General features: G+C 69.0%; 209 protein-coding genes, 5 tRNA genes, 3 rRNA genes and 1 riboswitch (1 of these 218 running past the window's edge). Of the genes, 145 read left to right on the top strand and 72 right to left on the bottom strand.

The window, feature by feature from the left end; all coding sequences use genetic code 11:
* From ACZK5N_RS05830 to ACZK5N_RS05810, 5 genes are all read right to left on the bottom strand, one after another.
* Nucleotides 1-210 carry the beginning of an alpha-N-arabinofuranosidase gene (locus ACZK5N_RS05830; RefSeq protein ID WP_459019240.1) on the bottom strand. Its footprint begins 1,314 nt before the window's first position, so 210 of the gene's 1,524 nt are visible here — the first part of the coding sequence; the start codon lies at nt 208-210; its stop codon lies beyond the left edge, outside the window.
* A gap of 19 nt (nt 211-229) precedes the next feature.
* On the bottom strand, nt 230-1,726 hold the full coding sequence (gene arfA, locus ACZK5N_RS05825; RefSeq protein WP_459019241.1) for an arabinosylfuranosidase ArfA: 1,497 nt from the start codon (nt 1,724-1,726) through the stop codon (nt 230-232).
* 158 nt (nt 1,727-1,884) lie between these two features.
* Nucleotides 1,885-2,913 carry a LacI family DNA-binding transcriptional regulator gene (locus tag ACZK5N_RS05820; RefSeq protein ID WP_459019242.1) on the bottom strand — a complete coding sequence of 343 codons (1,029 nt, stop codon included), beginning with the start codon at nt 2,911-2,913 and terminating at the stop codon, nt 1,885-1,887.
* A gap of 73 nt (nt 2,914-2,986) precedes the next feature.
* Nucleotides 2,987-3,817, bottom strand: a complete 831-nt coding sequence (locus tag ACZK5N_RS05815; protein WP_459019243.1) for a DNA-formamidopyrimidine glycosylase family protein — start codon at nt 3,815-3,817, stop codon at nt 2,987-2,989.
* Nucleotides 3,810-8,381 carry a DEAD/DEAH box helicase gene (locus ACZK5N_RS05810; protein WP_459019244.1) on the bottom strand — a complete coding sequence of 1,524 codons (4,572 nt, stop codon included), beginning with the start codon at nt 8,379-8,381 and terminating at the stop codon, nt 3,810-3,812. Before ACZK5N_RS05810 ends, ACZK5N_RS05815 begins: the two co-directional genes overlap by 8 nt.
* 167 nt (nt 8,382-8,548) lie before the next feature.
* On the opposite strand from ACZK5N_RS05810, the gene ACZK5N_RS05805 reads away from it, so the two are divergent.
* Nucleotides 8,549-9,493: a type IV toxin-antitoxin system AbiEi family antitoxin gene (locus tag ACZK5N_RS05805; protein ID WP_459019245.1), complete on the top strand. Its 945-nt coding sequence runs from the start codon at nt 8,549-8,551 to the stop codon at nt 9,491-9,493.
* Nucleotides 9,494-9,648: 155 nt separating this feature from the next.
* The gene (locus ACZK5N_RS05800; protein WP_459019246.1) at nt 9,649-10,092 is read left to right on the top strand and encodes a VOC family protein; all 444 of its coding nucleotides are present in this window, start codon (nt 9,649-9,651) and stop codon (nt 10,090-10,092) included.
* A 3-nt stretch (nt 10,093-10,095) separates the two neighbouring features.
* On the opposite strand, the gene ACZK5N_RS05795 is transcribed toward ACZK5N_RS05800, so the two are convergent.
* From ACZK5N_RS05795 to pyrR, 4 genes are read right to left on the bottom strand one after another with little or no spacing between them, the layout of a single operon-like run.
* The gene (locus tag ACZK5N_RS05795; protein ID WP_459019247.1) at nt 10,096-11,214 is read right to left on the bottom strand and encodes a glycoside hydrolase family 32 protein; all 1,119 of its coding nucleotides are present in this window, start codon (nt 11,212-11,214) and stop codon (nt 10,096-10,098) included.
* A 47-nt stretch (nt 11,215-11,261) separates the two neighbouring features.
* A complete protein-coding gene (locus tag ACZK5N_RS05790; RefSeq protein WP_459019248.1) occupies nt 11,262-12,530 on the bottom strand; it encodes a dihydroorotase in 1,269 nt (422 codons plus the stop codon).
* Nucleotides 12,527-13,459, bottom strand: a complete 933-nt coding sequence (locus ACZK5N_RS05785; RefSeq protein ID WP_459019249.1) for an aspartate carbamoyltransferase catalytic subunit — start codon at nt 13,457-13,459, stop codon at nt 12,527-12,529. Before ACZK5N_RS05785 ends, ACZK5N_RS05790 begins: the two co-directional genes overlap by 4 nt.
* A complete protein-coding gene (pyrR, locus tag ACZK5N_RS05780; protein ID WP_459019250.1) occupies nt 13,456-13,995 on the bottom strand; it encodes a bifunctional pyr operon transcriptional regulator/uracil phosphoribosyltransferase PyrR in 540 nt (179 codons plus the stop codon). Before pyrR ends, ACZK5N_RS05785 begins: the two co-directional genes overlap by 4 nt.
* Before the next feature lie 93 nt (nt 13,996-14,088).
* Between pyrR and ACZK5N_RS05775 the strand changes: the two genes are divergently transcribed.
* On the top strand, nt 14,089-14,289 hold the full coding sequence (locus ACZK5N_RS05775; protein ID WP_459019251.1) for a hypothetical protein: 201 nt from the start codon (nt 14,089-14,091) through the stop codon (nt 14,287-14,289).
* A 14-nt stretch (nt 14,290-14,303) separates the two neighbouring features.
* Here ACZK5N_RS05775 and pepN read toward each other — a convergent pair whose 3' ends face one another.
* The gene (pepN, locus tag ACZK5N_RS05770; RefSeq protein ID WP_459019252.1) at nt 14,304-16,895 is read right to left on the bottom strand and encodes an aminopeptidase N; all 2,592 of its coding nucleotides are present in this window, start codon (nt 16,893-16,895) and stop codon (nt 14,304-14,306) included.
* 132 nt (nt 16,896-17,027) lie between these two features.
* Here pepN and ligA point away from each other — a divergent pair, with 132 nt between their 5' ends.
* From ligA to ACZK5N_RS05740, 6 genes are all read left to right on the top strand, one after another.
* The gene (ligA, locus tag ACZK5N_RS05765) at nt 17,028-19,100 is read left to right on the top strand and encodes an NAD-dependent DNA ligase LigA (RefSeq protein ID WP_459019253.1); all 2,073 of its coding nucleotides are present in this window, start codon (nt 17,028-17,030) and stop codon (nt 19,098-19,100) included.
* Between the two features lie 7 nt (nt 19,101-19,107).
* Nucleotides 19,108-19,554 (top strand): ribose-5-phosphate isomerase, encoded by a 447-nt coding sequence (locus ACZK5N_RS05760; protein ID WP_459019254.1) that lies wholly within the window; start codon nt 19,108-19,110, stop codon nt 19,552-19,554.
* Nucleotides 19,555-19,708: 154 nt separating this feature from the next.
* Nucleotides 19,709-20,527: an Fpg/Nei family DNA glycosylase gene (locus tag ACZK5N_RS05755; RefSeq protein WP_459019255.1), complete on the top strand. Its 819-nt coding sequence runs from the start codon at nt 19,709-19,711 to the stop codon at nt 20,525-20,527.
* 9 nt (nt 20,528-20,536) lie between these two features.
* The gene (locus tag ACZK5N_RS05750) at nt 20,537-21,253 is read left to right on the top strand and encodes an HAD family hydrolase (RefSeq protein WP_459019256.1); all 717 of its coding nucleotides are present in this window, start codon (nt 20,537-20,539) and stop codon (nt 21,251-21,253) included.
* The gene (locus ACZK5N_RS05745; protein ID WP_459020361.1) at nt 21,253-23,754 is read left to right on the top strand and encodes a glycoside hydrolase family 65 protein; all 2,502 of its coding nucleotides are present in this window, start codon (nt 21,253-21,255) and stop codon (nt 23,752-23,754) included. Before ACZK5N_RS05750 ends, ACZK5N_RS05745 begins: the two co-directional genes overlap by 1 nt.
* A complete protein-coding gene (locus ACZK5N_RS05740; RefSeq protein ID WP_459019257.1) occupies nt 23,754-25,046 on the top strand; it encodes a hypothetical protein in 1,293 nt (430 codons plus the stop codon). Before ACZK5N_RS05745 ends, ACZK5N_RS05740 begins: the two co-directional genes overlap by 1 nt.
* 3 nt (nt 25,047-25,049) lie before the next feature.
* Here ACZK5N_RS05740 and ACZK5N_RS05735 read toward each other — a convergent pair whose 3' ends face one another.
* The 6 genes from ACZK5N_RS05735 to ACZK5N_RS05710 form a co-directional block, all read right to left on the bottom strand.
* The gene (locus ACZK5N_RS05735) at nt 25,050-25,400 is read right to left on the bottom strand and encodes an L-rhamnose mutarotase (RefSeq protein ID WP_459019258.1); all 351 of its coding nucleotides are present in this window, start codon (nt 25,398-25,400) and stop codon (nt 25,050-25,052) included.
* Nucleotides 25,393-26,817, bottom strand: coding sequence for an arabinose isomerase (locus ACZK5N_RS05730; RefSeq protein WP_459019259.1), 1,425 nt, complete (start codon nt 26,815-26,817; stop codon nt 25,393-25,395). The genes ACZK5N_RS05735 and ACZK5N_RS05730 overlap by 8 nt, the downstream gene beginning before the upstream one ends.
* Before the next feature lie 81 nt (nt 26,818-26,898).
* A complete protein-coding gene (gene rhaS / locus ACZK5N_RS05725) occupies nt 26,899-27,981 on the bottom strand; it encodes a rhamnose ABC transporter substrate-binding protein (RefSeq protein WP_459019260.1) in 1,083 nt (360 codons plus the stop codon).
* A 12-nt stretch (nt 27,982-27,993) separates the two neighbouring features.
* Nucleotides 27,994-29,055 carry an ABC transporter permease gene (locus ACZK5N_RS05720; RefSeq protein ID WP_459019261.1) on the bottom strand — a complete coding sequence of 354 codons (1,062 nt, stop codon included), beginning with the start codon at nt 29,053-29,055 and terminating at the stop codon, nt 27,994-27,996.
* Nucleotides 29,052-30,080, bottom strand: a complete 1,029-nt coding sequence (locus ACZK5N_RS05715) for an ABC transporter permease (RefSeq protein WP_459019262.1) — start codon at nt 30,078-30,080, stop codon at nt 29,052-29,054. The genes ACZK5N_RS05720 and ACZK5N_RS05715 overlap by 4 nt, the downstream gene beginning before the upstream one ends.
* Complete coding sequence (locus tag ACZK5N_RS05710) at nt 30,077-31,591, bottom strand: sugar ABC transporter ATP-binding protein (protein WP_459019263.1); 1,515 nt, start codon at nt 31,589-31,591, stop codon at nt 30,077-30,079. Before ACZK5N_RS05710 ends, ACZK5N_RS05715 begins: the two co-directional genes overlap by 4 nt.
* 414 nt (nt 31,592-32,005) lie before the next feature.
* Here ACZK5N_RS05710 and ACZK5N_RS05705 point away from each other — a divergent pair, with 414 nt between their 5' ends.
* Together ACZK5N_RS05705 and ACZK5N_RS05700 are read left to right on the top strand one after the other, a co-directional pair.
* A complete protein-coding gene (locus ACZK5N_RS05705) occupies nt 32,006-33,304 on the top strand; it encodes a cation:proton antiporter (protein ID WP_459019264.1) in 1,299 nt (432 codons plus the stop codon).
* Nucleotides 33,305-33,439: 135 nt separating this feature from the next.
* On the top strand, nt 33,440-34,372 hold the full coding sequence (locus ACZK5N_RS05700; protein WP_459019265.1) for a proteasome assembly chaperone family protein: 933 nt from the start codon (nt 33,440-33,442) through the stop codon (nt 34,370-34,372).
* Nucleotides 34,373-34,391: 19 nt separating this feature from the next.
* On the opposite strand, the gene ACZK5N_RS05695 is transcribed toward ACZK5N_RS05700, so the two are convergent.
* The 3 genes from ACZK5N_RS05695 to ACZK5N_RS05685 form a co-directional block, all read right to left on the bottom strand.
* Nucleotides 34,392-34,467 (bottom strand) — tRNA-Pro (locus ACZK5N_RS05695).
* 54 nt (nt 34,468-34,521) lie between these two features.
* Nucleotides 34,522-34,592 (bottom strand) — tRNA-Gly (locus ACZK5N_RS05690).
* Between the two features lie 67 nt (nt 34,593-34,659).
* Nucleotides 34,660-35,541 (bottom strand): patatin-like phospholipase family protein, encoded by an 882-nt coding sequence (locus tag ACZK5N_RS05685; protein WP_459019279.1) that lies wholly within the window; start codon nt 35,539-35,541, stop codon nt 34,660-34,662.
* An 89-nt stretch (nt 35,542-35,630) separates the two neighbouring features.
* On the opposite strand from ACZK5N_RS05685, the gene tig reads away from it, so the two are divergent.
* From tig to ACZK5N_RS05650, 7 genes are all read left to right on the top strand, one after another.
* Nucleotides 35,631-37,028 carry a trigger factor gene (tig, locus tag ACZK5N_RS05680; protein ID WP_459019280.1) on the top strand — a complete coding sequence of 466 codons (1,398 nt, stop codon included), beginning with the start codon at nt 35,631-35,633 and terminating at the stop codon, nt 37,026-37,028.
* A gap of 170 nt (nt 37,029-37,198) precedes the next feature.
* On the top strand, nt 37,199-37,795 hold the full coding sequence (locus ACZK5N_RS05675; RefSeq protein ID WP_459020362.1) for an ATP-dependent Clp protease proteolytic subunit: 597 nt from the start codon (nt 37,199-37,201) through the stop codon (nt 37,793-37,795).
* Between the two features lie 41 nt (nt 37,796-37,836).
* Nucleotides 37,837-38,436 carry an ATP-dependent Clp protease proteolytic subunit gene (locus ACZK5N_RS05670; protein WP_459020363.1) on the top strand — a complete coding sequence of 200 codons (600 nt, stop codon included), beginning with the start codon at nt 37,837-37,839 and terminating at the stop codon, nt 38,434-38,436.
* A gap of 153 nt (nt 38,437-38,589) precedes the next feature.
* On the top strand, nt 38,590-39,870 hold the full coding sequence (clpX, locus tag ACZK5N_RS05665; RefSeq protein ID WP_459019281.1) for an ATP-dependent Clp protease ATP-binding subunit ClpX: 1,281 nt from the start codon (nt 38,590-38,592) through the stop codon (nt 39,868-39,870).
* A 34-nt stretch (nt 39,871-39,904) separates the two neighbouring features.
* Nucleotides 39,905-41,440, top strand: coding sequence for an ATP-dependent DNA ligase (locus tag ACZK5N_RS05660; protein ID WP_459019282.1), 1,536 nt, complete (start codon nt 39,905-39,907; stop codon nt 41,438-41,440).
* Nucleotides 41,437-44,670: a S41 family peptidase gene (locus ACZK5N_RS05655; protein WP_459020364.1), complete on the top strand. Its 3,234-nt coding sequence runs from the start codon at nt 41,437-41,439 to the stop codon at nt 44,668-44,670. Before ACZK5N_RS05660 ends, ACZK5N_RS05655 begins: the two co-directional genes overlap by 4 nt.
* Nucleotides 44,667-45,917, top strand: a complete 1,251-nt coding sequence (locus tag ACZK5N_RS05650; protein WP_463624696.1) for a D-arabinono-1,4-lactone oxidase — start codon at nt 44,667-44,669, stop codon at nt 45,915-45,917. The genes ACZK5N_RS05655 and ACZK5N_RS05650 overlap by 4 nt, the downstream gene beginning before the upstream one ends.
* Here ACZK5N_RS05650 and valS read toward each other — a convergent pair.
* Both valS and ACZK5N_RS05640 read right to left on the bottom strand, forming a co-directional pair.
* Nucleotides 45,914-48,484: a valine--tRNA ligase gene (gene valS, locus ACZK5N_RS05645; protein ID WP_459019284.1), complete on the bottom strand. Its 2,571-nt coding sequence runs from the start codon at nt 48,482-48,484 to the stop codon at nt 45,914-45,916. The genes ACZK5N_RS05650 and valS overlap by 4 nt on opposite strands.
* A gap of 42 nt (nt 48,485-48,526) precedes the next feature.
* The gene (locus tag ACZK5N_RS05640; protein ID WP_459019285.1) at nt 48,527-49,342 is read right to left on the bottom strand and encodes a DsbA family protein; all 816 of its coding nucleotides are present in this window, start codon (nt 49,340-49,342) and stop codon (nt 48,527-48,529) included.
* A gap of 141 nt (nt 49,343-49,483) precedes the next feature.
* Between ACZK5N_RS05640 and ACZK5N_RS05635 the strand changes: the two genes are divergently transcribed.
* The 20 genes from ACZK5N_RS05635 (at nt 49,484) to ACZK5N_RS05540 (ending at nt 71,716) form a co-directional block, all read left to right on the top strand.
* Nucleotides 49,484-50,818: a bifunctional folylpolyglutamate synthase/dihydrofolate synthase gene (locus ACZK5N_RS05635; RefSeq protein ID WP_459019286.1), complete on the top strand. Its 1,335-nt coding sequence runs from the start codon at nt 49,484-49,486 to the stop codon at nt 50,816-50,818.
* Nucleotides 50,815-51,168: a DUF4233 domain-containing protein gene (locus ACZK5N_RS05630; protein ID WP_459019287.1), complete on the top strand. Its 354-nt coding sequence runs from the start codon at nt 50,815-50,817 to the stop codon at nt 51,166-51,168. Before ACZK5N_RS05635 ends, ACZK5N_RS05630 begins: the two co-directional genes overlap by 4 nt.
* Nucleotides 51,165-51,572, top strand: coding sequence for a nucleoside-diphosphate kinase (gene ndk / locus ACZK5N_RS05625; protein WP_459019288.1), 408 nt, complete (start codon nt 51,165-51,167; stop codon nt 51,570-51,572). The genes ACZK5N_RS05630 and ndk overlap by 4 nt, the downstream gene beginning before the upstream one ends.
* A 36-nt stretch (nt 51,573-51,608) precedes the next feature.
* A complete protein-coding gene (locus ACZK5N_RS05620; protein ID WP_459019289.1) occupies nt 51,609-53,564 on the top strand; it encodes a TIGR03960 family B12-binding radical SAM protein in 1,956 nt (651 codons plus the stop codon).
* Nucleotides 53,565-53,595: 31 nt separating this feature from the next.
* On the top strand, nt 53,596-55,095 hold the full coding sequence (locus ACZK5N_RS05615) for a DUF1846 domain-containing protein (protein ID WP_459019290.1): 1,500 nt from the start codon (nt 53,596-53,598) through the stop codon (nt 55,093-55,095).
* A 38-nt stretch (nt 55,096-55,133) separates the two neighbouring features.
* Nucleotides 55,134-55,832, top strand: a complete 699-nt coding sequence (locus ACZK5N_RS05610; protein WP_459019291.1) for a TIGR03936 family radical SAM-associated protein — start codon at nt 55,134-55,136, stop codon at nt 55,830-55,832.
* An 897-nt stretch (nt 55,833-56,729) separates the two neighbouring features.
* Nucleotides 56,730-58,928 carry an Rne/Rng family ribonuclease gene (locus ACZK5N_RS05605; protein ID WP_459020365.1) on the top strand — a complete coding sequence of 733 codons (2,199 nt, stop codon included), beginning with the start codon at nt 56,730-56,732 and terminating at the stop codon, nt 58,926-58,928.
* A gap of 118 nt (nt 58,929-59,046) precedes the next feature.
* Nucleotides 59,047-59,232, top strand: a complete 186-nt coding sequence (gene rpmB, locus ACZK5N_RS05600) for a 50S ribosomal protein L28 (RefSeq protein WP_459019292.1) — start codon at nt 59,047-59,049, stop codon at nt 59,230-59,232.
* 111 nt (nt 59,233-59,343) lie between these two features.
* Nucleotides 59,344-61,530 carry an ATP-dependent DNA helicase RecG gene (locus ACZK5N_RS05595; protein ID WP_459019293.1) on the top strand — a complete coding sequence of 729 codons (2,187 nt, stop codon included), beginning with the start codon at nt 59,344-59,346 and terminating at the stop codon, nt 61,528-61,530.
* Complete coding sequence (rsmD, locus tag ACZK5N_RS05590) at nt 61,527-62,102, top strand: 16S rRNA (guanine(966)-N(2))-methyltransferase RsmD (RefSeq protein WP_459019294.1); 576 nt, start codon at nt 61,527-61,529, stop codon at nt 62,100-62,102. Before ACZK5N_RS05595 ends, rsmD begins: the two co-directional genes overlap by 4 nt.
* 7 nt (nt 62,103-62,109) lie before the next feature.
* Entirely contained in the window at nt 62,110-62,592 is a 483-nt protein-coding gene (gene coaD, locus ACZK5N_RS05585) for a pantetheine-phosphate adenylyltransferase (RefSeq protein WP_459019295.1), read from the top strand.
* 94 nt (nt 62,593-62,686) lie between these two features.
* A complete protein-coding gene (locus ACZK5N_RS05580) occupies nt 62,687-63,235 on the top strand; it encodes a YceD family protein (RefSeq protein ID WP_459019296.1) in 549 nt (182 codons plus the stop codon).
* A 37-nt stretch (nt 63,236-63,272) separates the two neighbouring features.
* Nucleotides 63,273-63,464, top strand: coding sequence for a 50S ribosomal protein L32 (gene rpmF, locus ACZK5N_RS05575; protein ID WP_459019297.1), 192 nt, complete (start codon nt 63,273-63,275; stop codon nt 63,462-63,464).
* 89 nt (nt 63,465-63,553) lie between these two features.
* Nucleotides 63,554-64,234, top strand: a complete 681-nt coding sequence (gene rnc / locus ACZK5N_RS05570; protein WP_459019298.1) for a ribonuclease III — start codon at nt 63,554-63,556, stop codon at nt 64,232-64,234.
* Entirely contained in the window at nt 64,227-65,066 is an 840-nt protein-coding gene (gene mutM / locus ACZK5N_RS05565) for a bifunctional DNA-formamidopyrimidine glycosylase/DNA-(apurinic or apyrimidinic site) lyase (protein WP_459019299.1), read from the top strand. Before rnc ends, mutM begins: the two co-directional genes overlap by 8 nt.
* On the top strand, nt 65,063-65,623 hold the full coding sequence (locus ACZK5N_RS05560; RefSeq protein ID WP_459019300.1) for a GtrA family protein: 561 nt from the start codon (nt 65,063-65,065) through the stop codon (nt 65,621-65,623). Before mutM ends, ACZK5N_RS05560 begins: the two co-directional genes overlap by 4 nt.
* A gap of 7 nt (nt 65,624-65,630) precedes the next feature.
* Nucleotides 65,631-69,170 carry a chromosome segregation protein SMC gene (gene smc / locus ACZK5N_RS05555; protein WP_459019301.1) on the top strand — a complete coding sequence of 1,180 codons (3,540 nt, stop codon included), beginning with the start codon at nt 65,631-65,633 and terminating at the stop codon, nt 69,168-69,170.
* 112 nt (nt 69,171-69,282) lie between these two features.
* Entirely contained in the window at nt 69,283-69,480 is a 198-nt protein-coding gene (locus ACZK5N_RS05550) for a hypothetical protein (protein ID WP_459019302.1), read from the top strand.
* 66 nt (nt 69,481-69,546) lie between these two features.
* Nucleotides 69,547-70,695 carry a signal recognition particle-docking protein FtsY gene (gene ftsY / locus ACZK5N_RS05545; RefSeq protein ID WP_459020366.1) on the top strand — a complete coding sequence of 383 codons (1,149 nt, stop codon included), beginning with the start codon at nt 69,547-69,549 and terminating at the stop codon, nt 70,693-70,695.
* 94 nt (nt 70,696-70,789) lie between these two features.
* Nucleotides 70,790-71,716, top strand: coding sequence for an ATP-binding cassette domain-containing protein (locus tag ACZK5N_RS05540; RefSeq protein WP_459019303.1), 927 nt, complete (start codon nt 70,790-70,792; stop codon nt 71,714-71,716).
* Between the two features lie 31 nt (nt 71,717-71,747).
* On the opposite strand, the gene ACZK5N_RS05535 is transcribed toward ACZK5N_RS05540, so the two are convergent.
* Entirely contained in the window at nt 71,748-72,431 is a 684-nt protein-coding gene (locus ACZK5N_RS05535; protein WP_459019304.1) for a response regulator, read from the bottom strand.
* Between the two features lie 138 nt (nt 72,432-72,569).
* On the opposite strand from ACZK5N_RS05535, the gene ACZK5N_RS05530 reads away from it, so the two are divergent.
* Entirely contained in the window at nt 72,570-72,746 is a 177-nt protein-coding gene (locus ACZK5N_RS05530) for a hypothetical protein (RefSeq protein WP_459019305.1), read from the top strand.
* Nucleotides 72,747-72,850: 104 nt separating this feature from the next.
* A complete protein-coding gene (locus tag ACZK5N_RS05525; protein ID WP_459019306.1) occupies nt 72,851-75,127 on the top strand; it encodes a sensor histidine kinase in 2,277 nt (758 codons plus the stop codon).
* Here ACZK5N_RS05525 and ACZK5N_RS05520 read toward each other — a convergent pair.
* Nucleotides 75,124-76,542: an NAD(P)(+) transhydrogenase (Re/Si-specific) subunit beta gene (locus ACZK5N_RS05520; protein ID WP_459019307.1), complete on the bottom strand. Its 1,419-nt coding sequence runs from the start codon at nt 76,540-76,542 to the stop codon at nt 75,124-75,126. The genes ACZK5N_RS05525 and ACZK5N_RS05520 overlap by 4 nt on opposite strands.
* A 6-nt stretch (nt 76,543-76,548) precedes the next feature.
* Complete coding sequence (locus tag ACZK5N_RS05515) at nt 76,549-78,081, bottom strand: Re/Si-specific NAD(P)(+) transhydrogenase subunit alpha (protein WP_459019308.1); 1,533 nt, start codon at nt 78,079-78,081, stop codon at nt 76,549-76,551.
* A gap of 158 nt (nt 78,082-78,239) precedes the next feature.
* Here ACZK5N_RS05515 and ffh point away from each other — a divergent pair, with 158 nt between their 5' ends.
* The 3 genes from ffh to ACZK5N_RS05500 are packed head-to-tail and all read left to right on the top strand — an operon-like array spanning nt 78,240 to nt 82,101.
* Entirely contained in the window at nt 78,240-79,772 is a 1,533-nt protein-coding gene (gene ffh / locus ACZK5N_RS05510; RefSeq protein WP_459019309.1) for a signal recognition particle protein, read from the top strand.
* A 23-nt stretch (nt 79,773-79,795) separates the two neighbouring features.
* Nucleotides 79,796-80,869, top strand: coding sequence for an amidohydrolase family protein (locus ACZK5N_RS05505; protein ID WP_459019310.1), 1,074 nt, complete (start codon nt 79,796-79,798; stop codon nt 80,867-80,869).
* Between the two features lie 35 nt (nt 80,870-80,904).
* Nucleotides 80,905-82,101: a S49 family peptidase gene (locus ACZK5N_RS05500; RefSeq protein ID WP_459019311.1), complete on the top strand. Its 1,197-nt coding sequence runs from the start codon at nt 80,905-80,907 to the stop codon at nt 82,099-82,101.
* A 3-nt stretch (nt 82,102-82,104) separates the two neighbouring features.
* Here ACZK5N_RS05500 and ACZK5N_RS05495 read toward each other — a convergent pair whose 3' ends face one another.
* On the bottom strand, nt 82,105-82,449 hold the full coding sequence (locus ACZK5N_RS05495) for a metallopeptidase family protein (RefSeq protein WP_459019312.1): 345 nt from the start codon (nt 82,447-82,449) through the stop codon (nt 82,105-82,107).
* A 202-nt stretch (nt 82,450-82,651) separates the two neighbouring features.
* Between ACZK5N_RS05495 and rpsP the strand changes: the two genes are divergently transcribed.
* The 14 genes from rpsP to dprA all read left to right on the top strand — a co-directional run bounded on the left by rpsP (nt 82,652) and on the right by dprA (nt 93,813).
* A complete protein-coding gene (rpsP, locus tag ACZK5N_RS05490; RefSeq protein WP_459019313.1) occupies nt 82,652-83,131 on the top strand; it encodes a 30S ribosomal protein S16 in 480 nt (159 codons plus the stop codon).
* Nucleotides 83,132-83,133: 2 nt separating this feature from the next.
* Nucleotides 83,134-83,382 (top strand): RNA-binding protein, encoded by a 249-nt coding sequence (locus tag ACZK5N_RS05485; RefSeq protein ID WP_459019314.1) that lies wholly within the window; start codon nt 83,134-83,136, stop codon nt 83,380-83,382.
* 88 nt (nt 83,383-83,470) lie between these two features.
* Nucleotides 83,471-83,995: a ribosome maturation factor RimM gene (gene rimM / locus ACZK5N_RS05480; protein ID WP_459019315.1), complete on the top strand. Its 525-nt coding sequence runs from the start codon at nt 83,471-83,473 to the stop codon at nt 83,993-83,995.
* Nucleotides 83,992-84,699, top strand: coding sequence for a tRNA (guanosine(37)-N1)-methyltransferase TrmD (trmD, locus tag ACZK5N_RS05475; protein WP_459019316.1), 708 nt, complete (start codon nt 83,992-83,994; stop codon nt 84,697-84,699). Before rimM ends, trmD begins: the two co-directional genes overlap by 4 nt.
* A gap of 91 nt (nt 84,700-84,790) precedes the next feature.
* A complete protein-coding gene (locus ACZK5N_RS05470; protein ID WP_459019317.1) occupies nt 84,791-85,501 on the top strand; it encodes a succinate dehydrogenase cytochrome b subunit in 711 nt (236 codons plus the stop codon).
* Nucleotides 85,501-87,516 (top strand): fumarate reductase/succinate dehydrogenase flavoprotein subunit, encoded by a 2,016-nt coding sequence (locus ACZK5N_RS05465; RefSeq protein ID WP_459019318.1) that lies wholly within the window; start codon nt 85,501-85,503, stop codon nt 87,514-87,516. Before ACZK5N_RS05470 ends, ACZK5N_RS05465 begins: the two co-directional genes overlap by 1 nt.
* On the top strand, nt 87,513-88,271 hold the full coding sequence (locus ACZK5N_RS05460; protein WP_459019319.1) for a succinate dehydrogenase/fumarate reductase iron-sulfur subunit: 759 nt from the start codon (nt 87,513-87,515) through the stop codon (nt 88,269-88,271). The genes ACZK5N_RS05465 and ACZK5N_RS05460 overlap by 4 nt, the downstream gene beginning before the upstream one ends.
* Before the next feature lie 271 nt (nt 88,272-88,542).
* Nucleotides 88,543-88,893: a 50S ribosomal protein L19 gene (gene rplS, locus ACZK5N_RS05455; RefSeq protein ID WP_459019320.1), complete on the top strand. Its 351-nt coding sequence runs from the start codon at nt 88,543-88,545 to the stop codon at nt 88,891-88,893.
* Nucleotides 88,894-89,018: 125 nt separating this feature from the next.
* Nucleotides 89,019-89,792, top strand: coding sequence for a signal peptidase I (lepB, locus tag ACZK5N_RS05450; protein ID WP_459019321.1), 774 nt, complete (start codon nt 89,019-89,021; stop codon nt 89,790-89,792).
* The gene (locus ACZK5N_RS05445) at nt 89,792-90,424 is read left to right on the top strand and encodes a ribonuclease HII (RefSeq protein WP_459019322.1); all 633 of its coding nucleotides are present in this window, start codon (nt 89,792-89,794) and stop codon (nt 90,422-90,424) included. The genes lepB and ACZK5N_RS05445 overlap by 1 nt, the downstream gene beginning before the upstream one ends.
* A complete protein-coding gene (locus tag ACZK5N_RS05440; RefSeq protein ID WP_458993560.1) occupies nt 90,421-90,732 on the top strand; it encodes a DUF2469 domain-containing protein in 312 nt (103 codons plus the stop codon). The genes ACZK5N_RS05445 and ACZK5N_RS05440 overlap by 4 nt, the downstream gene beginning before the upstream one ends.
* A gap of 68 nt (nt 90,733-90,800) precedes the next feature.
* Nucleotides 90,801-91,172, top strand: a complete 372-nt coding sequence (locus ACZK5N_RS05435) for a YraN family protein (protein WP_459019323.1) — start codon at nt 90,801-90,803, stop codon at nt 91,170-91,172.
* The gene (locus ACZK5N_RS05430; RefSeq protein ID WP_463624695.1) at nt 91,166-92,704 is read left to right on the top strand and encodes a YifB family Mg chelatase-like AAA ATPase; all 1,539 of its coding nucleotides are present in this window, start codon (nt 91,166-91,168) and stop codon (nt 92,702-92,704) included. The genes ACZK5N_RS05435 and ACZK5N_RS05430 overlap by 7 nt, the downstream gene beginning before the upstream one ends.
* Nucleotides 92,701-93,813 carry a DNA-processing protein DprA gene (dprA, locus tag ACZK5N_RS05425; protein ID WP_459019342.1) on the top strand — a complete coding sequence of 371 codons (1,113 nt, stop codon included), beginning with the start codon at nt 92,701-92,703 and terminating at the stop codon, nt 93,811-93,813. Before ACZK5N_RS05430 ends, dprA begins: the two co-directional genes overlap by 4 nt.
* Here the strand turns inward: dprA and ACZK5N_RS05420 are convergent.
* Genes ACZK5N_RS05420 through ACZK5N_RS05405 form a run of 4 tightly spaced genes read right to left on the bottom strand, consistent with a single transcriptional unit; the run spans nt 93,810 to nt 98,056 of the window.
* A complete protein-coding gene (locus tag ACZK5N_RS05420) occupies nt 93,810-94,721 on the bottom strand; it encodes an ECF transporter S component (RefSeq protein WP_459019343.1) in 912 nt (303 codons plus the stop codon). The genes dprA and ACZK5N_RS05420 overlap by 4 nt on opposite strands.
* Nucleotides 94,711-96,270: an ABC transporter ATP-binding protein gene (locus ACZK5N_RS05415; RefSeq protein WP_459019344.1), complete on the bottom strand. Its 1,560-nt coding sequence runs from the start codon at nt 96,268-96,270 to the stop codon at nt 94,711-94,713. Before ACZK5N_RS05415 ends, ACZK5N_RS05420 begins: the two co-directional genes overlap by 11 nt.
* Nucleotides 96,267-97,394, bottom strand: a complete 1,128-nt coding sequence (locus ACZK5N_RS05410) for an energy-coupling factor transporter transmembrane component T (protein WP_459020367.1) — start codon at nt 97,392-97,394, stop codon at nt 96,267-96,269. Before ACZK5N_RS05410 ends, ACZK5N_RS05415 begins: the two co-directional genes overlap by 4 nt.
* The gene (locus ACZK5N_RS05405) at nt 97,394-98,056 is read right to left on the bottom strand and encodes a hypothetical protein (protein ID WP_459019345.1); all 663 of its coding nucleotides are present in this window, start codon (nt 98,054-98,056) and stop codon (nt 97,394-97,396) included. Before ACZK5N_RS05405 ends, ACZK5N_RS05410 begins: the two co-directional genes overlap by 1 nt.
* 209 nt (nt 98,057-98,265) lie before the next feature.
* Here ACZK5N_RS05405 and ACZK5N_RS05400 point away from each other — a divergent pair, with 209 nt between their 5' ends.
* Nucleotides 98,266-98,931: an HAD family hydrolase gene (locus ACZK5N_RS05400; protein WP_459019346.1), complete on the top strand. Its 666-nt coding sequence runs from the start codon at nt 98,266-98,268 to the stop codon at nt 98,929-98,931.
* On the opposite strand, the gene ACZK5N_RS05395 is transcribed toward ACZK5N_RS05400, so the two are convergent.
* From ACZK5N_RS05395 to ACZK5N_RS05385, 3 genes are all read right to left on the bottom strand, one after another.
* Nucleotides 98,912-102,292: a PPi-type phosphoenolpyruvate carboxykinase family protein gene (locus tag ACZK5N_RS05395; RefSeq protein ID WP_459019347.1), complete on the bottom strand. Its 3,381-nt coding sequence runs from the start codon at nt 102,290-102,292 to the stop codon at nt 98,912-98,914. The genes ACZK5N_RS05400 and ACZK5N_RS05395 overlap by 20 nt on opposite strands.
* Before the next feature lie 68 nt (nt 102,293-102,360).
* Complete coding sequence (locus ACZK5N_RS05390) at nt 102,361-102,753, bottom strand: hypothetical protein (protein WP_459019348.1); 393 nt, start codon at nt 102,751-102,753, stop codon at nt 102,361-102,363.
* Between the two features lie 62 nt (nt 102,754-102,815).
* Complete coding sequence (locus tag ACZK5N_RS05385; RefSeq protein WP_459019349.1) at nt 102,816-103,019, bottom strand: hypothetical protein; 204 nt, start codon at nt 103,017-103,019, stop codon at nt 102,816-102,818.
* Between the two features lie 161 nt (nt 103,020-103,180).
* Between ACZK5N_RS05385 and ACZK5N_RS05380 the strand changes: the two genes are divergently transcribed.
* From ACZK5N_RS05380 to panB, 5 genes are all read left to right on the top strand, one after another.
* Nucleotides 103,181-104,059: a fructose bisphosphate aldolase gene (locus ACZK5N_RS05380; RefSeq protein WP_459019350.1), complete on the top strand. Its 879-nt coding sequence runs from the start codon at nt 103,181-103,183 to the stop codon at nt 104,057-104,059.
* Nucleotides 104,060-104,202: 143 nt separating this feature from the next.
* Nucleotides 104,203-104,940 carry a DUF2520 domain-containing protein gene (locus ACZK5N_RS05375; protein ID WP_459019351.1) on the top strand — a complete coding sequence of 246 codons (738 nt, stop codon included), beginning with the start codon at nt 104,203-104,205 and terminating at the stop codon, nt 104,938-104,940.
* The gene (panC, locus tag ACZK5N_RS05370; protein WP_459019352.1) at nt 104,937-105,794 is read left to right on the top strand and encodes a pantoate--beta-alanine ligase; all 858 of its coding nucleotides are present in this window, start codon (nt 104,937-104,939) and stop codon (nt 105,792-105,794) included. Before ACZK5N_RS05375 ends, panC begins: the two co-directional genes overlap by 4 nt.
* Nucleotides 105,794-106,186 carry an aspartate 1-decarboxylase gene (gene panD / locus ACZK5N_RS05365; RefSeq protein WP_459019353.1) on the top strand — a complete coding sequence of 131 codons (393 nt, stop codon included), beginning with the start codon at nt 105,794-105,796 and terminating at the stop codon, nt 106,184-106,186. Before panC ends, panD begins: the two co-directional genes overlap by 1 nt.
* Before the next feature lie 8 nt (nt 106,187-106,194).
* A complete protein-coding gene (panB, locus tag ACZK5N_RS05360) occupies nt 106,195-107,076 on the top strand; it encodes a 3-methyl-2-oxobutanoate hydroxymethyltransferase (protein ID WP_459019354.1) in 882 nt (293 codons plus the stop codon).
* Between the two features lie 31 nt (nt 107,077-107,107).
* Here the strand turns inward: panB and ACZK5N_RS05355 are convergent, their stop codons facing one another.
* The gene (locus ACZK5N_RS05355) at nt 107,108-108,277 is read right to left on the bottom strand and encodes a phosphoglycerate dehydrogenase (RefSeq protein ID WP_459019355.1); all 1,170 of its coding nucleotides are present in this window, start codon (nt 108,275-108,277) and stop codon (nt 107,108-107,110) included.
* Nucleotides 108,278-108,279: 2 nt separating this feature from the next.
* On the bottom strand, nt 108,280-109,362 hold the full coding sequence (gene serC / locus ACZK5N_RS05350; protein ID WP_459019356.1) for a 3-phosphoserine/phosphohydroxythreonine transaminase: 1,083 nt from the start codon (nt 109,360-109,362) through the stop codon (nt 108,280-108,282).
* Between the two features lie 100 nt (nt 109,363-109,462).
* Between serC and trpB the strand changes: the two genes are divergently transcribed.
* A complete protein-coding gene (gene trpB, locus ACZK5N_RS05345) occupies nt 109,463-110,662 on the top strand; it encodes a tryptophan synthase subunit beta (protein ID WP_459019357.1) in 1,200 nt (399 codons plus the stop codon).
* A gap of 14 nt (nt 110,663-110,676) precedes the next feature.
* On the opposite strand, the gene ACZK5N_RS05340 is transcribed toward trpB, so the two are convergent.
* Nucleotides 110,677-111,588, bottom strand: coding sequence for an AEC family transporter (locus ACZK5N_RS05340; protein WP_459019358.1), 912 nt, complete (start codon nt 111,586-111,588; stop codon nt 110,677-110,679).
* Nucleotides 111,589-111,741: 153 nt separating this feature from the next.
* On the opposite strand from ACZK5N_RS05340, the gene ACZK5N_RS05335 reads away from it, so the two are divergent.
* Nucleotides 111,742-112,257 carry a tRNA (cytidine(34)-2'-O)-methyltransferase gene (locus ACZK5N_RS05335; protein ID WP_459019359.1) on the top strand — a complete coding sequence of 172 codons (516 nt, stop codon included), beginning with the start codon at nt 111,742-111,744 and terminating at the stop codon, nt 112,255-112,257.
* Here the strand turns inward: ACZK5N_RS05335 and ACZK5N_RS05330 are convergent.
* Entirely contained in the window at nt 112,239-113,846 is a 1,608-nt protein-coding gene (locus tag ACZK5N_RS05330) for a gamma-glutamyltransferase family protein (protein ID WP_459019360.1), read from the bottom strand. The two genes, ACZK5N_RS05335 and ACZK5N_RS05330, sit on opposite strands and share 19 nt — an antisense overlap.
* 118 nt (nt 113,847-113,964) lie before the next feature.
* On the opposite strand from ACZK5N_RS05330, the gene ACZK5N_RS05325 reads away from it, so the two are divergent.
* Both ACZK5N_RS05325 and ACZK5N_RS05320 read left to right on the top strand, forming a co-directional pair.
* Nucleotides 113,965-114,339, top strand: a complete 375-nt coding sequence (locus tag ACZK5N_RS05325; RefSeq protein WP_459019361.1) for a PadR family transcriptional regulator — start codon at nt 113,965-113,967, stop codon at nt 114,337-114,339.
* 3 nt (nt 114,340-114,342) lie between these two features.
* Complete coding sequence (locus ACZK5N_RS05320) at nt 114,343-115,713, top strand: permease prefix domain 1-containing protein (protein ID WP_459019362.1); 1,371 nt, start codon at nt 114,343-114,345, stop codon at nt 115,711-115,713.
* A 40-nt stretch (nt 115,714-115,753) separates the two neighbouring features.
* Here the strand turns inward: ACZK5N_RS05320 and ribH are convergent, their stop codons facing one another.
* From ribH to ACZK5N_RS05270, 10 genes are all read right to left on the bottom strand, one after another.
* On the bottom strand, nt 115,754-116,275 hold the full coding sequence (gene ribH / locus ACZK5N_RS05315; RefSeq protein ID WP_459019363.1) for a 6,7-dimethyl-8-ribityllumazine synthase: 522 nt from the start codon (nt 116,273-116,275) through the stop codon (nt 115,754-115,756).
* A gap of 14 nt (nt 116,276-116,289) precedes the next feature.
* On the bottom strand, nt 116,290-117,510 hold the full coding sequence (locus ACZK5N_RS05310; RefSeq protein ID WP_459019364.1) for a bifunctional 3,4-dihydroxy-2-butanone-4-phosphate synthase/GTP cyclohydrolase II: 1,221 nt from the start codon (nt 117,508-117,510) through the stop codon (nt 116,290-116,292).
* Nucleotides 117,507-118,100: a riboflavin synthase gene (locus tag ACZK5N_RS05305; protein WP_459019365.1), complete on the bottom strand. Its 594-nt coding sequence runs from the start codon at nt 118,098-118,100 to the stop codon at nt 117,507-117,509. Before ACZK5N_RS05305 ends, ACZK5N_RS05310 begins: the two co-directional genes overlap by 4 nt.
* Nucleotides 118,100-119,164: a bifunctional diaminohydroxyphosphoribosylaminopyrimidine deaminase/5-amino-6-(5-phosphoribosylamino)uracil reductase RibD gene (ribD, locus tag ACZK5N_RS05300; protein WP_463624694.1), complete on the bottom strand. Its 1,065-nt coding sequence runs from the start codon at nt 119,162-119,164 to the stop codon at nt 118,100-118,102. Before ribD ends, ACZK5N_RS05305 begins: the two co-directional genes overlap by 1 nt.
* 71 nt (nt 119,165-119,235) lie before the next feature.
* Nucleotides 119,236-119,365: riboswitch (FMN riboswitch) on the bottom strand.
* 137 nt (nt 119,366-119,502) lie between these two features.
* Nucleotides 119,503-119,757 carry a hypothetical protein gene (locus ACZK5N_RS05295; protein ID WP_463624692.1) on the bottom strand — a complete coding sequence of 85 codons (255 nt, stop codon included), beginning with the start codon at nt 119,755-119,757 and terminating at the stop codon, nt 119,503-119,505.
* 91 nt (nt 119,758-119,848) lie between these two features.
* On the bottom strand, nt 119,849-120,130 hold the full coding sequence (locus ACZK5N_RS05290) for a metal-sensitive transcriptional regulator (RefSeq protein ID WP_463624690.1): 282 nt from the start codon (nt 120,128-120,130) through the stop codon (nt 119,849-119,851).
* A 29-nt stretch (nt 120,131-120,159) separates the two neighbouring features.
* Complete coding sequence (locus tag ACZK5N_RS05285) at nt 120,160-122,949, bottom strand: heavy metal translocating P-type ATPase (protein ID WP_463624689.1); 2,790 nt, start codon at nt 122,947-122,949, stop codon at nt 120,160-120,162.
* Nucleotides 122,950-123,045: 96 nt separating this feature from the next.
* Entirely contained in the window at nt 123,046-123,360 is a 315-nt protein-coding gene (locus ACZK5N_RS05280) for a heavy-metal-associated domain-containing protein (protein ID WP_463624687.1), read from the bottom strand.
* An 85-nt stretch (nt 123,361-123,445) separates the two neighbouring features.
* Nucleotides 123,446-124,990, bottom strand: a complete 1,545-nt coding sequence (locus tag ACZK5N_RS05275) for an ABC transporter permease (protein WP_463624685.1) — start codon at nt 124,988-124,990, stop codon at nt 123,446-123,448.
* Nucleotides 124,987-125,658 (bottom strand): ATP-binding cassette domain-containing protein, encoded by a 672-nt coding sequence (locus tag ACZK5N_RS05270; protein WP_463624683.1) that lies wholly within the window; start codon nt 125,656-125,658, stop codon nt 124,987-124,989. Before ACZK5N_RS05270 ends, ACZK5N_RS05275 begins: the two co-directional genes overlap by 4 nt.
* Nucleotides 125,659-126,037: 379 nt before the next feature.
* Here ACZK5N_RS05270 and ACZK5N_RS05265 point away from each other — a divergent pair, with 379 nt between their 5' ends.
* Both ACZK5N_RS05265 and ACZK5N_RS05260 read left to right on the top strand, forming a co-directional pair.
* The gene (locus ACZK5N_RS05265) at nt 126,038-126,835 is read left to right on the top strand and encodes a prolipoprotein diacylglyceryl transferase (protein WP_463624682.1); all 798 of its coding nucleotides are present in this window, start codon (nt 126,038-126,040) and stop codon (nt 126,833-126,835) included.
* 5 nt (nt 126,836-126,840) lie between these two features.
* On the top strand, nt 126,841-127,284 hold the full coding sequence (locus tag ACZK5N_RS05260) for a hypothetical protein (protein ID WP_463624680.1): 444 nt from the start codon (nt 126,841-126,843) through the stop codon (nt 127,282-127,284).
* Between the two features lie 58 nt (nt 127,285-127,342).
* On the opposite strand, the gene ACZK5N_RS05255 is transcribed toward ACZK5N_RS05260, so the two are convergent.
* The 3 genes from ACZK5N_RS05255 to ACZK5N_RS05245 all read right to left on the bottom strand — a co-directional run bounded on the left by ACZK5N_RS05255 (nt 127,343) and on the right by ACZK5N_RS05245 (nt 129,912).
* Nucleotides 127,343-127,972: a DUF305 domain-containing protein gene (locus ACZK5N_RS05255; RefSeq protein ID WP_463624678.1), complete on the bottom strand. Its 630-nt coding sequence runs from the start codon at nt 127,970-127,972 to the stop codon at nt 127,343-127,345.
* Between the two features lie 90 nt (nt 127,973-128,062).
* Nucleotides 128,063-129,208: a sensor histidine kinase gene (locus ACZK5N_RS05250; protein ID WP_459019370.1), complete on the bottom strand. Its 1,146-nt coding sequence runs from the start codon at nt 129,206-129,208 to the stop codon at nt 128,063-128,065.
* Nucleotides 129,205-129,912: a response regulator transcription factor gene (locus tag ACZK5N_RS05245; RefSeq protein WP_463624677.1), complete on the bottom strand. Its 708-nt coding sequence runs from the start codon at nt 129,910-129,912 to the stop codon at nt 129,205-129,207. The genes ACZK5N_RS05250 and ACZK5N_RS05245 overlap by 4 nt, the downstream gene beginning before the upstream one ends.
* Nucleotides 129,913-130,035: 123 nt before the next feature.
* Here ACZK5N_RS05245 and ACZK5N_RS05240 point away from each other — a divergent pair, with 123 nt between their 5' ends.
* The 3 genes from ACZK5N_RS05240 to ACZK5N_RS05230 are packed head-to-tail and all read left to right on the top strand — an operon-like array spanning nt 130,036 to nt 131,923.
* Nucleotides 130,036-130,338 carry a glutaredoxin gene (locus tag ACZK5N_RS05240; RefSeq protein WP_459019372.1) on the top strand — a complete coding sequence of 101 codons (303 nt, stop codon included), beginning with the start codon at nt 130,036-130,038 and terminating at the stop codon, nt 130,336-130,338.
* Nucleotides 130,338-131,303: a cytochrome c biogenesis CcdA family protein gene (locus ACZK5N_RS05235; RefSeq protein ID WP_463624675.1), complete on the top strand. Its 966-nt coding sequence runs from the start codon at nt 130,338-130,340 to the stop codon at nt 131,301-131,303. Before ACZK5N_RS05240 ends, ACZK5N_RS05235 begins: the two co-directional genes overlap by 1 nt.
* The gene (locus ACZK5N_RS05230) at nt 131,300-131,923 is read left to right on the top strand and encodes a peroxiredoxin family protein (protein WP_463624674.1); all 624 of its coding nucleotides are present in this window, start codon (nt 131,300-131,302) and stop codon (nt 131,921-131,923) included. The genes ACZK5N_RS05235 and ACZK5N_RS05230 overlap by 4 nt, the downstream gene beginning before the upstream one ends.
* 68 nt (nt 131,924-131,991) lie before the next feature.
* Here ACZK5N_RS05230 and ACZK5N_RS05225 read toward each other — a convergent pair whose 3' ends face one another.
* The 5 genes from ACZK5N_RS05225 to ACZK5N_RS05205 all read right to left on the bottom strand — a co-directional run bounded on the left by ACZK5N_RS05225 (nt 131,992) and on the right by ACZK5N_RS05205 (nt 139,417).
* Nucleotides 131,992-132,204, bottom strand: coding sequence for a hypothetical protein (locus ACZK5N_RS05225; RefSeq protein ID WP_463624673.1), 213 nt, complete (start codon nt 132,202-132,204; stop codon nt 131,992-131,994).
* 184 nt (nt 132,205-132,388) lie between these two features.
* Nucleotides 132,389-135,925, bottom strand: coding sequence for a pyruvate:ferredoxin (flavodoxin) oxidoreductase (gene nifJ, locus ACZK5N_RS05220; protein WP_463624672.1), 3,537 nt, complete (start codon nt 135,923-135,925; stop codon nt 132,389-132,391).
* Between the two features lie 70 nt (nt 135,926-135,995).
* Nucleotides 135,996-137,453, bottom strand: coding sequence for a 4Fe-4S binding protein (locus ACZK5N_RS05215; protein ID WP_463624671.1), 1,458 nt, complete (start codon nt 137,451-137,453; stop codon nt 135,996-135,998).
* Complete coding sequence (locus tag ACZK5N_RS05210; protein ID WP_463624670.1) at nt 137,453-137,737, bottom strand: hypothetical protein; 285 nt, start codon at nt 137,735-137,737, stop codon at nt 137,453-137,455. The genes ACZK5N_RS05215 and ACZK5N_RS05210 overlap by 1 nt, the downstream gene beginning before the upstream one ends.
* Before the next feature lie 498 nt (nt 137,738-138,235).
* Nucleotides 138,236-139,417 (bottom strand): YVTN family beta-propeller repeat protein, encoded by a 1,182-nt coding sequence (locus ACZK5N_RS05205; RefSeq protein ID WP_463624669.1) that lies wholly within the window; start codon nt 139,415-139,417, stop codon nt 138,236-138,238.
* Nucleotides 139,418-139,604: 187 nt separating this feature from the next.
* On the opposite strand from ACZK5N_RS05205, the gene ACZK5N_RS05200 reads away from it, so the two are divergent.
* A complete protein-coding gene (locus tag ACZK5N_RS05200; protein ID WP_463624668.1) occupies nt 139,605-139,907 on the top strand; it encodes a thioredoxin domain-containing protein in 303 nt (100 codons plus the stop codon).
* A gap of 542 nt (nt 139,908-140,449) precedes the next feature.
* Here the strand turns inward: ACZK5N_RS05200 and ACZK5N_RS05195 are convergent.
* A tRNA-Leu gene (locus ACZK5N_RS05195) sits at nt 140,450-140,534 on the bottom strand.
* Nucleotides 140,535-140,630: 96 nt separating this feature from the next.
* Between ACZK5N_RS05195 and ACZK5N_RS05190 the strand changes: the two genes are divergently transcribed.
* Nucleotides 140,631-141,005, top strand: a complete 375-nt coding sequence (locus ACZK5N_RS05190) for a DUF3224 domain-containing protein (RefSeq protein WP_463624667.1) — start codon at nt 140,631-140,633, stop codon at nt 141,003-141,005.
* Between the two features lie 3 nt (nt 141,006-141,008).
* Here ACZK5N_RS05190 and ACZK5N_RS05185 read toward each other — a convergent pair whose 3' ends face one another.
* The gene (locus tag ACZK5N_RS05185; protein WP_459019382.1) at nt 141,009-141,971 is read right to left on the bottom strand and encodes an aldo/keto reductase; all 963 of its coding nucleotides are present in this window, start codon (nt 141,969-141,971) and stop codon (nt 141,009-141,011) included.
* 10 nt (nt 141,972-141,981) lie between these two features.
* Nucleotides 141,982-142,821 carry an undecaprenyl-diphosphate phosphatase gene (locus tag ACZK5N_RS05180; RefSeq protein ID WP_463624666.1) on the bottom strand — a complete coding sequence of 280 codons (840 nt, stop codon included), beginning with the start codon at nt 142,819-142,821 and terminating at the stop codon, nt 141,982-141,984.
* A gap of 58 nt (nt 142,822-142,879) precedes the next feature.
* Here ACZK5N_RS05180 and ACZK5N_RS05175 point away from each other — a divergent pair, with 58 nt between their 5' ends.
* Genes ACZK5N_RS05175 through ACZK5N_RS05145 form a run of 7 tightly spaced genes read left to right on the top strand, consistent with a single transcriptional unit; the run spans nt 142,880 to nt 147,739 of the window.
* On the top strand, nt 142,880-143,548 hold the full coding sequence (locus ACZK5N_RS05175; RefSeq protein ID WP_463624665.1) for an Rv2135c family putative phosphatase: 669 nt from the start codon (nt 142,880-142,882) through the stop codon (nt 143,546-143,548).
* A 9-nt stretch (nt 143,549-143,557) separates the two neighbouring features.
* Nucleotides 143,558-144,076, top strand: a complete 519-nt coding sequence (locus ACZK5N_RS05170; protein WP_459019385.1) for an Rv2134c family protein — start codon at nt 143,558-143,560, stop codon at nt 144,074-144,076.
* Nucleotides 144,073-144,810 (top strand): Rv2133c family protein, encoded by a 738-nt coding sequence (locus tag ACZK5N_RS05165; RefSeq protein ID WP_459019386.1) that lies wholly within the window; start codon nt 144,073-144,075, stop codon nt 144,808-144,810. The genes ACZK5N_RS05170 and ACZK5N_RS05165 overlap by 4 nt, the downstream gene beginning before the upstream one ends.
* 29 nt (nt 144,811-144,839) lie before the next feature.
* Nucleotides 144,840-146,087, top strand: coding sequence for a cysteine--1-D-myo-inosityl 2-amino-2-deoxy-alpha-D-glucopyranoside ligase (gene mshC / locus ACZK5N_RS05160; RefSeq protein WP_463624664.1), 1,248 nt, complete (start codon nt 144,840-144,842; stop codon nt 146,085-146,087).
* Between the two features lie 18 nt (nt 146,088-146,105).
* Entirely contained in the window at nt 146,106-146,369 is a 264-nt protein-coding gene (locus ACZK5N_RS05155; protein ID WP_463624663.1) for a phosphoribosyl-ATP diphosphatase, read from the top strand.
* Between the two features lie 21 nt (nt 146,370-146,390).
* Nucleotides 146,391-147,251, top strand: coding sequence for an ATP phosphoribosyltransferase (gene hisG / locus ACZK5N_RS05150; protein WP_463624662.1), 861 nt, complete (start codon nt 146,391-146,393; stop codon nt 147,249-147,251).
* Complete coding sequence (locus ACZK5N_RS05145) at nt 147,248-147,739, top strand: PH domain-containing protein (protein ID WP_463624661.1); 492 nt, start codon at nt 147,248-147,250, stop codon at nt 147,737-147,739. The genes hisG and ACZK5N_RS05145 overlap by 4 nt, the downstream gene beginning before the upstream one ends.
* 6 nt (nt 147,740-147,745) lie before the next feature.
* On the opposite strand, the gene ACZK5N_RS05140 is transcribed toward ACZK5N_RS05145, so the two are convergent.
* The gene (locus ACZK5N_RS05140) at nt 147,746-148,213 is read right to left on the bottom strand and encodes a hypothetical protein (RefSeq protein ID WP_463624660.1); all 468 of its coding nucleotides are present in this window, start codon (nt 148,211-148,213) and stop codon (nt 147,746-147,748) included.
* A gap of 55 nt (nt 148,214-148,268) precedes the next feature.
* Here ACZK5N_RS05140 and ACZK5N_RS05135 point away from each other — a divergent pair, with 55 nt between their 5' ends.
* From ACZK5N_RS05135 to ACZK5N_RS05090, 10 genes are all read left to right on the top strand, one after another.
* Entirely contained in the window at nt 148,269-148,760 is a 492-nt protein-coding gene (locus tag ACZK5N_RS05135) for an SseB family protein (RefSeq protein WP_459019392.1), read from the top strand.
* 155 nt (nt 148,761-148,915) lie between these two features.
* Complete coding sequence (gene infC / locus ACZK5N_RS05130; protein ID WP_463624702.1) at nt 148,916-149,677, top strand: translation initiation factor IF-3; 762 nt, start codon at nt 148,916-148,918, stop codon at nt 149,675-149,677.
* A 35-nt stretch (nt 149,678-149,712) separates the two neighbouring features.
* Nucleotides 149,713-149,919 carry a 50S ribosomal protein L35 gene (gene rpmI, locus ACZK5N_RS05125; RefSeq protein WP_459019393.1) on the top strand — a complete coding sequence of 69 codons (207 nt, stop codon included), beginning with the start codon at nt 149,713-149,715 and terminating at the stop codon, nt 149,917-149,919.
* 81 nt (nt 149,920-150,000) lie between these two features.
* On the top strand, nt 150,001-150,366 hold the full coding sequence (gene rplT / locus ACZK5N_RS05120) for a 50S ribosomal protein L20 (RefSeq protein ID WP_459019394.1): 366 nt from the start codon (nt 150,001-150,003) through the stop codon (nt 150,364-150,366).
* A 17-nt stretch (nt 150,367-150,383) separates the two neighbouring features.
* Nucleotides 150,384-151,208 carry a TrmH family RNA methyltransferase gene (locus ACZK5N_RS05115; protein WP_459020369.1) on the top strand — a complete coding sequence of 275 codons (825 nt, stop codon included), beginning with the start codon at nt 150,384-150,386 and terminating at the stop codon, nt 151,206-151,208.
* On the top strand, nt 151,192-152,301 hold the full coding sequence (gene pheS, locus ACZK5N_RS05110; protein WP_459019395.1) for a phenylalanine--tRNA ligase subunit alpha: 1,110 nt from the start codon (nt 151,192-151,194) through the stop codon (nt 152,299-152,301). Before ACZK5N_RS05115 ends, pheS begins: the two co-directional genes overlap by 17 nt.
* A complete protein-coding gene (pheT, locus tag ACZK5N_RS05105; RefSeq protein ID WP_463624659.1) occupies nt 152,298-154,787 on the top strand; it encodes a phenylalanine--tRNA ligase subunit beta in 2,490 nt (829 codons plus the stop codon). Before pheS ends, pheT begins: the two co-directional genes overlap by 4 nt.
* Before the next feature lie 62 nt (nt 154,788-154,849).
* Entirely contained in the window at nt 154,850-155,923 is a 1,074-nt protein-coding gene (locus ACZK5N_RS05100) for a GNAT family N-acetyltransferase (RefSeq protein ID WP_463624658.1), read from the top strand.
* A gap of 5 nt (nt 155,924-155,928) precedes the next feature.
* On the top strand, nt 155,929-156,486 hold the full coding sequence (locus ACZK5N_RS05095) for a TetR family transcriptional regulator (protein WP_463624657.1): 558 nt from the start codon (nt 155,929-155,931) through the stop codon (nt 156,484-156,486).
* On the top strand, nt 156,483-157,844 hold the full coding sequence (locus ACZK5N_RS05090) for an MFS transporter (RefSeq protein WP_459019399.1): 1,362 nt from the start codon (nt 156,483-156,485) through the stop codon (nt 157,842-157,844). The genes ACZK5N_RS05095 and ACZK5N_RS05090 overlap by 4 nt, the downstream gene beginning before the upstream one ends.
* Here ACZK5N_RS05090 and putP read toward each other — a convergent pair.
* On the bottom strand, nt 157,741-159,222 hold the full coding sequence (gene putP / locus ACZK5N_RS05085) for a sodium/proline symporter PutP (protein WP_463624655.1): 1,482 nt from the start codon (nt 159,220-159,222) through the stop codon (nt 157,741-157,743). The two genes, ACZK5N_RS05090 and putP, sit on opposite strands and share 104 nt — an antisense overlap.
* A gap of 60 nt (nt 159,223-159,282) precedes the next feature.
* Nucleotides 159,283-160,194: a hypothetical protein gene (locus ACZK5N_RS05080; RefSeq protein WP_463624654.1), complete on the bottom strand. Its 912-nt coding sequence runs from the start codon at nt 160,192-160,194 to the stop codon at nt 159,283-159,285.
* 81 nt (nt 160,195-160,275) lie between these two features.
* Between ACZK5N_RS05080 and argC the strand changes: the two genes are divergently transcribed.
* From argC to tyrS, 8 genes are read left to right on the top strand one after another with little or no spacing between them, the layout of a single operon-like run.
* Nucleotides 160,276-161,307: an N-acetyl-gamma-glutamyl-phosphate reductase gene (gene argC / locus ACZK5N_RS05075; protein WP_459019402.1), complete on the top strand. Its 1,032-nt coding sequence runs from the start codon at nt 160,276-160,278 to the stop codon at nt 161,305-161,307.
* Nucleotides 161,308-161,318: 11 nt separating this feature from the next.
* Complete coding sequence (argJ, locus tag ACZK5N_RS05070) at nt 161,319-162,509, top strand: bifunctional glutamate N-acetyltransferase/amino-acid acetyltransferase ArgJ (protein WP_463624653.1); 1,191 nt, start codon at nt 161,319-161,321, stop codon at nt 162,507-162,509.
* A 48-nt stretch (nt 162,510-162,557) separates the two neighbouring features.
* Nucleotides 162,558-163,463 carry an acetylglutamate kinase gene (argB, locus tag ACZK5N_RS05065; RefSeq protein WP_463624701.1) on the top strand — a complete coding sequence of 302 codons (906 nt, stop codon included), beginning with the start codon at nt 162,558-162,560 and terminating at the stop codon, nt 163,461-163,463.
* Nucleotides 163,460-164,632, top strand: a complete 1,173-nt coding sequence (locus ACZK5N_RS05060) for an acetylornithine transaminase (RefSeq protein ID WP_459019404.1) — start codon at nt 163,460-163,462, stop codon at nt 164,630-164,632. Before argB ends, ACZK5N_RS05060 begins: the two co-directional genes overlap by 4 nt.
* A complete protein-coding gene (locus ACZK5N_RS05055) occupies nt 164,625-165,125 on the top strand; it encodes an arginine repressor (RefSeq protein WP_463624652.1) in 501 nt (166 codons plus the stop codon). The genes ACZK5N_RS05060 and ACZK5N_RS05055 overlap by 8 nt, the downstream gene beginning before the upstream one ends.
* Nucleotides 165,115-166,527: an argininosuccinate lyase gene (argH, locus tag ACZK5N_RS05050; RefSeq protein ID WP_463624651.1), complete on the top strand. Its 1,413-nt coding sequence runs from the start codon at nt 165,115-165,117 to the stop codon at nt 166,525-166,527. Before ACZK5N_RS05055 ends, argH begins: the two co-directional genes overlap by 11 nt.
* A 13-nt stretch (nt 166,528-166,540) precedes the next feature.
* Nucleotides 166,541-168,022, top strand: a complete 1,482-nt coding sequence (locus tag ACZK5N_RS05045) for a carboxyl transferase domain-containing protein (protein WP_463624650.1) — start codon at nt 166,541-166,543, stop codon at nt 168,020-168,022.
* Nucleotides 168,023-168,027: 5 nt separating this feature from the next.
* A complete protein-coding gene (gene tyrS / locus ACZK5N_RS05040) occupies nt 168,028-169,281 on the top strand; it encodes a tyrosine--tRNA ligase (protein ID WP_463624649.1) in 1,254 nt (417 codons plus the stop codon).
* Nucleotide 169,282: 1 nt separating this feature from the next.
* On the opposite strand, the gene ACZK5N_RS05035 is transcribed toward tyrS, so the two are convergent.
* Nucleotides 169,283-170,497 (bottom strand): CapA family protein, encoded by a 1,215-nt coding sequence (locus tag ACZK5N_RS05035; RefSeq protein ID WP_459019409.1) that lies wholly within the window; start codon nt 170,495-170,497, stop codon nt 169,283-169,285.
* A gap of 800 nt (nt 170,498-171,297) precedes the next feature.
* Here ACZK5N_RS05035 and ACZK5N_RS05030 point away from each other — a divergent pair.
* The 18 genes from ACZK5N_RS05030 to ACZK5N_RS04945 all read left to right on the top strand — a co-directional run bounded on the left by ACZK5N_RS05030 (nt 171,298) and on the right by ACZK5N_RS04945 (nt 191,389).
* Nucleotides 171,298-172,816 (top strand): 16S ribosomal RNA (locus ACZK5N_RS05030).
* Nucleotides 172,817-173,143: 327 nt separating this feature from the next.
* A 23S ribosomal RNA gene (locus ACZK5N_RS05025) occupies nt 173,144-176,235 on the top strand.
* Nucleotides 176,236-176,339: 104 nt separating this feature from the next.
* Nucleotides 176,340-176,456: ribosomal RNA gene (gene rrf / locus ACZK5N_RS05020) — 5S ribosomal RNA — on the top strand.
* The 16S, 23S and 5S rRNA genes sit together here, the layout of an rRNA operon.
* Nucleotides 176,457-177,677: 1,221 nt before the next feature.
* Nucleotides 177,678-178,739 carry a hypothetical protein gene (locus tag ACZK5N_RS05015; protein ID WP_463624648.1) on the top strand — a complete coding sequence of 354 codons (1,062 nt, stop codon included), beginning with the start codon at nt 177,678-177,680 and terminating at the stop codon, nt 178,737-178,739.
* Entirely contained in the window at nt 178,736-179,728 is a 993-nt protein-coding gene (locus ACZK5N_RS05010) for an HAD-IIA family hydrolase (RefSeq protein ID WP_459020371.1), read from the top strand. The genes ACZK5N_RS05015 and ACZK5N_RS05010 overlap by 4 nt, the downstream gene beginning before the upstream one ends.
* Nucleotides 179,725-179,937 carry a hypothetical protein gene (locus tag ACZK5N_RS05005; RefSeq protein ID WP_459019411.1) on the top strand — a complete coding sequence of 71 codons (213 nt, stop codon included), beginning with the start codon at nt 179,725-179,727 and terminating at the stop codon, nt 179,935-179,937. The genes ACZK5N_RS05010 and ACZK5N_RS05005 overlap by 4 nt, the downstream gene beginning before the upstream one ends.
* Complete coding sequence (locus ACZK5N_RS05000; protein ID WP_459019412.1) at nt 179,934-180,650, top strand: TlyA family RNA methyltransferase; 717 nt, start codon at nt 179,934-179,936, stop codon at nt 180,648-180,650. Before ACZK5N_RS05005 ends, ACZK5N_RS05000 begins: the two co-directional genes overlap by 4 nt.
* A 12-nt stretch (nt 180,651-180,662) precedes the next feature.
* Entirely contained in the window at nt 180,663-181,556 is an 894-nt protein-coding gene (locus ACZK5N_RS04995; protein WP_459020372.1) for an NAD kinase, read from the top strand.
* Nucleotides 181,556-183,241, top strand: a complete 1,686-nt coding sequence (recN, locus tag ACZK5N_RS04990; protein WP_459019413.1) for a DNA repair protein RecN — start codon at nt 181,556-181,558, stop codon at nt 183,239-183,241. Before ACZK5N_RS04995 ends, recN begins: the two co-directional genes overlap by 1 nt.
* Nucleotides 183,242-183,313: 72 nt before the next feature.
* Complete coding sequence (gene pyrG, locus ACZK5N_RS04985) at nt 183,314-184,969, top strand: CTP synthase (protein ID WP_459019414.1); 1,656 nt, start codon at nt 183,314-183,316, stop codon at nt 184,967-184,969.
* On the top strand, nt 184,956-185,576 hold the full coding sequence (locus ACZK5N_RS04980) for an NUDIX domain-containing protein (RefSeq protein ID WP_459019415.1): 621 nt from the start codon (nt 184,956-184,958) through the stop codon (nt 185,574-185,576). Before pyrG ends, ACZK5N_RS04980 begins: the two co-directional genes overlap by 14 nt.
* Nucleotides 185,573-186,487 carry a site-specific tyrosine recombinase XerD gene (gene xerD / locus ACZK5N_RS04975; RefSeq protein ID WP_459020373.1) on the top strand — a complete coding sequence of 305 codons (915 nt, stop codon included), beginning with the start codon at nt 185,573-185,575 and terminating at the stop codon, nt 186,485-186,487. The genes ACZK5N_RS04980 and xerD overlap by 4 nt, the downstream gene beginning before the upstream one ends.
* Before the next feature lie 448 nt (nt 186,488-186,935).
* Nucleotides 186,936-187,859 carry a ParA family protein gene (locus ACZK5N_RS04970; protein WP_463624647.1) on the top strand — a complete coding sequence of 308 codons (924 nt, stop codon included), beginning with the start codon at nt 186,936-186,938 and terminating at the stop codon, nt 187,857-187,859.
* Nucleotides 187,844-188,197 (top strand): hypothetical protein, encoded by a 354-nt coding sequence (locus ACZK5N_RS04965; protein WP_459019417.1) that lies wholly within the window; start codon nt 187,844-187,846, stop codon nt 188,195-188,197. The genes ACZK5N_RS04970 and ACZK5N_RS04965 overlap by 16 nt, the downstream gene beginning before the upstream one ends.
* Nucleotides 188,194-189,021: a segregation and condensation protein A gene (locus tag ACZK5N_RS04960; protein WP_459019418.1), complete on the top strand. Its 828-nt coding sequence runs from the start codon at nt 188,194-188,196 to the stop codon at nt 189,019-189,021. The genes ACZK5N_RS04965 and ACZK5N_RS04960 overlap by 4 nt, the downstream gene beginning before the upstream one ends.
* Entirely contained in the window at nt 189,018-189,611 is a 594-nt protein-coding gene (gene scpB / locus ACZK5N_RS04955; protein ID WP_459019419.1) for an SMC-Scp complex subunit ScpB, read from the top strand. Before ACZK5N_RS04960 ends, scpB begins: the two co-directional genes overlap by 4 nt.
* Nucleotides 189,604-190,341, top strand: coding sequence for a pseudouridine synthase (locus ACZK5N_RS04950; RefSeq protein ID WP_459019420.1), 738 nt, complete (start codon nt 189,604-189,606; stop codon nt 190,339-190,341). The genes scpB and ACZK5N_RS04950 overlap by 8 nt, the downstream gene beginning before the upstream one ends.
* A gap of 31 nt (nt 190,342-190,372) precedes the next feature.
* Nucleotides 190,373-191,389 (top strand): FKBP-type peptidyl-prolyl cis-trans isomerase, encoded by a 1,017-nt coding sequence (locus ACZK5N_RS04945; RefSeq protein WP_463624646.1) that lies wholly within the window; start codon nt 190,373-190,375, stop codon nt 191,387-191,389.
* On the opposite strand, the gene gluQRS is transcribed toward ACZK5N_RS04945, so the two are convergent.
* Nucleotides 191,373-192,290, bottom strand: a complete 918-nt coding sequence (gene gluQRS, locus ACZK5N_RS04940) for a tRNA glutamyl-Q(34) synthetase GluQRS (RefSeq protein WP_459019422.1) — start codon at nt 192,288-192,290, stop codon at nt 191,373-191,375. The two genes, ACZK5N_RS04945 and gluQRS, sit on opposite strands and share 17 nt — an antisense overlap.
* Before the next feature lie 68 nt (nt 192,291-192,358).
* Here gluQRS and ACZK5N_RS04935 point away from each other — a divergent pair, with 68 nt between their 5' ends.
* The 15 genes from ACZK5N_RS04935 (at nt 192,359) to ACZK5N_RS04865 (ending at nt 207,839) form a co-directional block, all read left to right on the top strand.
* Complete coding sequence (locus ACZK5N_RS04935; protein ID WP_459019423.1) at nt 192,359-193,291, top strand: helix-turn-helix transcriptional regulator; 933 nt, start codon at nt 192,359-192,361, stop codon at nt 193,289-193,291.
* On the top strand, nt 193,288-194,220 hold the full coding sequence (locus ACZK5N_RS04930; protein ID WP_463624645.1) for a WYL domain-containing transcriptional regulator: 933 nt from the start codon (nt 193,288-193,290) through the stop codon (nt 194,218-194,220). Before ACZK5N_RS04935 ends, ACZK5N_RS04930 begins: the two co-directional genes overlap by 4 nt.
* 10 nt (nt 194,221-194,230) lie before the next feature.
* Nucleotides 194,231-194,416 (top strand): hypothetical protein, encoded by a 186-nt coding sequence (locus ACZK5N_RS04925; RefSeq protein WP_459019425.1) that lies wholly within the window; start codon nt 194,231-194,233, stop codon nt 194,414-194,416.
* A 52-nt stretch (nt 194,417-194,468) separates the two neighbouring features.
* The gene (locus ACZK5N_RS04920) at nt 194,469-194,702 is read left to right on the top strand and encodes a Sec-independent protein translocase subunit TatA/TatB (protein ID WP_459019426.1); all 234 of its coding nucleotides are present in this window, start codon (nt 194,469-194,471) and stop codon (nt 194,700-194,702) included.
* Nucleotides 194,703-194,731: 29 nt separating this feature from the next.
* Entirely contained in the window at nt 194,732-195,580 is an 849-nt protein-coding gene (tatC, locus tag ACZK5N_RS04915) for a twin-arginine translocase subunit TatC (protein ID WP_463624644.1), read from the top strand.
* A complete protein-coding gene (locus ACZK5N_RS04910; protein WP_463624643.1) occupies nt 195,577-196,491 on the top strand; it encodes a diacylglycerol/lipid kinase family protein in 915 nt (304 codons plus the stop codon). The genes tatC and ACZK5N_RS04910 overlap by 4 nt, the downstream gene beginning before the upstream one ends.
* Nucleotides 196,492-196,539: 48 nt before the next feature.
* A complete protein-coding gene (locus ACZK5N_RS04905; RefSeq protein ID WP_459398179.1) occupies nt 196,540-199,287 on the top strand; it encodes a DEAD/DEAH box helicase in 2,748 nt (915 codons plus the stop codon).
* A 9-nt stretch (nt 199,288-199,296) separates the two neighbouring features.
* A complete protein-coding gene (hisF, locus tag ACZK5N_RS04900; RefSeq protein ID WP_463624642.1) occupies nt 199,297-200,058 on the top strand; it encodes an imidazole glycerol phosphate synthase subunit HisF in 762 nt (253 codons plus the stop codon).
* Nucleotides 200,055-200,468, top strand: coding sequence for an HIT family protein (locus ACZK5N_RS04895; RefSeq protein WP_459019430.1), 414 nt, complete (start codon nt 200,055-200,057; stop codon nt 200,466-200,468). The genes hisF and ACZK5N_RS04895 overlap by 4 nt, the downstream gene beginning before the upstream one ends.
* Before the next feature lie 116 nt (nt 200,469-200,584).
* Nucleotides 200,585-201,070, top strand: coding sequence for an aromatic ring-opening dioxygenase LigA (locus tag ACZK5N_RS04890; RefSeq protein ID WP_463624641.1), 486 nt, complete (start codon nt 200,585-200,587; stop codon nt 201,068-201,070).
* 255 nt (nt 201,071-201,325) lie between these two features.
* The gene (locus tag ACZK5N_RS04885) at nt 201,326-203,068 is read left to right on the top strand and encodes an acetolactate synthase large subunit (protein ID WP_463624640.1); all 1,743 of its coding nucleotides are present in this window, start codon (nt 201,326-201,328) and stop codon (nt 203,066-203,068) included.
* Entirely contained in the window at nt 203,065-203,571 is a 507-nt protein-coding gene (gene ilvN, locus ACZK5N_RS04880; protein ID WP_463624639.1) for an acetolactate synthase small subunit, read from the top strand. Before ACZK5N_RS04885 ends, ilvN begins: the two co-directional genes overlap by 4 nt.
* Before the next feature lie 23 nt (nt 203,572-203,594).
* The gene (ilvC, locus tag ACZK5N_RS04875) at nt 203,595-204,623 is read left to right on the top strand and encodes a ketol-acid reductoisomerase (protein ID WP_459019433.1); all 1,029 of its coding nucleotides are present in this window, start codon (nt 203,595-203,597) and stop codon (nt 204,621-204,623) included.
* A gap of 197 nt (nt 204,624-204,820) precedes the next feature.
* Complete coding sequence (locus tag ACZK5N_RS04870) at nt 204,821-206,788, top strand: PTS mannitol transporter subunit IICBA (protein ID WP_463624638.1); 1,968 nt, start codon at nt 204,821-204,823, stop codon at nt 206,786-206,788.
* 4 nt (nt 206,789-206,792) lie between these two features.
* A complete protein-coding gene (locus ACZK5N_RS04865; RefSeq protein ID WP_463624637.1) occupies nt 206,793-207,839 on the top strand; it encodes a zinc-dependent dehydrogenase in 1,047 nt (348 codons plus the stop codon).
* Between the two features lie 71 nt (nt 207,840-207,910).
* Here ACZK5N_RS04865 and ptsP read toward each other — a convergent pair whose 3' ends face one another.
* Nucleotides 207,911-209,575: a phosphoenolpyruvate--protein phosphotransferase gene (gene ptsP / locus ACZK5N_RS04860; protein ID WP_463624636.1), complete on the bottom strand. Its 1,665-nt coding sequence runs from the start codon at nt 209,573-209,575 to the stop codon at nt 207,911-207,913.
* Between the two features lie 134 nt (nt 209,576-209,709).
* Here ptsP and ACZK5N_RS04855 point away from each other — a divergent pair, with 134 nt between their 5' ends.
* The 3 genes from ACZK5N_RS04855 to ACZK5N_RS04845 all read left to right on the top strand — a co-directional run bounded on the left by ACZK5N_RS04855 (nt 209,710) and on the right by ACZK5N_RS04845 (nt 211,859).
* Nucleotides 209,710-210,480 (top strand): DeoR/GlpR family DNA-binding transcription regulator, encoded by a 771-nt coding sequence (locus tag ACZK5N_RS04855; protein ID WP_463624635.1) that lies wholly within the window; start codon nt 209,710-209,712, stop codon nt 210,478-210,480.
* Nucleotides 210,481-210,565: 85 nt separating this feature from the next.
* Nucleotides 210,566-211,552, top strand: coding sequence for a 1-phosphofructokinase family hexose kinase (locus tag ACZK5N_RS04850; protein WP_459019438.1), 987 nt, complete (start codon nt 210,566-210,568; stop codon nt 211,550-211,552).
* A 40-nt stretch (nt 211,553-211,592) separates the two neighbouring features.
* A complete protein-coding gene (locus ACZK5N_RS04845) occupies nt 211,593-211,859 on the top strand; it encodes an HPr family phosphocarrier protein (protein WP_459019439.1) in 267 nt (88 codons plus the stop codon).
* A gap of 56 nt (nt 211,860-211,915) precedes the next feature.
* On the opposite strand, the gene ACZK5N_RS04840 is transcribed toward ACZK5N_RS04845, so the two are convergent.
* On the bottom strand, nt 211,916-212,971 hold the full coding sequence (locus ACZK5N_RS04840) for a 3-isopropylmalate dehydrogenase (RefSeq protein ID WP_463624634.1): 1,056 nt from the start codon (nt 212,969-212,971) through the stop codon (nt 211,916-211,918).
* Nucleotides 212,972-213,100: 129 nt separating this feature from the next.
* Here ACZK5N_RS04840 and cimA point away from each other — a divergent pair, with 129 nt between their 5' ends.
* Genes cimA through ACZK5N_RS04825 form a run of 3 tightly spaced genes read left to right on the top strand, consistent with a single transcriptional unit; the run spans nt 213,101 to nt 216,431 of the window.
* Complete coding sequence (cimA, locus tag ACZK5N_RS04835) at nt 213,101-214,684, top strand: citramalate synthase (RefSeq protein WP_463624633.1); 1,584 nt, start codon at nt 213,101-213,103, stop codon at nt 214,682-214,684.
* Between the two features lie 20 nt (nt 214,685-214,704).
* Nucleotides 214,705-215,508 (top strand): fumarylacetoacetate hydrolase family protein, encoded by an 804-nt coding sequence (locus ACZK5N_RS04830; RefSeq protein ID WP_459019442.1) that lies wholly within the window; start codon nt 214,705-214,707, stop codon nt 215,506-215,508.
* Entirely contained in the window at nt 215,505-216,431 is a 927-nt protein-coding gene (locus tag ACZK5N_RS04825) for a CPBP family intramembrane glutamic endopeptidase (protein ID WP_463624632.1), read from the top strand. Before ACZK5N_RS04830 ends, ACZK5N_RS04825 begins: the two co-directional genes overlap by 4 nt.
* On the opposite strand, the gene ACZK5N_RS04820 is transcribed toward ACZK5N_RS04825, so the two are convergent.
* Nucleotides 216,421-217,488 (bottom strand): endonuclease domain-containing protein, encoded by a 1,068-nt coding sequence (locus ACZK5N_RS04820; protein WP_463624631.1) that lies wholly within the window; start codon nt 217,486-217,488, stop codon nt 216,421-216,423. The two genes, ACZK5N_RS04825 and ACZK5N_RS04820, sit on opposite strands and share 11 nt — an antisense overlap.
* A 350-nt stretch (nt 217,489-217,838) precedes the next feature.
* Between ACZK5N_RS04820 and ACZK5N_RS04815 the strand changes: the two genes are divergently transcribed.
* Together ACZK5N_RS04815 and ACZK5N_RS04810 are read left to right on the top strand one after the other, a co-directional pair.
* A tRNA-Gln gene (locus ACZK5N_RS04815) sits at nt 217,839-217,910 on the top strand.
* A gap of 28 nt (nt 217,911-217,938) precedes the next feature.
* A tRNA-Glu gene (locus tag ACZK5N_RS04810) sits at nt 217,939-218,014 on the top strand.
* Between the two features lie 59 nt (nt 218,015-218,073).
* On the opposite strand, the gene ACZK5N_RS04805 is transcribed toward ACZK5N_RS04810, so the two are convergent.
* The gene (locus tag ACZK5N_RS04805) at nt 218,074-218,799 is read right to left on the bottom strand and encodes an IclR family transcriptional regulator (protein ID WP_459019445.1); all 726 of its coding nucleotides are present in this window, start codon (nt 218,797-218,799) and stop codon (nt 218,074-218,076) included.
* Between the two features lie 110 nt (nt 218,800-218,909).
* On the opposite strand from ACZK5N_RS04805, the gene leuC reads away from it, so the two are divergent.
* From leuC to ACZK5N_RS04790, 3 genes are all read left to right on the top strand, one after another.
* The gene (gene leuC, locus ACZK5N_RS04800; RefSeq protein WP_459019446.1) at nt 218,910-220,316 is read left to right on the top strand and encodes a 3-isopropylmalate dehydratase large subunit; all 1,407 of its coding nucleotides are present in this window, start codon (nt 218,910-218,912) and stop codon (nt 220,314-220,316) included.
* 2 nt (nt 220,317-220,318) lie between these two features.
* Entirely contained in the window at nt 220,319-220,933 is a 615-nt protein-coding gene (gene leuD, locus ACZK5N_RS04795; RefSeq protein WP_459019447.1) for a 3-isopropylmalate dehydratase small subunit, read from the top strand.
* Between the two features lie 198 nt (nt 220,934-221,131).
* The gene (locus ACZK5N_RS04790) at nt 221,132-221,524 is read left to right on the top strand and encodes a hypothetical protein (RefSeq protein WP_459019448.1); all 393 of its coding nucleotides are present in this window, start codon (nt 221,132-221,134) and stop codon (nt 221,522-221,524) included.
* A 537-nt stretch (nt 221,525-222,061) separates the two neighbouring features.
* On the opposite strand, the gene ACZK5N_RS04785 is transcribed toward ACZK5N_RS04790, so the two are convergent.
* Nucleotides 222,062-222,913 (bottom strand): DUF427 domain-containing protein, encoded by an 852-nt coding sequence (locus ACZK5N_RS04785; protein ID WP_463624630.1) that lies wholly within the window; start codon nt 222,911-222,913, stop codon nt 222,062-222,064.
* A 45-nt stretch (nt 222,914-222,958) separates the two neighbouring features.
* Nucleotides 222,959-223,351: a nuclear transport factor 2 family protein gene (locus tag ACZK5N_RS04780; protein WP_463624629.1), complete on the bottom strand. Its 393-nt coding sequence runs from the start codon at nt 223,349-223,351 to the stop codon at nt 222,959-222,961.
* Nucleotides 223,352-223,505: 154 nt separating this feature from the next.
* Here ACZK5N_RS04780 and ACZK5N_RS04775 point away from each other — a divergent pair, with 154 nt between their 5' ends.
* Nucleotides 223,506-224,777, top strand: coding sequence for an MFS transporter (locus ACZK5N_RS04775; protein ID WP_463624628.1), 1,272 nt, complete (start codon nt 223,506-223,508; stop codon nt 224,775-224,777).
* A 222-nt stretch (nt 224,778-224,999) separates the two neighbouring features.
* Here the strand turns inward: ACZK5N_RS04775 and ACZK5N_RS04770 are convergent, their stop codons facing one another.
* A complete protein-coding gene (locus ACZK5N_RS04770; protein ID WP_463624627.1) occupies nt 225,000-225,221 on the bottom strand; it encodes a hypothetical protein in 222 nt (73 codons plus the stop codon).
* Nucleotides 225,222-225,383: 162 nt separating this feature from the next.
* The gene (locus tag ACZK5N_RS04765) at nt 225,384-226,382 is read right to left on the bottom strand and encodes a YeiH family protein (protein WP_463624626.1); all 999 of its coding nucleotides are present in this window, start codon (nt 226,380-226,382) and stop codon (nt 225,384-225,386) included.
* A gap of 70 nt (nt 226,383-226,452) precedes the next feature.
* On the opposite strand from ACZK5N_RS04765, the gene ACZK5N_RS04760 reads away from it, so the two are divergent.
* Nucleotides 226,453-227,373, top strand: a complete 921-nt coding sequence (locus ACZK5N_RS04760; RefSeq protein ID WP_463624625.1) for a LysR family transcriptional regulator — start codon at nt 226,453-226,455, stop codon at nt 227,371-227,373.
* 152 nt (nt 227,374-227,525) lie between these two features.
* On the opposite strand, the gene ACZK5N_RS04755 is transcribed toward ACZK5N_RS04760, so the two are convergent.
* Both ACZK5N_RS04755 and ACZK5N_RS04750 read right to left on the bottom strand, forming a co-directional pair.
* Nucleotides 227,526-227,921 (bottom strand): (R)-mandelonitrile lyase, encoded by a 396-nt coding sequence (locus ACZK5N_RS04755; RefSeq protein ID WP_463624624.1) that lies wholly within the window; start codon nt 227,919-227,921, stop codon nt 227,526-227,528.
* A complete protein-coding gene (locus ACZK5N_RS04750) occupies nt 227,918-228,304 on the bottom strand; it encodes a bleomycin resistance protein (RefSeq protein ID WP_459019456.1) in 387 nt (128 codons plus the stop codon). Before ACZK5N_RS04750 ends, ACZK5N_RS04755 begins: the two co-directional genes overlap by 4 nt.
* Nucleotides 228,305-228,704 lie beyond the last annotated feature (400 nt).

The raw sequence follows: 228,704 nt of genomic DNA, 5'->3' as shown, positions 1-228,704 counted from the left end.
CCAACGGAGGTTGGGGATGTCGATGCCCTTCAGCGCCTCGACGACGTCGGTGCGGATGCCGCGGACGTTGGGGATGGGGGAGTCCTCTCCGACGAAGATGCCGCCGTAGATGCAGTGGCCGAGGTGCTCGGCGAAGTGGCCGTAGACGTGCCGGGAGATGGCCGGCCCGGTGACGTCGAGGTTGATGACAGCTGTCAGGTCAGTGCTCATGCTGGTCGTGTTCCTTGTCTCAGTGGGCCAGCCGGACCATCGCCCACGACGTGGGGGGCAGGTCCAGGGTCAGGGTGGTGCCGGTCACGGCGGCGGATTCGAGGGGGCGGGGGGCGACGGTGGTGTCGTCCTCCGGGCTGGCCTGCCACAGCGGGTCGGCGTGGTTGAGAACCACGGCGTCCGCGATGGTGGCGCCGGCGGGCACCTCGCAGGCGACACTCACGGTGTCGGTGGCGTGGCGGTTGACGAGGAACACTGCGCCCTCGGTCTCTGCCCAGGTGGCGACGGCGTCGACGGCCTGCACCCGGCCGAACTCCACGCTGTCGATGGTGGGGCCGTCGATGACGACCCGCAGCACCTCGCCCTGGGCGTACTTCGAGGTCAGCGCGAATGGGTGGAAGATGGTCTGCTTCCAGACCGGGCCACCGGGCTCGGCCATGATCGGCGCGATCACGTTCACCAGCTGGGCCTGGCTGGCGGACCATACCCGATCCGTGTGGCGCAGCAGCGAGATCAGCAGGTTGCCGACCACCACCGCGTCGGCCACGCTGTAGTGATCCTCCAACAGCCGCGGCGCCACGGGCCAATCGTCACCGGTGGGGGGCTTCGACGGGGTGCGGTCCTGGTACCAGACGTTCCACTCGTCGAACGAGATGCCGATGGTCTTCTCGCTCTTGCGGGCGGTGGCGACGGCGTCGGCGGTGGCCGCGACCGAGGCGATGAACCGGTCCATGTCCTCGGCGGAGACCAGGAACTCCTGCAAGCCGGCGTCCCTGACCCAGTAGTAGGCATGCGCCGACACCATGTCCACCTGATCCCACGCCTCGGTGAGCACGGTGCGCTCCCACTCTCCGAACGTCGGCATCGACCGGCCCGACGAGCCACAGGCCACCATCTCCAGGCCAGGGTCGATCATCCGCATCGCGCGGGCTGTCTCGGTGGCCAGCCTCGCGTACTCCTCGGCGGTCTTGTGACCGATCTGCCACGGGCCGTCCATCTCGTTGCCCAGGCACCACATCCTGACCCGGTACGGCTCCTCGGCGCCGTTGGCGCGGCGCTGGTCGGCGAAGTGGGAGCCTCCGGGCACGTTGCAGTACTCCAGCAGGTCCAGCGCCTCCTGGACACCACGGGTGCCGAGGTTGACCGCCATCATCGGCTCGATCCCGGCCTTCGCCGCCCAGGCCATGAACTCGTCGGTGCCGAACGTGTTCGGGTCCGTGGAGTGCCAGGCCAGGTCCAGGCGGGCGGGGCGCTCGTCGACCGGCCCGACGCCGTCCTCCCAGCGGTAGCCGGAGACGAAGTTGCCGCCCGGGTAGCGCACCGTCGAGACGCCGAGTTCGCGAACCAGGTCCAGGACATCGCCGCGGAAGCCCTGCTCGTCCGCGGTCGGGTGGCCGGGCTCGAAAATGCCGGTGTAGACACAGCGCCCGAGGTGCTCGACGAACGAGCCGAACGTGCGTCGGCGAACCGGTCCCACGGTGTAGGCGGGGTTGATGACGAGGCGTGCAACGCTCATGGGGACGGCTCCTTCGCCGGTCAGGTCATTTCATCGATGTAATACATGATGACACGACCCGATCGAGGCGGTCAAGACGCATTAACCAGTGATCCTCTCGTGCCCGCACGGCGTTGGGGGAGGCGGGCATCGACAGCACGGCCATCGATTACCCTGCGTCAGGGGAGTGCCGGCGCCGATTGGCGAAGGATGAGTTCGTATTCTGCGTAGATGCGCTGAATGGGGCGACGGGACTCGGGGGAGACGCTGGATTCCGCGATCCGCTGCTGCAGAAGTTCCACCGCTCGCGAGGCGATCTCGGCTCGGCCAGGCGCGATCGTGGTCAGGGTCGGGCGGGTGTATGCGGCATCCTCGATGTCGTCGAAACCGACGACTGCCACCTCTGCGGGCACGTCCACCCGATGGGAACTCAGGCTGTGGAGGACGCCCATCGCCAATGCGTCGTTGAGCGCGAAGACGGCGTCGAAGGGTTCGCCGCTGGCGAGGAGAGAATCCATGGCCTGCGCGCCAGTGTTGCGGTGCCACTCCTGTGCCACGCACAGCAGCTTCTCGTCGACGGGGACGCCCGCCTCCTGCATCGCCGCGCGGTAGCCCTGTTCGCGGAGGGCGGCGGAACCGACGACTTCTCCAGGGTGCGTCCCCACCACCGCTATGCGGCGATGCCCCGTGGCGAGGAGATGCCGTGTGGCAGCCTTGGCCGCCTCGACGTTGCTCATGGTGATGTGGTCGTTCGTGGAGCCGAATACCCGTTCGCCCAGAAGTACCAGCGGGAAGTCGACCCTGAACTGGTGGATGTCGTCCTGGCCCAACGCGAGGGGGGAGAAGATCAGCCCGTCGGTCATGAAGCGTCGCTGGCCGTGGAGGACATCGATCTCGCGGTCCCGGTCTGCGTTGGTCTGTTCGATCAGGACGCGCAGTCCCAGCTTCTCCGCCTCCACGATCACGGAGTCGGCGAGCTCGGCGAAGTACGGCAGCTTCAGCTCCGGGAGGGCCAGCCCGATCAGCCCGGTCTTGCCCTTGCGGAGGTTTCGGGCGGTGATGTTGAGTTCGTAGCCCAACTTGTCGATGGCCTGCTCGACCTTCTTGCGGGTCGAGGCGCTGACGTGTGGGTGTGCATTGACGACGTTGGAGACGGTCTTGGCAGACACGCCCGCGAGCCGAGCGACATCCTGCATTGTCGCTGCCATGAGCAACCCCTTCGCGAGCCGGCTGTTTACATCGATGATCATCCCACACTGCGGGCCGGCCCGCACAGATGGATCAGAGCACCGGTTGGCAGATGGGGCACCACCAGATGACGCGCTCCTGACCTGCCCGGGGATCGGCCACCGACGTCGCCCCACCCAATGTGCCGGCTTCGATGGCGGTGCCACACCGTCGGCAGGGGCGGCCCCTGCGCCCGAACACGTAGCTCGTGTGCCCCGGCCGGTGGTCGCCGGTGAACGTGCGCACGGGGCTGTCGAGGTTGCTCCTCATGACGAGCCCCGCCAGGTCGACGGCGGCCGCCGCGTCCGTGGACCGTACCGGTGTGGCCGGATGGATCCCGCGGAGGAAGCAGATCTCCGCGCGGTACTCGTTGCCGACGCCGGCGAGGACGCGCTGGTCAATAAGCGCCTCGCCGATCGTGCGCTCAGGGGCCCGGCAGACGCGACGGAGGGCCTCGTCGCGGCCTGAGGGCTGCCAGCGGCCGGCCGTCAGCCAGTCATCGGCCAGGGGATCAGGCCCCAGGTGGCCCATGCGCGCGTCGAACTCGTCGGCCGGCCACAGTTCGACGAGGCCCAGATCGTGGCCGACGAGCTCGATGTCGCCGGTGACCCGCACCACAAGACGCGCAGTGTGGGAAGGCAGGCTCCACCTCTGACCGACGGGGTGGAGACGCCAGGTGCCCTCCATCCGCAGGTGCGTGTGCAGGATCCGCTCGTCGCATCGCCAGAACAGGTGCTTGCCGTGGGCCCACACGCGCGTGATCGTCGCGCCGGTGAGGCTGGCTGTCGCGAGCCGCGGGACCCGGAACTGGCTGTAGTCGATCCTCCGTCCCACCAGCGGTTGGAGGCGTCGCGAGAGCCGCCAGACGGAGTCTCCCTCAGGCACCGCGCGCCTCGAGGACGATGCCCTTGGGGGAGATCTTGCCACCGGCCTCCCGGAGCGCGGCCTCCAGGCCGGAGGCGCCGACGCGGTGTCCGTCGATCTCCTCGATGCGCAGCCGCTCCATGCGGCCCTCGGCGATGGCGCCGAGTAGCGCGCGCGCCACCAGGCGGGCGCGGTCCGGGCGGGTCTCCGCGTCGGCGAAGAGCGTCAAGGTGCGTCCGCCCCGGGTCAGATGGGCCAGGCACACGCCGTCGGCCAACACCACGAGAGCCCCCGCCGCCCGAGCCGGGCGGGCCGTCGGATGATCGGGCCAGGGCAGGATGCTGCCGTAGGGGTTCGCCGGATCCAGGGCGGCCAGGACGATGGCGCCCGGATCCTCGACGCCCGAGGGCCAGTCGGTGCGGTCCGGAGAGTCCGCGAACGTCCTGACCTGTTCGATCACGTCGCGTGTGGTGAACTGGGCGCCGCCGAGGCCCTCGACGACGTAGCCGCGCACCACCTTCCCGGCCACCTCCAGTTCCGCCAGCAGCCGATAGGCCGCCGCGAACCCGCCGGGCGTGCCGTCGGCGGTGACGCCGCCGCGGGTGACGACGCCGTGGCGCTCGAGCCAGGACGAGGCCGTGGCCAGCGCAGCGTCACCGGGGGCGAGCTCGGGATCGCGGACGCGGTACCAGCGGCCCGTCCCGGTGGGCGGCGTGAGCGTGCCTCCACCATCGAGGAGCGCGCGGGTGGGCCTGGGCAGACGGGCCCTGCGCCGGGGCGAGGGGCGTCTCGCCTTGTGCGCCCCTCGCGTGGTGCCGCCGACCCGTGCCCTGACCGGGGACATCGAGGCGGGCGCCGCCACGCCCTGTTCCACGGCTCGCCACAGGGCGTCGGCCAGGTCCGCGGACGCGCCGTCGGGATGCGACGCGCGGAGGGCCGCGAACGTTCCGTCGCCGTCGGCGAGGCGTTGCGCCAGGATGACTGTGTCCTCATCGGGCGGCGCGTCGGGCCGTGCGATGAGGTCCAGGTCCGACGCCGGGACCAGCGCGATGAGGGGGTCGTTCGGGCCGGCCGAGCCGCGGCCGCGGACGACCACCTCGGACTCCGCCAGGAGCGCGTCGAGGTGGGCGGGGGAGTAGCCCCTGAGCCTGGCGGGCAGGATTTGCGTCTCCCAGGCGCTAGCCGGAAGGGCGACGCCAGCGAGTCTCTGCAGGGCCATCAGCACCTCGTCGGGGCCGGAGGGCGGCCGGTCGTCCACCTGGTGGATGGCGGCCAGGAACCTGGCGTAGCCGGTGCGGGAGACGGGCTGCAGCTCGGCCCGGGCCCTGGCCAGGCTGCGGGCGCGAAGCCGGCGGAGGACCTCCGGGTCCACATACTCGGCGTCGGTGATGCCAGGGGTGAACCGCCCCACCGTGAGCCTCCGCGCGCCGGACTCGCGATCCAGCACCAGGCCCACCGTGGCCGGGCCGAGGCCGAGCGCCCGGGCTACCTCCTCTGCGGTGAATGGGCCGTGTGTTCTGGCGAAGCGGGCCACGAGCTGGGTGAGGGGGTCGCGGCCCGGGGCGACCGCCGGCGCGGAGTAGCCCGCCGGGAGGGGGATGCCGAGAGCGTCGCGGAGTAGCGCGAGGTCTGAGGCGGCCACCAGGTGCGGCTCGCCTGCCAGCCGCACCACCGCGACCCTGGTGCCCAGCGAGGCCACGGCGTCGTCGATGTCCGCGAGGCTGGTCCGCTCGACGAGGGCCGACCACGGGATGGGCCCGAGCAGTCGGGGCAGCTCGGCCAGGTCGTCGGGCGTGGTGGCTCGGCGGGTCGGCGCGGTGTGTTGGAGCTCGGCCACCACGTCGGCGACGACGTCCGGGTCCAGCAGGTCGCGGAGATCCAGGGTGCCGAGCGCGGCGGCGAGCAGCTCGGGATCCATGGACAGCATGGCGGCGCGGCGCTCGGCCAGGGGGGTGTCGCCGTCGTAGAGGAACGCACCGGAATAGCGGAAGAGGAGTGTCGCGGCGAAGGGGCTGGGCTGCTCGGTGACCACCTCCACGAGCCTCACCCCGCCGGCGCGGATGGCGCGGGTCAGGGCGACGAGCCCGGGCAGGTCGTAGACGTCCTGCGTCACCTCGCGCACCGTCTCGATGATGATGGGGAAGCGGGGGTGGTGGCGGGCCACCTCAAGGAGTTGCGCGGCGCGCTGGCGCTGCTGCCACAGCGGCGCCCGGCGGCCCGGGGTGCGCCGGGGCAGCAGCAGGGCACGTGCGGCGCACTCTCTGAAGCGCCCGGCGAACAGGGCCGTGCCGCCCACCTGGCTGGTGACGATCTCGGCCACGTCGTCGGCCTCCGCGACGAGCAGCTCCGGGAGCCTGTCGACGGCGTCGCAGTCCGGGAGCCTCAGGACGATGCCGTCGTCGGAGGCCACCGGTTGCACGTCGACACCGGCCGCCCGCGACAGCGACTCCGCCATCACCAGGGACCACGCGCCCAGCAGCCGGCGCCCCAACGGGGAGTGCACGACGACCCGCCAGTCGCCCAGCTCGTCGCGGAACCGCTCGATCACCACCGTCGACTCGTCCGGCAGCGCCCCTGTCGCAGCCCGCTGCTCGGCGATGTAGGTGGCGAGGTTCGTGCGGGTGTGGGAGTCCACGTAGGGCCGGTCCAGCCGGTCCGTGGCGCGGGCCACCTCGCGGTGCAGCATGCCGATCTGGCGCCCGAGTTCCGCCGGGCGCCCCTCGTCGTCGCCACGCCAGAAGGGAAGCCGGCCCGTCCTGCCGGGCGCAGGGGTGACTCTCACCTGGTCACGGGTGATCTCCTCGATCCGCCACGCGGAGGCGCCGAGGGTGAACACGTCGCCGACGCGGGATTCGTGCACCATCTCCTCATCCAACTCGCCGACGCGGCGGGCGCCGGCCTCGTCGCCCACCAGGAACACGCCGAACATGCCGCGGTCCGGGATGGTGCCGCCGGAGGTGGCGGCCAGGCGGAGCGCGCCCGGGCGGGGGTAGAGGCGGCCGTCGTCGCCGTGGATCAGCCTCGCCCTCAGCTCGCCGAAGTCCGCCGACGGGTAGGCGCCGGTGAGCAGTTCGACGACGGAGTCCAGCAGCGAGCGGTCCAGGCGGGCGTAGGGATGCGCGCGGGTCACGGTGGCGAACCAGGCGTCGAGGTCGAGGCCGGTCTCACCTGCGGCGGCCGTGGCCGCAACGGTCTGCTGCGCCAGCACGTCGAGCGGGTGGCGCGGGACGGTCAGCTCCTCGATCTGCCCGGCCAGCATCCGCTCGGTGGTGACGACAGCCGGCGCGAGGTCTCCACGGTGCAGGGGGTAGACCTCGCCCGATGACACGGCCCCCACCATGTGCCCGGCACGCCCGATCCGCTGTAGCGCGCTCGCCACCGACGGTGGCGCGCCCACCTGGATCACGCGGTCCACCGCCCCCATGTCGATGCCCAGCTCCAGCGAACTGGTGGCCACCACGCAGCGCAACTCGCCCGACTTCAGCGCGGCCTCGATCTCGGCTCGCGCCTCCTTGCTCACCGAGCCGTGGTGGGCCCGCGCGATCACCAGGGGTGCCCCGCGGACGGTGTCCACGGGGGCCATCACCTGGGCCGGGGGCTTGTCCGGCTTGTCGGGCAGCGTCTCGGGGGCGTGCTCGGCGGCCCACAACTCGTTGAGCCGACCGGTCAGCCGCTCGGCCACCCTCCGTGAGTTGGTGAAGACCAGCGTCGAGCGGCCTGCGCTGACGGTCTCGTAGACCTCCTGTTCGATGTGTGGCCACACCGACGACGTGGGCGGGGCGTCCACCGCGAGGGTGTCGGTGCCGGGGCCGCCGAGCAGCGGATCCGTGGGCTGCGGCGCGTTCGGCGGTGGGCCCGGGTCAGTGATGTCCTCGACGGGCAGCCGCACCTGGACGTCCCACTCCTTGTGGGAAGGGGGTGCGACGACGGAGACCGTGCGGTCGCCGCCCAGGAACGCCGCCACCCGCTCAATGGGCCGCACGGTGGCGGACAGGGCCACGCGCTGCACGTCGTGCCCCACCAGAGCATCGAGGCGCTCCAGGCTGAGCGCCAGGTGGCTGCCGCGCTTGGTGCCCGCCACGGCGTGGATCTCGTCGACGATGATCGTCTCGACGCCGGTGAGGGTGGCTCGCGCCGAACTGGTGAGCATGAGATAGAGCGACTCGGGCGTCGTGATGAGGATGTCCGGCGGCCGCCGCACCAGGGCGGCGCGTTCGCGGGAGGAGGTGTCGCCGCTGCGGACGCCGACGCTGATGTCCGGAAACGGCATGCCCAGGCGTTCGGCGGTGAGCCGGATTCCGGTGAGCGGGGCGCGGAGGTTGCGCTCCACGTCGACCCCCAGCGCCTTGAGCGGCGACACGTAGACGACGGTGGTGCCGGGCGTCCGCGGCCGTGAAGCCAACCGGTCCAGCGCCCAGAGGAACGCCGCCAGCGTCTTGCCCGACCCGGTCGGCGCGACGACGAGCGCGTGCTCCCCGCGGGCGATCGTCGCCCAGGCCTCCGCCTGCACCGCCGTCGGCCCGGCGAACACGCCCTCGAACCACCCGCGCGTGGGCGCGGAGAACAGGTCGAGGGGCTCCGTCATGCCGGCAAGTCTGCCACCGCCCGCCGACACTCCAGCGTCGGTTCTAGCCGGGACTGCCCGGTCAGAACCGACGCTGGAGCGGGGGGGTGTTGTCCATCTGATCCAGGTGTTGTCCGTGTGGGCGTGCACCGGCCTGGTCCTCGTCCGGGCCGGACACACTCGCCTGCATGCGCCGCGCCCAGCAGCTGTCCCCAGGGCTCATTAGGGTGGCCGCGGACCAGGCCGGTGCTCTGACCGCGCAGCAGGTGCTCGGCGACGGGGTCACCCGCCATGGGTTGGCGCGCCTGAGCAGGGGCTGGACGAGGGTCGCCGACGGCCTGTACATCACCAGGGACGCGACCTGGGAGACGGCGGCCTGGTCAGGTCTACTGAGGGGCGGCGTGAGCGCCACCCTGAGCGGCGCCGCAAGCGCGTATCTGCACGGCGTCCTTCGCGACGCACCGTCGGAGTTGGAGGTGTGGGCGCCGGCGCACCGCGACGACATCACAGTGGGCGCCTACCAAGTGCGCTTCAGGCGGGGCCTGCGCACGCCACGAGGGCACTTCCGGCGCTCCTGCGTGGAAGAGGCGATCCTGGACCTGGCGAATCGGTCCGACGAGGACTCGACGGTGGCCGCCCTGACCGCCGCCTTGGCGCGGGGTAAGTCGGTCCCGTCGAAGATCGTCGCCGCCCTGGATGCCCGAAGTCGCACGCGGCACTCCGCGCTCATCCGCGAACTCTGTGGCTCGGCTGCTGACGGAATCGAGAGCGCTTTGGAGTGGCGGTTCCACCGGCGGGTGCTCGTGCCGCACGGATTGCCGATTCCAGAACGCCAGGTCAAGAAGGCGGCGGGTCGGACGGACACGCTCTACGTGGAGGAGTCGATGATCGTGGAACTCGACGGCATGCGGGATCACCGCGACTGGTCCAAGGACATGATGCGCGACAACGAGCACGCAATCAGCGAGGACCTGCTCACGCTCCGCTACGGCTGGGGCGCCGTGGTCCAGTCGGCGTGCACCGTCGCGCGCCAGGTCGGCGCGGCACTCGCTGCCCGTGGCTGGACCGGAACGGTGGGTGCATGCGCGAGGTGCCCCGCGGAGGAACCCAGTGTCGGTTCTAGCCGGGTCTGACCGGTCAGAACCGACGCTGGAACCTGTCAGTTGCGTAGGCGGCCTCCGCTTCGGCACCAGCGGCCGACGAAGGGACTTCCGTCCCCGTCGACACCCCGGACGAGCCCATCTGGCAAAATCGACTGCAACCCGGCACCAAGTCGATTGGATCCGTCATGCGCCTCACGACCACGCTCTGGTTTGCTACCGAGGCGGAGCGCGCGGCCACGCGCTACGTCGAGATCTTCGGCGGGATGCCGCCCCGTGTGCAGCTGGGGCCGGACGGTGCTGTGCTGATGGTGGATTTCACCGTCCTCGGGTGCCACTTCACCGCCATGAACGGCGCCCGGGTCGCGCCCAGCGAGGCCATCTCGTTCCAGGTCCCCTGTGACACGCAGGAACAGATCGACACCTTCTCCGACGCCCTGATCGGCGAGTCCGGCGAGCAACAGGCCTGCGGGTGGCTGCGCGACGAGTTCGGCGTGTCCTGGCAGATCCTCCCGGCCGAGCTCCCCACGCTCATGGCGGATCCCGAATGGGGCGGGCACGTGAGGCGCGAACTCCTCACCATGCGACGGATCGAACTCCGCAGGTTGCTGGCCGCCGGCCACGTCGAGTGACCGTCAGCGCGTAGGCCCTCCGAGGATTCCGCGGCCTCCGATCACTTCGATGACCTCGTCATCCAGCACCACCTCGACGGCGTCGCCGTCGTAGGGCATGGCGGCCGTGATCGCGGGCGTGCAGAGGCGAAGCTCCCCGTCGACTGCCTCCAGGCGCACGCCCTCGGCGGGTTCGAGCAGCCCCTCCGGCATCCACGTGAAGCGCTCTGCCGTCCCCGGAGAGGCGTGACGGCCAAGGTCCGGATGCGGGGTCGCAATGAGCCGGCCGTCCACCACGCTCAGCACATAGGGGATCGACAGGCAGCCAGTCCAGCCGTCGCCACTTACCTCACGCATCCACGACATCATGCAGGGCCGCCCTTCGGCGTCGCGGAAGACGGTGGGCGCGTAGTAGGTGCCGTAGCTGAGGCGACCCCAGGACCGGGCGGTGAAACGCCCGCCGCTGAAGTCTCCCAGCGCGTAGCCGGCGTAGTGCAGCTCTCCGTTCTCCCACACCGAGGTGAGCATCACCCAGGTGCCGTCCACCTCGATCACCTGCGGGCACTCCCACAGGGCGCCCATCCAGGCGCCGTCGGTCTCGTCCTTGTGGCGGCTGAGCGCCACGCCGTCGTAGGTCCAGGTCTCGCCGTCGGTTGAGACATACCCGTGCATCATGGCGTGCCCCGACGCGGAATCCGAGCCCACCATCATGCGCCAGAGATCGCCGTCGCGCAGGACGAAGGGGTCGCGGAAGTCCTTGATGCCGAGGCCCTCCGGCTTCTCCGCGACGACCGGGCCCTTGGCCCAGGCGCGCAACCCGTCATCGAGCGGCCGAGCGGTGCGGATCACGGCCCACCCCAGCACGGGTTCGCGGGCCGAGGTGTAGTAGGCGATCGGGCCGCGTTCGTCCACGACGATGCACCCCGTCCAGACGCCCTCGTCTCCGTCTCCCGGCTCCAGGGCCGAGCCCACATAACTCAGGCTGACGAGGTCCTCGCCGACGGCGTGTCCCCAGTGAATGCCCTTGTCCCATGCAGTCGACGACGGTGCGTGTTGGTGGAACAGGTGGTAGCCGTCCGGCCGGTGGACGATCCCGTGCGGGTCGTTCAACCAGCCGCCGGGGGAGCGGTAGTGGAACCTCATACGCCGAGCCTAGAGCGAACGGCGGGGCGTCGTGCCGCGACCGCCCGTCAAGCCCTCCGGAAGGTCTCCCGCCCGCGCAGGAACGTGGCCTCGACGGGGTCCGGGAGGTCGCGCCCGTGGTACGGGTTGTTGCGGCTCAAGGACGCGGAGGCGTTGCGATCCACCGTCGAACGCCGCGCAGGGTCCACCAGCACCACGTTGGCGGGCTCGCCCACGGCGAGGGGCCGCCCCTGACCGGCGAGCCGCGCGATCCGGGCGGGGGCATGGCTCATGCGCTCGGCTACCGACGCCCAGTCCATCCGGCCGGTCAGCACCATCGTCTCCATCACTGCGGACAGTGCCTGCTCGAGTCCGAGCATGCCCGGCTTGGCGTCGATGAACGCGTGGTCCTTGTCCTGGGGCGCGTGCGGGGCATGGTCGGTGCCCACCACGTCGATGGTGCCGTCGGCCAACGCCGCGCGCAGGGCCTCGATGTGCTCCGACGTGCGCAGCGGGGGATTGACCTTGTAGACGGTGTCGTAGTTCACCAACTCCTCGGTGCCGAGCAGCAGGTGGTGCGGGGTCACCTCGGCGGTGACGTCGATGCCGCGCGCCTTCGCCCAGCGCACCACGTCGACGCCCTCGGCGCTGGTGACGTGGCACACGTGCAGCCGCGACCCCGTCGCCTCGGCGAGCATCGCGTCGCGGGCGATGATCGTGGCCTCGGCCACGGGCGGCCAGCCACCCAGCCCGAGGCGTCCGGACAGCTCGCCCTCGTGGCAGCACGCACCCGGCCCGGCGAGGTTGGAGTCCTGCGAGTGCTGGGCGATCACCCCACCGAACGGCTTGACCCACTCCAGCGCCCGCCGCATCAGCGCAGCGTTCTGGACGCACATGCCGTCGTCGGAGAACACGGTGACCCGGGCTCGGGAGCGGTTCATCAGGCCGAGCTCGGCCAGTTCCTCGCCGCGGAGGCCCTTCGAGATGGCCCCGATGACCGCCACGTCCACCAGCCCCGCCGCGACACCGAGGCCGTGCACGTGCTCGGCCCGTTCGGCGGTGTCGGTGACCGGGGTGAGGTTGGCCATGGCCAGGACGGCGGTGAACCCGCCGCGGGCGGCGGCCCGCGAGCCGCTCAGCACGGTCTCCGTGTCCTCCCGACCCGGCTCCCGCAGGTGCGTGTGCACGTCGACCAGGCCGGGCAGCGCCAGCAGGCCGTCGCAGTCGACGACGGTGGCCTCCCGGGGCGCTGAGTCGACGAAGACTCCGTCCTGCATGACGAGGTCGCTGCGGGTGCCGTCGGGGAGCTGTACCCCACGGAGCACGGTTGCCGTCATCTCTGTTCCTCTCCTGCGAGCAGGTGGTAGAGCACGCTCATCCGCACCGCGACCCCGGACGAGACCTGGTCGAGGATGATGGAGCGCGCCGAGTCGGCTGCTGCCGACGAGATCTCCAGGCCGCGGTTCATCGGTCCGGGGTGCGCGATACAGGCGGTGTCCTTGAGCATGGCCAGCCGACGCGGCGTGAGGCCGTAGCCGTCGATGTACTCGCGTTCCGAGGGGAAGAATCCGCCGCTCATGCGCTCCCGCTGCACGCGCAGCATCATCACCACGTCCGCCTCCGCCAACACCGGGTCGAGCTCGTGGCTGACGTCCACGCCCCACGTCTCCACGCCGGGCGGCAGCAGGGTGGGCGGCGCGACCAGCACGACGGAGGCGCCGAGCTTGGCCATCAGCAGCACGTTGGAGCGCACCACGCGCGAGTGGAGCAGGTCGCCGGTGATCGCGACGCGCTTGCCGGCGAGCTCGCCCAGGCCGTGCCCGGCCAGATGCCGCCGCATCGCGTGGGCGTCCAGCAGCGCCTGGGTGGGGTGCTCGTGCATGCCGTCGCCGGCGTTGATCATCGAGGCCCGTACCCAGCCGGCGGCCTGGCGCACGGCCCCGGACCCGGCGTGGCGCATGATGATCGCGTCGACGCCCATCGCGTCGAGGGTGAGGAGCGTGTCGCGCATCGACTCGCCCTTGGACACCGACGAGCCCTTCGCCGAGACGTTGATCGCGTCCGCCGAGAGCCACTTCGCGGCCAGCTCGAACGACGAGCGGGTTCGGGTGGAGTCCTCGAAGAAGAGATTGACGACGGTGCGACCGCGCAGTGCCGGCAGCTTCTTGATGGGCCGGCTCTGCACGTCGTGCATCTCCTCGGCCAGCTCCAGGATGGAGGTGATCTCCTCGACGCTGAGGTCGGCGATGCTGAGCAGGTGCTTCACGGGGCCGTCCGTTCGATCGTGACCAGGTCTTCGCCGTCCAATTCCCGCACGGCCACGCGCACCCGCTCGTCCCGCGCGGTGGGCAGGTGCTTGCCCACGACGTCGGCCTGGATGGGCAGCTCCCGATGCCCCCGGTCGACGAGCGTGACCAGTTGGATGGCGCGGGGGCGTCCGAGGTCCGCCAAGGCGTGCAGCGCGGCCTGGACGGTCCGGCCGGAGTAGAGCACGTCGTCGACGAGCACCACCACCTTGCCGTCGACGCTCTCCGGCAGAACGGTGCGCCCCACCGGCCGGGTGGGCTGGGCGCGCAGGTCGTCGCGGTACATGGTGATGTCGAGCCTGCCGACGGGCAGGTGGTGCCCCTGCTGCTCCGCGACCGCCGCGATCCGCTCGGCCAACGGAGCGCCGCGGGTGAGGATCCCGAGGAGGAGCACGCCGTCGCCTCCGTGGTTGCGCTCGAGGATCTCGTGGGTCATGCGGGTCAACGCGTAAGCCATCTCGTCTGCGGTCAGCACCGTCCGTGGGGCTCGTTCCATCGCACCTCCTGGTCCGTGGGAAATCTACCGCACGGGTGCCGGGGCGCGGCGGGAGGTCTGTCCGCAGTAGGTGCCATCGGATACAGTGCCCCCATGATTCTGCTCCCCCTTGAGGTCCTCCCGGGCTGGCCCCAGCCGGAGCCCGCGTCGGATCTGACCCTGCTCATGCTGACCGTCATCGGCCCTCTGGCCTTCGGGGCGGTCGTCGCGCTGCTCGCCTTCGGGCCGAAGCTCGCCCGCCGACAGCGCGAGGAACAGGCCCGCACCGAGCTGGAGCCGGTCCGCAAGGCCTGATCCCCCTGGAGGCGTCAGTGAGCCGCGAGGCTTCTGGCCTGCGCGCGGAGCGCCCGCTTGGCCTCGTCGAGGCGCTCAGTCACCGCGCGCCTGACCTGCTCGCTGGGCTCGTTGTCGGCGAGCCAGGCCTCGATGGTGGCCACCAGATCCTCGTCGGCCAGCGGCGTGGGGAACAGCCAGCGCAGGGCCGTGCCGATGGTCGCGTAGCCGCGATCCGCCCAGGTGCCTTCGCGGCGTGAGATCTTGCCCAGCAGGTCCAGGTAGGCAGCGGGGTAGGGCTCGAGCACCTCCTCCTGGCCGTAGCGCCAGAACCCCATGCACAGGGCGCGATGGGTCTCGTTGGGGATCGACGGGTCGTCAGTGGCGCGGGTCCAGGCCTCGATCTTCGCCTCGACGGTGGGCAGGGACGCCCCGGCGCCTGCGGCCTGCTCGGCCCCCGCGGACGTCTTGTCTCGCTCTAGCTCGGCGGCGATCTCGACCTCGCCGATGGCGCCCAGCTTGGCCAGCGCCGCCGTGATGGCCCAGCGCATCCCCGTGTCGATGGCCAGGCCCTCGGGCACCTCCTCCCCGACGAGCCAGCCCTTGAGCAGATCAACGCCCTCGGCCGCCCGGATGCTGGCGATGAGCGCCTTGGCGATGAGCACCTGCTCGTCGGAACCGGCGGCGCTGCCCTTGAGCAGGCGGGCCAGCCCGGCGACGAGCTTGATGTTGGCCTCGGCGCGCAGCTCGGGTGCGGTGAACGCCAGGGAGGCCGTGACCGCCTGACCCAGCAGCGTGGACACGGCCGCCATGTCCCGCTCGGTCGGGAGCCCCGCCAGCGCCAACTGCACGTAGTCCTGGGCCCGCAGTTCGGCGTCGCGCGTCATCTCCCAGAACGACGTGAACGCGACCGCGCGCGCCAGGGGATCCCTCAGGTCGCCGATGTGAGCCACCAACACGCGTGAGGACTCCGCGTCGAGGCGCACCTTGGCGTAGGTGAGGTCGCCGTCGTTGAGCAGCACCACGTCGCCCCGCTCGGCACCGACCAGCTCAGGCAGGTCCGTGCTCTCACCGTCGACGTCGACCTCGCGGTAGTGCCGGCGCGTGAGAGAACCGTCGTCATCGAGCGAGTAGAGGCCGATGCCGAGGCGGTGGGTGCGCAGCGTGGGCCACCCCGGGTGGGCGGTCTGCTGCACCGCGAACCGCGTGAACCGGCCTTCGTCGTCGACGTCGAAGTCCGGTGCCAGCGTGTTGACCCCCGAGGTCTCCAGCCACTGGGCCGAGAACCAGGACAGGTCGCGTCCGGAGGCGGCCTCCAACTCGTCCAGCAGATCCGAGAGCTCGGTGTTGCCGTAGGCGTGCTTGCGGAAGTACTGGGTCACGCCGGCGAGGAATGCGTCGCTGCCCACGAGCGAGACGAGCAGCTTCAGCACGGAGGCGCCCTTGGCGTAGGTGATGCCGTCGAAGTTCTGCTCCACCTTCTCCAGGTCCGACATGTCCGCCGCGATGGGGTGCGTGGTGGACAGCTGGTCCTGCAGGTAGGCCCAGGCCTTGCGCTCGTTGCTGAACGAGGCCCACGGGTCCGCGCCGGTGTCGAAGGCCTTCGCGATCTCGTTGTTGGCGAAGTGCGAGGCCCATTCGGCGAACGACTCGTTCAGCCAGAGGTCGTCCCACCAGCGCATGGTCACCAGGTCGCCGAACCACATGTGCGCCAGCTCGTGCAGGATCGTGTTGTCGCGGGCGTCGAGCTCGCGGCTGGTCACCCGGGACCGGAAGAGGTACTCGTCGCGGAACGTGACGCAGCCCGCGTTCTCCATGGCGCCGGCGTTGAATTCGGGCACGAAGATCTGGTCGTAGGTGCCGAACGGGTAGGCAACCCCGAACGCGTTCTCGAACACCTCGAACCCGCGCTGCGTGGTGGTGAGGATCCGGTCGACATCCAGATACTGCGCCAGCGACTGCCGGCAGGCGACGGAGGCGGGCACCTCACCGGCTGCGGAGGCGATCACGCCGCGCTGCACGTGGAACTCGCCCGCCACCAACGCGGTGATGTAGGTGGAGATCCGCGGCGTGGGTGCGTGCTCGAACCGGCCGAACCCGTCGCCGATATCGGAGGGTGCCACGCTGGGCGCGTTGGTGAACACCAGCCACTCGCTGGGGGCGAGCACGGTGAGCTGGAAGGTGGCCTTCTGGTCCGGCTGCTCGGCGGTGGCGTACATGCGCCGCGCGTCGGCCGCCTCGAACTGGGTGTAGAGGTAGGTCCGGCCGTCGGCAGGGTCGACGAAGCGGTGCAGGCCCTCGCCCGTGTTGGAGTACCGGCACACGGCGACGATCCGGATCTCGTGGGGTCCCTCCGTGAGCGGAGGCAGCGGCAGGCGGTAGCCGTCGAACGCCGAGGCGTCGAAGGGCACGCCGTCCAACGACGCCTCGCGGACCTCCTCGGCGATGAGGTCCAGGTGCGTCTCCCCGCCGTGGGCGGCCAGTGAGAGCTCGGTGGTGGAGACGAAGCTCCTCTCCGGCTCCCCGACCTCTCGGCCGGTGAGGTCGACGGTGACCCGGTACGCCACTGTCGAGATGACCCGCGACCGGGCGGTCGCTTCGTCGCGAGTGATGTTCGCCGTGGCCATGGAGTGCTCCTAGTGATGGTTCTGCGACGCCGCATCGGCGCCTCACTGCGCCTCATTGTTCTATGCAACCGGTCGCAGGGGTGGGATTTCCGCCCCGAATGTGCCGTGGAAGCGTCGTGGGCGTGTGGAACGATGGGGCTCATGAGCGAGCACGTCGGGGCCGAATCGGGGGTGACCTCCCCTGCGTTGCGGCGCCGGTGGACGGAGCTCAACACTCTCCTGGCCGAGGCTCAGGACGCCTACTACGGGGCCGATTCCCCCACCATGTCGGACGCGGAGTACGACGAGGCGATGCGGGACCTGGCCGCCCTCGAAGTCGAGCATCCGTCTCTGGTGACACCCGACTCCGTCACCCAACGGGTCGGGGCGGCGCAGGTGACGGACTTCGCACCCGTGCAGCACCGCCGTCGGCTGATGTCGCTGGACAACGTGTTCTCGGACGAGGAACTCACCGCCTGGCTCGCCCGCACACCTGCCGAGCAGTACCTGTGCGAGCTCAAGATCGATGGCCTGGCCGTCAACCTGCTGTACCTCGACGGGAGGCTCACGGTCGCGGCCACCCGCGGCGACGGGCGGGTGGGGGAGGACGTGACTCCCAACGTCGTCACCATCAGCGGCGTCCCGCAACGCCTCACCGGAGACGTGCCGGCAGTCCTGGAGGTGCGCGGCGAGGTGTTCTTCCCCGTCTCCGGCTTCGAGGAGCTGAACGCGAGCCTGGTGGAGGCGGGTAAGCCCCCCTTCGCGAATCCACGCAACGCGGCGGCCGGCTCGCTGCGGCAGAAGAACCCGGCCGTGTCGGCGTCGCGGCCGCTGCGCATGCTGGTCCACGGCATCGGCGCCGTCGAGGGCATCGAGTTCACGCACCAGAGTCAGGCGTACGCCCGTCTGGGGGAGTGGGGGTTGCCCGTGCCGGACACCTTCACCGTCGTGTCCTCCCCGCGCGAGGTCGCGGCGTTCGTGCGCCACCATGGCGAGCACCGCCATGACCTGAGCCATGAGATCGACGGCATCGTCGTCAAGGTGGACAACCTCGCCGAGCAGGATCGGCTGGGCGCCACGTCGCGCGCGCCCCGCTGGGCGATCGCGTACAAGTTTCCGCCGGAGGAGGTCACCACGAAGCTGCTGGACATCCGCGTCAACGTGGGCCGCACGGGTCGGGTCACGCCGTACGGGGTGATGGAACCGGTGTTCGTCAGCGGGTCGACGGTGGAGATGGCCACGCTGCACAACGCGTTCGAGGTGGAGCGCAAGGGCGTGCTCATCGGCGACACGGTGGTCCTGCGGAAGGCGGGGGACGTGATCCCCGAGATCGTGGCCCCCGTCGTCGCGCTCCGCGACGGCACCCAGCGGCCGTTCGTCATGCCGTCTCTCTGCCCGTCCTGCGGGACCGAGTTGCGCCCGGAGAAGGAGACGGACAAGGACATTCGCTGCCCCAACTCGCGGAGCTGCCCGAGCCAGCTACGGGAGCGGCTGTTCGCGCTCGCCTCGCGGGGAGCCTTCGACATCGAGGCCCTGGGCTGGGAGGGCGCCGGAGAGCTCCTCGCCACCGGCCTGCTCACCGACGAGGGCGCGCTGTTCACGCTCACCGCTGAGGACCTCCTGCGCACGGACCTGTACACCCGGGCGGGCCGCGACGCGCGCGTGCTGTCGGCGCAGGGGGAGAAGCTGCTGGCGAACCTTGAGGCCGTGAAGTCCCAGCCACTGTGGAGGGTGATCGTCGCGCTGTCCATCCGTCACGTGGGGCCCACGGCCGCGCGATCGCTGGCGGCCCGGTTCGGATCCATGGAGGCCATCCGCGCGGCGTCCCTCGACGAGCTCGCGTCGGCGGACGGCGTGGGGCGGGTGATCGCGGAGTCCATTACCGCCTGGTTCGGCGTGGACTGGCACCGGGACATCGTCGAGGCCTGGGCCGCGTCCGGCGTCCGGATGGCCGACGAGGTGGACGAGTCTGCGCCGCGCACGCTGGAGGGACTCACCGTGGTCGTCACCGGCACGCTGCAGGGATTCTCGCGCGACGAGGCGAAGGAGGCCATCCTCAGCCGCGGCGGCAAGGCCGCCGGCTCCGTCAGCAAGAACACGGATTTCGTCGTGATCGGGGACAACGCGGGATCCAAGGCGGCGAAGGCGGAGCAGTTGGGCGTGCGGATCCTCGACGAGTCCGGCTTCATGGCCCTCCTGCGGGAAGGTCCCGCCGGGGTGGAATAGTTGCCCCATGCGAGTCCACATTGCCACCGACCATGCTGCGTTCGAGCTGAAGAACTACCTCGTGGAGCGCCTGCGCGCCGACGGCCACGACGTCGTCGACCACGGCGCACACACCTACGAGGCGCTCGACGACTACCCGCCGCTGATCATCCCGTGCGCGGAGGCGGTGGTCGCGGAGCCGGGTTCCCTGGGGATCGTGCTCGGCGGCTCCGGCAACGGTGAGCAGATCGCCGCCAACAAGGTGAAGGGCATCAGGGCCGCGCTCGCCAACAATGTGGAACTGGCTCGCCTCACCCGCGAGCACAACGACGCCAACGTCATCGCCCTGGGTGGCCGGATGCAGAGCCTCGAGGCGGGCTACGAGATCGTCGCCACCTTCCTGGCCACGGCGTTCAGCGGCGACGAGCGCCACCAGCGTCGGATCGACCAGCTGGCGGAGTACGAGGCTCGCTGATCTCCGGCTCGGCGTCGCGGCGTGGGCGCGAGAGGAGCCGTACCCTCAGGGCGCGGTGGCGGTCCACCAGGCCCGAGATCCCGTCGCGGCCGAACTCGCGGCGGCCCTGCTCCTCGCTCATGGGGCCATGCTAGACCCGGGTTAGGCTGGGGCGATGCCCGAGGGTCACGTCATCCACCGACTCGCCGGCGCCCTGACCGACACGTTCGGCGGCCGGCCGGTGTCCGTGTCGTCGCCGCAGGGTCGCTTCGACGCGGCAGGCCTCGACGGCGCGGTGCTGGATCGAGGTGAGGCGGTGGGCAAACATCTGTTCATCGACTTCGCCACCGGCGATGTCGTCCACATTCACCTCGGGCTGATCGGCAAGCTGCAGCTCGAACCCCTCGCCTCGCCGCGGGGGCAGGTGCGCCTGCGCATCGACGACGGCGTCACCGCCGCCGACCTCCGCGGGCCGCAGTGGTGCCGCACCATCACCCCCGCCGAACGCGAGGCCGTGGTGGAGGCGAGCGGGCCCGACCCGCTGCGCGCCGACGCGGACCCCGCCAAGGGCTACGCCAGGCTGCGTCGCTCCGGCAAGTCGATCGCCGCGCTCCTCATGGATCAGCGCGTTGCCGCCGGCGTGGGCAACATCTTCCGGGCGGAGGTGCTGTACCGGCACCGCCTCGATCCCACCGTGCCCGGCACCCGGATCGACGAGCGCACCTGGCTCACCCTGTGGGCAGATCTGGTGGGGCTCATGGAGTACGCGGTCGAGCACGGCCGCATCGACACCGTTCGGGACCAGCATGGCCCGGACGCCCAGGGCCGCGACCCCCGGGTGGACCGGCACGGGGGCGAGGTCTACGTCTACCGTCGCGCCGGCCAGCCGTGCCTGGTGTGCGGCGGCGAGATCCGCACGGTTGTCCTGGAGGGCCGGAATCTCTATTGGTGCCCTCGGTGTCAACGCCGACGAACGGCTGTCCCGCAGCACTAGTCTCAGGCCATGGACTGGAGCACTTACGCGGCCGTGCTGTTCGACCTCGACGGGGTCATCACCCCCACCGCGGAGGTCCACGTGCACGCGTGGGACGAGATGTTCAACAGCTTCCTGGCCGGTGTTCCCGGGCAGGCCCCGTACACCCAGTCCGACTACTACACCTACGTCGACGGGAAGCCGCGCTACGACGGGGTGCGGGACTTCCTCGCGTCGCGGGGCATCACACTGCCGGAGGGAACCCCCGACGACGACCCGGCCCTGGAGACCGTGTGCGGGTTGGGGAATCGGAAGAACGAGGCCTTCAACAGGGTCCTCGACCGCGACGGCGTGTCCGCCTACCCAGGATCGGTGCGGCTGATCGAGCAACTCGCGGCGAGCCATCACCGGATGGCGGTCGTGTCGTCGTCGAACAACGCCAGAGCCGTGCTGACCGGCGCCGGGCTGATCGGCTACTTCCCCGTCATCGTCGACGGCAACCTCGCCCGCGAGGAGTCGCTGCCGGGCAAGCCGGCGCCGGACACCTTCGTCCGCGCGGCGGCACTGCTGGGCGCGCTGGCCAGCGAGTCGGTGGTGGTCGAGGACGCCATCTCGGGGGTCGCGGCGGGGGCCGCGGGCCACTTCGGGCTGGTGATCGGCGTGGACCGGGGCGTGGGGGCGGACGCGCTGCTGGATGCCGGCGCCCATCTCGTGGTGACGGATCTCGGAACGTTGGTGACCAGATGATCCGCGAGATCGCGGCGGATCCGCTCAACCGGATGCGTTTCCCGGTGGATGAGTGGCGGCTCGTCGAGGTTGAGCCGGGCACAGACGACGTCGGCACCACGGAGACCCTGTTCGCCGTCGGCAACGGCTACCTCGGTATGCGTGGGAATCCTGAGGAAGGCCGGCCTGGCTATGCGCACGGCACCTTCATCAACGGCTTCCACGAGAGCTGGCCGATCAAGCACGCCGAGGAGGCCTTCGGGTTCGCGCACACCGGCCAGACCATCGTCAACGTGCCGGACACGAAGCTGATGAAGATCTACGTCGACGATGAGCCGCTGGTCCTGTCCGTGGCGGACCTCGACGGCTACGAGCGGACGTTGGACTTCCGCACTGGGCGGCTCACCCGGACAGTGATCTGGCGCACACCCGCCGGGAAGCGGGTGCGGATCCGCAGTTCGCGCATGGTCTCCTTCACCGACCGTCACCTCGCGCTGCTGGAGATCGAGGTGACCATCCTGTCCGGGGGAGAAGCACCTGTGGTGATCAGCTCGCTCACCGTCAACAGGCAGGACGGCTACACCGACTACCGGAGGCCCGACGCGGACACGGAGGGCTGGGACCCGCGGCGGACGTCGTCGTTCACGGCCCGCGTGCTGATCCCGGAGCTGCGCTGGGACCGTGGCGAGCGCATGGTGATGGCGTACCGGACCAGCCGTTCCGGCATGGGCATCGCCGTGGGGACGGACCACCACGTCGACACGGAGAACCCCGTCGAATCCATCTCCTCCACCGAAGACGACGTGGGACAGCAGGTCTTCAGGTTCAAGGCCGCCGAGGGAGTCCCCATCCGGGTGCGGAAGGCCGTGGCGTACCACACGTCCCGTGGGGTGCCGGCCAAGGAACTCTCGGATCGCTGCCGGCGGACGCTGGACCGCGTCCGTGACAACGGATTCGAGCACTACTACGACGTGCAGCGCCAGTGGCTCGACGAGTTCTGGCTCAACTCCGACGTCGTGGTGGAGGGTCATCCGCACATTCAGCAGGCCGTGCGGTGGTGCCTGTTCCAGCTGGCGCAGGCCGCTGCCCGCAGCGACCAGATGGGGATCGCCGCGAAGGGGGTGACGGGATCGGGCTACGAGGGGCACTACTTCTGGGACACGGAGGTCTACATGGTGCCGTTCCTCATCTACACCGCCCCCGGGATGGCCCGCAACGCGCTGCGGTTCCGCGTGAACCTGTTGCCGCAGGCCCGTGAGCGTGCGGCCGTCATGTCCCAGCGCGGCGCGCTCTTCCCGTGGCGCACCATCACAGGTGAGGAGGCATCCGCCTACTACGCGGCCGGCACCGCGCAGTACCACATCGACGCGGACGTGGCGTTCGCCTTCACCAAGTACCGCGAGCTCACCGGTGACACGGAGTTCATGTACCGGGACGGGGCTGCCGTCCTGGTGGAGACCGCACGGCTGTGGGCGGATCTGGGCTTCTGGCGGGGTGAGGCCGACGGCAGCCAGCGCTTCCACATCCACGGCGTCACCGGGCCGGACGAATACACCGCGGTGGTGAACAACAACATGTTCACCAACGTCATGGCCAGGGCCAACCTGAGGTCCGCGGCGGCGCTGATGCGTGAGATGGAGGCCGCCGATCAGCGCGCCTATCGTCGCGTCATGGAGGCACTCAGGCTGGATCCGGCCGAGATCGATGAGTGGGAGGCATGCGCCGAGGGCATGGTGGTGCCCTTCGACGAGACCTTCGGCATCCACCCGCAGGACGAGAAGTTCCTCTCCTCGGAGCTGTGGGATCTGGAGAACACGCCCGAGACCAAGCGCCCGCTGCTGCTCAACTATCACCCGCTCGTCATCTACCGGTTCCAGGTGCTGAAGCAGGCCGACGTGGTGCTTGCGCTGTTCCTGCAGGGGGACCAGTTCACCGCCGAGGAGAAGAGGGCCGACTTCGAATACTACGACCCGATCACCACGGGGGACTCGACGCTGTCCGGTGTGGTGCAGTCGGTCATCGCGGCCGAGGTGGGCTACCAGGACATGGCCATGCAGTACTTCCTGTCCGGACTCTACGTGGACCTCGCGGACCTCCACTCCAATGCCCGCGACGGCGTGCACATCGCCTCGACGGGCGGGGTGTGGAATGCCCTGATCTACGGTTTCGCCGGGCTACGGGACCACAACGGGCTGGTGTCGTTCGATCCACGCCTCCCCGAGGCATGGCCGTCGCTCACCTTCCCGCTGCGGGTGCGCGGGTCCCGGCTGCGGGTGCGCCTCCGCGCGGAATCCATCTCGTTCGAGGTGGAGGAGGGCGGCCCAGTCGAGGTCAGCGTCCGCACCGACCACGTGACCGTGCACCCGGGAACCCGCACCACCGTCGCCCTGGACGGTCAGGGGCCTCGGCTACCATCGCTCGAAGGCAGCCATCCGGTGCTGGGCGCCAACCGCGAGGACGGGTCGGTGGTCCGGGCAGTCGTGCCGGAATCCCACCCGCAGGAAGTGACGAGTTCAGACTGATGACAGCAGAGGTGACCGGCGCGGTGCGCGAGACCTTCGAATCGCGCACCAGCGCTCGCGGCTTCGAGTTGCTCGGCGAGGGCCGGCTGTCTTCTCTGGCTGTGGACTTCCTCGAGGGGTGGGGCCATCCCCGGGCCAGCGCGGACTCCGTCGGCGTGGACGTCGAGCACGAGGCGGGGGTCGTCGCGAGCGTGCGGGTGCGCTCCGGTCAGCGCCTGCGGCTCGAGATCTCTCTGGAATCCACCTCTTCGGACGTGCTGACGGTGCCCGGGCCCGTCCTGCGCGTCCGGGGCCTGCACGAGCCGGTCTCCTGGATGGCCGGCGCCTCAGGGGAGATCGCGCTCCGCTCACCCGCGGGGCCAGGGCTGATCACGCAACGACGGGGCCTGTGCTCGCCGTCGGCCGCCGTGGGCGTGAGCTACCCCCTGGAGGAGTCCGTGATGCTGCGCCCGCGGCAGGTACTGTCCGCAGCCTGGACCTACGAGGCGATGCCGGGAGAGGAGCTCGAGGTGCCGGGGGAGGCCTCCTGGCTCCCGTGGTCGAGGCATGTCCCGCTCGGCCAGGGAGTCGAATTCAGCGCACCGGACGGCACGGTCAGTGTCCCCGACGGTGTGCGCCTGGAGGAGAACGACGGCGAGTTCAGTGTGTTCCCTCCGCCCGGGCTCACCCGCGTGGGGGTGTGGGGGGCCGGTGGCCTCACCACCGTCGAGGTGGGGGCGTGGCGGGACCTGGCCATCCTGCGCGGCGAACTGATGACGAATGCGCCGCGCACCGACGTGTGGGCCTACGTCGCGGTGCGTCACATGCTGGATGCCTGGGCCTCAGACGACCTGCTCGACGCCGTGGACCGGGTGGTGGGGCAGTATCAGGAGCAGCCCACCGCGTGGATCGCTTGCGCGGCGGCGCTGGCCGGCCCGCTCGGGCTCCCCCTCGAAAGCGAGGCGTCGGTATCGGCAGCGGCGGCCTTGTCCCGGGCGTCGCGGCTCGACGGCGTCCTCCTCGCCCTGCACGGCCTCGTCCCGATCGAGCTGGCCTCGGGCTCGTGGCCGATCGGTGACTTCGACGACCTCGGCCGCCAGGCCTTCGCCGCCACCGGCTTCGGCCGGATCAGCACGGACCCGCGGCCGTTGCGCGGCGTCGACGTGGCGTTGGCGAAGCTGTATGCCGCTGGGCTGGGGGAGACCGAGCGCGGTATCCGGTTGGCGGCCTACGCCCAGGCGGCGGAGAACCGGCTGCTGTGCCAACTCTCCGCCCAGCCGTCGGTCATCGATGTGGCCTGGTTGTCCGTATGAGGCTCAACCGTCCAGACGCGCCAGCTGGTCCTCGAGGTTGAAGACCTCCTCGAGCAGGACGAAGCCCTCGTCGGGCGCGACGTCGAGGTCGACGAAGAAATCACCCATCTCCGCCTGCCACCGCGCGTTCACCTCGGTGCGGGCCATCGCCGCCTGGGCCCCGCCCAGGTCATCGGACTCCACGTAGCCGATCAGCAGCCCGTCGGGCCGGAGGAACAGCGAGTAGTTGTGCCAGCCCGAGTCCTTGAGGGCCCGCAGCATGTCCGGCCACACCGCCGCGTGCCGGGCCGCGTACTCCTCGAGGCGGTCGGGCTTGACGTGCAGTTCGAAACAGTAGCGGCGACGCTCAGACATGACGGTGCTCCACTCCCATGAGCGACGCGACGGCGCGCACAGCCGCCGATTGGTGTCCCACACACAGGGCCCAGTGATGGCCGACGCCGGACTGGCTCCAATCGTCGACCCATCTGCCGGGATCACGGCCGAAGTCGACACGCGAGGTGGTGTTGCCGATCCTCAGCAGCGGCCCGTCGACGACGCTCCCCTCAGACGTCGTGAACACGTAGCTGCCGTCGCGGTTCTGCCCCAGTCCCAGCAGGGTAACCGGTCCATGAGCTACGTCGAACTCAACAGAGACGCCCCAGCCGCGCTTGCCGTGATAAACGCCGAGTCCGCGGAGAAGAGGCTTGCGCGCGGAGATCGCGAGGTGTGCTGGTCCGTCGTGACCCATCTCCACCACATTGTCGATGTAGTTGAGGGCCTGAATCTCGGTGAAGGAGCCACCGGCGCCGAGCGCCTCAGCTGTCAGCATCGCGATGGAGGTGCGCAGCTCGTACTCTCCAGCGGCCGGGATGCCGCGAGCCGTGAGGAGAGAGGCGCCGAGGATCATCCCGGCCGCCAGCCGCTCATGGTACTCACCGGCCAGCCCTCGGTGGTAGTAGGCAAGGGAGTCGAGGTCGAAGTCCGCCACCAAGGAGTCCAGGCCGACTGAGACCCTGGCGCCCCAGGCGAAGTCCTCATCGTTGACTGAATCCGCCAGCGTAAAGATGTCTCGGGCCAGGTCCATCCGCTCGGCCACCTGCGTGTCGCTGACCTCGTTGACCCGCTCGCGGAGGTCATCGAATTCCAGCACTTCGACGTGAGAGCCGAACGTGGTGGAGACGGTGGTGAGGTCGGTGGACACGTCGAGCATGCCCGGGTAGACATGGCCCAGCAGGCCGTGCCGGGCGCGGCGCAGGCGTGATCGCGCTCCGGCAGCCTTGACCCACTGCAGGATCCGGTCCCATGCGTCGTCCTGGCGCAGCCATCCGGTGACCGAGCGGAACTCGATGCCCGCGCGGCGGAACACATTGGCCACCTCGGGGACCGGGCACTGGCCGCAGTAGGCCAGCCAGTCGCCGGTGTCGAAGGTGTCGTGGTCCATCCGCTCGCTGGGCTGGAGGTCGATGCAGAGTACGGGTGCGTTGACGCGTTGAGCGATGGGCAGAACCATCGACGACGTGAGGTAGGTGGTGAGGTAGATGACCACAAGGTCGCAGTCGGCCACGCGCAGCTGCTCCGCGGCCTTCACCGAATCCTGGGCATCGGACACGAAACCGGCGTCGATCACCTCGGCGTCGAGTTCCTCGAACCGGGACGCTACGTGGGCCACGCATTCCTGAAGTTGTGGAAGCAGGCGGGGAAACTGCTCCCAGTAGGCGCCGAGGCCGCCACTGACGAGGCCGATGCGCATGGCCGGCCTGGTATGCAGCGGGAGAGAAGCGAGGGACATGGGGGGTTCCTTTCAGGACCTGAAAAGGTGGTCGGCCGGCCGCCGATGCAGATGCAACGTGCGGCCGGCCGACCAGGGGACTCAGAAGTCGTACTCGTCGATGTTCTCGGCGTTGAAGCGCACCGGGGGCCCGACGATCACGACGCCGTTCTCGCCGACCTCGCGCTCGCCCATCTCGCCTGCGGTGAACGTGTCGCCCGTCTCGCCCGTCATGGTGCCGTCCGCAAGGGCCAAACCGGCGTAAGCGGCCACGTATCCGAGCTGTGCCGGATCCCAGAGCGCGAACTCGGAGACGGTCCCGTCCTTGACGAAGGAGCGCATCTCGTTCGGTAGGCCGAGGCCGGTCAGGAAGACCTTGCCCTTGTACTCAGAGGTGGACAGGTAGCGCGCGGTGGCTGCGATGCCGACCGTGGTGGGGGAGATGATCCCCTTTAGGTTGGGGTACGCCTGCATGAGACCTTGGGCCTCCTGGAACGACTTGGTGTCGTCGTCGTCGCCGTAGACCTTGGTCACCAACTCGATGTCCGCGTACTCGGGATTGGAGGCGAGCTCCTCCTCCATGAACTTGATCCACTCGTTCTGGTTCGTGGCGTTGGCCGTGGCGGACAGGACAGCGATCTCGCCGGCGCCGCCGATCTGCTCGGCGATCATCTCAACCTGGATCTTGGCCACGTCCTCGGCCACGACCTGGCTGATGAAGACGTCGCGGCAGTCGGGGTTGGCGTCGGAGTCGAACGCCACGATCTTGGCGCCGCCGGTGCGGGCCTCCTGCAGGGCGGGGCAGACGGCATCGGGATCGTTCGCGGCGATCACGATGACGTTGGTTCCGGCCTGCGTCTCGGCGTTGATGAACGACACCTGGCTCGAAGCGGACGCGTCGAGCGGGCCGACGACGTTGGCCTCGGCGAAGCCGGCCTCCTCGGCGCCCGCCTCGCCGCCACCGAGCACGACGTCGGTGTACGGGTTGTTGAGCTGCTTGGGGATGAAGGTGATGGAGAGGTCACCGGCGGGGGCAGGCGCGGCCGACGATGTGGTGTCACTGTCGGTCGTCCCGGAGGCCGTCGGCGTGGTCGCCGTGTCGCCGCCACAGGCGGTGAGCGCCAGCGACATCGCTGCCACGACGGAACCGAGCTTCAGCGCGAGGCTGAGGGGCTTTCTGGTCATTGTGGATTCCTTTCAGGCGCCGACGGCGCCAGTGGTGAGGGTGGGACTGACGTCCCGGTTGCGACGGCGTCGATGCCGCCAAGAGCTCCAGGAGGCACCGATCGACGGGGCCACGACGGAGGTGATGAGAAGGAGGCCGGTGATGGTGACGAGCACCACCTCAGGTATCCGGTTGAGGCGGAGGGCGTAGTTGATGGTGCCCACGATGAGGACGCCCATGACGGATCCCCAGATGGAGCCCTTTCCGCCGAACACCGACACGCCACCGAGGACTACAGCGGCGATGACGGCCAGCTCCAGGCCGGTGGCGTTGTCGCTGCGCGCGCTTGAGTAGCGCAGCGTCCAGAAGATGCCCGCCATGGCCGCGACCATTCCAGAGGCCAGCAGGGAGGTGAAGCGGCTCCGTCGGGTGTTGATACCGACGAAGCGAGCAGCCTCGAGGCTATTGCCGAGCGCGAACAGCCCCCGTCCAAAGGGCGTCATGTGCAGCGCCACGGCGAAGGCGACGATGAGAACGCCGACGGGGATCATGACCTGCGGGATGCCGGTGTTCCCGATGACTCCGGTCACGTACTGGGTGGCCTCGGCTGGGAACCTCGCCACGGCCCGGTCTCCGATGACCACCAGGGCGAGCCCCCGGAACAAGGCCAGAGTGCCGATGGTGACGGCCAGCGCCGGAAGCCCGATGTAGGCGGTGACGAGGCCGTTGAAGGCGCCGCAGGCGGCGCCGACGACGAGGCAGATGACCATGGCCAGCCCGAAACTCATGCCGCCGTCGTAGAGGACGCCGAGGACGGCGCTGGAGAGGCCGGCGACGCTGGCCACCGACAGGTCGATGTCGCCGTTGATCATCACCAGGGTCATGGGCATGGCCATGAGCAGGATGGCGACGACGTCGAGCAGCATGAAGGTGGCCGTGCGGGGCTGTGCGAACCGTGGCACCATGACTGAGGCGGTGATCAGGATGACCACGAGGATGTAGGTCATGAGCGCGTCGCGGCCCAGGAGGAAGCGCGACATACCCAGCGGGCGGCGAGGAGACCGGACGGGTGCGGAGGATTCGATCTCGGTCATGCGGCTGCCTTCCGGAGCTTCCCGGCGCGACGCATCGCGGCCAGGCGGTCGATGAGGATGGACACCAGGATCAGGCCACCGACGACCGCCTGCTGCCAGAACTTGTCCACGCCGACGGCGGTGAGGGCTCCGGTCATGGTGGTGAGGAGCAGGGCGCCGATGGCCGCACCCGCGGCCGTGCCCACCCCGCCCACGATCGCGACGCCGCCGACGACCGCAGCTGCCACCACCTCGAGTTCCATGCCGGTGCCTGTGGTGGCGCCGACGGAGTTGAAGCGGCTGGCGTACAGGACCCCCGCCAAGCCGACGAGGGCGCCGTTGGCGAGGAACGCGGAGAACACGCGCAGGCCTACAGGAATGCCGAACACCACGGCCGCGGCTGGGTCTGAGCCGATGGCGTAGAGGTCGCGGCCGGAGCGCGAATACCGCTGGAAGAGGGTCACGAAGATGATCACGACGATGGCGATGAGCGTGATGAACGGGATACCTACGAGCGTGGAGACGCTGAGGTTCCCGAAGTCCGCAGGGCGGTCACCGGCGAAGTACTGGGTGGATCCCGCCCACCAGTTATTGATGCCGCGGAAGACGTAGAGGGTGCCCAGGGTGATCACCATCGCCGGCACCCTGGCGGTGGTGACGAGCAGCCCGTTGATCGAGCCGAGCAGCGCCCCGAAGGCGATGCCGGCGAGGAAGACCGCCACGATCGGGATTTCAGGGACCGTCGCGAAGAGGGTGCCGGTGAGGAAGGCGGTGAGGCCGAGCGTCGATCCGACGGACAGATCCACGCTCTTGGTGGTGATGATGAGCGACTGGCCCGCCGCCAGGATCATCATGATGGTGGCGTTGAGCAGGAGATCCTTCAGGCCCTGGGGTGCCAGGAACCGGGGATTGGACATCCAGGTAAAGAACACCAGGAGAATGAGCGCGAGGGTGACCGGGAACTCGCGCATGCCGATGAGGTTCCTCAGGGGCGAGGTGCGCGCCCGGCGGACCGGCGCCGTGGTGGTGACGGTGGTGGTGCTCATGCTGCGGCCGCCTTTGCGTGGTCGGTGGCTGCTGCCATGACGAGTTCGGGTGTGGCCTCGTCGCGGGAGAACTCGCCGGTGACGGCGCCCTCGCACATGACGACGACGCGGTCGGCCATGCCGAGGATCTCTGGCAATTCCGACGAGATCATGAGGATGGCGATGCCATCCGCGGCCAACTGGGACAGCAGGCGGTGCACCTCTGCCTTCGTGCCCACGTCGATGCCACGGGTGGGCTCGTCGACGATGAGGAGCCGGGGCTCGCGGGCCAGCCACTTGGCCAGCACCACCTTCTGTTGGTTTCCGCCTGACAGCGTGGAGACGGAATGCTGCGGGGTGGCCGACTTCACCTGGAGCTTCCTGGTCCATTCCGCCGCGGCCTCCGCCTCACGGCGGGCAGAGATCAACCCGAAGCGGGAGAGTTCGTCTCGCAGGGTCAGCGTCGTGTTGCGGAGCACGGAGAGGTTCATCACGAGCCCTTGCTTGCGACGGTCTTCAGGCACGAACCCCATGCCCGCCTTCATCGCCGCGCTGGGGTCACCCAGGCGCAGCGGCTTACCGAGCAGGGTGACGGATCCGCTGTCCACGGGGTCCACGCCCATGATGGCGCGGGCCACCTCGGAGCGACCCGCACCGACCAGCCCCGCGAGGCCGACGATCTCGCCGGAGCGCACCTCGAACGACACGTTGCGGAAGACACCATCGCGGTTGAGCTTGTCCACGGTCAGGACAGCTTCGCCGACCTTCGAGGGGATCTTCGGGAAGAGCTGATCGATCTCTCGGCCCACCATGTCGCGGACGACCTGCGCCGGCGTGGTCTCCGAAATCATCCGGGTGGTCACGTATCGGCCGTCGCGCATGACCGTGATCCGGTCGCAGAGGGCAAAGACCTCCTCGGTGCGGTGCGAGATGAACATGAGCGCAGCGCCCTTGTCACGGATGGAGCGGGCGACGGTGAACAGCCTCTCCACCTCGTGGCCGCTGAGCGCCGCCGTCGGCTCGTCCATGATGAGGACCTTCGCGTCCATCGAAATCGCCTTAGCGATCTCGATGATCTGCTGGTCGGCGATCGAGAGGCCCTCCGCCGACCGTGCCGGGTCTATCGGTACGCCGAGTTCGGCGAAGAGCTTGGCGGCCTCGTCGCGCATGGCCCGGTGGTCGATCATGCCGAAGCGGCCTCGCGGTTGGCGCCCGACGAAGATGTTCTCAGCGACCGTGAGATCAGGGAACAGGGTGGGCTCCTGGTAGATCACCGAGACCCCAGCTGCCTTGCTGTCAGCGACGGAGCCGAACGAGACCCGGCTCCCGTTGAGCAGGAACTCCCCGCTGTCCCGGTGGTAGAGCCCTGCCAGCACCTTGACGATGGTCGACTTCCCAGCTCCGTTCTCGCCGGAGAGTGCGTGGATCTCACCTGCGTAGAGGTCGATGCTGCCGTCCGCAAGGGCGACGACTGGCCCGAATGTCTTCACCGCGTGCTGCAGCGAGACTACGGGTAGGGGTGAATCCGACACCGCTGAACCTCTCCATCGAGGGGAATAAGCCCGGCACGCACTGTCGGGTTGAAACGATCAAATCATGCTCGTCGAAGATGTGTCAAGCGTTGCGTGGTGACGTTGCCAAATCGTGACAATTCAGTTGTTGGCCATCGCCCTCCCGACCTCTGCGGCTTCGGTTGGCTCTGGGTCGGGCTCGCAGCTCATGTTCTGGGGGCGCAGACTGGGCGAGTGCGAGGGAGGCCGCTCGGCGCCGCAATATGTTCCGAATGTCGGCCACGACGGCCACTCGCTCAACTCGCCAGGGGCGGGCCCATGCGCGATCGCACGTCCGGAAATCGCACCCGCTAGGGTGCTGAAGATGACCGCTCCCGCCGCACATCTGGCCGATGACCGGTACAGGTGTCTTCGTCGTCAGCGCAGGAGCGCTCCATGAGTGCTGACGCCGTGTATCTGGTGGCCGGGATGGCGCTGTTCGTCGCGGTCCTGGCGCCCGTGCTCGTGCGGTCGATTGCGCTGTCGGCGCCGTTGGTGCTGCTCGTTCTCGGGATGCTGATCGGCCTGATGCCCCTTCCCGAGGAATGGTCGCTTGACCCGGTCGCCGGCCGGAGGGTGATCGAGCACGTCACCGAGGTGGCTGTGCTGGTGGCACTCATGGGAGTGGGTCTGGCCCTCGACCGGCCGCTGAGTCGTCGCGCGTGGCGGTCCTGGTCGCCCACCTGGCGGCTCCTGCTCGTGGCCATGCCTTTGACGATCGGGGCGGTGTTCCTGCTCGGCTGGGGGATGCTCGGCGTGGCCGCCCCCATGGCGTTGCTGCTGGGCGCCTGCCTTGCGCCGACGGACCCTGTCCTCGCCGGCGACGTCCAGGTGGACGGTCCGAGCACAGGCGGGTCGGCGGATGAGGCAGAGCCCGACGAACGCGACGAGGTGAAATTCTCGCTCACGTCGGAGGCCGGTCTCAATGACGGACTTGCCTTCCCCTTCGTGTACGCCGCCGTGTATCTCGCCTCCCGCGGTCCGGTGGCTGAGTGGGGTGGCGCGTGGCTCGCCTGGGACTTCATCGGCCGGATCACCCTGGGCGTCGTGGTGGGGGTGCTCGTGGGCTGGGGCGTGGGGCGTTTGGCATTCCGGGCCGCCGACCATCGGTTCCGCGTCGCGGAGCGAGGCGAACCCCTGCTGGCGGTCGCCGCCCTCGTGCTGGCCTACGGCGCCGCGGAGGTGGTCGGGGGGTACGGATTCCTGGGTGTCTTCGCGTGCGGCCTGGCGCTGCGCAGCGTGGAACGCCACCACGACCACCATCGCGCCATGCACCAGGTCATCGGCTACCTCGAGCGGCTGCTCATCCTCGTCATCCTGCTCTTCCTCGGCATGGCGCTCACCCGCTCGCTGTTGTCGGGTCTCGACTGGCGTGGGGGCGTCGTGGCGGTGGCCCTGGTGTTCGTCATCCGGCCGGTTGCCGCGTGGCTCTCGCTCGCGGTGGCGGCCCGCGACACCTCGCTGCCCGGGGGGCTGCTGCCCAGGGAGCGTGCCGTCGCGGCGTTCTTCGGTGTCCGTGGCATCGGGTCGCTGTACTACCTGGCCTACGCCGGTGGGCTGGTGGCGCTGACCGACGAGTCATGGCTCTGGTCCACTGTGGCCTTCACCATCCTGCTGTCCGTGGTGGTCCACGGCATGAGCTCCACCCCCGCCCTGCGGAGGCTTGCCGAACGACGGCCCGGGGCGGCCGGCTGACGGGTTCGTGACGCCAAGGTAGGCTCGGTGGGCACCAGTGTCCGTCGTCTGTTGCGGGGCGGTGTCCGCTGGGGGCCCGTGTGGCGTCCGGCGGGCAGCCCCAAGGTGAATCACCTGTCGTGAAAGGCTCCAGCCGTGCAGAACCCGTCTGATCTCTACCGCTTCGAGACCGACGCAGGCCGCAACGAGCCGCGTTCCGGCCTGCTCCTGGTGGCCCTTGGGGGCTTCATCGACGCCGGGCAGGTCCAGCGTGTCCTCAGTGAGCATCTCATCGGCACGGGCAATGCTGAGGTCATCGCCTCCTTCGACATCGACCGGCTCTATGACTACCGGGGCCGGCGCCCGGTGATGATCTTCGACACCAACCGGTGGGCGGAGTACGAGGCTCCCTCGATGGTGCTGCGGCGGCTCACCGACCGTGACGGGCACAGCTACCACCTCCTTGCCGGATCGGAGCCGGACTTCCAGTGGGAGCGCGTGGTCGCGGCCATCCGTGAGCTCGTCGTCGCACTGGGGGTGACGCTGGTGGTGACCGTGCACGGCGTGCCGATGGGCGTGCCGCACACCAGGCCGGTGGGCATGACGGCCCACGCCACGGACGCCGCCCTCATCGGCGAGGCGCATTCACCCTTCGGCCGGGTGCAGGTACCGGCGTCGATCGGCGCGCTCCTCGAACTTCGTCTGGGGGAGTCCGGGCACAAGGCGGCCGGTTTCGCCATTCACGTCCCGCACTACCTCGCCGCTTCCGAGTTCGCCGAGGGGGCCCTCGCGGCGCTCAACGCCATCGTCGACCTGACGGGGCTCAACCTGCCCAACGACGGCCTCGTCGCCAAGGCCGAAGTCAACCGGCGCGCCATCGCCTCCGAGGTGGAGGGCAACGATGAGATCGCCGCGGTGGTAGCCGCCTTGGAGCAGCAGTACGACGCGTTCGTCCAGGGACAGCACCTTCCGAACCTGTGGGCCTCCGAAGCCTCCCGGATCCCGTCGGCCGACCAGCTGGGTGCGGAGTTCGAGGACTTCCTCCGCACGGTCTCCGACGATGACGACAGCGACGATCGCGGCAACTAGCCTCTGGCCAGGGGGTTCATGGTCGGGGCGACAGGACTCGAACCTGCGGTCTCCTGCTCCCAAAGCAGGCGCGCTAGCCACTACGCTACGCCCCGTTGAAGACCGGCGCCCCTGCAGAAACAACGTCTGACAAGGGCCTCAGCACCTCGAGCGGATGACGGGAATCGAACCCGCGTAGCTAGTTTGGAAGACTAGGGCTCTACCATTGAGCTACATCCGCAGAACCGTCGGCGAGTCTATCAGCCGAGCAGGCGATGGCGCGATCCGCCGCCTGAGGGGCGCGCCGGTCAGGCCTGGCCGACGAACTCCCGGATGGCGTCCAGTTCGCGCTCGGTCTGCGCGCGACCCGCCTGGAACACCGATCGCAGCACTGGCACCCGCCGCTCGGAGTTTCGGATGCGCATCGAGTCCGGGAAGACCAGGTAGGCGCGACCCTCGCGCTCCAGCCGCAGCAGGTCGTCGCGCGTCCGGTTGTAGTTGGCGGGGCGCTCCCGCACGGCGCGGGCCACGGCCGGGTAGCGGCGGAACAGCGCCTTGAAAGCCGTCGGGAATCGGGCCGGGCCCTTGCGATACGCCCGCTCCCGCGTCGTCACCACGAGGAACTTCCCGTAGCCGTCCGCCTCGGCCGCGTCGGTGGCGAAGCCCCCCGTGGGGCCGAGCGCGCCGTCGCAGTAGTCCACGCCGTCGATGGTGGTCAGCGGCATGAGCAACGGCATGGTCGACGACGCCCGCACACGCTTCATCAGTGAGGGCATGTCCGCCAGGTCGTCGCGGCCCCAGTAGACCATCTCGCCGTCGTCGCAACGGAAGCCGCCGATCCGGACCTGGGCCGGGTTTCGGGTGAATGCCTCGAAGTCCAACGGCAGAACCTGGTGGGGCATCGACGTCTGTTCGTAGATCCACTCGGCGTTGAACACGCCCTTGCCCTGCGCCCAGGTGCGCCAGTCGCCGAACTCCGGCTCCGCCGCGAAGTCCACGAACGAGCGTTCAGCGCGGGCCGCGTCGCGCGCCACGTAGTTGACGGTGCAGCTCGACCCGGCGGAGATCCCACCCACCCAGTCGCAGTGGATGCCGGCCTCCAGCAGGGCGGCCAGGACGCCCGAGGAAAATGCCGCCCGCATCCCGCCACCCTCGAAGACGAGGGCGGTGTCGGTCACGGTGCTGGTCATCACGACGACCCACTCTACGGGGCGATTGGTCGGCTGGACATTGACCGATAGACTCACCTCCGATCAATCCAAACCTCAGGAGTCCTTTCGTGCCTAGCACCGTTGAGAAGCTGAGCCCGACGCGGGTCAAGCTCACCGTCGAGATCCCGTTCGCCGATCTCAAGCCCCACCTCGATCAGGCCTACCAGGGGATCGCCGAACAGGTCAACATCCCCGGTTTCCGCAAGGGCAAGGTGCCCGCCACGGTCATCGATCAGCGCTTCGGGCGCGGTGTGGTGCTGCAGGAGGCCATCAACGAGGCAATCCCGTCGGCATACAACGCCGCCATTGAGGAGCACAAGGTCGTGCCGATGGCGCAGCCCGAGGTCGAGGTGACCAAGCTGGAGGACAAGGAACTCGTCGAGTTCACGGCTGAGGTCGACGTCCGCCCGGAGGTCACGTTGCCGGACTTCGCGGCCGTCACCGCCACCGTGGAGAACCCCGCCAGTGTCGACGAGCTGGTCGAGGAGCGCATCGAGCTGCTCCGCGAGCGCTTCGCCACCACCAGCGAGGTGGATCGTGCTGCCGCCGAGGGCGACGTGCTGACCATCGATCTCGTGGCCTCGCAGGGCGGCGAGCCGCTCCCCGAAGCCACCGCCGAGGGCCTGACCTACAAGGTGGGCCAGGAGCGCAACATGCTCGATGGCCTCGACGAGGCCGTCACCGGCCTCAAAGCCGGCGAGTCGAAGATCTTCACCTCCACCCTGGTCGGCGGCGAGTTCCGCGGCCAGGACGCGGAGATCGAGGTCACCGTGGTGAAGGTCTCGCAGCAGGATCTGCCCGAGGTCGACGACGAGTTCGCCCAGCTCATCTCCGAGTTCGACACGGTCGAGGAGATGAAGGAGGACCTGCGCAAGGGGGCCGAGCAGCAGGTGAAGGCCGATCAGTTGGCCGACGCCCGTGACAAGGTCCTGGAGGCCGTCCTCGAGCAGATCGAGTTCGACCTGCCCGATTCCGTCCTGGCCAAGGAGCTTGAGGCCCGACGCAACGAGGTGCAGCGTCAGCTGGCCGGCGGCGGACTGTCCGTCGAGGACTACCTCGCCAACTCCGAGGACGAGGAGGCCAAGGACGCCGACGAGTTCTGGGCCATGATCGACAAGCGCTCCGAGCAGGCCCTCAAGGCGCAGGTCGTGCTGGATGTCTACGCTGACACCAACACCATCGACGTGTCCCAGCAGGACCTCACCGAGCTCATCTTCCGCAAGGCTCAGCAGAACAACTCGAGCCCGCAGGACGAGATCAACCACATGATGGAGCACAACCACATGCCCGAGTGGATGCAGGAGATCCGCCGCGGCAAGGCGCTCGCCGCCATCTGCGCGAGCGCCAAGGTCACCGACGAGGCGGGCAACCCCGTCGACACCACGCTGGCGGTCGACGCCATCGAGGCGGCCGAGGAAGTCATCGCCGAGGAAGAGGCCGAAGAGGCCGAGGTCGACGCGAACTGACGTCGGCCCACCAGCCACGAGATCGCCGCGGGAACCCCTCCCGCGGCGATCTCGCTGTCTGCGGCGGGGGTCGGCAGCAGATGCCTCCGGCGAACAGGGACCGCGGCGCTTGGGTCCCGCCGGATTGCCGGTAGGTTAGGGGGGTGACTGAGACTCGAAACGACATCCGAATGGCCGGGCCCGCGGGCGCCGGCCTCGGCATGACCGACAACGTGTATTCGTCCCTCCTGGCCAACCGGATCATCTTCCTCGGTTCGGAGGTGCGCGACGAGAACGCCAACGCCATCTGTGCGCAGATGCTGCTGCTGAACGCGGAGGACCCGCACAAGGACATCTACCTGTACATCAACTCGCCGGGCGGGTCGGTGGACTCCGGCATGGCCATCTTCGACACCATGCAGTGGATCTCCAACGACGTGGCCACCGTCGCCATGGGCCTGGCGGCCTCGATGGGCCAGTTCCTCCTCTCCGCCGGTACGCGCGGTAAGCGGTTCGCCCTGCCCCACAGCCGGATCATGATGCATCAGCCCTCAGGTGGCCTGGGTGGCACCGCTTCGGACATCCGCATCCAGGCCGAGCAGTCGCTGCACATCAAGCGCACGATGGCCGGCCTCATCGCCCAGCACACGGGCCAGACCGTGGACCAGATCGAAGCAGATTCGGACCGGGACCGGTGGTTCACCGCCGAGCAGGCGCTCGACTACGGCTTCATCGACCACGTTTACGAGCGTGCATCCCAGATCAAGTCGGAGGCTCCGAACCAGTGATGACCAACCTGCCCCAGGGCGTCGCCCCCACCGGAGCGACGATGAACTACTACATCCCCCAGTGGGAAGAGCGCACCAGCTACGGCATGCGCCGCGTGGACCCCTACACGAAGCTGTTCGAGGACCGCATCATCTTCCTCGGCACACCCATCAACGACGAGGTCGCCAACGCTGTCATGGCGCAGCTGCTGTGCCTGCAGTCGATGGATCCGGAGCGTCAGATCTCGATCTACATCAACTCGCCCGGCGGCTCGTTCACGGCCCTGACCGCCATCTACGACACGATGCGCTACATCAAGCCGGACATCCAGACAGTGTGCCTGGGCCAGGCCGCCTCGGCCGCCGCCGTGCTGCTCGCCGCCGGCACGAAGGGCAAGCGCCTGGCACTGCCCAACTCGCGCATCCTCATCCATCAGCCGGCCACCGAGGGCGGCTACGGGCAATCGTCGGACCTGGAGATCCAGGCCCGGGAGATCCTGCGCATCCGCGCGCTCATGGAGCAGATGCTGGCCACCGACACCGGCCAGGACCTGGCCAAGGTGAGCAAGGACATCGAGCGCGACAAGTACCTCACCGCCCCCGAGGCAGTGGAGTACGGCATCGTCGACGACATCCTGCCGTCGCTGAAGAACGCCACCTGAGAGCAGGTGCAGACGGGGCCCGGTGGGCGTTGACCCTCCGGGCCCCGGCCCATCGACGGCGCTTGGAGTGTCGCCGGTGGGGGCGCCCCCTCCCGGGTAGGGTGGGGGAATCAGACAACTACCGCACATCTACGAGCGAGGGAGGTGGACGACGTGGCACGCATCGGCGAGTCGAGTGACCTGTTCAAGTGCAACTTCTGCGGGAAGAGCCAGAAGCAGGTGAAGAAGCTCATCGCTGGTCCCGGCGTCTACATCTGTGACGAGTGCATCGGGCTCTGCAACGAGATCATCGAGGAGGAGTTCCCGGAGCCCGCAGACAGTGGCGTGGTGACGGAACTGCCGAAACCCCGCGAGATCCGTGACTTCCTGGACACCTACGTCATCGGCCAGGACGGCGCCAAGAAGGCGTTGTCGGTGGCCGTCTACAACCACTACAAGCGCATCCAGGCGCAGCACGAGACGCACGGTCGGCGCGCCGAGCACGACGAGGTGGAGGTGGGCAAGTCCAACATCCTGCTCATCGGGCCCACGGGCTGCGGCAAGACCTATCTCGCGCAGACGATGGCCAAGATGCTCAACGTCCCCTTCGCCATGGCGGACGCCACCGCGCTGACGGAGGCAGGTTACGTCGGCGAGGACGTCGAGAACATCCTGCTCAAGCTGATCCAGGCGGCGGATTTCGACATCGCCAAGGCGGAGACCGGCATCATCTACATCGACGAGATCGACAAGGTGGCCCGCAAGTCGGAGAATCCCTCCATCACGCGCGATGTGTCGGGCGAGGGCGTGCAGCAGGCCCTCCTGAAGATCCTCGAGGGCACCGTCGCCTCCGTCCCGCCGCAGGGGGGCCGCAAGCACCCGCACCAGGACTTCCTCCAGATCGACACCACCAAGGTGCTCTTCATCGTCGGCGGGGCCTTCGCCGGCCTCGACGACATCATCAACTCGCGCATCGGCAAACGTCCGCTCGGGTTCAACAACTCCGCAGACGCCAGGACGCCCGACACTGATCCGTTCGCGTCGGTCCGCCCGGAGGACCTGCACAAGTTCGGGCTGATCCCGGAGTTCATCGGCCGCCTCCCCATGATCACCTCCGTCTCTCCGCTGGACCAGGAAGCGTTGGTGCGGATCCTGGTCGAGCCGAGGAACGCGCTCGTGCGCCAGTTCCAGAAGCTTTTCGAGCTCGACGGCGTGCAGTTGGAGTTCACCGACGAGGCCATCGAGGGTATCGCGGACCTCGCCCTCGCGCGCGGCACGGGGGCCCGTGGCCTGCGTGCCATCCTGGAGGAACTGCTCCTGGACGTCATGTTCGACGTGCCGTCGGAGGAGGATGTGGCCCAGGTGCTTGTCACGCGGGACGCGGTCGACGGCGTAGCGCCGCCCACCATGGTGCCCCGCGCCAAGTTGGCCCGCCGTCGGGATCTGTCGGCCTGACCCCAGCCCTGGCGGGGTCCGGCATGATCTGAGGATGCTGCTGCACGACCTCGTCGTCACCTCCGCCAATGTGGCCGCCACCCGTTCGCGGCTGGAGAAACGGCGGCATCTGGCCGATGCCCTGAGAGCGGCCGCCATGGACGAGGTGGAGGTGGTGGCGTCCTTCCTCTCCGGGCGGATTCGGCAGCGCCGCACGGGCGTCGGCTGGCGTGGTCTCGCGGAGTTGCCCGAGCCGGCCTCCGAACCGTCCCTCACGCCTGTCGAGGTGGACGCCACCCTGGAGTTGGTGGCGCAGTTGTCCGGTCCAGGGTCGCAGGGGCAGCGGTCTCGGGCTGTCACCGAGCTGTTCCAGCGCGCCACTGCGGCGGAACAGACGATGCTGCGCGGGCTCATCTCGGGCGAACTGCGCCAGGGCGCACTCGATTCCCTCCTCCTCGACGCGATCGCCGAGGCGGCGTCGGTTCCGCCGGGCCTGGTGCGTCGGGCCGCCATGTTCTCCGCGCCGACGGGGCCGGTGGCGGCTGCCGCGATGCAGGGCGGGGAGCGTGCGCTGGCCGCCTTCGGGCTGGTCGTCGGCCGTCCGGTGCGACCCATGCTGGCCGCGTCGGCCGCGGACCTCGCCGCCGCCTTCACAGCTGTGTCCAGCGACGTCGCGATCGACGGGAAGATCGACGGGATCCGCATCCAGGTCCACCGGGACGGCGACGACGTGGTGGTCTACACCCGGTCATTGGACGACATCACCCCACGCCTCCCGGAGGTGGTCGAGCTGGCGCTGGGGCTGGATGTCCAGCGCGTGGTCCTGGACGGCGAGGCGGTGGCACTGGGCGCGGACGGCAGGCCGAGGCCCTTCCAGGAGACCGGAGCCCGCGCCATGAGCCGCGACGTCACGACCCTCCGAAGCGCCGTGCCCCTCACTCCGCTGTTCTTCGACATTCTGCACCTCGATGGCCGGGATCTCATCGACGAGCCGGCTCGGCGCCGGTTCACCGTGCTCGAGGCAGTGGTCCCGGAGATGGCGAGGGCGCCGCGCCTGATAACCAGCGAACCGGCCGCGGCGGAGGCCTTCTTCGCCCAGATGCTGACGCTGGGGCACGAGGGGATCGTGGTCAAGGACCTCGCGGCCCCCTACGACGCCGGTCGCCGCGGCAGCGCGTGGATCAAGGTCAAGCCCCGCCACACGCTTGACCTCGTCGTACTCGCCGTCGAGTGGGGGAGCGGGCGGCGGCAAGGTTTCCTCTCGAACATCCACCTGGGCGCGCGCGACGGCAGCGGCGGCTTCACGATGCTGGGTAAGACGTTCAAAGGCATGACCGACGAGATGCTGGCGTGGCAGACGGCACGGTTCCTGGAACTGAGCACGGGCAGGGACGGTCACGTGGTCCACCTGAGGCCTGAGCAGGTCGTGGAGGTGGCCTTCGACGGGGTGCAGCGGTCCAGCCGATACCCCGGCGGTGTGGCGCTGAGATTTGCCCGCGTCCTGCGTTATCGCGACGACAAGACGGCCGAGGAGGCCGACACCCTGGACGCGGTCAGGGCTCTGGCCCAGGCGGTATCGTGGGCACGGTGACCGACGGCTACCTGCGCTACCCCCACCTGCACCGCGACGACGTGGTTCTCGTCGCCGACGACGACCTCTGGTTGGGCTCCCTGGGTGGTGGTCGCGCCTCCCGGATCACCCTGGGTGAGGAGACTCCGCGCACTCCCCGGTTCTCCCCGGACGGCTCGCGCGTGGCGTTCACCGCCACCACCAACGGCGGGTGGGACGCCTACGTCGTCGACCTCGACGGCGGCACCCGGCGCCTCACGTGGCTGAGCGGCCGCCCGATGCTGGTGTCCGGCTGGCTGGACGACGAGCACATCCTGCTGTGCTCCCAGCACGAGGGATTCCACCGCGTGGACTCGTCGATGTACTCGCTCGCTCTGGACGGCACCCTGACCCGCCTCCCGTGGGGGCTGGCCACCTCGGCCGCGATGCACCGGAAGGGGCGCGTGGCGATCGCGTCGGCGAACTTCCGCGACCCGTCCGGCTGGAAGCGCTACCGCGGCGGGATGGCCGCACGGCTGTACGTCTCCCCCAACGGCCAGGATGACTGGAAGCGCCTTCTGCCCGACGTGGAGGCCGGCCTGTTCTGGCCGTCGTGGGTGGGTGACCGCCTGATGTTCACCTCAGATCTCGGCGAAGGCCCCGACGTTCAGGCGCAGGTCTGGTCCGTCAACGCAAGCGGTAAGGATCTGCGCCAGCACACCCGGCACACCTCGGAGGAGGGCTACGTCCGCGACGCCACCACCGACGGGCAGGCAGTGGTGTACCACGCGCGCGGACGGCTGCACTACCTCGCCTCGCTGAAGGCGGAGCCCCAGATGCTCGACATCCTCGTACCGGTCGGCCGGCCGCAGCCGATGCCGATCTCGCCCACGGAGAGGCTCGAGGCGATCGCGCCCGACCACGGTGGTGACTCCTCGCTGGTCGAGTGGCGGGGGGCGGCCTACCTGCTCACGCACCGTGGGGGGCCGGCCCGCGCAGTTGCGGAAACCCCCGGTGCACGGCTGCGCGAGCCGCACTTCCTTGCCCAGACCGGGCGGGGAGTATGGGTGACCGATGAGTCCGGCGAGGACGCGCTGGAGATCCGCCAACTGGACGGATACGGCGCGCCGCGGCGGGTCGCCGCCGGCCGGCTCGGGCGGGTCATGGCGATGCAGCCCAACCACGACGGCAGCAAGGTGGCCGTGGGAAGCCACGACGGGACGGTCTACCTGGTGGACGTAGGTCGCGGATCCGTGAAGAAAGTCGGCAGGTCGCCCGTCGGTGAACCCACCGGCCTGACGTGGTCGCCGGACGGCCGATACCTCGTGTGGCGCAACGCCGTGGCCAACGAGGGTCTCCAGGGCCAACTCGTCGGCCACGACCTCGTCAACGACGAGGGGTTCACGCTCACCCGCGGCCAGTTCAACGACTTCTCCCCGACGTTCACGCCAGACGGCAAGTACCTGTGTTTCCTGTCCAGCCGCACCATCGACCCGACCTACGACGAGCTGGGTTTCGACCTCGCCTTCACCAACTCGACCCGCCCCTGGCTGGTGCCGCTGAGCGCCACCGAGCCCGCACCGTTCGGGCCGTCGGCGGACGGGTGGCCCATCAGCGAGCCGGATGACAAGGACGAGGACAAGAAGGACGAGCGGAAGAGCGGGGACAAGAAGGACGACGGGGCGGAGGAAGCCTCGCCGGCCGTGGTCTTCGACCTCGACGGCGCCGAGGACCGGATGGTCCCGCTGCCCGTCCCGTCTGCACGCTACGCCTCGCTCCAGGCGGCCAAGGACGGCCTGGTGTGGGTCGCGCTCAGGTCCACCGGTGAACTGGGCGCCGCCAGGGCGGGGGTCGAGGGGGAGGTCAAGGACCACATCGAGCACTTCTCGTTCAAGACCCGCAAGCTGAGCGTGGTCGTCGACGGGTGCGACGGGGCCGCGATCAGCGGCGACGGCGAGCGGCTCGTGGTGCGCAACGGCGACGAGATCTGGGTGCAGCAGGCGGACCACGAGCCCGACGGGGACGACGCCAAGATTCCGGTGGACCTGAGCCGCCTCCGTCGCGAGGTGGACCCGCGGTCCGAGTGGCGCCAGATGTTCGAGGAGAACGCGCGCCTCATGCGCGACCACTTCTGGCGTGAGGACTTCGACGGCACGGACTGGGCCGCGGCCGTCGCACGGTACCGGCCGCTGCTTGACCGGATCACGACGCACGACGAGCTGGTCGACGTCCTGTGGGAGACGGTGGGGGAGCTCAACACCTCTCACGCCTACATCGACCCACCGTCGCCGCACCACGAAGGCCTCCACGTCGCGTTTCTGGGCGCTGAGTACACGCGCAACGCGAAGGGCGAGGTGGTCATCTCCCGCATCCTCCCGGGCGAGACATCGGACCCGTCCGCGCGCTCGCCGCTGCGTGCCGCCGGGGTCGCGGCGAGTCCCGGTGATGTGATCGCCGCCGTGGACGGCCGATCCACGGCGGATGTCACGGACATCGGCGCCCTGCTGCAGGGGGCTGCGGACAAGGTGGTCGAGTTGACGCTGGTCCAGGGTCGCCAGCGGCGGCGGGTCGCGGTGGTGCCCACCTCCAGCGAGGCGCCCATGCGGTACCACGAGTGGGTTGCGGGCCGGGTCGCCTACACGCGCGAGCGGTCTGGCGGGCGCGTCGGCTACGTGCACGTCCCGGACATGGTGGCGCGCGGCTGGGCCGAGTTCCACCGCCTCATCGACGCGGCCATGCGCTGCGAGGCCGTCGTGGTCGATGTCCGCTTCAACGCGGGCGGCCACACGTCCGAACTGGTGATCGAGCGGCTGTCGCGGCGGGCCGTGGGCTGGAACGGCGCGCGGCACCACGACGACGTGACCACCTACCCCAGCCAGGCCGCGCGCGGACCGGTGGTGTTCCTCACCAACGCCTACGCGGGCTCCGACGGCGACATCGTGACCGCCGCCGCCCAGGAGCTGGGCCTCGGCCCGGTGGTGGGGGAGCGCAGCTGGGGCGGGGTGGTCGGCATCGACGGCCGGTTCTCCCTGGTGGACGGCACCGAGGTGACGCAGCCGCGATACTGGATCGCGTTCGACCGGTACGGCTTCGGCCTTGAGAACCACGGGGTGGATCCGGACATCGTCGTCGAGATGGGTCCGGCCGAGTGGGAGTCGCAGGCCGACGAGCAGCTTGACCGCGCCGTCGACGAGGCCCTCCGGCGGCTGGGCGAGCGCCCGGCATCGGTGCCCCCCAAGCTCGGTGCGGCACGCTTCGGGCGTAGGGAGTGACCGTGGGGCCGGGGAGCAACTGGTCGGGCAACGTCCTCTACCGGGCCCAGCGGGTCGCGGAGCCCACCTCTATCGCCGAGCTGCAGGACCTGGTCAAGTCCGAGGAGCGGGTCCGCGTCGTCGGCTCACGGCACTGCTTCAACGACATCGCGGACACCGATGGCGTCCAGGTCTCGTTGGGGCTGGTGGAGACGGCTGCCCCGCTGCGCATCGGGGAGGGCACGTTCCGGGTGCCGGCCTGGCTGCGCTACGGCGACCTCATCCCGGCATTGCGGGCTGAGAACGTGTCCCTGGCCAACCTGGCGTCCCTGCCCCACATCTCGGTGGCTGGGGCGGTCCAGACCGGCACTCACGGCTCCGGGGATGCGGTCGGGTCGCTGGCCACGCAGGTCTCGGCACTGGAGTTCGTGTCGGGCGAAGGTGAACTGGTGAGGCTTGAGCGCGGAGGCGAGGACTTCGACGGCGCCGTCGTCGGGCTCGGGGCGCTCGGGGTGCTCACGCACGTTGAACTGGACGTCTCCCCAGCGCGGGAGATCGCGCAGAGCGTCTTCGAGGGCGTGCGTCTGGACGCAGTGCTGGCTGACCTCGGTGCCGTCACCGGCGCCGGCGAGAGCGTGAGCATGTTCACCACATGGCAGGAGCCGGAGACCATCACGCAGGTGTGGGTGAAGTCCGCCGGGGCCCCAGGCGCCGGCGCCATCGTCGCCGCAGGTGGCCGGCCGGCCGAGGCCCCGCGACACCCCATCCTCGGCATCGATCCCGAGCCCTGCACGCCTCAGATGGGGGTGTTCGGGCCGTGGTACGACAGGCTGCCCCACTTCCGGCTCGAGTTCACCCCGTCGGTGGGTGCCGAGCTGCAGTCTGAGTACCTGGTGCCGCGGGAGGACGCGGTCGCGGCGATCGAGGCGGTGGCCGGGCTCGCGTCGAGGATCGCGCCGCTGCTGTTCGTGTGCGAGATCCGCACGATGGCCGCGGACCCGCTGTGGCTGTCGCCGGCCTTCGGGACCGATACGGTGGGGCTCCACTTCACATGGAAGCCGGACGAGGCGGCGGTGCGCGCGCTCCTGCCCGACCTGGAGGCGACGCTCCCCGGGACCGCGCGACCGCACTGGGGCAAGGTGTTTACCATGCCCGGCGGCGATGTGTCCGCCCGTTACCCGCGCTGGGCGGACTTCGCCGAGCTGCGTGGCCGGATGGACCCGGCCCGCCGCTTCGCCAACGACTACCTGGCGCGGTTGGGCCTCTAGGTCCGGGGCCCCGACTGTGCCTCGGCCAGCTCCACCTCGACGCTCAGCGGGGCATCCGCCTGGGTCCACGTGACCTCGCCGATGAGCCTGCCCACCGCGCGGAGGTCCGCCTCGATGGTGCGCAGACGCGCCACCACGGCCGCGGGACCGGTGAAAGCCGCCCGCGACACTTCGGCCTTCATCGAGACCTTCGCCGTCGATTTGGCGCCACGGATGGCGATGAGCGCCGTGGCCACGTCCGCCAGTAGGGCGGGGTCGCCGGAGGGAAGCTCGTCGACAGTGGGCCAACCCGCGAGGTGGACCGAAGCGCCGTGCGTCCAGCGCCACACCTCTTCCGTGACGAACGGCAGGATGGGGGCGAACAGCCGCAGCTGGACGTCGAGCGCCAGAGCCAGCGCGGCCTGCGCGGAAGCCTGCTCGTCGGGCGACTGGGCGCCGTAGGCGCGCTCCTTGACCAGCTCCAGGTAGTCGTCGCAGAAGGACCAGAAGAAGGACTCCGTGGCCTCGAGTGCCCCGGTGTAGTCGAACTCGTCGAACGCCTTCGTCGCGGTCTCCACCACGCTCCGCAGGCCGGCCAGCATCGCCAGGTCGACGGGGTTCGTCACGGCTTGGAGACCGCCTGGGTTCTCGGCCATCGTGAGCACGAACTTGCCCGCATTGAGGATCTTCATCGCCAGGCGACGACCCACCTTCATCTGGGTCTCGTCGAAGGGCGAGTCCATCCCGGGGCGCGCCATCGCGGCGCGCCACCGCACGGCGTCCGAGCCGTACTTGTCCAGGATGTCGGTGGGCAGCACGACGTTGCCCTTGGATTTGCTCATCTTCTTGCGGTCCGGGTCAACCACGAAGCCCGAGATGGTGGCGCGCTTCCACGGCAGGGAGCCGTTCTCGAAGTGGGCCCTCACCACGCGGCTGAACAGCCAGGTCCGGATGATGTCGTGGGCCTGCGGGGCCACGTCCATCGGGAAGGTCAATGCGAAGAGTTCGTCGTCGCGCTCCCAGCCGGTGGCCAGATGGGGAGTGAGCGACGACGTAGCCCAGGTGTCCATCACGTCCGGGTCCGCCATGAATCCGCCAGGCTGATCCCGCTGCTCGGCGGTGAACCCAGGCGGGCAGTCGGTGACCGGATCGATCGGCAGTGAGGCCTCGTCGGCCACGATGGGCGCCTCATAGTCGGGTTCGCCGTCGGCGTCCAGGCGGTACCAGACGGGGAACGGCACCCCGAAGAAGCGCTGGCGGGAGATCAGCCAGTCGCCGTTGAGTCCGCCCACCCAGTTCTCGTAGCGGTGCGCCATGTACTCGGGGGTGAACTGGAGTTCGCGGCCGCGTGCCAGCATGGCCTGTTTGATGTCCTCGTCGCGCCCGCCGTTGCGGATGTACCACTGGCGGGTGGCCACGATCTCGAGCGGCTTGTCGCCCTTGTCGTAGAAGTTGGTCATGCGCGTGGTCGGCTTGGGGTCGCCGTCGAGGTCGCCGCTCTCGCGCAGCATCGCGACGGTGGCCTCGCGGGCCGAGAACGCCGTCTTGCCGGCGATCGCCTCGAATGCGTCGCGGTTGACGATCCACTCGGGGATCTCACCCTGGATCCGGCCGTCGCGGCCGATCACCGTGCGGGTGGGGAGATTGAGCTCGCGCCACCACGTGACGTCTGTGAGGTCGCCGAAGGTGCAGCACATGGCGATGCCGGCGCCCTTGTCCGGCTCGGCGGCCTCGTGCGCCAGGACCGGGATCTCCACCCCGAACAGGGGAGAGGTGACCGTAGTACCGAACAAGGACTGGTACCGCTCGTCGTCCGGGTGCGCGATGAGCGCGCACACCGAGGCCAGCAGCTCGGGGCGGGTGGTTTCGATGTGCACGGGATCGCCTCCCGTGCGGTGGAACGCCACGCGGTGGTACGCGCCCGGGTACTCGCGCGCCTCAAGCTCGGCCTGCGCGACGGCGGTGTGGAAGGTGACGTCCCAGAGGGTGGGGGCGTAGCTGAGGTAGGCCTCGCCGCGGGCGTGGTTGCGGAGGAAGGCCTTCTGGGCGACGGCCTGCGAGTCCGCGGAGATGGTGGTGTAGAGCGTGGACCAGTCCACCGACAGCCCGAGCTGCTTCCACAGGCCCTCGAACGCCAGCTCGTCGACGGCGGTAAGTTCGTGGCACAGCTCGATGAAATTGGCCCGGCTGATGGGCACCTGCCGCTTGGGATCCGGCTTCGCCGGAGGCTGGAAGCCGGCGTCGTAGGGGATCGACGGATCGCACCGCACGCCGTAGAAGTTCTGCACGCGCCGCTCGGTGGGAAGCCCGTTGTCGTCCCAGCCCATGGGGTAGAAGACGTGCTTGCCCCGCATCCGCTGGTAGCGCGCGACCGTGTCGGTGTGGGTGTAGCTGAACACGTGGCCCACGTGCAGTGATCCGGACACCGTCGGCGGGGGAGTGTCGATGCTGAACACCTGGTCGCGGCTCTCCGGCCGGCGGAACGCGTACGTACCCTCCTCAGCCCATACCTGTCCCCACGTGCTCTCGAGGCCTTCGAGGACAGGCTTGTCTGGGAGGGCGCGATTGGACGCGTTCGAATCCGTCATGTGCCCGATCTTAATGGCCCCGCCCCGGTGGCCCCGACGGCGTCAGCTGTCGGTCTGCTGGCCGCCGGCCTCGTAGGCGGCCCCGATGGCCTCCATCATGCTGTCCGCAGTGGGCTGGATGAGGACGCTCTTCGACTCGGAGTCGTAGAACTCCAGCACCTGGCCGCTCACCAGGAAGGTGGGCGTCGCGCCGATCCGATCGTCGTTGAACTTCTGGTTGGCCTCGTCGGTGAAGTCGTTGTAGGCCCGGGTGTCGTACAGCTGCTGGTACCGGGTGAGGTCCTCGCCCTCGATGCCCGCGAGCGCCGGGAAGTCCACGCGGAGCTGCTGCTCGGTGAAGCCTGTCCCCTCGGTGGCGGGATGGTTGGCGTAGACCACGCGGTGGAAGGCGTCGAAGGCTCCCACCTCGTCAGCCGCGGCGGCGGCCAGAGCGGCGCGCTTCGAGGAGTCGTTGCGCAACCCCGCGTCCAGGAAGAAGGCCGTGCGGATCTCGGCGGTGATCTCACCGTCGGCCACCAGTTGCTCGATGACGGGTCCGTAGCTCTCCTCGCGCGCCGCGCACGCGGGGCACTGGAAGTCCTCCCACACCACCAGATGGGGAGTACCCTCCTGGGGTGCCTTGGCCGCCAGCAGGATGCCCAGGGAATCCGTGGCGTTCGGCGGCGTCAGCTGCTCCTCCGCCACGGTCGTGGTGCGGCCCAGCGCCTGGACGATCACGATCGCGAGCACCGCGACGACCGTCACCGCGACGAGGACGGCGCCGACGGTGAGGATGCGGCGGGTGCGCTTGTTGCGTTCCTCCAGCTCCTGTTGCTGGCGCAGGGCGGCGCGCTTGCTCAGCGACGAGTTGTTGGCCATATCGGATACTCCTGGGTGGGCGACGTGACGGGCCGGACGTCCGACAAAGCAGGCGACTGGACCGGGCTCATCCTATCCATGGAGGGCAAGGAGCCTCGAAGGCTGGGGAGGGTGGGGACCCGGCACTAGGCTGGGGCCACCATGACCGACACCACGCACGCACAGCTCTCCGCAGCACTCACCAGCCGCTGGCCCGAGCACCGGGTGGCGCCCAGCCTCAGCCGGATCTCGGCGCTCATGCACCTCCTGGGTGACCCGCAGCTCTCCTTCCCGGTGATCCAGGTGGCGGGCACCAACGGTAAGGGCAGCACCGCGATCATGATCGAGACGCTCCTGCGGTCCGCGGGGCTGCGCACGGGCAGGTTCGCCAGCCCACACCTGAGCGATGTCCGGGAGCGGATCAGCGTCGACGGCGAGCAGCTGACCGAGGAGCGTTTCGACGAGGTCTGGCGCGACGTCGAGCCCTACGTCGCGATGGTCGACGAGCAGCGTCTCGACGGCGTGGCGATGACGTTCTTCGAGGTCATCACGGGCATGGCATACGCGGCCTTCGCCGACGCGCCCGTGGACGTCGCCGTCGTCGAGGTCGGGTTGGGCGGCACGTGGGACGCGACGAGCGTGGCGAACCCGGTGGTCGCGGTGGTGGCGCCCATCGGCATGGACCACATGCACATCCTCGGCTCCACGCTGGCCGAGATCGCAGGTGAGAAGGCGGGCATCATCAAGCACGGCTCGACGGCGGTGCTCGCCGGCCAGGAGCCGGAGGCTGCACGGGTACTGCTGGAGCGGGCCATCGAGGTGGGCTCCCCGGTCAAGGTCGAGGGGCCGGACTTCGGACTGCTGGAGCGCAGCCTGGCCGTCGGGGGGCAGGTGCTGCGTCTCGAGACGGCCTCGGGCGCCCTCGGTGACGTGTTCCTCCCGCTGTACGGCGAGCACATGGCCCGCAATGCCGCCCTGGCGGTGGCCGCCGTCGAAGCGTTCCTCGGCGGGCAGCCGCTCAGCGCTGAGGTCATCGTCGAGGGGCTCGGCGCCGTCGAGGCCCCGGCGCGGTTGGAACTGGTGCGCACCTCGCCGCCGATCGTCGTCGACACCGCCCATAACCCCCCCGCGGCGCGCGTCACCATCGACGCGACGGCCGAAGCGTTCACGTTCGAGCCGCTGATCGGCGTCGTGGCCATGATGCAGGACAAGAACGCAGACGAGGTCCTGGAGATCTTCGCCGAGCACATGGATCAGGTGGTGATCACCCAGGTGTCGTCATCACCGCGGGCCCGCCCCGTCGACGACCTCGCCGACCTCGCGGAGACCGTGTGGTCGACGCATCAGGTGCACCGGGCGGCAACCATGGCCGAGGCCCTGGATCTGGCCGTGATGCTCGCGGACACCGCAGGCACGCAGGCCGGGGTCCTGGTGGCCGGGTCGGTCATCGCCGCGGGTGAGGCGCGCGACCTGCTGCGGGCGGGGGCCACCTCGTGATTCTGGATCCCACCAACCCGCTGCGGTCGGCGGCCATGTCGGTGCTCGTGTTCGAGATCGTCGTGGTGTGGCTGGCCTTCATCGGCATGATCCAGGTCTCCGGGGTCAACCTGTGGGTGGCGGCCGCATGGTGCACCGTGACCACGCTGCTCTGCCTCGCCGCCGCAGCCGGGCTGCGCCGGCGCTGGGGCTACCTCGTGGGGTGGGTGGCGCAGGTGGTGCTCATCGGGCTCGGCCTCCTGACCCCCTGGATGTACGCGATGGGTATCATCTTCGCTCTGATCTGGGTGACCTGCATGGTGCTGGGCAAGCGCCTCGAGGCGGTCCAGGAAAGAAGGGACAACGCATGAGCGAACAGACGTTCGTCATCATCAAGCCCGACGCGGTCGCGGCCGGCCACGTCGGCGCCATCGTGTCGCGCTACGAGGACGCCGGGCTGCGGCTGGCCGCCATGGAGTTCCGCCACATCGACCCGGAGTTCGCCGACCGGCACTACGCGGAGCACGTGGAGCGGGAGTACTACCCGCCCTTGCGCGATTTCATGACCGAGGGCCCGCTGATCGCGATGGTGCTCAGCGGCGAGGACGCCGTCGCGCGCGTCCGCTCCCTGCACGGGGCGACCGATCCCGCGAAGGCGGAGCCGGGCACGGTCCGGGCGGACTTCGCCGAGTCCACGCGGCGCAACGCCGTGCACGCCTCGGACTCGCCCGAATCGGCCGCCCACGAGATCGCGCTCTGGTTCGGCGAGGGATAGGCCAAACGCCCACCCGCGGATATCCTTGGCTGCGCCATGACTACACTCTCCGCGCTGCCCGCGCACTCCCTCTTCAGCCGGCTGGAGCCGTTGCTCGCCCAGGTGAGCAAGCCCATCCAGTACGTCGGCGGTGAGCACAACTCCGTCGTCAAGGACTGGGATGCGGTGGACGTGCGCTGGTGTCTGTCCTACCCGGACGCCTACGAAGTGGGCCAGCCCAACCAGGGCGTGGCCATCCTCTACGAGATCCTCAACGAGCGCAGCTGGATCCTCGCCGAGCGCACCTATTCCGTGTGGCCGGACATGGAGCAGGTGATGCGCCAGGCCGGCGTCCCTCAGTTCACGCTCGACGCGCACCGCCCCGTCGGCCTCTTCGACGTGCTGGGTGTGTCCTTCTCGACCGAACTCGGCTACACCAACCTCCTCACCATCATCGACCTCGCCGGCATGCCCCTGCACGCGGCGGAACGCGGCGAGGGGGATCCACTCGTGATCGCCGGCGGTCACGCGGCCTTCAACCCGGAGCCCGTCGCGGACTTCATCGACGTCGCCGTCCTCGGCGACGGTGAGGAGGCCTCGCTGCTCATCTCGGACATCATCCGGGAATGGAAGCAGGACGGCCGCGACGGAGGGCGCGACGGGTTGCTGCTGCGCCTCGCCGCGACCGGCGCGTTCTACGTGCCGAAGTTCTACGACGTGGACTACCTCGACGACGGCCGCATCCAGCGCATCGCGCCCAACCGCGACGGCGTCCCGTTCCAGGTGCGCAAGCACACGTTGATGAACCTCGACGAATGGCCCTACCCCAAGCACCCCATCGTGCCCATGGCCGAGACCGTGCACGAGCGCTACTCGGTGGAGATCTTCCGCGGCTGCACGCGAGGGTGCCGGTTCTGCCAGGCGGGCATGATCACCCGCCCCGTGCGGGAGCGCTCGATCGAGACCATCGGCGCCATGGTCGAGAGCGGGCTGCGGGCCACCGGCCTCGAGGAGATCGGGCTGCTGTCGCTGTCGTCGGCGGACCACTCTGAGATCGCCCAGGTCACCAAGCAGCTTGCGGACCGCTATGAGGGGTCCAACGTCTCGCTCTCCCTCCCGTCGACCCGCGTGGACGCCTTCAACATCGACCTCGCCAACGAGCTGAGCCGCAACGGCCGCCGCTCGGGACTGACGTTCGCCCCTGAGGGCGGCTCCGAGCGCATGCGCAAGGTGATCAACAAGATGGTCACCGAGGACGACCTCATCGCCACGGTCGCGGCGGCGTTCTCGTCCGGGTGGCGTCAGGTGAAGCTGTACTTCATGTGCGGGCTGCCCACGGAGACCGATGAGGACGTGCTGGCCATCGCGGACCTGGCGCGCAGGGTGATCGAGACGGGTCGAAAGGCGTCCGGCACCCGGGACATCCGCTGCACCGTCTCCATCGGGGGGTTCGTGCCCAAGCCCCACACGCCGTTCCAATGGGCTGCGCAGGCGAGCGCCGAGACCATCGACCACCGCCTCCAGCTGCTGCGCGACACGATCCGCCAGGACCGCAACTACGGCAAGGCCATCGGCATGCGCTACCACGACGGCAAACCGGGAGTCATCGAGGGCCTGCTGTCGCGCGGGGACCGTCGCGTCGGCCGGGTCATCGAGCGGGTCTGGCGCGAGGGCGGCAAGTTCGACGGTTGGAGCGAACACTTCAGCTACGAGCGGTGGACGGCTGCCGCCACGGAGGAGTTGGGTGCGTTCGGCGTGGACCTGGACTGGTTCACCACACGCGAGCGGGGATACGAGGAGGTCCTGCCCTGGGACCACCTCGACGCCGGCCTGGACCGGGACTGGCTGTGGGAGGACTGGCAGGACGCGCTCGACGAGCGCGAGGTGGAGGACTGCCGCTGGACGCCGTGCTTCGATTGCGGCGTCTGTCCCCAGATGGACACGGAAATCCAGATCGGCCCCACGGGGAAGGTGCTCCTCCCGCTCTCGGTGGCCAAGCCCGCGCTGTCGTGAGGGCGGTCCAGAACCGCTAGGCTGCGGATCCGTGGACAGCGCGCGCAGAATCGGGTTCGACCGCGAGAAGTATCTCGCCCTTCAGTCTCAGCACATCGACGAGCGGCGCAAGCGCTTCGGCGGCAAGCTCTACCTCGAGTTCGGCGGCAAGCTCTTCGACGATCACCACGCCGCCCGCGTGCTACCGGGATTCACGCCTGACAACAAGATCGCCATGCTGGAGACCCTCCAGGACGAGGTGGAGGTGGTGATCGTCGTGAGCGCCCTCGATCTCGCCCGCAACAAGGTCCGCGCCGATCTGGGCATCCCGTACGAATCAGACGTGCTCCGGCTCATCGACGAGTTCCGGTCCTACGGATTGTTCGTGGGCAGCGTCGTCATCACGCAGATGAGCGACGAGCACCGCCAGGGGAGGGCGTTCAAGCGCAAGCTGGAACGGCTCGGGCTCAAGGTGTACCGCCATCACCCGATCAAGGGGTATCCCAACGACGTGCCGCTCATCGTCAGCGACAACGGCTACGGTCGAAACGACTACATCGAGACCAGCCGGGACCTCGTCGTCGTCACCGCACCCGGTCCCGGCAGCGGCAAGATGGCCACCTGCCTGTCGCAGCTGTATCACGACCACAAGCGCGGGATCCCCTCCGGCTACGCCAAGTTCGAGACGTTCCCGATCTGGAACCTTCCGCTCGACCACCCCGTCAACCTCGCCTACGAGGCGGCGACGGCGGACCTCGACGACGTCAACATGATCGATCCGTTCCACCTGGACGCCTACGGCGAACAGGTGGTCAACTACAACCGCGACGTCGAGATCTTTCCCGTCCTCAAGCTGCTGTTCGAGCGCCTGACAGGCAGCTCGCCGTACCAGTCGCCGACGGACATGGGTGTCAACATGGCGGGCCACTGCATCTCCGACGACGAGGTCTGTCGTGACGCGTCGAAGCAGGAGGTCATCCGGCGCTTCTACAAGGCGCAGGTGCACGAGCGGAGCGACGAGTTGGAGCCCACGCTCTCAGACCGCATCGCCCTGACGATGAGCAAGCTCGGCATCGCCGTCGAGGACCGGCCCGTCGTGGGACCCGCACTGGAGACGGAGCGGCGCACCAAGGGGCCGGCGGCGGCCCTGCAACTGCCCGACGGGTCCATCGTCACCGGCAAGACGTCTGCGCTCCTGGGCAGCTCCTCGGCTCTGCTGCTCAACGCGCTCAAGACGCTGGCGGGCCTTCCGGATGACGTGCACCTCCTCGCCCCCGAGACCATCGGTCCGATCCAGACCCTCAAGACGCAGCACCTCGGCAGCGCCAACCCGCGCCTGCACACCGACGAGGTGCTGATCGCGTTGTCGGTGGGCGCCACCCACGACGAGAACGCCCGGCTCGCGCTGGCTGAGCTGCCGCACCTGCGTGGCTGCGACGTCCACACCACCGTGATCCTCGGGCCCGTCGACGAGGCCATCTTCCGCAACCTCGGCGTCAACGTCACCAGCGAACCGGTCTTCCAGAGCAAGAAGCTGTATCGGAAGCGCTGAGCAGAGCCGCCCGGGGGGACTCGTCTACACTTCCGCGCGTGGGACAACGACAACCGCCTGTCCAGCAGGCTCCGCCGGCGCAGAAGCTGCGTCTCCGCTACGCCAAGCGTGGGCCGGGGCGCTTCACATCGCACCGGGACTTCGGGCGGGCGTTGGAGCGCGCGCTCAGGCGCGCTGAGATCCCCATGGCCTACTCGTCGGGCTTCTCACCCCATCCGCGCATCTCCTACGCCAACGCGGCACCCACGTCGGCGGCGTCGGAGGCGGAGTACGTCGAGCTCGGCCTGAGTGAGGTCTGCAACCCGGTGAGGGTGATGGAGGTGCTCAACGAGGTCCTGCCGCACGGTTTCGTGGTACTCGATACGGCCGAGGCCCTCAAGGCGCCCCTGGGGGATCTCCTGGAGGCCTCCGAGTGGGTCATCACGCTTGCCGGGGCCGCGCCCGGCCTGCTGGACGCCGTCTCGGCCGAGCTCTTAGGGCGGGGCGAGTACGTCGTCGAGCGCATGACCAAGAACGGCCTCCGGGCGTTCGACGTCCGCGCCGCCATCGTGAGCCTTCGGGCGTCCGACGACGAGACGCTCCTGCTGTTGTCGCGTCATCTGACACCGCTGGTGCGACCCGACGACGTCGTCACAGCGCTCCGTCGGCTGGACGCGCGCGTGCCCGCGCAGGCGCTGCTCAACCGTCTCGCGCAGGGTCCCCTGAGGGATGGGGAGATCGGCGATCCGCTGCGCTGATCGTGTCGCGATGCGCACACGGGTGGGGCCGTGTGCGAGAATAACGATCAGGTCACGGCACCGCCGGTGCCACCCGGGAGCAGCGAGGCTGCACCGCGGCAATTCTGCCGCGACTGCTCGCACTGCCCTGGATGACCTCAGTCTTAGTGCACAGCACGTCTGTGCCAGTCCGCGCAGATGCGCGTAAGGAGCCCCATGCTCGACACCGAGAACGACGGCCAGAGCGTCGCCGAGGTCACCAGCTCGCCAGCCCCTGTCCGGCGCCGCCGCGCTGCCGGTCGCCCGGCAGGCGCTCCGCAGGACGCAGCCGCGGACACCGCCGGCCGCACGCCCGTCGCGGAGGCCGCCCCAGCCACCGAGGCTCCCGCCGACCTCACGCCCAAGCGCCGACGAGTGAGCGCCAAGCAGGACGCCACCGCGGACGCTGAGGCGGCTCCGAGCCGTCGTCGCCGCACGAAGCCGGTGGAGGTGCCGGCCGACGCGCCCGGTCCTGAGCCCACTGTCGCCCCGGAACCGCAGGCCCAGGAGGCCCTCGTGCAGGTCGCCGAGCAGACCGCGGGCGAAGTGGCCCCCGCCAAGCCGGTCCGGCGCCGCGCCACCCGCCGCACGGCGCCCCCCGAGTCGGCGGTCACCCCGCAGAGCGCCGCACCCGCCGTCGAGCCCTCTGAAGCGCACCAGGCGCTGCAGCAGGGTCAAAACGCCGCGGCCTCTGAAGTCGTGGCAGAGGTCACCGCGCAGCCGGTTGTCGAGGCCAGGGCCGTCGCCGAGCCGGCTGTTGAGGCCACCGCCGCCGCTGAGCCCGTCGCCGAGATCGCACCGGCTCCCAGCCGCCGTCGCCGCGCGTCACGCCCGGCGGCCCCGCCCGCACCCGTCACGGCCCCTGCCGCCACACCGGCTGTGCCGGTCGAGACGGCGCCCGAAGCTCAGCCCGAGGAGACGGCCACCGTCGAGACGGAGCCCCTGAGCGTCCCGGAGCCGACACCGGCGGCAACCCAGAACGTTGCGGCCCCCGCTGAGGAGGCGCCGCGCGGTCGTCGCCGCCGCGCCACCCGCCCACCGGCTGCGCCGATGGCTGTCGCCGGGGACGAGGACGCCATCGGCGCCGCGCTCCGTGCCGCCGGTGAGGTGGCCGAGGCCAGGAAGGCCGTGCTGTCGGATCCCTTCCTGACCGCCGCCGCCCGCGACCAGCAGCTGGCCGCGCTCGCCGGAGCGATCGCCGGTGCAGCCGATGCGGAGGAGCCGGACGCCGAGGCAACGGGCTCTGAGGACATCGCCGAGGAGCCCACTGACGAACCCGATGTCGATGAGGCCGACGAGTCCACGGAGGAGGAATCCGACGTCGACGCCGCCGACGATGACGACGATGACCGCCCGTCCCGCCGTCGTCGCCGCCGCGGTGGCCGTCGTCGCCGCCGCGGCAGCTCCCGGGACGAGTCCGACGAGTCCGAGGAATCCGGGCCGGAAGGCGACGACGCTGAGGATGTGGAGGGCGAACCCACCGGCGACGAACCAACCGCCGACGAGGTCACCGACGGCACCGCCGAGGCTGAAGGCGTCGAGTCCGACGACAACGGCACCACGCGTCGCCGTCGTCGTCGTCGTCGTGGAGAGCGGTCAGACACCGCCACCTCATCATCCGACGACGAGGTCACGGGCATCGAAGGCTCCACCCGCATGGAGGCCAAGCGGCAGCGTCGCAAGGAGTCCCGCGCCGCGGGTCGTCGACGCGCCCCCATCCTGAGTGAGGCGGAGTTCCTGACCCGCCGGGAATCGGTGGACCGACAGCTGGTCATCCGGCAGGCCGAGGACTACACGCAACTCGTGGTGGTGGAGGACAACATCCTTGTCGAGCACTACGTGGACAAGGCCTCGGCCACCTCGCTGATCGGCAACATCTACCTCGGCCGGGTGCAGAACGTGCTGCCCAGCATGGAGGCCGCCTTCATCGATATCGGCAGGGGCCGCAACGCCGTGCTCTACGCCGGCGAGGTGGACTGGGCCCTCTTCGGGGTGACAGGGGAGAACCGCAAGGTCGAGAACGTCCTGAAGTCGGGTCAGAGTGTCCTGGTCCAGGTGACGAAGGATCCGGTGGGCGCCAAGGGTTCCCGCCTCACGAGCCACATCTCGCTGCCCGGCCGCTACATCGTCTACTCGCCCGGGGGTCACCTGTCGGGTATCTCCCGGAAGCTTCCGGACACCGAGCGGACGCGCCTGCGCACCATCCTGGGCACCCTCATCTCCGACGACGAGTCCGTCATTGTGCGGACGGCCGCCGAGGGAGCCAGCGAAGAGGAACTGGTCCGCGACGTCAACCGGTTGAAGGCCCAGTGGGAGGTCATCGAGAAGAAGTCGAAGCAGGGCAGCGCGCCGCAGGCCCTGTACGCGGAACCGGATCTCACGCTGCGCATCGTCCGAGACCTGTTCACCGAGGATTTCGGTCGGCTCGTGGTCCAGGGCAACGGGGGTCCGGACGACGCGTACGACGCGATCGCGGCCTACGTGGGCCACGTCGCCCCGCACCTGGCCGAGCGCCTGGTCCGGTTCGAGCCCACCGACGACCGCGACGTGTTCGCGCAGTACAAGATCGACGAGCAGATCGCCAAGGCGCTGGATCGGAAGGTCTTCCTGCCCTCCGGCGGGTCGCTGGTGATCGACCGAACCGAGGCGATGACGGTCGTCGACGTCAACACCGGCAAGTTCACCGGTTCGGGCGGCAACCTTGAGGCCACCGTCACCAGCAACAACCTGGAGGCGGCAGAGGAGATCGTGCGTCAGCTGAGGCTGAGGGACATCGGCGGCATCATCGTCATCGACTTCATCGACATGGTGCTCCCCAGCAACCGCGAACTTCTCCTACGCCGCCTCGTCGAGTGCCTGGGACGTGACCGCACCCGCCACCAGGTGGCGGAGGTGACCAGCCTCGGCCTCGTCCAGCTGACCCGCAAGCGGATCGGCACCGGGCTGCAGGAGGCGTTCACCGAGCAGTGCGAGCACTGCCAGGGTGCGGGGTACGTCCGTTTCGAGGAGCCGGTCGAATCGCAGGCTCCCTCCGACGGTGGAGAGCGCAAGTCGTCACGGCGGCGCAGCAGGAAGTAACGGCCATTTGGCCAATCCCACGCGGGCGGGTTAACATTGTGCGGTTGCCTGCTCGCGTGGGCACCTACCTCAGATCGAACCAGGCTGTGGCCTGGGCACAGACAACAAGGAGATTCCAGTGGCCGCCACGTGTGACATTTGCGCCAAGGGACCCGGCTTCGGTCACAACGTGCCTTGGTCGAAGAAGAAGACCAACCGCCGCTGGAACCCGAACATCCAGCGCGTCCGCGCCACCATCAACGGTGCGCCGAAGCGCGTGAACGTGTGCACCTCCTGCATCAAGGCAGGCAAGGTCTCGCGCTAGTTCGCATCCCTGTCGCTCCCAGCCGGCGGTCCGTTCACGGGCCGCCGGCTGAGTCGTCTGGGCCCGGCGTCTGCGGGCCGCCTGTCGGTGGGGGCCGGTAGGGTCTGATCCATGTCATCCTGGCGCACCCCCATCTACCGTGAGCTGGGCCGCCGGCTCGTGGACGTGGTCGGCGGGAAGACAGCCGCCGAGTTCGAGCGCCTCGGCCTGGTCACCGTCGACGACCTTGTCCGGCACGTCCCCAGGCGCTACATCTCCGGGACGGAGATGTCTGACTTCAGCACGCTCAAGGTGGGTGAGGACGTCGCGGTCATCGCGCAGGTGGTCCGGTCCGAGCAGATCCACACCGGCAGCACGGGTCGAGTCCAGGCCGTTCTGAGTGACGGTCACGGTTCCCTGTCCGTGGCGTTCTTCGCCAGGAAGGCGCGGGTCCTGGAGTACTGGCACCGGCAACTGGCCCCCGGGCGGCGGGGGATCTTCGTCGGACGGGTCGGGGTGTTCAACTCCATGCTGCAGCTCGCGCACCCGGACTTCGTGATGCTGGACGGTGCCCGGCTTTCGGGCGGCTCCGCTGAGAAGAAGGCGATGGAACGCAGCGTCCAGCGCGCCACCATGATCGGCCTGTACCCCGCCAGCGCCAAGGTGCCCACGTGGGTCATCGCGGAGTCGGTGCAGTTGGTTCTCCCCACGCTGAGCGGGGACACCCTGCCCCCCTGGGTGGTCGAGGAGGCCGGAGTCCTGCCGTTCGTCGAGGCGCTTACAGCGGTCCACGAGCCCGTCGAGGTGCGCCAGGCGGAGGTCGGCCAGGCGCGGCTCCGCTTCGACGAGGCCTTCGGCATCCAACTGGCCATGGCGGCGCGGCGGCGAGAGGCGGCCGGCCAGGAGGCCACCCCCCGTCCGCGGCGGAGCGGCGGGCTTCTCGAAGCGTTCGACGAGCGGCTCCCGTTCACGCTCACCGCCGGCCAGCGGGCCATCGGCGAGACGGTCTTCGGGGAGCTGGCAGATTCCTCTCCCATGCATCGGCTGCTCCAGGGCGAGGTGGGGTCCGGTAAGACATTGGTGGCGTTGCGCGCGATGCTGGCCGTCGTGGACGCCGGGGGACAGGCGGTCCTTCTGGCGCCCACCGAGGTGCTCGCAAACCAGCACTATCAGAGCATCGCCGGGCTGCTCGGGGACCTGGGGCAGGGCCGCCAGCTCGGTGCGCATCAGGAGGCCACCGGCGTGGTGCTGCTCACGGGCAGCCGCTCCGCCGCCGCCAAGCGCGGCGCCCTCGCCCGCATCGCGACGGGGGAGGCGGGCATCGTCATCGGCACGCATGCGCTCCTCAGTGACCCGGTCACCTTCTCCGACCTCGGTCTCGTCGTCGTCGACGAGCAGCACCGCTTCGGTGTGGAGCAGCGCGCGGCCCTCGCGGCCAAGGCGGAGCGCAAGCCGCACGCACTCGTCATGACGGCCACGCCCATCCCGCGGTCCATCGCCATGACAGTCTTCGGTGATCTCGAGGTCAGCGAGCTGCGAGAACTCCCCGCCGGTCGTTCCTCGGTGCAGACCGTGTTCGTGGACACCACGAGGAATCCGCATTGGGTCGCCCGCGCCTGGGAACGGATCCGGGAAGAGGTGGCCGCGGGCCGGCAGGCCTTCGTCGTGTGCCCGGCCATCACGGCGAAGGAGGCCGCCGTCGGCGACGGGAGGATGATGGCCGCGGTCGAGGAGCTCGCACCCCAGCTCGCCAGAGGTCCCCTGGCAGGGCTCCGCCTCGGCGTCGTCCACGGCCGGCAGCCTGCGGCTGACCGCGATGCCGCCATGGCGGCCTTTACCGAGGGGCGGCTCGACGTCATCGTCAGCACCACCGTGATCGAGGTCGGGGTGGATGTTCCCAACGCGTCGGTGATGGTGGTGATGGACGCGGACCGCTTCGGTCTGTCACAGCTCCACCAGCTCCGCGGCAGGATCGGCCGTGGGCGGCACGCCGGCATCTGTCTACTCCTGGCTGCGGTGGGGGAGAACGAGGACGCGCAGGCTCGTCTCCGGGCACTGACCTCCTCGACGGACGGATTCGAGCTGGCGGAGCTGGACCTGCGGCTGCGGCGAGAGGGGGACGTGCTGGGCGCGGCCCAGTCCGGGGGCGGCTCCCTCAAGCTGCTGCGGGCCCTGGATGATGCCGACGTGATCCAGTCCGCCAAACTCCTCGCAGAGCGTGTGCTTGCGGACCCCCGCGCGGCAGCTGATCCGCTCCTGGCAGACCTCATGACCAAGGCGGACGCCCTCGCTGCGGGCGAATGGATGGAGAAGTCGTGAGCCGCATTATCGCCGGCAGCGCGAAGGGTCACCGCCTCGCCACGCCCAGGGGCGCCAGGACGAGGCCCACGACGGACCGCACCCGTGAGGCTCTCTTCTCCGCGTTGGCCAGCTGGTTCGGGACAGCGGAGGAGGAGGCCTCCCGACACCTCGCCGGGCTCGCCGTGCTGGACCTGTTCGCCGGCTCGGGGGCTGTGGGACTCGAAGCCGCCAGCAGGGGCGCGGACCCGGTGGTGCTGGTGGAGCACGACCGACCCACGGCCAGGCTCATCCAGGGCAACGCCAAGACCAGCAGGCTCACCGTCGAGGTGCGTGCGGTGAAGGCGGAGGCGGTGGCGGCCGCCCCCGGGGGCAGCTTCGACCTGATCTTCCTGGACCCCCCCTACGACCTCCCCACGGACACGGTGGAGTCGTTGCTTGCCACACTGGTCGAGACCGCGCTGGCGGACCGGGGGCTGGTGGTGGTGGAGCGCTCGGGTCGGGACCGCCCACCCGTCTGGCCGGAGAGGTTCACAGACACCTGGCATCGCCGCTACGGTGAGACGACGCTCCACTTCGGAGCCGTGGACTAGGAGCTTCATGGCCGTCTTGTGCCCCGGATCGTTCGATCCCATCACGGTGGGCCACCTGGACATCATCCGGCGCGCGCACGCGATGTTCGGCGAGGTGGTGGTGGCCATCGGCAACAATTCCACGAAGAGCTATCTCTTCAGCTTCGACGAGCGGGTCGCCCTGGTCCGCGGGGCCACAGCGGACCTGGACCACATCACGGTGGAACCCATGGAGGGCCTGCTGGTGGACTTCTGCCGCAGCCGCGGCATCCCGGCGGTTGTCAAGGGCCTCCGGTTCGGGGCGGACTTCGATTTCGAACTGCAGATGGCGCACATGAACCACGCCATGGGCCCGGTGGAGACCATTCTTCTGCCCGCTGCCCGCAGCCATGTGACCCTCTCGTCGACCATCATCCGCCAGGTGGTCCTGCTGGGCGGTGATGTGTCGGCCTATGTGCCGGGCAACGTGGTGACGGCCATCGAGGAGCGACGGCGCGCCGAACGCACCTGAGCGCCTCGCCCATTTGGGAAATCGTCGGGGCCTCGGTAATGTTGGCGGTCGGTCATGACGAGGTCATGGGACGGTCAGACGAAGGGAATCCGACGTGTCACCCGTGCATCCCCACCCGGATCGCCGCTCGCCGCTCGTTTTCGAGATGCACGAGCTGTCGCGACGGGCCGGGACGATGAGACAGGTGTCCACGACGGTACCAGCGCCTGCGGACCTTGGCACCGAAGTGATCGGGGTACCACAGGACACCGATATAGAGCTGGATCTCCGGTTCGAAGCGGTCACCGAAGGCATCCTGGTGACGGGTACGGCAACCGTGGAACTCCACGGCCAGTGCTCCCGTTGCCTGGAGAACATCAAGGAGCAGACCTCCTTCGATGTGCAGGAGCTCTACTTCTATCCCGGCAACGAGATGGACGAGGACGAGAGTCTCATCATTGATGACACGATCGATCTCGAAGTGGCCCTGCGTGACGCCGTGGTACTCGAGTTGCCGTTCACGCCCCTGTGCGAGGAAGATTGCCTGGGCCTCTGCCCCGAATGCGGAGTCCCTCTCAACGACAATCCCGAGCACGGCCACGGTGAGCAGATTGATCCCAGATGGGAGAAGCTGACCGGGCTTGGCGGGGACACACCCAGCTGAGCAGATTTTCGAGAAGTTCCTGACAGAGGAGAAGACCGTGGCCGTTCCGAAGCGGAAGATGTCGCGCAGCAACACCCGTTCGCGCCGTGCGCAGTGGAAGACGACCGTCGTCCCCACCGTCGTGTGCGCGAACCCGGCATGCCGCGAGCCGCACCTGCAGCACACCGCATGCGCTGCCTGCGGCCAGTACGGACCCCGCGGCCAGCGCCGCCAGGTCCTCGAGGCCTGAGTTACACCCGTTCCCGCTGAGCGCGGGGCGTCCCCCGCACCGGCGGGACGGTGTCCTGAGGAGACCGCTCGCGCGGGGGTCACGTCAGGATGAGCAGGCTGCAGGACCAGCTGAAGGAGCTGGGCGTCGAAGTGGACGCCCAGCTTTTCGAGTTGTCCTTCACCCATCGCAGCTACGCCTATGAACATGGCGGCATCGAGTCCAACGAGCGGCTGGAATTCCTCGGCGACGCGGTGCTGCAGATCGTCGTCACGGAGCACATCTTCCGGACCTACCCTGAGCTCCCGGAGGGGCAACTGGCCAAACTGCGGTCCCGCGTCGTCAGCGCGGTAGCGCTGGCAGACGTGGCCCGCACGCTGGATCTGGGAGACCACCTCCTTCTCGGGAAGGGCGAGGTCTCGACCAGGGGCCGGGAGAAGACCTCCATCCTCGCGGACACGATGGAGGCGGTCATCGGCGCCGTGTTCATCTCCGCCGGTCCCGATGCAGCTGAGAGGTTCGTCCACCGGAACCTCGACCAGCGCATCGAGGATGCCGAGCGGAGCCGGGATTACGCGGACCACAAGACCTCCCTGCAGGAGATCTGCTCGCATCGCGGTTGGCCGTTGCCCCGCTACGAGATCACTGGCGAGGGTCCGGACCACCAGCGGACCTTCAGTGCCGTGGTCGTGGTGGACGAGCGGCCCCTGGGCCGAGGCGTGGCCCCAAGCAAGAAGCTTGCCGAGCAGATCGCCGCACGCGAGGCGTGCGAGGTGCTCACTGGTGCCTGAACTGCCCGAAGTGGAGGTCGTCAGGCTCGGCCTCAGCACGCACGCGGCGGGCCGTCGAATCGAGCAGGTCACCGTGCTGCATCCACGGCCCGTGCGCAGCCATCCCGCCGGCCCTGAGGCCCTCGTCGCGGACCTCACGGGCCGCCGGATCGACGCAGTGCGCCGTCGGGGCAAGTACCTGTGGTGGGTGCTCGGCGACGACGCGCTGGTGGTACATCTGGGCATGAGCGGTCAGTTCAGGGTAGACGTGCCCGGTGCGCAGCTGGCCCCGCACACCAGGCTGCTGTTCCGTCTCGACGACGGCAGCGAGCTGAGGTTCATCGATCAACGGATGTTCGGTGGTCTCGACTGGCGGCCAGGTGCGGCCGCGTGCCCGGTGCCGCATGTCGCGCTCGATCCGTTCGACCCGGACTTCGACGAGAAAGCCGTGGCGGCCCGCCTCCGCACCAGGCGGACGGGCATCAAACGGGCCCTCCTGGACCAACGGCTGATCTCGGGCATCGGCAACATCTACGCAGATGAGTCGCTGTGGCGTGTCAGGCTGCACTTCGAGCACCCCACGGACCAGCTCTCCGGCGCGAAGGCACTGGGCGTCCTGAGGGCGGCCCGCACGGTCATGGTCGAGGCTCTGGCCGAGGGCGGCACCTCCTTCGACGCGCTGTATGTCAACGTCAACGGCCGGTCCGGCTACTTCTCCCGCTCTCTGGCCGCCTACGGACGCGAGGACCAGCCGTGTCCACGCTGCGCCACGCCCATCGCGCGGCGCCCGTTCATGAACCGCAGCAGCTACTTTTGTCCGAGGTGCCAGCCGGCACGGAAGGAGCGCGGGTGATCAGGTCAATAGTCGAGCGCTATCGCAATTCCATCGGGCAGTTTCTGCGGTTCGGCACCGTCGGCGGACTCGGGGTGGTGGTCAACATGGCGGCCATCTGGGTTCAGCGCCACGGGCTGCCTCTCATCTGGCCGGGCGCGGCGCACGGCGGCGGGGCGTGGTGGGCCATTCCCGGCACCGAGTTCAACATCCGGTGGTATCACGTCATGAGCATGGTGGCGTTCATGGTGGCGAACCTGGTCAACTTCCAGCTCAACCGACGATGGACGTTCGTGTCCCACCGCCACTCCGGCTGGTGGCGGGAGTACTGGCCGTTCCTCACCGTCGGGCTGGTCGCGCAGGGCATCGGCATGGTCCTCCTGACGCTGTTGATGTGGGAACAGTCGCCGCTGGCGCTGCCCAGCGACGTGTTCGACAACTCCAGCGGGTTGCGCACCAAGCTCTACTGGGCGCAGCTGATCATGATCATCTTCACCATTCCGGTGAGCTTCCTGCTCAACAAGTTCTGGACCTTCCGCTCCATCCGGACCGCCAGGCCACCGGTCCAGGCAGCCTAGACCTGGCATGTACCTCAAGCAGCTCACCCTTCGCGGCTTCAAGTCCTTCGCCTCGGCCACCACGCTGGTGTTCGAGCCGGGAATCACGTGCGTCGTCGGTCCCAACGGGTCGGGCAAGTCCAACGTCGTCGACGCGTTGAGCTGGGTCATGGGCGAACAGGGCGCCAAGACCCTGCGCGGGGGAAAGATGGAGGACGTCATCTTCGCCGGCACCACCAAGCGGGCACCGCTGGGGCGCGCGGAGGTGGAACTGACCATCGACAACTCCGATGGGGCGCTCCCCATCGAGTACGCCGAGGTGACCATCACCCGCACGATGTTTCGCAGCGGCGGCTCGGAGTACGCCATCAACGGCACGGCCGCCCGGCTGCTCGACGTGCAGGAACTGCTGAGCGATTCAGGGATCGGGCGTGAGATGCACGTCATCGTGGGGCAGGGGCAGCTCGACGCCATCCTGCAGGCCACGCCCGAGTCCAGGCGCGGCTTCATCGAGGAGGCCGCCGGGGTCCTCAAGCACCGCAAGCGCAAGGAGAAGGCGCTGCGGAAGTTGGAGGCCACCAAAGCGAACCTCGAGCGCCTCAGTGACCTCGTGGCCGAGCTGCAGCGTCAGCTCAAGCCGTTGGGCCGTCAGGCGCAGGCGGCTCGGAAGGCCGCCGTCGTCCAGGCAGAACTGCGCGACGCCAAGGCCCGGCTGCTGGCGGACGACCTCTCCGCCGCACAGGCGCAGTTGGCGGCGGAGCTGGCCGACGAGGCGGCGGCCGCCGAGGCACGTGCCAGAGCCGAAGAGGCGGTTGCCGCCGCGCTCGAGGCGGAGGAAACGGCCGAGCGGCGGCTCCGGGAGGCCGCGGCGGAGTTCGACGCCGCGCAGGAGCAGTGGTACGCGCTCGCCGGCCTACGGGAGCGGATCACCACGACGGTGTCGATCGCGGCCGAACGCATGCGCGCAGGCGAGAATCAGCCGGCCCTCGACGTCGGTCGACGAGACCCCGAGGCGCTGGAGGCGGAGGCAGCCGAATTCCGTGCACGGGAGGAGGCGCTGATGGCCGACGTGGAGAATGCCCGAGGGCTGCTCGTCGACGCCTCGCTGAGACGCACGGGCGCGGAGCAGCAGCACGCCGCCGCAGAGCAGGCCTACAGCGCCGCGCTGCGCGCCATCGCGGACCGCCGCGAGGGCCTGGCCAAGCTGAACGGACGCGTCAACGCGATCACGTCCCGGCTGGACGCGTCCCAGGAAGAGGTGCAGCGGCTCATCGCCCGGCGTGACGAGGCCCTCGCCCGCGCTGAGGAGGCGTCGCGGAAGTATCACCACGCGGAGGCCTCGCTCGCCGGCCTCGGCGCGTCCGAATCAGATCTGGACCAGGGGTTTGAGCGCGCGGCCGAGGCGGTCCAGGAGCTCGAAATGCAGGCTGAGGCGCTCCGGAAGGAGGACGCCGAGATCGGGCGACGTCGCGCGGCGCTGGACGCACGCGTCGAGGCGCTTCGGCTCATGACACAACGACGGGACGGATCCGCAGACCTTCTCGAGGCCGGCCACGACGACGTGATCGGCCGGTTGAGCGATCTCCTCGACGTCGATCCGGGGTGGGAGGCCGCGGTCGCCGCGGCGCTGCGCGGTATGGCGGAGGCCATCGTCGTTCAAGGGCTCGACGGCGCGGTGGCGGCGTCGAGGTTCCTCTCGGACCAGGAACTGGGACGCGCGCCTCTCATCGTGGCTGGGGCGCCGCGCCACGGCGGACACCCCACGGTGGGTATTGCGTTGCAGGGCCTCGTGCGGGCCCCCGACCACTTGGCGGGAGCCCTCGACCGGCTTCTCGGGTCAGCCGTCGCCGTCGAGACCCACGAGGAGGCTGCCGCGGTGGTGTCCGAGCACGCCCATGTGGTCGCGGTCACCCGCTCAGGGGACCTGTTCTCGTCCTGGCTCGTCGAGGGTGGCTCCACCGCTGCGCCCTCGCTGCTCGAGGTGCAGGCCCAACTGGCGGAGACGGAGCGGGCGCTGACGGAATGCGGCCACGAGGCGGACCGGATCCGCTTCGCCGTGGAGCAGCTCCAGGCCAGGCTGGAGGATGCCAGGCGGCACGAGAGCGCCGCACTGGCTGAGCTGCACACCTCCGACGCGCACCTGGCTGCGGTGGCGGAACAACTCAACTCCCACAGGCAGGGGCAATCCACGGCGCTCAGGGAGGCTGAGCGGCTCGCGGAGGCGATCACGGCGGCCCAGGCCGCGCGCTCACGGGACGAGCAGCAGCGGCAGGAGCTCACAGCCCGGCTGGAGGCGGCCTCAGCCGAAGGGGATGTGGCCGAGCCGGATCCGGCCGAGCGCGACGACAAGGCCGCCGCGGCGAGGCAGGCCAGGCAGGCGGAGATGGACGCCAGATTGGCGATGCGGACGGCCGAGGAGCAGGTCAAAGCCATCGCCGGCAGGTCGGAAGCACTGGCCCGCGCAGCCCAGCACGAGCGGCAGTCTCTGGCGAAGGCCAAGGCACGCGCGGATCACGTGCGGCGCGAGGCGGAGGTGGCACGCGTGGTCCACGAGGCGGCCCTGGCGTTGACCGTGGAGGTTGAGCGCGCCAGGCGCCGCGCCGCGACCTCACGGGACTCCGCGGAGGCCTCGCGTCGCCAGGCCGAGTCGGGCACCACCCAGGCCCGACACGCAGCCAAGGCCGCGGCCGCCCGTCTGGACGAGGTGGTCCGGGGCGCACACCGCGACGAGATGGTGCGCATCGAGCACCGGATGCGCGTCGAACACCTCGTGGACAGGGCGCTCGCCGAACTGGGGCTTGAGCCGGGGCAATTGGTGGGGGAGTACGGACCGGACAACCCGGTGCCCGTGCTGACCCGCCCGGACGGCACAGCGCTCACTGATGACGACGACCAGCCGGAGCCACTGTCCTATGACAGGGCGCAACAGACAGCACGGTTGCGCGCGGCAGAGCGCAACCTGGCGGTGCTGGGCCGGGTCAATCCGTTGGCGCTGGAGGAGTTCGATGCCATGACGGCCCGCCACCAGTTCCTGGCGGAGCAGCTGGATGATCTCAGACAGACCCGGATCGACCTGCTCGACATCGTGGGGGAGGTGGACCGCCGCGTGCAGGAGGTCTTCGAGTCGGCCTACCGCGACGTCGAGAAGAGCTTCGAAGACGTCTTCGGCCGGCTCTTCCCCGGGGGGGAGGGCCGCCTGGTCCTCACGGATCCGGGGGACTGGTTGACCACTGGCGTTGACGTCGAGGCCAGGCCGGCCGGTAAGCACGTCAAGCGGCTCTCCCTGCTATCGGGCGGAGAGCGCTCGCTCGTAGCGGTCGCGTTCCTGGTGGCGCTGTTCATCGCGCGCCCCAGCCCCTTCTACATCCTCGACGAGGTGGAGGCGGCGCTCGACGACGCCAACCTCGGCCGGCTCCTGGCAATCTACGAGGAGCTGCGGGCTTCCTCTCAGCTCCTGATCATCACGCACCAGAAGCGCACCATGGAGATCGCGGACTCGCTGTACGGCGTCACCATGCGAGGCGATGGGATATCGACCGTCGTGTCGCAGAGGCTGCACGAGCGATGACGCGCACACTGGGATGGTCGCCCGTGGGCGGCGCGCCGACCGATTAACCGGCCCCGCCGGGCGTTCGGCATGATGGAGGTCACTTCCCCAGTCCTCCCGAAAGGAGTCTCCAGTGAGTTTTGCCGTGTTCGCAGTCCTGCTGATCCTCGTTCTCGCCGTCGCGCTCCTCATCGTCGTCGCCGTGTCCGCCGGACGCTTCGAGGTCAAGGACGCCAGGTTCGGCCGCGCGATCGACGAGGCCAACCGCCATCTCAACGGCAACGGTGCGGTGCCGAAGTTCCTCGAGAGGCTCGACAACCGCGCCGGCTGAACCCCTGGCTAGGATGAGCCCGTGGATTGGTTCTTCTGGGTCATCATTGCGATCATCGGTCTGTCGATGCTCATCGGCGGCATCGTCGTCGCGCTGGATCGTCGGCGGCAACTGGAGCATGAGCATCGCCCAGAGCTGACGTCCGAGCATGAGCCGGACGTCGTCGGCGTCCCAGGCCTTCGGACCGGGCCGGATGCCGCACAGGAGGCGATGCCCGCCCCCCGCGTCCCCGGGGAGGCCCCCGCAACGCAGTACTCCGCGCCGTCGGCCACAGCGCTCGATCATCCAGAGGCAGCGGCGTCGCGGTGGGCGCGCCTGCGCCGTCGACTGTCGAGCAGCAACAATGCGCTCGCGCGCGCCCTGGCTGACCTGCTCTCCGTGGACCGGATCGACGCCGACACCTGGGACGACTTCGAGGCCACCCTCATCACCTCGGACCTTGGCGTGGGCCCAGCGACCGAACTGACCGAGGCGCTCCGCCGTCGCCTCGCGCTGGACGGCGTGGCGGACCCGACGCACGCCAAGCAGGTCCTGCACGACGAGCTACTCAACCTCGTCGATCCGTCCTTGGACCGTTCCCTCAACCTCACGCCGACTGTCGATGGAGATCCGGCCGTGGTGCTGGTGGTCGGCGTCAACGGCACCGGAAAGACCACCACCGTCGGCAAACTGGCCCGCGTGCTGGTGTCCGAGGGGCGCTCCGTGGTACTCGGTGCGGCGGACACGTTCCGAGCCGCGGCCGCCGAGCAGCTCTCCACGTGGGGTGAGCGTGTCGGCGTGACCACCGTCCGGGGCGAGGAGGGTGCGGACCCGGCCTCCGTCGCATTCGATGCGGTGGCGACCGGAGCAGACAGCGGGGCCGATGTGGTGATCGTGGACACCGCTGGGCGCCTCCACACCAAGACCGGACTGATGGACGAACTCGGCAAGGTCAAGCGCGTCATCGAGAAACGGGCGGCCGTCACCGAAGTCCTTCTCGTGCTCGACGCGACCACCGGGCAGAACGGCATGACGCAGGCGCGGATCTTCTCCGAGGTCGTGGACGTCACCGGCATCGTGCTGACCAAGCTCGACGGGTCCGCGAAGGGCGGAATCGTGGTGCAGGTGCAGCGCGAGCTGGGTGTGCCCGTCAAGCTGGTCGGGCTCGGCGAGGGAGTTGACGACCTTGCTCCCTTCGACGCCGACAGCTTCGTCACGGGGATCCTCGGCGACTGACCGCGACCTAACTTTCGACCAGTTTCTCGCGCGGGTGAGCAGAACCTAACGAACGTTCATGGCGGCGGGCGCCGCCCCCGGCAAGGATCGGGACATGATCGAAGCGGTGAATCTGACGAAGACCTGCGGACGTCGGGCCCTGGTCCAGGACGTCAGCTTCCGCGTCGAACCCGGGTCCGTCACAGCGCTGGTGGGCCCTGTAGGTTCCGGCAAGTCCACCGTCGTGCGCATGTTCCTTGGCCAGGAGCGTCCCTCGACAGGCTCCGCGCTGATCAACGGCCGCCCTTACAGCTCGCTCGAGCGGCCACTCAACACCGTCGGATCACTGCCGGGTGGACGATGGGCCTTCTCCGGTCGCTCGGCCAGGCAGCATCTCCGGGCGGTGGCAGCGGCCAGCGCGGCCAACGCAGACCGCGTGGACCGGGTTCTGGAGATGGTGGGGCTCGGCTCGGCCGCAGACCATCGCGTGCGGTTGTTTCCGGCTGGCCCCCGCCGACGGTTGGCCATGGCGGCCGCCGTCCTGGGAGACCCGGACCACTACGTCTTCGACGACCCCTTCCGCGGCCTGGGCCCTGAGGACGCGCGATGGATGCGTCAGGTCCTCCGCCGCCTGGCGGCGCACGGCAAGACGGTTCTGGTGGCCGGCGAGTCGCTCACGGAGATGGCAGAGGCCGCAGACAACCTCCTGGTCCTGGGCTCCGGGCGGCTGATCGCGGACACCTCGGTGGAGGACTTCATCGTCGAGCGTGGCAAGCCCTCCGTCCGTCTCAGGGCTGAGCGACAGGCGGAACTCTACGACGTGCTGGTGGGCATGGGGGCCTCCGTCACACCCCGGATCTCGGATCGGGGTGTGACGCTCATGGTGCGAGGGCTGACCCTGCAGCAGGTGGCGGACACCGCTGTGAGCTTCGGCATCATGGAGCTCGCAGAGGAGGACACGGCGATGGAGCGGGCCCTCCTGGAAGTGACCGGGATGAGCGTTCCCAGGGTCGCCACGCTTGTCCGCGGGGGGCTGCGCTAGAAGCGGCCGAGGCAACGCCTCGCAGCGGTCCTCAACGTCCGGTGATCGGGTCCATCACCGAGGGATCCACCACGCCGAGCTGAATCGCTCTCACGAGGATCTGAGTGCGCGACTTGAGCCCCATCTTCTCCCCGATGTGGGAGAGGTACTGCTTGACCGTGCCCTCTGAGACGAACATCTTCGCGCCGATCTGCTGGTTGGTCAGACCCTCGGCCAGCCACCGGAGGAGTTCCTTCTCCCGGGGGGCGAGCCCCGGATCCGGCAACGCAGTGCGGCTCACGTCGGGTGTATCCCTCATGGTGGACACGAGTTCCTTGCGTACGGCGGCGGACAGGGGCATCTCGCCCGCGACGGCCTGCTCGATGCCCGCCAGAATCGCTGGGCCTCCCGCGTCCTTGAGCAGATACCCGGAGGCGCCGGCGCGCAGCGCCGCGACGATGTACTCGCGGGTGCCGAAGGTGGTGAGTGCGACGATGCAGGCCTTGGGCCACTCCCTGCAGATGTCGCGGGTGGCGTCCACCCCCGACTTCACCGGCATCTGCAGATCCATCAAGACCACGTCCGGCCTGAGCCTGCGGTAGGCGTCGACGGCCTCCCTGCCGTCGCGCGACTCGCCGACCACCTGGTGACCCGCCTGCCGGGCGAAGAAGATACGATAGGCCTCACGGACCATGGGGTCGTCGTCAACCACCAGGATGCGGCGAGTAGTGCTCATTGCATCACCCTACCTGCGTCCGGTTTGGACACTCCGGCAGCGTCTTCTCGGAGAAATTGTTTGGCCATTAGTCAATACCGACCGAAGTGGGGGGTGAGGTTGGATTGGCGTGCACACGTCTGCAGAAAAGGACACCCCATGAAGCTCCGCACCTTGGTCGCCGGCCTGGTCCTCGCCATCGCCATCACTCCCGCCGCAGCAGCCGCCCCCAAGGGCGATAGCGCCCCGCAGCGTCTCGGCGGCGGCACCGAGGCCGTCAGCACGGAGTTCTACTGCTCGCTCATCCCGTGGTTCCCCCTCTGCCACCCACGCTGACCTGAAGGTGTGGTAATCCTCTGGTCTGGACGCAAGCCGTCTGGGCCAGAGGTTCTGTGTTTCATGGCTAGCGGATCGGAACCCGACCAAGAGTGAACAGTCCTGTGGGCGAGTCAGGAAGCCTCATCAAGGCTTCCCGTTACGTGCTGGCCGCGGCCGTCACCTTCGGGGCGCTCGGCAATCTGCTGGATTGGCAGCGAGCGGGCTGGCACAGCCCCATATCCCTATCGGCGCAGATCGCTGAGGCGCTAGCGTGCGTCATCCTCCTGTGGCGGCCCAGGGCCGGCCTCGCGTTGGCCTTGGTCCCGATGGGGCTGACGCTCGGCTTCGGAGCGATGGAAGCCGATCTCCTCATTCCGATCCTGGTTCCCGCTGCCTTCATCGCGGTCGCCCGGCGTGCGGAGAGCGTGGCCGTAGTCATGATCGTCCTGGCCTACGCCGCACTGCGCAGCGCCCAGGCGGATTCCTGGAGCCTCATCGTGGCGTATGTCGCACTCATTCTTCTTGGGACGCTCGGTGGGCTCGGGCTGCGCGTCTTGATGGTGGCCCGGCAGCGCGGGCAGGGGCGCGTGCAGGTCATGGAGGACGATGCATCAAGAATCCGCACGGAGGAGCGGGCCCGGCTCGCCTCGGAGTTGCGGTCACTCGTGACGGTGCGCCTGGCGGACAGCAGCGCCGTTCTGGCCTCCGCCAGGCGCGAGACTGCGCCAGAGGCGATGCGGGCCGCTGTCGCGAAGGTCAACGAGTCGTGCCTCGGCGCGCTCGTGGAGGTTCGGGCCCTTGTGGGCATGCTCCGCGAGGATCCGACCGCGGACGGGATTGACGAGTCCCTCACCGGCCCCGCCGCGACCGCGACCGTGACGGCGCTGAGGCAGCGCCTTGAGGACTCTGGCGTGCGGGCATCCATCACCCTCCCGGGAGAGGTGGACGCGATGTCGCGCGTGACACAGACCACGGTCACCAAGGTGATGGAGGAGATCGTCGATTCGGTGCTCCTGGACGACGCGGCCGGCGCCGAAGTGGGCGTCAGGGTGGATCGCCGGCGTGGCTGGGTGAGCCTGGATGCCGACTATCCAGCGGCATCCGTGGCGCACACCCCGCACGACCATCGCATGGACCGGCTCCGGCAGCGTGCCGAGGCGCTGGGCGGCGGCCTCAGCATGGTCCGCGCCGGCGCCACGCGTCACGTCCGGCTGGATCTTCCTCCCGCGTTCGACCCGACCCTAGATCGGGGTCAGTCGAAGCGGACCGGGTGGCGGCGCTGGCTCACGTGGGGGACGCTGCGTGGCGCGCTCACCATGGCGATGACGCTGGGGGCACTGAGCGTGGGTTCGGAGATGCCCCTGGAACTTGGGGAGGGACGCGTCCCATGGGAAGTGGTCTGGGAGACATCGGGCTTCGTGGCGGCGGGGCTTCTCCTGTGGTGGCCGATGGTGGGAACGCCGGCAGCCACCGCCGCAGTGATCGGCATGCTCCACACCGCACACTCGGACGATCTGGCTCTCGCGGCCGTCCTGGTGGTGGCCTCGTGGCAGGCCGCGCGCGTCAACCAACGCTGGGTGGCCGTGGCCCTCGGCTCGACGTCCTCGCTGGCAGTCCTCGTGGCCATCGCCGCCGACATGGGTGCAGCCCACGAACGGGCACTGGTCGCGACAGTGGTGTTGACGGCGTTGCCTGCGCTGATCGCGGCCCGCCACTTCATCGTCACGCGCCGGAGGCACCTCGAGGAGATGGACGGCCTGCGCCGCACGGCCGAGGGCATCCGTACCGAGGAACGGAACCTCCTGGCCCGCGAGTTGCACGACGTGGTGGCTCACCACCTCTCCGTGGCCGCGCTCCAGTCGATGGCCTACGGCGACAGCGACGATGTGGGGGAGTTGCGGACGGCTCTTGACCGGATGGAGCGCTCGACCAAGGGTGCCGAGGAGGAGATGGATCTCCTCAGCCGCATCATGGCCGGCGCCGGGGACGACGACAGTGGTGGGGCACTCGTCCGGCCCTCCACCGTGGTCGGGGTTCTCGCCGAGACGCTCCGCGACAATGGCTTCCGCGTGTCCGTCACCGTCGACCCGTCGTCCGACCAGCTCCCCGCGCCCACACTGCGGACGCTCACCCGCGTCATGCAGGAAGGGGTCACCAACATCCTGCGCTACGGACGGCGCGACGGGACCTGTGCCCTCTCCCTGGAGGTGTTGGGGCCGAGGGTCACGCTGCGGATCGCCAACGCGATGCCGGTCCGCCGCCGCTCCTCGGTGCTGTCACTCGGCTACGGGCTGGCGGGCATCCGGGAGCGGGTCGACCTCCTGGGGGGACAGTTCTCCGCCACCGCTGAGGGCGACACCTGGGTGCTGAGCGTGGTCCTGCCCACCGGAGCCGACTAGGCGGGTACCGCGACAGCCGCGACCAGCGCATCGGCGGTGGCCTTGGCGTCCCCGAACAGCATGGCGGTGTTCTCGTGGAAGAACAGCGGGTTCTCGACGCCGGAATAGCCGGCGCTCATCGACCGCTTGAACACCACCACCTGACGCGCCTCCCAGACATGCAGCACGGGCATGCCGGAGATGGGTAGGCCGGGCTCCATCGCGGCGGGGTTGACGGTGTCGTTGGCGCCGATGACCAGCACCACGTCAGTGCGCGGGAAGTCGTCGTTGATCTCGTCCATCTCCAGGACGATGTCGTAAGGGACCTTCGCCTCGGCCAGCAGCACGTTCATGTGTCCGGGGAGGCGACCGGCCACGGGGTGGATGGCGAAGCGGACCGTCTTGCCCTGCGCGATGAGGCGCCGGGTGAGCTCGGCTACGGGGTGCTGCGCCTGCGCCACGGCCATGCCGTAGCCGGGGGCGATGATGACCGAGTCCGCATCCCTCAGCCAGCCGGCCACCTCCTCGGCGTCGGCGCTGATGGCCCGGCGCGGGTTGCCGTCGGCGTCGAGGAGCGCCACCTGGGTTCCCGTCGAGTCCGCGGTGCCGAAACCCCCGAGCAGGACGTTGGTGATTGAGCGGTTCATACCGCGGGCCATGACGATGGACAGGATGATGCCGGACATCCCGACGATGGTGCCGGCCACGACGAGCAGTTCGGAGCCGATGGCGAACCCGGAGAGGGCACCGGCCCAGCCGGAGAACGAGTTGAGGAAGCTGACCACCACAGGCATGTCCGCGCCTCCGATGGCCATGACCATGAGAATGCCGAAGACGTATCCGAGCGCCAGGGTGAGGAGGAGGGCCCAGAGGTTCGGAGTGACCAGGTGCCAGGCCAGGGAGCCGATCACGCCGGCCGCGAGCGCGGCCATGACGACGGGGCGCGCCGGAACCATGACCGGTTTCGAGGTGATCCTTCCACCGAGCTTCCCCCAGGCGATGACGGAGCCGGAGAAGGTGAGCGCGCCCACGAAGACCGCGAGCCACACGACGACGCCGTGGACGATCTGATCTGCCAACGCCGGGTATCGCTCGACGCCGAGCGCGGAGTTGATGCCGACCAGCGCCGAGGCCTGGCCGCCGAAGGCGTTGAACAGCGCGACGAGGCCGGGGAGCCCGGTCATGGCCACCCGTGCCGAATAGGGCAGGCCGATGGCGAAGGCGATCAGCACCGCGACGACGAGCAGGATGAAGCCGGTGGTGTTCCAGGCCGAGGTGAACGTGTGGACGATCGTGGCGGCGACGGCGAGCGTCATGCCGACGATGCCGTAGGCGTTCCCGCTGCGGGCGGTGTCCTGCCGGCCCAGGCCGACGATACCGAGCACGAAGAGGAGGGCGGCCGCGATGTAGGCCCCATAGACGATGGTGGTGAGCATGACCGATCAACTCCTCTGGAACATGGCGAGCATGCGGTGGGTGATGGCGAAGCCGCCGACGCAGTTGACGCCGGCCAGCACGATGGCCAGGAACGCGAGCAACTGCACGTGCAGTTGGTCTGACGTCAGCTGCGTGATGGCGCCGACGATGGTGATGCCCGAGACGGCGTTCGAGACGCTCATCAGGGGGGTGTACAGAGCGGGCTGCACGCCCCAGATGATGTAGTAGCCGACTACGCAGGCCAACCCGAACACCAGGATGCTGGAGAGGAAGCCGCCCGGGAGGACGAGCGTGAGCGTGAGCCAGGCCGCCACCAGAATCAGCACCATCCGGAACCGCGCCCACTGGTTCGGAGGCTCGGGCGTCGCAGCGAAGGCCGGCACGATCGCAGGTCTGGGAGCGGCCGCCGGCGCGACGGAGACCTCGATGGGAGGCGGCGGGAAGGTGACCTCCCCGTCGTGCGCCACCGTCATCTGGCGGTGGACCTCGTCGGAGAAGTCGAGGGAGATCTGACCGTCCTTGGCGGGGGTCAGCAGCTTCATCAGGTTGACGACGTTGGTGCCGTAGAGCTGGGACGCCTGCCCGGGCAGGCGGCTCGCCAGGTCCGTGTAGCCGACGATGTGGACCCCGTTGTCCGTCACGTAGGACTCGCCGGGGCGTGTGAGTTCGCAGTTGCCACCGCCGCTCGCCGCCAGGTCCACGATGACGCTGCCCGGCCGCATCGAGGAGACCATGGCGGAGGTGATCAGTTTCGGTGACGGGCGGCCCGGGATGGCGGCCGTGGTGATGATGATGTCCACCGTGCGGGCCTGCTCCGCGTAGAGCTCGGCGGCGCGCGCCGCATAGTCCGCCGTCGTGGCCTTCGCGTAGCCATCGGAGGAGACCCCCTGGTCGTCGTCGGCCACCTTCAGGAAGGTGGCTCCCATGGACTCCACCTGCTCGGCCGTCTCGGGACGCACATCCGTGGCCGTCACCTCCGCGCCCAGGCTGCCGGCCGTGCCGATCGCGGACAGACCCGCCACGCCGGTGCCGATGACGAACACCTTCGCGGGGGCCACTTTGCCGGCCGCGGTGACCTGGCCCGCGAAGAAGCGGCCGAACTCGTGTCCTGCCTCGATGACCGCGCGGTAGCCGGCAATGTTGGCCATGGAGCTGAGCGCATCCAGGGACTGGGCGCGCGAAATCCGCGGCACCATATCCATCGACAGGGCGGTGACTCCCCGCTCTGCGAGAGCCTCGATCAGCTCGGTGCCGGTGCGGGGGTGCAGGAAGCCGATGACCAGCTGTCCCGCACGCAGCCGCGACAGCTGGGCAGGCGACGGTTCGCCCACCATGGCGACCACGTCCGCCGCCCAGGCCTCGGAGCCGTCGACGACGGTGGCCCCCGCCTCGGCGAACGCCGCGTCGGGCAGCGCCGCGAGCGTGCCGGCCCCCGACTCGATCACCACGTCGTGGCCGAGCTTCAGCAGGGTGGCCACCGTGACGGGGGTGGCGGCCACCCGGGTCCCGGGGGATTCGTTGGGGATGCCGATCTTCATGGGCGCGTCCTTTCACCGGATGCGTGTGCACTCCTGCAGGAGCCTAACGGTCCTGCGGCCCGCTGTCCGGTGGGGGGGTGCTCCCGTGCGTGGGAGCGCGTCAGGGCCGCGCCTCGGTATCCTGGTGCGGTTCAGTCATCTGCGAAGGGCTCAAACTAGTGTTCGACACGCTGCAAGACCGGCTGTCGTCGGTGTTCAAGGGGCTGCGCTCCAAGGGCAGGCTCACCGAGGCGGACATCGACGCGACCATGCGCGAGATCCGCATCGCCCTGCTCGAAGCCGACGTGAACCTGGGCGTGGTCAAGGAGTTCGTGGCCGCCGTCAAGGGCCGTGCGCTGGAAGCCGAGCTCTCCAAGGCCCTGAACCCGTCACAGCAGATCATCAAGTTCGTCAACGAGGAACTCGTCACCATCCTCGGTGGCGAGACCAGGGCCATCCGGTACGCGAAGCGGCCTCCGACGGTCATCATGCTCGCCGGCCTGCAGGGAGCGGGCAAGACCACACTGGCCGGAAAGCTCGCGCACTGGCTCAAGAGCGAGCGGCACGCGCCGCTCCTGGTGGCCGCAGACCTGCAGCGTCCCAACGCCGTCAACCAGCTGCAGATCGTGGGCCAGCGCGCCGGTGTGCACGTCTTCGCGCCCGAACCCGGCAATGGCGTGGGGAACCCGGTCGAGGTGGCGCGCCGGGCCATCGCCCACGCCGAGGCCAAGCTCTACGACGTCGTCATCGTCGACACTGCCGGCCGGCTCGGCATCGACCAGGAGCTGATGCGGCAGGCGGCGGACATCAAGGCCGCCGTGGGACCGCACGAGACGTTGTTCGTGGTGGACGCCATGATCGGTCAGGACGCCGTCAACACGGCCAAGGCCTTCGACGAGGGCGTGGGCGTGGACGGCGTGGTACTCACCAAACTCGACGGTGACGCCCGCGGTGGCGCGGCGCTCTCCATCGTGCGGGTCATCGGTAAGCCCATCATGTTCGCCTCGAGCGGCGAGGGCCTCACCGATTTCGACATGTTCCACCCGGACCGGATGGCCTCGCGCATCCTCGGCATGGGCGACGTCCTCACCCTCATCGAGCAGGCGGAGAAGACCTTCGACGCGGAGGAGTCCCGGGCCGCAGCCGAGAAGCTGATGGGGAGGAACAAGTTCGGGCTCCAGGACTTCCTCTCACAGATGCAGCAGCTCCGTAAGATGGGACCCATGTCGAAGATCCTCGGCATGCTGCCGGGGGCAGGACAGTTCAAGCAGGCCATCAACGAGATCGACGAGAAGGAGATCGATCGCATCGAGGCCATCATCTACTCGATGACCCCCCGGGAACGCGACGACGTGGCCATCCTGAACGGGTCCCGGCGGGCGCGCATCGCCAAGGGGGCGGGGGTTCAGGTGGCCGAGGTCAACAAGCTGGTGAACCGGTTCGTCGAGGCCCGCAAGATGATGGAGGCGATGGCCGGCGGAGGCCTGCCCGGAATGGGCGGCATGCCCGGCGCCCCCGCCGTGGGGGCCGGCCGCAAGGCTCAGCAGAAGAAGCAGCAGCAGAAGAAGCAGCAGCGGCGTGGCCCCAAGGGTGTCCGGCCGCAGCCCGCGCAGCAGCGACCCGCGCAGGCTGAGATCCCGCAGTCCTTGGACGAGTTCCAGCTGCCCCCGGAGCTGCAGAAGATGTTCAACGAGAACAAGCCGAAGTTCTAGTCAGTCACATCCGAGGAGCCGTCATGACGTCAGCGCTGCACCTGCAAGGCGTCTTCCTGCCCGACGCCGAGGCCCGGGAGATGTGGATCAGCGACGGAATGCTGACGTCCGAGCCGGTGGCCGGCGCCCTCACCGTTGCGACCAACGCCTGGGTGATCCCGGGTCTGGTGGACGCGCACTGCCACATCGGCCTCGGCCCCCGGGGAGCAGTCAGCGCGGACGCTGCACGCGGGCAGGCCCGCGCGGACCTGGCGGCGGGGACCATGCTCATCCGGGACGCCGGTTCCCCGTCGGACACCCGGTGGGTGCAGGCTACGCCGGAGCTACCCCGCCTCATCCGTTCCGGGCGCCACGTGGCGCGCCCGCTGCGCTACATCCGCTACCTCGGCGTCGAGGTGGAACCCGAGCACCTCGTCGAGCAGGTGCGGCACGAGGCCCGTGACGGCGACGGATGGGTCAAGCTCGTGGGGGACTGGATCGACAGGGAAGTGGGTGACCTGGCACCGCTGTGGCCGGCCGACGTCGCCGCGGCGGCAATCGCGGCGGCGCACGAGGAGGGGGTGCGCGTCACGGCCCACTGTTTCGGTGAGCAGGCGGTCCACGAGCTCGTGGCAGGGGGGATCGACTGCATCGAGCACGGCACGGGTCTCTCGGACGAGGGAATCTCCCAGATGGCCGAGCGGGGGACGGCGTTGGTGCCCACCATGATCAACCTGGACAACTTCCCCATGTACGCCACACCGGCACGGGAGAAGTTCCCCCGCTACTACTCCCACATGATGGACCTCTACGCTCGGCGGAAGCAGACCATCGGAGCCGCCATCGAGGCCGGGGTGCCCGTCTTCGCGGGCACCGACGCCGGCTCCGTCGTGGAGCACGGCAGGATCCGTGACGAGGTAGACGCGCTCGCCGAACTGGCGGGCACCGAGTACGCGCTCGGTGCCGCCAGCTGGCGCGCCCGGCAATGGCTGGGGGCGGACTGTCTGACAGCCGGATCCAGCGCGGATCTCATCGTGCTGGATGCGGACCCGCGCGAGGACCTCTCCACACTCCGGCGCCCCTTGGCGATGGTGCTCCGCGGCAGGGTGGTCCGCTGAGTCGGTACCCTGGCGGGGACTCAAGGAGGCCCACTGTGACCGACCCCACCCCGTCCTTCCCGCCGCCCAGCGTGGAACACCGATCACCAGATCTGCCCTCCGCGCCCCTGCCCCCGACCCCCTTCCCGCACGCCGGCGTGACTCATAAGCGGGGCAGCGGCTTCGGCCGCGGTTTCGGGATCGGCAGCGGTATCGGTCTGGGCCTGGGAGCCGCGTCGCTGCTGCTGGCTCTCGTCCTGGGCGGCATGGCGCTGGTCGGCTCACTGACCCTGGTGTCGACGGCGGGCGGCACCGCCACCACCCAACTGGCCACCATCTGGGGCGGCGGCAGCCAGTCCTTGAGGGCCATCCCGATCACCGGCCCCATCCTGGCGGACGCCTCCGACGGCGCGCTCCTGTCGGTGGGGTCCTACGGCTACGAGATCGCCACCCAGATCGACGGACTCACGGCCGACGACGCGGGGGGCCTGGTGCTGCTGGTCAACACGCCCGGCGGGAGCATCGGCGGCTCCAGGGCCATCAGCGACGCCGTGGTCCGGTACCAGGAGCGCACGGGCCAGAAGGTCCTGGTACATGTCAGTTCCATGTCTGCCTCCGGAGGCGTGTACGCCACCGCGCCCGCGGATGAGATCATCGCGGGCCACGGCGCGCTGGTGGGGTCCATCGGCGTCATCTTCGGCCCGTTCGACCAGTACTCGGGGGTCGTCGCCACGAGTGGCACGCTCTTCGAGTCCGGCGTCACCACCACCGGTGGCATCACCCGGGAGTACCTCTCGCAGGGCGAGGGTAAGGACTTCGGCAACCCGTACCGGCCGATCACCGCCGGGGAACGCGCCGTGTACACCGTTGGACTCGCCAACGAGTACGACAACTTCATCGGCCACGTGGCCGAGCATCGAGACATTCCCGAGGCGACCATCCGCTCAGAGATCGGGGCGCACCTCTACGACGGGTCCAGGGCAGAGGCCCACGGGCTGATCGACGGGGTACTGGGCCGCGACGAGTTCTTCCGTCATGCCGCTGAGGCCGCCGGGCTCGACCCGGACGACACGCGGGTCGAGGCGGTCCGTCAGCCGAGCGCCTGGGAGGCCTTTCTGGGAGTGCAGCGGCCCTTCGGTGTGGCGCCCGCGGTCCACGGATCGCAGGGGGTGGCGCCCGTGCTGAGCCCGGTCTTCTGCCGGGCCACCCAGCCCTTGGCGTACTCCGGGGACCTCTCGGCCGTCTGCGGCTGAGGGTCAGCCCCAGCCCAGCGAATGAAGCGAGGCCTCGTCGATCCCGTGGTAGTGGCCCAGTTCATGGAGCAGCGTGACCCAGATCTCCTCGTAGAGCTCGTCCTCCGTCGCGCACATCCGGCCCAGGGGTCCACTGAACAGCACGATCCGGTCCGGCAGCTGCCCGTAGCCGTACTGGTCCCGCTCGGTCAGGGCTGTCCCCTCGTACCAGCCGAGTGAGTCCGAGCCGTCCTCCGGCTCGTCCTCGATGACGAACATGAGGTTGTCGAGCCCGGTGACCAGCTGCTCGGGCAGCGCAGCGAGGGCCTCCTCGACGAGGGCCTCGAACCCGGATTCTGAGATGTCCACGGGCCCGATGCTACGTCGGCGTCTCGCACGGATTGGCCGTCGCCGGTGGATCTGGCAGAATGTCTGATGCACCTCTTTGCCCGGGCCCTCTCATCCGAGCCTCGAGGTCCCTCAGGTTTGTGCGCGGCGTGCCCCACACGTCGCGTGCGTCCATCCACATCGTCTGCCCGGCAGACACTTTCATCACAGGAGAACCACACCCGTGGCAACCAAGATTCGCCTCAAGCGGCTCGGCAAGATCCGCTCGCCCCACTACCGCATCATCGTCATCGACTCGCGCGCCAAGCGGGAGGGCAAGGCCATCGAGGAGATCGGCCTCTACCACCCGAAGAACGATCCCTCGGTGATCCGCGTCGACTCCGAGCGCGCCCAGTACTGGCTGTCCGTGGGCGCCCAGCCCACCGAGGCCGTCGTCGCCATCTTCAAGCGCAGTGGTGACTGGCAGAAGTTCAGCGGCGACACGACGCCCTCGGGCATCGATCCGCAGCCGGAGCGCCGTGACCGTGAGGCCGAGTTCGCCAAGGCCCTCGCCGAGGACAGCGGCGCGACAGCGCCGGCGATCTCCAAGGCGAAGAAGAAGGCTGACGAGGCCGCCGCCAAGGCTGCGACCGCGCCCGCTGCGGCGGCGTCCGAGCCCGAGGCCGCGGCCAACGAGGCCGAGGCTCCTGCAGAAGAGGCCTGATCGTGCTCGCGGAAGCCCTTGAGCACCTCGTCGCCGGAATCGTGTCGAACCCCGACGACGTGTCGGTCAAGGACAAGGACCTGCGGCGCGGGCGCCTCCTCGAGGTGCGGGTGCACCCAGAGGACGTCGGCAAGGTGATCGGCCGCCAAGGTCGCACTGCGCAGGCTCTGCGCACCGTGGTCGCGGCGTTGGCCGGCAAGGAGAGCGTCCGGGTGGACTTCGTGGACGTGGACCGTCCCCGTCGCCCCTGACACACCAGCACAAACGATGCCCCGGTAACCCCAACGGGTCCGGGGCATCGCCGTCCCCGCGTGGCGGGACAACAGCGAAGGAGTACCGGTGAGTGACCTGGTGGACGTGACTGTCGGCAGGATCGGCCGTCCGCACGGCTTGAGGGGCGACGTGTTCATCGACCTGCGCACGGACGAGCCGGCGCGCCGGTTCACGGTGGGCACGAGGCTGCAGCTGGGGGAGAAGGGCCAGAGCATCGAGATCGCGACGGTGACCTGGAACAGGGGGCGGTTGATCCTGTCGTTCGTGGGGTACCCGGACCGCACTGCCGTCGAGCCCCTCATCGGCCAGTGGTTGGGGGCTCGCGTTCCCGCCGAGGAGCGTCCCAGTGAGACCGAGGAGTACTTCGATCGGCAGCTGGTGGGGCTGAGCGTCCTCGATCACGCGGGCGTCCGGGTGGGCAGCGTCGAGGAGGTGCTGCACCTGCCGGCCCAGGACGTCCTGCGCATCACCCTCGCCGACGAGGAGGAACGTCTGGTGCCGTTCGTAACCGCGCTGGTGCCCGTGGTGGATCTCCAGGTGGGGCACGTGCAACTGGCTGATGTCGAGGGTCTGCTGGAGGACCTCGAATGAGGATCGACATCGTGACGATCTTCCCGGACTACTTCGCGCCGCTGGCGCTCAGCCTGGTGGGCAAGGCCGTGTCCACCGGCACCGTGGCCCTCGCGGTGCACGACCTGAGGGACTGGACGCACGACCGTCACCGCACCACGGACGACACGCCCTACGGAGGTGGCGCGGGAATGGTGATGAAGCCCGAGCCGTGGGGGGAGGCGCTGGACGCGCTCGAGGAGGCGTCATCAAGTCCGATGACGGTGGTCGTCCCGACTCCCGCGGGCGTGCCGTTCACCCAGGCCCTGGCCTACGAACTCGCGGAGCGGGAGCGGCTCGTCTTCGCGTGTGGGCGCTACGAGGGCATCGATCAACGAGTGATCGATCACTGCTCGCAACGCTATGAGCTCGTGGAGGTCTCCCTCGGTGATTACGTGCTCAACGGGGGGGAGGTGGCCACGCTGGCGATCATCGAGGCCGTTGTGCGGCTCCTTCCCGGCGTGCTGGGCAATCCGGCCTCACTCGTCGAGGAATCCCACTCGGCCGGGCACGGCAACCTGCTGGAGTATCCGAGCTACACCAAGCCCCCGGTCTGGCGCGGTAGGGCGGTGCCGGAGGTGCTGCTGAGCGGCAACCACGCGCTGATCGATCGGTGGCGGCACGAGCAGGCGCTGGCGCGCACGCTCGAGCGTCGGCCGGACCTGATCCCAGACGAGTTTTCGTAACGGAACAGGCCCGTAAATGGCCTAGCGAAACGCGTCTCGGATAACATCACCCCGGCGCCCGTAGGGGTGCTGCGTTGGCTAGAGTGACGGCGTGGCAACAACTCTCACCATCCATCAACGGGCGATGCGTAGCACGGTCATCAAGAAGGTCGTCATGGCAGTGACAGGCCTGATCATGATCGCGTTCCTGCTCGTGCACATGTACGGCAACTTGAAGATGTTCCTCGGTCCCGAGGCCTTCGACCATTACGCCGACTGGCTGAAGGGGAACACCGATGACGGTGGCATCCTCTACCCCCTCCTTCCGGCCGGTTGGTTCATCTGGATCTTCAGGTTCGCCCTCGTCGCCTCCGTGATCCTGCACATCTGGTCTGCAGTGACTCTCTCGGCGGAGACGCTCAAGAACCGCGGTAGCAAGTACGTCAAGTCCCAGAAGAAGGTGCAGACCTACTCGTCGCGCACCATGCGCTGGGGCGGCATCATTGTCGCGGCCTTCATCATCTTCCACCTGATCCAGTTCACCATCATCCCCGGATCCTTCGGCGGCAACGCCGACGAGCCGCACTCGATGGTCCTGGCCAGCTTCAGCCAGTGGTGGATGGTCGCGCTGTACGCCGTCTGCATGGTGCTCATCACGATGCACGTCCGGCACGGCTTCTGGAGCGCGTTCACAACCCTCGGCAGCAACACCAGCGCCCAGTCGCGCACGGTGCTCAATGTGCTGGCCATCGTCGTGTCCGTCGCCCTGTTCGTCGGCTTCATGATCATGCCCCTGGCCGTCCTCTTTGGAGTTGGTATCTGATGACTGCAACCAGCACGACCCCCGGCCTCGCCAGTGAGTACTGGGCTGAAGGCGCCGATATCGCCGACACCAAGGCTCCCCGCGGAGTCGAGATCGACAAGGTCTGGAAGTCGCGTCAGTTCCAGGCCCGCCTGGTCAACCCGGCCAACCGTCGCAAGCTCAGCGTCATCATCGTGGGCACCGGGCTCGCCGGTGGTGCCGCGGCGGCGACGCTCGGCGAGGCAGGCTACAACGTCCTGAACTTCTGCTACCAGGACAGCCCCCGTCGCGCCCACTCCATCGCGGCCCAGGGTGGCATCAACGCCGCCAAGAACTACCGCAATGACAACGACTCCACGCACCGGCTGTTCTACGACACGGTCAAGGGTGGCGATTACCGCGCCCGCGAGACGAACGTCTACCGCCTTGCGGAAGTGTCGGCCAACATCATCGACCAGTGCGTTGCCCAGGGCGTCCCGTTCGCCCGCGAGTACGGCGGTCTGCTGGACACCCGCTCCTTCGGCGGCGTCCAGGTCCAGCGCACCTTCTACGCCAGAGGTCAGACCGGCCAGCAGTTGCTGATCGGGGTCTACCAGCAACTGGAGCGTCAGATCGCCGCGGGCACCGTGAAGATGTACGCGCGCCACGAAATGGTCGAGATCATCGTCGTCGACGGCCGCGCCCGCGGCATCGTGACCCGCAACATGATCAACGGCAAGGTCGAGACCTGGACCGCTGATGCGGTGGTGCTCGCCACGGGCGGTTACGGCAACGTCTTCTTCCTGTCGACCAATGCCATGGGCTGCAACGTCACGGCCACCTGGCGCGCGCACCGCAAGGGCGCACACTTCGCCAACCCCTGCTACACGCAGATCCACCCCACCTGCATCCCGGTGCACGGGGATACCCAGTCGAAGCTGACGCTCATGTCCGAGTCGCTGCGCAACGACGGCCGCATCTGGGTGCCCAAGCGGGCCGAGGACTGCGCCAAGGATCCGCGCCAGATCGCCGAGGAGGATCGCGACTACTACCTGGAGCGCATCTACCCCTCGTTCGGCAACCTGGTGCCGCGCGACATCGCGTCGCGTCAGGCGAAGAACATGTGCGACGAGGGCCGCGGCGTCGGCCCGGCGGTCACCGAGCGTGACTCCTCCGGAGTCGAGCGTCAGGTGCGTCGCGGCGTCTACCTGGACTTCTCGGATGCCATCAACCGCATGGGTCAGAAGACCGTGGAGAACAAGTACGGCAACCTGTTCGACATGTACGCGCAGATCACGGGCGAGAACCCCTACGAGGTGCCCATGCGCATCTACCCGGCGGTCCACTACACGATGGGCGGCCTCTGGGTGGACTATGACCTGCAGTCGTCGATCACCGGGCTCTACGTCACGGGTGAGGCGAACTTCTCCGATCACGGAGCGAACCGCCTCGGCGCATCGGCGCTCATGCAGGGTCTGGCAGACGGCTATTTCGTTCTGCCGAACACGATCAACGACTACCTCGCCGACGCTCCGTTCGAGAAGATCTCCGAGGATCACCCCGCCGTCGTCGAGGCACGCGATGCCGCGACCGCCCGCATCACGACGCTGCTCTCCATCCAGGGCACGAGGTCGGTCGACTCCTATCACAAGGAACTCGGCAACATCATGTGGGAGTACTGCGGCATGTACCGCACGGAGGAGGGGCTCACCAAGGCCATCGGGCTCATCCGTGAGCTCAAGGCCGACTACTGGAAGAACGTCCGGGTGACCGGCGTGAACGAGGACTTCAACCAGGCTCTCGAACGCGCAGGCCGCGTGGCGGACTTCTTCGAACTCGGTGAACTCATGTGCATCGACGCACTCCACCGACGAGAGTCGTGTGGCGGTCACTTCCGCGCCGAATCCCAGACCGAAGAGGGCGAGGCGCTGCGAAACGACGACGAGTACCTCTACGTCGGCGCGTGGGAGTGGGGTGGCGAGAGCGGCAAGCCCGTACTGCACCGCGAGCCGCTGATCTACAAGGCAATCGAACTGAAGCAACGGAGTTACAAGTGAAACTCAAGCTACGTATCTGGCGTCAGGCCGGCCCCGATGCAGCCGGTCGGATGGTCGAGTACGATCTGGACGGCGTGTCGGACGACATGTCCTTCCTGGAGATGCTTGACCTGCTCAACGAGAACCTCACGCAACGCAACGAGGAGCCGGTGGCGTTTGACCACGACTGCCGCGAAGGTATCTGCGGCATGTGTGGCGTGGTCATCAACGGCGTCGCCCACGGCGCGCCCGAGGGTATCCGGACCACCACCTGCCAGCTGCACATGCGTTCGTTCGCAGACGGCGCCACGATCGACATCGAGCCCTGGCGGGCTGGTTCGTTCCCGGTGCTCAAGGACCTGGCCGTCGATCGCACGGCGTTCGACCGGATCATCCAGGCCGGCGGCTTCATCTCGTCGAACACCGGCTCCGCTCCTGACGCACACGCCATGCCGGCCCCCAAGCGGGAGTCGGACGTCGCGTTCGACAACGCCACCTGTATCGGGTGCGGCGCGTGTGTCGCGGCGTGCCCCAACAGCTCCGCCATGCTCTTCACGGCCGCGAAGATCACCCACCTGGCCATGCTCCCGCAGGGGCAGCCAGAGCGGTACCGTCGCGTCAAGTCCATGGTGGCGCAGCACGACGAAGAGGGATTCGGTAACTGCACCAACATCGGCGAGTGCGCCGCGGTGTGCCCGAAGGGGATCCCGCTGGAGTCGATCTCGCAGTTGAACCGCGACCTCATCGCCGCGATGTTCAAGAAGGACGGGAAGTGAGCTTGTAGGTGCCCGTCGGGCAAGGCAAGCCAGGGTGAGTGGGGACGCGCCGGGAGGCGAGTCCGCATCGAAACCAACGGGAGGCCCCGGGGAGTTGACCCCCGGGGCCTCCCGCATTTCGCGGCGGTGTGTCCCTCTGCCATAATGACTAGTCGTTGCCCACACCTGGGCAACCCGGATTCGCCGCAGCTCCTGCCACTGGGGGACTGTCTGTGGCTGTCCGGCCAGAACAACCCGCGGTGACCTGTGGCACTGACGGAAGGGTTTGACCATGACCAACCTGCTGATCCAGGAATTCAACAAGGCGTCCCTGCGCGACGACATCCCGGACTTCCGCGCCGGTGACTCCGTCAAGGTGCACGTGAAGGTCGTCGAGGGCACCCGCTCCCGCGTCCAGGTGTTCGCCGGCGTCGTCATCGCGCGTAACGCGGGCGATGTGCAGGCCGCATTCACCGTTCGCAAGGTGAGCTTCGGCGTCGGCGTCGAGCGCACCTTCCCCCTGCACAGCCCGATCATCGAGAAGATCGAGGTGGAGCGTCGCGGAGACGTGCGCCGCGCCAAGCTGTACTACCTGCGCGGTCTTCGCGGCAAGGCAGCCAAGATCAAGGAGAAGCGTTTCTGAGCGCAGGCTCGATGACGTCGAACCGCCGGTGGCCGTGGCCACCGGCGGTTCGTGCATGCAGGGGCCCGAGGCGCGCGCGGTATGCTCTGGGGAGCGCCGCCAACCCGCCCCGAAGGACTGATCCTGTGGAATCCACTGCCGACCCGCTCGATGAAGCTCGGCCGGCGTCGCCCAGCCTGGGCTCGAAAGTGCTGGGATGGCTCACGGAGGGCGTGCTCATCCTGGTGGGGGCCGTCGTCATCGCCACGCTCCTGCGCACGTTCGTGGGCCAGATGTTCGTCATCCCGTCGGGTTCCATGGAGAACACCCTGCAGGTCAACGACCGGGTCCTGGTGGCGAAGTTCGGCGGGTTCGAGCGCGGCGACGTGGTGGTGTTCGAGGATCCCGGCAGCTGGCTGGCGGCCAGCGCGCCGTCGACCAACCCGGCGAAGATCGCCCTGGAGTTCGTGGGAGTGCTTCCCAACTCGGGCACTGAGCACCTCATCAAGCGCGTGATCGGGATGCCCGGGGATCACGTCCGGAGCACGGACGACGGCAAGATCGAGGTCAACGGATCGGTCCTGGAGGAGAGCTCCTACCTGTACAGCGAGAACGGGATTCAGGTCGCCCCGGTGACGGTGCCCTTCGACATCGTCGTACCGGCGGAGAGCCTCTTCGTCATGGGAGACCACCGCAACGCGTCGGCCGACTCACGGTGCCGGCTCGCCGAGGTGTCGCAGAACCCGGGTGAGAGCGCCTTCGTCCCCACCGAGAACGTGGTCGGTGCTGCAGTGGCGATCGTCGCGCCCCTGGACCGGCTGGCCACCTTCACCCTTCCGGTGACCTTCGCGAAGGTCCCGGCGGCCGTTGACCCGGCCCCTGCCCAGGCGGAACTGATTCACGTGGAGCCCGGCTGCTGATGATCCGGCTCGGTCGAGGGACGTACAGCTACGAGCGGGCGCTGGTCCGGGCTGGGCTCGGACCGGTGGCGGGGGCCGACGAGGCAGGTCGGGGCGCGTGCGCGGGTCCGCTGGTGGCCGCTGCCGTCATCCTGGACCCGGATCGCCCCATTGCCGGGCTCGATGATTCGAAAGCGTTGACGGAAGCGGCGAGGGATCGGCTCCACGACGAGATCATGCGTCGCGCCACCGCGGTGGCCGTCGCCATCGTGGAGGCCGACGAGTGTGACCGCCTGGGGATGCATCAGGCAGATCTGCACGGGCTGCGCCGGGCAGTCGGCCGGCTCGACGTCGCACCCAATTTCGTCATCACGGACGGATTCGCTGTCGACGGGCTCGGGGTCCCCGGCCTGGCGGTGTGGAAGGGCGACAAGGTGGCTGCGTGCGTCAGTGCCGCCTCCATCGTCGCGAAGGTCACCCGGGACCGCATCATGGTGGCCCACGACTCAGCCTTTCCGGCTTACCACTTCGCGATCCACAAGGGTTATTGCACCTCGCTCCATCAATCTGCGCTGGACGAGCACGGGCCGTCCGCCATCCACCGGTGGTGCTTCGACAACGTGGCGCGAACGGCTAGAGTTGGGGGACGATGAGCGCCGAGGACCTTGAACAATACGAGAGCAAGCTTGAGCTCGACCTGTACCGCGAGTACAAGGACGTGGTGGGCATCTTCACCTATGCGGTGGAGACCGAGCGGCGCTTCTACCTCTGCAACGTCGTGGACCTGAAGGTGCGTACCGAGGGCGGAGACGTCTACTACGAGGTGTCCATGGGCGACGCGTGGGTGTGGGACATGTACCGTCCGGCACGGTTCGTGAAGTCGGCCAAGGTGCTGACCTTCCGCGATGTGTCCATCGAGGAGATAGCCCACTCGGATCTTCAGGTGCCTGAGAACCAGTGATCCCGCTGCCTGTGGACAACGGTAAGTAGGAGCCGCGCCGTCCGATCATGGGATCGGAGGTGGTGGCGATGGAAAGCCCTACACAGGCTCTCGGTAGGCGAGGCGAGGACAAGGCCGTCGAGTATCTGGTGGCCCGCGGTTGGCGGGTCCTGGCGCGCAACTGGCGGTGTCGCGAGGGCGAGATCGATATCGTGGCGGCCGAACCGGACGGACGCACTCTGGTGGTGGTGGAGGTCAAGTCCCGCTCGGGAACCGGGTTCGGCGCCCCTCTGGAGACCATCACCTACCGGAAGGCGTGCAGGCTGCGTCGCCTGGCCGCCCTGTACGTCAGGGAGTCCGGTCTTCACCCGAGCGTGATCCGGGTGGACGCGGTCGGGGTGCTGTGGCCCCGCGGCGGCCAGTGCGAGTACACCTATGCGCGCGGGATCGACGAATGGTAGGCCGGCACGTCTGGTCGGTGGCGCTCTCCGGGATCAACGGGTTCCCCGTCGAGGTGGAGGCGGCCAAGGGCGGGGGGCTGCCGCGGGTTCAGCTCGTGGGTCTGCCTGACGCCGCGCTCAGTGAGGCCAAGGCCCGCGTCAGGGCTGCGGTGCTTGCCACAGGTCTGTCCTGGCCACCCGGCCTCGTCACCATCAACCTGTCGCCGGCCGGTCTGCCCAAGGCCGGCACGCACTACGACGTGGCCATCGCGGTGGCTGCGTTGATCGCCGAGGGCCAGATGGAGCTGGTCTCGGACACCCGCACCGTGCTGGTGGGCGAGCTGAGCCTGGACGGCCGCATCCGGAAGGTGCGCGGGGTGCTCCCTGCCATGCTGGCCGCCTCGAAGGCGGGGTTCGAGCGTGCCATCGTCCCCGCGGGCCAGCAGACCGAGGCCTCGCTCGTGTCAGGTCTGACGGTGTGGGGGGCTGGACGTCTCGCTGAGGTGGTAGACCTGCTGGAGGGCAAGCCCGTCACCAACCCCACTGAGGCAGCCCCCGCATCCTCCGAGCCGTTCGACGGTCCGGCCGGCTTCACTCCGGATCTCGCGGATGTGGTCGGTCATGAGGACGGCAAGTTCGCCTTGGAGGTGGCGGCCGCTGGGCGGCACCACCTGTTTCTCCACGGCTCACCAGGGGTGGGGAAAACCATGCTGGCCTCGCGGCTGCCCTCCATCCTCCCGGACCTGGATGAGGGTGAGGCGGTGGAGGTGTCTGCCATCCACTCGCTGGCGGGCAGGGAGCTGACCGGGCTGATTGTCCGGCCCCCCTACGCGGATCCCCACCACTCGGTCACCCCGGTCGCGCTGGTCGGCGGGGGCACGTCCGAGGTCAGGCCCGGAGCCATCTCGCTGGCGCACCGCGGTGTGCTGTTCCTCGACGAGTCGCCGGATTTCGGAGTAAAGCTGGATGCGCTTCGCACCCCGCTCGAGAGCGGTGCCATCACTGTGAGTAGGGCGCGTCATACCACCACGTTCCCCGCCCGGTTCCAGTTGGTGATGGCGGCCAATCCATGTCCGTGCGGCATGCACGGCGTGGCGGGAATGGAGTGCAGATGTGATGCGCTGCGGGTGCGCAAGTACCAGGAGCGGATGAGCGGTCCCATCCTGGACAGGATCGATATCAAGCACCAGATGGCAGCGATCAACCGGGTGCTGTTGGAGGTGGACGGCGGCGTGGGGGAGTCCAGCGCCACAGTGCTCGAGCGCGTGGTGGAGGCCCGAGAACGCCAGCGGCGTCGCCTCCGCGGCACGCCGTGGGTTACCAACGGTGAGGTGCCCGGCTCCTACCTGCGCCAGCAGTTGAGCCTCCCGGCAGACCTCGGGGTCCTCAACACCGCTCTTCAGCGGGGTGCGATCAGCGCCCGCGGCGTGGACAAGGTGATCCGGCTGGCCTGGACGCTGGCGGATCTCGCGGGGAGGGACACGGTCAGTGGCAGGGAGCTGAGAGCGGCCCTGCACCTGCGCCAGGGCGACGAACGGAAGGGGGCGGCGTGACGACGACAGAGCGGCAGGCCCGCATGGGCCTCTGCGCCTTGGCTGCCATGGGCTCGCCGCCGCTCGTCCAGGCGGTGGGAGAGTTCGGCGCCGTGGAGGTGTGGCGCGGACTCGTGGCGCAGCCGGATGCAGGACCGTTGTCCCGACGGGCCGCCGTGGTGGACCTGGGGGAAGTGGCACGGGCAACCGAGGCTTGCGGGGCCCGGTTCATCACGCCGTCGGACGATGAGTGGCCGGGATCACTGCAGGATCTCGAGGGCGTGGCGGTCGGCGGTCAGACGGGGCCGCCACTGGGGTTGTGGGTGCGTGGAGACGCCCTGACATCCATGCCGGGTGGCGTCGCGGTAGTGGGGGCCAGGGCGTGCACCTCCTACGGTGAACAGGCGGCTGTCACGCTGGCGGCGGACCTCGCAGTGGGTGGGCGGATCGTCATCTCGGGGCTGGCGTTCGGGATCGACGCCGCGGCCCACCGGGGGACCCTCGGCGTGCGTGGGCGCACGATCGCGGTGGTGGCCAGCGGGCTGGATGATCCATACCCCACTGCCAATGCGCGGCTCGCGGAGGCGGCCTCGGCGAGCGGCGCGGTGGTCTCAGAACTGCCCCCCGCGTACCGGCCCACCCGGTACGCCTTCCTGGCGCGCAACCGTTTGATCGCGGCATTGGCGGAGGGTGTCGTGGTGGTCGAGGCCTCGAACCGGTCCGGGGCCAAGAACACAGCGTCCTGGGCCATGGCGCTGGGGCGCCACGTGATGGCTGTTCCAGGGCCCATCACGTCGTCCCTGTCGGCCACACCGAATCGGCTCATCCGGGATGGGGAAGCTGTGCTGGTGAGCTCGGCCCAGGAGGTGGAGGCGCTGCTCGCCCCCGTCGGCACGGTTCCGGAGCCGTCAGGCAGGGGCTCGGCGCGGCCGATCGACCATCTGGCGCCGGCTCTGCGGGAGCTGCGCGAGGCCGTCCGCTCGAGGGAGGAGGTGACGGCGGCCGAGTTGGCGGCGCGCACCGGTCAGACCATGGTGGACGCCCTGGCGAACGCGGCGGAGTTGGTGGAGTCGGGGTGGCTGGCCGAGGGGGATGGCGGCACCTTCCGGCTCCCTGGGCGCGCCGCCTAGCGTCCCACCGGTGCAGTCAGGGGCAGGGAGGCGTCGGTCTGCCGTGGGACGGCGTCCTCGGCATCCGGGCGGGTCGCTCCGGGGACCACGCGTGCCATGCCGGAGGCCCGCCGCAGGACGATCAGCACCGGACGCCCGAGGATGATCAGGGCCAGTGCAGTGGAGACGGCACGCCCTGTGTCCCAGCCGCCCGTGGAGGTGAGGAGGGTGAACCACCCGAATCTCGCAAGGTTGTCACCGACCGGTGCGCCGGGAAGGTAGTCCAGGCTGCCGGCGGTGCCGCCGTCGATGCCGGTGATGAACGGCCAGAACCACATGTTCATGAGCGCCCCGTAGGCGTAGGCGGAGATCACGCCCACCACGGTCAACATCAGGATTTCAGTTCTGCCGTGGACGCGCTTCGGCAGGAGACCCGCAGCCAGCCCCACCCAGGCAGCACACAACATCTGGAACGGCAGCCACGGGCCCACCCCAGCTGTGAGGAGCGCGGAGGCGAACATCGAGGTGAAGCCCAGAAGGTATCCGAATCCGGGTCCGAAGGCCCTCCCCGCCAGCAGCAGCAGGAAGAACACCGACTCCACCCCGGCGGTACCCACCCCGAGCGCCGGCCTGATCGCCGCGTTCATCGCCGAGAGGACCCCCAGGATCGCCAACGACTTCGCGTCGAGGCCCCCCTCGCTCATCTGCGCGATGACCAGGAGCAGCACCACGGGGAGGATCGCGGCGAACACGAACGGTGCGTCGCCAGAGTGCTGTGGGGCGACGCCGATCGCAGGGATCAACAACGGCCAGAACAGGGCGAAGAGCCCGAGAAGCGACGAGGTCAGGATCAGGGCCCATGTCCGCCATCCCAGGAGCACTCCGATGACGGGCGCGGGGATTCGCAGGGTGGAATCGTCACCTCGCATCGAGGTACTCCTGAACAGTCAGGACGGGTGTGGGGTTGGCCACCTTGGCCACCTGGGTGGCCAGGAGGGCCGAGCCTGCCAGCACGTCACGGGTGGACCCGTCGGAGACCACCTCGCCCTCCGCCATCACCACCACACGCGTGCACGTCTGGGCCACCATCTCCACGTCGTGGGTGGCGATGAGCACTGCGCGCCCCTCCTCCGCCATCGCTCCGACGATGCCGCTCAGAACCTCCTTGGCAGCGTAATCCAGGCCCCTGGTCGGCTCGTCGAGCAGGACCACGTGCGGATTGCCGGCGAGCTCCACGGCCAGGACGACGGCGAGCTTCTGCCCTTCCGACAGGTCGCGTGGGTGGGACGCAGCGTCGATCCCGGGCACAAGCCGGTTCAGGAGGCCGAGAGTGGTGCCCTGGGCGAGATCCGCGGCGGCGTCGCCGGCGGAGCACTCCTCCCGGACTGTGGTGAGGTAGAGCAGGTCGGTCGGCGTCTGAGGAACCAGTGCAACGGTGACACCCTCGGACCCCGTCACGCGACCTGCGTCGCGGCGCCCAGCGCCGTGCAGGGCCCACAGCAGGCTCGATTTGCCGCAGCCGTTGCGCCCCATGAGCGCGGTGACCTCGCCGGAGTGCAGAGTCAGATCCACTCCCGCCACAGCCACGAGGTCGGCGTAGCGCACCACGATTCCGCGACCGGCGAGCACCGGGCGCCCCGGGTCCGGCGGGGCGGGAAGCTCCGGGGGACGTTCGATCCACGCCCGCCGCTGTTCGGCGCCGGCCCTCCTGGCCTCCCGGATGGTCAGCGGCAGGGGAGTCCACCCCACCCGGACACCCAGCTGGACCAGCGGCGGCCGGATGGGGGCGGTGGCGAGCACCTCGCGGGTGGATCCGTGCCTGATGACGTCGCCGACGAGGAGGACGCTGTCCGAGAACTCGATGACCCGCTCCATGCGATGCTCTGCCATGACCACGGTGGTGCCGAGGTCCCGCACGAGTCTGCTGATGATCGCGAGCACCTCCTCGGCCGCGATGGGATCGAGCGCGGAGGTGGGTTCGTCCAGCACGAGGACCTTGGGGGAGCTGGCCAGGACGCTGCCGATCGCGACGCGCTGCTGCTGACCGCCGGAGAGGGTGCGCAGCGCGCGGTCGCGCAGGTCGGCGATGCCCAGCAGGTCCAGCGTCTCCTCGACACGCCGTCGCATGTCGGCTGGTGCGAAGCCGAGCTGTTCCATGGAATAGGCGACCTCGTCCTCGACGGTGTCGGTGACGAAGCCGGCCAGGGGATCCTGCCCCACGTAGCCCACCGTCGTGGCGAGTTCCCTGGGCTGGAGGAGGCTGGTGTCACGGCCGTCGATCCTGACGACGCCGGTGCGGACTCCTCCGGTGAAGCGGGGGACCAGGTTGTTGATGCAGCCCAGCAGCGTGGACTTGCCGCTGCCGGTTGGGCCGACCACGAGGCACAACTCGCCCTCGTCGATGCGGAAGGAGGCGTCGCGGAGCCGCAGGGCGTCGCTGGCGGCGTAGCGGAAGGAGACGTTGTCGAATCGGATCATGCCGGGGTCCTCAGGGCGACGGGCCGGGGCGCCGCGACCGCGGGCAGCGCGGCCAGCGCTAGGGCCGCGGCCAGAAGGGGGGTCAGTGTGGGCCATGACAGCGGGGCGATGGTGGGGTAGAGCACCGACTCGCCGCCAGTGCCGCCGACCCACCAGAGCGCACCGGCCGCCCCGACCCCGCAGGCCGCGACGAGGCTCTCCTGGCGCGTCCACCGGATGGGCCGGTACTGGGTCCGGTGCACGAGGGCTCCCGAGATGCGCATGGCTGCCACGGCGGATGCGAGGCCCGCCCCCAGCAGCGCCGTCGACACCAGCGGCAGCCCGAGCACAGTGTGGTCAGGGGAGCGGGCCAGGAAGCGGAATGACCAGAGGGCCAGCAGCACCATGGCCAGCGACCCGAGGCCGAAGGAGAGCCGCCGATCCTGCCGTGACGCGACCCCGGTGCGCCCGAAGCCGCGCACGTCCATCGACGCGGCGAGGGAGAGGGATCGCTCAAGGGCATCGGAGAGCACCGGCACGATGATGGTCTCGACGGCTCGGAGTTTCCCCCGCCGTGACCGGGACCTTGGGCCGCGGCGGAGCTTGCGGGCCCGGAGGACGCGCTGCAGGGACTCGCCCAGCTGTGGGAGGGCGCTCACCGCGACGACCATCACCGTGCCCAGTTCGTAGAACGCGCCGGGCAGGCTGGCGAGCAGTTTCTTCGGATTGGCCAGAGCGTGGGCCGCCCCGATGCACACGATGATGGCGGCCAGCCTCAAGCCGTCGTAGAGCCCCGCGAGCAGCGACTCCAAGGACACCGGGCCCAACAACCGGATCCCCTGCACCCAGGACGGCAGTGGCACCACGGGCAGGGTGAACAGGACGGTGGGGCCGTCGCCGCCGCCGAAGAAGATCCGGAAGACAACCCGGAGCGCGACGATGAACGCAGCCAGCCACAGGTACAGCGAGAAGGACGCCGCCCACGGGCTGGACCCCCTGGTCGACAGCGTCACGAGGCACACCGCGGCGATGATGCCCGCCAGGAGGAGGGGGTTGGTCGTCATCGACGCGGCCGCCGCAAGCGCCAGCGCGTAGCCCCACCAGGCGAACGGGTGGAGCTGACGCGGAAGCGCGCGAAGTTGCATCACTGTCCGCGGCGACGCCACCACACCACGCCGCCGATGACGGCGAGCGCCACCACGGCGCCGGCGCCCAGGAGCGTGCCGGTCGGCACGCCGGAGCCGGGCTGATCCTCATCCGAGACGTCCTCAGCCGCCTCGGGTGTGGCCGTGGCATCGGAGGCCACGGCCTCGGAGGCGGTGGGCTCGGCGGACCCGGATGCCCCGGCGTCGGCCGACTCCTCCAACGGGTCGACCAGCGGGGCCTCCTGCGGCTCGTTGTAGTCCTCGAGCAGTCGCCAGCCGATGACCTGGCCCGCCTCAGGCGCCATCTCCGCGATTCCCACCTGCGAGAATTCCCACTCGCCGAGGTCACCGTCGGCGGGGGTGGCGGTCCACAGGCTCCACCACTGGGGATCCTTGCTGGTGACGCCGTCGATGGTGGTCACGTAGGACCCCTGATCCGCGGCGAGGCCGGTGGTGACCATGGCCTCGGTGCCGGTGGCGAACTCCGTGGCGCAGGCTCCGGTGACGACGTCGTCGTGCTCGACGTGGACCCACACGTTTCCGGCCTCCACGCATTCGATGGCGGCCGGGTCGGCGGCTGCAGGCTGCGCGATGGCGGCTAGCCCGAGTGCGACAAGGGCGGCGACGGGGAGCGCCACGCGGCGCACGGTGATGGGGGGCATGTGGACCTCTATCCATTGGTCCGTCGGCCAAAGGTTCTCCGCTGGTCGCGACGGAAGTTCTATCCTTCTGCGTTGGTCAGCGGTCCGACTCCCCTGGTAGTGGGATCACGGTTGCGCGACAGTTCCGGGATCGCACCGGATTCGACTGCCAACGGCGACACACTACCTCACCGGTAGGCTGGCCGAATCCCCTACTTCAAGGAGTACGCATGCTGCCCGACGCCGTGGTCTTCGACATGGATGGGACCCTGACCGACACTGAGGCCACCTGGGATGTCGTGCGACGCGGGCTCGCCGCGGAAGCCGGGCTCCCGTGGCCCGACGGTGCCACTCAGGCGATGATGGGTATGAGCACGGGCGAATGGAGCGCCTTCCTCGTTGACACGGTCGGCCTGCCCATGACGCCGGAGGAGGCTGCGCGGAGCACGGTGGAGGCCATGGCGGCCCACTACCGCTCCGGCATCACCCTGCTGCCCGGGGCGGTGGACGCCGTTCGGCGCATGGCGGTGCGGTACCCGGTGGCGATCGCCAGTTCCTCGCCCAGGCTCCTCATCGACACGGCCGTTGAGGTCATGGGGTTGCGGGAGGTCCTGGCGGCCACCGTGTCCACCGAGGAGGTTGAGCGCGGTAAGCCCGCGCCAGACGGATACCTCCGCGCCTGTGAGTTGGTGGGGGCCGATCCGCGCAACACCATCGCAGTGGAGGACGCGCCCAACGGCCTGCTCTCGGCGTTGGCCGCCGGGATGGTGGTGGTGGCGGTTCCCCCGCACTTCCACCCGCCGTCGGCAGAACTCCTCGCCCGGACGACCGTCATCGACACCCTCGACGACCTTACCCACGAGCTCGTCGGCCGCCTCAGCCCAGCCTCCAGGTGACCTGACGGCCCAAGGTGCCGCTGAGACCTGCCGCGGCGCCGGGGCGGCTCGAGGCCGTCAGCTGCGCCTGCATGGCGGAGATCCTGTCCCGGATACCGAGCCGCTGTGCTGCCAGAGCATTGGTGGGCTCGTCGATGAACTTCGTCATGGCCGCCACAGCCGCGGAGTGGTGGGCGGCATCGGTTGCGCACTGGGACTCCAGGCGGTCCCGGTACCAGTCCGACGCCAGCACCTCGTCCCGGTCGAACAGGCGACGGAAGTGCGCGTCGTGGAGGGTCATGCCGTCGGACATGCCGGTGGCCATGATCTCCAGGAGGGCCTTCACGGGAGGCACGGCCAGTCCGATGGTGCCGTCGTCGAGGTAGGACTGGGCCACTCGCTTGTGTGTGGTCACGATCGTGCGCACCGACGCCACGTAGGCCTCCACGTCCTGCAGTTCGGGCTGCAGCATGTTCTCCGAGAACACCACGTGGGGATGCATGAAGATCCGGCCGAAGTACTTCGACTGGAACTTCGACGTCATGCGGTAGCCGAGCCGGCTCGCCTCGATGAGCTCCCCGTCGTGCTCGAAATCCGGGACCCGCTCGAGGGCGCCCTCCGCGATCAGCGAGGCCGCGTCGCGCTCGTTCGGCGTCATGCGGGAGAACACTTCCGGGACCAGCAGCGAGATGTCGTGGTCCACCCGTACGTTGGGCCCGATCACGCCGGCGCTCGAGAGCCAGCCGTCGTACCCGGTGAGCGCGAAGGACAGGAAGGCTGCGTTGAGATCGATCACCGAGGGCAACGCATTGAACGGCCCCTTCGTCATCGCCCCTTCGGAGCCGGCACCGGTGGTCGACGGCGACTTGCCCGTCATCGAGGAGATGAACTCCATGAGCAACTCGGGCAGTTCCATGTAGTGCAGCGGGGCGTAGGAGCACAGCGGTGGCACCCCGTCCTCGGCCGCGTTGTTCCGCCGCCCGGCGGCCACGACGTCCACCGGCAGCCTCAGCGGCGCCTGCATGGGAAGCCGGCGGTTGAGCCGCGACACCATCTCCGCCATGGCCGTCTGGCGGGGGTGGGAGACGTCGGTGCGGACCTGGAGGTACCGGGGATTCTTCGAGCGTGCACCGTTGATGACGCGCGGGTGGGCCGATGAGACGAAGTAGCCGGGTATGTCCCGGCCCCCCTTCGCCACGCGCCGGATCAGCTTCTGGATGGGCTTCGAGAAGCTGGAGAACGCGATGGCGTCGTCGACCAGTTCCCGAGCATCGTCGGTGGTCATCGGCTCGAAGTTGCTGAGGAAGGCGCCGCCGGCGATGTCGTGCTCCGCCTGCTTGTCGTACCCGCGGTGGATGGCGTCGTCCGGGCGTTGGAAGAGCAACTGCTCGCAGTTGGTGACGTACTTGCGCGACAGGCCGTCGACGCGTCCGGCCACGACTCCGGGCACCACGATGCTGGCGGTGATGTCGTCCTCCGTCTGGACCTTCGCCGCCGGATGGAAATCGTGGCGGAGACCGAACAGCCGCCACGAACCGTCGGGCGCGAAACCGACGCGCAGCATGTTGACGGTGATCTTGTCCCCGTCGAGGCGGAGCGCGTGGCCGGCGCGCCCGTTGATCCGCCCCACCGAGAAGTGAGACGCCCACTCGTTGCCCCATTCCGGCCGGTAGAAGCGCTTGACGACGAACACCAGTTCCTTGATGTGGTGGGGGATGGCATCGACCCAGGCGTTGTACTCCTCCGTGTAGTCCGGGCTGGGGGTGAGAAGCTTGATCACGCTGCCCACGGACCGGGCGTCGGACAGGAGGGGGCGCAGGTCTCCCACCGACGGGTCGCGGAAGCGGCGCGAGAAGTCATGGTCCACGATGGCGCCCACCTGGGCCATGTCGTCGACGAAGTCGGAGATGTAGGCGTTGCCGAACACGAAGGCGTCGGTGATGGACTTGGAGATCTCGGACTTGCCGCCGCCCGAGACGGTGGCCGGCTTGTGGCACGACGTCGCGACTGGGGAGGTCCCCAGCAGGGTCCACTGATCCCCGTCCGCTTCGATGTGGGCCAGCTCCACCACGTAGCCGTCCGGGCTGACGTAGTAGGTCTCTGCGCGCAACGCGATGGTGTGCGGGTCGCCGTCCACCACCCAGGAAATGGTGCTGTCACGCAGGGAGAACGTGGACAGTTCCGGCACGAGCACGATGTGGCGCTGCTCGAGGTCCAGCGCGTGCCCCTCCGGCTGCAGTGCGAAGCGCCCGGGGTCCCTGGCGATGACGTCTGCCAGGCGGTAGGCCGGGTCGCCGTATGTGTGGGTGTAGGTCTGACCGAGGTTGTAGCGCGGGAAGGTGATCGCGCCCCCGGAGTGCTCCTCCTCCACGAGCCCCAGAAGGTTGGCCGAGTAGCTGATCTGGGCCTTGACCTCCTTCTTGCAGTACCCGAAGTAGTTGTCGGCGATCACGGTCACGATGACGCCGCGCTCATCCCGCGCGCACGCCTTGAACGCCGATCCGTTGTTGTAGCGCTCATTCTCGTCGCGCCAACACATGCCGTCGCGGCGCTGGCGTTCCGAGGCGTCATCGTGGTGGGGGAGACCGAGCTCCTTCTTCGTGAGCCGCGTCAGGTGGGGGGCGAGGACCACCAGCCCGGTGTGCCCGGTCCACCCCTCGGGGTCCAGGGAGGCGTCGTTCTCGGGGAGGTACGGGTCGCCGCCGTTGCCGAAGATCCCCTCGACGAAGTCCAGGTTCGCCATGAGGGTGGCAGGGGCGATGAACCGGGTCTCCATGCGACGCTCCCGCGTGTAGCCGGGGACCGCCGGTACGACGATGGGGCGGAGCAGCAGCGAGGCCCAGCACTTCGGGCGTTCGGCGTGCCCGGAGGTGTAGGGCAGCACCATGGCGTCCTCCGGCGGCAGGAACGCCTGCTCCAGCAGCCGACCGAACACAGCACGGGGGACGGCGACCTTGTCGTCCTGGATGGGCAGCCCACCCTCCGCGATGTGGAACACCCCCTGGGTGGTGCGCCGGTCGTTGGCCGGGTTGTGCAGCACGCCGTTGACCAGGCGGAAGCTCGTGAGGAGCTCGGACGAGAAGGTGTCGCCGTCGACGGGAAGCGACATCTCGCGCGCCAGCCCGGGCTGGTCGAGTACCAGGGTCTGGCGAGGCAGGCACGGCCGGGCGCCGGTGCCCTCGAGGTAGCTGTCGAGGAAACTCTGGATGCGCGTGTCCACGGCGGGCAGCCTGTGCGCGAGGCGTCGGTTCAGCTCACGCTGCCTGGCCAGGATGGGGCGCACCAGATCCACCGCGCGCCCCGCTGCGCCCTCGGAGGGCAGCGGCAGCCCGAGCAGACCGAGGCGAAGGTTGATAGCTGCTGTGTCCGCGAAAGTGGCCATGATTCACTATGGACGCAGCCCTCCGCGGCGCAAAGCGGGGGTGCCACCTAGCGGAACGTTCCAGCCGTTTAGGATGCGGCCGCCCGGTGGACGTTGTCGACCGCCGCGACCACCCTGTCGTTGAGCGGTGCCAGGTGCGCGAAATCCTTCGGCGGCTCGCCCCGGTAGAGGGGGCGCACGCAGGTCAGCTCCTCGTACAGGTCCTCCTTGGTGAAGGTGGCGCGCCGCGCGAGCATGCGCAGGCCTCCGCGGGACTCGCGCAGGTCGTGCAGCCGCCCGCGCCACCCCGGATTGGACAGTGGCGCGTCGTCGGTGTCCATGGCGTCGATCAGGGCCTCGAGCGCCTCGATGAGCTCACTCAATGGGGCCTGCACCGTCTCGGTGCTGAACGGCGACAGGATGACGGGGCCGTCGTCGTCGCCGGCGTCTCGTCGGAGCAGCTTGTCGAGAAAGCCCATCATGACCATCCTTTCGTCGTCGATCCCCCCACGGTAGCGCGCGGCCCACGTGGGGGTTGAGCGGATCAGCCGAAGCGGGTCTCGCTCTCCGCGTTGGGGACCTGCCCCAGTGCGTCCCCGGTCAACTCTGCGGCCGTGGGGTGGTGGGTCACTGCGCCGACGTCGGGGTCCAGGACGGTATGCCCCGGGCTGGGATCCGGGTGGAGGATGTCCTGGCTGGGGTACACCTCCGGGTCGTAGACCTCGTCGTCGCGTTCGGTGTGCGTCATCGCAACTCCTTCCCTGGTCGCCGACGCTACTCCCAACGTCTGCGGCGCGGGGACGTTTCCGCCCACCGGCCGGGGGGGGAGTGTCACACTGGAGTCAAGGACAGGGCGACGACGCCCGACGGCTCGGCGCCCGCTCCTGCTCTCGTCATGAGGAGGATGGAATGAACGAGCAGCAGTACTCGAAGATGGGTGGCGCGCCGGGGTTCGTGGCTGCGCTGGATCAGAGCGGTGGGAGCACCCCCAGGACGCTCCAGCGCTATGGCATCGACCAGTGGGCCGACGATGCGGAGATGTTCGACCGTGTCCACGAGATGAGGGCCCGCATCATGACCAGTCCGAGCTTCGACGGGGAGCGGATCCTCGCCACGATCCTGTTCCAGAAGACGATGGACAGGGACGTCGACGGCCGCCCCACGCCGGACTACCTGTGGGCGGTCAAGGGCATCGTCCCGATCCTGAAGGTGGACCGCGGGCTGGAAGCCGAGGTCGACGGGGCGCAGTTGATGAAGGAGATCGACGGACTGGACGAACTCCTGGCGGACGCAGCCGGCAAGGGAATCTTCGGGACCAAGATGCGTTCGGTCATCACGGCTCCCGGGGCGGGCGCCGAAGCGGCAGTCGCGCAGCAGCTGTATCTGGGGCGGCGAATCCTGGCGGCAGGGCTCGTCCCGATCCTGGAGCCTGAGGTGGACATCACGTCGGCCCACAAGGAGGAGGCGGAGCGGCACGTCCACGATCTCCTCGGCGCCGGCCTGGACGACCTTCCGGAGGGGGACCGGGTGATGTTGAAGCTGACGCTGCCCGAGCACGACGGTCTCTACACCGACCTGGTCGCCCATCCCCGGGTGCTGCGGGTGTTCGCGCTCTCCGGCGGTTATTCCCGCGCGGAGGCCACCGAGAGGCTGTCGCGGCAGCCGGGCGTGGTGGCGAGTTTCGCACGGGCGCTCATGGAAGGGCTGAGGGTGGACCAGAACGACGACGAGTTCAATGAGACGCTGGAGCGGTCCATCGACGAGATCTACACCGCCTCGATGGCCTGAAGCTGGTGGGGCCCCGGGGAGTTCTGAGCCGACTCCTCAGGCGTTTCCGGCGTCCCTGGGCTCCTGCCGACTGGGTGTAGGCGCGTGACTGGGTTACAGTTGCCGGCATTGTCTGCCGAACCTGACCGCGGAGGAGTCACCTGATGGAGCAGGTCGTCACGCGTCCGTCCGTCGCGATCGTCGGCCGCGGCCGCCTCGGTAGTGCACTCGCCGGAGCGCTGGCTTCGGTGGGCTGGCCGATTGACGAGCCGTACGGCCGTGGTGCGGACCCTCGCCATGCTGACGTCGTGGTGCTGTGCGTGCCTGACCGCGAGATCGAGGTGGCCGCTGCCGCCCTCACCCGTCGCGACGGTCTCCTGGTGGGCCACTGTTCCGGTGCCGTCACGCTGGACGCGCTCGTCCCCCACGAGGCGTTCGGTCTGCACCCGCTGATGACCGTGCCCCGCGGTGTGGCCCCGCGGTTCGGCGGCGCCACAGCCGCGGTCGCGGGCACCACCCCACGCGCTCTGGGCACGGCGATCCTGCTGGCCGAATCCCTGGACATGGTCCCGGTCGAGGTCCGCGACGTCGACCGCGCGGCCTACCATGCGGCCGCATCGGTGGCCTCCAACTTCCTCGTGGTCCTGGAGGATCTTGCCGAACGAGTCGCCGCCTCGGCAGGAGTGTCCCGAGAACGGCTGGTGCCCCTGGTCCGTGCAGCCGTGGACAACTGGGCGGAGATGGGCGCGGATGCACTCACAGGACCGGTCGCCCGCGGTGATCGGGAGACCGTGGCCAGGCAACGAGCTGCCATCGCCGAGAGGTGCGGCACAGACCTGGGGCTGTTCGACGCACTGGTGGCCGCGACACACCGACTCTCCGAGAGGGGGACCTCATCATGAGGACGGTGCGCACTGTGGGCGGGCTCCGTGAGGCGCTGGCGGGGGAGTCTGGGCGCGTCGGGTTCGTCCCCACGATGGGCGCCCTCCACGACGGACACCTGACCCTGATGCGGGCAGCCCGAGCCCAGTGCGACGTCGTCGTGGCATCGGCCTTCGTCAACCCCACCCAGTTCAATGACGTGCGTGACCTGGACGCCTACCCGCGTGACGAGGCCCGCGACGCCGCGCTGGCGTCCGGCGCGGGCGTCGATCTCCTCTTTCTCCCCGACGTCGACGAGATGTACCCACCCGGTTTCGCCACGACTGTGACCGTCGGCGGCGTCAGCGAGCCGTTCGAGGGAGCGCGACGCGGCCCGGCGCACTTCGCGGGTGTGGCGACCGTCGTCGCGAAGCTCCTCATCGCCGTCGCCCCGGACGTGGCCTACTTCGGTCAGAAGGATGCGCAACAGGTCGCCGTCGTGAAGCGCCTCGTCACGGACCTGGGACTTCCGGTTCGAATCGAGGTGTGCCCCACCGTGCGCGAGCCCGACGGCCTGGCCATGTCCAGCCGCAACACGAGGCTGAGCGCGGGGGATCGCTCGCGTGCGCTGGCGCTGTCGGCGGGGCTGCGGGCCGCGGCCGCGGCGGCGGCTGAGGGCGCGGGGGCCCGGGCCGCCGAGGACCAGGGGCGCGCGGAGATGCTGGACCTGGGCGTCGAGCCCGAGTATTTCGCCCTCGTGGACCCCGACACCTTCGCGCTCGCCAGCGACCTCACCCGCACGAGCCTCGCCGTCGTCGCCGCGCATGTGGGCGAGGTAAGACTGATCGACAACCTGCCCATCCAGCCCGTGACCGCCCCCCAGGAGGCCCACTGATGTTGCGCACCATGCTGAAGTCCAAGATTCACCGTGCCACGGTGACAGACGCCGATCTGCATTACGTCGGATCGATCACCATCGATGCGGACCTGCTCGAGGCTGCCGACATCGTCGAGCACGAGCAGGTCAGCGTCGTCAACGTCGACAACGGGGCCCGTTTCGAGACCTACACCATCGCCGGAGAGCGCGGCACGGGGCAGATGAAGGTCAACGGGGCGGCCGCGCGGCTCGTGCACCGCGGAGACACGATCATCGTCATTTCCTACGCCCAGTACGATCGCGCCGAAATGGCCGCCTACGAGCCGGTCGTGGTCCACGTGCAGAAGGGCAGCAACGCCATCATCGACATCGACGCAGAGGTCGCGACTCTGCTCACCAACGGCCGCTGAGGCTGGCGATGTCGGCCCGCCCCGGCCCTTCGACCGGCCCGACGGTGACTGCCCGGGTGACGCCCGCAGGTCTGTCCGAGTTGAAACGCGCCCATCGGAGGATCGTGATGGTGACGGCCTACGACTATCCCGGTGGGCAGGCGGCGGAAGCCGCCGGCGTCGACGTCGTGCTGGTGGGTGACTCCGGCGCGATGACGGTCCTGGGATACCCGGACACCAACGAGGTCAGCGTCGACGAGATGCTGATGCTCGCGTCGGCGGTGCGGCGGGGGCTCCACACCCCCCTGCTCGTGGGAGATCTGCCCTTCGGCTCCTATGAGGCCAGCGACGCCCTGGCGGTGGCGACGGCGCGACGCTTCGCCGATGAGGCAGGATGCGACGCCGTCAAGCTCGAGGGCGGGGGACCGGAGTCGGTGGCGCGCGTCCGGGCCATCGTCGCGGCCGGAATCCCCGTGATGGGGCACGTCGGGCTCACGCCGCAGACTGCCGCCGGCCTGGGTGGGTTCAAGGCCCAGGGCCGAACCGCCGAATCGGCGCGGCGGATTGCCGGTGAATCCGTGGCGTTGCAGGAGGCCGGGTGTTTCGCGATCGTCTTCGAGGCCATCCCGGCGGCGCTGACGGAGGCGATCACGCCGCTGATGGACGTGGTCACCATCGGGATCGGGGCAGGTCCCGCGACCGACGGACAGGTCCTGGTGTTTCACGACCTCCTCGGGCTCACGTCGGGCGGTTCCGCACGTTTCGTCAAGCGCTACGCGGATCTCGGCACGCAGACGGTCGATGGGCTGCGTCGCTTCGCCGAGGAGGTCCGCGATGGCACCTACCCGGGTCCCGAACACTGTTACGGCATCAGCGGCGCCGAGCTGGAGCGGTTCCACGCCTCCCGGTGACCCGGGGAACTGACGTGTGACGGGCGACTGCTCAGATCACGCGGACGGAGAGGACGCCCTCGATCTCCGCGATCTGGTCCGCCAGCGTGTCTGGCACCGTGCCCTCGACGTCGATCACCGTGTAGGCCAACTCGCCACGTGACTTGTTCAACAGGTCGGCGATGTTGAGCCCCGCGTCGGCCAGCACCGTCGAGATGCGTCCGACCATGTTGGGTACGTTCGCGTTCGCGATGACCACGCGCCGCGTCGACGGCGAGCTGGCGAGGACGGCATCGGGGAAGTTGACCGAGTTGGTGATGTCGCCGTTCTCGAGGAAGGCGCGAAGCTGCGCGGCCGCCATCACCGCGCAGTTGTCCTCGGCCTCGCCCGTGGATGCCCCGAGGTGGGGTGTGGCGACGACCGCGGGGTGGCTGGTGAGCAGCGGGGAGGGGAAGTCGCAGACGTAGCCGCGCAGCTTGTGCCGGTCGAGGGCGTCGACGACGGCCTCCTCGTCGACGATCGCGGCACGGGAGAAGTTGAGCAGCAGCGCCTTCGGCTTCATGAGGGCCAGGCGGTCGGCGTTGAGCAGACCGCGAGTCCCGGCCACCAGCGGGATGTGCAGCGACACGGCGTCGGAGCGTTTCAGCACGTCCTCGATCGTGGTGGCCTGCTCGACGGTGGCGGAGAGCTTCCAGGCGTGGCCGACGGTGATCTGGGGGTCGTAGCCCATGACGCGCATGCCCAGCGCCGCCGCCGCGTTGGCCACCTGGACGCCGATGGCGCCCAGCCCGATCACGCCGAGCACCCGTCCGGGGAGCTCGAAGCCGACGAAGGCCTTCTTGCCCTTCTCGACCGCCTCCTCGATCTCCTCGGCCGAGCCCTCGAGGGAGCGGCTGAACTCCACCGCCTGCACGATGTTTCGGGCACCCACCAACAAGCCGGCCAGGACGAGCTCCTTGACCGCGTTCGCGTTCGCGCCCGGGGTGTTGAAGACGGGGATGCCCCGGGCACTCAGGGCCGCAACGGGAACATTGTTGGTCCCGGCGCCTGCCCGGGCGACCGCGAGCACGGATGCCGGGATCTCCCTGGTGTGCAGCGAGGCGGAACGGAGGAGGAGCGCGTCCGGCTCGGACAGGTCGGACGCCACGACGTAGGACTCTGTTGGAAGCTGCGCCAGCCCGTGGGCGCTGATGGCGTTGAGGGTCTGGACCCGGTAGACCACGATCAGGCGTTCCGGCGCTCGTAGTCCGCCATGAAGCTGATCAGAGCATCGACGCCCTCCATCGGCATGGCGTTGTAGATGGACGCCCGCATGCCGCCGACACTGCGGTGACCGGCAAGGTTGGTGAGCCCGATCTCGGCCGCCTCGGCCACGAATGCCTTGTCCCCCTCGGGTTTCGAGGTGACGAACGGGACGTTCATCCAGGAGCGGGAGTCCACGGCCACGGGGTTGGAGTAGAACTCAGACGCGTCGATGAAGGAGTACAGCTTCGCCGCCTTGGCCGAGTTCCGCGCGGCCATGGCCTCCAGTCCGCCGAGGGACTGCACCCACTCGAGGATGAGGCCCAGCAGGTAGACGCTGAAGGTGGGCGGGGTGTTGAGCATCGAGTCGCTGGCAGCCATCTGCGCGTAGTCGAAGATGGACGGGGTGGCGGGGCGGGCATGGCCGACGAGGTCGTCGCGGACGATGACGACGCACAGCCCGGCGGGGCCCATGTTCTTCTGCGCGCCGGCGAAGATGAGGCCGAACCTCTCGACGTCGATCGGACGCGAGAGGATCGTGGAGCTCAGATCCGCGACGAGCGGGACGGCTCCGGCATCCGGCACATAGGAGTACTCGACGCCCCCGATCGTCTCGTTGGGCGTGTAGTAGAGGTACGCCGCGTCAGGGTTGACGTCGTAGGTACCGGCGGCGGGCGTGGTGGTGTAGTTCGACGCGGCTTCGTCGGCGAGGACGTCGACGACAAGTCCCTGCCGCTTCGCCTCGGAGATGGCCTTCTTCGTCCACTGCCCAGTGTGGAGGACGTTGATCAGGTCACCGGGGGCGGTCAGGTTCATCGGGATGCCGGCGAACTGCCCCATCGCCCCACCCTGCAGGAAGAGGACGCGATAGTTGTCCGGGACGCCCATCACCTCACGCATACGGGCTTCCGCGGCGGCCGCGCAGGCGACGAAGTCCTTGCCGCGGTGGCTGACCTCCAGCACCGACATGCCGGAGCCGAGCCAGTCGGTGAACTCGGATTTGGCCCGCTCGAGGACGGCGAGCGGGAGCATGGCAGGACCGGCGGAGAAGTTGTAGACGCGCACGGCCCCAGTCTGGCAGCGTCCGTCGACGGCGACGCACCGGGTCCACCGATATCGGGGGGCACCCGGCATGCGTGTGCCGCGAGGCAGTAGGTTCTGCCGCGTGACCAACTATTCCCAGGCGGACGAGGCAGGCTACTTCGGACGATTCGGCGGTGCGTACCTCCCGCCCCACCTCGTGGAGCCCATCGCGGAAGTCAAGGCGGCCTACGCCGAGGCAAGCGCCGACCCCGCGTTCATGGAGGAGTACGCCCACCTCCTCAAGGCCTACGTCGGACGCCCGTCCCTGTTGCACTTCGCGGAGAACCTCACCGCGCATCTGGGCGGCGCGAAGGTCTACCTCAAGCGTGAGGATCTCAACCACACGGGATCACACAAGATCAACCACTGCCTCGGCGAGGCGCTGCTGGCCCGCCGCATGGGCAAGAGGAAGCTGATCGCCGAGACCGGCGCGGGTCAACATGGTGTCGCGCTCGCCACGGCGGCAGCCCTGCTGGGCCTCGAATGCGAGATCCACATGGGCGCGATCGACGTCGCCAAGCAGCATCCCAACGTGGTGCGCATGGAGCTTCTCGGAGCCAAGGTGGTGGAGGTCACCGAGGGCGGTGCCTCCCTGAAGGAGGCCGTCGACTCCGCCTTCGCCACGTACGCCCGGGACTTCAAGGACACGTTCTTCGGGATCGGCTCGGTGGTCGGCCCGGACCCGTACCCGTCGATGGTGCGCGACTTCCAGTCCATCGTCGGGCGCGAGGCCCGTGCCCAGATTCGTGAGGCCGAGGGGCGCCTGCCCGATGCCATCACCGCGTGCGTGGGCGGGGGCTCGAACGCGCTCGGTCTGTTCACGGCCTTCCTCGACGACGAGGACGTGCGGCTCTACGGCGTCGAACCGGCGGGCCGCGGGGTGGAGGTGCTGGGCGAACACGCCGCCACCATGAGCACGGGCACCGACGGCATCCTGCACGGCATGGCCACCAAGGTGATCCAGACGCCTGAGGGCGAACCCGCCCCCGTGCACTCCATCGCGTCGGGTCTGGACTATCCGGGCGTCGGCCCGCAGCACGCCTTCCTGCAGGAGTCGGGCCGGGTCACGTACGTGTCCGCCACCGACGCCGAGTGCCTGGACGCCTTCCAGCTGCTGTGCCGCACGGAGGGAATCATCCCCGCGCTGGAGAGCTCGCACGCCGTGGCGCACGCCATGCGGCTGGCGCCGTCCCTGCCGAAGGACGCGATCGTGTTGGTCAACCTGTCGGGACGCGGTGACAAGGACGTGGACTACGTCGCCGAGGTGCTGGCCTCCCGCTGACCGGGCAGGCATGCTCATCCCAGCAGGAGCAGGATCGTGGGCATCACCACGATCGCGACGAGGATCGTCATGCTGGTGAAGAAGGCGCTCGTCTCGACGTCGAGCCCCGCCTCCTCCGAGAACGCAACCACCATCGAGGCGACCGGCGCGAAGAGCAGCATGACGAGCACGATTCTGATGTCGCGGGCGAGGGGCAGGGCGTACCAGACCCCCAGCGCGAGGAGGATCGCGAACGTGTAGCGCATCGCCAGGTACTTGACGGCGCGGGTGAGCCTGCTGCGGTGCAGCCGGATTTCGAGCCCGACTCCGATCATCAGCATGGCGAGGAAAGGGTTCGCAGCGCCGACAGTGCTGGTGAACACGATGATCGGGTCCGGCAGCGTGATGTGGGCCAGTCGCATCACCACTAGTACCAGGTAGGTCACGAAGATCGGCGAGCTGAAGACGATCTTGAGAAAGGACCTGACGGTAGTCTTCTTCGACTGGTCGACCAGGCTCATGCCCCATCCGTACCCAACCCCGGCGGAGCCGAGCGAGTTGCCGACGTCGAACATGGCCGTGTACACCATGGCGGGCGAGCCCATGAAGCCCGAGATGTAGGGCATCGAGAAGGCACCGATGTTGTAGGTCCCGGAGTGGAAGATCCCGAAGGCCTTGGCGCTGGGACCGTTGCGGCGGTTCAGCCAGTATCCGGCAGCCTGTTGTCCGGCGTTGACGACGAAGCCGATCACCACCAGCAACAGCAGTGCGGGAAGGATGGTGTAGGAGTTGAAGCTGGTCGCCAGTGCGCAGGGCAGGGTGATCCGCAGGACGATCTTGGAGAAGATCCCGAAGTCGGAGGCCTTCACCCAGCCCAGCCGTTTGATCCCGTACCCGATCGCCACGATCGCCACCAGGGACAGCGCCCGGATCAGGATCTCGACCACGAACCTTCTCCTCTCATGCGGCGAGGAGATTCTTTCAGCATCCGGTGGACCCGGTGTCGCGGGGGTCTCACTCCTTGTGGTTGCCGGGGGCGCCGGGGAAGGTCTGGCAGGGATGGGTTCGCCATCGAGTCGCCGGCGCGGCACGCTGGGCGCATGACCGTTGAGACCCGCCCGATGCGCATCGTGTTCCATTCGCCCCGGATCCCGAACAACACGGGGGCGACGATGCGGCTCGCGGCAGTGACCGGTGCGGAACTGCATCTGGTGCGCCCTCTCGGGTTCGACATGGACGACGCCAAGCTGCGCCGCGCCGGGGTCGACTATCGCGACAAGGCCGCCACGTTCGTCCACGAGTCACTCGAGGATGCCTTCAGGGTCCTGCTGCCAGCCCGGGTGTTCGCCTTCACCGCCCACGCCGACGCTGCCTACACCGACGTCGCTTATCAGCCGGGCGACGTCCTACTCTTCGGCCCCGAGCCCACCGGCCTCGCTGCCGAGGTGCTGGCCGATCCTCGCGTCACCGCGCGGGTGCGGATCCCGATGCGGCCCGGGATGCGATCGTTGAACCTCGCGAACGCGGCGGCCATCGCCGTGTACGAGGCGTGGCGCCAACTCGGACACCCCGGGGCAGGCGGAGGCCCGGGAACACCTCACCAGCCAAGGGGATAGCCGTCTGCGCGCGGCTCGGAGCCGGCGACGAGGACGCTGCCGACGTCCTTCGGATCAAGGCGCCAGATGGCCTGACCGCGGCCGAAGATGGCCGCGTGCTGCGCCACCACCGCGTCGTGCCCGCGGTTGCGCAGGTTCGAAACGGCATCGGTGCCGGCGGACTTCTCGACCTGGACCGAGCCTGTGGCCGGGTCCCAGAACCACCGCGGGCGACCGAGCGCCGTCTGGGGATCGTCCCGGCCGTCGACGGTGTGGAGCACCAGTTGCACGTGCCCTTGGGCCTGCATGTCGCCGCCCATGACCCCGAAGGGCCCGACGGGGTCCCCGCCGCGGGTGAGGAACCCGGGAATGATCGTGTGGAAGGGACGCTTTCCCGGCGCGAGCTCGTTGGGGTGTCCGGGGCGCAGGGAGAAGCCTGCGCCGCGATTCTGCAGCGAGATCCCTGTGCCGGGGACGACGACCTGCGCACCGAAGCCGTGGAAGTTGCTCTGGATGAAGCTCACCATCATCCCGTCGCCGTCCGCGGCGCAGAGATAGACCGTGTCAGAGCCTCGAGGATCCAGGGCGGCAGGCGAGGTGGCGCGGTCCCCGATGCCGGCGCGGCGCCGGGCGGTGTGGGTGGGTGACAGCAGGGCGTCGACAGGTACCTCGACGACGGCGGGATCGCCGACCAGTGCGTGGGTATCGGTCAGGGCGGACTTGACTGCCTCGATCTGCCGGTGCCAGTCGGCCGCCTCAGCAGGGCTGAAGCCGTCGAGCACGTTGAGCGCCATGAGCGCGGCGATGCCCTGCCCGTTGGGTGGCGCCTCCCAGACCTCGTGGTCGCGGTATCTGGCGCTGATCGGCTCTACCCACTCGCTCCTGTGCTGAGCCAGATCCGACGGCGACAGACCGCCGCCACTTGCGCGGGCGAAGGCCACGATGCGGGCGGCGAGGTCCCCGGCGTAGAAGTCCTCGCCGCGGCTGGCGGCGATAGCGGTGAGGGTTGCCGCCATCTCGGGGCTGCGCCAGACCTCGCCCACCGAGGGCGCGCGTCCATCCGGCGCGAACAGAGGTGCAAAGCCGGCAGCGCTGGGCTCGTGCCGCCGGGCGAGGGCCGCGGCCACGCCCCGCTGCCAGCCCCACGCGACGACGCCGGAGACCGCGAACCCTCCCGCAGCCAGGGCGATGGCCGGCTCCAGCACTGCGGCGAACGGCAGGCGCCCGAACCGGCCGTGCAGGTCGGCCCATGCGCGCACCGCGCCCGGGACGGTGACGGCCTCCCACCCCAGTGACGGCATCGTCGTCCGGCCCTGGGCCCGGAGGCGTGCGGCGGAGGCGGTCGAGGGCGCCCGGCCCGACCCGTTGAGGGCGTGCAGGCGGCCACCGTCCCAGACCAGAGCGAATGCGTCCGAGCCGAGGCCGTTGCTGCATGGCTCCACGACGGGCAGGCATGCGGCCATCGTCACTGCGGCGTCGACCGCGTTGCCCCCCGCTCGCAGGGTCGCGAGGCCGGCTTCGGCGGCAAGCGGCTGCGAGGTGGCGACGGCGCCGCGGCGAGCGAACAGGGGCTGGCGTTGGCCAGGTTGCGCAAGGGGTGCCAGGCGCATCGGCGGCCTTTCGTAGCGTGGTGGGGTGCTTGAGTCCCGACATTAGCCGAACCTTGACCCCTGGCAGCTCAAGGTATATACCTAGCACTGCAGGGTGTTGCTCGTCGAGAGGACGCACATGCGCATCGGGAAGGACCTTGTCGCCGCCTCGGCGACGCCCCTCGTCCTTGGGATACTCGCCGAGGGGGAGTCGCACGGTTACGCGATCCTCAAGCGGATCCAGGAGGTCTCGGGCGGAAGGCTCGAGTGGAGCGATGGCATGCTCTATCCCCTCCTGCACCGGCTCGAGCGGCTCGGTCACCTCGAGTCCGCCTGGTGCCTGTCGCCGGAAGGACGACGACGCAAGGAGTACCGCATCACCGCCCGTGGCGTGGACGTCCTGGCGGAACAACGTCGGCAATGGGCGGCGGTCACCGAGGCCATGGAGGCTGTGTGGACCGGGCTCACGACGCCTGCGCTGACCGCCGGCAACCGACCCGCCTGGCAGGGCTGAGCCATGACGAACGCCAGCGGAGCCGACCTCCACGGCCTGGAGGATCAGATCGGTCAATGGCGCGCCTGGGTCCTGCGCCGCGGGGCGGCGATCGCGCCCGATATCGACGAACTGGAGGACCACCTCCGCGGCCAGGTCGGCGAACTGACCAGTGCCGGGTTGACCGCGGACGAGGCATTCCTGGTCGCCGTCAAGCGGATGGGCTCCCTCGACGTGCTGTCACGGGAGTTCGCCCGGGAGCATTCCGACCGGTTGTGGAAGCAACTCGTCCTGGGCGGTGAGGGGACCGAGGGGCTCACGCGACGGATGGTGGTGGGCCTCCTCTTCGCCGTCGCCGCCGCGCTCGCAGTCAAACTCCCCGCACTGCTCGGCATCGAAGTGGGGGAGGGGACGTGGTACGTCCGCAACCTCGCCTTCCTCGTGCTGCCCTTCCTCGCCGGGTGGTTCGTCTGGAGCCGACGATCAGGGGCCGCAGTGCTCGCCGCGGTCGTCGCGCTGTTCGTGGCTTTTGCCGTCGTCGCGAACATCTTCCCGTTCGAGGACAGCGCACCCACACCTGCCACGGAGGCACTACTGGCGGTCCACCTGCCCGTGCTGCTGTGGTTCGTCGTCGGGCTCTCTTATACGGGGAAGCGGTGGCGACTCTCCCAGGCCCGCATGGATGTCGTCCGCTTCACGGGGGAGATGGCGATCTATTTCGCGCTGATGGCCCTAGGGGGCGGGGTGCTGGTGGGGCTGTCGATCGGGGTCTTCTCCGCCATAGGTCTCGACGTCGAGGACGCGGTGGCGACGTGGCTGCTCCCGATGGGAGCCGCAGGCGCCGTGATCGTGGCGGCGCTGCTGGTCGAGGCCAAGCAGGCCGTCGTGGAGAACATGGCTCCGGTGCTGACGAAGCTCTTCACGCCACTGTTCACGGTGCTGCTCCTGGCCTTTCTGGCGGCGATGGTGTGGACCCGGAACCTCGTGGATGTGGAGCGCGAGGTGCTCATCATCTTCGACCTGTTGCTGGTCGTCGTGCTCGCCCTGGTGCTGTACTCGATGTCCGCGCGGGAACCCACCGCCCGGCCGGGAGCCTTCGACCGGCTGCAACTCGTGCTTGTCGGCAGTGCCCTGGCGGTGGACCTCGTGGGCCTGGCCGCCATGGTCAGCCGGATCGCGATCTACGGCCCCAGCCCCAACAAGGTGGCCGCCCTGGGGCTCAATCTGCTGCTGCTGGTCAATCTGGCCTGGCTCGGATGGCTTCTGCTCGACTTCGTTCGCGGACGGCGTCCCTATGCAGGGCTCGAGCGGTGGCAGATGGCGTATCTCCCCGTCTACGCAATGTGGGCGGCCGTCGTGGTCTGCGTGTTCCCGCCTGTCTTCGGGTTCGCATAGCGTCCTGCCGTGATCGCGTGATGCGGCGGCAAGGCGTCATCTAGGAACGGTCCTCATCGGCGCCGTCGGCGCGTCGGGCGCGGGGCCGGTGCGGTGAGCGCAGGCGGCGCAGCGTCAGAGCGGTATCCATGGCTGCGTGGGCGGCCTCGTAGCCTTTGTCTTCAACCGAGTCTGCGAGTCCGGCCCGTGCGAGTGCCTGTTCCTCGGTGTCGCAGGTGAGGACGCCGAAGCCCACGGGGGTGGCGTGATCGAGTGCAACCCGGGTGAGTCCGTCGGTGGCGGCGGAGCACACGAAGTCGAAGTGCGGGGTGCCGCCGCGGATGACGACGCCGAGGGCGACGACGGCGTCGTGGGTGCGGGCCAGCGCATCGGCGGCGACGGGTAGTTCGAAGCTGCCGGGTACGCGCACCACCGTCGGCTCGGTGCCGGCCTCGGCGCAAGCACGGAGCGAGCCGGCGAGGAGGCCGTCCATCACCTCCTTGTGCCAGCTGGCCGCGACGATGGCGACGGTGAGGCGGCTGGCGTCGACGCCGGGAGTTTCGGGTGCGCCGTGTCTGCTCATGAAAGTGCTCTCTTCTACTTGGTCGGGAGGCCGGGGATGAGGTGTCCCATGCGGTCGCGTTTGGTGGTGAGGTAGGAGAGGTTGTGTGCCCCTGGTGGTACGACGAGCGAAACCCGTCCGGCGACGTCGGTGCCCAGCTCCTGGAGTGCGGTGACCTTGGCGGGGTTGTTGGTCATGAGTCGTACGGCTTCTACGCCGAGGTCGCGGATGATCTGCGCGGCCACAGTGTAGCGGCGGGCGTCGACGGGGAGCCCGAGGTCGGTGTTGGCGTCCACGGTGTCCCGGCCGGTCTCCTGGAGGGCGTAGGCGTTGATCTTGGCCACCAACCCGATGCCGCGACCCTCGTGGCCCCGCAGGTAGACGAGCAGGCCGCGACCTTCTGCCGCGATGCGCTCCAGTGCCAGGTCCAGCTGAGGTCCGCAGTCGCAGCGGCTGCTGCCGAACACGTCACCCGTGAGGCATTCGGAATGCACGCGGGTCAGGACGGGGTCCGGGCCGGTGATCTCGCCGAGCGCCAGGGCCACTTGTTCCTCGCCGTCGAGGGTGCTGCGGTAGCCGAAGGCTCGAAAGTCGCCGTGTCGGGTGGGGAGAACCGCCTCGGTGACGCGCTCGACGAACTGCTCGGTGCGTTCGCGGTGGGCGGCGAGGTCGTCGATGGAGATCATCGCCAGGCCGTGTTCGTCGGCGAAGTCGCGGAGCTGCTGGCCGCGCTTCATGGTGCCGTCGTCGTTGACGATCTCCACGAGAACGCCGACGGGCTGCAACCCGGCGAGCCTGGCCAGGTCGACGGCGGCCTCGGTGTGTCCGCGGCGGGCCAGCACTCCGCCCTCGCGGTAGCGCAGCGGGAATACGTGTCCAGGGCGGGTGAGGTCCGTGGGCTGGGTGGTGGGGTCGGCCAGGACCCGGGTGGTGTGGGCGCGGTCGGCGGCGCTGATGCCGGTGGACACGCCGTGCCGCGCGTCGACGGTGACGGTGAACGCGGTGCGGTACTGGTCGTCGTTGTCGCGGGTCATCAGCGGAATCTGCATGCGGTCCAGCAGGTCGCCGGGCATGGGGGCGCAGATCACGCCACTGGAGTGCCTGATGGTGAAGGCCATCATCTCGGGCGTGGCCTTCTCGGCGGCGAAGATGAGGTCGCCCTCGTTCTCGCGGGACTCGTCGTCGACGACCACCACGGCCCTGCCGGCGGCGATGTCAGCGATCGCCCGCTCGATGGTGTCGAGTTGGATGCTCATCGGGTCACCAGGCGCTCGACGTACTTGGCGATGATGTCGACCTCGAGGTTGACCTCGTCGCCGACCTCTCGAAGGCCCAGCGTGGTGCGGGTCAGGGTCTCCGGGATCAGGCCGACGGTGAACGTCTCGGCGTCGTCGTCGACCGAGATCACCGTGAGGCTGGTGCCGTCCACGGCGATGGATCCCTTGGCGACGACGTAGCGTGCCAGCGCTCTGGGCAGCGAGAACGTGACGGTGTCCCAGTGTTCGCTGGGCACGCGGTCCACGACATGCCCGGTGCCGTCGACGTGTCCCTGGACGATGTGGCCGCCGAGCCGCGCGGTCGCGGTGAGGGAGCGTTCGAGGTTGACAGGGCTGCCTGCGGAGAGGGACCCGAGGGAGGTCTTGTCGAGGGTTTCCTGCATGAGGTCGGCCGTGAAAGCGGCACCGTCGAGGGTGACGACGGTCAGGCAGCAGCCGTTGACCGCGATCGAGTCACCCGGCGCCGAGTCGCTCGTGACCATGGGGCCGTCGATGGTCAGGCGCAGCGCATCCGGGTAGGGCTCGAGGGCCACCACGTGCCCCAGTTCTTCGACGATTCCAGTGAACATCAGCATTCTCTTTCAAGGGGGGTTGGAGGGATCGGGCGTAGGGTGAGCCGCAGATTGGGTGGGTCGCCAGTCTCGAGCGGCGGCAGGGTGGTGGCGTCGACGAGGGTCAGGTGCACTGCGTCGCCGATGCTGGATATGCCGAGGCCGCCGATCACGGGGCTGCCCGCTCCCAGAAGCTTGGGTGCCACATAGGCCACCACTTCGTCGATCAGGCCCTCGCGGAGGAACGCGGCGGCCAGGGTCGGTCCGCCCTCGAGGAGCGCATGCCGGCGTTGCCGGCGGTGCAGCTCTGCCAGCGCAGCTCGTGGGTCGCGGGTGCGCAGGTGCAGCGTCTCGGCCGCGTCGTCGAACACCCGGCTCCCCGGGCGAAGTTCCCGCAGCCCCATGACCAATCGCAGCGGTTGGGTCCCGACCAGGGCGCCGTCGCGGTCGCGGACCGTGAGGTGAGGGTCGTCCACGGCCACGGTGCCGGTCCCGGCGACGATGGCGTCGCACCGGGCGCGAAGCCCGTGCGCGTCCGCACGTGCCGCGCCTGAGGACACCCAGCGCGAGCTGCCATCGTCGGCCGCGGTGCGCCCGTCGAGCGTCGCGGCGAACTTCCACGTCACGTACGGTCGGCCCTGGGTGACGGCGAAGGTCCAGTGGTGGTTCACCTCGGCCGCGTCTTCAGCGAGGAGGCCGCCCTCGACGTCGACGCCCGCGTCACGAAGCCGCCTGCCCCCGCCGGCGGCCTCCGGGTTGGGATCGGCCTGCGCGAAGACCACCCGCCGCACCCCGGCCGCGATCAGTGCCTCGGCGCACGGTCCCGTCCTGCCCCAGTGATTGCACGGCTCCAGCGTGACGACCGCCGTCGCACCCTCAGCAAGGTCGCCTGCTGCGGTGAGCGCGTCGATCTCTGCGTGCGGCGTGCCCGCTCCGCGGTGGTGCCCCTCGGCGATGCGACGCCCCTCGGGCGAGATCAGCACGCAGCCCACGCGCGGGTTCGGTCCCAGCGGGGCGTCGTCGGCGACGGCCAGATCGAGGGCGCGCAGCATGGCGGCCAGTTCTGCCGGTGATTCAGTCACGGCGCCCCACATCCCATTTCGGGCGCGCTCGGGGGCACACGATCAGGCGGCAGATAGGCTGCCGCCGACCGTAGCGTGCGCTTCCCATCCGGACTTTGACCGTCGGTCCAGGAATTCCACCTGGTCAACCGGCCAACCAAGTTGGCCGGGTCGCGGACTATCACCGCCGGTGCGGAATTTCACCGCCCCCAGAGCACGCATACGTGTATCTGAGGCCAAGAATGCATCCGCGATCCCCGGCAGTCAATTCCGGGCTGTCGACCGCGGCGCAGTCCGGAACAGCGGATCGCGACCGCGTCGTGTCCGATGATGTGCTCGGCTCCACCCCGCTGCCACGGTCAGTGGCGATGGCCGGAGCCTGGGCGGCCGTGCATCAGCAGCATCATGCCGGCGCAGAGGAGGCCGCCGATCAGGGCGCCTCCACCGCCGCCGCTGAACAGGGACCACAGCCCGAACCCGATGAGCGGCAGGCACATGAGGAGCATGTGCCACATGTGGCCGCCATGGCCTCGGTGTTGTGTGGCGGGTCCGGTGGCCGCGGGTGGTGCGTCGGGTCCGGTGTCGGCGGGGCGGGGGTGGTTGTGGAGGCTCATGAGCCTGGTCCTTTCGGCTGAGTGGTGCTTCTTCTGTGTGGGTGCCGGCTCCAGATGTGACTCGGGGCCGGCCGGTCTCTGGTCGCGAGGGTCAGCTGCGGATGAGTCGGGCGATGACCATGGATGCTTCGTGGACCTTGGCGTCCTGGTAGGTGGGGTCTGGTGAGTCGATGGCCTGGGTGAGGCAGTGGTGGAGGTGGTTGTCGACCAGGTCCAGGGCGATGGAGCGCAGCGAGCCCGTGACCGCTGAGGTCTGGGTGAGGATCTCGATGCAGTTCGCGTCCTGGGTGACCATGCGTGCGATGCCGCGGACGTGGCCTTCGATCACGGCGAGTTGGCCGATGAGTTCCTGGCGCTGCTGGGTGCTGGTCATGTGTCCTGGGCCTGGTCTGGTGTCGGTGCCTAGTGGTGGTGGTGCGGGGCGGGGGTGTGGGTGGGCTCGTGGTGGTGCTCGGCCGGAGCCTTGGGGTGTCCGTAGCGGGCGGGGTCTGCGTCGAAGGCTTCGGCGCAGTGGGTGGAGCAGAAGTAGAGGGTGGTGTCGCCGATGGAGCGTGTGGCGGCCGCGGAGGCGGTCTTGACCTTCATTCCGCAGACGGGATCGATGTGGGCGGTGGTCTTCTTGCCGAACATGGGGGTGTCCTTTCCGGTGGTGTGGTGGTGGGTGGTCGTTGTTTCGCCGCCGATTTCGACGACGGGGGCGACGGGGGTGCGGGTCGCGTGGGACTCGTCGATGGGGTGGGGTGCCCAGCGGCGGAGCCGGTTGGCGTTGGTGACCACCGACAGGGAGGACAGGGCCATGGCTGCGGCGGCGACGATGGGGCTGAGCAGGATCCCGAAGACGGGGTAGAGCAGCCCGGCGGCGATGGGGATGCCGAGGCTGTTGTAGAGGAAGGCGAAGACGAGGTTCTGTTTGATGTTGCGCATGGTGGCGCGGGACAGGTCGACGGCGGTGACCACTCCGGACAGGGCCCCGGAGATCAGGGTGATGTCGGAGGATTCGATGGCCACATCGGTGCCGGTGCCGATGGCGGAGCCGACGTCGGCCTGGGCCAGGGCAGGGGCGTCGTTGATGCCGTCGCCCACCATTCCGACGATCTTTCCTTCGTCCTGGAGGCGGCGGACCTCTGCGGCCTTGTGGGCGGGCATGACTTCGGCGACCACGCGCCGGATCCCGACCTGGGCGGCGATCGCGGCGGCGGTGGCCCGGTTGTCGCCGGTCATCATGATGACCTCGATCCCTCGCTGCTGCAGGGCTGCGACGGCGGCGGGGGAGCCGTCCTTGATGGTGTCGGCCACCGCCACGATTCCCGCAGGGAGCCCGTCGACGGCCACCAGCATCGGCGTCTTGCCACCGGATGCGAGCGCGTCATGGAGCGGCAGCAACGTTTCTGCCGCCACACCGGACTCGTCCAGGAGTCGACGGTTCCCGATCAGGACGTCGTGCCCGTCGATGTGGCCGCGGACGCCTTGCCCTGTGATCGAGTCGAAGTCGGTGACCTCGCCCAGGGCGAGACCGCGATCGGTGGCGCCTGTGACGATCGCGGCGGCCAGGGGGTGTTCGGAGCTGTTCTCGATGGCGGCGACCCAGCCGAGGAGCTGGTCCTCGTCGAATCCGCCTACGGTGGCGACGTCGGTGAGGGTCGGCACTCCCTTGGTGATGGTGCCGGTCTTGTCCAGGATTATGGCATCAAGTTTGTGGGCGGTTTCGAGTGCTTCGGCGGAGCGGATCAGGATGCCGTGTTCGGCTCCCTTGCCGGTGCCGACGGTGATCGACATCGGGGTGGCGAGCCCGAGGGCGCAGGGGCAGGCGATGATCAGCACCGAAACGGCGGCGACGAGCGCGAACACGAACACCGGCGGCGGGCCGACCAGCAGCCAGATCGCCAGCGTCCAGACCGCGATGATGATCACGGCGGGGACGAAGTAGCTGGAGACCTTGTCCACGAGGCGTTGGATGGGGGCCTTGGATCCTTGGGCCTCGCGGACCAGTTTGATGATCTGGGCGAGCAGGGTGTCGGAGCCGACCTTGGTGGCCACGTAGCGCAGGGCTCCGGTGGCGTTGATGGTGGCGCCGATGATGGTGTCGCCGACGCTCTTGGCCGCGGGGATCGATTCGCCGGTGACCATGGACTCGTCGACTGCGGAGGATCCGCTGATCACCTCACCGTCGACGGGCATCTTCTCCCCGGGGCGGATCACGATCACATCCCCGACCACGACGTCCTCGACCGGGATCTCCTGTTCGGTCTCGTCGCGCAGGACCCGGGCGGTGCGGGGCTGCAGGCCGATCAGCTTGCGGATCGCCTCACCGGTGCCGGCCTTGGCCTTGGTTTCCAGCAGACGGCCGAGCAGGATCAATGTGATGATCACGCCGACTGCTTCGAAGTACACCTGCCGCAGTTCCTCAGGCAACAGGCCGGGGGCGAAGGTGACCACCAAGCTGTAGCCGAACGCCGCGACGGTGCCCAGGGTGATCAGCGAGTTCATGTCGGCGGTGCGGTGCGACAGGGCCCGCCACCCGACGCGGTGGATCGGCCACCCCGACCACAGCATCACCGGCGCGATCAGCGCGAGCTGCAGCCAAGGACTCATCAGAGCCTCAGGTACCCAGGTGGCGCCGAACAGTTCGACGGCCATCACCGCGACCAGCGCCGGGGCGGTGAGGATCGCGCCGATGATCACCCGGCGGGTCAGGTCCCGGATCTCAGCAGCCCGCTCCGCCTCATCCTCGTCGCCGTCAGTCGACAGACCGACCGTCGCCGGGGAGGCTGCTGCCTGCGCACGATGCTCCGATGCGATGATTGGGGCCGGGGCTGTGTGGGGGGTGCCGGTGACGCGGATCAGGCCGGAGACCATGTTCATGCCGCAGGCGAACCTGAACTCGCCGGCCTCAGTCGGGGTGAACTCGACGGCTGTGGTCCGGTACGCGGGAAGACTCGCGTTGACTTTGAAGTCCGGCATCACCACACGGGAAGTGCACTCGCCTCCCTCTCTGCGGTCGAACAGGATCCGCACCGGCATCCCGGGACGCACCCCGTCGATCACTCCGGGGTTGTAGCCCCCATCGACGGTCACATCGACCACCTGAACACCGTCCTCGATGCGGACTCTCCCGGCCCGTTTCGGACCGAAGAAGAACCACAACAGCAACCCGGTCAGGACCACCGCCCCACCTATGACCAACCAGAGCATCACAAATCTCCTCATCTCTTCGTCTCCACCCCATTACCCTGGGGGGGTATATCTCGACGGTAGACCCGCGGAGGTCCGGAAACGACCCCGAGGGGGTCAGGCTTCGGTCAAGGTTTCCGGGCCACCCTCCACCGGTGCCGCGGTGGAGGCATGTCGGTGGCGCGATCCGGGCCGCTGACGGCGCCGGCGTCGGGTCAGTTCGAACCCGGATCGGTCGAGGGTGGCTCGGACCTGGTCGCTGGTCACGGCACCGGCCGGCGCCAGCGTCAACAGCGACTCACCGTGCGGTTCCAGATCCAGCGCAACCGTGTGCACCCCGGGCAGGGCCCGCACAGCGTCGACGGCGCTGATCATGCAGCGCCAGCATGTGAGGCCGCGCACCCCGTAGGTGGTCTGTGTCATCCTCGTCACGTCGAATCACCCTCGCTTCCTGGTCGGTTTCGCGTGTCCATGTCGATGGTGCCCCGCGCGGTGTCGGGAACGGGTCTGGGTGGGGTCAAGATCCAGGCAAGACCCCGTGCAGCGGTGCGGGCTTGGTCGTCCGCCGCGGCGATGCTGTGTTCGTGTGGGTGCTGAACAGGATCCACACGACGGCAGTGAGTCCGAGGATCCAGAGCGCGGCGATGAGGAGGCCCCCCTTTTCGTCGAACGTGTCGGTGAGGCCAGTGTCGATGAGGACGCGGTACGGCCCGTAGCCGGGGAGGAACGCGGCGGCCCCGGGGGGTTCCAACCGCAGCATCGGGCTCTGTGTGATCCCGAGATCCAGGAAGGGGATGACGAATGCGATCAGTACTCCGGTGACGCGTCCGAGGAGGAATCCGAGGCACATCCCCAGGAGTGCATAGACGGTCCCCAGCAGCAGGGTGCCGACGATGAATCCAGCCCATTGCCGGGCGGGAAACACCAAGGCCGTGATCGTCAGGGACGCGGCCGCGGTGACGAGGACCGCGGCCGCGACCTCACCGAAGCGGCCCACCAGCAGTGCGGATCGACGCATGCCGACCTGAACCAGGCGGCGGTCCCCGTGACGGTTGTTGAGGGCGATGAAGAGCCCGGCGACCGCGGCCAGCGAGGCCACCGCGATCGGAGCCATGGTCCCTGCGTGTGTGTCCGGCAGCCAGAACCGCGTGTCGACTTCCTGCCCACCGTCGATCACCCGCATCACGGAATACCGCTCTTCTGTGATGAGTTTCGACAACCAGATGAACACCACCGGCACGGTCACGAGGAGGACCCAGAGCGCAGGGTTGCGTCGGTACTGTCGCAACCCCATCCGGCAGCTGGTCCCGACCTGTCCCGCCCAGCCCGGTCGATGCGAGCCATCCGGGCGCCGAACGGTGCGTGCCGCGCGTGCCAGGAGCAGTCCGCTCGACAGGACTGCTCCGCCGACCCACACCAAGGCGACTCCGAGATCGCCGAGCTTTCCCCCGTGGCCCGAGGGCAGGTCCACCATCCATGACGTGACGAAGTGGGTCGGCATCCACCGGGTGATCTCCACCCGGTCGGGTGAGGTCAGCGCCGGTCCGAAGAACACGTCGACGATCCAGACGAGCAGGATCACCACCGTGCCGTTCACCTGGTCCCTGACGACCGATCCGACTGCGGCACCGATTCCTACATAGATCACGGCGAACATCAACGTGCCGGCCGCGACGCGGAAAGGCTCGTCGACCCCGGCGCGCAGAAAGAGCGTCGCCAGGGCGGCTGTGGAGGCCAACACGGAGATCAGCAGGCCGGTCGACATCCTGGCCAGAACGAGCGCTTGGACGGGGAGGCCCGACAGCACCAGGCGATGGTCTGCGGATCTGGCCTGGCCGGCCTGGAAGAACATCGCCAGTGCCGCCAGGAACGCCGCAGCCCAGCCGGTGGTCGCGGTCTCGACCGCCCGGCCGGTTCCGCCAAGCAGTTTCGCGGCATCAGCCATGGGTTCGGCGGCCACCAACACGAACACGACGGGGATCAGAACCAGGACCACCAGGTTCACGGGGTTGCGCACGTAGTCCAGGAGGAATCGGCGGGTCAGAACCCCGGCGGCGGTCATTTTCGCGTCGCCTTCCCGTCGCGCAGTTCGATGATGCGGTCGAACCGTGCCTCGTCGGCGATGAAGTGGCTGATCACGAGTATCGCCCGGCCAGATGACCGCCCCCGTCCGACCAGATCCCAGAACCGGAGGTAGGTGTCCCAGTCAAACCCGGAATACGGCTCGTCCAGCAGCAGCACCGACGGGTCCGGTAGCAGAGCCAGCGCGAGATTCAGTTTCGCGAGCGTGCCACCGGAGAGCCGGTCCGCGCGCTCACCCGCATATCGCTCGAAGTCGAGGTCCTCGTACAAGCGTCGCTGCGCCCGGAGCCGCTCAGCGCGGCTCATCCGGTACGCCACTGCGAAGAGCTCAAAATGCTCATCGCACGTCAAACGCTCGAACACCACCGGCCGCTGCGGACAATAACCCAGTGCCCCTCGCACTTCCACGACGCCCGCGTCGGCAGCCAACCCCCCTACCAGAATCTGCATGAGCGTCGACTTGCCCGATCCGTTCTCCCCGACCAGACCCACGACCTCGCCACGGCTCAGCGACAGCGACACCCCGTCGAGCACAGGATTGAGCCGCCGAAACGGCCAGAAGCCCTGCCCGTAGGTCTTTGAGATCCCAGTCCCGACGAGCACGACGTCCGCTCGGGCATCCTCGGGAAAGCTGCCGCTCGAACCCATGCCGATCACCGCCTTCGAACACCGTGACGTATGTCACGCACCCTCGAGGGGGAAGGTCACCCGGCCCGCCAGAGGCACGATCGCTCAATCACGAGGAGAGTCCGGTCACAGGTGGCCCGTGGCGGCGCCACGACACCCCCAAGGGGTATGCCATCAGGGTAGGCACGTGCGGTCCCGAAAGCGCCGGCATGGGGTCAGAGTTCGGTCAAGATTCCGGCGTCTTGACGGCGCTACCCGTGCCCCGGACCGGGACGTGGGATCTTGACCAAACCTTGTCCGGGTCCTGCTCGTTGCTTTACCCGGCCAGTTGAGACTGGGCAGTGAGGCCACGCGGGCACGCCGCGCCGTCTGGTGACTGTTTCGACGATGGGAGTGGGCTGTGTGGCCTGAAGTGTTCTCGATATTTGGGGTGGGGATCCAGTCCTACGGGCTGAGCAAGGCGCTGGCGCTGCTGGTCGGCGCGTGGCTCTTGGGTCGCGCGTTCACGCGGATCGGCTACGACAAGGATCTTGCGCACTCGATCGCGCTCTGGGCGACGGTGTGGGGATTCGTCGGCGCCAAGGTGTACTACCTGGTCGCGAACTGGGACAACTTCAGCTGGCACATGCTCGGCGGGTCCGGGTTCGTCTGGTACGGCGGCCTGATCGCAGGGTCGATCGCGGTGATCGTGATGACCAGACGCCACGACCTGCCGCTCCCACGGGTGGCCGGCGCGATGGCGGCGCCGCTCTCGGTGGCCTACGGCATCGGCCGGATCGGCTGTTTCCTGGCTGGTGACGGTACCTACGGCAAACCCACCGATCTGCCGTGGGGGATGGCATTCCCCAATGGGGTGGTGCCGGTGGACGTGCCGGTGCATCCGGTCCAGCTGTATGAAGCGGCGGGTGCGTTCCTCATCGCCGGCATCCTGTGGGCGCTGGGCCGCAGGATGCGCCCGGTGGGGGTGTTCGGATCCTATCTCCTGCTCAGCGGCGGCGCCCGCCTCCTCGCCGAGGTCGTCCGCATCAACCCGCACGTCGTGTTCGGTCTCACCGAGGCGCAGCTGATCGGAATCGCCAGCATCATCCTCGGCGCAGCCCTGATCCTCCGAGACGCCTTCAACCCCGCCGCCCTGGTGGAAGATGCGTCGGTTGACGCGGCATCGACCATCCTCAGCGCGCAACGGGTCGGGCGATGACAGCCGTGGACAGCACGACCGCCGATTCAGAGGCCGGTGTGGCAGGGGGTCGTCGCGGGTTCTGGGGTGCGCTGTGGGCCGGGACCCGGGCCACCCTGGGCGCGTTGATGGGGCTGGCGCCGCACGTGATGCACCACATCGGGTTCCTGGCCGGGGCCGCGCTCCTGACCGGCTTCCTCGGTAACACCGTGCTCTACGTGGTGGGGTTGGCGTTGAGCATCCCGCTGCTGCGACGGCTCCGTCGCCGGTTCGGCACCTGGAAAGCGCCTGCGATCGGGATGGCGGTGTTCACTGGCCTGTTCGCCCTGTCCGCGTTCGTGATCGGGCCGTTGTTCAACCCGGCCGCCACCAGCGACTCAGACACCCCCGGCCCCGAACCGGCAGCCTCCGCCAGCGCGTCCGGCTCCGAAGAACACGAAGGGCATCACAGCGCCTCACCCACCCGATGACACCCGTCCGGCCACAGCGGCTGGACGGGCGCCTGCTTCGTGCTCTCGAGTGCGCGGGTCAGAGGTTGGTGAGCATGTCCTCCATCTCGGTGATCTCGGCCCGCTGGTCGGCGATGATCTTCTCGGCCAGGGCGACCGCGTCGGGATTCTGGCCCTCGGCCACCTGCTGCTCGGACATTCCGATGGCGCCCTCGTGGTGGGCGATCATGGCCTCGAGGAACGCCTGATCGAACTCTGTACCCGAGAGGCCGTCGAGCTGGCCCATCATCTCTTCCTGGCTCATGCCGTTCATGTCCATGCCGCCCATGTCCATGCCGCCATGGTCACCGGGGGAGATGTCCTCACCCCAGGCGCTCAGCCAGGAGGTCATCTCGTCGATCTCCGGGCCCTGGGCCTCGGCGATCCGCTCGGCCAGTGCCACCACCTCGGGGGTCTCGGCGCGCTCGATCGCCAGCTGCGACATTTCGATGGCGCCCTCGTGATGGATGATCATCATCTGCGCGAACGTGGTGTCCTGCTCGTTGTGGTCGCCCGCGACCTCCGACGAGGCGCTGGCGGACGCGGATTCGGTGGCCGTGGGGGAGGTGGTCGCTGCAGGGGGGGTGGTGCTCTGGTTTCCGCAGGCCGCCAGGGTGGCCGTCAGGACCAGCCCCGCCAACGTGGCGGTGATCCGCTTCGTGGGTGACATGTGTTCTTGCTCCGTTCCTGGCCGACGGGGGTCGCCGGTCCTTGATGTCGAGGCTACGTACCGTCAGCTGACGGTCCAACCCGTGGAGGGTCAAGAATCGGTCAAGACACTCTCCGATGCTCGCGCGGTGGCGAGGGGGAGGCTGAGGGTGAAGGTCGAGCCGTGCCCGAGGCCCGGGCTGGTGACCGTCAATGAGCCGCCGTGGGCCAGGGCGAGGCTGCGCGCGATGGTCAGCCCGATCCCGGACCCGCCCGCATCGCGGGCCCGGGCCGTGTCGGCGCGGTAGAACCGTTCGAACACCTTCGAGAGCTGCTCCGCAGCGAGACCGTCGCCGGTGTCGGTGACCATCATCACCACCTCACTCTTGGATTCGCGTGCGCTGATGCGCACCATCCCACCGGCGGGCGTGTGCCGCAGAGCGTTGTCGAGCAGGTTGCCCAGAATCTGACCCACCCGCTGCGGATCCGCTACGACGAACCCTGAGTCAGAGTCCGCGGACAACACAACGCCCTTGTCCGCATATCTGGTCGCGACCGAGGCCACCGCGGTCTCGATGAGGTCCCACACCGGCTGCGCCTGGGTGTCGAGGGTGAATCGGCCCTCCTCGGCGCGCGACACGTCGTCGAGGTCTGCGGCGATCTTCTTGAGCCGGGCGGCCTGCAGGGTGAGCAGTTGTTGGCTCTCCCGGTCCCAGGGGACCACGTCGTCGATGACGGCCTCCAGCTCAGCGGTCAGCGTGGCCAGGGGGGTGCGGAGCTCGTGCGCCACGTCCGAGAGAAGCCGACGTCGGCTGGTTTCGGTCGAGTCCAGGCGGCTGGCCATGCCGTTGAATGCTTCAGCAACGGCGTGGAATTCGGGACTTGTCGCGGTCTCGGGGACGCGAGCGGTGTAATCGCCCGCCTCCAGCAGTGCGGCGGCCGCTGTCAGTTGCTCCAGGGGCCGGCGCAACCGTATGGTCTCCAGCCAGGTCAGGCCGATGGCCAGAGCCAGCGCCACAACCAGCCCGATACCCAACGATCTGACGCCGGCGTCCAGGAACGCCTGTTCCACGTGCCCCATCTCGGCGATGCCGCCCGCCTGGCCGAGTTGTTCCAGGTGTTCGTGAAACAGGGAGGGGCCGACCACCACAGCGACCAGTGCGGCCGTGATCACGCCGACAGTCACCACGAGCGCCTGTGTGAGGAAGGTGCGGGTGCCCCATCGCATCCGGCCGACGGAGCCGCGCAGTTGCATCATCGCCCTGGTCCCATCCGATATCCGACGCCGCGGACCGTGAGGATGTAGCGAGGCTCGGCGGGTGGGTCGTCGAGCTTCTTGCGCAGGTTCGCCACGTGGACATCGACGACGTGATCGTCACCGACCCAGCCCGGCCCCCACACCGCGTCGATGATCTGCCGCCGGCTGAGCGCCACGTTCGGCCGTGCCGACAGTGCGTCGAGGATGTCGAACTCGGTGCGGGTCAAACCCACCGGCTCGCCGTCGATCCACACATCACGGCCCTCCGCATCCACCCGCAACACTCCGAACTCGCGCGGCGCTGCCGGCTGTGTGCCGTGGGCCTGGCGGCGCGGCCGCCTCAGCACGGTGTTGACCCGGGCGACGAGCTCGCGGGGGCTGAACGGCTTGGTCAGGTAGTCATCGGCGCCCACCGACAAACCGATCAGCTTGTCAACCTCGTCGGCCCGGGCGGTCAGCATCAGGATGTAGCAGTCGGAGAACAACCGGATCTGGCGGCACACCTCGATGCCGTCGATCCCCGGGAGACCCAGATCAAGAATGATGACGTCGGGATCCAGCTCCTGGGCCGAGCGGACCCCCTCGGGTCCGGTGTAGGCCAATGCGGTGTCGAAACCTGCCCTATTGAGGTAGGAGGCGACGATCCCCGCCAGCGGGCGCTCGTCGTCAATCACCAGCACACTCGACCTACGGGGCTCAGCCATACCGCCATTATTGACACACCACGCCCGCCAGCCCACCTCCCTCGCAGGGTTGGGCGACTCTTCTTGGCCGAACCTTGACCCGGGCTGAACCGTCCCCTGATCTGGAGGGGTCACGCTGGGATCGTGAATGACATCCTGGCGTCAGCGCCGCCGAGCGCTCCGATCGAGGTGGTGGACGTCACCTTGGTGACCACCCCCGCGTGCCACTTCTGTGACGACGCCCACGAGCGCCTCGATGCCCTTGACCGCGCCGGCCTGCTTCGCCTCGCGACGGTGCCGGCTGAGTCTCCGGAGGGGCAGGCGCTGATCGCCGAGCATCGTCCGGGGATGTTTCCCTTGACGCTGGTGGCGGGACGCTACTTCCACGACGGGCGGATCCCGCGCGGCAAACTCGCGCGGCTCGTCGACCACCTGGGTGCCCGCTGATGGGCGCCGATCTCCTCGGCGCCGGCGGAATCCTGGCCGCGTTCCTCGCCGGCGGCGTCGCGCTGTTCGCGCCCTGCTGCATCGTGTTCCTCGCGCCCAGCTACCTGGCCGCCGCCGCGAAGAACCGCCGCTGGCGCCTGATCCCGCTGACCTTCGTGTTCGCCGCCGGCTTGGCGGCGGTCCTGGTTCCGATCACCATGGGCGTCAGCCTGGTCGCCGGCGCCATCGCCAAGTACCACGTCGTCCTTTACTGGGCCGGCGGCCTGCTGATGATCGGACTCGGACTCCTCGCACTGTCGGGGGCGATGTGGTCGATGCCATCGTTCCTCCGTGCCCCGGACACCGCCCGCGGGGACACCGCCACCTTCTTCAGCCTCGGAGTGTTCTCCGGCATTGCCTCAAGCTGCTGCGCGCCCGTCCTGGCCGGGGTGATGACACTGTCGGCGCTGTCCGGATCACCAGTCGGCGGGCTGGTGCTCGGTGTGGCCTATGTGTTCGGAATGGTGATCCCGCTGTTCGTGATGGCACTGATGTGGGACAAGCGACCCGAGCGGATGCGCAGCCTCCGTGCGAAGCCGATCCGCATCAACCTGGGCCGTTTCACGCTGGCCACCAACACCGTCAACCTGCTGGTCGCGGTCGGGTTCGTGATCATGGGCATCCTGGTGATCGGTCAGGCCGGCGCCACCGAGATGACCGGCGCCGACGCCCCGCTGGTCGGCGTGGGTGCCTGGCTCGCCGAGGTCTTCGCGTGGCTGATCGCGATCACCGCCCCCATCCCCGAAGTCGTCCTCGGCCTGGCGCTGCTTGCCCTCGCGGCCGTGTTCGTCGTGGCCACCCTCCGCGACCGTCGACGCGCCGAACCCGCGCCCGCAGCCCACGACTGCTGCGACGCCGAACCCCCAGCCAGCACTGTGCCTGAGAAGCCAGGCGCCGCCACCATCCCTTCCCAGGAGCCCCGATGACCCCCACCACCACCCCGGCAGCCTCCCGTCGCGAGCAACTCAAAGCCCGCCAGCAGGCCGAGACGCAGCGCGACAAGAAGCGTCGCACCGTGATTCGGATCCTGGGCGGAGCAGTGACGCTGATCGTGCTGGCAGTCGTCGGCTACGGACTGTGGACAGCCATCCCCGAGCAGGGTGACACCCAGCGACTCGCCCCAGACTTCACGCTCACCACCACCGCCGGCACTTCGGTGACCCTCAGCGACCTGCGCCCCAACCCGGTGCTCATCTACTTCAACGAAGGCGCCGGCTGCGCATCCTGCACCATGCAGATGGCCGAGATCGAGAAGAACCCCGGCTTCGCTGAGGCAGGCATCGAGGTCCTGCCGATCGTCATGAATTCCGCTGAGCAGATCCTGCCCGACATGCAGCAGTTCGGAGTCACCACCCCGTACCTCCTCGACGACGGCACCGTGTCGAAGGCCTACGACGTCCTCGACAAGGGCATGCACCCTGGAATGCCCGGTCACGGCTTCGTCCTCATCGACGGCGACGGCGTCCAACGCTGGTACGGCAACTATCCCTCCATGTGGCTCGACCCCCAGGAACTCCTCGACGAGATCACCACGCGATTGCGGTGAAGTCATGGTGAATCCCCGCCAGGCTGGGCCTGGCGGGGATAGCGTGACGAGCGGGCCGATCGCGCCGGTCAGGAGGAGTGGTGGGCCCCCATGCCGGAGAACCCCTGATGCATGCCGGGGTTCATGGTCCCGTCCAGACCCATCTCTGACTGGGCCATCATCCGGACGTGGCCCGCGAACTCGCGTCCGGTGAAGTCAGCAGCTCCGGCGGGGACAGCGGTCATCGCGGCGACTAATGCGGCGACGGCGGCGAGGGCGGCGATCCTTCGCTTCGTGATCATGGTGGTCTCCTTCGTTCGGGGGCGGCCGTTCGGCCGATGAGACCACTCTCCCTCACCGAGGTATGGATTTGACGCACGATCCCCTTCGCTTCGGTCAAGAAGTTGACGACCGGCCATCGGCTAGGTGCAGATTCGCCCTCGAAGCCTCGCCAACCACACCTACGAACATGGGAGACGGCCAGGATCAGGGGGTCGGGGCTGCCAGGTCCCGGTAGTGGGCCCAGCGCTCGTCGGTGTCTTGTTGCATCTCGGTGAGGAGGTGCTCGCTGCGGGCGGGGTCGGTGCGCTGCAGCCGGGAGAATCTGCTTTGCGCCAGGGCGAACTCCCGGACGGGTCGGGTGGGTGATTTGGAGTCGAGGGAGAAGGCTGCGGGCCGCTCGGGTGTTGCGGGGCGGGATCGGTACAGGGGCCAGTGACCGCTGGTGACGGCTGCTTTCTGGTGGTGCAGGGACTGGGCCATCTCGATGCCGTGTTCGATGCAGCTGGCGTAGGCGATGACCAGTGAGACTCCCGGCCATCGTTGTGCCTCCTGCAGGGCTCGCACCGTTTGGATTTCGTTGCCGCCGAGGGCCACTTGTGCGACGTAGACGTCGCGGTAGGTCAGGGCGAATCGACCGAGGTCCTTCTTCTGGGTGCCCTTGCCTCCTGAGGCGAACTTTGCGATCGCACCCCGTGGGGTCGCCTTGGACGCTTGTCCGCCGGTGTTGGAGTACACCTCGGTGTCCAGCACGAGGATGTTGACGTTGCGTCCGGAGGCCAGGACGTGATCCAGGCCGCCGAATCCGATGTCGTGTGCCCAGCCGTCGCCTCCGATGATCCACACCGTGCGGTCGACGAGTTCGTCGGCCAAGGTCAGTAGGCGTGCCAGGTCGGATCCGTCGACGGGCGCGAGGTCGTTGATCCGGGTCTTGAGGCGCGAGATGTTGCGCCGTAGCCGCGACAGGTCCTCGCCGTCGGAGTCGGCGTCGAGGATGCTGGCTGCGAGATCGGTTCCCAGGGCGTCGCTGTTCTGCGCCAGCAGCTTCCGGGCCTGCTGGTGCTGATGGTCGGCGGCGAGGCGGATCCCGAGCCCGAATTCGGCGTTGTCTTCGAACAGGGAATTCGCCCAAGCGGGGCCGCGTCCGCAGGCATCGGTCGACCAGGGGGTGGTGGGCAGGTTTCCTCCGAAGATGGAGGAGCAGCCGGTGGCATTGGCGAGGATCAGCCGGTCGCCGGTCAGTTGGCTGAGAAGCTTGAGGTAGGGCGTCTCACCGCATCCTGAGCAGGCACCGGAGAACGTGAACAGGGGTTCCAGCAGCTGGGAGCCTTTGACGGTGTCGGTCTTCAGTGCGGAGCGGGGTGGCTGGGGGAGGTCCTCGACGGCGGCGAAATGTTCCTGGTCGAAGTTGAGGCGGTCACCGATGGGCTCCATCAGCAGCGCCTTGTGGGCGGGGTTGACCTTGTCTGCCACCGGGCACGCCTCGACGCACAGGCCGCAGGCGGTGCAGTCCAAGGGGGAGATCGCCAGGGTGAGGCGGTGCCCCGGGAGTTCGCGAGAACTGAACTTGGTGAAGGGGAACTGCTGCGGGAGTGACTGGGTCCCTGACGGGTCGAACACTGCCATGCGGATGGCGGCGTGGGGGCACACGATGGTGCACTTCCCGCAGCCGGTGCACAGGTCGGCATCCCAGACGGGTGCCTCGCTTGCGAGGCCGCGCTTCTCCCACCTGGCGGTGTTGGTGGGGAACACCCCGTCAATCGGCAGGGCGCTGACGGGCAGCAGGTCCCCGTCGCCGTCGAGCATGGGGCCGGTGACTGCGCGGACGAACTTCGGCGCGTGCCCTGGCAGAGGCGCCATCCTCCGCACCGCGCCCTCGACCTGGTCGGGGATGGTCACCTGCTGCAGGCCGCCGAGGGCGGCCAGGATGGCGGCCACGTTGTGGGCGACGACATTGCTGCCCTTGGATCCGTAGGCCTGACGCGCCGACGCGCAGAGGATCTCCTCGACGTCTGCGTCGGGCAGCAGGTCGACCAGCGCGAAGAAGCATGTCTGCATGACGGTGTTGATGCGGCCGGCAAGGTGGTTCTCGCGGGCGATCCGGTAGGCGTCGACCACGTAGACGCTCAGGTCGCGATCGATGATGTCCTGCTGGACCTCCCGGGGCAGGTGGGACCAGACCTTGTCAGCCGGATGAGGCGAGTTCAGGAGGACGGTTGCGCCTCGTCGGGCGGTGTCGAGGACCCGTCGTCGGGTCAGCAACGGGAACTGGTGGACGGCAATGAAGTCGGCCCGGTCGATCAGATAGGTCGATCGGATCGGATCCGGACCGAAGCGCAGGTGCGAGACGGTGATCGAGCCCGCCTTCTTCGAGTCGTAGACGAAATACCCCTGCGTGTGCAGATCGGTGTGTTTCCCGACGATCTTCACCGCCGCCTTGTTCGCCCCGACCGTCCCGTCAGAGCCCAAGCCGTAGAACACGGCCTGCAACGGCGCCTTGGGAACAGTGAACGACGGGTCGGGCTGGACAGACAGACCGGTCACGTCGTCGACGATCCCGACGGTGACGTGCCGCCGTGGCGTGGCGCGTAGAAGTTCGTCGAAGAGGCCCTTGGCCATGGCCGGGTTGAACTCCTTGCCCCCGAGGCCGTAGCGGCCGCCCGTGACCGAGATGTCGCCGCGACCCCCTTCGGTGAGCGCGGCGAGGACGTCGGTGTACAACGGCTCGCCGACGGCTCCAGGCTCTTTCGTGCGGTCCAGCACCATCACCTGTCGCGCCGTCGCGGGGAGCGCCTCCAGGAGCTGGGCGGCGGGGAAGGGCCGATACAGCCGCACCGTCGCCACGCCCACCTTCTCCCCTCGGGCGACCAGCTCTTCCACTGTTTCGGTGGCGGCACCGACCCCGGAGCCCATGAGCACCAGGATCCGCTCCGCATCCGGTGCACCGGTGTAGTCCACGAGCCGATATCGGCGACCCGTTCTGCCCGCCAGATCGTCAAAGAGCGCCTGAACGGTCTCCGGGAGGGCGTCGTGGAAGCGGTTCGCGGCCTCGCGGGCCTGGAAGAACACGTCCGGGTTCTGCGCGGTGCCGCGGATGGTGGGGGCGTCCGGGCTGAGCCCGCTGGCGCGGTGGGCAGACACGGCGCCCTCGTCGACGAGGCCGCGCACATCCTCCCTTGCCAGGAGGTTGATGCGGTCGATCTGGTGGGAGGTTCGGAAGCCGTCGAAGAAGTGGAGGAACGGCACTCTGCTGGTCAGGGTGGCAGCGTGGGCCACGGCGGCGAAGTCGTGTGCCTCCTGCACCGATGACGCGCAGAGCATGGCCCAGCCGGTGCCGCGCGCCGCCATGACGTCGCTGTGGTCACCGAAGATCGACAGGGCGTGGGTGGCCAGCGTGCGGGCCGCGACGTGAATCACCGCAGGTGTCAGCTCGCCGGCGATCTTGTACATGTTGGGCAGCATCAGCAGCAGCCCCTGGCTGGCCGTGAACGTGGTGGCCAGCGTCCCCTTGAGGATCGCCCCGTGCAGGGCGCCGGCAGCGCCCGCCTCGGATTGCATCTGCACCACCTCAGGCACGGCACCCCACAGGTTTTCTCGCCCGGCCGCAGACCAGGTGTCGGCCAGCTCGCCCATCGTGGAGGCCGGCGTGATCGGGTAGATCGCCACCACGTCGGAGAGCAGGTGGGCGATCTGCGCGGCGGCTTCGTTTCCGTCGACGCACGCGGTCTGCGGGGCAGTCGTCATGATGTCCTCCTGGGGAGTGGCCTGTGGTTGAGATGGTCTCAGGTGTCGGTGCGGGTCCAGAGGGCGCCCCTCACATGCGATGAGCCATCGGGAGGAGGAACAAGACGATGTTGACCACGCCGAGGAACGTCACCAGGGCAGCCATCGGCACGAAGGTGCTGGTCCGGCGCTTCGCCGTCTGGTAACGACGACGGGTGATGCGCCACGCGGTGTACAGGGAACCGGCGATGCCCAACGCGAGCAGGGCGAACTGCAGGATCTGGATGGTGAGGTTGCTGGCCAACGCCGGCGACTCGGCGCCGTAGGTGATTCCGAACAGCGCCGCGACCGTGGTGATCACCGATCCGCCCTCGGCCAGGAGGTGGAACAGGTTGTGGGAGATGTGGCCGGCGACGTCGAGCGGGATCAGGGCGTAGCCGAACCGTGCGAAGTTCTTCATCGTGGTCTCAAGGTTGCGGCCCGCCGCCAGACGAGACGCACCAATGAGCAGCCCGACCGGCAGGCTGACCGCGACGGCGAATGCGACGGTGAAGATCAGCGCGTAATTCGTGATGCCGGTCGTGGCCTCCAGCCACGCCAGCGCCGTATTCCACACTTCCAGCATCGTGACGTTCTGCACGATCACGATGCCCATGATGGCCATCGCGAGGAACGACTCCTCGACGGAGGGCTTGTTGATGAACCACAGCTCGCTGGTCGGCTTCCGCAGCCGCACCTGGATGGCGTCATTGGGGCACGCCTTGATGCAGTTGGCGCACAGGTTGCAGTTGGCGTTGGTGTCCATCGTCCGGGGGAAGGTGAACAGCGGGCAGCCCGCGACCTTCTCGTTGCCGTTGTAGCACGCGGCCCGCGCCTTGCAGGTGCGGCAGATCTCCGCATCAGCGCGGAGTTCCACCATGCCGGTGCGGGCGTAGTTGCCGGACAATCCGCCGAGGAAGCACAGGTAGCGGCAGAAGGTGCGGCGCTGGAACAGCGCACCGGAGACGATCACGGCACTGGTGAGGAGCAGCAACAGCACACCTGAGCCCCACGGCGACTCCACGATGCCCCACACATGATCTGCCCACGTGATCAGCAGGAAGGATGCGTCGATGATCCAGATGCCGTACCTCTTCAGGAAGGCCGGGACCGGCTGGTTCACCCCCACCAACTTCTGGACCTGATCCGACAGCCACCCGAATGGGCACACCGCGCACCAGAACCTGCCGAGCAGGACGAACACGATCGGGATCAACGGCCACCACAGCACCCACATCAACGCGGTGCCGGCGTTGTCGTGGGCAGAGTCGGGGCCCACCAGCAACTGGTAGGCCACCAGCCCGAAGACCGCGGCCACAGGCACCTGAATGATGCCGGGGTAGAGCGGGCTCCTCAGCACCCGCGCAACCCACGGGACGCTCATCAGGTTCCGACCCACCGGCGCGGGAGTGAGGTCCGGCTTCTCGTCCAGGTCGAGGAAGACCGGACCCGGCCTGTCCCCGGGCTTTCCGCCGGGCCCTTCGAGTTTCGGCAGAGTGGGAGTGGTCATCAGGATTCCTTCGCGACGGTGTGGGTGTCGGTGGTCAGTGCCGCGGCGCGCGCTTCACGACGTCGCTTGTGGTCGGGGGCGCTCCTGCGGCGCAACAGGGCCGCGTACAGCATGACCGCGCCGTTGAACACGCCGAAGCCGCCCAACACAAGAGCCCGAGGCCGGTCCACAGGAGGATCCTCGCTGTGTTCCTCCGCGCCGCTGCCATGCTCCTCAGCCGCGGTCTCCTCACCTGCTGCCGGCGCCTGCTCGCCGGCCGAGGCGTTGTGGCCCTCCCCATGCACAGAGTCCTCAGCGGGGGCCGGGGCCGGTTCCGGCTCGGGTGACGACGTCACGGGTGCGGAGGCCGCGGGGGGTGCGCTCTCTTCGACTGCTGGCCCGTGCTCGTGGCCCGAAGGCCGGTCACTGCTGCCAGTAGTGGGTTGGCTGCTGGAGGTCGCGGCAGGGCTCGGAGGTTCGGTCGCCGAGTTCGCCACCGCCGGCGGTGAGAGACTGACCATCGTCCACACGACGACAACAGCGGCTGGGGCGACGCTCAGTATGCGGCTCATTCGGGAACTCCTCGGTATGGAATGACCGCCTTATCGTGACTGACCGCCCATGACCGAGATCACCAGAACCCCGGTTCTGCAGAGCATCTTGAGAAGACCTTGACCAAGTCTGTACGCGGCCGCCGACCATCCCCGCCGAAGTGCCCCCGACCTGCTGGCTCACGGTCGGCGGGGGCCCCCAACGCCAGGATGATCCGACGGACGAGGATGAGGGCTGCGCACCTGGATTGGTCAGTGCTCCGCGTGGTTGCCCTCGGCCTCGGTGGCGTAGTCGGGGATGCTGATGCTGATGGTGGCGGGTCCGGGTGTCGGCGGCTGGGGACTGTAGCTGATGCCGTTGGGCTTGTCGCCGACAGGCACAGTCGCGACCGTCTCGTCGGTCGACAGGTCGATCACGGAGACGGTGTCGTCGAAGAGGTTGGTCACCCAGGCTCGCTGCCCGGTCGGCTCGATGACGACCCCGTGCGGGCCGGATCCTGCGGGGACGGTCGCCTGCACCGTCATGGATGCGGGGTCGATCACCGAGACCGTGCTACCCGGGGCGTCCTCGGTTCCCTGGTCGGCCGACAGCAGCCGCGTCCCGTCCGCGGTCAGGTACAGCTGGACCGGGGGCGCCGGAACCGCCACCGATCCTGTGACCCTCTGCTCCACGAGGTCAACCTTCACCACGGAACTGGACCCGACCAGGCTGACGAAGGCGTACCGCCCGTCGGGCGCCACGGCAACCTGCGGAGGCGAATCGCCGACCGGGATCGTCGCGGTGACCTCATACGTGCTGGTGTCCACGACGTCGACGGTGCCCGCGGTGGTGTTGGCCACGACCACCGCCGAACCATCCGGGGTAGGACGCAGTCCATGCGGCCCCGCGCTGAGGCCGACGACGGCCCGGAGTTCCAGCGTCGCCGCGTCGTAGACGCTGAGCGTGTCATCTCCCGCGTTGGTGACAAGGACCTGTTCACCGTCGGGACTGACGACAACGTGCGCAGGGCTCGCTCCGGTAGGGGCGGTGCCCACCAGCTTGTAGGTGGCGGCATCGAGTCCCACAAGGGCGTTGGCCTGACCGCTGACGGCCCAGACCGTGGCCCCATCCGGGCTCACCTGAACATTGTGAGGGCTCTCGATTCCGCTCACCGTCGTCACCAGGGCCCCGGTGGCGGCGTCGATGGCCGACAGGGAGTCACCGTCCTCGTTGGCGACCCAGACCGTGCCCCTTATCTCCGTCGGCTCCTGAGACTCGTTGTCCTCTCCGGTGGCGGCGGTGCTCTCGGCGCCCTGCGTCGCGCCGGTGCTGCTCGACGGCGCAGCCGAACTTGTCCCGGGGGCAGTCTGCCCACAGGCCGTGAACGTCAGGGCGGTCGTCACCAGGACGGCGAGGAACAGGGGGCGGCGTGGACCGCCGTGGCGAGCTGGCACGGGATTTCTCCTAATAATCTGTAGAAACGTGGGACCACTATGACGCGCCAGTCGTGTGCGTTCGATGCTCATCGGGTCAAGATTCCGTCAAGCTCGGCGCCGGCGACATCGCCCATCAGACCGGCCTCGCCCGGGGGCCCTTGAAGTCTGATACACAAGGACTCTGAGCAGACAAGGCGGTACCACAATGCGCGTGCAGTTGTTGTACTTCGACGGCTGCCCGAACTGGCGGCTCCTTGAGCAGCGCCTCGATGACCTGGCCACCGAAGCGGGCATCGAGGTCGAGCGGGTCCTGATTGAGACCGACGAAGAGGCCCGTAGCATGGGCTTCCATGGCTCGCCGAGCCTTCTCTTGGACGGGCGTGACCCCTTCGCGTCGGAGGGCGCCCCTGTGGGTTTGACGTGTCGTGTCTTTTCCGCCTCGTCGGGGCTTGAGGGATCGCCAAGCGTCTCCCAGTTGCGTGAGGTTCTTGGGCTGCCCGCGCTCTAGCCGGCTCCCTGCGACGAGCCCGAATCCGAACCCCAGTGCCGCGGAGACGGTCCCCCAGTGCCGCCCCCCACGCTCACCCCATCCACGGGCCACCGCCACTACCGCCACGTTACCGCGCAGCGGGCTCCTGCCACCTCCAGGGACCGAACCACATCTCGCGGAAACGTGCCGGTAGTGGGACCCTCTAGTCTCCCCCCTGAGCGTGGACCCCCGCACTGGCGTCCCGCCACCGCGGACACCTTGGATGCCAACAACGCACATCACCACCGCAGCGAAGAGGTGCTCGGTCTCGCGTACCGATCGCCAGCGGCCTGCCAGGGTTGCTGCGGTGACTCTGAACTTGTGGCCCTTAAGCGCGCTGCGGCCGATCTTCTCTGCGGCCTTCTTGTGTAGCCGAACCTCATGGCATGTCCGCCGTCGTGCGATTCCGTGCCATGAACGTGCTAAAGATTGGCGCACACTGACGGAGGGTGGCGAGGCAAGAAATAGCAAAACCCCCAGTCAGCGGGCGTTTCGCCTTGCCGACTGGGGGATACCAGATGTGTCCGAGAGAGGACTTGAACCTCCACGCCCTTTACGGGCACTAGCACCTCAAGCTAGCGCGTCTACCAATTCCGCCACCCGGACGAGTGACACCCCCGAGGGGGAGCGACAAGGAACTCTAGCAGGTAGGCGCCCGGGTAGCGCAAATCCCCCTAGGGTGGGCGTATCGAGGAGGAGCCCATGGTCGTCAACGCAACGTTCGAGATCGAGATCGCCCCGGAAGAGGGGCTTCTGCCCGGTACCCGGCGATTCGAGTTCGCCAAAGTGTGGAGCGGGGAAGCGGAAGGAGCCAGCCGCGGATTCATGCTGTCGGCCGGCAACCCAGCGGAGGGCACCGCCGGCTACGTGGCTCTGGAGGTGTTCGAGGGGCGCATCGGCGGGCGCAGCGGCACCGTCGCCTTCCAGCAGTTCGGCACCATGCGCGACGGCATCCAGGAGGTCCGCTATGAAGTGGTGCCAGGCTCTGGGACGGAGGACCTGGCGGGATCCGTCGGCTCGCTCACCCTGGAGATCGATGCTGAGGGTGTCCATCACGTGGCGTTCGACATCGCCTGAGCCTCAGCGGTAGGCGTTCGGCCCTCCGGACACGTCGTCGAGCGCCGACACGATGGGCGCGACAAGCTCCTTCTCCTCGGTGTCCAGGAGTTCCGCCAGCTGCTCCGACGTTCTGGGGCCCACGAGCGCGGCCGCCACCTGGGGTGCATCGCGCACCCACAGCAGGGCCACCTGCGCGGGGGTCATGCCGAGACCCTGCGCGGCGTGGGCCACGGCATCGACGATCGCGGCGGACCTCGGCTGGAGGTACGGTTCCAGGAACCAACCGAAGTGGTCCGAGGCGGCCCGGGAGTCCCGGGGCAGGCGGCCGTCTCGGTACTTGCCCGTCAGCGCGCCGCGGCCGAGCCCGGACCAGGCCAGGATCCCCAGGTCGTGATGCCGGGCCGCGCCGACCACCTCGACCTCGGCGCGGCGGGCGAGGAGCGAGTATTCCACCTGAACACTCGAGAGGGGGGTGCGCCCGCGATCCGCCTCCTGCCAGGTGGCCGCCGTCGCGGTCTGCCACCCGACGAAGTTCGACACTCCGACGTAGCGCGCCATGCCCCGGTTCACGGCCGAATCCAGCGCGGACAGGGTCTCGTCGATCCGGGCGTCACCCCAGGCGTGGACCTGCCAGATGTCCACGTGGTCGGTGTTGAGCCGGCGGAGCGACTGCTCCAGGTCGCTGAGCAGGGCGCCGCGAGACGTGTCGATGGAGCGCTTGCCGTCCCGGATGACGAATCCCGCCTTCGTGGCGATGACCAGCGCCTCGCGGGGCAGGCCTGCAGACAGCGACTTGCCGATCATCTTCTCCGCGACACCCGCGCCATAGGCCGGGGCCGTGTCCACCAGGTTGCCGCCGCCGTCGACGAAATCCGCGAGGAGGTCGCGGGCGGCCGGCCAGTCCACGTCCCGGCCCCACGCCATGGTGCCGAGCCCGAGGCGCGACACGTGGAGGCCGGAGGCGCCGAGCGGTCGCAGGTGCATGCGCTCGACCCTACGCGTCGAGGACGCCGGTGAGAATCAGCATGGCGACGACGGCAGCCAGGATGAGGCGATACACCACGAAGATGCGGAAGTTATGGGTGGAGATGTAGCGCAGGAGCCAGGCGATGACCGCGTACCCGATGAAGAACGCCAGGACCGTAGCCGCGACCGTCGGGCCCCACGCCGTGGCCTGGTCGCCTCCGATGTCCTTCAGCTTGTACAGCCCGGAGCCGAAGACGGCGGGGATGGCCAGCAGGAACGCGTAGCGCGTGGCCGCCTCCCGCGTGTAGCCGAGGAAGAGTCCGCCCGAGATGGTGGCACCTGAGCGCGACACTCCCGGGATCAGCGCTGCTGCCTGGAACAGGCCGAACAGGACGCCGTCGCGCCAGGTCAGCTGCCGCAACTCGCGGGTGTTGTCCGTCGCCATCCGGTCCGCGACGGCCAGGATCAACGCGACACCGGCGAGCATCGCCACGGTGATCCACAGGTTCCGCAGCGTGGAGTCGATGGCGTCCTGGAACAGCAGGCCGAGGACGACGATGGGCACGGAGCCGAGGATGACCAGCCACCCCATACGGGCGTCGGGATCCGACCTCTCGACGGTGCCGCGGAGGCTCCCGAGCCAGGCTGTGATGATCCGCCAGATGTCCTTGCGGAAGTAGACGAGGACGGCCGTCTCGGTGCCCAGCTGGGTGACCGCGGTGAACGCGGCCCCCGGGTCCCGCCCGTCGAAGAGGAGTTGGCCGACGATGGACACGTGCGCGCTGGAGGAGATGGGCAGGAACTCCGTCAGGCCCTGCACCACGCCCAATACGATCGCCTCGAACCAGTCCACGTCCACACCCTTCATCAATGCCGGGCGCCACTGTACCGCTGGGCCCCCGCGGGGGCCGACTAGGCTGAAGCCCATGACAAAGGTGGTCCTGGTGCGGCACGCGAGATCGACGGCCAACGCCGACGGCGTGCTGGCGGGCCGCATGCCGGGGGTGGTGCTCGACGACGTGGGCCGCCGGCAGGCCCGGGCGCTGGGAGAGATGCTCGCCGGCGTGGTTGTGGCGGCGGCCTACACCTCACCCATCCAGCGCTGCAGGGAGACCGCAGCCCTGGCGGGGTTCCCGGAGGCATCTGTGCTCGACGGGATGAGCGAGTGCGACTACGGCGTGTGGACGGGCGCGAAGCTGGCCGCGCTCCAGGGTGAGGCGCTGTGGACGGACATCCAGGCCGCTCCGTCGACGGTGTCGTTCCCGGGCGGCGAGTCGATGCTCGAGATGTTCGACCGGACCACGGCGGCCGTCGCGGGGGTGGCCGCGGCCCATGGCCAGGCGGCCACGGTGCTGATCTTCTCCCACGGCGACCCCATCAAGGCAGTCCTGGCCCACGCCTTCGGGATGGGCCTCGACGACTTCCAGCGCGTCCACGTCGGCCCCGCCGGCGTCAGCGTCGTCGAGTACGGGGGAGAACGGCCCATGGTGCTGGGCGTCAACCTCGGGGCCGACATCGGGTCGCTGCTCGCGACGACCGTCGCCCCCGTCGTCGGCGGCGGCGACGTCGCTCCACCGCCCCCGGTGCGGGATTAGGCTGGCGGCATGCTGCTGGAGTTCGATCACCCGGATCGCTGCGTCGTGGGCACGGTTGGCCAACCTGGCAACCGGTTGTTCCTCATCCAGGTGGCTCAGGGCCACCGCATCGCGGCCGTCGCGGTGGAGAAACAGCAGGCGCTGCTCCTGGGGATGCGCGTGGGTGAGGTGCTCGATCAACTCGCCGAACTCGGTCACGACGTGCCGGACCGGCAGCCGCCGGCGGACCGGGGCCCCCTGGACGCTCCGGTCACCGTGTCCTTCCGGGCGGCTGCCATCGGTCTGGCCTGGGACCAGGAGCGGCAGCGTCTCGTGCTGGAACTGTTTTCCGACGAGGTCGATGACGAGGGGGAGAACTCCCTGCTGCAGATCCTGATGACCCCGGCCATGGCCCGGGAGTTCGCGGCGCGTGCCGAGACGGTGGTCGCCTCGGGCCGCCCTGCGTGCCCGGCATGCGGCCAACCCCTGGATCCGGCCGGTCACATCTGCCCGCGCGCCAACGGGTATCGGGGCCCGCTGTTCCCATGACAGGACCCGTGGGGGACCTGCGCGTGGTGGGGCGGCTGGTGGACGCCTCGAACGGGACCTTCCTCGGACTCGACGCCGAAGGCCGCCGATGGGTGTACAAGCCGGTGGCGGGGGAGGCGCCGCTGTGGGACTTTCCGACCGGCACCCTCGGTCGCCGCGAGGTGGCGGCCTACGCCCTCTCGCGAGAGCTCGGCGTGGACCTCGTCCCGCTGACGGTATGGATCGACGGGCCGCTGGGCGAGGGCTCGGCGCAGGAGTGGGTCGACGGCGACGTCACGGACCTCATCGACCTCCTGGCCCCGGAGGAGCTCACTGAGGCATGGCTGCCGATCCTCAGCGCGGTCACGGAGGAGAACACGCCGGTGGTCCTCGCCCACCGCGACGATCCCCGGCTGAGGCGGGTGGCGGTCTTCGACGCGCTCCTCAACAACGCCGACCGCAAGGCCAGCCATCTCCTGGCCCGCGGTGACGAGTTGGCCGGCGTGGACCACGGCGTGAGCCTGCATGTGGACGACAAGCTGCGCACCGTCCTGTGGGGGTGGGCGGGGGACCCCCTGACCCGGACGGAGCTGGACCTTCTGGCGCGGACCGCCGCGTTGAACGCCCCCCTGGCGCCCGGGCTGGCCGACGAGGAGTGGGAGGCGCTCACCGCGCGAGCGGAGGATCTGATAGCGCTGGGCACCATGCCGGTGCCCGGCGGTCGGTGGCCGGGCATCCCCTGGCCCCCGCTTTAGCCCTCAACCAACACGCTAAGTTGGTGCCCATGTATGCGTGGGCCCCAGTCGCCGTTCCCAGCCTTCCGACATCGGCTGATGTCCCGGAGAGGCTCAGCCTCTTCGACACCGCCACCCAGAAGCTGATGGCAGTGGGTCCCGTCGACGGCGCCGCGAGGATGTATGTCTGCGGCATCACGCCCTACGACGCCACGCACCTGGGCCACGCGAACACCTACGTGACCTTCGACCTGGTCAATCGCGTCTGGCGGGACCTCGGGCTCACCGTGGACTACACCCAGAACGTCACCGACGTCGACGATCCGCTCCTGGAGCGGGCCGCCGCCACCGGGCAGGAGTGGGAGGAACTCGCCGAGGACCAGATCGAGCTGTTCCGCAGCGACATGCAGGACCTGAGGGTCGTGCCTCCCGGCAACTACATCGGCGCCGTCGAATCCATTTCGTGCGTGATCGAGCTCATCGAACAGCTCCTGCCCAGTGGTCTCGTGTACCAGGTCGAGGACGAGCAGCACCCGGACTGGTACTTCAACACCGCGGCCGCTGAGGGCTTCGGAGGTGTCAGCAACCTCGACGAGGCCCGCATGATCGAGCTCTTCGCCCAGAACGGAGGGGACCCGGAGCGCCCCGGCAAGCGGCATCCTCTGGACTGCCTCGTGTGGCGGTTCGCGCGCCCGGACGAGCCGAACTGGACGTCGTCGCTGGGCGCCGGCCGGCCCGGTTGGCACATCGAGTGCACCGCCATCGCCATGCGCTTTCTCGGCCCCCATTTCGACCTGCAGGGCGGCGGCTCGGACCTGATCTTCCCGCATCATGAGATGTGTGCGGCCGAGGCCGTCGCGGCCGCGCATGAGCCCATGGCTGAGGCCTTCGTGCACTCCGGCATGGTGGGGCTCAACGGGGAGAAGATGAGCAAGTCCAAGGGCAACCTCGAACTCGTCAGCAGGCTGCGTCACAGCGGGGCCGATCCCATGGCCATCCGGCTGGCGTTGCTCAACCACCACTACCGCACCAATTGGGACTGGACCCCCGACCAGCTCGTCGCCGCCACCGCCCGGCTCCAGGCCTGGCGTGGCGTGCTCAACAACGGCACCGCGCTTCCGGCGGACGAGACCATCGCGGCCATGCGCACCGCCCTCCGCACGGACCTCGACGCCCCGGCCGCGCTCCGGGCTGTCGACACCTGGGTGGCCGGCAGCCTCGCCGTCGAGAGTGACGACACCGGATCCGTGGCGCAGATGGCCACCGCCATCGACGCGCTCCTGGGCATCCGGCTGTAAGACGGTAGGCTGCGCCCCGTGAAGTCCTTCGACGAACTCTTCGAGCAGCTCACCCAGACTGCCGCCACCCGCCCCGAAGGGTCCGGGACCGTGGCCCGGCTGGACGCGGGGATCCATGCGATCGGCAAGAAGGTGGTCGAGGAGGCCGCCGAGGTGTGGATGGCCGCCGAGTACGAGTCGAAGGAACAGGCCGCCGAGGAGATCAGCCAGCTGCTCTACCACCTCCAGGTGCTGATGCTGGCGCTGGACCTGGACCTCGACGACATCTACCGCTACCTCTGACACCTCTGACGAAGGCACCTCGTGAGCACTGATCGCCTCCTGCGCATCGCCGTCCCCAACAAGGGCGCCCTGGCCGAACCCGCTGCCGCCATGCTGCGCGCCGCCGGCTACCGCCAACGTACCGACGCCAAGGACCTCACCCTGATCGACGCGGACCACGGCGTCGAGTTCTACTACCTGCGCCCCCGTGACATCGCGGTCTACATCGGCCGTGGTGACCTCGACGTGGGCATCACCGGGCGCGACATGCTGCTGGATTCGGCCGCCGCGGCCACCGAGATGATGCCGCTGGGATTCGGCGGCTCGCGCTTCAGGTTCGCGGCCCCCGCCGGCTCCTCCATGTCGGTCGCGGACATCGAGGGCAAGCGGGTGGCCACGTCCTACCCAGGGCTGCTGCAGGCCTACCTGGACGAGCAGGGCGTCGCCGCGGAGATGGTCAAGCTCGACGGTGCCGTGGAGTCGGCGATCCGGCTCGGGGTCGCCGATGTGGTGGCCGACGTGGTGGACACCGGCACGACGCTCAAGCGCGCCGGCCTCGAGTTGTTCGGTGACTCCATCTGTGACTCGGAGGCGGTCCTGATTCGGCGGGCCGACGGCGTGCTGCCGCCCGGCGTCGACGGGCTGGAGACCCGGCTCACATCGGTGCTGGTGGCGCAGAACTACCTGATGATGGACTACAACGTGGCGCAGGAGGACCTTGCCCGGACGACGGAACTGGCCCCCGGCGTCGAGGGTCCCACCGTCTCCGCCCTCGCCAAGGACGGGTGGTGCGCCGTGCGGGCTCTCGTCCCGCGGGAGGGCGCCCACCTGCTCATGGACCGCCTCTACGACGCCGGGGCTCGCGGCATCCTGCTGACCGAGCTCGTGGCCTGCCGGCTGTGAGCGAGCGGCCGCTCCCGGAGCGGTTGTCCTACACCAGCCCGCCTGCTCTGATGACCGGGGTGGTGCTGTCCATCGTGCTGATGGCTTCGGCCCTGTTCGGGTGGTGGGCGCTCGGCAAGGAGGTCCGGGACCGCGTGACCTGGGCGCAGGCGGGCACGTTGCTGTTCTTCGTCCTGTTGATGGTGGGCATCATGTTGTCCATCGGCTATTCCCGCCTCTGGGCCAACGAGGACGGTGTCACCGTGCGCAACGGGCCGTTCGTGCGTCGCTACCGGGTGGAGGACATCGCGGGCGTGCGTCTGCGCCCCGGGGACGCGTGGTCCTCACTCCTGATCAAGGGGACGGGGGAGGTGAGGAGGCGGCCGGTGCTGGCCATCCAATTCCTGGAGGGCGCCGAGGGTCAGCGCAAGGTGGTCGAGCTGCGGCGGTGGCTCGTCGACAGGGGCGCCACGAGCCGGGACGTCGACCCGGAACACCTCGACGGCTGAGCCGGTTCACATGATGCCGCGCTTGCGCAGCAGCGCCTCGATCTCCGCGTCCTCAGGGTCGACGCCCTTCTCGGCAGCCCGCTTCGCGGGGGCCGTCGTCTTCGGGTCCGCGCCGGGCGTGACCGCGGGACGGGTGGCGGGCCCGGGGGTCCGCGCGGCCGGAGCCGCCTGTGCGGCGCGACCGGTCTTGGGCAGGAAGGCGCCGATGACCAGCAGCAGCACCCCGCCCAGGAACAGGCCCAGGCCCCAGCTGGTGACCACGGTCCACGGGGTTCGCATCAGCCAGTCGATCAGGGCCACGACGGCGTCCGCCAGGAGTTGGGTCACGCCGGTGAGGTAGAGCCCCACGGGGATCAGGGCCAGGCCGAGTCCCATCACAGCAGGACGCGCCCGCCGCGACCGTGCGGTCATCCCCGCGGCGATGGCGAGGATCACGATGGTCAGCGCGATGGTCACGAGCAGCGTCAGTGGCATGCCTCCCAGTCTGGCACAGGGCGTGGACGTGTCCACGGGCGATACGCTCAGGTGCATGCCCCAGTTGCGCTCCCTCGCCCAACCCAACGCCCGCTTCGCCGGCGACGACGGCGCCGCGGACCCGTTGGTGAGGGGCGCCATCGCGCGGGCAACGGGTCACGAGGGATACGCCCGCGCGCTGGTGGCGCTGTGCGCCAGCCGGCTCCTCCTGCCCGTGGTGGCATCGGGGGATGAGACCGAGGGCCCGGACCCGGACCGGCATGCGGAGATGGCGGCGGTCACCCTCGACGACGGCACTATGAGCTACCTTCTCGCCTTCACCGGATACGACTCGCTGCGTGCGTGGCGGCCCGACGCGCGTCCAGTGCCCTGCCTGCTCGACGAACTCAGTGCCACCGTCGTCCCCGCTGGGGCGAGCTGCCTCCTCATCGACATAGCGGGGCCGGTGCCGTTCACCGTCGACGGCGAGGCTCTGGAGAGCTTGGCGGCGGGCAACGCCCTCGTCGAACTGGCCGACGGCGGCTTCGCCTGGGCACGACCGGCCTAGTGAGAGCCCGATTGGAGTTTCGCCCCGGCGCGGCGTAGGATGCTTGAGTTATCCGGCGGCCTCGGCTGCCGCGTCAAGTGGAGTTGTCACTCCCACCCGAAGCCGCCCCTGGTGGCCGGGTCGCCCAGGGCGAGCGGTTGTTCCGCGCGCCCGGCATCTGTGGCCTCCGCCTGCGCGGGGGCCTTTTTTCGTCCGGAGTACCTGACACATCTCACACTGGAGGACCCATCAGCACTGAACCGCGGATCAATGATCGCATCCGAGTACCCGAAGTCCGGCTCGTCGGCCCCAAGGGCGAGCAGGTAGGCATCGTGCGCGTCGAGGACGCCCTGCGTCTGGCGGCCGAGAACGATCTGGATCTCGTCGAAGTGGCGCCGATGGCCCGTCCCCCCGTCGCCAAGTTGATGGACTACGGCAAGTTCAAGTTCGAGGCGGCGCAGAAGGAACGCGACGCCCGGCGGAACCAGTCGAACGTGAGCACCAAGGAGATGAAGCTCCGGCTCAAGATCGACCAGCACGACTATGAGACGAAGAAGGGCCACGTCGTCCGCTTCCTCAAGGCCGGTGACAAGGTCAAGATCACCATCATGTTCCGCGGGCGCGAGCAGTCGCGGCCGGAACTGGGCATGGAGCTGCTCAAGCGCCTCGCCGCGGACGTGACCGAATTCGGCTATGTGGAGTCCTCGCCCAAGCAGGACGGCCGCAACATGATCATGGTGCTCGGACCGACGAAGAAGAAGACCGAGGCGAAGGTGGAACTGGCTGCGGACCGCGACCGCCGCATGGCCGAGCGCCTGGAGCACGCGGAGCAGGAGCGCCAGGCCGAGGCACAGCTGCGCGCCCAGGCCACAGCTGCGCCGGCGCCGAAGAAGAAGCGCGGACCCGCAGACAACATGGACCCGGACATCGATCTCTGACGAGATCGAGTACAACAGAAAGCGAGCATGACGATATGCCGAAGATGAAGACGCACTCCGGTGCGAAGAAGCGTTTCAAGACCACGGGCACCGGCAAGCTGCTGCGCCGCCAGGCCAACCTCGGGCACCTCAACGAGCACAAGTCCTCGAGGCGTACCCGTCGCCTGGGCAGCGTGGAGTCCGTCGCGGCGCCCGACGTCAAGAAGATGCGCAAGCTGCTCGGCAAGCACAAGGGTCGCTGACCGTACCGCCCCCGGCGGTCCGCCGTCACCCCCACCCAGACCACCCGTCGGCTGTGCCGACCACACCCAAGGAGAACCCCCATGGCACGCGTGAAGCGTTCTGTGAATGCGCACAAGAAGCGCCGTGAAGTCCTCGAGCTCGCCTCCGGCTACCGCGGCCAGCGCTCCCGTCTCTACCGCAAGGCCAAGGAGCAGCTGCTCCACTCGGCCACCTACGCCTACCGCGACCGTCGCGCCAAGAAGGGCGATTTCCGCAGGCTCTGGATCCAGCGGATCAATGCCGCGGTCCGCGCCGAGGGCATGACCTACAACCGCTTCATCAACGGCCTCAAGGCCGCTGGCGTCGAGGTGGATCGCAAGATCCTGGCCGAGCTGGCCGTCAACGACACCGCCACGTTCAACGCCCTGGTCGCTGTCGCCAAGGACAACCAGCCCGCCGCGGCCTGAGGGCCGTCTCAGTGACGATGGAACCGAACGCCGCCCCTGGCCTGCCCGCCTCGGTGCTGCGTTCGGTTCGTCGTCTCACGCAGCGCCGGGGCCGTGACGTCGCGGCGCTGTTTCTCGTGGAGGGCCGCCAGGCCGTCCGTGAGGCGCTCGCTGCGCCGGACCTTGTGGTGGAGGTCATCGTCGACGACCCGATCCGGCACGCCGACCTCCTGGCGGGTGTCGAGGTGCCGGTGTGGCGGGCGGACGAGCACCAGATGCGCCAACTGAGCGACACGGTCACCCCGCAGGGGATCGTCGCGGTGTGCCGACAGCTGGACTACGGATGGGACGTCCTCGACGGTGCACGCCTCGTCGTGATCTGCGCGCAGGTCAGGGATCCGGGCAATGCCGGCACCGTCATCAGGTGCGCCGACGCGTTCGGCGCTGACGCCGTCATCCTCACGGCCGGGAGCGTGGAGATCTACAACCCCAAGACCGTGCGCTCCACGGTGGGCAGCTTGTTCCACATGCCCATCCTCACCGGTGTACCCCTCGCGGAGGCCGTGGCTCGCGTCAAGCGCCACGGCATGCGGGTCCTCGCCGCCGACGGTGACGGGGTCCCCCTGGACCTGAAGGCCGCGGCGGGGGAACTCAGCGGGCCGGTGGCGTGGATCATGGGAAACGAGGCCTGGGGCCTGCCCGAGGAGGACGCCCGGTTGGCGGATGAGGTCGTCGCCGTGCCAATGTGGGGCAGAGCGGAGAGCCTCAACCTCTCCAGCGCGGCCGCGGTGTGCCTGTACGCCACCGCCTCAGCGCAACGTCGAACCGCCGAAGGAGGACCCGACGATGTCCGGGCCCAATGACAACTTTGATCCCAAGCAGGTCGCTGCCCTGGCGCCCGAGGCCGTCAGCGCCTCGGTGGAGGCCGCGCTGTCCGCGATCGCTGCGGCCAGCACCACCGCCGAGCTCAAGCAGGCACGGCTGGAGCACGCAGGGGACGCATCGCCGCTGGCTCTGGCCAACCGGGAGATCGGCGCCCTCCCCCCGCACGCACGCAAGGACGCCGGCCAGCGGATCGGTCAGGCCCGCGGGATCGTGGCCAAGGCGCTCGCCGAGCGCCAGGAGAGCCTCACCGCGGTGGAACTCGATGCCGCGCTGGCAGGGGAGCGCCTGGACATGAGCCTGCCCGTCGCGCTGGCCCCGCAGGGGGCCCTCCACCCCGTCACCGCCCTCATCGACGAGATGATCGACGTGTTCGTCGCCATGGGCTGGGAGGTGGCCGACGGACCCGAGCTCGAGGCGGAGTGGTACAACTTCGACGCCCTCAACCTGGCGCCGGATCATCCGGCCCGGGCGCTGCAGGACACGCTGTGGGTGGATCCGCCGGCTGCCGGCCGGCTGTTGCGCACACAGACCTCGCCGGTGCAGGTGCGCTCCCTCCTGGAGCGGGGCGTTCCGCTGTACCTGATCAGCCCCGGCAAGGTGTTCCGCGCGGACGAGTACGACGCCACCCACCTGCCCGTCTTCCATCAGCTGGAGGGCCTGGTCGTGGACAAGGGCATCTCGATGGCGGACCTGCGGGGGACGCTGGACCACCTCGCGCGTGCCATGTTCGGCGACGTGCGGACCCGCATGCGGCCGCACTACTTCCCGTTCACCGAGCCCAGCGCTGAGGTGGACCTGCAGTGCTTCGTCTGCCACGGCGCCTCCGTCGGCAACCCCGACCGCCCGTGCCGGACCTGCAGGTCCGAGGGGTGGATCGAGTGGGGCGGCTGCGGCGTCGTCAACCCGCGCGTGCTCAAGGCCTGCGGCATCGACACCGACGTGTACTCCGGCTTCGCGTTCGGCATGGGCGTGGACCGCACCGTCATGTTCCGCACCGGCGCCCCCGACCTGCGAGATTTCGTGGAGGGCGACATCCGCTTCAGCCGTTCCATCCTGGGAGGAGCACGATGAAGGCACCGATCTCGTGGCTGCGTGACCTCGTCACGCTTCCCGCCGCCGTCACCACGGCCCACCTCGCAGACCAGTTCACCGCGGTGGGCCTGACGGTGGAGCACATCGAGTCCACCGGGTCCCCGGTCAGCGGTCCGTTGACGGTGGGGCGCGTCCTCAGCTACGTCGACGAGCCGCAGAAGAACGGCAAGACCATCAGGTACTGCCGGGTGGACGTCGGCCCGCACAACGACGCCGCCGCCGACGGGGTACCCGCCAGCCGCGGCATCGTCTGCGGTGCCCACAACTTCGCCGAGGGTGACCTCGTGGTGGTGGCCCTGCCAGGCACCGTCCTTCCCGGCAACTTCGAGATCGCTGCCCGCAAGACCTACGGCCACGTGTCCGACGGCATGATCTGCTCCCAGCTCGAGCTGGGCCTCGGCGAGGACCACGACGGCATCATCGTGCTGCGACAGGGGTCTGCCCACCCCGGCGACGACGCTGCGTCCGTGCTCTGGACCCCCGACGAGGTGCTGGACCTCGAGGTCACCCCGGACCTCAGCTACTGCCTGTCGATGCGTGGCCTGGCCCGCGAGGCCGCCATCGCCAACGGCGTCTCCTTCGACGATCCCTACCGCCACCACCTCCCGCCCCATCAGAACGGTGGATACCCCGTCGTCCTGGAGGACGAGAGGTGCTCGGCGTTCACCGCCCTCACCGTCGACGGCATCGACCCGGCCGCGCCCACCCCAGGGTGGATGGCGGATCGGCTGCGCGCCTGCGGCGTGCGGTCGATCTCGCTGGCGGTGGATGTGACCAACTACGTGATGCTCGAATCGGGCCAGCCGCTGCACGCCTACGACGCCGCCACACTCTCGGGCCCCATCCGGGTGCGGGCGGCGCTGGCCGGCGAACGCCTGCGGACCCTGGACGGGCAGGAGCGTGAACTCAACACCGACGACCTGCTCATCACCGACGATTCCGGCCCTGTCGGCCTGGCCGGCGTGATGGGCGGCGAAGCCACCGAGGTGTCCGCCTCCACCACCGCGATCGTGTTGGAGGCGGCGCACTTCGATCCGGCATCGGTGTCGCGCACCTTCCGCCGCCACGGATTGCCGTCGGAGGCGTCCAAGCGGTTCGAGCGCGGGGTGGACCCGCAGGTGTCCTACGCGGCGGCCCGACGCGCAGCCGCGCTTCTCACCACGCACGGAGGCGGCGCCGTCACCGCGGAGACCGTCGTCGGATCCGCGCCCGCGCCGCACCGGGTCTCGCTGCGGGCGGGGCTCATCCCGGCCGTGCTCGGGACGCGCGTGGACCAGGAGGAGAGCGTGCGCCTTCTCACGGCCAGCGGTGTGGCAGTCACGGCGCTGGGGGACTCCCTCACCCTCGAGGTGCCCAGCTGGCGCGGCGACCTCGCGGACCCCTACGACATCGTCGAAGAGGTGGGCCGCCACATCGGCTACGACCGCATCGGCCTCACCGTGCCGGTCCCGCCGGTCAGCCGGGGCCTTTCGCCGCGCTTCCGTCACCGTCGGGCCGCACTGCGGGCCGCGGCCGCCGTCGGCTTTACCGAGGTGCTCTCCCTGCCGTTCGCCTCCGTCGAGGACCTGGACCAGCTCCAGATCCCGGCCGAGGATCCGCGCCGCCATCTCATTCGCCTCGCGAACCCCCTGTCGGAGACGCACCCCTTCCTTCGCACCACGCTGCTGCCGGGGCTGTTCGCCGCCATCGCGCGCAACACGTCCCGCAGCCTGACGGACCTGGCCCTGTTCGAGCAGGGCAAGGCCTACTTCGACGGCGGCGAGGACTGGGCCCCGCGCCCCGGTGTGGCACACCGCCCGTCCGAGGACGAGATCTCGGCCATCGATGCTGCCATCCCCGCGCAGCCGCACACCGTGGCTGCCGTCGTCACGGGCAACTGGTTGCCTGCCGGATGGGCTGGCCCGGCGGTCGCGGCGGACTGGACCCACGTCGTCGCCCTTGCCGAGGCGGTCGCGGCGGCGGTCGGCGTGCGGCTGTCCCGCCGCAACGTCGCCATGGCGCCCTGGCATCCGGGACGCTGCGCCGAGTTGTCGATCAACGGGATCGTGCTGGGCCACGCGGGTGAGCTGCACCCTGCCGTCGTACGCTCGCTGCGCCTGCCCGAGCGCACCGCGGCCGTCGAGTTCAACCTCGATCTGCTGCTGGCCCAGGCCGCCGACGGCGGCAGCATCGGGGCACTGTCGCCGTTCCCGCTCGCCAAGGAGGACGTGGCGCTGATCGTGGACCGAGACGTCGCCGCCGCCGACGTGGAGGCCGCTCTGGCCGAGGGCGCCGGTGACCTGCTGGAGTCCATCTCGCTCTTCGACGTGTACACCGGTGATCAGGCCGGCGAGGGCCGGAAGTCGCTGGCGTTCGCGCTGCGGTTCCGGGCAGACCGGACGCTCACCGACGCTGACGCGGCGGCAGCCAGGCAGGCGGCGGTCGCGGTCGCGGTAGAGCGGTTCGGGGCGGTACAGCGGGCCTGACGCTCCCGCGGCGGTCGCCGTCGGCGATGCACGTGCCTCCGGGGGCCGAGTAGGCTGCGGGGGTGCAGATCACCCGAGTCGACGTGCCCGCCGCGCCGGAGGATCCGACCTTCTGGATCTACGAGGTCGACACGCGCCTGTGGGCCGGCGTCGTGCGTGACCTGTTCGGAGACGATGACCTGACGCACTCGGCCCGGCGGAGGTGGGCCGAAGGCACCCGGCCCACCTATACGCGGCCTGTGCCGTTCGCCGCCCTCGACGACGACGGGGTCCCCTTGGGTGTGGCCTTCCTGGACCTGCCTCAGCGCGACAACTGGCACGTGGGGTTCCTCAGCCTGATCGTCGAGCCGGCACATCGCGGGCGGGGCGTCGGGACCGCGCTGTTCAACGCCGCGGTGGCGGAGGCGCGCGCCGACGGACGCGACACGATCCAGGCATGGACGTGGGAACCGGCCCGCCCAGGTGGCACACGACGATTGTCCGCCGCGGAGGGCGACGGTGCGATCGATCCGGACGCCCCGCCGGCCGCGTTCCTGCTCGGCCAGGGCTTCCGGCTGGTCCAGGTGGAGACGATCTCGGCCCTGACCCTGCCGGAGCAGGGACTGCTTGACGGCGACGCGGCTGCCGCGCGCGCCGGCACCTCCCGCGAGTACGACCTGGTGCAGTGGACGGAATTCACCCCGCCCCAGTGGCGCGACGATCTCGCCGAACTGATGGTCGCCATGAGCACCGATGTCCCGACGGGTGACGCCGCGCTTGAGCCCGAGGTGGTCGATGCGGCCCGCGTCCTCGACGGCGAGCAGGCGTTGGCCCGGGGCGGGTGCGCCTCTCTCCACACGGCGGTGCGCCACGTATCGAGCGGACGTCTTGTCGGGTTCACGCGCCTCATCCACGAAGAGGGAAGGCCGGTCGTGGACCAGTGGGAGACGCTGATCCTGCGCCAGCACCGTGGGAAGGGGCTGGGCTGGTTCGCGAAGACCCACAGCCACGCCGCGGTGCGCGCCCACTGGCCCGAGGCGCGTCGGCTGATCACCGGCAACGCGTCCGAGAACCGCTTCATGCTGGCCATCAACAGGCGCCTCGGCTACCGTCCGGTCGCCGCGTCGGGGTGGTTCGAGCTGCGCGGTCAGGGCTGACGCCCGTGGCCTTGTCGCGCCGTGCCATCGTCGACGCCGCACTCCGCATCCTGGACCAGTACGGCCTGGGTGACCTCTCCATGCGCAGGGTCGCCGACGCGTTGGGGGTCCAGGCGGGGGCGCTGTATTACCACGTCCCCAACAAGCAGTCGCTGTTGGCGGCCGTCGCGGACCACATCCTGGCCACGGCGCGACGGCCCGACGACGACGTCGGCCTGACCGAGTGGCTGACCGGCTGGGCCGGAGACCTGCGCGGGGCACTGCTCGCCCACCGCGACGCCGCGGAACTCGTCGCCTCCGCGCACGCCCTGGGTCTCGGTGCGGTGGATCCCTGCGCCGCCGGCCGCAGCCGTCTCGCCGCGGCCGGCGTGGCAGAGCCGGCGGCGAGCATGGCGGCCCTCCTGCACTTCGTGCTGGGCCATGTGACGGAGGAGCAGACTCAGGCCCAGATGCATCAGCTGGGTTTGGTCGCCCACGTCGACGCGTCCGAGGCCGAGCGCGACTTCGCGTGGGGCCTGTCGCTGTTCACCACCGGGGTGGCGGCCCTCCCCGCGAGCCGATGACGGCGCCGAGCGCCCGTGCCGTCCTGGTCTCGCTCGTCGGGCCCGTGTACGCGCCGACGCTCGCGCAGTCCGTGGGCCTGAGCGCCACTCTGCCGGTCATCCCCCTCATCGCCCTCGCGTTGGGCTTCTCCGTGCCCGCCGCGGCCACCCTCACGATGATCACCGGCATCGTCGGGGTCCTCGGGCCCATTCCGCTCGGCACGCTGATGACGGTCGTGGGGGAGCGGCGGGCCATGATCGTCACCGGGATCGCCGTCGTCCTCACGCAGGCGGCCACGCTGGTTCTGGTGGAGCACGCCAGATCCGGTGGCTCCACTCCGTGGCACCAGGCCGGCTTCGTGGCCTCGCTCGTGGTGTCCTCCGTGGCACGAGAGGTGTGGATCATCGGCCGTCAGGCCTATCTCGGCACCGCCCTCCCGCCCGAGCTGAGGGCGCGCGGCATGAGCACCTTCGGCGGAATGATGCGCATCGGGATGGTGATCGGCCCGCTGATCGGAGCCGGGATCATCGCCGTCGGTACGGAGGGCTGGGTGATCGCGCTGGACGCCCTGGCGATGGCGGTGGCCACCGTCCTGGTGGCCGTCACCATGCTGCCCGGAGAGCACGCCACCGCCCGGCCGACGGTGCGTCAGGCCGCCGGCAGGCTGCCCGTGGTCCCGTCGCCGCACGCGCCCCATCGCACGGCCGGCGTCACCATGGTGCTGGCCGGGTTGGCGACGGTGCCACTGACCATGTCGCGGATCTCCCGGCCGCTCATCCTCCCCCTCCTGGGCGCCACGCTGGGGCTGCGCGGTGAGGAGATCTCGCTGGTGTTCGCGGTGGCGGCGGTGGTGGAGATCGTGATGTTCATCCCCGCCGGGACGCTGATGGACCGGTATGGGCGCACCGCGGTCCTCGTCCCGTGCCTGCTGTTCTCGGGGGCGGGGTATCTCCTTCTCGTGGTACTCACGGCCTCGGTCGCGGACGGATCCGGCGCCGCGGCGTTCTGGGCGTTGGCCGCCTCCGCGTCTCTTGTGGCGTTCGGCAACGGCTTCGGCGCCGGGATCGTGATGACCCTCGGCGTGGACCTCTCCCCCGAGGTGCACCGCACCCGTCACCTGGCCAGGTGGAACACCATCAACGGGACGGGGCGGCTCGTCGCCCCGGCAGTGGTGGCGCTGGTGACCCTGGTGTGGCCGATCACCGCGGCGGGCGCGGTCGTCGGCCTCACCTGCTGGGCCGGGGCCGCGTGGGCATGGCGCCTGATCCCCGGGATCACACCGAGGTCAGCTTCCGGACCTGCTCGTCGAACTCGGCCTCGATCTCCGGATGAGGTCGGTAGGTCGCCAATGACACCAGGACCGCGGCCGCCAGGTTGAGCAGGAATCCGGGCAGGATCTCGTAGACGTCGAAGATGCCGCCGTCCAGGGTTCCCCAGATGCCGACGGTGACCGCGCCGACGACCATGCCGGCCAGCGCTCCCCACGAGCTCAGCCGTCGCCAGTAGAGGCTCAGCAGCACGATGGGGCCGAACGCCGCACCGAATCCGGCCCAGGCGAACGCCACCAGGGCGAGGATGGTGTCGTTCTGCTCCCAGGCCATGGCCGCGGCGATGACAGACACCGTCAGCACCGCTACGCGGCTGAGCAGCACCCCGCGCTTCTGGGCCAGTTCGTGCCGGGCGAACCCGTGATAGAGGTCCTCGACGAGCGCTGAGGCCGTGACGAGGAGCTGGGAGGAGATGGTGGACATGATCGCCGCCAGGATGGCCGCCAGCATGAAACCCGCGATGAGTGGGTGGAACAGCAGCTGGCCGAGGGCGATGAAGACCGTCTCCTGATCGGGCAACATGCCCTCGTCGCGCTTGAACTGGGCGATGCCCACCAGGGCGGTCGCGGCCGCACCGAAGCACGACACGAGCATCCAGCCGATGCCGATGCGCCGACCCGCCACGGCGTCCTGAGGCGTGCGGAGCGCCATGAAACGCACGATGATGTGCGGCTGACCGAAGTAGCCGAGCCCCCACGCCGCAGACGACACCACCCCCATCACCGTGGTCGTCGCGCCCCAGAGGGCGAACGCGTCCGCGTCGAGCGCCACGACGGCGTCGTACAACGCGACGGGGCCGCCCAGGTGGATGATCCCCGCCAGGGGGACCGCGACCAGCGCGGCCAGCATCATCAGGCCTTGCACCAGATCGGTGTACGACACGGCCAGGAACCCGCCCACCAGCGTGTAGAGCACCACGATCGCGGCCACCAGGACCATGCCGAGGCGGTAATCCATGCCGAAGGAGGCGTTGAAGAACTTGCCACCGGCCACCATGCCGCTGGAGACGTAGAAGGTGAAGAACACCAGGATGATCACCCCGGCGGTGACCCGCAGCGCCTTCGTGGTGTCCCGGAGGCGGTTACCGAAGAAGCTGGGGATGGTGATGGCGTCGCCCGACACCTCGGTGTAGGTCCGCAGCCGTGGGGCGACGAACTTCCAGTTCAGCCAGGCCCCCACGGTGAGGCCGATGGCGATCCAGAACTCGACCATGCCGGAGAGGTACAGCGCGCCGGGCAGGCCCATGAGGAGCCAGCCGGACATGTCGGAGGCGCCGGCTGACAGCGCCGCGGCCACCGGCCCGAGCCGGCGGCCGGCCAGCATGTAGTCGTTGAGGTCGCTGGTGCGGTAGTACGCCCAGACTCCGATGGCGATCATCGCGGCGAAGTACACGACCATGGCGATGCCCTGGTAGGTCTGTGGTGTCATGGCGTCTCCCTTTCGACCGCGTCAACCTATCGCGATGACCCTCGTTCCCGGCGGCCGCGCTCAGTTAGCGGGCGGCGCCGTGGCTCGGCCGCGGCGGGCGGCGGCCACGAGGAGGCCCAGCACGCCGAGGGCCAGGAGGGCCCAGCCCACGGTGGCGGCCGGCTGGGTCCACGCCATCAGGCTCGACGCCGTGCCCTCCACCAGGCGCGCACCCACCACCGCCGCAACCGTGTCACCCGACGGGGCCGCGACGTCGGCGACGAGGCGGCGCCCCAGCGCCAGGCCGACCAGGCCCGCGCCGACCGCCAGGATCCACGCGACCCACCGGCCCCGCCGCGAGCCGACGAGCAGCCCCACCAGCGCGAGGGCCGCCGCCGCGACGTAGAACCACTCCCAGTGGCCGGCCACGGCCAGGGCGTCGGCCGCGTACCTCGCCTGGACCGTGGCGGGGCGGCCCAGGGCGAGCCGCACGTCGTCCGGCAGTTCGAGTTGGGCCACGTAGGGCTGGAGCGGCCTGGGCGTCAGATCCGCCAGCCGGGCTTCGCCCAACTCGACGAAGGGCTCGAGGTGGAGCCACAGCGTGGGGGCGTCGGCCCCTTCGGTGCGCATCCGGTCCAGCCCAGCGACGAACTCCACCCTGGACCGGTCGATGGACACGTGCCAGGCCTGGGTGACCCCCTCGTCGGTGAGCGCGGACTCGACGGCTGCGCCGATCAGCGCCTCAACCTGGGCTCTCACCCCCGGCAGCCGGTCGATGAGGGGTGGCAGCTCCTGCGTGGCCGCGGCGTCGAGCTCACCGCCGATGGCCTCACCCACGCGGTCGTCCGTGGACAGCGGACCCACGATCTCGCGCATCGGCCCCGGCGTCCGCGCGGCGCGGTCCAGCCACTGGGCGCCCAGCCCGCCGAAGGCGGCACCGACGGCGGCCAGGAGTAGCACGAGCGCCAGCGTCGTGCGGACGACTCCGGTCACGGGCGCCTCCTCTCCGGTAGGGGGCCAAGATTATCCGGACCGGGGTGGAATATGTATCGAACCCGTGGAATACTCAAGCCCATGACGTATTCAGTGGCTGTGGCGGGGTGCACGGGCTACGCGGGCGGCGAGTTGCTCCGCCTGCTGCTCCAGCACCCGGAGATGGAGATCGGCGCCCTCACCGGTAACTCCAGCGTGGGGGACCGTCTCGGTTCCCACCAGCCGCACCTGTTCCCTCTCGCGGACCGCGTCGTCGAGGCCACAACTGCCGCGGTGCTCGGCGGGCACGACGTGGTGGTCCTGGCGCTGCCCCACGGGGCTTCCGCCGCGATCGCCGCGCAGCTGGCAGACGACGTGGTGGTCGTCGACGCCGGGGCGGACTTCCGGCTCACTGATGCCGCGGCCTGGGAGCGCTACTACGGATCCCCCCACGCGGGGACCTGGCCCTACGGGTTGCCCGAGCTGCCGGGCCAGCGGGAGAAGCTGAAGGGGGCGCGCCGGATCGCGGTCCCCGGGTGCTACCCGACGGCGTCGACGCTGGCGCTGCTGCCGGCCGTCGCGCTCGGGCTGGTGGATCCTGGGCAGATCGTCATCGTCGCGGCCAGCGGCACGTCCGGGGCTGGTAAGTCGTTGAAACCGCACCTCCTCGCGTCGGAGGTGATGGGCAACATGAGCCCCTACGGCGTGGGAGGGGTCCATCGCCACACCCCGGAGATCGTGCAGAACCTCGGCCTGGTCGCGTCGGCCCGGGTGAACGTCTCGTTCACCCCACTGCTCGTGCCCATGCCGCGCGGCATCCTCGCCACGTGCTCAGCTCCGGTGACCGCGGGTGTCACCACGGAGGCGGCCCAGCGGGCCTACCGCGACTTCTACGCTGGGGAACCGTTCATCGAGGTGCTACCCGCCGGCGTGTGGCCCCAGACGTCGGCGGTCGCGGGATCCAACCGTGTCTCGATGCAGGTGGTGGTCGACGAGGGCGCCGGCCGCCTGATCGCCATCTCCGCACTCGACAACCTCACCAAGGGCACCGCCGGCGGTGCCATCCAGTCCATGAACCTGGCCCTCGGCCTGCCGGAGGGCCTGGGGCTCTCCGCCGTCGGCGTCGCACCCTGAGAGGAATGACCATGACCAGCGCAGAACCTTCACCGAGGTTTCCCTCGGTGGCCGGAGTGACCCTCCCGGCGGGCTTCCTCGCCGCCGGCGTGACGGCCGGCCTGAAGGCAAGCGGCCGCCCGGACGTCGCCGTCGTGGTCAACACCGGCCCGAGCATGGCCGCCGCCGCCGTGTTCACGTCGAACCGCGTGGTCGCGGCGCCCGTGAAGTGGTCGAGGCAGGCGGTGGCCGACGGCCAGGTGCAGGCCGTGGTGCTCAACTCCGGCGGCGCCAACGCCTGCACAGGGCCAGAAGGTTTGGCCGATTCCGCGGCCACGGCATCGAGGGTCGCGGCGGCGCTCGGCCTCATCACGGACAACGTGGCGGTCTGTTCAACCGGGCTGATCGGCGTGCGGCTCCCCATGGACCTGCTCCTGCCCGGCGTCGAGGACGCGTGCCGGCACCTCAGCGCGGACGGGGGAGGCGCAGCCGCGACGGCCATCATGACGACGGACTCGGTGCCCAAGCAGGCGGGGGTCACCGTCGGGCCGTGGTCGATCGGCGGGATGGCGAAGGGGGCCGGCATGCTCGCCCCGGGCCTGGCAACGATGCTGGTCGTCCTCACCACCGACGCCGTACTCGACGCTACCGCCCTCGACGCGGCGCTGCGCGAGGCCACGAGGCTGAGTTTCGACCGAGCGGACTCCGACGGCTGCATGTCCACCAACGACACGGTGATCCTCATGGCCAGCGGTGCCTCCGGTGAGGTGCCGGAGCAGGCCGTGTTCCAGGGCGCGCTCACCGCGCTGTGCCAGGACCTCGCCCGCCAGCTGATCGCGGACGCGGAGGGTGCCGCCCACGAGATCGCGATCGAGGTGGCGGGGGCGGCGTCGGAGCGCGACGCGGAGTCCGTGGGTCGCGAGATCGCCAGGTCCAACCTCTTCAAGTGCGCGGTCTTCGGCGGCGACCCCAACTGGGGCCGCGTGCTCTCCGCCATCGGCGTGACCGACGCCGAGTTCGACCCTGACCGGCTGGACGTGTCCTTCAACGGCGTCATGGTCTGCCGGGGCGGCCAGATCGGCGACGACCGCACCCTGGTGGATCTGGGCGGCCGCCACGTGCACGTGCTGGTCGACCTCCACGCCGGAGACGCGGGCGCCACCATCCTCACCAACGACCTCACCTACGACTACGTCAGGGAGAACGCGGAGTACTCCTCCTGACCGCAGTGCCGCACCCCTCCTAACCACCGCTTCCAGGGATCGACCATGATGACCAAGACCCGCATCCAGCAGCAGCCGGAACTCATCGCCAAGGCAGGCACTCTGATCGAGGCCCTGCCCTGGCTCGCCGAATACGCCGGCCAGACCGTCGTGATCAAGTACGGCGGCAACGCCATGACCGACGACGCGCTGAAGCGGGCCTTCGCCGAGGACATCGTGTTCCTGCGCCGCGTGGGCGTGAGGCCGGTCGTGGTGCACGGGGGCGGGCCTCAGATCTCGTCCATGCTCAAGCGGCTCGACATCGCCTCGGAGTTCCGCGGGGGGCTGCGGGTGACGTCGCCGGAGGCCATGGACGTGGTGCGCATGGTCCTGGTCGGCCAGGTGGGTCGCGAGCTGGTCAACCTCATCAACCAGCACGGTGCGTTCGCCGTCGGGATGTCCGGGGAGGACGGCGGGTTGTTCACGGCCAAGCGTCGCGGCCTCGTCGTCGACGACGAGGAGATCGATCTGGGCCTGGTCGGTGACGTCGAATCGGTGGACCCGGCTGCCATCCTCGACCTCATCGCCGCCGGCAGGATCCCCGTCGTCGCGACGGTGGCGCCAGACGGCGAGGGCCAGGTGCACAACGTCAACGGCGACACCGCGGCGGCGGCGCTGGCGGTCGCGCTCGGCGCCAAACGGCTGGTGATGCTCACCAATGTGGCCGGCGTCTACGCCAACTACCCCGACGAGGAGTCCGTGATCACGCAGATCGCCACCGACGAGGTGCGCGACATGTTGCCCGGGCTCGATTCCGGAATGATCCCGAAGATGGAGGCCTGCGTGCACGCGGTGGAGGGCGGCGTCACGTCCGCGACGGTCATCGACGGCCGCATCCCGCACTGCCTGCTGCTGGAGATCTTCACCGACGAGGGCGTGGGCACCATGGTCACCAACGAGGGAGCAGTCGCATGAACCAGTCAGAGGTCGCGGCCCGGTACGCCGCCGTCATGATGAACGCGTTCGGCCCGCCCAAGCGTGTCTTCGAGCGGGGCGAGGGGGTGCACCTCTACGACGCCGACGGCATGCGCTACACCGATCTCCTGTCCGGCCTGGCGGTCAACGCGCTCGGCCACAACCATCCGGGCGTGACGGCAGCCGTCACCGGGCAGCTCGGGCGCCTGGGGCACGTGTCCAACTTCTTCGCCAGCGAGCAGCAGGTCCGCCTCGCGGAGCGGTTGGCGGCCTTCACCGGAGCGCCGGAGACGAGGGTCTTCTTCACCAACTCGGGCACCGAGGCCAACGAGGCGGCCTTCAAACTGACGCGCCTCACCGGCCGCACCAGGCTGGTGGCGATGGAGGGGTCCTTCCACGGGCGCACCATGGGCGCCCTCGCGCTCACGCACAACCCCAGGTATCGGGAGCCCTTCGAGCCGCTGCCTGGTGAGGTGACCTTCGTCCCCTTCGGCGACGCGGAGGCGCTCCGGGCCGCGGTCGACGACCGGACGGCGGCCGTGATCGTCGAGGCGGTGCAGGGGGAGAACGGTGTGGTGCCGGCGCCCGAGGGCTTCCTCACCGCCGTCCGCCGGATCACCGCGGACGCCGGAGCGCTGCTGTGGATCGACGAGGTCCAGACCGGCCTCGGGCGCTGCGGCGAGTATCTCGCCCATCGCGCCGACGGCGTGGTTGCGGACCTGATCACGCTGGCCAAGGGGCTGGGCAACGGATTCCCGATCGGTGCCTGCCTCGCCACCGGCCCCGCCGCGACACTCCTGCAGCCGGGTCAGCACGGCACCACCTTCGGCGGTAACCCGGTGGCGTCGGCGGCCGGCAACGCTGTGCTCGATGCTCTGGCCGGCGGAGTGCTGGACAACGCCCGGGCCACCGGGCGCTGGCTCCGGGAGGCCGTGCTGGGGCTGCGGCATCCGTTGGTCACGGGAGTGCGGGGCCGCGGACTGCTCCTGGGTGTGACGCTGTCGCGGGAGGTCGCGGCGTCGGTGGCCGATGCTGCGCTGGACGCCGGCTTCATCATCAACGCGCCCCGGCCCGGGGTATTGCGGCTGGCCCCGCCGCTGATCGCCACCCCGGCCGATCTGGAGGGATTCGTCGCGGCACTGCCCGCCCTCCTCGATCCTCATGTCTGATGTCACCAGGGCGGGGCGGCTGGCCACCCTGCGGCAGCTGTTGGGGGAGGCCCGATACGCTTCGCAGGCGGACCTGATCGAGGCGTTGAGCGGGGAGGGGATCACCGTGAGTCAACCCACCTTGTCCAAGGATCTCCTGACGCTCGGTGCGGTCCGGCAGCGGGCCACGGATGGCTCGCTCGTGTACGCGACGGGCACGGACGAGGCGCACGGCACCACCATGGACAAGCTCGCGCGGCTCTGCGCGGAGATGCTTCAGTCGCTGCGTTCGGCGGGCAACCAGATCGTGCTCAAGGTGCCGCCAGGGGCCGCGCAGTATGTCGCGGCCAGCCTGGACGCCGCCGCTCTGGGCGGCGTGATGGGTACGATCGCGGGCGACGACACCATCCTCGTCATCGCCGTCGACGAGGCGGCCGCGGACGACGTGGTGCTGCGGATCTCCGAGATGACCAAGACCGGACGACCAGGAACAGGAGTGCGCGATGAGCACTGATCAGGGACGGCTCTGGGGCGGACGGTTCGCCGGGGGCCCGAGCGAGGCCATGTTCGCGCTCAGCAAGTCCACGCAGTTCGACTGGAGGCTCGCCCTGCACGATGTGGCGGGCTCCCGCGCACACGCCAAGGCGCTAGCGGCGGCAGGGCTCCTCAACGACGAGCAGGCCGCGGCGATGGACGCCGGCCTGGCGGAGCTGGCGCGCCGGGTGGAATCGGGCGAGTTCGTCGCCGCCGACACCGACGAGGACGTCCACGGCGCGCTGGAGCGGGGTCTGAAGGGCATCGTCGGGGCCGAGCTGGGTGGCCGGCTGCGGGCGGGGCGCTCGCGCAACGACCAGATCGCCACGCTGATTCGCAGCTACCTGCGCGAGGAGATCCGCCTGATCGCCCAGGACGTCAACGGGGTCGTCGACGCGCTGGCCGCGCAGGCAGAGCGGCACCTCGGTGTCGTGATGCCGGGGCGGACCCACCTGCAGTCGGCGCAACCGATCCTCCTCAGTCATCATCTTCTGGCCCACGCCTGGCCGCTGATGCGCGACATCGACCGCCTGCGTGACCTCGATCGGCGCCTGGCCGTCAGCCCTTACGGCTCCGCGGCGCTTGCGGGCACGTCGCTCGGGCTGGACCCGGAGTTGGTGGCACGCGAGCTGGGGTTCGCGTCCTCGGTCGCCAACTCCATCGACGGCACCGCGTCGCGGGACCTCATCGCGGAGGCCGCCTTCGTGCTGGCGCAGATCGGGGTCGACCTCTCCCGGCTGTCCGAGGACGTGATCCTCTGGTGCACGGCGGAGTTCGGTTTCGCCACTCTGCACGACGCGTGGTCCACCGGAAGCTCGATCATGCCGCAGAAGAAGAACCCGGACGTCGCGGAACTGGCCCGGGGCAAGGCCGGCCGCCTGATCGGCAACCTCAGTGGCCTGCTCGCCACCCTCAAGGGCCTCCCGCTGGCGTACAACCGGGACCTGCAGGAGGACAAGGAACCCATCTTCGACGGCATCGACCAGCTGCACGTCCTGCTGCCCGCCGTGGCCGGCATGGTGGACACGTTGACGTTCCATGCCGGGCGGATGACGGAGGTCGCGCCGCGGGGCTTCTCCCTGGCCACTGACATCGCCGACCATCTGGTGCGCGCCCACGTGCCGTTCGCCGTGGCGCACGAGGTGGCGGGGGAGGCCGTGCGGTACTGCGAGTCGCGCTCACTCACGCTGCAGGATCTGACGGTGGAGGACCTGCCCGCCATCTCTCCGGTGCTCGATGCCTCGGTCCTGGACGTGTTGACGGTGGAGGGCTCCGTCGCCTCGCGCGACGGCAGGGGCGGCACGGCGCCGTCGCGGGTGCGTGAGCAGGCCCGCGAACTGCGAGCGGCCCAGGCCGCGCTGGCTGAGTTCGTCGCCGGCTGAGACGGGCAGACCGGTGCCCCGCCTCGGCGTCGAGGAACTGCTCGCGGTCCTGCTGGACGCGGGCTCGCGCCGAACCTGGGACGTCCCCGTCGTCGATCCACCACGCGTCGAGTCGTACCGTGCGGACCTCGACGCGGCCCGCGCCGCCACCGGCCGGGACGAGTCTGTGGTCACGTGCGAGGGCAGGCTGCGTGGGCGGCGCGTCGCCGTGGTCGCCGGGGACCCGGCCTTCCTCGGCGGCTCGATCGGGGTGTCGGCAGGGGAACGGCTGACTGCGGCCATCGAGCGGGCCACGGGTGAGCGGCTCCCCATCCTGGCGCTCCCGGTGGGCGGGGGGACGCGCATGCAGGAGGGAACGGTGGCGTTCCTGCAGATGGTCAAGATCACCGGCGCGGTCATGGCACACAAGGACGTGTGCCTGCCCTACCTCGTCTACCTGCGTCACCCCACGATGGGCGGGGTGTTCGCGTCCTGGGGATCGCTGGGGCACGTCACGCTGGCGGAGCCCGGGGCCCTGGTCGGGTTCCTCGGCCCTCGTGTGTATGAGGCGCTATACGGGGAACCGTTTCCCGCCGGCGTCCAGCTGTCGGAGAATCTGGCGGAGCGGGGCGTCATCGACGCCGTGTGCGCGCCCGGGGAGGTGGCGGGCGTCCTCGACAGGCTGCTGCGGGTGATGGAGCAGGGGCCGCCCCCGGCTCGGGTGCCCGATCCGCCGGCGGTCGACCTGCCGGATGTGCCGGCGTGGGAGTCGGTGCTGCGGACGCGCCGACCGGACCGACCGGGTCTGCGTGACCTGCTGGCGCTCGCGGCCGGGGACGTGACGATGCTGAACGGCACCGGCGACGGAGAGTCCCACCCGGGATCGGTGCTCGCGCTCGCCAGGTGGGGTGAGGCGCCGTGTGTCGTCGTGGGGCAGGACCGCCACGACCAGGGCCGGCCGCTGGATCCGGCCGCGCTGCGGGAGGTGCGACGGGGGATCCGCCTGGCGCGCGAATTGAACCTGCCTCTGGTCAGCGTCATCGACACGCCGGGTGCGGCCCTCTCCAAGGAGGCCGAGGAGCGGGGGCTCGCCTCCGAGATCGCGCGCACGCTCAGCGAACTGCTCACGCTGCCCACCCCGACGGTGAGCCTGCTCATGGGCCAGGGCACCGGTGGCATAGCCCTGGCGCTCACGCCGGCCGACAGGGTGGTGGCCAGCGAGCACGCGTGGCTGGCGCCGCTGCCTCCGGAGGGTGCGGCCGCGATCGTGCACCGGGACACTGCGCGGGCGCCCGAGATGGCAGCTGCGCAGGGCGTTCGGGCGCGCGACCTCATGGCCGCGGGCATCGTCGACAGGGTGGTGCCCGAGCCCGACGACCCGGCCGCGGACAGGGCGCAGTTCTGCCGGCGGTTGGGAGCCGCGCTCCACGACGAGGTGCTGCGGGTCATCGCGCAGCCGGGCGACGAGCGTCGCGCCGCACGGCAGAGGCGGTACCGCACCCTGGGGATATGCTGACGGGCGTGAACGCACTCCTCGACGATCTTCGCTGGCGTGGCCTCGTGGCCCACTCGACGGATCCGGAGGCGCTCGCCGCGCATCTGGATGCTGGGGCTGTGAAGTTCTACGTGGGATTCGATCCCACGGCGCAGAGCGTCCACACGGGCAACCTCGTCCAGCTGCTGCTAGCCCGCCGCCTGCAGGATGCCGGCCACCATCCCTACATGCTGGTGGGCGGCGCCACGGGCCTCATCGGTGACCCGAAGGAGTCAGGGGAGCGGGTGATGAACTCGACCGAGGTGGTGGCCGGCTGGGTGGAGCGGATCCGGGCCCAGGTGGAGCGATTCGTCTCCTTCGACGGCTCCAACGCCGCCACCATGGTCAACAACTTCGACTGGACGAGCCAGATGTCGGTGCTGGACTTCCTGCGCGACGTGGGCAGGCACTTTCCGGTCAACCGCATGCTCGCGCGAGACGTGGTGGCTCGACGGCTGGAGTCCGGCATCTCGTACACGGAGTTCTCCTACGTCCTCCTCCAGTCCATGGACTACCGAGAGCTGCACCGCAGGTACGGCGTGACACTGCAGACCGGCGGCTCGGATCAGTGGGGAAACCTGACGGCGGGCGTCGAGTTGATCCGACGGAGCGACCAGGGCCGTGTGCATGCCATGGCCACCCCTCTGCTGACCAAGGCGGACGGCACCAAGTTCGGGAAGACGGAGTCCGGGACGGTGTGGCTGGACGGCACGCTCACCTCGCCGTACGCGTTCCATCAGTTCTTCCTCAACGCCGAGGATTCGAAGGTCATCGACTACCTGAAGGTGTTCTCCTTCCGGGGCAGGGAGGAGATCGAGGCGCTGGAGCGGGCCACTGCGGAGGAGCCGTTCAAGCGCGCGGCGCAGCGCGCGCTGGCGGACGATGTGACGGACCTCGTGCACGGTGTCGCTGAGCGTGAGGCTGCGGTCCGCGCCGCGGCCGCGCTGTTCGGCCGCGGCAGGCTCGAGGAGTTGGCGCCCTCGACGTTGGAGGCGGTTCTTCGGGACGTCGGTGGCCAACCTATCCATGGGGACTCCAGTGTGGTCGACGCCATGGCCCTGTCGGGGGTCGTCGAGTCCAAGGGCGCCGCGCGCCGTGCCATCGCGGAGGGCGGCGCCTACCTCAACAACGAGAAGATCGTGGACCCCGAGTTGCTGCTCACGGCGGACCTCCTGCTCCACGGCCGGTTCGCGATCCTCCGGCGCGGTCGCAGGACCGTGGGCGGCGTGTTCGTCGCGTGAGTCACTGACGCTCCGTCAGGCCCTCCACGCCCAGCGAGCGCACCGTCTCCCTGGTCCGCGCCGCGGAGGCGAGCATCTCGGCTTTCAAGGGCGTCCCGGCCTTGAGCGCGTCGGGGATGAGGTGGACCCGGGCCGGCGTCGATCCGGCCATCCGCGTGATGAACGTCGGGGCGAACTCAGCTCCGGTGGCCTCGAAGCCCCCGTCGCTTCGCTCGGTGAACGTCACTTGGGCCATGTAGCCGTCGTAGGAGCGTGGCTTGGCCGGTCCGCTCGACGCGATGAGGTTGCCAGCGCCGTAGATGACCCAGGTGTCGTTGACGCGGTCGATTGGCTGGACCACGTGAGCGTGCTGACCGAAGACCAGATCCACGTGCGGTGAGGCCGTCACCGTCTCTGCGAACGCCCGCTGCTGCTCGTTGATGCTGCTGGAGTACTCGTCGCCGGCGTGCATGTGGACGGCGACGATGTCCGCGCCGGCCTCGCGGGCGCGCTCGGCCTGCGCGACCGCGAGCTCCGCGTTCAACAGTTCCACGGACCACGGTTTGTCCTTGGCCTTGGCGATGCCGTTGAGCCCGTAGGTCTGGCTGATCACGGCCACGCGCACTCCGGATTCCGTGGTGTAGATCACGGGTGTGGTGGCGTCTTCCTGTGTCGGGTACGAACCGGCGGTGAGGATGCCGGCTGCGCGGTGCACCTCGACAGTGCGCACCAGCCCGTCCCATCCCGCATCCATGGTGTGGTTCGACGCCGTGGTGCAGAGGTCCCATCCCACCTCTCTGATGGCGGGAGCGATTTCCTGGGGGGCGGCGAACATCGGGTAGTTGCGGTAGGGGCCGTCCTCCTCGGCGAACGGCACCTCCGAGTGACAGATAGCCATGTCCGCAGCGGCGACGTAGGGCTGGAGCGAAGCGAGTTGCGGAAAGAAGTCGAAACGGGGCTCGCCGGTCACCCGCGCGTCCAGCACGGCGCTGTCCCACAGGGAGTTGTGCCAGAGCAGGTCGCCGCTGACGTTGATCGTCACGGACCGCGCCGGTGACGGGCTGGGGGAGGGATCGGCACTGGCCGGGGGCCGCGACGACGACGGCGCCGAGGTGGCCGCTGCCGAGCTGGTGGTCGGAAGGGGCGTGGCGGTGGGTGGCAGTCCCACGGGCGCGCACGCGGGAACAGCGACTACGAGAGCCGCGAGGAGCGCGGGGCCGACAGAACGAGTGCGCATGGCGCCAGGCTACGTGCTGCCGAGAGGCGGCGTGGAGCCACGCCTCCCCCTGATTTGCGCCCTCCAAACGGCCTGTGTATTGTTCATCAAGCTTCGACGGTGCACCGGACGACAGGACGGACCCGAAGCCACCACCCATCTCAGAACTGCGGGCGAGTGTGCGTTCAGCAAGAACCCGCTCAAGGCCCGGACTACGAGTGCGGCCCGGACCAGCCGAGTTGATCGGCCGGAGCGAGTCGGGTAGTGTTCACCAGGCTGCCTCGGCAGTCACTGACAACTCAACAGCGATCGGCCCCAAGCCAGACGGTTTGACAGGGGCGAGCACAGGTGAGTAATGTAGGTCGAGCCGCGAAAGCGGTGGTCCTAGACAAAACCCCTAGTCAATAGGGATTGAGTCACTCACGATCCGCTCGAACCAGTCAGGTTGATTTGACAGGCCGAACGCAAGAGAGTAAAGTTGGACGAGCCGCCTAGCGGCAAACAACTGAACTGAGAAGCCCGCCGATTTGACTAGCGGAACACTTCAAAGTAAAGTTAAGCGAGTTGCCCCAAGCGGAAGTCGAAAGACAGAAGCGCGGGACGCACCCGAAACTTGAGAACTCAACAGCGTGCTTAAAGTCAATGCCAAATACATGCACATTGCAGGGCTTGCTCTGCAATTGCGAACCCGTCACGTGATTTCGGTCACGTACGGATTCCTTTGAAGTTGAAATATAGATAGATCCAGCAATGGAAATCTGTCAGTTTCAAACTAAAGTTAAGTTGACGGTTAAACAGGCCTCGGCCTGCACCGATAAATTTCAACGGAGAGTTTGATCCTGGCTCAGGACGAACGCTGGCGGCGTGCTTAACACATGCAAGTCGAACGGTAAGGCCCCTTCGGGGGTACACGAGTGGCGAACGGGTGAGTAACACGTGAGTAACCTGCCCTTGACATCGGGATAACACCTGGAAACAGGTGCTAATACCGGATACGAACCTCCTCGGCATCGAGGAAGTTGGAAAGCTCCGGCGGTCAAGGATGGACTCGCGGCCTATCAGCTTGTTGGTGAGGTAATGGCTCACCAAGGCTCCGACGGGTAGCCGGCCTGAGAGGGCGACCGGCCACATTGGGACTGAGATACGGCCCAAACTCCTACGGGAGGCAGCAGTGGGGAATATTGCACAATGGGCGAAAGCCTGATGCAGCAACGCCGCGTGCGGGATGACGGCCTTCGGGTTGTAAACCGCTTTCAGCAGGGACGAAGCGCAAGTGACGGTACCTGCAGAAGAAGCACCGGCTAACTACGTGCCAGCAGCCGCGGTGATACGTAGGGTGCGAGCGTTGTCCGGATTTATTGGGCGTAAAGAGCTTGTAGGCGGTTTGTCACGTCGGGAGTGAAAACTCAGGGCTCAACCCTGAGCCTGCTTCCGATACGGGCAGACTTGAGGAAGGTAGGGGAGAATGGAATTCCTGGTGAAGCGGTGGAATGCGTAGATATCAGGAGGAACACCAGTGGCGAAGGCGGTTCTCTGGACCTTTCCTGACGCTGAGAAGCGAAAGCGTGGGGAGCAAACAGGCTTAGATACCCTGGTAGTCCACGCCGTAAACGGTGGGTACTAGGTGTGGGGGACATTCCACGTTCTCCGTGCCGCAGCTAACGCATTAAGTACCCCGCCTGGGGAGTACGGCCGCAAGGCTAAAACTCAAAGGAATTGACGGGGCCCCGCACAAGCGGCGGAGCATGCGGATTAATTCGATGCAACGCGAAGAACCTTACCTGGGTTTGACATATGCCGGAAACATCTAGAAATAGGTGCCCCTTTATGGTCGGTTTACAGGTGGTGCATGGCTGTCGTCAGCTCGTGTCGTGAGATGTTGGGTTAAGTCCCGCAACGAGCGCAACCCTCGTCCTATGTTGCCAGCGGATAATGCCGGGGACTCATAGGAGACCGCCGGGGTCAACTCGGAGGAAGGTGGGGATGACGTCAAGTCATCATGCCCCTTATGTCCAGGGCTTCACGCATGCTACAATGGCCGGTACAAAGGGCTGCAAACCTGCAAGGGTGAGCGAATCCCAAAAAGCCGGTCTCAGTTCGGATTGGGGTCTGCAACTCGACCCCATGAAGTCGGAGTCGCTAGTAATCGCAGATCAGCAACGCTGCGGTGAATACGTTCCCGGGGCTTGTACACACCGCCCGTCAAGTCATGAAAGTCGGTAACACCCGAAGCCGGTGGCCTAACCCTTGTGGAGGGAGCCGTCGAAGGTGGGACCGGTAATTAGGACTAAGTCGTAACAAGGTAGCCGTACCGGAAGGTGCGGCTGGATCACCTCCTTTCTAAGGAGCCTCAGACAGGGTCGCCTAGCGTCCCTGTCCAATGTCTGGTTCCGAAGCATACGTCTTCGGCCAGGCAGGCACCGGAATGTGGAACATTGACCATTAAGTCGAACGAAGTCGATCTGTCAGTACAACCTGAGTAATCAGGAGTGGAAAGTCAGCCGGCGGAGTGAGACCTGAGCACGCTGTTGGGTCCTGAAGGGTCGGTTGCGAAAGCAACGCCTTCAACGCGGACCAGCGCCGAAAGGTATCGTCATGATACCGGACTGCCTGGGCCCGCCCGTATCTTGAGAACTTCACAGTGGACGCGAGCATCTTTGTAGAATGTAACAAGCTACTAAGTGCGATCGGTGGATGCCTTGGCACCAAGAGCCGAAGAAGGACGTTGTAACCTGCGATAAGCCTCGGGGAGCTGGTAAACGAGCTTTGATCCGAGGATTTCCGAATAGGGAAACCTTGAAATACCGGAGTCATGTCCGGCAACCTCTGCCTGAACACATAGGGCAGTTGGAGGGAACGCGGGGAAGTGAAACATCTCAGTACCCGCAGGAAGAGAAAACAACCGTGATTCCGTGAGTAGTGGCGAGCGAAAGCGGAAGAGGCCAAACCTCAATTGTGTGATAGCTGACAGGCGTTGCAATTGGGGTGTAGTGGGGCCGTTCAGACTGTGCTGTCAAGCAGTCAGAGAGTAAGAAATGATTAACGAAGTCGAAGTGTGCTGCGAAGGCCACAGCAAAGAAGGTAACACTCCTGTAGACGTAAGTTATTCACTCTCGAGCGTAACCCCAAGTAATGCGGAACCCCTGAAATTCCGCATGAATCTGGCGGGACCATCCGCTAAGCCTAAATACTCCTTGGTGACCGATAGCGGACAAGTACCGTGAGGGAAAGGTGAAAAGTACCCCGGGAGGGGAGTGAAATAGTACCTGAAACCGATCGCATACAATCCGTCGGAGCCTGCAAGGGTGACGGCGTGCCTTTTGAAGAATGAGCCTGCGAGTTAGTGGTACGTGGCGAGGTTAACCCGTGTGGGGAAGCCGTAGCGAAAGCAAGTCCTAATAGGGCGATATAGTCGCGTGCTCTAGACCCGAAGCGGAGTGATCTATCCATGGCCAGGGTGAAGCGACGGTAAGACGTCGTGGAGGCCCGAACTCACTTGGGTTGAAAACCGAGGAGATGAGCTGTGGATAGGGGTGAAAGGCCAATCAAACTCCGTGATAGCTGGTTCTCCCCGAAATGCATTTAGGTGCAGCGTCGCATGTTTCTTACCGGAGGTAGAGCACTGAATAGTCTAGGGGGCCCACAAGCTTACCGAAATTAGTCAAACTCCGAATGCCGGTAAGTTAGAGTGCGGCAGTGAGACTGTGGGGGATAAGCTTCATAGTCGAGAGGGAAACAGCCCAGATCATCAGCTAAGGCCCCTAAGCGATAACTAAGTGGAAAAGGATGTGGAGTCGCGGAGACAACCAGGAGGTTGGCTTGGAAGCAGCCACCCTTGAAAGAGTGCGTAATAGCTCACTGGTCAAGTGATTCTGCGCCGACAATTTAGCGGGGCTCAAGTTATCCGCCGAAGCTATGGCATTCGTACACATAACCGTAAGGTTGTACGGATGGGTAGGGGAGCGTCGTGTGCACAGTGAAGCGGCGGGGTAACCCAGCCGTGGAGAGCACACGAGTGAGAATGCAGGCATGAGTAGCGAAAGACGGGTGAGAAACCCGTCCGCCGAATATCCAAGGGTTCCAGGGTCAAGCTAATCTGCCCTGGGTAAGTCGGGACCTAAGGCGAGGCCGACAGGCGTAGTCGATGGACAACGGGTTGATATTCCCGTACCGGCGAAATATCGCCAATGCCGAGGCGAGTAATGCTAAGCACGCAAGGTCAGCGGAGGTCTTCGGACCGAGGCTGACTGAGTCTGCGACCCAAACTTGTATTAGGCAAGCTGCGGAGGGACGCAGGAAGGTAGCTCTTCTCGGGTTTGGATATCCCCGGGCTAAGTGCGTAGGGCGAAACGTAGGCAAATCCGCGTTTCATTAAGCCTGAGACATGATGGGTCGGTTACTTTGGTAACCGTAAGAGTGATCCTATGCTGCCTAGAAAAGCTTCGTGAGCGAGATATTAGCCGCCCGTACCCCAAACCGACACAGGTGGATAGGTAGAGAATACTAAGGCGATCGAGATAACCATGGTGAAGGAACTCGGCAAAATACCCCCGTAACTTCGGAATAAGGGGGACCTAAGACGTATTAGAATTTACTTCGAAAGCGTCGAGGGTCGCAGAGACCAGGCCCAAGCGACTGTTTACTAAAAACACAGGTCCGTGCTAAGTCGTAAGACGATGTATACGGACTGACTCCTGCCCGGTGCTGGAAGGTTAAGGGGAAGGGTTAGCTTCGGCGAAGCCTTGAACTTAAGCCCCAGTAAACGGCGGTGGTAACTATAACCATCCTAAGGTAGCGAAATTCCTTGTCGGGTAAGTTCCGACCTGCACGAATGGAGTAACGATTTGGGCGCTGTCTCCACCATGGACTCGGCGAAATTGCACTACGAGTAAAGATGCTCGTTACGCGCAGCAGGACGGAAAGACCCCGGGACCTTCACTATAGTTTGGTATTGGTGATCGGTGTGACTTGTGTAGGATAGGTGGGAGACTTTGAAGCTTGGACGCCAGTTCAGGTGGAGTCATCGTTGAAATACCACTCTGGTCACTCTGGTTATCTAACCTAGGTCCATTATCTGGATCAGGGACAGTGCCTGATGGGTAGTTTGACTGGGGCGGTCGCCTCCTAAAAGGTAACGGAGGCGCCCAAAGGTTCCCTCAGCCTGGTTGGCAATCAGGTTTCGAGTGTAAGTGCACAAGGGAGCTTGACTGCGAGAGAGACATCTCGAGCAGGGACGAAAGTCGGGACTAGTGATCTTCTGGTGGCACATGGAAGCGCCAGGACTCAACGGATAAAAGGTACCCCGGGGATAACAGGCTGATCTTGCCCGAGCGTCCATAGCGACGGCATGGTTTGGCACCTCGATGTCGGCTCGTCGCATCCTGGGGCTGGAGTCGGTCCCAAGGGTTGGGCTGTTCGCCCATTAAAGCGGCACGCGAGCTGGGTTTAGAACGTCGTGAGACAGTTCGGTCCCTATCCGCTGCGCGCGTAGGAGTCTTGAGAAGAGCTGTCCTTAGTACGAGAGGACCGGGACGGACTAACCTCTGGTGTGCCAGTTGTTCTACCAAGAGCACGGCTGGTTGGCTACGTTGGGAAGTGATAACCGCTGAAAGCATCTAAGCGGGAAGCACGCTTCAAGATGAGGGCTCCCACAGAATAATCTGGTAAGGCCCCCTATAGACCATGGGGTGATAGGTCGGATGTGGAAGTGCAGCAATGCACGGAGCTGACCGATACTAATAGGCCGAGGGCTTGTTCCCTACAAAGATGCTACGCGTCCACTGTGAGGTTCCCGAGATACGGTCGGGGCCTTGATAACTCAATAACATGAGAGCTCGAGAAACCGACACTATTTCCATAGTGTTTCGGTGGTCATAGCGAGAGGGAAACACCCGGTCCCATCCCGAACCCGGAAGTTAAGCCTCTCAGCGCCGATGGTACTGCAAGGGGGACCTTGTGGGAGACTAGGACGCCGCCGGACTTATAAAAACCCCCCGACTTCGGTCGGGGGGTTTTTTGTTTCCCCTTGGGCCGGTCGCCGCGAGCCCCGTAGGCGGGCCATCCGCAAGAATTGGGCGGAATGGCCCGATCCTGGGAAGATGGACCCATGTCTAGTGATAACTCCACACCGAACGACGATCGTCAAGGCCCCCAGGAGGGCCGGCCCCGTGGGCAGGGCGATCGTTCGGGTCGGCCCGAGCGCTCAGGGGGTGACCGACGAGGCTCGGGAAGCGGAGGAAGATCGGAAGGTCAACGCTCCTCGTGGGGCAACCGCGACGATCGCGGTTCACGTCCGCAGAGTGACCGTCCGCAGTATGGGAATCGTGACGATCGCGGTTCGCGTCCGCAGGGTGACCGTCCGCAGTACGGGAATCGTGACGATCGCGGCTCGCGTCCGCAGGGTGACCGTCCACAGTACGGGAATCGTGACGATCGCGGTTCGCGTCCGCAGGGTGACCGTCCGCAGTACGGGAACCGTGACGATCGCGGGTCACGTCCGCAGGGCGACCGTCCGCAGTACGGGAACCGTGACGACCGCGGCTCACGCCCCCAATGGGGCAACCGTGACGACCGCGGCTCCCGTCCGCAGGGCGACCGCCCGCAGTACGGGAATCGTGACGATCGCGGGTCACGTCCCCAGGGCGACCGTCCCCAGTACGGGAACCGTGACGACCGCGGCTCGCGTCCCCAATGGGGCAACCGTGACGACCGCGGGTCACGCCCCCAGGGCGACCGTCCCCAGTACGGGAACCGTGACGACCGCGGGTCACGCCCCCAGGGCGACCGCCCCCAGTACGGGAACCGTGACGACCGCGGGTCACGCCCCCAGGGCGACCGCCCCCAATACGGGAACCGTGACGACCGCGGCTCACGCCCCCAGGGCGACCGCCCCCAATACGGAAACCGTGACGACCGCGGCTCACGCCCCCAATACGGAAACCGTGACGACCGCGGCTCACGCCCCCAATGGGGCAACCGTGACGACCGCGGCTCCCGTCCGCAGGGTGACCGCCCCCAATGGGGCAACCGTGACGACCGCGGCTCACGTCCCCAGGGCGACCGCCCCCAATACGGAAACCGCGACGATCGCGGCTCGCATCCCCAGGGCGACCGCCCTCAGCGTGGTAACCGGGACGAGGAGTACCGCCCGCGTCCCGGGACTGCCGCGCAGCCTGACGAGCCGGAGACCCCCCGGGAGTTCGTGGAGTCTGAGCTGCCGGTCGGCGTGCGTGCCGAGCTGAAGGGGCTGCCCAAGGATCTCGCCGACATCGTCGGAGCACACATCTGGGCGGCCGGTCAGCTGGTGGATCTCGACCCGCAGTTGGCGTTCCGGCATGCGGAGGCCGCACGCCGTCGAGCCGGCCGTCTTCCGATCGTCAGGGAGGCCGCGGCCGAGACCGCGTACGCCGCCGGTGAGTACGGCATCGCTCTGCGTGAATTCCGGGCGATCCGCCGCATGTCCGGGGGAGATGAACTCATCCCGGTCATCGCCGACTGTGAGCGCGCCTTGGGGAGGCCCCGCGACGCACTGGAGATCCTGAACGAACTCGACCCCCGCACCAAGGACATCTGGTTGCGCATCGAATGCCTGCTCGTGGAGGCCGGTGTCCGCGATGACCTCGGTCAGCGTCCCGAGGCCCTGCGACTCCTCCAGGCGGCGATCAGTCGCAAGGTTGGGCCACCGTTCGGTCAGGCCCGGTTGCGGTACGCCTACGCGAATCTGCTCGAGGAGGATGGCGACCTCGACGGCGCCCGACAGTGGTTCACCTCGGCGGCCGCCCTGGACCAGAACACGGAGCTGGACACGGCGGACCGGATCGCGAACCTCGATGGTGTCGTGCTCCCGGACTTCACGCCGGATGAAGACGAGGACGAAGACGAGCCCTCAGATGGCGACGTTGACGATGACGACGACGCACAGGACAGCGAAGAGCCGGACTCCGATGATGAGGGCGCTGAGGTTTCCGACGCTGAGGACATCGCGAATGAGGATGACTCCGACGATCAGGGGGACTCAGAGGACTCTGACGAAGACGTCGCCGACCCCTCGGATGAGAACGACACCGAGGAGGTGCTCCCTGACGACCAGGCGGAGGACGAGGTGCTCCCCGACGACGAGGCGGAGGACGACGAACCGGACTACGACGAGCTCGCCCCCGATGCTGTGCCCGCGCCTGCTCCCTCTGATGACGAGGAGCGCGCAGCGGAGGGACGGACGGATGATTCCCAGGTCGAGACCGACGTCGAGGAGGAACAGGACTGATGCACGCATTGGCCTCTCAGTATGACGCTGCGCTGTTCGATCTCGACGGGGTGATCTATCTCGGTCCCTACGCCGTCGACGGGGTGGCCGAGGCTCTGGATGAATTGAGGTCCAGAGGCACACGCCTGGGCTTCGTCACCAACAACGCGGCCCGCACTCCGGCCACGGTCGCGTCGCACCTCACAGAGCTGGGCATCCACGCCACCGAGGAGGACGTGGTCAACTCCACCCAGGCCACCCTCCGGATGCTGGCCGCTGACCTGCCTGCCGGGGCCCGGATTCTCGCCGTGGGGACCGACGCGTTGGCCGAGCAGCTGACCGCCGCGGGCTTCGTCGTGGTGACGTCCCTGGAGGATGCACCCGACGCCGTGGTCCAGGGATACAACCCCACCATCGAGTGGGCGCGGCTGGAGGAAGCGGCCCTGGCGGTTCAGCGGGGCGCGGCCTGGTACGCCACCAACCCTGATCTCACCCGGCCGTCGGACCGGGGGATCGTTCCGGGCCTGGGGTCACAGTTGGCGGTGGTGCGCGTCTGCGTGAACGTGGAGCCCAAGATCGCGGGCAAGCCTTTCCGGCCACTTCTGGACGAGACGGTCCTGCGGATCGGCGCTAAGCGCCCCATCTTCGTGGGTGACCGGACCGACACGGACATCCTCGGCGCCAACACCGTGTCGATGGACTCGCTGTTCGTCTTCACGGGCGCCCACGGCAAGGCCGATCTCGCCGAGGCTCCGCCGGACTACCGGCCCACCTACATCGGATTCGACGCCGCTGCGCTGTTGGAACCGCCCCGCGAGGCCGAGCTGCGCCGGCAACGATTCGTGTGCGGGTATCAGGAGATCGACCTCATCGACGGGTCCGGCTATCTGTCGACCCGGCCGGTCACCCGGGACGAGCAACTCGACGCGCTGTGGGCGGCACTGCAGGCCAAGTGGCGTTTCGGCGTGGACATCTCCGCGGTGCTCAACTCGCTCGACACCCTGCGATGACCGCCTCGCCGTCCCCTCACCACTTCGTGGCCCCGCACGTGCGGCGGATGGCATTGGTCGAGGAGGTCATGGCCGGCCTCGAGGGGCTCGACGACCTCCCATTGGACGAACAGACCGCGCGGCTGGGTGAGGCGCAGGCCATCCTGGCGGGCGTTCTGAACAACGACCCGGGGGTGGTCCAGCCCGGTATTCCCGGAGTGGGTCGGTGAGACTGGACCTCGCGCTGGTGGAGCGCGGCCTCGCCCGCTCGCGCTCCCACGCCTCGGCCCTCGTCGGCGAGGGCCGGGTGAGCATCAACGGCGTGACGGCGTCCAAACCATCCGTCGGCGTGGGCCCTGAGGATGTGGTGGAGGCGGAGACCGACCAGTGGGTCTCGCGTGCTGCCCACAAGCTGTTGGGCGCGCTGGAGGCTTCCCGGGTAGAGGTGCGGGGCCGGGTGCTCGACGCGGGCGCATCGACGGGTGGATTCACCCAGGTGTGCCTGGAGCGTGGCGCCGACGTGGTGTATGCCGTCGACGTGGGCCACGACCAACTGGCGCCGATCCTTCGCCGCGACCCCCGCGTCCGCGTCCACGAGGGCCTCAACCTCCGGTACCTGAGCCTCGACGACGTGGACGGCGATCCCGTGGACCTGATCGTCGGCGACGTATCGTTCATCTCGCTGCGCCTCCTGCTGCCCACACTTCTCCCGGTGCTGCATCCCGAGGGGGCGGCGCTGCTGCTTGTGAAGCCACAGTTCGAGGTGGGGCGCGAAGCACTGGGGCACGGGGGCGTGGTCCGCGACGACCGGCAGCGGAGGCGCGCCGTCGACGACGTGGCACGCACCGCCGGTGAGCTCGGATGGGTGGAGCGGTGGCGGGGGGCCAGCGACCTGCCGGGAGCAGCAGGAAACGTGGAGTACTTCGTGCACCTCACTCGGTAGGGTGGGTGCGTGATGCAACGAACTGTGGCGGTGCTCGTCCACCCCGAACGAGACGAGGCGATCGACAAGGCCGCCCAGTTCATCACGGACCTGCACGCCATGGGCTTTGCCTTCCTGGTGTTCCCCAGCGATCTGGATCGCGTCAGCGCCCGGGTGCCGGAAGCCCGGATCCATGCCCTGGACGGCACGCCGGCGGAACTCGCCGTGGTGTTCGGTGGTGACGGCACCATCCTCCGAGCGGCGGAATGGGCGCTGCCGATGGGCGTGCCGCTGCTCGGGGTCAACCTGGGTCACGTCGGCTTCCTGGCGGAGTTGGAACCCTCGGACATCCACGCGCTGCCGGGCGTCGTGGCCAACCGGCTCTACCTCGTCGAGGAGCGGATCGCGCTGCAGGTCGAGGTGTGCGATGCGGACGGCACCATCACCTGGTCCTCGCAGGCCGTCAACGAGGTGTCCTTGGAGAAGCTGGCGCGCGAACGCATGCTCAACGTCTTGGTCAGCGTCGACGAGCGACCATTGTCGCGGTGGGGCTGCGACGGTGTGCTGGTCTCAACGCCCACGGGCTCGACGGCCTACGCCTTCTCCGCCGGTGGGCCGGTGGTGTGGCCGGACGTCCGGGCCATGCTGGTGGTGCCGCTGGCTGCGCACGCCCTGTTCAACCGCCCCATGGTGCTGAGCCCTTCGTCGGTGGTCAAGCTCGAGCTGCCGGAGGGTTCGGCCCCTCTCGGCATGCTGTGGTGCGACGGCCGGCGCAGCCACGATCTCGCGCCGGGGGAGTGGGTCAGCGTGCGTTCCCACCGGCATCCGGTGCGCATCGCACGCATGGGCGAGCAGCCGTTCACCACCCGCCTGGTGAAGAAGTTCGCGCTGCCCATCGACGGGTGGCGCAAGAGGAGCGACCGCTGATGCTGTCGGCGTTGCGGCTGACGGCTTTCGGGGTGGTCGACGAGGCGCATCTGGAGCTGGGGCCGGGCCTGACCGCGCTGACCGGTGAGACGGGCGCGGGCAAGACGATGGTGGTGGCCGGGCTGGGCCACCTGCTGGGTGTGCGGGCTGACGCCGGGATCGTCCGGCGGGGGAGGGACCGCGCCGTCGTCGAGGGCCGCTGGCAGCTCCCCCCGCACCTCGTCGAACGCGTGCACGAACTCGGCGGCGAATCCGACGACGGGGAGGTGGTGACGCTGCGGCAGGTCACGGCTCAGGGCAGGTCACGGGCCGTCGTGGGCGGCGCGGGGGTCCCGGTGGCGGCCCTGGCCGAGCTGATCAGCGAGACGGCCACCATCCACGGGCAGTCCGGGCAGATGCGGCTGTCGACGCCCGAGCGGCAGCGGGAAATGCTCGACGCGCAGGCCCGGCCGGCCGAGCTGCAGCGCTACCGCGACGCCTACGTGGAGCGCCGCGCGGCCGCGGCGGAGCTGGGGCACCTCGAGGCGGAGGCCATGTCACGCGCCCGGGAGGCGGACATGCTGCGCTTCGGCCTGGCCGAGATCACGGCAGTGGCCCCCTACTCGGGCGAGGACCACGAGCTGGCGGCCGAACAGGTGCGCCTCATGGACCTCGACGACCTGCGCAGGCTCGCCACGGCCGCGCAGGAGGGCCTGAGCGGCTCGGAGGCCGACTTCGACGCGCCCAACGCCGTGGGGCTCGTCGGCGAGGCGCGCAAGGCGCTGGTCCAGCTGGCGGAGCGCGACGACCAGGCCACGGCACTCGCCGCGCGGGCCCACGAGCTGGGCATGCTGGCCAACGACCTGGCCGCCGAGGTGGCCGGATATCTCGACGACCTCGTGGCGGACCCGCTCAGGCTTGAGGCGGTGGGGGAGCGGCGCTCTCAGCTGGCGGGCCTCACCCGCAAGTACGGTGCCACCGTCGAGGAGGTGCTCCGGTGGGCCGAGGAGGCGGCGGTGCGCCTCACCCAACTGGTGGGCAGCGACGAGCGGATCACGGAGCTGCGTGGCCGCATCTCGGATCTCGATGCCGGCCTGGCGGCGGACGCCGCCGTCATCTCCTCCGCTCGCCGGGAGGCGGCCGTCTCGCTGGCCGCCCGGGTCAGGGAGGAGCTGGCCGCGCTGGCGATGCCCCACGCCGAACTGCGGTTCGAGATCACCCCCGTCCCCCTGGGCCCGCACGGCGGGGATCGCGTTGAGCTGCTGTTCTCGGCCAACCCCGGCTCCGCGCCCGCGCCGTTGGGCAAGGTCGCCTCGGGCGGCGAACTGTCGCGGGTCCGATTGGCGCTCGAGGTGGTCCTGGCCGGCGGCACGGAGGGGCAGACCTTCGTGTTCGACGAGGTGGACGCCGGTGTCGGTGGCGCAGTGGGCCTGGAGATCGGCCGCAGGCTGCAGCGCCTGGCGGAGCGATCGCAGGTCATCGTCGTCACCCACCTCGCACAGGTGGCGGCGTTCGCCGACGCCCATTTCGTCGTGCACAAGGCCTCCGACGGGCAGGTGACCACATCCGGCGTGCGCCGCCTGGGTCATGAGGAGCGGGCCGCGGAACTCGCGCGCATGATGGGAGGCGAGTCGTCGTCGGCGAAGGGCCTCGACCATGCCGCCGAGCTGCTCCACAGGGCGTCGGCGGACCGGCCGGCCCGATGACGGTGTTACGTTTTCGTTTCGCCCACGGCGCGGCGAGGACTCCGGCGCGTCGAGTCCATACGCTGGAGTTCCGTGGATAACTCGAAGATCACCAAGCACGTGTTCGTCACCGGCGGGGTCGTTTCCTCGCTCGGCAAGGGACTCACGGCCTCCAGCCTCGGCAACCTGCTCATCTCCCGCGGGCTACGGGTTACGATGCAGAAACTGGACCCCTATCTCAACGTGGACCCAGGCACCATGAACCCCTTCCAGCACGGGGAGGTGTTCGTCACGGAGGACGGCGCCGAGACAGACCTCGACATCGGCCACTACGAGCGGTTCCTCGACGTGAACCTCTCCGGGGATGCCAACGTCACCACCGGCAAGGTGTACTCCACGGTGATCGCCAAGGAGCGCCGGGGCGACTACCTCGGGGACACCGTCCAGGTCATCCCGCATATCACCGGCGAGATCCGCGACCGCATGATGGCCATGGAGGCCGAAGGCGTCGACGTGGTGATCCACGAGATCGGCGGCACGGTCGGAGACATCGAGTCACTGCCGTTCCTCGAGGCGGCCCGCCAGGTGCGTCACGAGATCGGCCGGGGGAACGTGTTCTTCCTCCACGTGTCCCTGGTGCCCTACATCAAGCCGTCGGGGGAGATGAAGACCAAGCCGACGCAGCACTCCGTCGCGGCGCTGCGCCAGGTGGGCATCCAGCCGGACGCCATCGTGTGTCGTGCGGAGCGTCCCATCTCCGAGCCCCTCAAGCGCAAGATCGCGCTCATGTGCGACGTCGACGAGGAGGCTGTGGTCAGCTGCCCCGATGCCCCCAGCATCTACGCGATCCCCAGGGTGCTGCACGGGGAAGGGCTCGACGCCTACGTGGTGCGGCGACTCAACCTCAGCTTCCGCGATGTGAACTGGCGGGCGTGGGACGACCTGCTCGGCCGTGTGGAGCATCCCGTGCGGCACCTCACCGTGGCCCTCGTGGGCAAGTACATCGACCTGCCCGACGCCTACCTGTCGGTGTCCGAGGCGCTTCGCGCCGCCGGGTTCGCGCACCGGGCCAGCATCGAGCTGCGCTGGATCCGGTCCGATGACTGCGACACCCCGGAGGGCGCCGCCCACCAGCTGGCCGGCGTCGACGCGGTCTGTGTGCCGGGCGGCTTCGGCATCCGCGGGGTGGAGGGCAAGCTGGGGGCGCTCACCCACGCGCGGGAACACGGCATTCCCACGCTCGGGCTCTGCCTCGGGCTCCAGTGCATGGTCATCGAGGCCGCCCGCTCCCTCGCCGGCATCCGCGACGCCGCCTCAAGCGAGTTCGACCCCCACACCACCCACCCGGTCATCGCGACGATGGCGGAGCAGGTCAGCATCGTCGACGGCGGGGGAGACCTGGGCGGCACGATGCGGCTGGGCTCCTATCCCGCCGTCCTCGCCGAGGGCAGCCAGGTGGCGCGCGCCTACGGTCGACTGAGGGTCGACGAGCGGCACCGGCACCGCTACGAGGTCAACAACGCCTATCGCGGGCAGCTGGAGGAGGCTGGGCTGATGGTGTCGGGAACTTCGCCGGACGGACGGCTGGTGGAGTTCGTCGAGCTGCCGGTCGAGGTCCATCCCTATTACGTCGGGACTCAGGCCCACCCGGAGCTGAAGTCGCGGCCCACCCGGCCCCACCCGCTGTTCTCCGGACTGATCGCCGCAGCCCTGGCCCGACAGGAGACCGCAGCCGATGCGCACCGATGAGCAGATGAGCTGGCCGGTGCGGTCCCGCACCGTGCTGGGCGAGGGCCGGGTGTCGGCGTTCGTGGACGAGGAGGTGACCACGCCCTCAGGTGAGGTGATCGATCGGCAGTACCTCACGCATCCAGGCGCGGTGGCCGTCGTCGCCTGGCGCGAAGACACCGACGAGATCGCGGTGCTGCGCCAGTACCGCCATCCCGTGCGGATGGAGCTGGTGGAGATCCCGGCCGGCCTGCTGGACCTCGACGGCGAGGAGTGGGTGGTCGCGGCCCAACGCGAACTCGCGGAGGAGGCCGAACTGCAGGCCACCAGGTGGGACGTGCTGGTGGACATGTGCACCACACCGGGGGCCTGTGAGGAGTCGCTGAGAATCTTCCTGGCCCGCGACCTGTCGCCCGCCGAGCGCCCGGACGGCTTCGTCCTCGAGGGTGAAGAGGCGCACATGACGTGGGAGTGGGCACCACGGGCGCAGCTCGTCGACGCGGTGCTGGCAGGCGGGTGCCAGAGCCCCACGCTCGTAGCCGGCGTGCTCGCACTCGAGGTCGCCCGCCTTGACGGCCGCCTGACCGGGCTGCGCGCCCCGGACGCCCCGTGGCCGATTCGGGGCTGAGCCCGCTCGCCGAGGTTGTGTCGGACTACCTCAACCACGTCCGCGCCGAGCGCGGGCTGGCGGTGAACACCGTCGCGGCGTACCGACGTGACCTCGCCCGTTACGTCGCCTTCCTCGAGGGTCGCGGCATACGCCGGATCGACGAGGTCACGCCAGTGGAGGTCACCGAATATGTGCGGGATCTGAGCTCCACCCAGGCGCGGTCGTCCGTGGCCCGACACGTCGTCAGTATCCGCATGCTGCACCAGTTTGCGGCGGAGGAGGGTCTTGCCGCCGTCGACCCGGCCGCAGAGGTGTCGCCGCCGACACTGCAGCAGCGGCTGCCCAAGGCCCTCACGGTCGACGAGGTGACCAGGATCCTGGAGGCGCCGGACAGGGACGAGGTGGTGGGCCTGCGCGACGCGGCGCTGTTGGAGCTCCTGTACGGCACGGGCGCCCGAGTGTCCGAGATCTGCGGCCTCGACGTCGACGAGGCCTCCGCGGCCCTCGCGGCGCCCGAGGCCGCGCTGAAACTGCTGGGCAAGGGTGGCAAGCAGCGGGTGGTGCCGGTGGGTTCCTACGCGACGGCGGCGCTGGAGGCATATCTGGTCCGGTCCAGGCCCGCCCTGGCGGCGATGGCCACCCGGCACGATCCGGCGCTGCTGCTCAATCAACGGGGCAGGCGGCTCAGCCGCCAGTCCGCCTGGGCGATCCTGCGGCGGGCCGCGGAGCAGGCGGGGATCGCGGTGGAGGTGTCGCCGCACTCGCTCCGGCACTCGTTCGCAACCCACCTCCTCGACGGAGGCGCGGACCTGCGCGTGGTGCAGGAACTTCTCGGGCACGCCTCGGTGGCCACCACCCAGATCTACACCCTCGTCACCATCGAGCACCTGCGCGAGGTGCACGCCGCGGCTCACCCGCGCGCCCGGTGACGTCAAAGGCCGGACCACCTCATACGTGGTCCGGCCTCGTGGCCCAGCACACGGCAGCCAAGGCAACTTTGTCAGCGCGACACGCCGACAAAGAGGATTCCCCGATGAATTTCGGGCCAACACCTGGCAAACGGCGGAGATCGGGTGGCAGAATCGGTCCTACGCGATCCTGCAAGGGAGAGCGGAGGAAGGATCGGTTCATCTTCCACTGGCTGCGGGCTTGCCTGCGGCACCCCACCAAGGCGAGGTCGGGGAGAGGAAGCGCGGATGTCCTTCCAGGTGCGCGGAGTCGCCGCCGTGCATCACACAGGTGGCCTGACCAACTCATACTTGGTCAGGCCACCGCCTTGTCACCGGCCTTGTGCGCCAGCTTCGATGCCGCTGTCCGCCGCGGCGCGACCACGGGGCATACTAGGGTGGTTCGGACGCGAGACGAGGAGGCCGACAGGTGGCGGATGACGGGCTGTTCGAGGAACCGGTACCCGGTGCGCCCGAGGGCCCCGGCGCGGTGACCCTGCTGGGGACGGAGCCGCTCGGCCCCACCGGCCGGCCGTTGCCGGACTTTCCCGAACCCGGGCCGGTGCCTCCGGGGAGGAAGCACGCCACCATCGTGTCGATGTGCAACCAGAAGGGCGGGGTGGGCAAGACCACCACGACCATCAATCTGGGGGCCGCGCTGGCCGAGGTGGGCCGCAAGGTGCTCCTCGTGGACTTCGACCCGCAGGGCTCGCTCTCCGTGGGGCTGGGGGTCAACGCCCACACCCTCGACCTGTCCATCTACAACCTTCTCCTCACCCGCGGCATCGACGCCATGGACGTCATCACCGGCACCGGCGTCGACGGGCTGGACATCCTCCCCAGCAACATCGACCTGTCGGCGGCGGAGGTTCAGCTGGTCAGCGAGGTGGCCCGCGAACAGACACTGCTGCGCGTGCTGTCCAAGCTGAGGCCGCACTACGACTTCATCCTCATCGACTGCGCGCCCAGCCTCGGCCTGCTCACCATCAACGCGCTCACGGCCAGCGACTACGTGATCATGCCGCTGGAGTGCGAGTTCTTCGCCCTCCGCGGGATCGCGCTACTGACAGACACGATCTCCAAGGTGCAGGACCGCCTCAACCCGGACCTGCAGTTGCTCGGCATCCTCGGCACCATGTACGACGCCCGCACCCTGCACGGCCGCGAGGTCCTGGAGCGAGTGGTGCAGGCCTTCGGCGACGACGTGTTCCACACCGTCATCCGGCGCACCATCAAATTCCCGGAAACCACCGTCGCGGGCGAGCCCATCACCACGTATGCCTCCGCGTCGCCCGGTGCGGATGCCTATCGCCAGCTGGCCCGGGAGGTGCTGCTGAGATGTCAGGACCAGTAGGACGTCGCGCGACGCTGCCTGGCGCCTCCGAGCTGTTCCGCCCCACCCGGGAGCCTGTCGTCGTCGAACCGTCGCGGCAGACCTCCCCGCCGGAGCCGGCCGAGGAAGGCGCGGCCCCCGCGGCCAGCGGCAGGGTCAAGCACGACCAGAAGATCACCGTGTACTTCAGCGACGCCGAGCTCATCGCCTTGGAGGACGCCAACCTCGAGTTGCGCCGCGCCCACGGCATCCGGGTGGACCGTGGCCGGATCGTGCGGCTGGCGGTGTCCCGCGCCATCGCGGACCTGACCGCCAACGGGGCAGACAGCTTCCTCGTGAGCGATCTCACGGACCAGTGAGCCGCGCCAAGGCCTCGGAGCGCCACGACGGCGTGGCGGGGTTCGAGGTGCACCTGGCCAACTTCGAAGGTCCGTTCGACCTTCTCCTGCAGCTGATCTCGCGTCACGAACTCGACGTCACCGAGGTGTCCCTGTCCCGGGTGACGGACGAGTTCATCGCCTACGTCAAGGTGGGCGGCCAGGTCTGGGACCTGGAGAAGACCAGCGCCTTCCTCGTCGTCGCCTCGACGCTGCTGGACCTCAAGGCGGCGCGGCTCCTGCCGGGGGGGGAGGTCACAGACCACGAGGACATCGCCGCGCTCGAGGCGAGGGACCTGCTGTTCGCGCGGTTGCTGCAGTACCGGGCCTTCAAGTCGCTGGCCGCATGGCTGGCCGAGACCATGACTGCCGCCGAGACCACACACTGGCGGCCGGGCGGACTGGAGGACCAGTTCCGTGCCGTCATGCCCGAGGTGGAACTGCCGCTCACGCCTGACGATGTCGCGCGGCTGGCGGCAGGCGCCATGGCCCCCCGGCCAGCGCCCGTGGTGGAGCTGTCACACCTGCACGGCTCCACCGTCAGCGTGACAGAGCAGGCCGCCCTCGTCGCTGACCGTCTGCGCCGCGACGGTGCGGTCTCGTTCCGCTCCCTCGTCGCCGGCTGCGACCGGCTCACCCTCGTGGTCCGCTTCCTGGCGGTGCTCGAGCTTTTCCGCGCCCAACAGGTCACACTGGACCAGATGGCGCCCCTGGGTGAGTTGACCGTCCGCTGGACCGCGGGGGATCAGCGCACGGCCGAGGTTACCGACGACTACGGACCCCAACCGGAATTGGAGCAGGAATGAGCCTGACCGGCGCCCTGGAGGCGATGCTGCTGATGGCCACCGAGCCGGTGGGCACCGACGAGTTGGCCGCGGCCCTGGGCGTGCCGTCGGCCGAAGTGGAGTCGGCGTTGGAGAGTGTCGCGCGCTTCTACGAGTCCCACGAGCGGGGAATCAGGCTGCGGGCCGTCGCCGGGGGGTGGAGGTTCGGCACGGATCCCCAGGTGTCCGAGGTGATCGAGGCCTGGCTGGTCTCTGACCAGCGCTCCCGCCTCACCCAGGCCGCCCTCGAGACGCTGTCGGTGATCGCCTACCTGCAGCCCGTCTCCCGCGGCCGGATCGCGGCGGTGCGCGGGGTCAATGTCGACGGGGTGGTCAGGACGTTGGCGGTCCGCGGGCTGATCCGCGAGGAGGGGGCGGACCCCGTCACCGGGGCCATGACGTTCGTCACCACGCCCCTGTTCCTGCAGAAACTGGGCCTGCGGTCACTGAAGGAACTGCCAGACTTGGCGCCGTTGTTGCCGGACGCCGTAGCCTTGGAGGCTGAGCTCGGTCAGCTGGCCGCCGCCGAGGCGGCCACGGTCGGGCAGGAGAAGGAGAGCAGCGATGGCTGACGAGATCGAGGGCATCCGGTTGCAGAAGGTGCTGGCAGCGGCGGGGGTGGGGTCCCGGCGCGCCAGCGAGATCCTCATCGAGGAGGGTCGGGTCGAGGTCAACGGCCAGGTGGTCACGGAACAGGGCCGGCGGGTCAACCCCGACACGGACCACATCCGCGTCGACGGCTCCCGCATCCCGCCGCCGCGGCACCACCTGTACATGGTGCTGAACAAGCCCCTCGGGGTGGTCTCGACCATGGAGGACCCGGAGGGGCGCCCCACGCTCAGCGACTACCTGCCCCGCACGAAGGAGCGCCTGTTCCACGTCGGGCGGCTCGACGTGGACACCGAGGGACTGATCGTCCTCACCAACGACGGCGACTTCGCCCATCGGCTGGCCCACCCCAGCTACAAGGTGCCCAAGACCTACACCGTGCAGGCGGCCGGGGTGATGGACAACCGGATCATCCGGCGGCTCGAAAAGGGCGTCACCCTCGAGGACGGGCCCGTGCGGCCGGACAAGGTCAAGCTGATCTCCCGCGGACAGGACCGCACCCTGCTGGCGATCACGCTGCACGAGGGCCGAAACAGGGTGGTGCGCCGCATGATGGACACCGTCGGCCACCCCGTCGACAGGCTTGCCCGCACGGAGATCGGGCCCATCCGCCTCGGCAACCTTCGCGTGGGGGACTCCCGCGAGCTGACACGCGAGGAGTTGGGCGCGCTGCTCGACCTGGTGGGGATGTGAGCGGTTTGGGCGCTTGCGTTAGCATTCCGGCGTGACTTTCTCCGCCCGCTCGCTGCGCCGCGCCGTCCTGGCCATCGGCGCCGCATCCCTGATCGCCCTGACCGCCTGCGCAGACCCGGAGGCCTCGAGTTCGCCGTCCGCGCCGGCGCCGTCCGCGTCCGCCAGCGCCTCGCCCAGCGTGAGCGCCAGCGCATCCGCGAGCGCCAGCGCCGCTGCGTCCGTCACCCCGTCGGCTGACCTGAGCCTCATCGAGGTCAGCGACGACGACACTCCGGTGGTCACCGTGCCGGCACCGTGGGGGATCACCTCCACCCAGTCGTCGGTGCTGCGTCCGGGCGGCGCCCAGCAGCTGACGGACACCTCGATCGTCACCCTCAACTACGTCGGCGTCAACGGCACCTCCGGGGAGATCTTCGACAGCTCCTACGAGCGCGGGGAGCCCGCCACGTTCTCACTCGACGGCGTGGTGGCCGGCTTCCAGGAAGGGCTCGTGGGCCAGGCCGTCGGGTCCCGCGTGCTGATCGCGATGCCCAGCGAGGACGGCTATCCCGAGGGCACCCAGGACGGCAGCATCGCTGCCGGCGACTCGATCGTGTTCGTGGTGGACATCCTGTCGGCCAACTTCGACGACGTGACAGGCGAGGAGGTGGCCCCCGCCGCCGGCCTGCCCGCCGTGACGATGACCGACGGCAAGCCCGAGGTCGCGGTGCCTGCCGGAGCGGCGGCCCCGACGGAGCTCGTCGTGCAGCCGCTCGTCAAGGGCCCCGGCGCCGCCATCACCGAGGCCTCCACCATCCAGGTGCGCTACCGGGCATGGACCTACGACGGCGCGCTGTGGCAGGACGCGTGGCAGCCGCAGGAGGGTCCCCTGGCCAATCTCATCGCCGGCTGGACCGAGGGGCTGGCGGGCCAGACCGGAGGCTCCCGCGTCATGCTGGTGGTGCCGCCGGCCAAGGCCTATCCGGACGGTGTGCCGCAGGCCACCCCGCCGCTGGCACCCGGGCAGACGCTGATCTACGTCATCGACGTCCTCAACGTGCAGGGCTGAGCGGCCGGAGCGCCGCGTCGCTCCACACCGCACCCTGGAAGAAGCGCTGGTCGCCTGGCATGGCCGCCAGCGCTTCTCGCGTTGTGCGGCAGGGGCCCAGCCCGAGCGACGCCGCCAACTCCGCGAACACGTCCGCCGCGTCGTGAAGCGGTAGCAGGTCCGCGAGCGAGACCGCGCCGTCGCGCTTGGCCAGCCGCTGTCCCTCCCCGTTGAGGACCAGTCCGACGTGCGCGTAGGTGGCGGGCCGCCCGCCGAGCTGCTCGGTCAGCCACGCCTGGCGGGGTGCGGAGCTCACCAGATCAGCACCCCTCGTGATGTGGGTGACCCCCGAGGCGATGTCGTCGACCACCGACGCCAGGTTGTAGGCGTACTGCCCGTCGTTGCGGACCAGCACGAAGTCGTCCACCGTCCCGGTGACCCGGCCGGCCCACCTGTCCTCGACGGTGAAGGCCGCCCCTGCGGAGTCGACGCGGAGCGCGGGTGGGCGGCCGGCGCGTCGCTCCGCTCGCTGGGCGGTGGTGAGCCTGCGGCACGTGCCGGGGTAAGAGCGGTAGCCGTCGTGCGGCGCCGACGACGCCTCGGCGATCTCCCGACGGGTGCAGAAGCACTCGTAGGTGGGCAGCCCTGACAGCGCGTCGCGGTACAGGTCGAGGCGCTCCGACTGGCGTAGCACCGGGCCGTCCCAGTCGAGCCCCAGGCGGCGCAGGTCGTCGAGCTGCCGCGCCTCGATCCCGTCGGCGGCCCGGACCCGCTCCTGGTCGAGGTCCTCGACGCGCAGCAGCCACGAGCCGCGCGCGTGCCGCGCCAGGAGCCACCCTGCCAGGGCGGTGCGCAGGTTGCCCAGGTGCAGATCTGAGGTGGGGCTGGGGGCGTAGCGGTCGACGTGGGGCACGGGCACCATGCTGCCAGCTGTGTGGCGGGTCGCGGCTGTCTGGGCCGGGGGGCCGATAGCCTGGAAGCGGAGGTGTCATGTCGGCGAGGAAGTCGGAGCGGTTGCTCAACCTGCTGATCGCGTTGCTCAGCACGCGTCGGTACCTGACCAAGCACGAGCTGCGCGAGATGGTCGAGGGCTATCGCGGCGGCTCGATCGGAGGCTTCGAGAGGCAGTTCGAGCGGGACAAGGATGAGCTTCGCGGCCTCGGCGTGCCGATCGAGACTGGCTCCAACGACCCGGACTCCGACGAGGAGAACGGGTACCGCATCCTGCGCAGCGAGTTCGAACTCCCGCCGCTGTCCTTCACCCCCGAGGAGCTCGCCGCTCTCGGGGTGGCCGGGCAGGTGTGGCAGGACTCCGTGGCGGCGGATCACACCGCGCAGGCGTTCGAGGCACTGCACGCCGGCGGCGCCGCGCCGGATCCCGCCCTGGTTCCCACCATCGCCCCGCGCGTCGAGGTGCACGATCCCAATTTCGATGTCGTCTACGAGGCCGTGCTCTCACGCACCGTGGTGGGGTTCGGCTACCGGGGGGAGTCACGGTTGTTGCAGCCGTGGAAGCTGATCCAGCGGCGCGGCCAGTGGTACGTCTTCGGGTTCGACCCGCAGCGGCAGGACGATCGCTTCTTCAAGCTCAGCCGTCTCACGGCGCCTGCCCAGCCCGTGGGCCGACCCGGGGCGTTCGTGGTGCCGGAGGACGCCGACGAGCGGGCCGCACGCCTGGAGCCCTCGTTCGAGGCCACGGCCGTCGTCGCGCTGCGGGACGAGGCGGCGCACGCCTGGCAGTCGGTGGAGCCGGTCGACTGGCCCGGAGACATCCCCAGCGGATTCTCCGCGCACCGCGTGCGCCTGAACAGCGAGGCGGCCATCGTCGACGAGGTGGCGGCCTCCGGGCCGGACGCCGTGCTCCTCGAACCGGAGAGGCTGCGGGACATGGTCATCCAACGATTGAGGGCGGTGGCGTCGTGAAGTCGGAGGAGCAGCTGGGCAGGATGCTGCGGATGGTGCCCTACCTGTCCGCCCATCAGGGGGTCACCGCGACGGAGGTGGCCAGGGTCTTCGGGACCACGCCCGGCCAGGTGGTCAAGGATCTCGAGGTGCTGCAGTTCTGTGGGCTGCCGGGTGGCTACTACGACGACCTGTTCGACGTCGACATCGAGAGCGCGCGGGAGGACGGGCACATCTTCTTCCGCAACGCCGACGTGCTCGGCCGGCCCCTCAGGCTCAGGCCCGCGGAGGCGGCAGGGTTGCTCGCGGCGCTGCGGGTCGTGGTGGAGGTGGCCGCGGACTCCGCCGCGGCGCGGTCCGCTCTGGCCAAGCTCGAGGCCGCGGTCGGCGGTGAGGTCCGCGGCGTGAGCGTCGCCGTCGCCCCCTCGGATCCGGGGCATCGCGCGGCGCTGGCGGCAGCGATTGCCGGGCGCCTCGCCGTCCGGCTCACCTACCGTACGCCCGGCCGAGCTGGCACCTCGGAGGCCGTCGTCGAACCTGCACGGCTGCGCTTCGTCGACGGCTACAGCTACGTGGATGCGTGGAGCAGGCCGCGGGATGCGTGGCGCTCCTTCCGGCTGGACCGGGTGGAGGCCGTCGACGAGCTCGGGGAGCCCGCCCCTGACCGGGGTGATCCCCCGTCCTCCTGGTTCGGGGACGCGGCGGCACAGCTCACGCTCACCCTGGCGCCGTCGGCCCGGTGGGTGGCGGAGTACTACCCCACCACATCCATGGTCGACGAGGGGGAGCGGCTCACGGTCACCTTCCCGGTGGCGTCCCTCCAGTGGGCGGTCGCGCTGCTGCTGCGGCTGGGCCCACAGGTGCTCTCGGTCTCCGACGCCACCGTGCTCGACGCCGCGCGGAGACGGGCCTCGGCGGCATTGGAGCTGTACGGCGATTCGGTCGGGTAGCATCTGCCCCGTGATCTGGGTTGCGGTGGTGGGCGGAATCGCCCTGCTGGGTTTGGCGGCTCTGGCCGCGTACGCCGTCACGCTCAAGCACAAGGCCGACGACGTGATGGCCGAGGTGGCCGTCGTCGCCGAGCGCGCCGCCGAGATGAGCGATCTGATCGGCCAGGTGCGGTTAGCCCACCACGTGCGCGACTAGACTGGTCCGTAACCCCGCAGTGGCGCGCCGCTGCAGACGAAAGGTTCTCGCTATGCCAACGCTGCTCTTCGCCCTCGGTGGGATGGAATGGGTCATCATCCTGATCGTGGCCCTGCTGTTGTTCGGCGGATCCCGGCTGGCCGGCCTGGGCAAGGGCGTCGGACGCTCAATCCGTGAGTTCAAGGAAGAGGTCAAGGTCGTGGAGCCCAAGGGCTCGACGGACGAGGTCGTCGATGCGGAGATCGTCCAGCCCGAGATCGACCGCAAGAACAACCCCGAGCACTGACCGTGGCCTCCGCGCCCACTGAACCGGCGATGAAGAAGCCGAGCCGGTTGGCGTGGCTGCGGCCCCCGCGTGGGGGCCCCGGCGGCACCATGTCGCTGACGGATCATCTGCGGGAGTTGCGCTACCGCGTCACCGTCGCCGCGCTGGCCATCGCGTTGGGAGCGATGGCATGCATCTTCTTCTACCGTGAACTCATCGAGGTGATCATGGCGCCCTACTACAGCGCTGTGGCCGAGTTGAAGGCTACGCGCCCGGACGCCCAGACCCTCATCGTGAACGACGGGGTGGTGGCACCGTTCACTCTGGCGGTCATCGCCTGCATGGCGGGTGGCATCGCCCTCACGAGCCCCATCTGGCTGTACCAGCTCTGGGCTTTCGTGGCCCCCGGGCTGGTGTCCAAGGAGAAGAAGTACGCCTTCGGATTCCTGGGAGCTGCCGTGCCGCTCTTCCTCGGCGGCTCGGCCCTGGGCTACTTCGTGTGGCCGAAGGGCATCAGCGTGCTGCTGAGTTTCACGCCCGAGGACATGAACATCGTCAACCTGCTGGAGATGAGCAGCTTCCTCGGGATGGAGCTCAAGGTCGTCCTGGTGTTCGGACTGTCCTTCCTGCTGCCAGTGGTCCTGGTGGGGCTCAACCTCGCGGGCGTCGTGCGGGGCTACCAGTTGAAGCGTGTCCGCAAGTTCGTGCTGTTCGGCAGCGTGGTGTTCGCGGCCATCGCCACACCGTCGACGGACCCGTTCTCGATGCTGGCTCTGGCCGTGCCGCTGTCGGTGATGTTCTTCATCGCCGAGATCATCTGCCGGGTCTGGGACGGCAGGCGCGGCATCACCGAGGAGACCGCAGCCGAGTTCGCCGTGGACCTGGAGGACGGCAAGTGAGCCACGAGCTCGCCAAGCGGCGGCTCGTGACCGTCGTGTGCAACGAGCGCTCGGGTGGAGGCCGTGCAGGGCGCGCCCTGCCGAAGGTCATCCGGCGGCTCCACGACGGGCTGCCCGGCTCGGAGCTGCACGTGGTGATGTCGACCTCCTACGAGCAGGCCCGAGACCTGACCCGCACGGCCGCGCTCGAGGCCAGACCCGGCGACGTTGTGGCAGTCATGGGCGGTGACGGCATGGCCCACCTCGGTCTCAACGCGTGCGCGGACACCGACGCCACCTTGGCCATCATTCCGGCCGGCACCGGCAACGACTTCGCCCGGGGCGCCGGCGTTCCCGGCTCGATCAAGGAGGCCACCGAGGCTCTGGTGCACGGCACCACGCGCACGATGGACCTGTCCCTGCTCACCAATACCGCTGGTTCCCGGTACGTCGGTGCGGTCGTCTCCAGCGGCTACGACGCCCGGGTCAACCGCGCCACCAACGACATCCACCTCCGGTTCGGGCCACTCAGCTACGGCTACATCGCCCTGCGCGAGTTGGCGCACTTCTCGCCGCTCAGGTACCGGCTGGTGATCGACGGCACTCCCCGCGAGGTGGAGGCCATGCTGGTGGCAGTCTGCAACACCGGCGTGTTCGGCGGAGGCATGCAGATCTCTCCGGACGCCGACCCCGCGGACGGGCTCCTGGATGTCACCATCATCCACAAGGCGTCACGCGGGAAACTGCTGCGGCTGCTGCCCCTCACCTACACGGGCGGCTTCGTCTCCTCACCGGTGGTGGAGAGGCTCCAGGCACGCACCATCGAGGTGGACGGGGCAGGGCTGTTCCTCATGGGCGACGGCGAGGAGATGGGCGAGGTGCCGGCCACCGTCGAGTGCCGCCCCGGGGTGCTGCGCCTCATCGTCGCCTGACCAGGGCGCACGGCACGCTGCTAGGTTGGGTGGGTGAGCACTGACGCCCTGCCCGACGAGGTGCGCGAGTTCGCCGCCCTCTACCCGTTCGGCCTGGACGAGTACCAGCTCGACGGGTGCCGCGAGCTGGCCCTGGGCCGTGGGGTTCTGGTGGCCGCCCCGACGGGGGCGGGCAAGACCGTGGTGGGTGAGTTCGCCGTGCACCTGGCCATCGCCGAGTCGCGCAAGTGCTTCTACACCACGCCCATCAAGGCGCTCTCCAATCAGAAGTACCACGACCTCGTGGACCGCTACGGACCGGAGAGGGTCGGCCTGCTGACCGGCGACACGTCCGTCAACGGCGACGCCCAGATCGTCGTGATGACCACCGAGGTGCTGCGCAACATGATCTACGCGGCATCCCCGACGCTGGGCAACCTCGGTTTCGTGGTCATGGACGAGGTGCATTACCTCGCGGACCGATTCCGCGGACCCGTGTGGGAGGAGGTCATCCTCGGGCTGGCCGAATCGGTGCAGATCGTGGCGTTGTCGGCCACCGTGAGCAACGTCGAGGATTTCGGCGAATGGCTGCGCACCGTGCGCGGCGAGTTCTCCATCGTGGTCTCCGAGCGCCGACCCGTCCCGCTGTACCAACACGTCCTGGTGGGGCGGCGCCTCATCGACCTGTTCGACGGTGTGGCGCCGACGGCCTCCGAGCTCCCGGCAGAGCGCCTGGCCAGGGTGAACCGCGAACTCCTCCAGGTGAGCAGGTCGGAGGCCACCCGCGTGCGCGACGACTCCCGGCGCCCCCGGGGGCGCAGCGGCAGAGGCAAGTCCGTGCCGGGTCAGGGATCGGGCCAGTACGGGGGGGCCACCCATCCGAAGTTCGCCGGGCGCCCCACCAGCCGCGGAGAGGTGGCGATCGCGCTCGAGCGGGCGTCCCTGCTCCCAGCGATCTACTTCATCTTCTCCCGCGTGGGCTGCGACGCGGCCGTGCGGCAGGTCTACGACGCCGGCATCATGCTGACCGACAGGGCGGAGGCCGGCCTCCTGGGAATCATCGCGGACCGCCACGTGGCGGGTCTCAGCGCCGAGGACCTGGAGGCGCTGCGCTACGAGGAGTTCCGCGAGGCGCTCACCGCCGGGGTCGCGGCGCACCATGCGGGCCAGCTGCCCGCGTTCAAGGCCATCGTCGAGGAGGCCTTCATCACCGGGGCCCTCAAGGTGGTCTTCGCCACCGAAACCCTCGCCCTGGGCATCAACATGCCGGCCCGGACCGTGGTGCTGGAGAAGCTGGTCAAGTACAACGGCGAGAGTCACGCGGACATCACCCCTGGGGAGTACACGCAGCTCACCGGGCGCGCGGGGCGTCGCGGCATCGACGTGGAGGGTCACGCCGTCGTCCTGTGGCAGCCCGGCATGGACCCGCGGGCGGTGGCCGGCCTGGCTTCGCGCCGCACCTACCCGCTGAAATCCAGCTTCGCCCCCACCTACAACATGGCCGTCAACCTCATGGCCACGCTGGGACGCGAGCGGGCGCGGGACCTGCTCAACCAGTCCTTCGCCCAGTTCCAGACGGACAAGTCGGTGGTCACGGCAGCGCGCGTCGGTCGGCAGCTCCAGGCGGACCTGGACCGCGCGGCGGTCGCGCTCGAATGCCACCTGGGCGACTTCATGAGCTACGCGCGCATCAGGGACGAGATCTCTCGGCTCGAGGCCTCCTCGTCCAAGTCGCGCCGGGTAGAGCAGAGCGAGGTCGCGGCGGAGAGCCTCACCACCCTCCTGCCCGGCGACATCGTCCACGTGCCCGGGCAGGGGTGGTCGGTGGTGCTGCGCGTGGGCCAGAAGGCCCACCGCGACGCCGAACCATGGGCGCAGATCATCTCGGGGGACCACACCGTGCTGAAGCTGCAGCCGCACGACCTCACCGGCCCGATCAGCCCCGTGGGACGGGTTCGGGTGCCACGCGACTTTTCGGTGCGGGACCGCAAGGACCGCCGCTCGCTGCTGTCGGCGATGTCGGCCAAGGTGGAGGCGCTGGATCCGGATGTGCCCGTCAGGGCGCAGCGCAGCGACGACGCGGTGGAGCGGGAGATCAGGCAGCTCCGGGCGGACCTTCGGGCCCATCCATGCCACGACTGCCCGGAGCGCGAGCTGCACGCTGTGGAGGCCGCACGGGTGCTGCGCCTCGAACGCGAGGCGACGCGTGCGGAGGCCGAGGTGAGTGGACGGGCCAACTCGTTGGCGCGGCAGTTCGACCGTGTGACCGCGGTGCTGGAAGACCTGGGCTACCTCGACGGCGATGAGCTGACCGATGCCGGCCGGATGCTGCGTCGCATCTACAACGAGCTGGACCTGGTGGCCGCCGAGTGCGTCCGCCGCGACATCTTCGCCGGGCTCACGCCCCCGCAGCTGGCCGCGGTGCTCTCCACGTTGCTGTACGAGTCGCGGCCCACGCGGGATGCGGCGCCGCCGCGGATGCCGGACGCCGCATCGGAGCGGGCCCAGTCCGAGCTGCGCACGGTCTGGCGCGAGGTGGGCCTGCTGGAGCGCCAGCACCAGCGCGACCGCGGGCGCGAGCCGGACATCGGGTTCGCCGAGGCGGCGTGGCGGTGGGCCAGCGGACAGGACCTGGCGAAGGTGCTCCGGCACACGAGTCTCTCGGCGGGTGACTTCGTGCGGTGGGTGCGCCAGGTGATCGACCTTGCCGGCCAGCTGGCCACTGCCACGGGCCCAGGCGATCTGCGCCGGACGTGTCACGAGGCGGCGGACGCGATGCGCCGTGGCGTGGTGGCGGCCGACCTGACGGAGGATTAGGTTAGGCGCATGGCCGTAGCCCTGCGCGTGATTCCCTGCCTCGACGTTCACGACGGCAGGGTGGTCAAGGGCGTCAACTTCCGGCACCTGCGGGATGCGGGCGACCCTGTCGAGTTGGCCGCGCGCTATTCGGCGGCCGGGGCCGATGAGTTGACGTTCCTGGACATCTCCGCGTCGTCGGACGGGCGCGCGACCACCCGCGACATGGTGGCGCGGTGCGCCGAGACCGTGTTCATCCCTCTGACGGTGGGCGGTGGGGTCCGCGAGGTCTCCGACGTGGATCTGCTTCTCCGCAGCGGGGCGGACAAGGTGGGCATCAACACCGGTGCGCTGGCGCGTCCGGGCGTGATCGACGAGATCTCGCGGACCTTCGGAGACCAGGTGCTTGTGCTCTCCCTGGACGCGCGCCGCGAGGAGGGCATGCCGTCGGGCTTCGGGGTCACCACGCATGGGGGCCGGCGCTCCGCCGGCGTGGACGCCATCGCCTGGGCGAAGGAGGCCTGTGGGCGGGGGGTGGGGGAGATCCTCCTCAACTCCATGGACGCCGACGGAACCACGGACGGGTTCGACATCGAGATGATCCGGGCCGTGCGGGCGGTGGTCGACGTGCCGCTCATCGCCTCCGGGGGGGCCGGGACGGTGGAGCACTTCGTCGCCGCGGCGGAGGCCGGCGCCGACGCCGTGCTCGCTGCCAGCGTCTTCCACTACGCCACGCTCACGATCGACGAGGTCAAGGCGGGCCTGCGCGCGGCGGGCTTCGAGGTGAGATGAGAGAGGGAAGCATGGACTGCCTGTTCTGCGCCATCGTCGCGGGGGAGATCCCGGCGCGGATGATCTACGAGGACGATGCGGCGATCGCCTTCCTCGACATTCAGCCCTGGCAGGAGGGACACGCGCTGGTGGTGCCGCGCCGCCACACCGTCGACGCCCTCTCCGACGATGCGGTCCTCGCCGAGATCGGACCGGCCGTGGCGCGCGTGGGCAGGCTCCTGAAGGAGCGCCTCGGGGCGGATGCGTGCAACATCCTCTCCAACGCCGGGCCGGTGTCCGGGCAGGAGGTGCTGCACACCCACGTGCACGTACTCCCGCGGTACGCGGACAATCCCGGTATCGGCGGGATGCGGGGCCCGGTTGCCTCTGACCTCGACGCGGTGTGGGCGACGGTGACCCGGAGGGGGTAACACCCGCTGCGCGTCTTAATACCACCCCCCCGTTGGGGTCAAGAGAGGCTGTACTAGATTGACGTCTGTCATCGGGACGCCGACGCGTCCCCCACAGATACAGAAGGGGACCTCACATGAAGGCCACCAAGATCGCCGGGATCGTCTCGATCGTCGCCGGCATTGTCATGATTGTTGCCGGTGCCCTCACCTGGGGCACCGTCAGCTCACAGCTCGCCGCCGAGAACATCACCGTGCCAGGCGACTCCACGTTCATGGGCGGCGCTTACGCCGGCAAGACCGTCTCCGGTCCGGTCACCGCGTATGCGCAGGCGGAGATCATCAACGTCCACGCGATGAAGTTGTCCGAGGGCAAGACCTACGCCGAGCTCGGCGCCCTCGCCAAGGAGGCCAAGGAGGCCGGCGATACGGTGCTGGCCGACGAGTACACCGCCACGCGTCAGACGGTCATGAACGGCTCCTTCCTCCGCGCGTCGCTGTTCACCTCCGTCGTGTCCTACGGCGTGGCCGCACTGGTCATCGGGCTGGGCTTCCTCTTCGCCGTCATCGGCTGGGCCCTGACCACCATCCGCACCGTCGAGGGTCGCCCCGTCACCGAGTGACCTTGTCGACCCCGTGAGACGGCGGCCCGGACATGCGTCCGGGTCGCCGTCTTACATTGTGGAAGACCCGCCGGGATCGCTTGACAGGGTGCCGATCACGGGCAAAGGTGTACCCATGCCCATGAGCTGGCTCGTCGTAATTCCCTAAGCGCTTCACGTCACCACAGACCGAAGCGCTCCCTCGTGTGCCCGATACGGGCGGCGGGGGTTTTTTCTTGGGATGACCCAGGCGAGCAATCACGGAAGGGAGAGGCAATGACGCAGAAGGACGGTCAAGTCATGACGGGGGCGCAGGCGCTCGTCGAGTCGCTGGAACGGATGGGTGTCGACGTAGCTTTCGGCATTCCGGGCGGCGCCATTCTTCCGCTGTACGACCCCCTCTTCGATTCGACGATCCGCCACATCCTGGTGCGGCACGAGCAGGGCGGCGGCCACGCGGCCGAGGGGTACGCCATGAGTTCCGGCCGGGTGGGCGTGTGCATCGCGACGTCCGGCCCAGGCGCCACCAACCTGGTCACGCCCATCGCCAACGCGTACATGGACTCCACGCCGCTGGTGGCGATCACCGGCCAGGTGAACAGCCACTCCATCGGTACCGACGCCTTCCAGGAGGCCGATATCCGCGGCATCACGATGCCGATCACGAAGCACAGCTTCCTGATCAAGCGAGTCGCGGACATCCCGCTGGCCATCCAGGAGGCGTTCCACATCGCGGCCACCGGCCGTCCTGGACCGGTCCTGGTGGACATCGCCAAGGACGCCCTCGCCGGATCGGGCCCGTTCGTGTGGCCTCAGGAGTTGGACCTTCCCGGTTACCGTCCCACGGTCAAGCCGCACTCCCGCCAGGTCAGGGCCGCTGCGAAGATGATCTCGGAGTCGAAGCGGCCGGTGCTCTACGTGGGCGGCGGCATCGCGCTCGCGAAGGCCGCCCCCGAACTGGCGGAATTCGTCGAGAGGACCCGCATCCCCGTCGTCACCACCCTCATGGCCCGCGGCCAGTTCCCGGACAGCCACGAGCTCAACATGGGCATGCCGGGCATGCACGGCACGGTCGCGGCGGTGGGGGCGCTCCAGAAGTCGGACCTGCTCATCGCGCTCGGAACCCGCTTCGACGACCGGGTCACCGGCAAGCTGGACAGTTTCGCCCCGGACGCCAAGGTCATTCACGCCGACGTGGATCCCGCCGAGATCGGGAAGAACAAGGCCGTCGACGTCCCGATCGTCGGAGACGTCAGGGAGACCCTCAAGGAACTCAACGAGGCCATCCAGGCGTACCCGGCCCCTGAGGCGGACGCCTGGCGTCACCGCCTCGCCACCATGAAGGCTCGCTACCAGCCCCGTTGGGACGAGGCGCCCGACGGCCGGCTGTCCCCGCAGGAGGTGATCCAGCGGATCGGTCAACTGAGCCCGTCGGACACCATCTACGTCTCCGGCGTGGGCCAGCACCAGATGTGGTGCGCGCACTTCCTACCGCACGAGAAGCCGGGCACCTGGATCAACTCCGGCGGAGCCGGAACCATGGGATTCTGCGTGCCCGCCGCCATGGGCGCCAAGGTGGCCAACCCGGACACGACGGTGTGGGGCATCGACGGGGACGGCTGCTTCCAGATGACCAACCAGGAGCTCGTCACCTGCGCGCTCAACAACATCCCGATCAAGATCGCCATCATCAACAACAACGCGCTCGGCATGGTGCGCCAGTGGCAGTCGCTGTTCTACGAGGGCCGGTATTCCAACACGGACCTGTCGACGGACTCCCTGCCCAACTTCCCGAAGCTCGCTGAGGCGATGGGATGCGTGGGTCTGCGGGCCACCAACGAGGTGGAGATGGAAGCCGCGATCCAGCAGGCGCTGGAGATCAACGACCGCCCGGTCGTCGTCGAATTCGTGGTCCACAAGGATGCGATGGTGTGGCCGATGGTGCCCGCCGGTGTCAGCAACGATGAGATCCGCGTGGCCCGCGACATGGCCCCCGAGTGGGAAGAGGAAGTGCTGTGAAGAACCACACCCTGAGCATCCTGGTGTCCAACCGCCCAGGCGTGCTGACCCGGATAGCTGCGCTCTTCTCGCGGCGCGGGTTCAACATCCAGTCACTCGCGGTCGGGCCCACCGAGCGCGAGGAGGTGTCGCGGATGACGGTGGTGGCGCAGGTCGAGGACGACGCCACCCTCGAGCAGATCGTCAAGCAGCTGAACAAGCTCATCGAGGTGCGCAAGGTCCTCGAGCTGGGTCCCTCGGCCGTGCGTCGCGAGATGATGCTGGTCAAGGTCCGGGCGGACGTCACCTCCCGCAGCCAGGTCATCGACGTGGTCAGCCTGTTCCGCGGCAAGGCCGTGGACGTGTCGGCCGAATCGATCACGGTCGAGGCCACGGGCAGCGACGAGAAGCTCGCCGCCCTCCTCGAGATGCTCGCGCCGCACGGGATCATCGAGCTGGTGCAGTCCGGACAGGTGGCGCTCACCCGGGGCGCCCGGAGCATGTCAGAACACAAAGCGAAGTAACACAGCACTCAAAAGGAGAACCCATGGCAGAAATGTTCTACGACAACGACGCCGACCTGTCGATCATCCAGGGTCGCCACGTCGCCGTCATCGGCTACGGCTCGCAGGGCCACGCCCACGCGCTCAGCCTGCGTGACTCGGGCGTCGACGTGCGCGTGGGGCTGCGCCCCGGCTCGCCGTCGGCCGCGAAGGCCGAGGCCGAGGGCCTGCGGGTTCTCCCGGTGGGCGAGGCCGTCGAGGAGGCGGACCTCATCATGATCCTGGCCCCTGACCAGGTCCAGCGCACCGTGTACAAGGAGGAGATCGAGCCGCACCTGACCAAGGGCGACGCGCTGTTCTTCGCCCACGGCTTCAACATCCGCTTCGGCTACATCACCCCGCCGGAGGGCGTGGACGTGTGCATGGTGGCCCCCAAGGGCCCGGGGCACCTGGTGCGCCGCGAGTACGCCAACGGTCGCGGCGTGCCGGCGATCATCGCCGTCGAGAAGGACGAGACCGGCAACGCCTGGCCCCTGGCCCTCAGCTACGCCAAGGCCATCGGCGCCCTCCGCGCCGGCGGGATCAAGACCACCTTCACCGAGGAGACCGAGACCGACCTCTTCGGCGAGCAGGCCGTGCTGTGCGGCGGCGCCTCCGCCCTGGTGCAGGCGGGCTTCGAGACCCTGGTGGAGGCCGGCTACCAGCCTGAGGTGGCCTACTTCGAGTGCCTGCACGAGCTGAAGCTCATCGTGGACCTCATGTACGAGGGCGGCATCGCCAAGCAGCGCTGGAGCGTCTCCGACACCGCCGAGTACGGCGACTACGTCTCCGGTCCGCGCGTCATCGACGCCCGGGTCAAGGAGAACATGAAAGCTGTCCTGACCGACATCCAGAACGGGACCTTCGCCAAGCGGTTCATCGACGATCAGGATGCCGGGGCTCCGGAGTTCAAGGCGCTGCGGGCCAAGGGCGAGGCGCACCCCATCGAGGAGACCGGACGCGAACTGCGTGGGCTGATGAGCTGGGTCAAGACCGACGACACCGACTACGTCGAGGGCTCCGCCGCCCGCTGATCTAGCACGAAAGAGGGGCCCGTGACCACGGTCACGGGCCCCTCTTGTTGCGCGGCACCCACTAAAACAACACGATCCCACAAATATCTGTGGTGTTTACTTGACTTTGGGTTGGTTTGCCTTCAGGATTGCCACGTGGGTCAGCGCCCACCCGGCTGCGCATCGAAGCGTCGACCGGCCGATCACGGGAGAAGATGATGACCGCTCTTCCTGACGCACGCGTCAACAAGAACTTGGAGGGTCCCGGCCTGCGGGCAGGGATCCAGAAATTCGGTGGCTACCTGGCCGGCATGATCATGCCGAACATCGGTGCGTTCATCGCCTGGGGCCTGATCACGGCTCTGTTCATCGAGACGGGCTGGCTGCCGAATGCCACCCTGGCGGGCCTCGTCGGCCCCATGTTGTACTTCCTTCTGCCGATCCTCATCGGCCACACGGGTGGCCGGATGGTGCACGGCCAGCGCGGCGCGGTGATCGGCGCCATCGCGACCGCCGGTGTGATCATCGGCGGTATCACCGAGTTCGCCACGCTCAGCGGCACGCCGATGTTCCTCGGCGCGATGATCATGGGCCCCGCCGCGGCCTACGCGCTCCGCGTGTTCGACCGCGCCATCGAGGGCAAGGTGCGCCCCGGCTTCGAGATGGTGGTGGACAACTTCTCGCTCGGCATCATCGGGATGCTGCTCGCGCTGCTCGGGACCCTCGGCGTGGGCCCCGTGGTGGCCGCCATCGTGACCGTGCTGTCGGCCGGCGTGAACTGGCTGGTCGCCGCGAACCTGCTGCCGCTGGCGTCGCTCTTCGTCGAACCCGGCAAGGTGCTGTTCCTCAACAACGCGATCAACCACGGCATCTTCACACCGCTCGCGGCCATGGATGTCCAGACCGCCGGCCAGTCCATCCTCTACATGGTCGAGTCGAATCCCGGCGCCGGCCTGGGTCTGCTGACCGCCTTCATGCTCTTCGGCCCCAGGTCGCTGCGCGCCTCCACGTCAGGCGCCATCGTGATCCACTTCCTCGGCGGCATCCACGAGATCTACTTCCCCTACATCCTGATGCGCCCGGTGATGCTGCTGGCCATGATCGCGGGCTCCATGTCCGGCCTGTTCGTCGCCACCACCCTCAACGCGGGGCTGGTCGCCCCGCCGTCGCCCGGCTCCATCCTGGCCTACTTCGCCGTGACGCCTCCCGGCGGGCACCTCCCGATGATCCTCACCGTGCTCACCGCGGCGGTGGTGTCGTTCCTGGTGGCCTCCGCGCTGCTGAAGTTCGGCCGGGGCTCCGACGACACCGTCGAGGCCGCGGAGGCGGCGCTGGCGTCCTCCGGCGCCCTCGGTGACGGCGTGAGCATCCTCGGTTCCGCCGTCCGCAAGGTGGTCATCGCGTGTGACGCGGGCATGGGCTCCTCGGTCATGGTGGCCAGCCAGATGCGCAAGCGCCTGTCCCCCTACGGCGTCGAGGTGATCCACACGCCGGTCGATCAGATTCCCACCGACGCTCAAGTGGTGCTGACGCACGAGGGCCTCGCGGACCGGGCCGCCAAGCGCGTCCCCGGCACCGTCGTCGTCCCCTTCGCCTCCTACCTCGGCGACCCGGCCTTCGATCGTGTCGAGCTCGCGATCCGCGAGGGACGCACCCTCACCGCGACCGGCGTCGGCGAACCGGAGGGGGAGCCCATCTCGTCAGCCGCACCCGCCGCCACCACAGCGACGCTCGCCCGCCCCAGGAAGCGGCTCGCTCCCGGCCTCCTGCCGCGACAGAACGTGCGCCTCGGCCTCTCCGCCGGCAGCAAGGACGACGCCATCCGCCAGGCCGGCCAGGTCCTGGTGGCCTGCGGTGCCGCCGAGCCGGCCTACGTGGACGGCATGCTCGCCCGCGAGCTGCAGACCACGACCTTCCTCGGCCAGGGTGTCGCGATCCCGCACGGCACCAACGAGGCACGCGCCCACATCAGGTCCGCGGCGCTGGGGTTCCTCCAGTACCCCGAGGGCGTCGACTGGGACGGCCACGTCGTCAACGTCGTCATCCCCATTGCCTCCAACAGCGACGAGCACGTCTCGCTCCTCGCCGCGCTGGCCACCACGCTGGCGGACAAGGCCCGCGCCGAGCGGCTCCGCGCTGCCACCACCGTCGACGAGGTCCTGAGCCTCCTGACCCCCGAGGACTGAACCGATGAAAGCACTGCGATTCCACGCCCCCGGAGACGTCCGGCTCGAGGACGTTCCCGAGCCGGAGTGCGGCCCGGAAGAGGTCAAGATCCGGGTCCGCAACTGCTCCACCTGCGGCACCGACGTCAAGATCCGCGCCAACGGGCACGTCAACATCACCCGTGTCACCACGATGGGCCATGAGATCGCGGGCGAGGTGGTGGAGGTGGGGGAGCAGTCGCTGGGCGGCTTCGCCGTCGGCGACCGCGTCCAGGTGATCGCCGCCGTGCCGTGCGGCGACTGCCACGAGTGCCGCAAGGGCTGGATGGCCGTGTGCCAGAACCAGACCTCCGTGGGCTACCAGTACGACGGGGGGTTCGCCGAGTACATGATCGTTCCCCGCGAGGTACTCCGGGTCGATGGGCTCAACCGCATCCCGGAGGGCGTCGGTTTCGACGAGGCCTCCGCGGTCGAGCCGTTCGCCTGCGCCATCAACGCGCAGGAACAGCTCGGCATCGAGGAGGGGGACTTCGTCGTGGTGTTCGGCGCCGGACCCATCGGCTGCATGCACATCCGCATCGCGCGGGGGGTGCACAAGGTGGGCACGATCGTCCTGGTCGACATCAACGCCGAACGCCTGGCCATGTCGGCCGAGGCCGTGCAGCCGGACGCGACGATCGACGCGTCCAGTACCGACGTCGTCGCCGAAATCATGCGGATGACCGACGGGCGCGGCGCGGACGTGGTGATCACGGCCACCCCGGCCAACGTGAACCAGGAGCAGGCGATCGCCATGGCCGCCCGTAACGGCCGGATCTCCTTCTTCGGCGGCCTGCCGAAGACGGATCCCACCATCACGTGCGACAGCAACCTGGTGCACTACCGCCAGCTGCACATCCACGGCGCCAACGGCTCTGCGCCGAGGCACCACAGGGATGCGCTGGCCTACATCGCCTCTGGTCAGATCCCGGTGAAGGACCTGATCACGCGACGCGTGCCGCTCGCCGACGCGCTCACCGCGTTCGACATCGTCGCCCGCGGCGAGGCGATCAAGGTCACCGTCGAGCCCTGACCCGCACTGCGGCCGACGCGAAAGGGGCCGGGCACCGTGTGGTGCCCGGCCCCTTTCGCGCTGTGCCGCGCTCAGCCGAGCAGCGACAGCGCGAGGTCCTTCGCGTCGCGCGCGTTGCGGCTGGCCACCACGCGCCGCGCCGCGTCCCGGCACTGATCTGCGGTCACCCGGCCCAACTGCACCCCCACCGACGGGATCGCCGTCGCGGCCATCGACAGCGAGGACACGCCAAGTCCGACGAGGACGCAGGCGAGCAGCGGATCGGCGGCGGCCTCGCCGCAGACCCCGACGGGCTTTCCGGCCGACACCCCGGCTTCGGCAGCCAGCTGGATCAGGCGCAGCACTGCGGGCTGCCAAGGATCGGTGAGGAGGGCCAGGGAGCTCGACATCCGGTCCGCGGCCAGCGCGTACTGGGTGAGGTCGTTGGTGCCGATGGAGAAGAAGTCCACCTCGGAGAGGAACTGCTCGGCCAGGAGGGCCACCGACGGCACCTCGACCATGATGCCGGGCTTGAGGCCACGGGTGCGGCACTGGGCCGCGAACTCGAACGCCTCGTCGACGGTGGCCACCATGGGTGCCATCACCCACGCTTCCGCCACGCCTGCGTCGTCCGCGGCCAGCGCGATGGCGTCGAGCTGGCGCTCGATCAGTCCCGGATTCGTCCAGCCCAGCCGGATGCCGCGCACCCCGAGCGCGGGGTTGGCCTCGTCGTCGTGGTTCGCGAACGGCACAGGCTTGTCCGAGCCGGCGTCCAGGGTGCGGACCACCACCTTGCGGCCGCTGAAGGCGGCGAACACCTCGCCGTAGATCCGGGCCTGCTCCTGGATGCTGGGCTCGGTCTGCGCGGTGAGGAAACACAGCTCCGTGCGGAACAGTCCCACGCCCTCAGCCTCCGACCTGGCCGAGACCCGCGCGGCGGCACCGTCCTGCACGTTGGCCAGCAGTGTGACGCGTGCGCCCTCCGCTGTCCGCGCGGGGCCGCGCCAGGAGCGGATCTCGGCGCGCAGCTGACGGTCACGGCGCATGCGCTCCGCGGCCGCGTCGGCGTCGGGATGCATCGTGATGATGCCGGTCGTGCCGTCGACGAGCAGGGGTGTGCCCTCCTCGACAGTGTCCAGCGCGGCGGCGGCCACGATGCACGGGATCCCCAGCTGCCGGGCGATGATCGCCGTGTGGCTGGTGGGCCCGCCGAGCCGGGTGACGAGCGCCGTGATCAGTGCCGGATCCAGTCCCGCGGTATCGGCGGGGGCCAGATCGTCGGCGCACAGCACCACCGGCGCCGACGGTGTCGGGATGCCCGGCTCGGGGAGCCCCAGCAGCTCGGCCACGACGCGGTTACGGATGTCGCGGAGGTCGGTGGCGCGCTCGGCCATGAGACCGCCGAGCTGGAGGAGCTGGGCGACGAAGCCCTCGAGCGCCGTGGCCGCCGCCGATTCGGCGGGTGTCCCGGCGGCGATGAGCTTCTTGGCGGCGCGAAGCCAGCCGCGATCCTTGGCCAGGCCCGCCGTCGCGGCGAGGACCTCAGCCGCGACACCGGTGGCGAGCGTCGCGCGCTCCTCGTAGCGTGCCGCCACCGCTGAGGCGGCGGCGGCGAACCGCAGCTCCTCCGGGGGGCGGTCCTGCTCTTCGATCTGAGGGCGCGCCGGGGGTGTGGCGACGGCAGGGCGCGTCCAGGCGGCTGGCGCGTAGGCGACACCGGCGACGACACCGGTGCCCCGAAGTGATATCGATTCCATGTTCCTCCACAATGAGGGGTGTTGTACGACTATCGTCGCCTCCAAACGGCACGAAGTCAACATAAACACAGGTCCGATGATGTTGGATCGGCTTGGACTGGAGCCCGCGGGCTCCCATGGGTGGAGGAGTTCGCATGTACGCGGAGGAGCGGCAGCACGAGATCGTCACGTTGGCCAGGGGATTGGGCAGGGTTGCGGTGACCGAACTCGCCGTCCGGTTCGCCGTGACGCCGGAGACGATCAGGCGCGATCTCGACGCGTTGGCCACGCGTGGACTGTTGAGCCGGGTCCACGGCGGCGCGGTGCCGGCGGACAAGCTGTGGCTGACGGAGGCACCAGTGGGGCAACGCGAGGCCACGTCGCAGGACGAGAAGCTCGCGATCGCGGCCCACGCGGTGACGATGCTGCCGCGCCGCGATCAACTCACGGTGCTGCTCGATGCGGGCACGACCACGGCGAGGGTGGGGGCGCTCCTGCCGGATTGGGTCTCCACGGTGGTCACCAACTCGGTGCCGACGGCCTCGGCGTTGGCCGATCGCGCGGGTGTGGAGGTGCTGCTGCTCGGGGGTCAGGTCCGGGGGCTCACGCAGGCCACCGTCGGCGCCGAGGCGCAGGCCATGCTGGCGCGCTTGCGGGTGGACGTCGCGTTCCTCGGGACGAACGGCTTCTCGGTGGACCACGGTTTCTCGACACCGGACCCGGCCGAGGCCGCGATCAAGAGCGCGATGATGAGTGCTGCACGGGAGGTCTACGTGCTGGCCGACGCCACCAAGTTCGGAGCCGACTACCTGGTGCAGTTCGCCGCTCTCGGGGACGTGGACGCCCTCGTCACGGATGACCGATTGGCTGAAGCCTCCAGGAGTGCCCTGGAGGCGGCTGACCTGCGCGTCGTCGTCGCCCCCTGAGAATGTGGGTTTATGTCGGTTTCCCTTGCTTTGCTTCCGGAAGTGGCGTATAAACGTCTACAAGCGAAGCCTCAAGGGAGCGGACATGGTCGACAACGTCGCACGCAGAGTGGTCACCTTCACGGCCAACCCCAGCATCGACAGGACGCTCACCCTCGACCGGCCGTTGGAGCGGGGGCAGGTCCTCCGCGCGAGCGGCGTCACGGAACAGGCCGCCGGCAAGGGGGTGAACGTGGCGCGCGTGGTCAGTTCGGCCGGGTTGCCCGTCACGGTGGTCGCGGCCGCCCTGGACCGGGGTTTCCGGGCGCTGGCGGAACGCGCTGAGCGGCCCCTGACCGTTCTGGGCCAGATGCTCGACGACGGCCGCCGCGTGCGGATGAACACCACCGTCACCGAACCCGACGGCACCACCACCAAGCTCAACGAGCCCGGCCCCGCGCTGACCGACGCGCAGCTCGAGGTGGCCGCTGACATGCTGGTCGACGTCGCCCAGGGCGCGGCATGGGTGACGCTGGCCGGCTCTCTGCCGCCCGGCGTCCCGGACGACTGGTACGCGCGCCTGGTCGGCCGCCTGGCCGGTCTGGGGTGCCGTATCGCGGTCGACACGTCGGGTCCTGCGCTCGATGCCCTCCTCGCCGCACCGTCGGTGAACCTCGACCTCATCAAGCCCAACGCCGAGGAACTGGCCCAGCTCACCGGCGGCGACCCGGCAGCGCTCGAAGACGCCGCGGACAGGGGCGATGTGAGCGGCGTCGTCGCGGCCGCCCGGCGCCTCCATGAGCGCGGCATCCGCGCCGTCCTCGTCACCCTCGGTGGCGCCGGGGCCGTGCTCGTCACCGGCGAGGGGGCCTGGTTCGCCCAAGCGCCGCGCATCGACGTGCGCAGCACCGTCGGGGCAGGGGACTCGGCGGTCGCGGGATACATCCTCGCGGAGGTTGCCGGAGCGGACCCCGCTCATCGCCTCGCCTCCTCCGTCGCCTACGGCTCCGCGGCGGCGGAGCTGCCCGGCACGACGCTGCCGACGCCGGCAGACGTGACGGCCCACCAGATCGACGTCGTCGCACTCAGCTGACCGGCCGAGCCGCACACGCACCACACAGGAAGACACCACCATGGCATCCATCACAGTCACCGTCGGCTCCTCCGTCGGCCTCCACGCCCGTCCGGCGGCGATCGTCGCCGAGGCGGCCGGCGCCTACGACGACGACATCACCCTCCGGATCGCGGGCACCCCCGAGGACGAGGGCGTCGACGCAGCGTCGAGCCTCATGATCATGACGCTGGGGGCCTCCGCGGGCGCTCAGGTCACCGTCGAGTCCGATAACGCGGAGGCCGTCGCGGCGCTCGGGGCGTTGATCGAGCAGGATCTCGACGCCTGACACTCGCGAGCACGGCGAGGGCCAGGCGACGAGGGCAGGCCTCGTGCTGGGTGTCGTCAGGCCAGGCGGGCCGCGATCCGATCGCCGGTCTCCGTGGTCCGCGACGTGGAGGCACCGCGCTCGGTGATGTCCGCACTGACCGCGTCGTCGATCCGCTGTGCCAGCTCGGGCCTGCCGAGGTGGTCCAGCAGGAGGGCCATCGAGGAGATGGCCGCCGTCGGATCGGCGATGCCCTGGCCCGCGATGTCCGGGGCCGAGCCGTGCACCGGCTCGAACATCGACGGGTACTCGCCGGTGGGGTTGATGTTGGCCGACGCCGCGAGCCCGATGCCGCCGGTGACCGCGGCCGCGAGATCGGTGACGATGTCGCCGAAGAGGTTGTCGGTGACGATGACGTCGAACTGGCTCGGGTCCACCACCATGGCGATCATCGCCGCGTCGATGTGCAGGTAGCGGCGCTCCACGTCCGGGAACTCCTGGCCCACCTCGGTGAAGATGCGGTTCCACAGGCTGCCGGCGTTGACCAGCACGTTGTGCTTGTGCAGCAGGGTGAGCTGGCCGCGGCGGGCCTTGGCGCGGCGGTAGGCGTCGCGAACCACGCGCTCCACGCCGTAGGCGGTGTTGACGGAGACCTCCGTGGCCAGTTCTCGCGGTGTGCCGACGCGCACGGCGCCGCCGTTGCCGCAGTAGAGCCCCTCGGTGCCCTCGCGCACCACCACGAAGTCGACGGTCTTGCCCTCGACGATCCGGGGCGCCAACGGCGTGGGCACGCCGGGGTACAGCTTCGAGGGGCGCAGGTTGATCGCGTGGTCGAACGCGAAGCGCAGCTTCAGCAACAGGCCCCGCTCCAGTAGGCCGCTCGGGATCGCCTTCGAACCAGGCGCGGCGCCCACGGCGCCCAGCACGATGGCGTCGACGCCCTTCAGCTCCTCCAGCACCGAGTCCGGGAGCACCTCACCGGTGCGCTGCCAGCGCTCGGCGCCCAGGTCGTAGTGGACGAAGCTGAAGGCGTCTGCGCCCGCGACGGCGGTGAGCGCCTTGAGGGCCTCGGCGGTCACCTCGGGGCCGATGCCGTCGCCGCCGATGACGGCGATGGTGCTGGTGTGAGTCATGGCAGGACCCTACGGCGTCGCCGATTTGTCAGGGTAGGGGTGAGGGGTGCCCGTCCACTGGCTGAGACAGGGCGGGTCCGTCCGCTCGGGGTATCCTTCGCTCTGACTGACCACCCTTGGGAGAGATCAATGCCGATGCTGCCGACCCGCCCGGCCGAGTTCCACGTCTTCGACACCTCACTGCGCGACGGCGCGCAGCAGGAGGGGCTTCACCTCACGGTGCCGGACAAGCTGAAGATCGCCGGCTACCTCGACGAGCTGGGCGTCACCTTCATCGAGGGCGGCTGGCCCGGCGCCAACCCCAACGACACGGAGTTCTTCGTCCGCGCGAAGGAGCTCAACCTCCAGCGTTCCCAGTTGGTGGCCTTCGGCGCCACCCGCAAGGCGGGCGCCAAGGCGTCGGAGGACGCCCTGACGCAGGCGCTGGTGGACGCCGGCACCGAGGTCATCTGCATCGTCGCGAAGTCGCATGACGAGCACGTGTTCCGCGCGCTGCGCACCACGCTCGAGGAGAACCTCGCGATGGTCACCGACACCGTGCAGTACCTGCGCTCGCAGGGCAAGCGGGTGTTCGTGGACTGTGAGCACTTCTTCGACGGCTACCGCGCCAACCCCGAGTACGCCATCCAGGTGGTGCAGACCGCCCACGACGCCGGCGCCGAGGTGGTGGTGCTGTGCGACACCAACGGCGGCATGCTGCCCAGCTGGATGGGTGAGGTGATCGAGGCAGCCGCCGCCACCGGTGCGAAGCTCGGCGTGCACTGCCACAACGACACCGCGTGCGCCGTCGCCAACACCCTGGCCGCCGTCGAGGCCGGCGTGATGCACGTCCAGGGCACCTTCAACGGCTACGGCGAGCGCACCGGTAACGCGGACCTCTCCGCGCTGATCCCCAACCTGCAGCTCAAGTACGGGTGGGACATCCTGCCCCCGGAGCAGCTCGGGGACCTCACGCGCGTGGCGCACGCCATCGCGTTGGTGGCGCACCAGCCGCTGCTCGGGCGCCAGCCCTACGTCGGCCACTCCAGCTTCGCGCACAAGGCGGGCCTGCACGCCTCGGCCATCAAGGTGGACGAGAACCTCTACCAGCACATCGACCCGGCCCTCGTCGGCAACGACATGCGGATGCTGATCTCGGACATGGCGGGCCGCGCGAACATCCAGATCAAGGGCGAGCAGTTGGGCTTCGACCTCGCGGACCGCGAGCTCGCCGCGTCCATCACCGCGCGGGTCAAGGCGCGCGAGGCCGAGGGGTATTCCTACGAGTCGGCGGACGCGTCGTTCGAGATGCTGCTGCGCGACGAGCTGGGCATCCTCGCTCTCCCGTTCCAGGTCCAGTCGTGGCGCGTCTTCACCGAGGAGCGCGACGGAATCAACATCTCCGAGGCCACGGTCAAGCTCACCGCCAAGGGGGAGCGGCACATGGTGGTGGGGGAGGGCAACGGCCCCGTCAACGCCCTCGACGGCGCCCTGCGGCAGGCCCTCGCGGCACCGTTCCCGGAGGTTGCCGAGTTCGAGCTGACGGATTACCGTGTGCGGATCCTGGACGAGGGACACGGCACCGACGCCTCCGTGCGCACGCTCATCGACACGTCGTACAACGGCTCCACCTGGACGACGGTGGGTGTGGGCACCAACGTCATCGAGGCCTCGTGGGAGGCGCTGATGGACTCCCTGGCCTACGGCATCCTCACGCACGTGGCGGCCGAGTAGCCTCCACTAGGCTTGGGGCCATGCGCATCGCACGTTTCGTCAAGGATGGCCAGGACCCCGCCTACGGGATCATCGAACTCGCCGTGGACGGGGGGGACCATCCGGACACCATCGCGGCACTCACCGGTGACCCCCTGGCCGGCGTCGCGGTCAACTACACCGGTGAGCGGCACGACCTCGACGAGGTCCGCCTGCTCGCGCCCGTGATCCCGCGCAGCAAGATCGTCGGCGTCGGGAGGAACTACGCCGATCACGCCAAGGAGATGGGCGGCGAGGTGCCGGAGGCGCCGCTGCTGTTCTTCAAGCCCAACACCTCCGTGATCGGCCCCGACGAGACCATCCTCCGCCCGGCCGGCTGCGAGAACCTCCACTACGAGGGTGAGCTGGCCATCGTCATCGGGCGCATCTGCAAGCAGGTGCCGCCCGAGCGGGTGCCCGAGGTGATCTTCGGCTACACCATCGCCAACGACGTGACCGCCCGCGACTGGCAGGGCACCGACGGCCAGTGGGCCCGGGCCAAGGGGTCGGACACGTTCCTGCCGCTCGGGCCGTGGATGAACACCCACCTCACCATCGAGGAGGCCGAGCACCTGACGCTGGAGACCCGCCTGGGCGACGAGGTGCGCCAGCAGGGCTCCACGTCCCAGATGGTGCGCGGCATCGTCGAGCTGGTCACCTACATCTCCTCGTTCACGACGCTGTTGCCGGGTGACCTCATCCTGACGGGCACGCCGGCCGGTGTCGGGTCGATGGTGCCGGGAGACGTGGTGAGCGTCGAGATCGACGGCCTGGGCGTCCTGAGCAACCCCGTCGCCGACGCGTGACCCAGCCGCCGCAGCTGGCGCTGTTCGGCGAGCCGCTGGACCCGCCGTCGGGGCTGTCGTATCCGCTGGCACTCCGGCGGCCGGGGTTCTCGACGTTCACCGACGTGTTCGGGGGCCTGCTGGCCTTCAGCGCGTTCGCGCTGGTGGTGCCGCTGGTGTCCGCGCTGGTGCTCCGCGTCGGCTTCCTGATGCGCGGCGGGGGCGACTTCGTGCAGTACTCGGCCGCGGCGTCGGCGTATGAGCTGCCCGAGGGGCCGGCGGCAGGTCACCTGGCGCTGGCCGCCCTGATCCCGGTGACGATCCTCCTGGTGCGCTACGTGCACGGCGTGCGGCCTCGGTGGCTGGCCTCCGTCCAGCCGGGAATGCGGTGGCGGTACCTGGCCATGTCGCTGGTGGTGGCCGCCGTGGTGCTCAACGCGGTGCTGTGGGCCTCGTTCGCCACCGGGGAGATGCCGGTCTTCCACGGGGGCCAGGAGGGCTGGGTGGCGTTCGCGGTCATGGTGGCGCTTACGGCGCCGCTGCAGGTGGCCGCCGAGGAGGTCTTCTTCCGGGGGTATCTGCTGCAGGTGATCGGCTCGGCCACAGGCCGGGCGTGGGCCGGCGTCGTCGGATCCGCGCTGGTGTTCGCGCTGCTGCACGGGGTGCAGAATCCTGCTCTGTTCGCTCACCGGCTGGCGTTCGGGCTGGTTGCCGGGGCGTTGGTGGTGGTCACCGGGGGGCTGGAGGCGGGGATCGCGGCGCACGTGGTCAACAATGTCGCGGCCTACGGATACGCGATCTTCACCTCATCGGTGGCGGAGTTGCGGGGCGTGACGTCGATCACCTGGGCGGAGGCGGCGTGGAACGTCGCGGGGTTCGCGGTGTTCGGGGTCGCGGCGTGGTGGCTGGGCCGCCGACTCCGGGTCGCGACGGTCACCCCCTGACTCCACCGTCGTACTCGTTCACGCCGTCGCCGTCTGCCATCCGTGCCTGGCGATGAGCATGGCTTGGCTCGGGGTGGGGGTGCGTTGAGCCGATAGATGGGTTCGCGGTGTGGCCCACACCTGGCTTGAGCGTGAGACCCTTCGCGAACCCATCCATCGGCTCAACACGAAGTCCCGCCGCGGCCCTTGAGGGAGTTGAGGGTGATCGGAGTGGGCGCAGCTGAAGAAGTCCGAGGGTTGTCTCCACCAGGCTGGGCAGGCTCTTCTCCGTGAAGTGGGCGACGAGCCACCCAGCCTTGATGAGGGCGAGGTCGCGGGCGCGATCCGCATGGAAAGCCTCCGGTGAGCTGTGGAACGCGTAGCCGTCAAACTCCAGAGCGATCTTTCGCTCGCGGAAGCCGGCGTCGACGTAGTACTTGCGCCCGCCGATGAAGACGGGCAGGTTCGCGCGCCACCCCGTGATGCCGGCAGCGCGAAGCGCGGCGTGTGCCGACAACTCGAGCGCAGACCAGGGCGAGTCAGCGGACTGCTCGAGGAGGTCGCGGCGAAGCTTGTTGCCGCGACGGCGCGGCGTAAGTGACAGCGCGTGCTTCATCTGCTTCAGAGTGCATGCACTACGCCGAAGGGCCTGCTGAATCGGCTCCGCACCCAGGTCCGGGATGAGATCCAGCACGGTCAGCGCTGGCACGGTACACAGCACGCCGTCGCGCCTGGTCAGGAGTTGCTTGGGGATGAGGCGCTCTTCCACTTCCATTCCGTAGCCGGGGCGGATCGCGCGGCGGCAGGCGAGTTCGAGCGTGGGCTTCTGGTCGATCTCCGGCCAGAAGGTGAGTGCGGCGGCGCTGCGCCGGACCAGGGCGATGTCGTCTCCGTAGGCCTTCACCGCGCGAAGCCGCCCCGCAGTTGTCGTGCTGGCACCCAGGCTCCCGTAGACACCCGGGAGGAGCCGTTCGAGTTGGCCGCGGAAGGCGGAGGAGTTCAGCGCGCGTGCCTTGTGTGGGGCGAGCCGGGCCGTGACCACGCCGTCGGCGACTCCCCGGATGATCTCGGGATCCATGTGACCAGTCTCCGCAGCGCCCGGGCCGCAGCCAAGGGCCCGGGCCGCGCCTGTGGATAACTCAGCAGCGACGGGGGCGTGGCTGCGGATGGGGGGGGTAGTTGAACCGATGGATGGGTTCGAGAAGGGGGCCACGCTCAACGCACGTGTGGGGACGGCCGCGAACCCATCCATCGGCTCAACTCACTACCCGAGCCCAGCTCACAGCGACGGCGGCGAGGAGCCGGCCGCGGCGGGCTACGCGGGACGCTTGCCCCACGGCGGCCGGCGGAGCGACGTGGGGAGTCGGTTTGCGGGGCGGTGAAGCCCTGGTGTAGGGTTCATCTTCGTGCTCGGGTGACCGGGCGCACAGGGGTATGGGGTAATTGGCAGCCCGCCGGATTCTGGTTCCGTCAGTCTAGGTTCGAGTCCTAGTACCCCTGCGGAAGGTGTTAAACTCCTTCTCGCTAGGGCCCCGTTGTGTAGCGGCCTAGCACGCCGCCCTCTCAAGGCGGTAGCGCGGGTTCGAATCCCGTCGGGGCTACCAGATGGAAAGTCCCCCAGTCGGAAACGGCTGGGGGACTTCGTCGTTCTCGGCCGCTGCCGCTACTCGGGTGCCCCGCTGCGTCGCAGCACTTCACTGAGCCGCTCCGCCGCGGCGAGCACCGCTGGGGCGTGGAGGCGGCCGGGGGAGCGGGTCAGCCGCTCGATGGGGCCGGAGACGGACACCGCCGCAATCAGCTTGCCCGACGGCGCCAGCACGGGGGCCGACACGGACGCCACGCCCGCCTCCCGCTCGGCCACGGACTGGGCCCAGCCGCGCCGTCGCACCCCCTGCAGGGTGGACATGGTGAACGACGCGCCCTCCAGCAGCTTCTCCAGCTTGTCCGGCTCCTCCCACGCCAGGAGCACCTGCGCCGCGGAGCCGGCCGTCATCGGCAGCTGGGAACCCACGGGCACGGTGTCGCGGAGCCCGGTGGGCCGTTCGACGGAGGCCACGCAGATGCGGGTGTCGCCTTGGCGCCGGAACATCTGGACCGACTCGCCGGTGATGTCGCGCAGCCTGGTGAGGATGGGGCCGGCGGTGGACAGCAGGGGATCCTCGCCCGCGGATTCCGCGAGCTCGATCAGGCGTGGCCCCAGCACGAAACGCCCCTGAAGGTCCCGTCCGACGAGGCGGTGATGTTCGAGTGCCACCGCCAGCCGGTGGGCCGTCGGGCGCGCCAGCCCGGTGGCCGTGACCAGGCCCGCGAGGGTCAGGGGATTGCGCTCGAGCGCCGCCAGTACCGAGGCGGCCTTGTCGAGCACGCCAACTCCACTTGTGTCGTCCATATGGTGAGATTATCAATCCACTATGTGGACACGCAACCCGGCGGGCCTGAACGCATCGGACATACTTGGGCCCAGAATTTCTGCACGCTGTTCGCCTGAGAAGAGGAACCATGGGCAAGACCCTGAGCGAAAAGGTCTGGGACGCACACGTCGTCCGCGCGGTGGAGGGGGAGCCTGACCTGCTCTACATCGACCTGCACCTCGTCCATGAGGTGACGAGCCCGCAGGCGTTCGACGGGCTGCGCCTGGCCGGCCGCCCCGTCCGCCGCCCGGACCTCACCCTGGCCACCGAGGACCACAACACGCCCACCCTCAACATCAACCTGCCGATCGCAGACCCGGTGTCGCGCACGCAGGTGGACACGCTGCGCAAGAACGCGGCCGAGTTCGGCATCCGCATCCACTCGCTGGGTGACCGCGACCAGGGCGTCGTGCACATCATCGGCCCCCAGCTGGGGGTCACCCAGCCGGGCATGACCATCGTCTGCGGCGACTCGCACACCTCCACCCACGGCGCGTTCGGCGCGCTGGCCTTCGGCATCGGCACCTCCGAGGTGGAGCACGTGCTGGCCACCCAGACGCTGCCGCAGAAGAAGCCCAAGACCATGGCGGTCAACATCAACGGCGAGCTGCCCGACGGCGTCACCGCCAAGGACGTCGTGCTGGCGCTCATCGCCAAGGTGGGCACCGGCGGCGGCCAGGGCTACATCGTCGAGTACCGCGGCTCCACCGTCGAGGCGCTCTCGATGGAGGGCCGCATGACGATTTGCAACATGTCGATCGAGTGGGGCGCCAAGGCGGGCATGATGGCCCCCGACGAGACCACGTTCGCCTACCTCAAGGGCCGCCCGCACGCGCCCGAGGGCGAGGACTGGGACGCCGCCGTCGAGTACTGGAAGACGCTGCGCACCGACGACGACGCCACCTTCGACGTCGAGGTGGACATCGACGCCACCCTGCTCTCACCCTTCGTCACATGGGGTACCAACCCCGGCCACGGCGTGCCGCTGGCCGGCGTGGTGCCGGCGCCTGAGGACTTCGAGTCCGAGGTGGAGCAGGCCACCGCCAAGCGCGCGCTGGAGTACATGGCGCTGACCCCCGGCACGGCGATGCGCGACATCACCGTCGACACCGTGTTCCTGGGCTCCTGCACCAACGGCCGGATCGAGGACCTGCGCCTGGCCGCATCCATCCTGGAGGGCCAGCACATCGCCGACGGCGTGCGCATGCTCGTGGTGCCCGGCTCGGCCCGGGTGCGCCTGCAGGCCGAGTCCGAGGGCCTGGACAAGATCTTCCTGGACTTCGGGGCCGAGTGGCGTGCCGCCGGCTGCTCGATGTGCCTGGGCATGAACCCGGACCAGCTGGCGCCGGGGGAGCGGGCGGCGTCGACGTCGAACCGCAACTTCGAGGGCCGCCAGGGCAAGGGTGGCCGCACTCACCTGGTGTCGCCGCCAGTTGCCGCCGCCACCGCCATCGTCGGCCACCTGGCCGCTCCCGCCGACCTGATTGGACGCTGATCATGGAACCCTTCGTCAACCACACCGGCGTGGCCGTCCCGCTGCGCCGCTCCAACGTCGACACCGACCAGATCATCCCGGCGGTGTACCTCAAGCGGATCACCCGCACCGGCTTCGAGGACGGGCTGTTCGCCGCCTGGCGCAACGACCCCGAGTTCGTGCTCAACAAGGAGCCGTTCAAGACCGGCACCATCCTGATCCCCGGCCCCGACTTCGGCACCGGCTCGTCGCGCGAGCACGCGGTGTGGGCGCTGCAGAACTACGGCTTCAAGGTGGTCGTCGGCAGCCGCTTCGGCGACATCTTCCGCTCCAACTCCGGCAAGGCCGGCCTGCTGGTGGCGCAGATCTCCGAAGCCGACGTGGACCGGCTCTGGGACGCCATCGACGCGGACCCGAACGTGCCCACCACGGTGGACCTCCCGAGCCAGACGATCACCCGCGGCGACGTGGTGGTGAGCTTCGAGATGGACGAGTACACCAAGCACCGCCTCCTCAACGGCCTCGACGACATCTCGCTGACCCTGATGCAGGCGGACTCGATCTCCGCCTACGAGGCGACGCGGCCGTCGTTCAAGCCGAAGACGCTGCCGGTGCGGACGGCCGACACGGTCGCCTGAGCCCGAGCTGAGGCGACTGTGTCGCCGACCTCTGCAACTTTCTTCCTGGAGAGCGGCATCTGTGAATATTCGCAGATGCCGCTCTCTGCGTAGGACGATGCAGGTCACGTCCGGCCGCGCAGGCAGGGTGGTGGGTCATCGGCCGCCCATGGGACGCGCGTCGTCAATGGGGCGAGGGGACGTCCCTGCACTTCGACTGTGACCTCCCCTGACGGTGCGCTGAATACCCGCGATGACGCGTCGGCCCCGCGCCGCTTCGACCGCTTCGGCCGCGGGATGTACGGCGCGTTCCTGCTGTGGGGATGGTTGCTCTACGCGTTCGGCGCGGTGATCCGGCTCCTGGGTGCGGAGGCCGCTTCGGTGCGGCCGAGATCGGGCTGCAACATGGTCATCGCGGCCGCGCAGCGCCTGGCTGGGCGCTGCGCGCCTCTCTGCCTCGGCGGCATCTCACTGACGCTGCAGGTGCGCTTGAGCGGCCCGCAACCCGACGCTGCCGTGTGTTGCAGGCCGATGGCTCTGCCGGTGAGTACACCGTCGCGTGCCCTTGGCCGACGTGGTGTCGGCCTCGCCTCAGCAACTTTCTACCTATAGAGCGGCTTCTGCGTATATGCACAGATACCGCTGTATGCGTAGGAAGTTGCAGGTCACCCCCGGCGCTGGTGACGACCACACCGTGCCAGTCGCCGTCGAGGATCATCCTGAGCAGCCACGCGCCGGGCATTGTGAGAAATTCTTACGAGATTCTTCTGATATGGGCCTTGCGCAGGTGCCGCAAGAAGCGTGTAATGGTGGGTACGCAGAAGCCATCGGAAGCCGAACCCACAGAGAAGAGCCACGATGGAACAAGCGGTCGAGTGGTTTCCAGATGCATTGCCGACGATCATCGCCGACGCCCGCCGAGACGGACGGGTAGGTCTCAGAGCCACACGAGTCCGGGAGCCGTCCTCCCCCGAACCATTTGCGAAGGCCGAGCGTTGATTCAATGCTCGGCCTTCGTGCTGTCCACGGTGGGAGGGCAGGTCCGCGCACTGGGCCCCGTTCACGGCGCACACCACGAAGTCGCCGTTGCGGGCACTCACCACCGCCGCCTGCCCGCTGTCTGGCTGGTTCCCTACTTCAGCCCCATGTTCACTGCCCTGGCGGGGTGGCCGGGGGTGGGCCCGCGCTAGACCAGGGGGTGCGCGGCCGAGGCTGGCTCTCGCCATCGAGGGTGAGGTCGAGTCGCTCGGTGAAGAAGGCGATGAGGTTCCGAACAGGTTCCCCGTCGTGGAGCGGATCCTCGTAGGACCACGCAATGTCAGGCAACAGGGTGTCCCCGACCCGGGCGGACCAGTACGACGCGCGACCCTTATAGGCGCAGATGGTGCGCGTCTCGGAAGGCTCGAGGAGATTCATCGCGACGTCCTCGCGCGGAACGTAGAAGCGCGGCGGAAGGTGTGTCTCCAAGAGCAGGATGGGCCGGTTGGTGGAGGCGAGGCTGATGCCGGCGTGTGCGATGTGCACGCGGCGGCTCGAACGAAGGCAGTCGATCCGGTCGAAGGGGTCGTGCGGGTGACCCATGACAGGCTCATCCTCTTCGTACCACTGGGTGAATGCGTTCCAGTCCAGGACGACGTACCCGGCCAGGTCCGGATCGTCACGCCTGAAGGCCGCAGCTGTCAGGCTGGCGTGGGGCGTCTGGATCGTCAGGGGAGTGCCAGGCGCCGTGTGCGCGGTGAACGGGGTGTTCGGATCGACGACGGGTGGGCCGTCCTCCAGCGACACCGGCCGCTCGAGCGCTCCCATGGTCTCCACCGCGACGAGGTGCCCGACGACGTCATCCTCAGGAACGGCGTACGACCCCACCGCACGCCGCGGCTCCCAGACCAGGAGGGCCCGGCGGGTGTCGACGACGGTCTGGGCCCCGACGGTGGCTCGGATCCACTTCCGGACCGGATGGATGCGCAGGTCTCCGATCGCGCTCCACCACAACTGACTCATCCGCGTCGCCATGACACCAGTTTCCACCCAGCCCCCGCTGTGAGCTCAGAACATGCCGTTGGCGTTCGCCGAATGGTCGGGCACCACCTGCAGCACGTCCCAATGCTCGACGACCTTTCCGTTCGCGTCGAGGCGGAAGATGTCGATCCCGGCGTAGTCGTGGTCGCCCGGCCAGGTCTGGCGGCAGTGCAGCACGACGTAGTCGTCCTCGGCGATCGCACGAACGAACTCGACCCTCTTGCCGGGGTATTGGGCGCCCATCCGCTCGAAGTACTCGACGAAGGCCTCCTTGCCGTCGCCGACATGGGGATTGTGCTGGGTGTAGGTGTCGCCGGCGTAGCGCTGGATCGCCTCGGCCGGCCGGCACTGGTTGAACATGAGGTCGTAGAACTCCTGCACGTTCCGCTTGTTGATCTGCTCGCGCTCGTATCCAGACACCTGCGCACCCTTCATTGATCGGCTATCAGTGGCAACTCGGCGGCTCTTCGGCATATTCCGCGAGCCCACGACGCCGACGATGGCGGCGCCGCTCACCTCTGCCGACCACCGGCCCGCGAGGCGGGTCTGGTGTCGAGGTCTCTACACTGCGACAGTGACCTCCCCAGACGATGTGTCGACCACTCGCGACGACCCGTCTGCGCCGGCCCGGTTCGACGGTTTCAGCGTCGGTCTCTACGGGGCTTTCGTGCTGTGGGGCTGGCTGCTCTACACGTTCGGCCCGGTGATCCAGATTCTGGGCGGCGAGCTGGGCTTCAGCGCGGCGGAAATCGGTCTGCATGGGACCGCGCTGGCGATCGGGACGGCGCTGGCGGGCGGGGTCCTGGCCCCCGTCGTCCAGGCGCTCGGCCGACGCGGGGCCCTCCTGCTCGGGGCGGGCCTGGTCGCGGCCGGCGCTGTTGGGTTGACGGTGCTGTCGTCCCTGCCTGAGACGATGACCGCGGCGGTGGTGCTCGCCCTCGGAGGCAACATGGCCATCGCGGCGGCCCAGGCCGGGCTCGTCCTCTATCACTGGCTCAAGCCGGCGGACGCCGTCACCACTGCTAACGGGCTGGGGACGCTGGTGGGTCTACTGGGCCCCGTGGCGATCGGCGCCGGTGTGGCGGCGGGGTTCGGCTGGCGCCCCGTGGTCCTGGTGACGGTGCCGATGAGTGTGGTCATGGCCGTCGTCTGGCTGCGGATGCCAGCGTCGCGTGCGATGACGCCACGTGGTCAGTCCGGGCCGACCAGTGCCGATCCTCCTCGCGGCGCCGAGAGGATTGGGGTCCTGCGGCGTTCATTGGACCAGCTGCCCGCCGCTGGCTGGTGGTTCCTGCTGGCCATGCTGATGGGGGTGGCCATTGAGAACGCCACAACGTTCTGGGCGCTCCCTCTGATGACCGAGCGCACCGGCGCGGGGACGGCCGTGGCCGCGGCCGCGGTGGCCGCCTTCATCGGGGGCATGGCGACCTCGCGGCTGATCTCGTGGTGGTTCACGGCCCGTTACCCACCGAGCCGGCTCGTGATTGTGGCCTTCGGCGTCACCGCAGTCGGCTGGCTGGCGCTGTGGCTGGCCACGGTGCCGCCGGTTGCGATCCTGGGGCTTGCGGTGTCGGGGATGGGCTGCGGCCTGCTGTACCCCTTTGCGTCCAGCATCCTGCTCTCCACCGCGCGCGGGTCCAAGGATGCAGCCCAAGGGCTGGTCATGGTGGCGCTCGGCGTCGCCGTCGGCGTGGTGCCGTTCATACTCGGCGTGCTCGCCGACGCCGCGGGCGTGCACACCGCGTTCCTGCTCATTCCCGCGCTGGCGGCGATGGGGGCGGCTGCGGCCTGGCTCGGTGCGTTGAAGCTCTCACCGGCGACAGCGCCGATCGTGACCACCAGCTGATCGCGACCGCGCCGGCGAGTCCCAGGGACCGGATCCTGCGCAGCGGCGAAGTGATCGACACCGCGCAGTACTCGATCACCGACGGCGACTGGCCCGCCGTCCGCGCCCCGGGGACGGGGTGGCGCCGGTGACGGCCCCCCAGAACGCTGCCAGCGCAGCCGGGTCTCTGGCTTCGATATCGATGGCGCCGATGGAGATCAGGGATGGCTCAGGGTGTCGACACTAGGCGGTCCACCCGAGCAGGGCTTCGCCGAGCGAGACTCCACCCACCAGGAGACCAAGCGCCAGAACGGGCACCACCAGCACCCACAACGGGTGCCGGCGCACGAGGGAAATGGCGACGACCAGGAGCACCACCCAGAGAATGAGGAAGCCAACCAGCCAAGGTGCGGGCGTGACGAGCCCCGCCGCCACATAGAAGTAGCCCACAACGACATGAAGCACGATCCCAAGGATCCCCAGCGCGCGCTTCCAGCCGGATCGGGCTGGAAGCGCGGGGGACGATTGACTCATCCTTCAACGCTACTCTCAGTCAGCGCGAGAGGACAGGGCGGCCGCGGTGTGGGAGGCCCACGAGGGCGGGGTGCCTGATCGTCGACGGCGTCCCTAGCCGAGCGCGACCGCTCCCGCGAGGCCGATGGCGCCGATGAGGAGGGTCGCGGCGGCGCCCAGCACCAGCGGTGTGCGTCCGACCGTCGCCAGGGCCCGCAGGTCCACGCCGAGCCCGAGCGCGAACATCGCCGCGGCCAGCAGCAGCTGCTGAACGTGCCCCAGGCCCGCGAGCGCAGGCTCCGGGATCAGCCCCGTCGTCCGCGCGGCCATCGCGACCAGGAAGCCGACGACGAACACCGGGACCACCGGCGGCAGCCGCACATCCCGCGCCCCACCGCCGGGCAGCGCACGGACGCGCCGTCGCTCCCGGACGGCGAGCACCCCCATCACCGGGGCCAGCAGCGCCACCCGGGCCAGTTTGACCGTGACCGCCACAGCCAGGGCTTCGGCCCCGACCAGGCCCGCGGCCGCCACCACCTGGGCCACCTCGTGCGTGGAGGCGCCGATCCACAGCCCGGCGGCGGTCGGCGTCAGGCCGAGGAGGACGACGAGGAGAGGCAGCGCCACGATCATCCCGGTGCCGAACACCACCACCAGCGCCACGGCCGTGGCCACCTCCTCCTCGTCGGCGTCGGTCACCCCCTCGGCGGCCGCGACCGCCGCGGCGCCGCAGATCGAGAACCCCGCGGCCACCAGCAGCGACTGCTCGGCGCCCAGCCCGAGGCGTCGCCCCAGCCAGGCGGTCGCGGCGAAGGTGACGCCGACCGCCGTCGCGACGAGGGCCAGGGTTGCGGGCCCGAGCCCGGCCACCGTCACCAGCGACACCTGCAGCCCCAGCAGCACGATCCCAACCCGCAGCAGTTGCCGGCCGGCCACCGCGACACCCGGCGCCCACCCCGCCGTCGTGCCGCGCACCGTCCGCCAGGCGACGCCGGCGAGGATCGCCACCAGCAGCGGGCTGGCGAGCGGCACCACGCGGCCCACAGCGACCGACGCGACGGCGGCCACCAGGCAGGCGGCAAGGCCGGGGGCGACGGCGCGGAGGGAGTTCACCCCTCTACGGTGCGCCGGCGGGAACCCGTGACGGTAACCCGATCGGGACAGCAACCCATATGATCGCGATATGACCGCCATAGCGCCCGACGAGCCCGGCCTCCCTGCCCTGCGGCTGCTGGTCGCCGTCGCCGAGCAGGGGTCGCTGGGCGCCGCCGCCCGGGAGATCGGCATGGCGCAATCCAACGCGAGCCGCGCCCTGGCCGGGCTGGAGCGACGGCTCGGGTTCGCCGTCGTGCGGCGCAGCGCCGCCGGCTCCGACGTCACGCCCGAGGGGGCGCTGGTGGTGGGCTGGGCGCGGGAGGTGGTCGAGGCCATGGACCGGCTCATGGCCGGAGCCGGCGCGGTGACGGCCACCGCCGGGGGAGCGGTGACAGTTGCAGCGAGCATGACGATCGCGGAGTACCTCGCCCCCGTGTGGCTGGCGGCGCTGCGGCGCAGCCACCCTGAGGCCGCCGTCTCCCTGGAGATCCTCAACTCCGACGCTGTGATTGAGGCGGTGCGGCACGCGCGGGTGGCCGTCGGGTTCATCGAGTCGCCGGACGTGCCCGACGACGTGTCCAGCCGGCTGGTGGGCCGCGACCGCCTCGTCGTGATCATCCCTCCCGAGCATGCGTGGGCCGAGCGTCGCGGTGCCGTGACGCTACAGGAGTTGGCCCGTACGCCGCTCGTCGAGCGGGAGCCCGGATCGGGGACCCGTCGCTTCCTCGACCGGGCCGCCGCGTCCGCAGGTGTGGCAGCGCGGGCCACGCCCGTGGCGCAGTTGTCGAGCAATGCCGCCATCGTCGCCGCCGTGGCCGCAGGGCTGGGCCCGGCCGTGTTGAGCAACCACGCCGTCCGTGGTGCGCTCATGGACGGCCGGGTGCTCGCTGTCCCCGTCGAGGGTGGATCCATCGAGCGGGAACTGCGCGCCGTGTGGATGGGTGGGACGGACCCTCGGGGTGTCGCCGGCCGGCTGGTCGACGTGGCCGCGTCAACGCAGACCTCCTAGCGCCCCGCGGAGCCGTACGAACGCTCACGCACCTTCTGCCCTGGCCGTCATGAGTCACCCGCGACCCTCGCGTCCTCACAGCTGCAAGTCAGCCCCGCCCACTTCCGAGAAGGAGGCGGAAGTCCTGCATTTCCATGGGGCTCACCATCCTGTCAGGCGCGGTACTCGTCGGCGGTGACATGCTCGAGCCAGGTGACCACCTCGCCCTGGTCGTCGGCCTCGTGGATGGCGACATGCGCCATGAACCGGTCGGCGGTGGCGCCGTGCCAATGCTCCTCGTTCGGCTCGATGTAGACCACGTCGCCGGGGCGGATCTCCTGCACCTCGCCGCCACGCCGGGCGACGTACCCGATGCCGTCGGTGACGTAGAGGGTCTGTCCCTTGGGGTGCTTGTGCCAGGCCGTCCTCGCGCCCGGGGTGAACCTCACGTGCGCCGAGCCGACGGCGGACTGCTCGTCCGGGGTGCGGATGGCGTCGAGGAACACCGTGCCGGTGAACCAGTCCGCCGGTCCTTGCGTTGTCTGGCCGCCGCTGTGGGTGATCTTCATGGGGTGGCTTCCTTTCGTGTGTCAGGGTTCTGGACCAGCCGGAGCAGTGAGCCGTCGGGGTCGAGCAGGGCGCCGATCCTCATGCCGGATGGCTCAAGTCTGGGCCCGTGCACGCGCGGCCAGCCCATCGTCGACTCGGGAATGCCGGCGGTCCGGCACTCGGCATGGAAGGCGTCCACGTCGTCCAGGCGGAGGCACGCTCCGAAGGACGACGTCGCCGGATCCAGATCCGCGTGAGGGAAGAACTCGAGAGTGACCCCGCCTCGCTGAAGCATCAGCCAGCCCGAGTCCTGGAAGGCGACCGAGAACCCGAGCCGTGAGTAGAACGTGACCGTCGCGGCGAAGCTGCGCGACGGGAGGTTCGGCGTGGCGTGGTCGACCATCCTCGGACCCTAACACTCGGCTTGTGCGCTCAGTCGGTGGTAGGGCGCGCTCCGCGGTGGCGTGATTCCTTGTAGGTGTCCACTGCCCTGCGGAGCTGAGCCATAGCCCGTCGCTGCGTTGGTGGGCAACGAGTCGTCCGCGTTGGGCGGCCGCTCGGATCGCGACGAGGCTGAGGTCGGCGTCGACGAGGGCCGCAATGGGGACGAGCTTCGCGGGCCCGGCCACGTTGGGAATCCACCTCGCGCAGGACCAGGGTGTTGCCTTCCAAGGCTGTGGAGTGGTGGGCTTCCAGGTGCCAGATGTCGGTCCACACGTACGCGGACTCCTCGGGAGAGGGGAGCCCTCCGAGTCTGGTGCGTAGCTCGGCAAGTTGGCTGTCGAGCCGGGCATGGACCGTGG

It is taken from the genome of Tessaracoccus pujii (genome assembly GCF_055326215.1).
This window is presented reverse-complemented; position numbering and strand designations above follow the sequence as displayed.

Excerpts from the sequence above, each read along its gene's own strand:
- ACZK5N_RS04850 (WP_459019438.1), top strand. The coding sequence starts at position 210,566 with ATGGTCGACAACGTCGCACGCAGAGTGGTCACCTTCACGGCCAACCCC.
- ACZK5N_RS04950 (WP_459019420.1), top strand. The coding sequence starts at position 189,604 with ATGGCTGACGAGATCGAGGGCATCCGGTTGCAGAAGGTGCTGGCAGCG.
- ACZK5N_RS05215 (WP_463624671.1), bottom strand. The coding sequence starts at position 137,453 with ATGACCACTCCCACTCTGCCGAAACTCGAAGGGCCCGGCGGAAAGCCC.
- ACZK5N_RS05760 (WP_459019254.1), top strand. The coding sequence starts at position 19,108 with ATGCGAGTCCACATTGCCACCGACCATGCTGCGTTCGAGCTGAAGAAC.
- ACZK5N_RS05235 (WP_463624675.1), top strand. The coding sequence starts at position 130,338 with ATGGGCGCCGATCTCCTCGGCGCCGGCGGAATCCTGGCCGCGTTCCTC.
- ACZK5N_RS05705 (WP_459019264.1), top strand. The coding sequence starts at position 32,006 with ATGAGTGCTGACGCCGTGTATCTGGTGGCCGGGATGGCGCTGTTCGTC.
- ACZK5N_RS04750 (WP_459019456.1), bottom strand. The coding sequence starts at position 228,304 with ATGGTCGACCACGCCACGCCGAACCTCCCGTCGCGCAGCTTCGCCGCG.
- ACZK5N_RS05090 (WP_459019399.1), top strand. The coding sequence starts at position 156,483 with ATGACGGCGCCGAGCGCCCGTGCCGTCCTGGTCTCGCTCGTCGGGCCC.
- ftsY (WP_459020366.1), top strand. The coding sequence starts at position 69,547 with ATGCTCATCGGCGGCATCGTCGTCGCGCTGGATCGTCGGCGGCAACTG.
- arfA (WP_459019241.1), bottom strand. The coding sequence starts at position 1,726 with ATGAGCGTTGCACGCCTCGTCATCAACCCCGCCTACACCGTGGGACCG.
- ACZK5N_RS04830 (WP_459019442.1), top strand. The coding sequence starts at position 214,705 with ATGCGCATCGCACGTTTCGTCAAGGATGGCCAGGACCCCGCCTACGGG.
- panD (WP_459019353.1), top strand. The coding sequence starts at position 105,794 with ATGTTGCGCACCATGCTGAAGTCCAAGATTCACCGTGCCACGGTGACA.
- ACZK5N_RS05390 (WP_459019348.1), bottom strand. The coding sequence starts at position 102,753 with ATGATGGGCTTTCTCGACAAGCTGCTCCGACGAGACGCCGGCGACGAC.
- pheS (WP_459019395.1), top strand. The coding sequence starts at position 151,192 with ATGTCCGGGCCCAATGACAACTTTGATCCCAAGCAGGTCGCTGCCCTG.
- ACZK5N_RS05755 (WP_459019255.1), top strand. The coding sequence starts at position 19,709 with ATGCCCGAGGGTCACGTCATCCACCGACTCGCCGGCGCCCTGACCGAC.
- rplT (WP_459019394.1), top strand. The coding sequence starts at position 150,001 with ATGGCACGCGTGAAGCGTTCTGTGAATGCGCACAAGAAGCGCCGTGAA.
- ACZK5N_RS05535 (WP_459019304.1), bottom strand. The coding sequence starts at position 72,431 with ATGAGCACTACTCGCCGCATCCTGGTGGTTGACGACGACCCCATGGTC.
- leuC (WP_459019446.1), top strand. The coding sequence starts at position 218,910 with ATGGGCAAGACCCTGAGCGAAAAGGTCTGGGACGCACACGTCGTCCGC.
- ACZK5N_RS05805 (WP_459019245.1), top strand. The coding sequence starts at position 8,549 with ATGCGCCGCGCCCAGCAGCTGTCCCCAGGGCTCATTAGGGTGGCCGCG.
- ACZK5N_RS05270 (WP_463624683.1), bottom strand. The coding sequence starts at position 125,658 with ATGGGTTCGAGCGGCAGCTTTCCCGAGGATGCCCGAGCGGACGTCGTG.
- cimA (WP_463624633.1), top strand. The coding sequence starts at position 213,101 with ATGCCGATGCTGCCGACCCGCCCGGCCGAGTTCCACGTCTTCGACACC.
- ACZK5N_RS05540 (WP_459019303.1), top strand. The coding sequence starts at position 70,790 with ATGATCGAAGCGGTGAATCTGACGAAGACCTGCGGACGTCGGGCCCTG.
- ACZK5N_RS05820 (WP_459019242.1), bottom strand. The coding sequence starts at position 2,913 with ATGGCAGCGACAATGCAGGATGTCGCTCGGCTCGCGGGCGTGTCTGCC.
- ACZK5N_RS05740 (WP_459019257.1), top strand. The coding sequence starts at position 23,754 with ATGACAGCAGAGGTGACCGGCGCGGTGCGCGAGACCTTCGAATCGCGC.
- ptsP (WP_463624636.1), bottom strand. The coding sequence starts at position 209,575 with ATGGAATCGATATCACTTCGGGGCACCGGTGTCGTCGCCGGTGTCGCC.
- ACZK5N_RS05595 (WP_459019293.1), top strand. The coding sequence starts at position 59,344 with ATGTCATCCTGGCGCACCCCCATCTACCGTGAGCTGGGCCGCCGGCTC.
- ACZK5N_RS05720 (WP_459019261.1), bottom strand. The coding sequence starts at position 29,055 with ATGACCGAGATCGAATCCTCCGCACCCGTCCGGTCTCCTCGCCGCCCG.
- ACZK5N_RS05255 (WP_463624678.1), bottom strand. The coding sequence starts at position 127,972 with ATGTCACCCACGAAGCGGATCACCGCCACGTTGGCGGGGCTGGTCCTG.
- ribH (WP_459019363.1), bottom strand. The coding sequence starts at position 116,275 with ATGAGCAGACACGGCGCACCCGAAACTCCCGGCGTCGACGCCAGCCGC.
- ACZK5N_RS05295 (WP_463624692.1), bottom strand. The coding sequence starts at position 119,757 with ATGAGCCTCCACAACCACCCCCGCCCCGCCGACACCGGACCCGACGCA.
- ACZK5N_RS05445 (WP_459019322.1), top strand. The coding sequence starts at position 89,792 with ATGATCCGGCTCGGTCGAGGGACGTACAGCTACGAGCGGGCGCTGGTC.
- ACZK5N_RS05775 (WP_459019251.1), top strand. The coding sequence starts at position 14,089 with ATGATTCTGCTCCCCCTTGAGGTCCTCCCGGGCTGGCCCCAGCCGGAG.
- ACZK5N_RS04805 (WP_459019445.1), bottom strand. The coding sequence starts at position 218,799 with ATGGACGACACAAGTGGAGTTGGCGTGCTCGACAAGGCCGCCTCGGTA.
- ACZK5N_RS04840 (WP_463624634.1), bottom strand. The coding sequence starts at position 212,971 with ATGACTCACACCAGCACCATCGCCGTCATCGGCGGCGACGGCATCGGC.
- ACZK5N_RS05530 (WP_459019305.1), top strand. The coding sequence starts at position 72,570 with ATGAAGCTCCGCACCTTGGTCGCCGGCCTGGTCCTCGCCATCGCCATC.
- scpB (WP_459019419.1), top strand. The coding sequence starts at position 189,018 with ATGAGCCTGACCGGCGCCCTGGAGGCGATGCTGCTGATGGCCACCGAG.
- ACZK5N_RS04920 (WP_459019426.1), top strand. The coding sequence starts at position 194,469 with ATGCCAACGCTGCTCTTCGCCCTCGGTGGGATGGAATGGGTCATCATC.
- ACZK5N_RS05180 (WP_463624666.1), bottom strand. The coding sequence starts at position 142,821 with ATGAAGGGTGTGGACGTGGACTGGTTCGAGGCGATCGTATTGGGCGTG.
- ACZK5N_RS05310 (WP_459019364.1), bottom strand. The coding sequence starts at position 117,510 with ATGAGCATCCAACTCGACACCATCGAGCGGGCGATCGCTGACATCGCC.
- tatC (WP_463624644.1), top strand. The coding sequence starts at position 194,732 with ATGAAGAAGCCGAGCCGGTTGGCGTGGCTGCGGCCCCCGCGTGGGGGC.
- ligA (WP_459019253.1), top strand. The coding sequence starts at position 17,028 with ATGGGGCTCATGAGCGAGCACGTCGGGGCCGAATCGGGGGTGACCTCC.
- ACZK5N_RS05285 (WP_463624689.1), bottom strand. The coding sequence starts at position 122,949 with ATGCTCTGGTTGGTCATAGGTGGGGCGGTGGTCCTGACCGGGTTGCTG.
- ACZK5N_RS05135 (WP_459019392.1), top strand. The coding sequence starts at position 148,269 with ATGCCCCAGTTGCGCTCCCTCGCCCAACCCAACGCCCGCTTCGCCGGC.
- ACZK5N_RS04820 (WP_463624631.1), bottom strand. The coding sequence starts at position 217,488 with ATGGATCCCGAGATCATCCGGGGAGTCGCCGACGGCGTGGTCACGGCC.
- ACZK5N_RS05395 (WP_459019347.1), bottom strand. The coding sequence starts at position 102,292 with ATGGCCACTTTCGCGGACACAGCAGCTATCAACCTTCGCCTCGGTCTG.
- ACZK5N_RS05675 (WP_459020362.1), top strand. The coding sequence starts at position 37,199 with ATGGCCGGGCCCGCGGGCGCCGGCCTCGGCATGACCGACAACGTGTAT.
- ACZK5N_RS05660 (WP_459019282.1), top strand. The coding sequence starts at position 39,905 with ATGCTGCTGCACGACCTCGTCGTCACCTCCGCCAATGTGGCCGCCACC.
- ACZK5N_RS05190 (WP_463624667.1), top strand. The coding sequence starts at position 140,631 with ATGGTCGTCAACGCAACGTTCGAGATCGAGATCGCCCCGGAAGAGGGG.
- valS (WP_459019284.1), bottom strand. The coding sequence starts at position 48,484 with ATGACGGATTCGAACGCGTCCAATCGCGCCCTCCCAGACAAGCCTGTC.
- ACZK5N_RS05515 (WP_459019308.1), bottom strand. The coding sequence starts at position 78,081 with ATGAAGATCGGCATCCCCAACGAATCCCCCGGGACCCGGGTGGCCGCC.
- ACZK5N_RS04995 (WP_459020372.1), top strand. The coding sequence starts at position 180,663 with ATGCAACGAACTGTGGCGGTGCTCGTCCACCCCGAACGAGACGAGGCG.
- ndk (WP_459019288.1), top strand. The coding sequence starts at position 51,165 with ATGAGCGAACAGACGTTCGTCATCATCAAGCCCGACGCGGTCGCGGCC.
- ACZK5N_RS05035 (WP_459019409.1), bottom strand. The coding sequence starts at position 170,497 with ATGCGCACTCGTTCTGTCGGCCCCGCGCTCCTCGCGGCTCTCGTAGTC.
- ACZK5N_RS04980 (WP_459019415.1), top strand. The coding sequence starts at position 184,956 with ATGCGCACCGATGAGCAGATGAGCTGGCCGGTGCGGTCCCGCACCGTG.
- ACZK5N_RS05170 (WP_459019385.1), top strand. The coding sequence starts at position 143,558 with ATGCTGCTGGAGTTCGATCACCCGGATCGCTGCGTCGTGGGCACGGTT.
- ACZK5N_RS05275 (WP_463624685.1), bottom strand. The coding sequence starts at position 124,990 with ATGACCGCCGCCGGGGTTCTGACCCGCCGATTCCTCCTGGACTACGTG.
- putP (WP_463624655.1), bottom strand. The coding sequence starts at position 159,222 with ATGACACCACAGACCTACCAGGGCATCGCCATGGTCGTGTACTTCGCC.
- ACZK5N_RS05685 (WP_459019279.1), bottom strand. The coding sequence starts at position 35,541 with ATGACCAGCACCGTGACCGACACCGCCCTCGTCTTCGAGGGTGGCGGG.
- ACZK5N_RS05200 (WP_463624668.1), top strand. The coding sequence starts at position 139,605 with ATGCGCGTGCAGTTGTTGTACTTCGACGGCTGCCCGAACTGGCGGCTC.
- recN (WP_459019413.1), top strand. The coding sequence starts at position 181,556 with ATGCTGTCGGCGTTGCGGCTGACGGCTTTCGGGGTGGTCGACGAGGCG.
- pyrR (WP_459019250.1), bottom strand. The coding sequence starts at position 13,995 with ATGGAACGAGCCCCACGGACGGTGCTGACCGCAGACGAGATGGCTTAC.
- rnc (WP_459019298.1), top strand. The coding sequence starts at position 63,554 with ATGAGCAGGCTGCAGGACCAGCTGAAGGAGCTGGGCGTCGAAGTGGAC.
- ACZK5N_RS05410 (WP_459020367.1), bottom strand. The coding sequence starts at position 97,394 with ATGCAACTTCGCGCGCTTCCGCGTCAGCTCCACCCGTTCGCCTGGTGG.
- ACZK5N_RS04865 (WP_463624637.1), top strand. The coding sequence starts at position 206,793 with ATGAAAGCACTGCGATTCCACGCCCCCGGAGACGTCCGGCTCGAGGAC.
- mshC (WP_463624664.1), top strand. The coding sequence starts at position 144,840 with ATGTATGCGTGGGCCCCAGTCGCCGTTCCCAGCCTTCCGACATCGGCT.
- ACZK5N_RS05440 (WP_458993560.1), top strand. The coding sequence starts at position 90,421 with ATGAGCGCCGAGGACCTTGAACAATACGAGAGCAAGCTTGAGCTCGAC.
- panC (WP_459019352.1), top strand. The coding sequence starts at position 104,937 with ATGAGGACGGTGCGCACTGTGGGCGGGCTCCGTGAGGCGCTGGCGGGG.
- pheT (WP_463624659.1), top strand. The coding sequence starts at position 152,298 with ATGAAGGCACCGATCTCGTGGCTGCGTGACCTCGTCACGCTTCCCGCC.
- hisF (WP_463624642.1), top strand. The coding sequence starts at position 199,297 with ATGGCCGTAGCCCTGCGCGTGATTCCCTGCCTCGACGTTCACGACGGC.
- ACZK5N_RS05335 (WP_459019359.1), top strand. The coding sequence starts at position 111,742 with ATGACCGTTGAGACCCGCCCGATGCGCATCGTGTTCCATTCGCCCCGG.
- ACZK5N_RS05800 (WP_459019246.1), top strand. The coding sequence starts at position 9,649 with ATGCGCCTCACGACCACGCTCTGGTTTGCTACCGAGGCGGAGCGCGCG.
- ACZK5N_RS05400 (WP_459019346.1), top strand. The coding sequence starts at position 98,266 with ATGCTGCCCGACGCCGTGGTCTTCGACATGGATGGGACCCTGACCGAC.
- rplS (WP_459019320.1), top strand. The coding sequence starts at position 88,543 with ATGACCAACCTGCTGATCCAGGAATTCAACAAGGCGTCCCTGCGCGAC.
- ACZK5N_RS05435 (WP_459019323.1), top strand. The coding sequence starts at position 90,801 with ATGGAAAGCCCTACACAGGCTCTCGGTAGGCGAGGCGAGGACAAGGCC.
- ACZK5N_RS05225 (WP_463624673.1), bottom strand. The coding sequence starts at position 132,204 with ATGATCACGAAGCGAAGGATCGCCGCCCTCGCCGCCGTCGCCGCATTA.
- ACZK5N_RS05230 (WP_463624674.1), top strand. The coding sequence starts at position 131,300 with ATGACCCCCACCACCACCCCGGCAGCCTCCCGTCGCGAGCAACTCAAA.
- smc (WP_459019301.1), top strand. The coding sequence starts at position 65,631 with ATGTACCTCAAGCAGCTCACCCTTCGCGGCTTCAAGTCCTTCGCCTCG.
- ACZK5N_RS05005 (WP_459019411.1), top strand. The coding sequence starts at position 179,725 with ATGACCGCCTCGCCGTCCCCTCACCACTTCGTGGCCCCGCACGTGCGG.
- ACZK5N_RS05385 (WP_459019349.1), bottom strand. The coding sequence starts at position 103,019 with ATGACGCACACCGAACGCGACGACGAGGTCTACGACCCGGAGGTGTAC.
- ACZK5N_RS05415 (WP_459019344.1), bottom strand. The coding sequence starts at position 96,270 with ATGATCCGATTCGACAACGTCTCCTTCCGCTACGCCGCCAGCGACGCC.
- gluQRS (WP_459019422.1), bottom strand. The coding sequence starts at position 192,290 with ATGGTGCCCGTGCCCCACGTCGACCGCTACGCCCCCAGCCCCACCTCA.
- ACZK5N_RS05290 (WP_463624690.1), bottom strand. The coding sequence starts at position 120,130 with ATGACCAGCACCCAGCAGCGCCAGGAACTCATCGGCCAACTCGCCGTG.
- ACZK5N_RS04760 (WP_463624625.1), top strand. The coding sequence starts at position 226,453 with ATGACCGCCATAGCGCCCGACGAGCCCGGCCTCCCTGCCCTGCGGCTG.
- ACZK5N_RS05715 (WP_459019262.1), bottom strand. The coding sequence starts at position 30,080 with ATGAGCACCACCACCGTCACCACCACGGCGCCGGTCCGCCGGGCGCGC.
- ACZK5N_RS05250 (WP_459019370.1), bottom strand. The coding sequence starts at position 129,208 with ATGATGCAACTGCGCGGCTCCGTCGGCCGGATGCGATGGGGCACCCGC.
- ACZK5N_RS05055 (WP_463624652.1), top strand. The coding sequence starts at position 164,625 with ATGTCTGATGTCACCAGGGCGGGGCGGCTGGCCACCCTGCGGCAGCTG.
- ACZK5N_RS04885 (WP_463624640.1), top strand. The coding sequence starts at position 201,326 with ATGACGCAGAAGGACGGTCAAGTCATGACGGGGGCGCAGGCGCTCGTC.
- ACZK5N_RS05320 (WP_459019362.1), top strand. The coding sequence starts at position 114,343 with ATGACGAACGCCAGCGGAGCCGACCTCCACGGCCTGGAGGATCAGATC.
- ACZK5N_RS04935 (WP_459019423.1), top strand. The coding sequence starts at position 192,359 with ATGTCGGCGAGGAAGTCGGAGCGGTTGCTCAACCTGCTGATCGCGTTG.
- ACZK5N_RS05735 (WP_459019258.1), bottom strand. The coding sequence starts at position 25,400 with ATGTCTGAGCGTCGCCGCTACTGTTTCGAACTGCACGTCAAGCCCGAC.
- ACZK5N_RS05730 (WP_459019259.1), bottom strand. The coding sequence starts at position 26,817 with ATGTCCCTCGCTTCTCTCCCGCTGCATACCAGGCCGGCCATGCGCATC.
- ACZK5N_RS05175 (WP_463624665.1), top strand. The coding sequence starts at position 142,880 with ATGACAAAGGTGGTCCTGGTGCGGCACGCGAGATCGACGGCCAACGCC.
- ilvC (WP_459019433.1), top strand. The coding sequence starts at position 203,595 with ATGGCAGAAATGTTCTACGACAACGACGCCGACCTGTCGATCATCCAG.
- ACZK5N_RS05810 (WP_459019244.1), bottom strand. The coding sequence starts at position 8,381 with ATGACGGAGCCCCTCGACCTGTTCTCCGCGCCCACGCGCGGGTGGTTC.
- ACZK5N_RS05430 (WP_463624695.1), top strand. The coding sequence starts at position 91,166 with ATGGTAGGCCGGCACGTCTGGTCGGTGGCGCTCTCCGGGATCAACGGG.
- ACZK5N_RS04870 (WP_463624638.1), top strand. The coding sequence starts at position 204,821 with ATGACCGCTCTTCCTGACGCACGCGTCAACAAGAACTTGGAGGGTCCC.
- ACZK5N_RS05140 (WP_463624660.1), bottom strand. The coding sequence starts at position 148,213 with ATGCCACTGACGCTGCTCGTGACCATCGCGCTGACCATCGTGATCCTC.
- ACZK5N_RS04785 (WP_463624630.1), bottom strand. The coding sequence starts at position 222,913 with ATGAGTCAGTTGTGGTGGAGCGCGATCGGAGACCTGCGCATCCATCCG.
- argH (WP_463624651.1), top strand. The coding sequence starts at position 165,115 with ATGAGCACTGATCAGGGACGGCTCTGGGGCGGACGGTTCGCCGGGGGC.
- pepN (WP_459019252.1), bottom strand. The coding sequence starts at position 16,895 with ATGGCCACGGCGAACATCACTCGCGACGAAGCGACCGCCCGGTCGCGG.
- ACZK5N_RS05185 (WP_459019382.1), bottom strand. The coding sequence starts at position 141,971 with ATGCACCTGCGACCGCTCGGCGCCTCCGGCCTCCACGTGTCGCGCCTC.
- ACZK5N_RS04855 (WP_463624635.1), top strand. The coding sequence starts at position 209,710 with ATGTACGCGGAGGAGCGGCAGCACGAGATCGTCACGTTGGCCAGGGGA.
- ACZK5N_RS04895 (WP_459019430.1), top strand. The coding sequence starts at position 200,055 with ATGAGAGAGGGAAGCATGGACTGCCTGTTCTGCGCCATCGTCGCGGGG.
- ACZK5N_RS05245 (WP_463624677.1), bottom strand. The coding sequence starts at position 129,912 with ATGGCTGAGCCCCGTAGGTCGAGTGTGCTGGTGATTGACGACGAGCGC.
- ACZK5N_RS05305 (WP_459019365.1), bottom strand. The coding sequence starts at position 118,100 with ATGTTCACTGGAATCGTCGAAGAACTGGGGCACGTGGTGGCCCTCGAG.
- ACZK5N_RS05750 (WP_459019256.1), top strand. The coding sequence starts at position 20,537 with ATGGACTGGAGCACTTACGCGGCCGTGCTGTTCGACCTCGACGGGGTC.
- rhaS (WP_459019260.1), bottom strand. The coding sequence starts at position 27,981 with ATGACCAGAAAGCCCCTCAGCCTCGCGCTGAAGCTCGGTTCCGTCGTG.
- coaD (WP_459019295.1), top strand. The coding sequence starts at position 62,110 with ATGGCCGTCTTGTGCCCCGGATCGTTCGATCCCATCACGGTGGGCCAC.
- leuD (WP_459019447.1), top strand. The coding sequence starts at position 220,319 with ATGGAACCCTTCGTCAACCACACCGGCGTGGCCGTCCCGCTGCGCCGC.
- rpmI (WP_459019393.1), top strand. The coding sequence starts at position 149,713 with ATGCCGAAGATGAAGACGCACTCCGGTGCGAAGAAGCGTTTCAAGACC.
- ACZK5N_RS05670 (WP_459020363.1), top strand. The coding sequence starts at position 37,837 with ATGAACTACTACATCCCCCAGTGGGAAGAGCGCACCAGCTACGGCATG.
- ACZK5N_RS05405 (WP_459019345.1), bottom strand. The coding sequence starts at position 98,056 with ATGCCCCCCATCACCGTGCGCCGCGTGGCGCTCCCCGTCGCCGCCCTT.
- ACZK5N_RS04890 (WP_463624641.1), top strand. The coding sequence starts at position 200,585 with ATGAAGGCCACCAAGATCGCCGGGATCGTCTCGATCGTCGCCGGCATT.
- ACZK5N_RS05330 (WP_459019360.1), bottom strand. The coding sequence starts at position 113,846 with ATGCGCCTGGCACCCCTTGCGCAACCTGGCCAACGCCAGCCCCTGTTC.
- ACZK5N_RS05505 (WP_459019310.1), top strand. The coding sequence starts at position 79,796 with ATGACGTCAGCGCTGCACCTGCAAGGCGTCTTCCTGCCCGACGCCGAG.
- ACZK5N_RS05640 (WP_459019285.1), bottom strand. The coding sequence starts at position 49,342 with ATGGCCAACAACTCGTCGCTGAGCAAGCGCGCCGCCCTGCGCCAGCAA.
- ACZK5N_RS05620 (WP_459019289.1), top strand. The coding sequence starts at position 51,609 with ATGACTACACTCTCCGCGCTGCCCGCGCACTCCCTCTTCAGCCGGCTG.
- ACZK5N_RS05790 (WP_459019248.1), bottom strand. The coding sequence starts at position 12,530 with ATGACGGCAACCGTGCTCCGTGGGGTACAGCTCCCCGACGGCACCCGC.
- argC (WP_459019402.1), top strand. The coding sequence starts at position 160,276 with ATGACGTATTCAGTGGCTGTGGCGGGGTGCACGGGCTACGCGGGCGGC.
- argB (WP_463624701.1), top strand. The coding sequence starts at position 162,558 with ATGACCAAGACCCGCATCCAGCAGCAGCCGGAACTCATCGCCAAGGCA.
- panB (WP_459019354.1), top strand. The coding sequence starts at position 106,195 with ATGTCGGCCCGCCCCGGCCCTTCGACCGGCCCGACGGTGACTGCCCGG.
- ACZK5N_RS05115 (WP_459020369.1), top strand. The coding sequence starts at position 150,384 with ATGGAACCGAACGCCGCCCCTGGCCTGCCCGCCTCGGTGCTGCGTTCG.
- ACZK5N_RS05795 (WP_459019247.1), bottom strand. The coding sequence starts at position 11,214 with ATGAGGTTCCACTACCGCTCCCCCGGCGGCTGGTTGAACGACCCGCAC.
- ACZK5N_RS05465 (WP_459019318.1), top strand. The coding sequence starts at position 85,501 with ATGACTGCAACCAGCACGACCCCCGGCCTCGCCAGTGAGTACTGGGCT.
- trmD (WP_459019316.1), top strand. The coding sequence starts at position 83,992 with ATGAGGATCGACATCGTGACGATCTTCCCGGACTACTTCGCGCCGCTG.
- ACZK5N_RS04965 (WP_459019417.1), top strand. The coding sequence starts at position 187,844 with ATGTCAGGACCAGTAGGACGTCGCGCGACGCTGCCTGGCGCCTCCGAG.
- ACZK5N_RS05060 (WP_459019404.1), top strand. The coding sequence starts at position 163,460 with ATGAACCAGTCAGAGGTCGCGGCCCGGTACGCCGCCGTCATGATGAAC.
- ACZK5N_RS05375 (WP_459019351.1), top strand. The coding sequence starts at position 104,203 with ATGGAGCAGGTCGTCACGCGTCCGTCCGTCGCGATCGTCGGCCGCGGC.
- ACZK5N_RS04845 (WP_459019439.1), top strand. The coding sequence starts at position 211,593 with ATGGCATCCATCACAGTCACCGTCGGCTCCTCCGTCGGCCTCCACGCC.
- ACZK5N_RS05635 (WP_459019286.1), top strand. The coding sequence starts at position 49,484 with ATGACCGACACCACGCACGCACAGCTCTCCGCAGCACTCACCAGCCGC.
- ACZK5N_RS04755 (WP_463624624.1), bottom strand. The coding sequence starts at position 227,921 with ATGAAGATCACCCACAGCGGCGGCCAGACAACGCAAGGACCGGCGGAC.
- ACZK5N_RS05520 (WP_459019307.1), bottom strand. The coding sequence starts at position 76,542 with ATGCTCACCACCATCGTCTATGGGGCCTACATCGCGGCCGCCCTCCTC.
- ACZK5N_RS05325 (WP_459019361.1), top strand. The coding sequence starts at position 113,965 with ATGCGCATCGGGAAGGACCTTGTCGCCGCCTCGGCGACGCCCCTCGTC.
- nifJ (WP_463624672.1), bottom strand. The coding sequence starts at position 135,925 with ATGACGACTGCCCCGCAGACCGCGTGCGTCGACGGAAACGAAGCCGCC.
- argJ (WP_463624653.1), top strand. The coding sequence starts at position 161,319 with ATGACCAGCGCAGAACCTTCACCGAGGTTTCCCTCGGTGGCCGGAGTG.
- ACZK5N_RS05420 (WP_459019343.1), bottom strand. The coding sequence starts at position 94,721 with ATGCGAGGTGACGATTCCACCCTGCGAATCCCCGCGCCCGTCATCGGA.
- ACZK5N_RS05165 (WP_459019386.1), top strand. The coding sequence starts at position 144,073 with ATGACAGGACCCGTGGGGGACCTGCGCGTGGTGGGGCGGCTGGTGGAC.
- ACZK5N_RS05380 (WP_459019350.1), top strand. The coding sequence starts at position 103,181 with ATGAACGAGCAGCAGTACTCGAAGATGGGTGGCGCGCCGGGGTTCGTG.